Raw genomic sequence first — 230,686 nt, forward strand, 5'->3', positions numbered from 1 at the left:
AGGTGCGCCCGCGGCATCATGAAAGGCGAGCGCATAATCGGGCTTCGGGAAACGGGTATAGAGCCCGTCTTCGAGCATCGCCAGAGCGCCTTCGCCGGTTTCCTCAGCCGGCTGCAGGATCATGACCAGAGTTCCGGCCCATTCATTTTTGCGTGCAGCGAGTTGCCGGGCCGTGGCGACCCATCCCGTCATATGCGTATCATGGCCGCAGGCGTGCATGACGAACGTGTCGTTGCCCTGACGGGTTTTTGCCTGCATCCTCGACGCAAACGCCAGACCGGTTTTCTCCTCGAGCGGCAGTCCATCCATGTCCGCGCGCAACATTACCGTTGGCCCCTCGCCATTTTCCATGACAGCGACGACGCCGGTCCCGCCGACCTTTTCGGTGACCTTGAAGCCGAGGCGGCGTGCTTCTGCAGCCAGCTTGGCTGCAGTGCGAACCTCTTCGCCGCTCAGTTCCGGATTGCTGTGCAGGTCCCGGTAAAGATCCATCAGCGACGGCAAATCTGCGGCAATAGCATCCTTCAAGCCGTCTGCCTGTGCAGGAGAGGTCATCATGATAGAAGCCGCAGCCAGCAAGCCCAATTTCGTATATTTCCGCATCATCATCCCCATTGTTCTATTGATCCCTGACTAATCCGATTGGACACTCTTGTCAGGTTCAAAATTTCGTCCGGCTCGTGCGCGCCGTCACTGCGCCGTCCAGCCCCCGTCGATCGAGATATTCGCGCCGGTGATCGAGCGGGCTTCGTCCTTGCACAGGAAGATGGCGAGCGCTGCAATCTGGTCGATCTGGACAAATTCCTTGGTCGGTTGCGGTGCCAGCAGCACGTCGTTGATCACCTGCTCCCGCGTCAGACCGCGCACTTCCATCGTGTTCGGGATCTGCCCCTCGACCAGCGGCGTCCACGTATAGCCGGGCGAGATGGTGTTGACCGTGATCCCGTTTGTCGCGACTTCCAGCGCAACCGTCTTGCCGAAGCCGTCAATCGCGTGTTTCGCCGCATTATAGGCGGACTTGTAAGGGCTCGCGACCTTGCTGTGCATCGAACCGGTGTTGATGATCCGGCCCCAGCCCTTTTCCTTCATCCCGGGCAATACTGCCTTGGTGGTGTGGAAGGCGCTGTTCATGATGATGTCCATCACGGCATTCCATTTTTCTTCGGGAAATTCATCGACCGGCGAGACAAACTGGATGCCGGCATTGTTGATCAATATGTCGATCGTGCCCAACTGCTCTGCGCAATCGGCACACATCTGCCGGATCTCTTCCGGCTTGGTCATGTCGGCGTTGCTGTAAGCGGCCTTGGCGCCGCTCAGCGTTTCCAGCTCCTGACGTAAAGTTTCAATTTCGCCCGCGTCGCCAAAGCCGTTGATCATCACCGCCGCGCCTTCAGCCGCCAGCGCCTTCGCGTAGCCGCCGCCAATACCCGATGTGCTACCCGTAATCAGCGCGGTCTTACCCTTTAGAAACATGTAAATTCTCCTTTGCCGCGACCTTAAAACAGTCGCTCCGGACTGCAATGCTTTTGTAAAAGAAATCAGCGGCGCTTGCGCTTTTCGATGAATCAGGCGAATTGGAACGAGACGAGGAGACAAGTAATGCGTTTGGACGATCTGGACCCCAGCAAGAATGTTCGTGATCAGGGCCGCGGTGGTGGCCGGAGTTTTGGCGGCGGTGGCGGCGGAGGCCTGGGATTGCTCCTGAGCTTTCTGCCAATGTTGCTCGGCCGGAAAATGGGCTGCGGCACGATCCTGCTGATCGGCGGCGCAGCGCTAGCCTTCCTATATTTCAGCGGCGGCGGCATGCAGCTCGCAGGTGACACCGGCGCGGGCGGATTCCAGTCCGAAAGCTCCGGTGCCAATGTCGCCTGTGACACGCAGGAAGAACTTTTCGCCTGTCAGGTACTCGCTTCGACCGAGCAGACCTGGGACAAGCTGTTCCAGCAGCAGGGCGAACGCTATCGTCCGACCACCCTCACCTTTTATGACCAGTCCGGACAATCTGGCTGCGGTGCAGCGCAGGCGGCGATGGGGCCTTTTTACTGCCCGGCGGATCAGGGTGTCTATCTCGACACCAGCTTCTTCCGCGAAATGTCTACCCGCATGGGTGCAAAGGGTGATTTCGCCCAGGCCTATGTGATTGCGCATGAGGTCGGCCACCATATCCAGAATCTGACCGGTGTCGCCGATCAGGTCCGCAAGGCCCAGGGCCGTGCCAGCAAGGCCGAAGGCAATGCGCTGCAGGTCCGGATGGAATTGCAAGCGGATTGCTATGCCGGCGTATGGGCGGCGCAAAATGCCGACCGGATGGAAGCCGGCGATGTCGAGGAAGGCCTGAATGCGGCCCACGCCATTGGCGATGATACGCTGATGCGCGGTGCCGGCCAGCGTCCGGTGGAGAGCATGTTCACCCACGGGTCGTCCGAGCAACGCATGGCCTGGCTGCGCAAGGGATTGCAGACCGGTAATCCATCCACCTGCGACACTTTTGCACAAGGCGCCGTCTAGAAATTACGGGCTCCCGCATGGTGCCGGAGCCCGTCTATCATCTATCGCCTAACGCGGCTCAGACTGCCGGACCAGTCAAGCCGCCGGGTAACGAACATCAACCCGCCCAGTGCCGCGAATATCAGCAGCGATCCGATCAGCAGCGAGTAAGCCTGCAGGCTGAGCAATATATAGATCGCGCCATAGAGGCCTGCGAGCAATCCGCCGACCAGGCCTGCCCTTCGCCAGCTCGCCAGTACCGAGGCCGAATAAGCGGTGATCAGCCCGATCGTGGCTGCCGACGCCGCCACAAAGGCCAGCGCAAAGCCGATGATTTCGGCAAAGGCCAGCAGCAGCACGAAGAACAATACCAGCGCCGCCCCGATCAATATATATTGCACCGAGGATATGCTCACCCCGCCGATCAGGTCGAACAGCAGGAATGCGACAAAGGTAAAGCCGATGATCAGAAAACCATATTTGGCCGCCCGGTCCACCTGGCCGTAAAGATCAACCGGCTGGATCAGATGCACCGTGGCGCTGGCGGCAACAGCGCCCCCGTCAGGTTCGAAATGAACCATAGGCCCCGTCCTTCCGGGGTTCACTTGATGCCCCACTTGCATGGAAACCAGAGAGCTTCCCAGAGCAAGGTTGGTGATCAAATATTTCGCCTCGAAGCCCTTGGCCGTTACTTTGGTCTCCTCCGCTTCGGGCAGGAAGCTTCCGGTGAAGCTGGGGTGCGGCCATTTTGACTGGACCGTCCATTCTGTCAGTCCGGCATGCGGCGCGATCGTCAGGCTCTCGTTGCCCTTGAAGCGAACCGCAAAATCTGCCTCCAACCCGCCCTCGATCAAGCCGCTGGCATCGACCCAGGCATAGAAGCCGCTATTGCCGGTTTCGCCGAGGCCTCTGCCCGGTTTGAGTACCAGCTTCTCGCCGCCCACCGTGACGCTGTTGTCGCCCGCCAGCCCGCGCGCATCGGACAATCCGAACCGCAACTCCGCTCGTGTGAAATCAATATCCGTGATCGCGATTCCGTCTCGGCCAAAATCATCGGGCAGCCTGAAAACCGCCGATCCGATGACATTGGTATCATAGACAACGACTTCATATATCGCGCGTTTCTTGGTCCGGGTCTTGAGAGCGCTGTCCAGCTTCACCTTTTCCGGTGCCAGAAAAAACTCGCGTTGCACGATATTGGTGCGGGTCACGCTCTTGCCGTTCTGCTCGACCGTTTCCTGGAGCGCAACATTATAGGGCAGCACCAGCTTCGGCCCGGCAAACACCTGTTCGCCGCCCCAGCCCGACACGATCGACTGCTGGGCGGTTTCGCTCTGGCTTTGCCGGTCGTAAACCAGCAGCCAAGTGACGAACAACGGGATCGTCAGCAAAAATCCCATCACCAGCACCATCATGAATTTTCGACCCGGAGATCGTTCCTCTCGCTCCGAACCGTTTTCGACGTCCATACCATCCATCATATTTCTCCCGCTTCCATGGCAACAAAGGTTGCTTGCGAGACGCGTGCGTTCGTCTAAACTCGGTCGCTAGACCCTTATGAAAGCTGCGACAAGCAGAGGCGCACGTGCGTCCAATCGAAAGGCCGTTATGAATATCTCGGATTGCCACAATGTGAATGACTTCCGCGCGCTCGCCAGAAAACGCCTTCCCTTTCCGATATTTGACTATATCGACGGCGCGGCGGACGACGAAGTCACGCGGCGACGCAACACCGAAGCCTATGAACGCTGCGATCTGGTGCCCAATGTTCTCACCGGCGTCGAAAATATCGACATGAGCACAACCGTGATGGGACAGAAGCTGGCGATGCCGCTGTTTCTCTCACCCACTGCGCTCCAGCGACTGTTCCACTGGCAGGGCGAGCGCGCGGTAGCCCGGGCGGCGGAGAAATTCGGAACCTATTTCGGCATTTCCTCGCTGGGCACCGTGAGCATTGAGGAGATCGGAGAGAGCATCAGCACGCCGAAAATGTTCCAGCTCTATGTCCACAAGGACAAGGACCTGAACCGGTCGATGGTCGAGCGTTGCAAGGCGGCCAAATTCGATGCGCTTACCCTCACCGTGGATACGATAGTCGGCGGCAACCGCGAGCGCTGTCTCCGTTCAGGCTTCACCAGTCCGCCCCGGATCACCCCGACCAGCTTCTGGAGCTATGCCGCCAAACCGGCATGGGGACTGAATTACATGTTCCGCGACAAGTTCGAGCTGTCCAACCTGAAAGACCATGTCTCGGAAGGCACCAGCGTGCCCAATTCCGTCGCGGACTATTTCACCAACATGCTCGACCAGTCGCTCGACTGGGCCATGGCGGAGGAGATTGCCAAGGATTGGGACGGTGAATTTTGCCTGAAAGGCATCATGTCGGTCGCCGACGCACAGCGAGCAGTCGATATCGGGGCCACGGCGATCATGGTGTCCAATCATGGCGGACGGCAACTGGACGGCAGCCGCGCGCCGTTTGATCAACTGGCCGAGATTTGCGATGCGGTCGGCGACAAGCTCGACGTCATCTGCGACGGTGGCATCACCCGCGGCAGCCATGTCTTGAAGGCGCTCAGCGTCGGCGCCAAGGCTTGTTCGGGCGGGCGCCTCTATCTCTACGCCCTCGCCGCTGCCGGACAGTCGGGGGTTGAGCGAATCCTCGCTTTGCTGCAAGCGGAAATCGAACGCGACATGAAACTAATGGGCGTCACGGCGGTAGATCAATTGAACCGCGACAATCTGCGATTTCGGTAACCGGCGCGGTCAGGGGATTGAAATGAAAAATATCGATAAATTTGCCGGCCTGATACTGGCCCTCACTATTCCGGGAACAGCAGCGCTGGCCCAAAACGGCGCGCAGGAGGACTCTACCCTCGAAGCCGCTGGCAACAAGGTCACCGAGCCGTTTGACGGCAAGGAAGTTCCGCAAAAGCTGATAGACATTCAGGAGAATCCCTATTCCCTCGGCGGTATGCGTGGATGCGCTGCCATCATCGCCGAAGTGAGTGAACTCAACGCAGTGCTGGGTCCCGACGTCAATGAAAAGGTCGACAAGAGTCTGGCCAAGAAACGCGAACAGACCGCTGCCCGTGTCGCTGGTAGCGCGATTGGTTCGATCATCCCGTTCGGCGGTATTATCGGTGAAGTGACCGGTGCCAATGCCGAACGGCGGCGCTATAACGAGGCGGTCTATGCCGGTACCGTCCGCCGCGGTTTCCTGAAAGGTGTGGGGCTGCAAAAGGGTTGCAAGGCACCGGCGAGACCCTGACCTGACCGGCAGATATCAGCGGAACGTACCGACAAAAAACCACAAGGCGATTGCGGCCAGCATCATTGCAAACCCATGCCGCACCAGACGTGTATAAGGACCGGTGATAAGCCAGCCATGGGCGCGGCCAGCGAGCAGGACAATGATGACGTGGATCGTTGTGGCAATAGCCACATAGGCGATCGATAGTTGTGCCGTCTGCATGGCTACCGTCCCGTTCGGGACAATATGCACTGGCAGTACAGCGATAAAAAACAACGCCGCTTTCGGATTGAGCAAATTGATGATCAGCCCGCGACGGAAATGCTTCGCCGCTGTACCGTTCTTGTGAAAAGCGGTCGGAGAGACCTCTCGTTGCGCGCCCCATGCCTCCCACGCCAACCACAGCAGAAAAGCCGCTCCGGCATAGCGCAACAGGTTGAATATCAACGGCGAAGCATGCGCCAGTTGTGCCAGCCCCAGTGCCGATGCGGCAGCAATCGTGGCCAGCCCCAGACCGATACCGGCGGTAGCCGCAAAACCTGCACGCCTGCCCTCGCTGGCGCTAAGCAAAGCCAGCCAGCCCATGTTCGGACCGGGCGTCAGTTCGACCAGCAGTACGACGAGCAGGAATGAGGGGAGCATTGGCGCGAGCATCGGGCTGCTTCTATCGGGATTGGCCGGTGGCGGGAAGTGGTTGGAAGGTTTTGCGAAGAATATTTAACAGTTTCAGCCTGTCGTGCCGGTGTTGGCTGGTATCGGCTCTACCACTGCCCTAACATCACCCAAATGAAACGAGTTCCCGAAAAGCTGACTCGGAATGCCCGAAACCTGAGGAAGAATGCCACTCCGGCCGAGCGGAGATTGTGGGATATTTTGTGCCGATATCGTCCGCGATTTACACGGCAACTACCAATACCTCCATATATTGTGGACTTCGCACATCGAAAGGCCAAAATTGTCATAGAACTGGACGGAAGCCAGCATTTGGACAGCAAGAAAAAGGATCTCGTTCGCACCGAATATCTGGTCAAACGTGGCTGGAAGGAGCTCAGATTCTGGAATAACGAGGTGATGGAGAACACTGAAGGCGTCGCTGAGCTAATATTGAATACAGTCTCCGAACGGCTTGGCGGTAAAAGACCTGAGGCCCTCCCACCTCGGAAACGAAAGCCCAAACCGGAATAGTAGTTCGACCCACCCCCAACCCCTCCCTGGCCAGGGAGGGGAGCAAGAGTGATCTGTTTTGCGTTACATGTCCCCCTCCCTGAAAGGGAGGGGCTAGGGGTGGGTGACGAGCGTCAGCGAGTTCACGCTTTAGCTTTCCGCAATTTCACCTACCGCGACATAATTCGATAGGACCTATTGATCAGCTCAGCCCAATTCCAAATCTATCAATAAACCCGCTTCTTCGGCTCCACATAGGTCGCTTCGTCGGTCAGCGTATAATCATGCACCGGACGGTAGCTGATTTCGCTCTTGCCGCCCTTGCCGCCCCAGCCTTCGAAGGTGATGACGGTGTGCTTCATCCATTCCTTGTCGTTCCGGTCTTCATAATCCTCGTGCATATGCGCGCCGCGGCTTTCCTTGCGGTTGGCAGCAGCCTTGATCGTGACCATCGCCTGGCTCATCAGATTGTCGAGTTCGAGCGTCTCGATCAGATCGGTGTTCCAGATCAGCGAGCGGTCTGTCACGCCGACATCGGCGAGTTTCGCATTGACCTTGTCCATCGCGGCAACGCCCTCTTCGAGCAGCTTGTTGTCGCGAAACACGGCGGCGTGTGCCTGCATCGTCTTCTGCATTTCAAGACGCAGGTCGGCGGTCGGGATCGAGCCCTTGGCGTTGCGGAAATGGTCGAGACGCTGCAGCGCCAGATCGGCGCTATCCGCAGGCAATGGCCGGTGCGAGGCGTTCGGCACCAGCTTTTCCTTGAGCCGCAGACCGGTCGCGCGGCCGAAGACCACCAGATCGATCAGCGAGTTGGAACCCAGACGATTGGCGCCGTGCACCGAAACGCAGGCCGCTTCGCCAACGGAATAGAGGCCCGGGACGATCGCGTCCGGATCATCCGCCGTCGGATTGATCACTTCGCCATGATAGTTACAGGGTATGCCGCCCATATTATAATGGACCGTCGGCACAACCGGCAAAGCTTCGCGGGTCAGGTCGACGCCGGCAAAGATCTTGCCGGTTTCGGTAATTCCCGGCAGCCGTTCGGCCAGCACTTCGGGCGCAATATGGTCGAGATGGAGATAGATATGATCCTTCTCCGGCCCGACGCCGCGGCCTTCGCGGATTTCGGTCGCCATGCAGCGCGAGACAACATCGCGGCTGGCCAGATCCTTGGCGCTCGGCGCATAGCGTTCCATGAACCGCTCGCCTTCGCTGTTGGTCAGATAACCGCCCTCGCCGCGTGCGCCTTCGGTAATCAATACGCCCGCGCCGTAGATACCTGTCGGGTGAAACTGGACAAATTCCATGTCCTGCAAAGGCAGTCCGGCGCGCAGCACCATGCCGCCGCCGTCACCGGTGCAGGTATGGGCAGAGGTCGCGCTAAAATAGCAGCGGCCGGAACCGCCGGTCGCCAGAACGACGGCGTGGCTGCGGAACCGGTGGATCGAACCGTCTTCGAGGCACAGAGCGATCACGCCCCGGCACTCGCCGTCTTCCATGATCAGGTCGATGGCGAAATATTCGATGAAGAAATCCGCGTCATATTTCAGGCTCTGCTGATAGAGCGCGTGCAGCATGGCGTGGCCGGTACGGTCGGCCGCAGCGCAGGTGCGCTGGACCGGAGGCCCCTCGCCCATATTCTGCATATGGCCGCCGAACGGACGCTGGTAGATGGTACCGTCCTCGTTGCGCGAGAAAGGCACGCCGGCATGTTCCAGCTCGTAAACCGCCTGCGGCGCTTCGCGCACCAGATATTCGATCGCGTCCTGGTCGCCGAGCCAGTCGGAGCCCTTGACCGTGTCATACATATGCCACTGCCAGTGATCCGGCGTATTGTTGCCCAGCGATGCGGCAATACCGCCCTGCGCCGCAACCGTGTGCGAGCGAGTCGGGAAAACCTTGGTGATGCAGGCCGTTTTCAGGCCCGATTCCGCAGCGCCCATGGTGGCGCGCAGGCCGGAGCCGCCGGCACCGACAACCACGGTGTCATAGCTATGGTCGATAATCTTGTAAGCAGGCTGGGTGGATTGTTCAGTCATTATGCTACCACTCCGGTAAAGGCTATTTTCGCAACCGAGAAAATTCCCAGGGCCGCGCCGCCAATGGCGAAAAAGTTGAGCAGGACGATCAGGCCGAATTTGACGCCATGATCAGGAACATAATCCTCGATCAATACCTGCAGTCCGATGCGCAGATGCCAGAAGATGCTGACCAGCATCAGGATCATCGGCACCGCGACCAGTGGCGAGGACAGCCATTCGATCATCAAGCCATGTTCATATTGCGGCAGCCGGACGAGCGAGAAGACCAGCCACAGCACCAGCAGCAGATTGCTCACCGCTGTGACCCGCTGCACTATCCAGTGATGTGCGCCTTCTTGCGCCGATCCGAGGCCGCGTACCCGGCCGATATTGGTTCCTGAACCCATGTTCCGATTCCTAATCTAAAGAATATTCTTGGAAACGATGTAGAGCCACATCGCGCCGGTGGTGAGGATCGCGGCCAGAGGCACTGCGATGGACCACATTTTATTGGTCTGCAATTCATAGCCGGCGCCAGCGTCCAGAACGAAATGGCGCAGGCCGCTATACATATGCTCGAAAAAGGCAAAGCTCATGCCGACCAGAACGATATAGCCGACATAGCCCCAGTTGAACCAGCTGAGGAAATAGTCATAGCTCTCCGGACCGGCGGAAATGGCATAAAGCCACCAGACCAGCAATGGCACACCGACCAGCGCCATGCCGTCGCCGGTGACCCGATGAAGGATGGACACCAGCATATGCGGCCCCCATTTATACACCTGCAAATGCGGTGAAAGCGGTCTGTTCGATGCTGAACCTGATACGCCGGACATGGTCTTCCCCTGAACAATCCCTCCGGGTGAGACCGGAGTCTTTGAAATCGAACCATTCCCTTAGCGAAAAGCACGTATCATGCAAACCAGATGCACATGATTTAGACATTTTATTAGTGCAAATATATGCGATCGCCATGCAAAGCATGAAATCTGCATCATCCATGGACGCGCGAACCGAGTGGCTCTAATCAATCCGGCATGAGCAAGATAAAAACACATATATTGGTAACCGGAGCCAGCCGCGGCATCGGCAAGGCCATCGTCGAATCGCTGGATTCGGATAATGTCACGGCCGTTGGCCAGAGCACGACGGGCGAAAATGGCTTGATTGCCTCGGATTTTTCCAAAGACGGGGCGGCATCACAGCTTTGGGACCAGGCACTCGAAAGGCTCGACGGTCGCATCGACGTGCTGATCAACAACGCCGGCCTGTTTGAACCGAATCCGCTTGCCGCTGACGACTGGCTGGAAAGCTGGAACCGGACCATGACGATCAATCTGACCGCTTCGGCCGAATTGTGCCGCCTCGCCGTGCTGCATTTTCAGTCGCGCCATGAACCGGGCCGGATCATCAATATCGCCAGCCGCGCCGCCTATCGCGGCGACAGCCCCGACCACTGGCATTATGCAGCATCAAAAGCCGGCATGGTGGCGATGACCAAGACCATCGCCAGAGCCTATGCAAAGGACGAGATACTCGCCTTTGCCATCTGCCCCGGCTTCACCATGACCGGCATGGCCGAAGACTATCTGGCCAGCCGTGGCGGTGACAAGTTGCTCGCCGACATTCCGCTCGGCCGCGTCGCCCAGCCGGAGGAAATAGCCTCGATCGCCCGCTATTGCGCGCTCGATGCCCCGCCGAGCATGACCGGCGCCGTACTCGACGCCAATGGCGCGAGCTTCGTTCGATGATCGCCCGCGAACTTTTGGATACCGCCCCCATCCCCGGCGGCGACGAGCTCCGCCTGTTCCGCCGCGAACTCAAGGGTGCGGACGAATATTCGATCATGCTGGGACGGATCGAACTGATGAACAGCCGACTCAGCGGATCGGAACAGGCGCTGGCCACCCTTGCCTGCGAACGTCTGGCGGTGAAAAATCCGCGCCTGCTGATCGGCGGCTATGGCATGGGATTTACCCTGCGCGCCGCCCTGTCGGTCTTGCCGCCGCAGGCGCATGTCGAAGTGGCCGAACTGATCCCCGCCATCGTCCAATGGGCACGCGGGCCAATGGCGGACCTTTCGCAAAAATGTCTTGAAGACAGCCGCGTGACCATCACCATCGGCGACGTATGCGATGTCATCAACAAGGCAGACGGCGATTATGATGCGATTTTGCTCGATGTCGACAATGGTCCCGATGGCCTGACCCATGAAGCCAATGACCGGCTTTACAGTATGGCGGGTCTGGCCACAGCCAAGAAGGCGCTGCGCTCCAATGGCATATTGTCGGTCTGGTCGAGCGAAGGCGATACCAAATTCACCTCTCGCCTGCACAAGTCCGGCTTTGCCGTCGATGTCAAAACCGTCCCCGCGCGCAGCAATGGCAAAGGCGCAAAACACACGATCTGGCTCGCAACCAAAGGCTAGTGGCCAACATACCGATCAGAAACGGATATCGAGCTCCACGAAACTCCACAGCCCCGCGATCGCCAGCACAATGCTGCTTGCCAATAATGCCGCGACAGCAGACTTGCCATTTTCCCAGCCTGCGCTGACGCCGGCCACCCCTGCCTTGAACAGCATGTTGGCCAATACTGTCATCGCCAGCACAAAACCGGCAAGGTTGGACAATATCGTACCCGCCGGGAGACTCCCGAGAGTGATGATTGCGGCGTCGACGTCCAGCGATCCCACGATGAGAACCAGATAGGCTATCCCGCTGCTCCCGTACTTGGCCTCGGCCCAACGCGCCGCCAGCGACATCGCCGCGACGGTCAACGCAAAAAAGAAAGCCGGCAGCAAGCGTATCGGATTGCGCGTGACCACGGTCTTATCCGTCTTCGCAGCACCGCTCCGGCGCAGCAGCAGCAAACCGATGATCCCCGCCACCAGCGCCGCCGGTGTCAATATCATTGCCAGCGGAATGAATGCAAAGTCCGCCAATATGAAAGTCAGCAACAGCACCCGGATATACATTACCGACGAAGCCAGCGCGATACCGGCCGACAATGTGCGCCGGCTGCTGTCTTCGTTGCGCAGTCTCTGGGCAAGCGCTGCCGTCACTGCAGTCGAACTATAGGCACCGCCGATAACCGCGGTCACAACCGTACCGTGCGATTCACCAAATATCCGGTTGGCGACATAGCCGGCAAAGGACAGGCCCGTCACCAAGATGACGACAAACCATAATTGCTGCAGATTAAACGCATCATAAGGCCCGAAATCACGGTTCGGGAGAAAGGGCAGAACAGCCAGTGCGATCAGGGCAAAGCGGATCATCACATTGATATCGGTCGGACCCAGTTTGCGCATCAGCCCGTGCAGTTCCGACCGCATCGACAGCAAGCCGGTCACGATGGCCGCTCCGGCCATCGCCAGCGCCGGATAGCCGCTCCCCGCCAGAAGTCCGAGACAGAGCGTCAGCAGCGAGACCACGAAATTGGTAATACTGCGACCGTCTGGATCATGGATCGTCTTGAAATGACTGATCGACAACATGGTCACCACAGCCGCAAGCAAAATGGCGGCAATTATCAGGTTGAGACTTTGCGAGATCAGTGCGACCAGCCCGCCCAGTCCGGCGATCAGGCCAAATGTACGAATCCCGGCGACCCGCGCGCCCTTGTTTTCGTCGCGCATCGTCCATCCGCGCTCGACACCGATCAGCAAGCCTGCGGCCAGTGCGATCGCAAGGTCTCGGTAAATCAGCCACTCACCAGAGAATTCCGTCAGCATTGCCAGTATAACATCCCGTCATGCAACCCGGCTTACTGCCGAGCTTCAGCGCTCGCGTCGCGCAGTTCCTTGAATTCGGAACCGTCCTTCCATTCCGGCCATTGCCGGGAATAGGCGAGACTGTTGCCGATATCGAACATCACATTAATGTCCTGCAGCGCCCCGGTCAGGTCCCAATCGGCTGTCCAGGCATCGCAGGCAGCGTGATAGCAATTGCCGGTATAGTCATTGATCCACTTCTGACCCGCTGCCCTGCCGCCATCGACCAGATCAGACGCGCCAGCCAGACTCATCATTAGCAGCACCGGCACACCGCGCTTGGCGAGAGAGAAATGATCGGCGCGGAAAAACAGGCCGCGTTCGGGCAGGCTTTCTTCGGTCACCACCCGCCCCTGCAATTTGGCAAATTTGGCCAGATCATCTTCCAGCGTTCCCTGCCCCTTGCCGACCAAGATGACGTCCTTTGCCTTGCCGGCGGTTTGCAGGACATCGATCGCCAGATTGGCGACGGTTGTTTCCACCGGATAGATCGGATCCTGCGCATAGACTTCGGAACCCAGCAGTCCGCGTTCCTCTGCCGTCCATGCGGCGATAACGATCGTCCGGTCCGGCTGCGGCTTGGCTTTGAACTTCCGAGCTATCTCCATGATCCCGGCAATGCCGAGCGCGTCATCATTGGCCCCGGCTCGATAGATTTTGCCATCCTCGTCCGGCGGTCCCTCGCCATAGGCATCCCAATGGGCGCCATAGATGATCGTTTCTTCGGGCCGCGTTTTGCCGCTAATCTTGCCAAATATATTCTGGCTCTTCACCACTTCCTGGGTCACCGGATAAGCGGCAGCAAATTTTGCCCCGATAGCGACCGGTGTGAATTCCCGGGTCCGTGCGGCCATTCGCAATTTTGCGAGGTCCAGTCCCGCTTCATCGAACAATTTTTGCGCGGTGTCCCCACTGATCCATCCTTGCAATGCCAGGCTTGTCATGTCTCCCGCCGGCTTGGCGATGCCGTAATTCTCACCCTGCGGGCTTTCCACGACGCTCCAGCCATAGCCAGCGGCTTCGGTTTCATGAATGATCAGCGCCGCCACTGCGCCACGCCGCGAGGCTTCTTCGAACTTATAGGTCCAGCGTCCGTAATAGGTCATTGCCCGGCCACCAAATTTGCCAGCCACAGGCTCATCGGCTGTGGCAGCAAAATCAGGATCATTGACCAGAAAGACTGCAACTTTGCCCTTCAGGTCCACATTTTTGAAATCGTCCCATCCCCGTTCTGGCGCCGTTACGCCAAATCCGACAAACACCATTTCTGCGTTATCGACCACCGCCCTGTCCTTGGGCTGCAAGGTCGACACATAGATATCTTTGCCTGCATTTAGCGCTGTGCTTTTACCATTGCTGGAAAACGACAATGTTTCTGGCTTCCCAAGCGCTGTGTGCAACAGTGGCACCGGCTGCGTCCATGTACCGTCGACACCGCCGGGTTCGAGACCCAAAGCTTCGAACCGACTGATCAGATAACCGATGGTCCTGTCTTCGCCTGCGGTTCCCGGCGCACGGCCTTCAAACTGATCCAAAGTCAGGGTTCTGACCGTCCGGCTGATTTCATCGGCGCTTATATCTATTGCCTGATCAGCGGATTTCGCATGGGCTGGTGCGCCAACCATCAAGGCGGCGGCGGAAAGCAAGCTGGCGGTGCGACCTGAAAACAAAGCAAAACTCCTGCAAAATCGATATTCCGCTCGACATTAGCTTAACGACCTGCATTTGCACGAGAAGTTTTTTACGCTATCTTTTGCACAAATGCACGGGCTCCGCTAACGGCTCCCCATGCTTAATTTCAACAATATAACCGTGCGCCTCGGCGGCACCGTGATCCTCGATGGCGCAACCGCAGCCCTGCCCCCCGGCGCGCGCGTCGGCATGATCGGCCGTAATGGCGCTGGCAAGTCGACCCTGATGAAGGTCATCGCCGGAATGCTGGAGCCTGACGACGGCAGCGTCGACATGCCAAAGGACGCGCGGATGGGCTATATCGCCCAGGAAGCGCCAGCCGGACAGGATAGTCCGCTCGACACCGTGCTGGCCGCCGATACCGAACGCGCCGCCTTGCTGGAGGAAGCCGAAACGGCTTCCGACCCGCACCGGATTGGCGAGATCCACGAACGGCTGAACATGATCGAGGCGCATAGCGCTCCGGCGCGCGCTGCCAAGATCCTGATCGGACTTGGCTTTGACGAAGCGGCCCAACAGCAGCCAATGGACAGTTTTTCCGGCGGCTGGCGAATGCGTGTAGCATTGGCGGCGCTGCTCTTCTCGCAACCGGAAATGTTGCTGCTCGACGAGCCGTCAAACCATCTCGACCTAGAAGCGACCCTGTGGCTGGAAAATTTTCTGACCAGCTATCAGGCAACGATATTGGTGATCAGCCATGAGCGCGATCTGCTCAACAATGTGGTCGACCATATTCTGCATCTGCAGCACGGCACCACCACCCTCTATCCCGGCGGCTATGACGCGTTCGAGAAACAGCGGGCCGAGCGTCAGGCACAACTGGCATCATCCCGTGAAAAGCAGATCGCCCAGCGCGAGAAGCTGGAATCCTATGTGTCTCGCTGGGGTGCCAAGGCGCATAGTGCAAAACAGGCGCAGAGCCGGGTCAAGGCCCTCGCCCGCATGGAACCGATTGCCGCTGCCATAGATGATCCCTCGCTGACCTTCCATTTCCCGAGCCCGGCTGAACTGAAACCACCGCTGATCACGCTGGATGACGCGTCTGTCGGCTATGGCGACAATATCATTCTCTCCGGTCTCAACATGCGGCTTGATCCAGATGATCGGACCGCGCTGCTTGGCCGCAACGGCAACGGCAAGACCACGCTTGCACGATTGCTCGCCAGCCAGCTGGAACCGAAAAAAGGTTCGATCAACAAATCGGGCAAGCTGACCGTCGGCTATTTCACCCAATATCAGGTCGAGGAACTGGATACGTCCGACACGCCGCTGGAACATATGACCCGCCTGATGAAGGACGCCAAGCCGGGTGCCGTGCGCGCGCAGCTGGGTCGTTTCGGCTTTTCCGGCGACAAGGCGACGATATTGGTCGGCAAGCTTTCCGGTGGCGAACGCGCGCGTCTGGCGCTGGCGATGATCACTCGCGATGCGCCGCATCTGCTGATCCTCGATGAGCCAACGAACCATCTCGACGTCGACGCTCGTGAAGCCCTTGTGCACGCGCTCAACGAATATAGCGGCGCTGTCATCCTGGTCAGCCATGATCGCCATATGCTGGAACTGACCGCCGATCGTCTGGTGATGGTCGACAGCGGCAAGGCCGAGGAATTTTCGGGCACGCTCAAGGATTATACCGATTTCGTTCTCGGCAAGAACCAGCCGGGATCATCGGGCGGCAAAGCCAGCGGTGGCAATCGCAAGGAAGAACGCCGCGCTGCCGCCGAACGGCGCAAGCAGCAGACCGAATTGCGCAGGACCGTAACCGCCTCCGAAAAGGAAATGAAACTCCTCGGCGAGGAAGTCTCCGCCATTGACCGCGCAATGTTCGATCCGGCGAGCGCAGAACCGAAACACGCCGACCTGTCGATGACCGAGCTGATGAAGCTGCGCGCGGAAACCCAGGACAGGCTGGACAAGGCAGAAGCCCGCTGGATGGAAGCCAGCGACAAGCTCGAGCAGGAAAATGTAAATGCCTGATCGGTCGGTCCGTTGAACCAGACCTGGAAAGTCTCGATACCCTGCACCCGCGCAGAAGCGCGGATGCTTTCGGAAGACCAGATGTTCATCGCCTCCAGCGACTCGACGCCAACCATCGTCGCCAGCGAAACCGATCCCAAACATCCCGACGAATGGATGATCGACGTCTATTGCCAGAGCGAGCCGGATGCTGCGCTGATCGGAAATCTGCTGCAACTGTCGCCATCTGCGGCCGCCATTGCATTCCGGCCTGTCGTCGAACTGCTCGCCGATGAAGACTGGGTGACCCTCAGCCAGCAAGGCCTCGAACCTCTTCGCGCTGGTCGCTTCCACGTCCATACGTCGAGCGACGAGCCGACGGATGAACCCGGACTGACCAATATCTGCATTGATGCCGGACAGGCTTTTGGCACCGGCCATCATGAAACCACCAAGGGCTGCCTGCAAAGCCTCGACCGGCTCCGCCGCTCGGGCCACCGGTTTCGCAATATTGCCGATGTCGGCACCGGTACCGGCCTGCTGGCCTTTGCCGCCCATCATCTCTGGCCCCACGCCAAGATCATCGCCAGTGATATCGATCCCGTTGCGGTAACGGTTACGCATGATAACAGCGAGCTCAACGCGATTCCGCTGGGCAATGGCCGCAACCGGATCCGGCTGGTCCAGAGCAATGGCCTCGATCATCCTGCGCTCAATCAGCGCGCACCCTTTGACCTGATCATCGCCAATATATTGTCCGGCCCGCTCGTAGCGCTTGCCCCGCAAATCGCCGCCGCTTCAGGCGCCGGCACCGTGCTTCTACTCGCGGGATTGCTGAGCCGACAAAAAGCCGAAGTCATGCACGCCTATGTCCGGGAGGGGTTTCGCCTCAAGCACATGCAGCTGGACAATGAATGGCCGAGCCTCACTCTGGTCAAATCGAAAAAATATGGCTGGCCCCGCAAACCGCACCGCAGGAAATCACCGCTGGCCTCGGACTATTTCGGCGAATGCTAGGATAGTGCTCCACACATGATGCGGAGCTACGTCGACCCTTGATCGTCGCGCGGACCGGGCTCCCTATCCAGTATTGAGTACGACGCAATCAGACGACCGTAGCTTCCCCAGCCTGCGAGCGCGCATAATCCTGCGTCCCCTCGGTCAACAGCGCGTCCCCCTCCACAATCTCGGCAATCCTGATATCCGGCAGATCCGCAATCTTGTCATATAGCGGCTTGAAATCAGTCTCCACCGTCACCCGCAGCAGCTCGTCGAGACTCGGAATGACAAAATAATTCTGCTGATAATCGTCGATCCGATATTCCGTCCGCAACACCCGCTCGAGATCGAACATGATCCGGTTGGGACTGGGATTGTCGAGGGCGAAGACGCTCTCGCCATAGCTGGAGACAATACCCGCGCCATAGATGCGAAGGCCTTCCGCTTCCTGGATCAGACCAAATTCCACCGTATACCAGTAAAGCCGCGCCAGCTGTTTCAGCGTCCCGAATTTCAGCGCCCGCAGTCCGCCACGCCCGTAAGCCGCCATATAATCGCCGAATCTCTGGTCCGCGAGCATCGGCACATGGCCGAAGACATCGTGAAAAATATCCGGTTCCTGCAAATAGTCGAGCTGGTTCCGCCGCCGGATGAAATTGCCGGAGACGAAACGCCGGTTGGCGAGATGGTCAAAAAACACATCATCGGGCACCAGACCGGGCACCGCCACCACCTGCCAGCCCGTGGCATCCATCAAGATCCGGTTGAGCTCTTTGAAATCGGGAATACCCGGCTGCGACAGCTTCAATATATCGATACCGTCGAGAAACGCCTGCGCGGCCCTGCCCGGCAGCATTTGCTGCTGGCGTGCGAACAATATATCCCACGTCTCATGATCTTCGGCCGAATAGCTTTGCCAGTCCTGATCGATCGTCCAGTCGGCATTTGCGTGCGCTGGCGGCTTGTCATAGACATGGGTTTCGGTTTCGGGGGTGGTAAGCATGCCGCATCCTACAGCAGAAAAGGTTTCCATGGCAACAACGGCGCTCAAATGGTTGAAACGCAGTGTCATTGCGCTCGGCATGATCGTCGTCCTCTATCTGCTGGCGGCGCTCGCCGGTAGCCTGCTCCCCGTCAATCAGGACTGGCAAAACCCGGATGACGGCATCGAACTGTTCATCGAAACCAACGGCCTGCACAGCGGGATCATCATGCCGATCTGGAACGATGTCCATGACTGGACGCCGCTGGTCCGGCCCGAGCATCTCGCCGATCCTTCGTTTTACGGCAGCCATATCCTGGTCGGCTGGGGCCATGAAGGCGTCTATCGCAACACCCGGCAATGGACCGACCTGCGCGCGGACGACGCGATCAGCGCGATTGTCGGCAGCGACGATGTACTTGTCCACGTCTATCACCTGAAATATCCACAGGCTTATCCCTATTACCGCCGCCCCCTGAAAGTCAGCGAAGCACAATATCGGAAAATCGCGAAGGCCATCGAAGCGCGGTTCGCGCTCGACGATCAATATCGCTCCCAGCCATCACCCGGCTATGGCAAGGACGACCTGTTCTACCGGGCGAACGGCCATTATAATGCCTTCTACACCTGCAACAACTGGACCGGCGATGTCCTGCAACAGGCCGGCATTCGCACCGGGCGCTGGACTCCGTTTCAGGGTGGCGTGATGCGCTGGTTTCCGGAAAGCACGGAATGAAGCCTAGCCGGTGACAAATTCCTGCAGCGCCAGTCCATCCCGGATGGTGACAGATCCATATCCCGGTTCAATCAAGCCGGAGGACTGCAATTTGGTCATCGCCTTGCCCAGCGAGACCCGCGACACGCCGACCAGGTCCGCCAGATCCTGCTGAGTCGCCAAGACCTCCGCTCCGCCTTCCTGATCGCCGCACAGCTGGAGCAGCGCCTGCGCCAGCCTTTGCGGCACCGACAGGTTGCGGCTATATTCGATCAGATTGAAGGATTCCTGCACCGTCAGCGCCATGGTCTTGAGCAGCAATCGGGTCACCGCCGGATCGGATTCCATCAGGCTCTGCAGCTCGCTGTCGCCGATCCGGATCAATGTGCAGTCATTTCCGGCAATCGCATCCACGGTGCGCGGAAATTCGCCCATGAACGCCAGTTCGCCGAATGTGTCACCGGCGCTGAGCATCGCAAACAGGGTCAGGCGCCCGTCGATGCCATAGCGTCCGATTTGCACCGAGCCGCTGTTGATATACCAGAATTCCTTCGCGATATCGCCGCGCTGCTGGATGATCTGGCCCTTGCCGAAAACCCGCGCCTGTCCCCGCGCCAGCAAATCGCGGCGAACCGTCTCGGGCAGCGCCGTGACAAAGCCGGTCCCGGCCATGGGAGCAGATCCGTTCATGGAAAATCTCGAGAATGAAAACTTCTTTGCATTTACCCGTCATTAGATCCGCTAACAACGCTATGCAAGCAATCCTCTGGGAGAGACATCATGCGGCCCGAACTTTTGGCGATCACCGGAATTTTCCTCGTCTTCGGACTGCTGGAATTTTTTCGCACCCGGCTGTTCAGCAAAGCCGAACAGACCCGCGACGACGCGCTGGTCGAGATCATCGGCTCGTTCGTGCTGCTGGTGATCACCCAGCCCGGCATCATCCTCGCGGCCCAGTTCATCCTCGGCAGCCTGGCCCCGCAATGGCAGGGCGCGCTGGCCGGCATTCCCCTGATCGCCGCGATCGGGCTGTTTCTGGTCTTTGACGACATGATGCAATATTTCTGGCACCGGCTGTCGCACAGCGTGCCCTTTCTCTACAATCTGCACCGCTCTCACCATAATGCGCGCTATATGAGCGTCCGCTTGGTCTACCGGAACAATATCTTCTATTATCTCACCATGCCCAGCATCTGGTTTTCCGGCGCCCTGATCTATCTTGGCCTCGGCTGGGTCTATGTCTTCTATATCATCGTCAAGATGGCGGTGATCGTCGGCGCGCACAGCGATGTCGCGTGGGACGAGCCGCTCTACCGGATCAAATGGCTGTCGCCGGTGATGTGGCTGGTCGAGCGCACCATCTCGACGCCAGCCACCCACCATGCCCATCACGGCCGCCACAAGAGCGACGGCGTGACCCATTACAAGGGCAATTTCGGGAACCTGCTGTTCTTCTGGGATGTCCTGTTCGGCACCGCCCATATCACGCGCCGCTATCCGGACGGCTATGGCGTCGAAAATCTCGCACCAGCCACTTTGGGTCAGCAACTCGCCTGGCCGATCTTTCCGGAAAATAAGGAAGACGGTCATGGGGTGAAGGAACTGGCGGCGATCGAGGCGGCGGCCAGAACATAAAAGCTTGCAGAATGATGGTCGCCGCCGTCGCATAACGGCGATCAGTCTAATTTGACTCAACTGATGTATTACTGTATTTTTGAAATATGCGGTATTTAATTAAATCCCGATCTATAAGTCTGGCGATGCTTTTTACAGCGTCTGTTGTTGCAACCATAAATCCTGCAAAAGCCACGCAAGAAGTACAAAAATCAGTGTCTCAGGACAATGATATTATTGTCACCGGTCATAAAAAGAAAATGGCAGAATTTCAGAAATTGATCGCCGATCATTTCCGGGTTTCTGGTGGTGGCAGAAACAATGGGCAATATGCCCGTTTCGCTCAATCCGTTTGCCCTTCCGTTGCCGGCTTGGCTGAACGGCAAAGCAAGGCCATCGAAGAGCGAATTCGCCAAGTCGCCGAAATGGCTGAAATCAGGGTGGCAAAGGAAGATTGTCGTCCCAATTTGTTCGTAGCTATCGTGGAAGATGGCGGCTCCGAGATCCAGCTTTTGCGTAGCAAGAAAAGTCGCCTATTCGGATCACTCACCCACAGCGAAAGAGATAAGATCGAGCAAAATGGCGGACCGGTTTATAGCTGGAAAGCAACCGAAACGATGGGCAGCGACTCAAAGTACAATGCCGCCGGAGGCACTTTTACGTTTATGGGTGGCGATAATGGGCCAGGTGGAGGACCTGCTCTTGGTGGAGCACAGACCAATGGCCAAACGACGCACGTTAAGTCCAAAATTTCGAGATCGACGGTGGAAGGCATAGCTTATTCCTATTTATTGATTGATAGCAAGGCTTTGGAAGGTGTTTCCGCAGCGCAACTGGCTGACTATGCCGCCATGGTTTCTCTGATTGATATCGATGTAGGGGGCGAAACACAGGTGCCAGACGGGTCCATATTGTCGCTATTTGCGGAAATCGAGGACAAGTCATTGAGGCCCACGTCGCTGAGCGGCGGAGATTTGCTGCTTTTACGCGGATTATACAAGGTGCCAGCCAATGTGAAGGCATCGCTGCAACGCTCGGCGATGATCCACACGATGAGCGAAGGATTGAAAGACCCCGAGCGCATCAATCGGTGACTTGGCGTCGCTAACCGGCTTTACACCGCGTCCTTCACAATTTTGGTTCAGGCCACCTCGTCTATAACCTCTATACCTGGTTTCGGCGGCTGCATGACTTTCAACGATGTAAAAAAGTGATCGCCTCTACAGCAGGCCGAGATCTGCCCGACGGCACTGCAACGTTGCTCAGTCGATCGTTCTGTCACTGCAGCGCAGGGTCAGGCCATATTCCTCCAGCCAGTCCGCCTCGGTCGGCAGAAGATATTGCAATGCCTCGGGCAACAGGCCGTGCAGCGTATTCGCATGGACCAATTCTGTGCGCCGGTCGGCGAAACACAGGTTTGAACCGGCATGGCCGACAAAGCGAAGCACGCCCTGCTCGGTGTCCCCGCCTTCATCCGCCAGCGAGAGGAACAGCGGTGGTCGATCCCGATTTTCCATGCCAGCGAGACCGTATGACAGGCTCTGCTTGTTCCATTGCAGGCTTGGCGACAGGGCCGCATAGCCATCGAACAGGTCTGGTGCGACCGCCCAGGTTTCTGCAACAAAATGACCCGCCGCGCTCTCTCCTAAAAGAAAGGCCCGCCCGTCGTCGCGATACCGGTCTCTGACCAGCGGCAGGATAGACGCTGACAACCAGGCGCGAAAGGCCGCGCTCTCTCCCGCCGTGGGATAGCGCTCCTGCTCGTCGTTCGACGCCGTGGGCGGAAGCAATTCCCGCTGGCGATCAACGGTTTCAACGCCGACGAAGATGGCGGGCGAGCTGCGCCCCCACAGCTGGTTCCAGCGCTCCATACCCAGGCTGAGGAAAAAATCCTGCTTCAACCCGCCATCCAGCATGATGACGATAGGATAGGACCGGTCACCGCTATCATAGTCAGCGGGCAGCACAACATTGATCCGGCGTTCGGCCCCGTGGGTCGAGACGATATAGGAGGTTCCGATCGTCAGCGGCTCGGACGAGACCGTATCGCTGGGATGGGAAGGCGACAGGGCCAATAGCATTGACGCCAGAAATATTACCGGAAATTTCAATCGCTGTCCCTTTCATTCATGGCCGGGAATGATCTTTCGGACCATCTAGCCCGCCGCCGCGACAATTTCTGCCCAGGCAGCTTCATCGATAACCTCAATCCCCAATTCCGCCGCTTTCTTCGCCTTCGAACCAGCACCCGGTCCAGCCACAACCAGATCGGTTTTCGCGCTCACCGAACCGGAAGCCTTGGCGCCCAGCGCCTCGGCCTGCGCCTTGGCTTCGTCGCGGCTCATGGTTTCCAGTTTGCCGGTGAAGACCACCGTCTTGCCGGCCACCGCGCTGTCGCGGGTTTCGACGATATAGTCGGGCGGGGAAACCTCTTTCAGCAGGTCTTCCCAGACCGCGACATTATGCGGTTCGTGGAAGAAATCTGCCAGCGCCTGCGCCACCGTGGGGCCGACGCCGTCGATAGAGGTGATTTCCGCCCAGGCCGCATCACCGGCTTCCGTCCCGGCCATCGCGGGCCCAGCATCCCCGTTCGTGTCGAGCCCCGTCGAGACATCACCCTCCCCGTTCGTGTCGAGCGAAGTCGAGACACGTTCCGCGCCCTCCCCGTCTCTCGACTGCGCTCGAGACGAACGGTATTTCTCCGATTCTTGCGCGATCTCGGCAACCTCGCGCAACCGCTGCAAGGTCCGGAAATTCTTCAGCAAATCCTTCGCCGTCACCGTGCCAATATGTCTTATGCCCAGCCCGAACAGCAGCCTTGCCGCATCCGGCTGCCGCTTCTTTTCCACAGCCGCCAACAGATTATCCACAGACTTGTCCTGCCAGCCTTCACGGGCAAGTATTGCCTCGCGATGCTGGTGCAGGCGGAAAATATCGGCAGGGCTCTCGATAAAGCCGGCCTCGATAAATTCGGCAATGCTTTTCTCGCCCAACCCGTCGATATCTAGCGCCACGCGCGAGACAAAATGCACCAGGCGCTGGAACCGCTGGGCCGGGCAGATCAGGCCGCCGGTGCAACGGACATCGACCTCGCCTTCCTCGGCCACCGCTTCGCTGTCGCATATCGGGCAATGGTCGGGAAAATGATAAGCTTCGCGCTGTTCGTCGCGAGTCAGATTGTCGACCACCTGCGGGATCACATCCCCTGCCCGCTGGATCACCACCCGGTCACCCGGACGCACGCCGAGCCGTTCCACTTCATCGCGGTTATGCAAAGTCACATTGGAAACCACGACGCCGCCGACCGTCACCGGCTTCAGCCGCCCCACCGGGGTCAGCTTGCCGGTACGCCCGACCTGGATATCGATGCTCTCCAGCGTCGTCTGCGCCTGTTCCGCCGGGAATTTATGCGCAATCGCCCAGCGCGGCGCCTTGGCGACAAAGCCAAGCCGCTGCTGCCAGTCGAGCCGGTCAACCTTGTAGACCACGCCGTCAATATCATAAGGCATGTCCGCCCGCTCCGCCTCGATATGACGATAATGGGCAAGCATCGCATCCAGCGTTTCAAAGCGCTGCACCAGCGACGACACCGGCACGCCCCAGCTGGCGATGGCCGTCATGACGTCAAAAGCCGTCTCTCCCGGCAATTCGCTGTGCACGCCCCAACCGTGCGCCCAGAATTTCAGCTGTCGTCTGGCAGTAATATTCGCGTCCTTCTGCCGCAGCGAGCCGGCGGCAGCGTTGCGCGGATTGGCGAACTGGCGGATTTTCTCGGGATCGAACTCGACGCCCTTGGCCGCTGCATCGGCCCTGCCCTCGTCCATCAGCCGCTCGTTGAGACCGGCGAAGTCGGCTTTGGCCATATAGACTTCGCCGCGGATTTCGAACAGGTCGGGAATGGTATGGGAATTGCCGTTCGTGTCGAGCGAAGTCGAGACACCTGTTCCCGCCTCACCGTCTCTCGACTGCGCTCGAGACGAACGGAGTGATTGCGGTATATCCGAAATCATCCGCACATTGGCGGTAACATCCTCACCAACCTGCCCGTCCCCGCGCGTAGCCGCCAGAACCAGTTCGCCCTTTTCATAGCGCAGCGAACAGGACAGCCCGTCAATCTTGTCCTCGGCGGTCACCGCCACCGGCGCGCCCTCGTCGAGATTCAAGAACCGCCGCACCCGCGCCAGCCATTCGGCGATATCCTCGTCGGAAAAGCCGTTATCGAGGCTCATCATCCGTTGTTCGTGCTTGACCTTCGACAGAGGCGAAGCCGCCACCGCTGCGCCGACCAGCCTGTTGGGACTGTCATCGCGCACCAGATGCGGAAAAGCCTCTTCCAGTTCATTATTGCGCCGCACCAGCGCGTCATAATCCGCGTCGGAAATTTCCGGCGTGTCTTCGGCGTGGTAGAGCTTGTTATGATGCGCAATCTTGCGTGCCAGACGCATCAGTTCGTTGGCAGCATCGGCTTCGGAGAGGTTTTCTGGAGGAATAGCGCTCATAAAAAGCCCCTCCTCTTCAGAGGAGGGGTTGGGGTGGTGGCGATGTGTGAACATAGCTCGCGCAGCGACACGCGGCACCGAACCACCCCAACCCCTCCTTTAAAAAGGAGGGGCTGAAACAGGCTCGTTTGATCGCAACCAGCGTTATTAAGGCACTGGCTCACTTAAGCCCCTCCTCTTCAGAGGAGGGGTTTGGGGTGGTGGAGGCACCACGCCCACCCCACCGATCCGGAGTACCTTCCAATATGCGCAACAAATCCGTCAAAACCCCGTCCATATTCCCCATCACATCCAAATTTGTAAAACGCACCGTCCGATATCCCTTTTCGCGCAATTGCCCATCGCGCTTGCAGTCGGAATCGATATCATGCGTATCACCATCTAGCTCAACAATCAGCTTTTTAAGCGGGCAAAAGAAGTCGGCGACAAAATGGTCGATCACGGCCTGACGGCGGAATTTATGACCGCCCAGCTGCGAAGCGGAAAGTTGTCGCCAAAGCCGCTTTTCCGGTTCGGTCGGATTGCGCCGCATCTCCCTAGCACGGGCAAGAAGAATGGCACGGTTGGTCACTGTTCTAGCCCCTCCTCTTCAGAGGAGGGGTTGGGGTGGTGGCGATGTGCAAACATCGCTCCCGCAGCGACATGCGGCGAGAAACCACCCCAACCCCTCCTTTAAAAAGGAGGGGCTTGAGATGTGTCATCCCCGCAAACACTCAAACCCCCTCCAGCAACCGATCCGCCTGCGCTCTCGCCTCGTCCGTCACATCCGCCCCCGACAGCATCCGCGCAATCTCCTGCCGCCGGCCTTCATTGTCCAGCGCGCTGACATCGGTGCGCGATACGGTGCCGCTGAGCGACTTGTTGATCAGCATATGGGCAGCACCCTTCGAGGCGACCTGCGGGCTATGGGTCACGACGAGCAATTGTGCCCCGTTCGACAGCCGCGAAAGCCGGTCACCGATCGCCGATGCGACCGCTCCGCCGACGCCGCGGTCAACTTCGTCAAAAATGATTGTTTTCAGGCCATATTCTTCCGCCAGAGCGACCTTTAGAGCCAATATGAACCGCGAAAGCTCACCTCCTGACGCAATTTTGCCCAGGGGCGCCAACGGTGCACCGGGATTGGTCGAGATCAGAAACTCGATCCGGTCCATTCCGCTTTTATTCCAGAGCTCTTCGGGCAATTCTTCAAGCAAAGTCTCAAACTTTGCTGCATCCAGTTTGAGCGGCGCCAATTCTCCGGCCACCGCCTTGTCCAGCGCCTTGGCCGCCTTTGCCCGCTTCGCCCGCAGGGCTTCTGCCGCCGCAATGTAGGATTTCTCGGCACCAGCCAAAGATGCTTCCAGATCTTCCAATGTCCTGCCACCATCGCTGATTGCCGCGAGCCTGTTCTGCAGCTCATCCAGCAGTTCCGAAAGCTTGTCCGGCTCCACCCGATGCTTGCGCGCCAGGCCCCGCAGATCGAACAACCTGGTCTCCATATCGTCGAGTCGCTGCGGATCGAAACTCAGCGCATCAGCCGCTGCATTGAGCTTGTCCTCGGCTTCGCTGGCATCGATAATTGACCGATCAAGCGACTCCAGCGCGTCCTTGAGCAACGGATGATCTTCGGCGATCATATCAAGGCGGCGCGCCGCCGACCGGAGTGAAGCCAGCCCCCCGTTGGAGCCATCAAAGGCCGCACGAATCGCTTCCAGATCGCCGGTCAGCTTCTCGCCCTTCATCATCGTCGCCCGGTCCAGCGCCAATTCCTGTTCCTCACCCGGCTGCGGGGCAAATTTGGACAGTTCGGCAACGCTATGTTCGAGATATTCGCGGTCGTTTTCCGCCGCTTCCTGTTCCTGCTTTGCCTGCTCCAGCGCCGTTTTCGCGGCCTGCCATGCCTCGAATGCCGCACCAACAGCATTGCCTTCGACGCCGGCAAAAATGTCGAGCAAGGCCCGATGTCCCTTGGGATTGATCAGGCCGCGGTCGTCGTGCTGACCATGAATTTCAATCAGCTGCCCGCCTACCGTGCGGAGCAAGGTCGCAGAACAGGGCTGATCATTGATGAAGGCGCGACTGCCGCCATCCGCCTTCACCGATCGCTTGATGATCAGCGGTTCGCCCGTTTCTATCTCAATATCATTTTCGGCCAGCGTAGCGGCCAGCTTGCTGCCGGGTGCGGGGGGCTCGAAACTGGCAGTAACCTGCGCTTTTTCCGTGCCCTGGCGGACCAGTCCGCTGTCTGCACGGTTGCCCAGAGCCAGCCCGAGGCTGTCGAGCAATATCGACTTGCCGGCACCGGTTTCGCCGGTCAACACCGTGAGGCCCGACCCAAATTCCAGATCGAGCGCCTCAATCAGTACAATATCGCGGATGGAAAGGGACTGCAGCACAATACCCTCTTAAAACACGTTTACCTTTGCTGCAACGCATTGCAGCATATGTAGTCCTAAGTCGCCCCGTGCTTGTTGACGAGTTCATAAGCGCGCTCATACCATTTGGTACCGGGATAGTTAGCGCCCAGGACAGCCGCAGTTTTCTTCGCTTCTACCGGAACACCCAAAGCGAGATAGGATTCGGTCAGCCGCATCAGGGCTTCGGCCGTATGGGTGGTGGACTGATATTTCTCGATCACTGTCCGGAAGCGAATGGTGGCCGCTAGCCACTTGCCGCGACGCTGGTAAAAACGCCCGATTTCCATTTCCTTGCCAGCCAGATGGTCATTGACCAGATCTATTTTCAGTTGGGCATCGGCGGCATAGCGCGAATTGGGATAGCGGCGGGAAATTTCACCGAGCGAAGCCAAGGCTTGTTCGGTGATCTTCTGGTCGCGGGTTACATCGCTGATCTGCTCATAATAGCAGAGCGCGATCAGATAATAGGCATAAGGCGCGTCCTTGTTACCCGGATGGATCGACAGGAACCGCCGGGATGATTCTATCGCCTTGTTATAATCGCCAGCCAGATAATAGCTGAACGCGCTCATCTGCTGCGCGCGGCGAGCCCAGGGAGAATAAGGATGCTGGCGCTCGACTTCGTCGAACAGCGCCGCAGCAATCTTGTACTGGCCGCGATCAAGCCGTTCTTTCGCGGCATTGTACAGCGTGTCGACATCGCGCGCGACATATCTTGTATCGGAACCGCGCCCACTGCTACCGCCGCCAAGCAGTGCACAACCGGAAAGCAACGTAGCGGAGAGCCCTATAACGGCCCATTTCATAATGTGTTTTGTCATATGGCAAACCTCTTAACCGCTTGTTTTCATCCAGCCAAGAATAAAGCAAAAAAAGCCGCTGGAACAGATTAACACTCCCTGTTCGGTTGGAGCTTTACCAGACATTAATCCGGCGAATTTGCCGGAAATATTGCAGACAAAGAAAAGGGCCCGGATCGCTCCGGGCCCCTCGCTGTTTCATTTTGCGAAAATCTAGTCTTCGGTGATCGAAGCCGGCAATGGAATATCACCGCCGCCTTCATCCTTGGGACCATCATTGTTGCGGCCACGTCCGCCGCCGTCACGGCCACGTCCGCCACCGTCGCGTCCGCGACCACCGCCATCACGACGTGGTCCACGAGGCTTGTCACCGCGTGGTTCGCGAGCAGGACGGGTATCTTCCAGCTCTTCCCCGGTTTCCTGATCAACAACCCGCATCGAAAGGCGAACCTTGCCACGCTGATCGATTTCGAGAACCTTGACCTTGACTTCCTGGCCTTCGCTCAGTTCGTCAGAGACTTTCTCGACCCGCTCATTCTTGATTTCAGAAACGTGGACGAGACCGTCCTTGCCGCCCATGAAGTTCACGAATGCGCCAAAGTCGACGAGGTTCACGACCTTGCCGTCATAGACTTTGCCGACTTCGGCTTCTTCAACAATGCCCTTGATCCACGCAATTGCTGCATCAATCTGGGATTTGTCGGAAGAGGAAACCTTGATCAGGCCTTCGTCGTCGATATCGACCTTCGCGCCGGTTTCCGCAACGATTTCGCGGATCACCTTACCGCCAGTACCGATAACTTCGCGGATCTTCTCTTTGTTGATCTGCAAGGTTTCGATGCGCGGAGCATGTTCCGACATTTCGGTCCGGGTGCCGCTAAGGGCCTTGCTCATTTCACCGAGGATATGAGCGCGACCGCCACTGGCCTGTTCCAGAGCAGACTTCATGATTTCCTGCGTAATGCCAGCTACCTTGATGTCCATCTGCAAGGAAGTGATACCCTTTTCGGTACCCGCAACCTTGAAGTCCATGTCGCCAAGATGATCTTCGTCGCCGAGAATGTCGGAAAGAACCGCGAATTCCTCGCCTTCGAGGATCAGGCCCATCGCGATACCGGAAACCGGACGCGCCAGAGGCACACCAGCGTCCATCATTGCAAGCGAACCGCCACAAACGGTCGCCATCGAGGACGAACCGTTGGATTCGGTAATGTCCGAGAGAACACGGATCGTATATGGAAATTCTTCCACTGTCGGCAATACCGGGCGAAGCGCGCGGAAAGCGAGCTTGCCGTGGCCGGTTTCGCGGCGGCTGGTAAATCCGAAACGGCCAACTTCACCAACCGAATAGGGAGGGAAGTTATAGTGCAACATGAAGTTGGTGTAGCTCAGACCGTCGAGACCATCGATCATCTGCTCGGCATCTTTGGTGCCCAGAGTCGTGGTCACGATTGCCTGTGTTTCACCGCGGGTGAACAGAGCTGAACCGTGGGTCCGTGGCAGCAGGCCAACCATGGCTTCGATCGGGCGAACCTGATCGAGCTTGCGGCCATCGATACGGGTACCATCCTTGATGATCGCACCGCGAACGATTTCGGCTTCCAGCTTCTTGACCATCTTGCCGGCGGTCATCTGGGTCTGGCCGTCTGCATCGGCATATTTTTCTTTGGCTTTGTCGCGAACCGCATTCAGTGCGTTGCTACGCTCTGACTTGTCGGTCTTCTTGTAAGCCGCAGCAATATCTTTTCCGACCAGCTTGCGCAGTTCTTCCTTGATACCGCTATTGTCATCGCCAGCATCAAGCTTCCAGGGCTCTTTCGCAGCCTGTTCAGCCAGATCGATGATCAGACCGGCAACCTGCTTGGATGCGTCATGAGCGAATTGTACGGCGCCGAGCATGACTTCCTCGGAAAGCTCTTGTGCTTCCGATTCAACCATCATCACAGCGCCCATCGTTCCGGCCACAACCAGATCGAGTTCGCCTTCAGCAACTTCTTCCATGCTTGGGTTCAGCTGATATTCGCCTTCTTTGTAGCCAACGCGAGCCGCGCCGATCGGGCCCATGAAGGGAACGCCGGAGATGGTCAGCGCAGCAGAAGCTGCAACCATTGCCAAAATATCGGGTTCGTTGACGCCATCATAGCTCATCACCTGACAGATGACGTTGATTTCGTTGTAGAAACCTTCTGGGAACAGCGGACGGCAAGGACGGTCAATCAAACGCGACGTCAGCGTTTCTTTTTCCGTCGCGCGGCCTTCGCGCTTGAAGAAACCGCCCGGGATACGACCGGCGGCTGAGAATTTTTCCTGATAGTGAACGGTGAGCGGAAAGAAATCCTGCCCTTCGCGCACGGATTTAGCAGCGGTTACTGCGCACAGCACAACTGTTTCGCCGAGGGTCGCGAGTACCGCGCCATCAGCCTGACGGGCAATACGGCCCGTTTCGAGGGTGAGGGTCTGTCCGCCCCACTCCATTTCAACTTTCTTGATATCAAACATTCGTATTTTCCTTTGTCCCGCCTGCCCTATGCAGTGCGGGGGCTTTCTTGTGTCCAGCAATCCGGCTGAACAGCGGTTCGGGGCCATTTGTGCCCCTGTCGATAGGTATCGCTGCCTTATTGCAACGATACCCAATATGAAAACGGCCCCCGCATGGAGGCCGCTCTCGAAACTTTATTTCCGGAGACCAAGGTCCTTGATCAGCTTGGCGTAGCGCTCGACGTCTTTCTTGCGAAGATAGTCCAGCAGACTGCGCCGCTTGTTCACCATCATCAGCAACCCGCGACGGGAGTGATTATCCTTGTGGTGACCTTTGAAATGTTCGGTCAGGTTCACGATGCGCTCGGTGAGCACGGCAACCTGAACTTCCGGGGAACCGGTATCGCCCTTTGTCTGGCCGAATTTCTGGATCAGTTCCTGTTTTTTTTCTGCGGTAATCGTCATTTAAATTTTTCCTTCGAACATCATTCACATGTTGAACCCGCGAACCACCTTGACGGTGCCATCAACAAGCTCGGCCAGCGCAACCGGAGAACCTTGGTTCTCTGTCGCCAGAAAAAGCCCGTTGAGTGCGGGGTTCCCGATCATTTCCCGTTCGTCCAGCGTCATGCCTTGCCGAAGCAGTTTTGCCTGATCAGGAGTGAGGTCAAAAGCCGGGATGTCGTCCAGCCCTGCCTCAAGCGGCAAAAGATAGTCTGTAATGTCCGCGCCCTTACCAATTTCGTTGAGTTTGTCCAGCGAAATCGCCTGTTCCAGAGTGAAGGGACCAGCCTTGGTCCTCCTTAACATGGTGACGTGGCCGACCGTGTTCAAGGCGCGCGCAATATCACGGGCCAGCGAACGGATGTAGGTCCCCTTGGAGACTGTGGCTGTGAGGGTGATTTCTGCCAATGGCTCGTCATCCTGAACTTGTTTCAGGACCTCCGGAGATCCTGAAACAAGTTCAGGATGACGGATTCTCAGGGAATATATCGTCACCCCCCTAAGCTTCATATCCACATCAACCCCTGCCCGCGCCAGATCATAAGCCCGCTTGCCATCGATCTTCAGCGCCGAATATTTGGGTGGTATCTGTTCGATCGGCCCGGTGAACTGCGGCAAGACTGCTTCGGCTTCTGCCATTGTCGGTCGGTGATCAGACGTCTCCGTCACAGCCCCCTCAACATCGAGCGTTTCCGTCTCGGTGCCGAAGCCGATCGTAAATTCGTAAATTTTCGTAGCATCGAGCATTCTCCCGCACAGCTTGGTCGCCTCGCCGATGGCAATCGGCAACACTCCGGTGGCCAGCGGATCCAGCGTCCCGCCATGACCGACCTTCAGCTTGTTCTTGCCCTTACCGAGCAGCCCGGCCTCGCGCAGATTGCGCTTAACCGCGCCAACCGCCTGCGTCGAGCCCAGTTCCAGCGGTTTATCGAGAATGATCCAGCCATGGGGTCTCACTCCACCCACTCCTGTTTCAGCAACCCGAAAACCGCCGTATCCCGCACATAGCCGGTCCAGGTAATCCTGTTCTTGCGCAACGTTCCTTCATGCTGTGCACCCAATTTCAACACCGCCGCCATCGATCGCTTGTTCCGGGTATCGACGCGAAATTCGATGCGGGTGAAGCCGTGGGCAAAGGCGTGATTGATCATCAACTTTTTCATAATGCCGTTAAAGCCGCTGCCGCGCACAGATGGCGCGATATAGGTGCCACCGATTTCGACCACGCCGAACTTGTCCGGATTGATATAGTTCGTCATGCCGACAACCGTACCGGTCTTGCCATTGATCACCGCAAAGCGGACCCAGTTGGTGGTATCGTGAAACGCCTCGATCGCCCGGTCAAAATTCTCGTCGAGCATCGAAACCGGGTATATGTCCCAGATATCCTGATCCTCTGCACAGGCAGCGCGCAGCAGTTCGAGATGATGCTCGCCCAGCGGTTCGAGGCGCACCGCGGATTCTTCCAAAATGGCAGAAAGCTTATCCATTCAACCGCTCCCGGAAATGCTTCCGGCAGAGTGCGATATAGCTCTCATTGCCGCCGATTTCCGTCTGGGCGCCGGCGGCAATGGCCTTGCCTGTTTCGTCGATCCGCAGGTTCATTGTCGCCTTGCGCCCACATTCGCACACCGCTTTCAGTTCGACCAGGCTGTCAGCCAGCCCCAGAAGCTTTGCCGATCCTGGGAACAAATTGCCCTGGAAATCCGTTCGCAGACCATAGCAGAGCACGGGAATACCGGTTTCATCGGCCAGTCGCGCCAATTGCCAGACCTGTCCTTCGGTCAGAAACTGGGCTTCGTCGATCATCACGCAGGCCAGATTGTCTTCATCATGCTCTGTGCTGACTGCGGCAAACAGATCCGTATCCTCGCCAAAGCGATGCGCATCTGCGTGCAGGCCTATCCGGGAGGCAATGGCGCCAAAGCTCGCCCGATTGTCGATCGCTGCGGTCCACAACATGACCTTCATGCCGCGTTCGCCATAGTTGAACGCCGCCTGCAGCAGATTGCTCGACTTGCCGGCGTTCATCGAGGCATAATAGAAATAGAGTTTGGCCATAGGCTCCGCTTAATAACCGTTCGTGCTGAGCCTGTCGAAGCACTTTTACGTCCTGAAACCTTCCTTCGACAAGCTCAGGACGAACGGATCTAGTCTTCGTCAGCCTCTTTCGACAAATCCTGCGCAACCTTCGGATTGTTCAGCAGGCTTTCTATATGCTCGGCCGTATCAAAGCTCTCATCCGACAGGAATTTCAGCTTGGCCGCATATTTCATCTGCACCCGCTTCGCGACTTGCTTCTGGAAAAATGCCGTGTTGGTTTTCAGCGCCTTGAGTACGTCGGCCTCATTCGCACCAAGCAGCGGCTTCACGAACACTGTTGCGTGGCGCAAATCCGGCGACATGCGCACTTCGGTGACGCTGACACTGTGCGAAGTCAGCACCGCATCATGAACCTCGCCGCGCATCAGCAGTTCCGACAATATGTGACGGACCTGCTCACCCACGCGCAGCAGGCGAACCGAACGGCCTTCGGGAGATGTATCGTTATATTTTGCCATAGTTGCTATCTCCCCCCTCCCGCATGCGGGAGGGGTCGGGGGTGGGAAAGGTCGAGGGAGCCCGAAGGCCTACCCCAGGTCCCTCCCGTGAACGGAAAGGTTCCTAGATAATCCGCTCGCGCTCTTCGATTTCGAACACTTCAAGCATATCGCCCGGCTTGATGTCGTTCGTATCCTCAAGCACCGCGCCACATTCCATGCCTGCCCGGACTTCTTCGACATCGTCCTTGAACCGCCGCAGCGACGCGATGGTCGTTGCGCTGACGATAACATCGTCGCGGGTAAGACGGGCGAACAGGCCTTTGCGCAAGGAACCTTCGGTGACCAGCAAACCAGCCGCCTTGTCCTTCTTGCCGGACTTGAACACTTCCTTGACCTCGGCACGGCCCATGACATTCTCGATCTTCTCCGGACCCAATTCACCGGCCATCTCAGCCCGGATATCATCGGTCAGAGCATAAATGATGTCGAAATATTTGAAGCGAACACCGTCGCGCTTGGCGATTTCACGCGCCTTCGCGTTAGGCCGCACGTTGAAACCGATGATCGGCGCCTTGCTGGCACCGGCCAAAGTAACGTCCGATTCCGTGATTGCGCCGACACCGCTGTGCAAAATACGCACTTTGATATCGTCGTTCGAAATCTTGTTCAGCGCCTGCACGATGGCCTCGGTAGAGCCCTGGACATCGGCCTTCACCAACACCGGGAATTCCACTGCGCTATTCGCCGCTGCGGAGAACATGTTCTCGAGGCTCGTCGGTGCCTGCGTTGTGCGTTTCAGCTTCTGCTGTTCGGCACGATAGGCCGCAACTTCGCGGGCCCGCGCCTCATTCTCGACCACGGTCAACTTGTCGCCAGCGGATGGAACGCCGGAGATGCCCAGCACTTCGACCGGCATGGACGGACCAGCTTCCTTGACCTGCTTGCCCTTGTCATCGATCATCGCTCGGACCTTACCGGTCTGCGAACCGACAACGAAGACATCGCCGCGTTTCAATGTGCCGCGCTCGATCAACACGGTCGCAACCGGACCGCGTCCAATATCCAGCTTGGCTTCGACAACCGCGCCTTCGGCAGGACGATCGGGACGCGCTTTCAGTTCCAGCAGCTCAGCCTGAACGTGGATCTTGTCCATCAGCTCGTCGAGACCAATTTTCTTGAGCGCGGAAACCTCGGCGTCGAGAACGTCACCCGACATTTCTTCCACAATCACTTCATGCTCGAGCAGGCGGGTGCGGACCGTTGTCGGGTCGGCGCCTTCCTTGTCGATCTTGTTGATTGCGACAATCATCGGCACACCTGCCGCCTTGGTGTGATTGATCGCTTCGATCGTCTGCGGCATCAAACCGTCATCGGCAGCAACCACCAGGATCACGATATCCGTGACGTTTGCGCCACGCATCCGCATTTCGGTAAAGGCCTCATGACCCGGTGTATCGAGGAAGGTCACCTTGTCGCCGTTTTTCATCGTCACCTGATAGGCGCCGATATGCTGAGTGATTCCGCCCGCTTCGCCGGCAACCACATCGGTTCCGCGCAATGCGTCGAGCAAGGATGTCTTGCCGTGATCGACATGGCCCATGATCGTAACGACCGGTGGGCGCGGCTTCAGCGTTTCTTCCGGATCGACATCGGCCTGCGTATTGATTTCAACATCAGACTCTGAAACACGCTGGATGTTGTGACCGAATTCCTCGACCAGCAATTCCGCTGTGTCCTGGTCAATCGTCTGGTTGACGGTGACCATGGAGCCCATGTTGAACAGCGATTTGACCAGCTGGGCACCCTTTTCGCCCATACGCTTGGCCAGTTCCTGTACGGTAATGGCTTCCGGCACGATGACGTCGCGGATCTGCTTTTCGCGCGGCTCGCTTGGCCGCCCGGAACGCTGGGACCGTTTTTCTTTTTCGCGCGCGCGTTTCAACGCAGCCAGCGAACGCGCCCGAGCAGCGCCATCTTCGCCGCGCAATGCGCGGTTGACGGTGAGCTTGCCCGATTGACGGCGATCATTGCGGTCGTCGCGTCCGACTTTCTGCTTCTCTTTTTCCGGCTTGGCGCGTTTCGGCGCTTCCACAGGCGTAAATTTGCGAGCGGGTGGCCGAGCCGCACTCGTTGTAGCGGCGGGTGCCTCAGCGGGCGTGTCTGCAGGCGCAGTTTCGGCACCAGCAGGCGCATCGGCAGCAGCTTTTTCCGCAGCAGCAATTTCTTCTTGAGCCTTCTTGGCCTGCTCTGCTTCGGCCTTGCGATTTTCCTCTGCCCGCTTTTTCTCTTCCTCGGTCTGCTCTTTCTTTTCGCGCATGTCGCGCTTACGCGCTTCCTGCATTGCTTCCAGACGCGCTTCTTCAGCCTCGCGAAGCAGTTTTGCCTGCTTCTCCTGACGAGTCAGACCATCATCCGCTTTTGGCTGGACCGGCTGCTTCTTCGGCGCCGGCTTTGGAGCCGGTGCCGGAGCTGGAGCGGGCGCAGGCGTTTCCTTGACGACTTCCTTCACCGCTTCCACGGCGCCAGGCTTGCCAACCAGTTTCTTGCGTTTGACTTCGACCACAACCTTGTTGGTGCGTCCGTGGCTGAACGTCTGTTTGACTTCGCCCGGTTCAACCGAACGCTTCAACCCAAGGGGTTTGCGTGCAGGTTTCGGCGTATCTTTTGTATCTTCACTCATCGAACAGACTTAATCCTTAAAATATATATTACTGCAATATGTTATCCAGCTCTTGGAAACCGGATTACGCAACTTCCTTTTCGGCATCATCATCGACTTTATCAGAACCGATAAAGTGAAGCCATCTCTTCAGGCTGTGCGAAATACGCCCCGCTGCGCGCTTGTCGGTTATCCCGATATGCACCACATTCTGGCGGCCCAATGCCACAGAAAGCCCCTGCCGGTCCACCGGCAATATCAGACCGCGAATATTTTCGCCTTCCCGGTCACTTCCCACCCGCCATGCCTGATCCAGTTTGGCGCATCCATCGCGTCCGGCATCGGACGAGTGGAGCAGCATATTGAGATCACCCTGGCGTGCGGCCGTTTCGATCTTTTCGGAACCGGTGAGCAGAGTCCCGCCCCGCGCCTCCAGGCCCAACCGATCCAATGTGGAGCGTTCGAGCGCCGTTTCAAGCTGCTCGGGAAGATTGTCGGGAATATCGAGCTGACCGGTTTTGAAAGCTCTTGCCAGAGCGCCTTTCAGCTGTCCCTTTGCCTGCGCCGCCTCCAGTGCGGCGCGATCAACAGCAATCCATGCACCGCGACCCGGCGCTTTCGCGCGAACATCAGGTGCAATTTGCCCGTCGGGGCCCATCGCAAGACGCATCAGTTCCTCCTGAGGAAGGCTTTCCCCAGTCAAAATGCATTTACGATATGGCGCTTGATCTAGAGGTTTAGACCGCGTCTCATTGGGAGGATTCCGCATCTGCGTCCTCCCCGGTTTCGTCGGTCGCTGCTGCAGCAGGCTCGTCTTCGTCGTCGAACCAGTGCGCACGCGCGGCCATGATGATTTCGTTGCCCTGCTCTTCGGTCAGGCCATATTTGGCCAACACACCGTCCGGCTCGGGCTTTCTGTTATCATTGCGGCGACGCGGCTCCGATTTCCGCTTCAAGACCAGCTCGTCGGTCGCGAGATCAGCAACATCGTCCAGAGTCTTGAGACCTGCCTCACCCAGCGTCACCAGCATGGCTTCAGTCAGGTGCGGCAATTCGGCAATTGCATCCTCGACGCCCAGTTCGGTGCGTTTTTCACGCGCAGCCGCTTCGCGCCGTTCCAGTGCCTCAAGAGCACGGTTCTGGAGTTCCGCTGCCAGTTCTTCGTCAAAGCCTTCGATGTTGGAAATTTCTTCCGGTGCGACATAGGCGACTTCTTCCAGTTCACTGAAGCCTTCGGCCACCAGCAACTGGGACAATGTTTCGTCAACGTCGAGATCTTCCTGGAACATCTCGGTCCGCGCAGCAAATTCGGCTTGCCGTTTTTCGCTCGAATCAGCTTCGGTCATGATGTCGATGGCCAAGCCAGTCAACTGAGACGCCAACCGGACATTCTGGCCGCGACGGCCAATAGCGAGGCTGAGTTGATCATCGGGAACGACGACCTCGATACGACCTTCTTCCTCGTCGATCACCACCCGGCTAACCGTAGCTGGCTGCAACGCGTTGACAACGAATGTCGCAATATCTTCCGACCAGGGAATGATATCGATTTTCTCGCCCTGCATTTCCTGCACGACGGCCTGAACCCGGCTACCCTTCATACCGACGCAAGCGCCGACAGGATCGATCGAGCTATCGTGGCTGATCACACCGATTTTGGCGCGGGATCCCGGATCGCGGGCTGCGGCCTTGATTTCGATAATGCCGTCATAAATTTCCGGCACTTCCTGTGCGAACAGCAGCCGCATGAAATCAGGATGGGCGCGCGAAAGGAAAATCTGCGGCCCGCGGTTTTCGCGGCGCACATCAAGAATGAGCGCACGGACGCGATCACCAACCCGGGCAGCTTCGCGCGGGATTTGCTGGTCGCGGCGGATCACGCCTTCAGCGCGGCCCAGATCAACAACCACATGGCCAAATTCGACCGATTTCACCACGCCGGTGATAATCTCGCCGCCACGTTCCTTGAATTCCTCATATTGCCGCTCGCGTTCAGCATCGCGAACCTTCTGAAAGATCACCTGCTTGGCGGACTGCGCATCAATGCGGCCGAGATCGACTTCCGGCAGCGGATCGACGATGAAGTCGCCAACCTTGGAACCTGGCTCCAGCTTTTCAGCCTGCTTGATATCGACCTGCTTGAAATAATCTTCGACTTCGTCAACCACTTCAACGACCCGCCACAGACGCAAGTCACCGGTATTGACGTCAAACTTCGCGCGAATGTCATTTTCTGCACCGTAGCGAGCGCGCGCAGCCTTCTGAATTGCTTCCTCCAGCGCTTCGATCACAATCGCCTTGTCGATCATTTTTTCGGTCGCAACCGCAGTCGCGATAGCAAGCAACTCGGCTTTATTGGCTGAAATAGCACTGCCCATGATTAGTCTTCCTGTTCTTCTAAAGTCTGTTCTTCAATTTCATCCGCACCTGCCGTCGAAACCGGTACGGTTGCAGCGATCAGGGCGTCGGTCAGAATCAATTTCGCGCTATGGACATTTGCCAAGGGCGTCTCCTGACTTCCCGTCTCGCGATCGTCAATCTTTATTATATCGCCGTCGATACCTTCAAGCAGGCCGCGAAGCTGTTTCTTGCCAGCCACCGCCTCAATCAGACTGATCCGCGCTTCATAGCCGGCCCAATTTTCATAATCACCAGCTCGCGTGAGCGGCCGATCGATACCCGGAGAGCTGACTTCCAACCGATAGGCATAGTCAATCGGGTCGCGGCCTTCTTCTTCCATAATATCGAATTTTGCCGAAATCCGGCGCGACAAGGCGGCGCAATCATCAATACCCAGCTGCCCGGTTTCCGGACGCTCGGCCATGATCTGGAGAGTGGGTTCCTCCGCGCCGGACACGAACTGCACCCGCACCAGATCAAAGCCCAAAGCATCTGCTTCCGGCTTAATCAGATCTGTCAGTGTCGCTATATCAGTCAAATAAATTCCATTTCCGTATGCAAAAGCCTTGGTTGCCGGCCCCCGTCTGGCGCCAGCCCCTTCAAATCTCACAATGTTGGGATGACTGCTATTTAGGGACAGATTCTTGATATTGCAACGCCTGATTCAAACGGCCACGACATTATAAACGAGCAGCGCCAGATAAGTGACCAGCAATATACCGCCTTCGATGCGCGTTATCCTTCGTCCCGTTGCTGCAAAAATCAACAGCAAGACCGAAGCGACGATCAACACAGGTAGACCGAAATTGGTAATTTCATGCGGAATCGTGCCCGGAGCAATGACCGCAGTAACCCCGCCAATCAGCAGCAGATTGAAGATATTGGAACCCAGCACATTGCCCAGCGCGACCGCGCTTGCGCCTTTGTAGGCAGCAATCACAGAGGTCACGAGTTCCGGTAGCGACGTCCCGATAGCGATGACCGTCAAACCGATCACGGCCTCGCTCATGCCAACCAGGCGAGCGAGATCAACCGCACCCTCGACCAGCCAGCGGCCGCCCAGCACGATCAGGACGATTCCGAAAAGCAGCACCAAGATCGACCGCCAGAGCGGTTGTACGTCATGCAAATGCGTGTCCGAAATTTCCAGCGCCTCGGCCTTTTCATGCAAGGCGCTTGCGCCGGCAGGCTGCGTTTGCTCCGCCCGATATGCGTAGCCCAGATAGCCGACCAAAAGCATCAGAAACACGACGCCGATAGCAACGGTGATACCCGTGGTGATGGCGACCAGCCATAAAAATACCGTTGCCACCAATGCCAGCCCGCCATCGCGCCACAATGGCCCTCTCGGGACGACGACTGGCAAAATCAGGGAGGCTGTGCCGAGGATGAGCAGGCTGTTGGCGAGATTGGAACCGACAATATTTCCCCAGGCAATGCCTGGAGAGCCGGCGCGCGCCGCTTCGACGCTGGCTACTAGTTCCGGTGCCGATGTACCAAAACCGACGATCGTCAAGCCGATCAACAGCTCCGACATCCCCGCTCGTTCCGCCACACGAACAGCGCCGCGGACGAGCAACTCGCCGCCAACGATCAATATGACAAAACCTGCGAGGAGCAGAAGAAGCGGAATCAGCATGCGATATCCGCCACAGCAAGGACGCAGTCATCGAGACATATCATCTCAATGACTGCGCAACTCCGCGACAAGCGCGGAGTACGGCAGATTCTAGCCATTGCGCTTACCAAGCAGCTTCAGCCGAAGCGCGTTGAGCTTAATGAAGCCCTCTGCGTCTTTCTGGTCATAGGCTCCGGCATCATCCTCAAATGTAACAACTTTTTCGCTGTAAAGGCTGTCCGGCGACTTCCGTCCGACAACGCTTACCGATCCCTTGTAGAGCTTCAGCCGGACCGTGCCATTGACCCGCGCCTGACTGTGATCGATCGCCGCCTGCAGCATCTCGCGCTCCGGCGAGAACCAGAAACCGTTATAAACCAGTTCCGCATAGCGAGGTGCCAGCTCATCCTTCAGATGCGCCGCGCCGCGATCGAGCGTCAACTGCTCGATCCCGCGATGCGCTGCATGATAGATGGTCCCACCGGGCGTTTCGTACATGCCGCGCGATTTCATGCCGATATAGCGGTTCTCGACCAGATCCAGCCGGCCAATGCCGTGCTCGCGACCATAATCGTTGAGCTTCTCGAGCAAAGTCGCGGGGCTCATTGCTTCGCCGTTGATTGCGACGCCATCACCACGCTCGAAATCGACCGTGATATATTCGGGCGTATCGGGCGCGTCTTCGGGATTATTGGTCCGCGAATAAACATAGTCGGGCACTTCTTCCCACGGATCTTCGAGCACCTTGCCTTCAGACGAGGTGTGCAACATGTTGGCATCGCACGAGAATGGCGATTCTCCGCGCTTGTCCTTGGGGATCGGAATCTGGTGCTTTTCGGCAAATTCGATCAGCCGGGTGCGGCTGGTCAGGTCCCATTCCCGCCATGGGGCAATCACTTTCACGTCTGGATCAAGGCCATAATAACCAAGTTCAAAACGGATCTGGTCATTGCCCTTGCCGGTGGCACCATGGGCCACGGCATCGGCGCCGGTCAGCTTGGCAATCTCGATCTGCCGCTTCGAAATCAGCGGCCGCGCGATCGAGGTGCCGAGCAGATAGAGGCCCTCATAAAGCGCGTTGGCGCGCATCATCGGGAAAACGAAATCCTTGACGAATTCTTCGCGCAGATCGTCGATAAAAATATGTTCCGGTTTAACCCCGAGTGTTTCGGCTACGCGGCGTGCGGGACCCAATTCTTCGCCCTGCCCCAGATCAGCGGTAAAAGTCACCACTTCGCACTGATATTCCTGCTGCAACCATTTCAGAATAACGCTGGTGTCAAGGCCTCCGGAGAAGGCCAGAACTACGCGTTTTACGGAATCGCTCATTTTATCGTCTTTCAAAGAATGAAGCCCAGATTAGACTGGTCGCCTATCAGGCTCCAATTTACCGCGCAATATGATATGTCGGGACTGTTGGGAGAGTCTCATGACAACAAAGGAACTGAAAACCAAACCGACAGAAGCAGATGTGACTGCTTTCATCGAGAGTGCCGAGCCGGAGCGTCGAAAGGCCGAGGCCTATCAACTTATTGATCTGTTTCGCAAAATCACGAGCGAAGAACCCAGAATGTGGGGGCCAAGCATCATCGGCTTCGGCAGCTATTACTATAAATATGAAAGCGGACGCGAGGGCACCATGTGCCGGGCCGGTTTCTCACCGCGCAAGTCAAAGCTGTCCCTCTATCTGATGGGGGCATATTGCACACCGGAAGCGCAGGCAGAGCAGCAGCGGTTATTCGGGTTGCTCGGGAAGCACAGCGTCGGCAAGTCCTGCCTCTATATCAACCGCCTCGAACAGGTCGATCAGTCGGTGCTGGAGCAGCTTATCCGCAACAACTGGGACTTGATGAATCAACGCTATCCGGAATAGCCGCGATTCTCCAACCTCCCGTCCATGACTTGGCGTCAGTCCGTCAAATTCTTCTCCGTCTCGCCAATATAATTGCGCGTCAGCGGCAAAGTCCGTCTGCTGCGGCTGAACTGGATCTGATAATTGCACATCCCGCCATTTTCGAACGCTGCCGTCGCTCCAGCCAGATAGAATATCCACATCCGGTAGAAGCGTTCATCGTAAAGCGCGATGATCTTCTCGCGGTTGTGCACCGTGCGTTTGTACCAGACGCGCAGAGTGAAGGCATAATGTAGCCGGAGGGTTTCGACATCGGTCGCGATCAGACGGAATGGCTCGCTGGCCTCCAGTGTCTCGCTCAAAGCCGGTATATAACCGCCGGGAAAGATATATTTGCGGGTGAAGGCATCGGTGGTCCCGGGCCCGCCCATCCGTCCAATCGTGTGCAGCAGCATCACGCCGTCGTCGGTCATCAGATTCGCACAGCAGCGGAAGAACGTCCGGAACTGTGGCGTACCGACATGTTCGAACATACCGACAGAAACAATCCGGTCAAAAGCCCCCGCGTCCCGCTGGGCAAGATCGCGATAGTCGATCAGCTCGAACTTGACCTTGTCTGACACACCTTCCTTCTCGGCCCGCTCCCGCGCCTTTTTAAGCTGCTCTTCGCTCAGCGTGATCCCGAGCACCTCGACGCCAGTCTTGCGGTGCAGGTAAAGCGCCATGCCGCCCCAGCCGCAGCCAATGTCGAGCACCCGCTGTCCGGACTTCAGGTCCAGTTTGGCGGCAATATGCGCCTTTTTGTCGGCCTGCGCCTGTTCCAGCGTCATATCCGGACCATGTTTTTGGAAGTCCCAGTAGGCACAGCTATATTGCAGGTCCTCGTCCAGGAACAGATCGTATAGATCATTGCCGATATCATAATGATGCGCGACATTGCTTTTCGATCGGCCCGGCAAGTTGATCCGGTCAAGACTACCCGCCACATGGTCTCGGAGCTTCTTGAAGGCACCGGGCTCTTTGAGCCTGCCGCCTCGCTCAAACGGCCGGTTGGCGCGCAGAAGCTGCACCAGCTCCATGATGCCGCCCCGTTCCACGATCAGCCGACCATCCATGAACGTCTCGGCCGCACCGAGACGCGGATCCAGCAGAATCTGCCGTATCACTCCCTTGTCGGCAAGCCGGATAGCGACGTCGGGATAGCCTTCTGCTGCAGTCCCGAAGCTTTCGATCGATCCATCGGAATGAGTGACTCGTAGTGAACCTTTTTCAATCACATTTTGCAGAAATTTGCCCAATATTGACATATATTCACTCCTGATGAGGCGCCAAAGCCTTGATCAATCAGATACCCGCGTACCACTCATAATTGGCGACATCCTGCCAATAGCCACCTTTGCCTTCGCCGATTGCGGCCAATGAAGCGACCGCTTGAATCCCAGTCACATATTTTGCATGTTTATAGCCCAATTGACGCTCGACTCGGAGCCTCAGCGGCGCTCCATTTTCGATCGGCAAGGCCTCTCCGTTCAACCGATGAGCCAATATCGTCTGCGGATGGAAGCCGTCCAGCAAGTCTATGCTTTCATAATAAGGTCTGCCGCCCAACCTGTCGGCACAGTGAAAAACCAGAAACCGGGCACTGTCTTTCAGGCGCGCTATATCGAGCAGGAATTTTAGCGGCACTCCGGTCCATTGCCCGATAGCGCTCCAGCCCTCGACACAGTCGTGCCGGGTGATCTGGGTCCGCTGCGGCAGGGATCGCAGGGCGGCCAGACTGAATTGCTGCGGCTTCTCGAACAAACCGGTCAGCCGTAGCTGCCAGTCGGTAAAGCCCTGGGCCGCGCTGGCCGCATATTCTGGTGTTGCCGGATCACGGCTGCCATTGGCCCGGAAGCTCGGCGACAGATCGGCAATGTCATATTCACTGGCCAATTCCATTCGATCGCCCAAGGCGCGCTGCACGGCGAAATTGGCTGTTTCGGCGCTCGCCAGGACTTCCTGAAAAGCCGGATTCCGGTTCAGGGCATCGCAACCGGATAACAGCCCCCCTGCACCGATCGCGGCGCCGGTGATCAGCTTCCGCCGGGTGATGATGGTCATTGCCCTGCCCCCTTGTCCCGTCCGCCGGTCAGCATCGCTGTCGTTTGTCTTATCGGCCCCGAAAGCAGGACCATCACCATATGGATCAGAAAAAACAGCATCAGCAGAAAAGCGGTCAAAAAATGCACCGACCGGGCCGACTGGCGGCCTCCAAACAGATCGGTCAGAAACGGCCAATTGGCATCCATCGCCGGCGACATGGCGAGCCCGGTCACGATCATCAGCGGCAGCAGAATGAAAATCACCCCGATATAGCTCAATTTCTGGATGACATTATAATCCTGTGTCGACGATTGCCGGATCGTCGAAATCCGGGTGTGGTCACGCAAGGACCGCCAGATGTGAGATGGCCGCCACTCTGCTCGGCGCAAATGCAGGTCTTTCTGAATATGCCTGTTCCAAAGCGACCGTAGCATGAACAATGTCAAACCGAGGCTGAATATCCAGGCAAAGAAAAAATGCCAGCGCCGGCCGTCTGCCAGACTGTAGCTCGAGGGAATGGTTGCCCAGCCGGGAAAGGCCCATTTACGGGTTCTGCCTTCGCTGTCTTTCCAATTCCCCAGAAAACCGGTCGTCTCGATGCGCATTTCACCCAGACGCAGATAGCCGATGCGGTCTGACGAACCGACCGCCATCCAGGCATAGTCATCATTTGCACCATATTCGCCCCAGTAGAGCCGGGGATGAGCGTTGAAGATGGTCAGCCCACTCATCAACAGCACCAGCAGGCACAATGCATTGATCCAGTGCCAGAGACGGGTAGTCAGACGATGGCGGGGTTGATCGGGAATCAGGGCTTCCTTCGGCATATCGGTACTGTAACCGCTGGTTCGACATTGCCAAGCCTGCCGTTACACGAAAAACTGTTGCGCAGAGACAACACACCCCCGGTGATATCGACACTTGTCCATTCCTGACAGAGTCATGCAGTTGCCGTTCATCTTTGTAAAACTATATCAACTCACGACCGCTAAAGAAAACAACAAAGTGTAAATAACGTAGTGGTCAGTCTAGTTGTTAAACCAAGGATCAATAGAAATGAAAAATGTAACAATAGCGACTGCTATTGCAGTATCTGCGCTTGCGTCCCCCGTACTGGCTCAGAACAATACCGATTTTTCCGGAGTAAAGGCAACAGCAATCGCTGGCTATGACAATATCGATCTTGATATCGTCGGCGTCGATAATGTGGACGGATTCCTCTACGGCGGTTCGCTGGGCTATGATTTCCAGGCCGGCAATATTGTCTATGGCGTTGAACTGGAAGCCACCGAATCCACCGGTAAAATCTCCAACACAGCCGGGCGTATCGAAGTAGGTCGCGACCTTTATGCTGGTGGCCGGCTTGGCTATGTCGTCGGTGGGTCTACCTTGCTCTACACCAAGGCCGGTTACACCAACGCGCGCAGCTCATCCCCCGGACTGGGCGGCGCCAATGGTGACGGCGTCCGTGTCGGCGCCGGTGTCGAATTCAACCTCAGCGAAAAAGTCTTTGCCCGTGGCGAATATCGCTACAGCAACTATGAAGACGGTGTTTCGCGTAACCAGGGCCTCGTCGGTCTTGGCGTGAAATTCTAGTCCTCCAAGATTAGAACTAATGAAATTCTAGTCCTCCAAGATTAGAACTAAACAGAAGGGGCGGGTAGCGATACCCGCCCTTTTTTTGTCTTTCCAAACCTTCCAATTTTCTTCAAAATGTGAATTCATCATTGAAGGATGGGATATCATGAGCACCCACAAACAGGTTATCAAACTGCATCCTGATCCTCTGGCTGCCTACGCGATTTCGCCGGGATGGCAGGTAGGTGGCCTCCTGTTTCTTTCCGGCCAGGCTGCGATTGACGAGCAAGGTCAAGTGGTCGGCGCGGCTGATTTCGATGCTCAGCTACAGCAGGTTTTTATCAATATCGACCGCGTTTTGCACGCGGCGGGCAGCCGCCGCGACCAGATCGTCAAGGTGACCATCTATCTGACTGATATGGGAAATTTCCCGACGATCGTGCAAGCCCGAAAAATCTATTTTGAGTCCCCCTACCCGGCGGACACGATCGTGGAGGTCAAGGCATTGGCCTTGCCGGATCTGATGGTCGAGATCGACGTGATCGCCGTCGCCTAGCCCAGAGCGGCCTGTTTCTCTTCGGCCAGCCGGTCCAGTTCGGCACGACTTTTCTTTTCACTTGCCGATTTCAGCTGTCCGCAGGCCGCCATGATATCCCGGCCTCTCGGCGTCCGGATCGGCGCACTGATTCCCGCATCGAAAATAATCTTCGAGAAGGATTTTATCCGTTCGGGGGTCGAGCATTCATAGTCCGAACCGGGCCAGGGATTGAACGGGATCAGATTGACCTTGGCGGGCAAATCATAGTTGCGCAGCAGATTGACCAGCTCGCGGGCATCCTGATCGCTGTCATTCTTGTCCTTGAGCATCACATATTCAAAAGTGATCCGCCGGGCATTGTTGGCGCCCGGATAGTCCGCGCAGGCTTGCAGCAATTCCTCGATCGAATATTTGCGGTTGAGCGGGACGATCTCGTCTCTGGTTTCCTTGTTCACCGCATGCAGGGAAATCGCGAGATTGACATTGATCTCTGCCCCGGCCCGCGCGATCATCGGCACAACGCCGCTGGTCGATAACGTAATCCGGCGGCGCGATAGCGCAAGCCCGTCGCCGTCCATAACGATCTTCATCGCATCGCGCACATTATCAAAATTATACAAAGGCTCGCCCATGCCCATCAGCACGATATTGGTCAGCAGGCGTCCGTCGGACTTATAGGCCTGATTATATTCCTTGGTATTTTCCGCCTCGCCTTCGTCGGAAAAATCCATTACGCCCTTCGGCCATTCGCCCAGCGCATCACGCGCAAGCATCACTTGGCCGACAATCTCGCCGGGCGTCAGATTCCGCACCAGCCGCATCGTCCCGGTGTGGCAGAAGCGACAATTGAGTGTGCATCCCACTTGGCTGGATATACAGAGCGTACCGCGATCCTCATCAGGAATAAAGACCATCTCGTAATCTTGCGCATCCGCCGAGCGCAGCAACCATTTGCGAGTCCCGTCTTCCGACAGATGCGCTTCAACGATCTCCGGCCGACCAATCACAAAGCGCTCTGCCAGCCACGGCCGCAGACTCTTGCTCATGTCAGTCATCAGCGCGAAATCATTGATGCCGCGATGATATATCCAGTGGAACAGCTGCTTGGAGCGCAGTTTTCCCTGCTTCTCCTCTAGCCCGGCATCGATCAGCACGCTGCGGATTTCCGCAACGCTGAGACCTATGAGGTCAACGCGGCCATCGGCACGCGGAGTGACCTTGGCGGGTAAGGGAACGGGATCGATATGGCCGGGAATCTGCATGGGAGCGCATATAGTGCGTGTCCCCGGGAAAATCTACCGCAACCGCGAACATCCCAAAGATGCCGCATCAATCGCCGTCGCAGCGCCGCGCAGCCGATAGGCGTCGACGATCGGCTTGCCATCGCGTCCGACGCTTTCCACGGTCATGCTGGTGGCCGAACGAATGGCGGCGATGATGGCGGCATCCATGCGCTTGTCCTGCGACCAGCCATCAGCGCGATTGGCGGTGAGCTGAAAACGGCGGCCGGCGATACTGACCATCACCCGGCTGTTGGTGGACCGGTCACGACTCAAGCGGACGTGGAATTGCCGCCTGATTGCGCGACGAGGCCAGAAACCGACGGTAGCAAAGGATTTGCGCTCGGCCTTGCCGGTGATCTCCTCCGACTCTGCAATCGCATAGCAGCGCGGAATTTCCGGATCGCGGAACGCGCCCCAGCTGTTGAATATGCCGAGGGAATCCCTGGCCGCCAGCGGGGACGAGATCACGGAGATTGCGAGTCCGAGAAGAATATATAGCTTGTTCAAGCCTTCTCCCCTTCCCCTCCGCCGATGTGAATAACGTCCTCTACGCCGTCTCTGATCTGGACGATGGAGCCCTGCGGCAATCCTTCGGCAATCGGTGCGTCAAAGCGCGGATGCGGATCGGCACCGACAAGCAGACCGCGCAACACCCGGCTGGTCATGCCGTGGCTTATCAGCACCGCATCGCGGACAAATTCCTGCTCCGCCAACCAATGTTCGAGCCGTCTGGCGATAGCACGATAATCCTCACCACCGGGAGCGACCGTGACAAACAGCCGTTCGGTTTCGTCTATTTCCAGCTGGCCGGCCAGATCGCGGTACCAGGCACCGCCCCATTCGCCCATATCTATTTCGCGTAGCCGCTCATCGCTGCGCGCCTGATGCCAGTCCGCACCGACATGTTCGGCAACCACCGAAAGAGTCTGCAGCGCCCGGTCGGTGTTGGACGCGATCAGATCAAGCTCCGGTTGCTCCTCCGCCAAATGGCGCGCAAGCGCTTTGCCCATTTCGTCGGCCTGGGCAAATCCGGTTCGGGTTAGCGGCGTGTGGATATGATCGCCCTGCAGCCGGCCCGCCAGATTAAAGATCGTCTCGCCATGCCGCGCGATAAACAGTCGTTTTCCCTTGGTGTCGATGCCGCTCATATTAACCCTGTTCTGTCCCGAAATGGCCTAATCCATCCCCTGTCCCTGCGGCTTTAGCTGCCTTATTGGTTTTTTCCACAGTTTTTCACGGCATTATCGGACGTTGACGGCGATCAGGCTTGCCCTGCGGCACTTTATTGTTAATGAAGCGGGGAACTATCCGTGAGCCTGTGCGGAGTCTTTTGCGCAGCCATTTTCACGGTCGATCGGGAACAAGAAGGACGGTTTATGAAAGCGACCATTGAACGCGCGGCATTGCTAAAGAGCCTGGGCCATGTCCAGTCCGTGGTTGAGCGGCGCAACACTATCCCCATCCTCTCCAACGTGCTGATCGAAGCCAGCGCCGACGGCAGCATCAAGCTGATGGCGACCGATCTTGATCTTCAGGTTGTCGAAACCGTCGAAGCCCAGGTCGAAACCGCCGGGTCCACCACCGTTTCCGCGCATACCCTGTTCGACATTGCCCGCAAGCTGCCAGATGGCTCTCAAGTGCAGCTCGACGCCGCCGACGGCAAGATGAAGGTCAATGCCGGTCGCGCTCGGTTCAATCTGCAGACGCTGCCCCGTGACGATTTCCCGGTCATCGCCGAAGGCGAACTGCCGACCAGTTTCGAATTGCCGGCCAGCTCGCTGATCCAGATTATCGACAAGACCCGTTTCGCAATCTCGACCGAGGAAACCCGCTATTATCTCAACGGCATTTTCCTGCACGTGCAGGACGAGGAAACCCCGGTACTCAAAGCCGCAGCGACCGACGGTCACCGTCTCGCTCGTGTAACGCTGCCCCGCCCTGCTGGCGCAGAAGGCATGCCTGACGTGATCGTGCCGCGCAAATGCGTCAACGAGTTGCGCAAATTGCTCGACGAAAATAGCGAATCATCGGTTCAGGTCGACCTGTCGGCGAGCAAGATCCGCTTCACATTGGGCACCGCGATCCTGACCAGCAAATTGATCGACGGTACTTTCCCCGATTACACCCGCGTCATCCCGACCGGCAATGACAAGCTGCTCAAGATCGATGCGAAAAGCTTCGCCCAAGGCGTCGACCGCGTCTCGACCATCGCCACCGAAAAAACCCGCGCCGTCAAAATGGCGCTCGGCGATGACAAGATCACGCTCTCGGTAACCTCGCCGGAAAATGGCAAGGCCGAGGAAGAAGTGCCCGGCTCCTACAAGGACGATGTTTTCGAAATCGGTTTCAACTCGAAATATCTGATGGATATTCTCGGCGAGATCGAAGGCGACACCGTCGAACTGCATCTGGCCGACGCCAGCGCCCCGACGCTCATTCGCGAGAATGACAAGTCGACAGCGCTTTATGTGCTGATGCCAATGCGGGTTTGATCGACTCGATCAAATTAGTTCTTTGATCGAACTCCTGGAGAGGAACGAACATGCTGCATGACGAGGCAATGCAAATGTTCGAAAGCGTTGCAAATAAGCACAATCGTCAACTGATCATCGATGATGAATCAGACTATTGGATTGATTGCCATCTCGAGGCCAATGATGGTTTATTGTGTGAAATAAGCTTTGTTTGGATTGATGATCTAGTCAATCTCTCAACCGACTATTTTTCAATGGAATATTATGTCGACGCTGTCGAAAATGCCTCGGCTCTGTTTTTAGACGCAGCAAATGACATACTTGGTAATAAAGCTAGATCGCTCTGCCTATACCGGAGAAATTCTGCAGCCCCCTATAAAGTGAAGCTGCAACGCCATCAAAACGGTCGATGGAAAACCTTTTACACATATATGAACAGATGGCCGTGGGGATTGTGTCCAAGGCAGGAGGAAAGGTTTTTTTTCGTCGATCCACCTATTCTCTCGATCCCTTGAATCTTGCCCGACTTGAGCCAATCCCGATCGACAGCCAATCGGAGCCTTCTCCGTGTTCAGATGACTAGCATTTGCGCTCACCGCGCCATATAGCGCCCACATAGACAATGACTCGACCTCTCTCCCTCTCCCGGTTCCTGAAAACCAACCCGGCGATCCACGCATTCGCTTTGCTCGCGATATTGGTGAGTGCGCTGACGCCGCAAGGCTTCATGCCCACGCACACCGCGAGCGGCTTTGCGATCAAACTTTGCTCGGGCCACGCCGACAGCAAGCTGGTGATCACGCCGGACAACCCCGACTTTGACCTGCTTACGCTGGTCTATGGTCAGCAGAACGAGAGCGCGCCGGAACCCGAACAGGAACCATCAACGCCTGCCTGCGCCTTCGCCGGTGGCACGTCCTTTGGCCTTGTCGCTTCCGCACCAGAGCTCGCAATGTCGACATTGCCTCCGGCCATGCACGAACCATCCGAACCCCGCCGCTTCGCGCTGCGCAACCGGATTAATATCCCGCCCGCGACCGGGCCGCCGGTAATTTCCCGAACCATCTGAAATAGCGCGCGATCTTAGCCTTGATGGGTGAATGATCGCACCATTTGCATTTTTTCCGGCTCTCCCACGCGGTGGGACATGGCCGTTTGGGAATTATCATGAACAGAAGAATATTGACTGTCTTTACGGCGAACATCGCCCTTGCCTCGCCTGCTTTTGCCGAAGCCGACCCGCTCACCGATATCATTGTCACCGGTCAGCGCGACAAAGCCACCACCGACGAGATTGAAAGCAACAAGGAGATTGTTTCCACTCCCGACGCAGCGTCGCTGGTGGCCCGCGCTCCGGGTGCAGCCCTGATCGACAATGGCGGCCTGTCCGGCCAGGTCCAGTATCGCGGCCTGTTTGGTGACCGGATATTGGTCCGGGTCAATGGACAGCGCTTTTCGTCGGGCGGACCCAATCTGATGGACCCGCCGCTGCACTATGCGCCCATGGCTCTGGTCGACCGGATTGAACTTGATCGCGGCATCAGCCCGGTCCGCAAGGGGCCGGGCCTTGGCGGCGGCGTCAATGCCATTCTGAAGCAGGCTGAATTCTCCGACAGCGCTTCGATGCAACCACAAGCCGATCTGACCGCCGGCTATCGCAGCGGCGACAACAGCTATCTGACGGGAGGGCTTGTCAGCCTGTCCAGTGAACGGGTCAAACTGGGAGTGATAGCGTCCTACGAGAAAGGCGATGATCTGCAATATCCGGGCGGCATCATCGCTTCATCCAGTTTCGAGCGACTGAACTATGGCGCGCATGCGGGGCTGAAAGTCGGTGACGGCAGCCTGACCTTGTCTTATCGACGTCAGGAAACCGATCCGACCGGCAACCCGCCTTTCCCGATGGATATCCAGTATTTCAACACGGACTTCCTGAGCCTCGCCTTTGAAGGCAAGCTCAGCGACAATCTCTATCTTGAAGTGGAAGCCGGCCATGTCGCGGTTCGCCATCTGATGGACAATTTTTCGCTGCGGCAAGGACCAGCCAGCCCGATGAACCTGCGCGCCACTTTTGCCGATGCAGATAGCAGCACGGCCTCCACTTCGCTGCGCATTGGAACGCCGGATCGGCATGTCCGATTGGGCGCGGATGTTGAAGTGATGGACAAGGATGTGCGGATCACCAATCCGGTGAACACCAGCTTCTTCCTGACATCGCTCAACAATATTTCGGGTAGTAGGATCGGCGGTTTCGTCGAAAGTCGCCTCGGATTTGGGCCGATTGAAGCCGAAATCGGCGCACGCCTTGATCATCACCGGATGGAGGCAGGATCGCCGTTGCTGGGCAGCGCAGTTCCGATGGGCCCGCGCGTTCTTGCCAGTGCTTTTGCCGCTTCGGATCGCAGCTGGTCCGATGACACGATCGATATCGCGGCGCGCTTCTGGAGCGATATGGGGAGTTTCAAGCCCCGCCTGTCGCTGGCGCGTAAAACCCGTGTCGCCAATGCAATCGAGCGCTTCTCATGGCTGCCGACCGGCGCAAGTGGCGGGCTTGCCGACGGCAATATCTATGTCGGCGATCTGAATCTGAAGAATGAAAAGGCATGGATTGCCGAGATCGGCTTCGACTATCAGGACAGCCGCTTCTATGCGCGGCCCACGCTTTTTTATCGTCGCGTCGATGATTTCATCCAGGGCGTGCCATATGATCACACGCCGGAAATCATCGACAGTCCGGTGGAAATGGTCGCAAATATGAACGGCGATCCGACACCCTTGCGCTTTGGCAATGTCGATGCTGAGATTTACGGTGCCGACTTGGATTTCGGCTGGAATATCAGCGGGCCGCTGAATCTCGATGGCACCGCAAGCTATGTCCGGGCGAAACGTCGCGACATTGATGATAATATCTATCGTATCGCTCCGCCAAATGCGCGCGTCGCTTTGAGCTGGCAGGAGAACACCTGGTATTTGGGCGCGGAACTGCAGGCCTTTGCAGATCAGAACAATGTATCTGCCACCAATGACGAACAGCCGAGCAATGGTTATTTGCTGGCGGGCCTGTTCGGTCATGTCGAACTGACACCAGGTCTCACGCTCGACGCCAGTGTCGAAAATCTGCTTAATAAAAACTATACCGAACATCTGGCCGGCTATAATCGGGTCGACGGTTCGGACGTGGCATTGGGCGCACGTTTACCCGGAGTGGGCAGAAGCGCATTTATCCGGATACGCTGGACAGGATTCTAGTTCCGCAATTTGATTTGGGGGCGCAGCCGGAAAACCGGCTGCGCACTCACAACGTCGCTATACAGGCCGTTTACCGGTTCGGGAGGGAACCGGGCGGGTGAAGCAACCCCCATCGCTCGCGAGAGAGAAATCTAGCCGCCAAATTCCCGCATTTTCGCCACCGCCGGACCGGTATTCCGCGCTCCTAGCCTTCAAGCGCCTTCCAGGTTTTCGAGCCGACAATCCCGTCCGCATCAAGCTTCTTGTTCTTCTGAAACTGGCGAACAATGGTCTCGGTCGCCGGTCCAAAATCCCCGTCAATCGCTACCATATAGCCTTTCTCGCGCAGCATTTCCTGCAGCGCAGCCACTTGACTACCCTTCAGGCCGCGTCGCAGAACGGGACGAGAATTTGGTTTCGCATTCGCTTCATGCCCGAGCGCTTCTACCCGGGCCAGAGCGGTTTTCGCCTTGCCCAGATAGCGCCTGCGGTCATCCAGCCCGTTGAGACCGCCATTGACTGCCTTGGTCACCCGGATCAAATCATCCCGGTCACAATGCCGGTTGATGTTGCGAGATTTCCAATATTCGCAGGCGATGACCAGAGAGGTCACCGGTTCCGCTGCCAGTTCCGGATTGCCCTCCAGATCGAGACCGATCTTCTGGCCAAGCGCCCGGTAATTGGCGCGTCCGGTCAGCTGCAACAACCCGCGACCTTTGTAGCGACGCCCATCACCCGGCTGGCTATTGCCGAGATCGCTTCGACCTTCATAAGCCGCACCCGATGCAAATTCTTCCGTGGTTCGGAAGCCAGCGGATTCGTGCGCAATTTGCGCCAGAAAATGCGCCACACGCAACGGCGTATCGATTTCATATTTTGCCAGCGTTTCCTGCATCTTGCCGGAAATAGCCTCGACGATACGCGCCTGCTTGCTATGGTTTGCGCCAGAAAAGCGCGGCATGATGCTCTGTAAAACGTCTATATCTACCGCAATCATCACATTTCCTCCCTTGGAAAATGCGACCCCATTTGCTGGCGGATTTTGCGTAACCCGCTCCAAATTGCAGAATGACTACAACAAGAGCCTGAACTGGAATAGGACCCAATCGACTCCTGCTGCGTCGATATTTTACTCCGCCGCTTCGAGCATCTCCACCATCTGCGGACCACGGATCAGCCCGCCGGGACGCTTGTCGGTCACGACGCCGCCCTTGAAGGTCACCTGCCCCGACTTGATCGTATAATCATAGCCATCTGCCTTTTGCAGCAGCCGCTTGCCGCCCGCTGGCAAATCGAACGCAAGCCAGGGCTTGCCCAGCTTAATCCGCTCCATGTCGATCACATTGACGTCGGCGAGATAGCCGGGCTTCAGCACGCCGCGATCGTTCAGGCCATAGAGCCGAGACGTATCCAGACATTGCCGTTTGATCGCATTTTCAATGCTGATCGTGCCGCGCTTGCGGTTTTTCACCCAATGTTCGAGCATGAAGGTCGGGCTCGCCGCATCGCAGATAGTGCCGCAATGGGCACCGCCGTCGGACAGGCTGTTCACCGTGTCATCCGCCTGCTGCAATGTCTCGAGGAAATCGAGATTGCCATCCATATAGTTGAGCAAGGGCAGATAGATGAAGCCCTTGCCGTCATCCGCCATCATCAGGTCATAGGCATATTCCGCACCGGATTTGCCTGCGGCTTCCGCGCGCGCGGCGATACTTTCGTCGGCCTGCGGTTCATAGTTGAAATCCAGATCCATCTCGAACTGCATCGACCAGCCCTGGGTGATGATCATGAAGACCGGCACGATATCAACCTGTTCCGGCGGGGTGCTGGTTTCGCTCAGCAATTGCGCCTTGAATGCAGTATCCTTTAGCTTGGCATATTTCTCGTCCCAGCTCAGGTCTTCCATCGCCATCCAGCTCGGGTGACGGACAAAGGGATGCACCGTGCCCTGCCAGGCCATGACAATGCCATTTCCGCGCAGCGCGATCTGCGCCACGATATTGGCGCCATTGTCATTTTCCGCGCGCATATTGGCAATCTGCTCGTCGAGCGACTGGTCCTTGGCGATCGACTGCAGCGCCGCAAAGGTCACCGGCATGCCGGTTTCGCGGCTGAGGTCGCCCATCCAGCCAAATTCGTCCCATTCCTTGTTGAGATCGCTCGCCATTTCGAACACGCCATAGCCGACCCGGCCCATGGCACGGCCGATGCCGATCAATTCTTCCTTGGTCGCCGTGGTACCGGGCACAAGCTCGCCATCGATACTGCGATGCAGGATCGTCCGCGAAGTCGAGAATCCGAGAGCACCGGCTTTCAACCCGTCCTCGACAATTTTCGACATCTGATCGATTTCATCCTGCGTCGGCACCGCGCCAGGCTTTTCCCGGTCGCCCAGCACATAGGCACGGACCGCGCCATGCGGCACATGGGTAGCGACATCCACCGTGCGCGGCATTCTTTCCAGCTCGTCCAGATATTCCGGGAATGTTTCCCAGTTCCAGCTCATTCCTTCGGCCAGCGCAGTACCGGGAATATCCTCCACGCCTTCCATCAGATTGATCAGCCATTCGTGACGATCGGGCCGGGCGGGCGCGAAGCCGACGCCGCAATTGCCCATCACCACTGTGGTGATACCGTGCCAGCTGGAAGGCGCCATTTCATCATCCCAGGTCGCCTGTCCGTCATAATGGGTGTGAACATCGACAAAGCCGGGGGTGACGAATTTCCCCGAAGCATCAATCTCTTCACGGCCCTGTGCCGCGACCGTTCCGACCAGCGAAACGCGATCACCATCAATGGCGATATCAGCCACAAAAGGCGCGCCGCCCGTACCATCAACAACCGTACCGCCACGAATTACCAGATCATGCATCGAGTCTCTCCTTATAATTTTGGCCATGCTTAACAGATTTAACTGGATGGTTAAAGTCCGCTGATGCTAGGAAAGGTCATGCAAGATAATTTCACATGGAATCCGGAGCCGGCGAGCGGCATTGCGATGCAATGGGTCGAAGCCAACGGCCTGAATTTTGAAGTGGCTACAGCTGGCGAGGGCAAAAAGCTGGCGCTTTGCCTGCATGGCTTCCCCGAGCTGAATTATTCCTGGCGGCATCAGATTCCGCTGCTCGTCGAACTGGGCTATAAAGTCTGGGCGCCCAATCTGCGTGGCTATGGTGGCTCCAGCAAACCTGAGGGCGTAGAATCCTATCGCCTCAACAGGCTGGTCGAGGACGTCGCGGCGCTGATCGATGCCAGCGGGGCAGATGAGATAACCCTGATCGCCCATGACTGGGGCGCGATCATCGCCTGGCATTTCGCGATCCTGAAAATCCGCCCGCTGACCCGGCTGGTGATCATGAACGTCCCCCATCCGAAATGCGCCCAGCGGGAAATACAGCACTGGTATCAGCTCAGGAAAAGCTGGTATATTTTCTTCTTCCAATTGCCGTGGGTGCCAGAACGGATATTTGGCCGTAACGGAGCAGAAGCGATCAAGCAGGCTTTTACCAATATGGCCGTCGACAAGAGCCGTTTCCCCGAGTCTGATATGCAAGTCTATGCCGATGCCGCCAGCCGCCCCGGCGCACTGCGATCGATGATCAACTATTACCGCGCCCTGCTCCGCACCAGGGACGCGCGGGAGATAGGCGATGGCATGGTTGATGTACCCACGTTGATGATCTGGGGCGAGGAAGATGCCGCCATCGACATACGCTGCACCGACGGCACCGAAGAGTGGGTGCCCGATCTCGAACTGCATCGCCTACCCGGCGTGTCGCACTGGGTGCAACAGGAAGCGCCGGAGGAGGTGAATTCGATTTTGCGGGAGTGGTTGTCCGCTTAGTCCCGCGCTGCAATCATGTCGGCGATATCGGTAAATTTTTCGCGCGGCGAACCATCTCTTGCGCGGGCAATTTCGGCCTCTTCAATTTTCTTCCAGTCGCGAAATGTAACCGCCTTTACGTCTCGTGCATCGAACAGACGATCAAGACCCTTGCGGCCTTCCTTGTTGCTGCCCGAGCCAATATCCTCGGCGATGATATCCACGATCGCGAAACCGTCTGGCTTGTTGGTACCGATCGTGCCCGAAGGCCCGCGCCGCGCCCAGCCGACGCAATAGAGTCCCGGCAATATCCGCCCGTCCGTATTGGCAAACCGGCCGCGGCCATGTTCATAGGGCACTCCCTCGATCGGCGGGGTGCGATAGCCGATGCAGCTTATCACCATCTGGCAATCGAGTTCGTAGCGCTCACCGGTACCGATGGATCGCAGGTCCTTGTCCAGCTCGGTCCTTTCGACGATCAGTTTCTCGACCTTGCCATCGCCGCGGATCTCGACCGGCATCGCAAAAAAGTCGAAGACAATCTCGATCGGCTTGTGCTGCGCTCCGTCTTCGTCAATCTGGAAATTGCGCAAATGGGTGACCGATTTGCGCATGCCGGGTTCGAGCATCGCATCATCGCCAAGGTCCGGAAAATCCTCCGCATCAACTACCGGTATGGCCCGTTCCAGCTGCCCCAGTTCGCCCAGTTCCTTGGGCGTCATCGCGATCTGGTGCGGTCCGCGCCGTCCGAGAAAGGTGATTTTCTCGACCTTGCTCTGTTTCAGGCCATCGAGCGCATGGCCGACAATATCACTGCCGGCAAATTCATCTTCGGTCTTCGCTAATATTCGCGCGACATCGAGCGCGACATTGCCATTGCCGATGACCGCCACCGACCGGGCGTCGAGCGGCGGATCGAGATCCTTGAAATCCGGATGACCATTATACCAGCCGACAAAGGCGGCGCTGCCGATGACACCCTTGAGGTCACTGCCCGGTATATCCAGAACACGATCATTCGGCGCGCCGGTTGCCAGCACCACGGCATCATATAGTTCCTGCAATTCGCCAACACTGACATCCTCGCCAACCGTCACATTGCCGACGAAGCGCACATTGTCACCCAGATTGGTTTTCTCGTAACGCCGAGACACTGCCTTGATCGATTGATGGTCGGGCGCGACGCCGGTGCGGATCAGACCGAAGGGAACGGGCAAGCGGTCGATTATGTCAACAGCGACATCGTCGCCGAATTTCTTCTGCGCGGCTTCCGCCGAATAATAGCCTGCCGGTCCCGATCCAATGATCGCAATATGACGCATAGTCCTGCCTCCCCGATTAGCTGGCCCGATTAGCGAAACCTCATGCTAACGCCATAATTTCAAAAGAAAAGCAAAAGGGCGCTGTCATTTTCGGGAGGCCGGGATTCTGTGGGAACAAGTCTAGCCGCCAACATTGGCGACGTTGTAACGCAGCGCTTCCTCATTGGTCAGGCAGCGACGGGTGGACTTGTCGCCGTCCTCGGTTTTCACCGCATTGGTCTTGTACATGATTTCGGATAATAATTTCCGCGACACGCCCATCCGGATCAGGAAGTCATTATCTTCAGTGGCCAGAAGCGCGCTTTGCTGCTCAACTTCGCCGATCAGGCCGACCGTTGAATCGGTGCCCATTTCGATGCTGTAATTGATCGCATTACGATCGTTGGTCATGGTGAACATATGGACCATGAAATGAGCGCCGGGCTCGACGATCCGGGCCCTGCCTCCCATGAAGACAAAATTGCAGGCGCTGAAACAGGTCCAGCCCTGGGGGATTCGGGTGATGATCAGGGCATCGGATTCCCGGATCGCCCGGCCGGCTTCATTGCCGGCTCTCGCATTACCGCCGGAAGACCGCAGCCATATTTCGGATATGTCCGGATTATCCGCCAGCATCTTGCGCATCCGGTCGGGCAAGCCGGCATCGACTGCTCCTTCGGCCAGCAATATCTTGGTGCCGTCGATCATTTTTGGCGTCAGCTCCATCGTCTTGTTGGTCGACCAATTGGGAGCTTGCGGACAGGTTGGATTATCCGGGTCCATACCGGGCTTAACATCGGTAGCCCCCAGGGTAAAAAGCGAGGCGATGACGATGGCGGTTTTGATCTTGTTATTCATATTTCATGCCACGACTATATATCGTGTTTCTCCGGGAGCTTTGCACATCCGCTTGGACACACGGGTTTCTTCGCCGTCGACGATAGCAATATCTGTGATGGTCATGCAACTTGTACCGTCTGCCGCCTGTGATTTCGCTGTCGCTATAGAACTTCCCGAGACGCCGGGCCGGGTCGCGCTCGTCCATTGCGCACTGGCACCAAGCTGCTCGGAACGAGTCACGCTGCGCGTCGCTTCAGCAGCCTGTAACTGCTCATCAGGATCCAGTCGGCACGCGATCGAATTGGTCAGCGTATCGGCCACTTCCGCGCGCGGAATATAGGAGCCGACAACGCCCAAGCCCCTGGTTGCCCGCCGCGTAAAATCGCCGATCATATTGCCCAATATGGATTTGCCGATCGATTTTTTTGAATCGCCGGCGCAATCCTCGTTCTTGCTCTCCGAGGTGCTGTCGGCGGACGGCTTCTTTTTGAACAGCCCGCCAAATTGAGCTGACGCAGGCGAAGGAAGGACAAGGCCCGCGACCAATGTTGCGGCAACCAGTGTGGAAGTGAAGCGGTGATCTTTTACACGCATGACATATCCTCGATGGCTATCAGAATATTTATCCTATCATCTCTACCTTCTCCAGCAGTGGTTTTCATCACATCTGCGTCAAAAACAGGGATAGGAAAACGATAATTAGCTGTTATCCTGCGTTAAATGATAGGATAGGTTGGACAATGGCCAAGAAAATAGCACGTTTCTGTTCGGCGGCGATCCTGTTTGTCGCTGCTTCCGGATGCAGTGGCCAGCTTGCCGCTGAATCGGGGACAAAGGCCGGAACATTGCTCGTCGGCAATAAGGGCGAAGACAGCCTCAGCTTCATCGATCTGGAAAGAGGCACCGAAACCGCGCGGCGAGATACCGGACATCAGCCCCATGAAATCGCGATATCGCCCGATGGCAAGCTTGCTGCCGTCGTTTCATATGGTGGGGAAACCATAGATATTTTTGACATCACAGCGATGGAACGGATCGAAACAGTGTCCCTCGCCCCTGCCCGCCGACCGCATGGAATCCTGTGGCTGGACGACGGCCGGATCATCGCGACAACCGAAGGCAGCGACAATATCACCATTGTCTCGCCGCCGGCCGGCGAAACGCAGAAACGAGAAATTTCTACGATAGAAACGGGTCAGAAGGGCAGTCACATGCTGGTGGTCACACCCGACAAGTCCCGCGCCTTTGTTTCAAACATGCAATCGGGAACGGTCAGCGTGCTTGATCTGCTGGCAATGACCAGGATCGCCGACTTACCGGCGGGAACCGAACCCGAAGGACTGGCGATCACACCCGATGGCGCGACCGTCTGGGTCGCCGATCGTCGTGGCGACCAATTGCGCGTTTTTGATGCCCTGAACCTCGAACAACTGACGATTATCGAGACCGGCAAATTTCCAATCCGGATCGCCATCAGCCCCGATGGCGCTACCGCGATTACGTCCAATCTGGGTGACGGAGCGCTCGGCTTGTTCGATGTCGCAACACGCGAACCCAGCGGAGAGATTGAAATCAGCGGCACCGCCGAATCCCAGCAAGTCACCATCCTGTTCTCGCCCGATGGCAAAAAACTCTATGTTGCCGAAACTGGTCCTGATACTATTGCGGAAGTGGATCTGGCAGCGGGTAAAGTTCTGCGCCGTTTCAAGGCTGGCAGAGACGGAGACGGATTGGGTATCAGCTTGAACGCCCACGCCACCGAGGATTGAGTAAAATCGATAGACACCCGGGGTCGCACCTAGGGAGATGAAGTTTGAAAAAGCCGTTCAATCGACTGCAGGAGCTGATGATAAAGGCGATGGCGGAAGCTTTGTTTCACGATCGCACGATGGTCATTACTCCCGATCAGGTGGTCGATAATGTCCAGTATCAATTCTCCAATATCGAAGGCAACAAGCCAAGCGAGATAGGCATGGCCCTTTACGGCCTGCTGCTCCTTTTGGGTGGACCTGTTTTCCTGGCAGCGACTCCCGCATTCCGGAAGAGGTTGATCCGCCGCCGATTGCAGAATTCCCGGATCGACCTGTTTCAGGACATCGCGCGCACCAAGGGCGTCATACTGGCCGGCTATTACGGCCATTGGCTGCCGGGAGATGAAGAAGCGAATTTCGACAATCCCATTTATGCTGACCTGGAATATGAATTGCCGGCACAGCGCGACCGCTCCGCTCCCGGAGAACGGTCTGTTCGCCGCGAGCCCAGGCGCGACCTCAAGGCCGGGGTATTCGTCGGCCATGACTCGGTCCCCGAAGAAACCGACGTGATCGTGATCGGTTCGGGCGCTGGTGGTGCAGTCGCCGCTGCAGCAGTCGCCGATGAGGGGCATCAGGCTCTGATTATCGAGGCGGGTGGCCATTATCCTTCAGCCCGCATCACCCATCAGGAAGCCCGGATGACCGCACGACTGTTCAAGGATGGCGCCCTACAGTCGACTTCCGATCGCGACATCATCGTATTTCAGGGCCGGGTGGTCGGCGGATCGACCGTCATCAACAATGGCATCTGCCTGCGCATGAAGCATGCCGGCCTCGTCCATCCCGACGCCGAAGATGTATATGAAACATGGGCCAGGCTGGGCGCTCCGGTCAGCGAAACCGATCTGGCGCTCAGTTACGAAGCGGTCGAACAGGCGCTTGAAGTTTCCGAAATTGAGCCAATCGTTGGCCGCAACAATGGTCCCCACCTGATCGACGGCTGGAAGAAATATGCCGCACAGTCGAACGATCCGATGGACCATAGGGCCGTCACCGCATGGTTCAGAAAAAACTACGGCCCGAAAACTGCGGATAGCGAATGCGTATATTGTGGATACTGCAATACCGGCTGTCCCTACGGCAGAAAAAAAGCCATGCCGGAGAGCTTTCTCGCCCATGCAACCAGCAATGCGCGCAGCAAACCGGCGCGGATATTGGATCGGGCCGAGGCGACCGAAATATTGTGGGACGAAGGCGCCAATGGCAAAAGAATTGCGCATGCCGTGGAAATCCGACTGAGCAACGGCGGCAAACGCACCATCCGTGCCCGCAAAGGCGTGGTGGTTGCCGCAGGCGCACTGGCGTCCAGCAATCTCCTCTACAATAGCGGCATTTTGCAGTCAGGCAGCAATATCTCGCTCAACATAGCCTGCCCCGTGGTCGCGCTGATGCCCGAAGGCACAAAGGTCAATGTCTGGAACGAGGACCAGATGGCGACCTATGTCGACCGCGGCGATTTTCTGATCGAAAGCCATTTTCAGCCACCAATGAGCATGGCGACGTTAGTCCCCGGCTGGTTCGAGGATCATTTCGAGCGGATGAGAAATTACAATCGGCTGGTCTCCGCCGGCGTCCTGTTTCCGGCCGACCGGCTGGGCTATATGGACGATGGCAAGCTCAAGCTGAAAATTGGCGAGAAGGAACTGGCATTATTGCGTCGTGCATTGGCGACAATGACCAAAGTCCATTTTCTCAACGGCGCGATCGAAGTCTACCCTGCCCTTCTGCGTGGCCAGACGCTGACCTGCGACATGAGCCATGACGAGATTGATGCCTTCTACGAAACCGCGATCGTCGAGCCCGATGATGTTGTCCTGTCGAGCTCCCATCCGCACGGTGGCAATGGCATCAACGTGGATCCGCACAAGGGCGTCGTCGATCTCAACCAGCGCGTGCACAATACAACCAATTGCTATGTCGCTGATGCCAGCGTCATGCCCAGTTGCATTCGCGTCAATGCGCAACTGACCACCATGGCGATGGCGCACAGGGCGCTGGCCGGAAAAAGACGCTTCGGCTAGTTATTGAAACGGAAATCGGGCAGCGACTGAAACGCGTTTTTCAACGCATCCCCCCACCCTTCCGAAATCGACTGGAAATAGGGATCGTCTTTTTCAACCCGCTGCTTGTGCGTCACCGTGAAACTGTCAGCTTCATAGATCTGCATATCCAGCGGTAAATCCACCGCCAGATTGGCACGAATGGTGGAATCGAAAGAGACCAGCAGCAACTTGACCGCATTTTCGAAAGTCATGTCCGGGTCAAAGGCCCGGACAAGGATCGGACGGCCATATTTGGTTTCACCGCTCTGGAAAAAGGGGCTGTCATCGCTGGCTTCGATAAAATTTCCGGCCGGGTAGATCATGAACAGCCTGGGATCGCTGCCATGGATCTGTCCGCCGAGTATCAGCGTCGCACCAAAAGGAGACTTGGCTTCCTGACCTTCGCGAGAATAGGTTTTGACCACTTCGCGCAAAGTGTCGCCGACTATAGTCGCGACCTGGAACATCGATGGCGCCTGAAGGATTGATGGATTGCGATCGTCCGGGTGCTTGCCACGTTCATCCAGCAGGCTGACAACCGCCTGTGTGGTCGCCAGATTACCAGCAGAAAGCAGCGTGATCACCCGATCGCCCGGCACTTCCCAGCTGGTCAGTTTCCTGACCTGGGCAATATCGTCGACACCGGCATTGGTGCGGGTATCCGACATGAAGACAAGGCCGCGTTTCATCCGCAGGCCCACGCAATAAGTCATTTTAAAATTCCTGAATTAGCTTGTAAATTGGATTACTGCTGAACCTGCAGCGTGACAATCATATCTTCGCTTCCCGAACCAAATCGCAATCCGGAAATCGGTGATGCTTCCCGATAATCAAGACCGGTTGCAATCCGCACATAGCGTTCATCCGGAGAATAGCCATTGGAAACGTCAAATCCGACCCAGCCCAGCCCTTCGATATAGGCCTCGGCCCAGGCATGGGTGGCGTCCTGATCGACCCGGTCGCTCATCATCAGATAGCCTGAAACATAACGAGCGGGGAAGCCGAGCATCCGCGCAGCAGCACAGAAAATGTGGCTGTGATCCTGACAGACGCCCTCTCCGACCCTGAGCGCGGTTTCGGCATCCGTCTCGGCGTCAGTTTGGCCGGTGCGATATGCAACTTTCTCGACCACAGCCGCTGACAGGGCATGAAGCTTGGCAATATCATTTTCAAAATCGTCGCCGAGCGCCTTTACCAGCTTTCGGGTTTCCGCTCCTGGCTTCGTCAAATCCGTCGCCTGCTTGAAATACCAGAGCGGCGCGAACCCCGAGTGAGATCCCATGATTCCACTGCCGTCACTATTGTCGACTTCGCCGGTGCATTTGATCGCGATTTCCGTGCGCCCGCGGTCGATGCTGATCAGATCGACATGGTTGCAATGCTGGTCGACAAAGGACAGTTCAACTTTGCCGCCATCAATTTCGATATTCCAGCTTTTAACCTCTTGTCCGGGCCGTTCCTTCGGACGCAGGCGAACCTGCTGCAATCCATATTGCACCGGGGCATCATATATATAGCGGGTTTCGTGATTGATCTTCAGCAGCATGATTACCCGATCCGGTCCTGAAAATTGAAATCCGTTTCGATCTGCGCCGCCAGACCATTATTTGCGGCGATAAAATCGGCGATATATTGGTGCAGGCCATATTCGAAAATCGCCTCGATCGGCTTGCTCAAAATATTGTTGCAGATCTCGTGCGCGAGCTCGCCGGACCGGCTTTTGCGATCATAATTTTCGTCAAGATAGTTCAGATTATCGCTGATCTTGGCATAGCAGAAGGTCAATGACCGGGGCATCTGCTTATGCAGCATCAAATAGTCCGCCACTGCCTTGGCACTGATATCCGGTCCATTGAGCCAGCGAAACGATCGGTGCGCTGAAACAGATCGCAGGATCGTTTCCCATTGTACATTATCGACCGATGATCCGATCAGAGCGACTGACGGAAGCAGCAGATAATATTTCACGTCGAGAATACGCGCCGTGCTATCGGCACGCTCCAGAAAACTGCCCAGACGGAGAAAATTGAAACCGTCATTGCGCAACATGGTACCGAGGGTCGCACCTCTGACCAAAGCGCTTTGTTGCCTGATCAGTCCCAGAGTTTCAGGCAGGTCCTGCTCTCTTACCGGTTTGGCCATCGCTGAATTTAAAGTAATCCAGCTTTCGTTGGTCGCCTCCCATACTTCACGCGTCAACGCGGTTCTGGCTGTCCTTGCACTATCCCGGGCCTGTTTCATCAGCGCCATGACACTGCCTGCATTGTCGCGATCGCGAAGCAGAAAATCGATAACCTTGCCAGATTCAAAGTCATCATGCTTGGCGCGATAGGCCTCAAGCACGCCTGTTGACTTGAGGACGGAAGACCATTCTCCGCTTGCCGATGCCGACCGGGTCAGCGCGATACGAAATCCCGCTTCGATGAAACGCGCACTATTTTCCACACGCTCAAGATAACGTGACATCCAGAACAGGCTTGCAGCTGTTTTACCCAGCATCAGAGACGCCCCCTCATTCTTCGAGCACCCATGTATCCTTGGTGCCTCCGCCCTGACTGCTGTTCACTACCAGCGACCCTTTGGTCATTGCCACTCTGGTCAGACCTCCCGGTGTGATGCTGATGCCCTCGGGCGAAACCAGAACAAATGGCCTGAGATCAACATGCCGCGGCGACAATCCTTTTTTCGTGAAAATCGGAACGGTGGAAAGTGCCAGCGTCGGCTGCGCAATATAATTGCTGGCGTTGTCAATCAGCTTGGCGCGAAAAGCGGCGACCTCCTTCTTCGAGGCAGCGGGTCCGACCAGCATGCCATAACCGCCCGAGCCGTGGACCTCCTTGACCACCAGTTCTTCGAGATGCTCAAGCACATAGGCGAGCTGATCTTTTTCAGAACAGCGCCAGGTCGGTACATTTTCAAGCAGAGGTTTTTCGCCGGTATAGAATTCAACGATGTCGGGCATGTAGCTGTACAGCGCCTTGTCATCAGATATTCCGGTTCCCGGTGCGTTGGCTATGGTAATACCACCAGACCGATAGACATCGAATATGCCCGGCACACCGAGCATCGATTGCGGATTGAAATTGAGCGGATCCAGATAATCATCGTCAATCCGGCGATAAAGGACATCAATCGCGGTATAGCCTTCGGTCGTGCGCATGGCGACCCGGCCATCGACAATTTTCAGATCATGTCCTTCGACCAGCTCCACGCCCATCTGATCGGCGAGAAAGCTGTGCTCGAAATAGGCACTGTTGTGAATGCCCGGGGTCAACACCGCAACAACCGGCTTGCCCTCACATTTCGGCGGTGCGCAAGCCGCCAGCGAGCGACGCAGCTGACCCGGATAGTTGCTGACTTCCTGCACCTTGATCTTGGCAAAAAGCTCAGGAAACATCTGCAACATGGTTTCACGGTTTTCGAGCATGTAACTGACACCCGACGGAGTGCGGGCATTGTCTTCGAGCACGTAAAATTCTTCGTCACCGGTCCGGACAATATCCGTGCCGATAATATGCGTGTAAATGCCCCCTGGCGGATTGACGCCGATCATCTGGGGCAGAAACGCTGCATTATTGGCGATCAGGTCGATCGGCACCCGGCCCGCACGCAGTATCTCCTGCCGGTGATAAATATCATAGAGAAAGGCATTGATCGCGCGAACCCGCTGTTCGATGCCTTTTGACAGCTTGCGCCACTCGCGCGCCGACAGCACGCGCGGAACGACGTCAAAGGGGATCAGCCGCTCGTCGGCTTCATCCTGCCCATAGACATTGAACGTGATCCCGGTTTTCCGGAAAAAGGCCTCAGCGTCGGCCGATTTGCGATGCAGACGCTTGACATCTTCGCGATCGAGCCAGTCTTTATAGTCTTGATAAGGAGGCCGAACATGTTCCCCGCTACCCATCATTTCATCGAACAAGCAATATCCCCCTGGGCGAAACGTAAAAACCTGTCCTCCCGCGCTTTAGCTAGCGCAACAAGGCCCTGAAAGCAAAGGAATTAGGGAAATACCAAGGACCTGAGGGCTCAAACCGGATATTTTACGCCGGTCATTTCTTCCGAAATATCCCAAAGCCTTTTAGCCGGCTCGATCCGCTTGGCTTTCGGTCTTGGCTGCACTTCGCGCGCCGGGCCGGTCCATTCGCCATTGCGGCTTGGTCCGAAATATTCACCACCCCTGACATCTTCGCCGGCAGCAGCAGCCAGCGTCGGCCAGGCCCCTTGTGCGGCGCTGTTCATGAACAGGCTGGACACGGGCCGAAACAGGGAAACCAGGACAGCCGGAAAATTCTTGGTCAGTTCCGTATCTGCAACACCAGGATGACAGGCCACTGCGTTGATCGGGGAATCGGCTGCGCGCAATCGCCGGTCAAGTTCATACATGTGCAGCAAATTGCCCAGCTTGCTCATCGCATAACGGCCCCAGCGGCTGTAGCTGTCCTCCGCATTGATATCGTCGAAATCGATCCGGCCGCTACGATGCGCCATGCTGGCGGTGATCACGACCCGCGGCTCCCGCCCTTCTGCCAGCTTGCCGAGCAATAGTCCGGTCAGCGCAAAGGTTCCCAGATGATTGACGCCAAATTGGGATTCAAAACCGTCAGCGGTCTCTTCTCGAGGCGGCATCATGATCCCGGCATTGTTGATCAGGACATCAAGCCGAGGCTCCTCCACGACCAGATTTGCCGCACTGCGAATGGACTTTAGATCCCCCAGATCTAGCGGAATGAACCGCATATCTGCTTCCGAATAGACAGCACGAATATCGGCCATCGCCTCCTCCGCCTTTTCCGCAGAACGGCAGCCAAGCAGCACCCGAGCACCCCTGCCCGCGAGCAGCTTGGCGGCCTGATAGCCAAGGCCGCTATTTGCGCCGGTGACAAAAAAGACGCGCCCGCTCTGGTCGGGCACGTCCTTGTCCGTAAAATTCTCGATCGTCATACCGCCACCTTCCTGATCCCCTGCCCTATCTACCACATAAGTCTCGTGTCCGACAGAAAATCAGCAACCCAGTGATCACTCCGGAGCCACCACCAGCCGGTTGTTGAGCGCCCGCACCGGACGCGCGCTGTCACCCATCAGCGTCTGGAATACTGCAATCTGATCGGCGCTCGCCGTGATCGGGGCCTTCAGCACAAACCAGTTCACTCCTTCGCTGCATGGCGGCGTCGTCAGCGAACCCATATAGCGATAGACCGAGCGATCCGCGGGCAGCATGCCATTGGGATCGATCATCTGGCCGGAGATCGTCGCCGGCTCTGATTTCTCACTGGACGCCGCTGCGAGAATCTTGCCGAGTTCCGCATTGACCGCTCCCTCTTCGAACATCACCCCCAATACACCCAGCTTGCCGCCTTCAGTGGCGTGGACAAAATGGCCAGTAAGCGGGTAGCGTTTGCCGGAAATCGCATGTTCGGACGGCGTGTGAAAATGTATCTGGATCAGGTTATACGTCGCACCGCCGCTGGTCATCGAAGAACCGGCTGCAAAATCGGCCTGTATGGTCAATCCCTTGTTCGAAACCGTCAGCGGTCCGGCCTGGTATTTCACCGCCAGCGCCACATTTCCCCTTGCATTGGCATTGGCCAAATCGATCGGCGACTGCATGTCACCGCTTTCGCACAGCGCATATTTGTCGGACAATTGGCCCCATTTTTCCGGGCCGTTGTCGGCGCCATAGCCATAGGGTTTGTGATGGCCTGCTACGGCAGGAGTGGTGAAAAGCAGCGCTGCCAGAACAGTGCCGGAAATTCTGCGATAGACCATTGTTTTCCTTTCATACAGATGCGACGCAATGATTGCCACGCCCCGCTTTCACCCCCGCCTTTTAGCTATTATCCTCACGACGATCCAATTACTTAAAAATTGCCATATCAATAGAAATTATCAATGACAATGTGCTGCATTCACATCTTCTCAGCCTCGCCCACTCCCCACATCACTTTACTTCCCGTCGATATCGTCTAATCGCTGCTGCCATTAGCTTTGGAGAATATCATGCGTGCCGACGCGCAATCCTATGTCGACCGGATCGACGCCGCCCTTGACCTGATCAGGACCTCGCTCAACTGGGATGTCGCGCTGCGGCGTCTCGACGAGCTGAACGCTCGCGTTGAGGACCCGACCCTGTGGGACGACCAGACGGCCGCGCAGGCGGTGATGACCGAGCGCCGCCGGCTCGATGAATCGATCAGTGCCGCGCGAGAAATCGAACAGGAACGCAATGACGCGCTCGAATTTATCGAGATGGCCGAGGAAGAAGGCGACGCCGGACTCGCTGACGAAGGCGCCGCCAGCCTTGAGAAGCTGGCTGCTCGGGCCGATCGCGACAAGGTCAAGGCCTTGCTCTCCGGCGAAGCCGACAGCCTCGACACCTATATCGAAATTCACGCGGGTGCTGGCGGCACCGAGAGCCAGGACTGGGCCGAAATGCTGCTGCGCATGTATCAGCGCTGGGCCGAGGCTCGTGGCTATAAGGTCAGCATGGTCGATTATCAGGCTGGCGACCAGGCCGGCATCAAATCCGCCACGATCGAGGTGAAGGGCGAGAATGCCTATGGCTATGCCAAGACCGAAAGCGGCGTCCACCGGCTCGTCCGCATCTCCCCGTTCGATAGCGCCGCCAAACGCCACACCAGCTTCTCCAGCGTCTGGGTCTATCCGGTAATCGATGACAGTTTCGAGGTCGAGATCAACGAGAGCGACCTCAAGATCGACACCTATCGCGCTTCCGGCTCCGGCGGCCAGCATGTCAACACCACCGACAGCGCCGTGCGGATCACTCACCAGCCGACCGGCATCGTCGTCGCCAGCCAGAATGACCGCAGCCAGCACAAGAACCGCGCTACCGCCATGGGCATGCTGAAAGCGCGCCTGTTCGAAGCCGAACTGCAGCGCCGCGAAGCCGAAGCCTCGGGCGAATATGAAGCCAAGACCGAAATCGGCTGGGGGCACCAGATCCGTTCCTATGTCTTGCAACCCTATCAGATGGTCAAGGACCTGCGCACCGGCTACACCAGCAGCGCTCCCAGTGCCGTTCTTGATGGCGGCCTCGACGAATTTATCGCGGCAACTCTGGCGCAGAAGGTGACGGGCGAAAAGGTCGATGTCGAGGATGTGGATTAGGGAGACGTCACTCCTGCGCCGACAGGCGAAGAATGCGCTAATCCATTCCGTTCGTCCCAAACCAGTCGAAGGACAAAATGCGCCGTTAAGCGTGCTACGACAAGCTTTGTCGTAACAGCAGAAAACTTCTGTCCTACATCGTTCCGCAGTGCTTATGCTAGTCGCATGACCGACGATCTCAACCAAACAGCACAACTGTCGGATTGCAGTCACATGCAGCCGAAACATTTCCCAATGAACTTCAGCCTGGCAGCCGATATTTTGCTCACGAATGGCGAATTTTCAACAGGTTCAACCGACTCCGCCGCGCCGGATGTTTTTCTGCTTTACGGGGTGTGACCCGTGTGACCCTGCGACCAGTTCTTCAGGTTACCGCCGGCCTTTTGTCACGCGCCTTTATTTTTGCGCGGCACCAGCCCGGGCAGCCTCACGTCTGGCGCGAGGGGAAAACGGCATGCAGGGATTTGGCAGGCAAAGAGGGATTGAACCGGGCGGTGCGCTCGCCTAGTCTCCCGGCGATGAAAAATATTGCCGCCAGAAGCGCTCTGCCGCCTGCCCGCTCGTCTGTCCGCCTGATCGCAGGTCTCGCTGCCTTGCTGCTGCTCTCCGCGCCGCTCGGCGCCTGCAAGCGAGTGCCCGACGACAATGATCTGCGCGCCGAAACCGCGCGCGCCTATCCGCCGGCTTCGCGGCCGGTGTCGGAACTGGCCGGCAATCAATGGTCGACCGAAACCGCGCGCGACAAGCGCGGCGAGGCCGAGGAGATCATGAAGGCGGCGGGCCTGGAGCCGGGCATGACGGTAGCCGATATCGGTGCGGGGGAAGGCTATTATACCGTGCGCCTGGCCGAGAAGGTCGGCACCCGAGGCCGGGTGCTGGCGCAGGATATTGACGAGGCCGCGATCGACCGGCTGGCCGAGCGTGTCAATCGGGAAAGCCTCGACAATGTCTCGATCAAGCTGGGCGCACCGGATGATCCCCGGCTGCCAGAGAAAAGCTTCGACCGGATTTTTCTGGTCCACATGTATCATGAAGTCCGCGAGCCCTACGCCTTCCTGTCCCGCCTGCGCCCGGCGCTGCTCGACAAGAGCGGACCGAACGGGGCCGGGGAAGTGATCGTGGTGGACGTCAATCGCGATGTGTCGCAGCACGGCATTCCGCCAAAGCAGCTCTTCTGCGAGTTCGAAGCTGTGGGCTATGAACTGGTTGGCTTCATGGAACGGCCAGAGCTCGGCGGCTATTTTGCGCGGTTCCGGGCGAAGGGCCCAGCTATATCGCCCGCGAAAATCATATCCTGTCCCTATCAGCGGGAAAGCGAATGAAGATGTCAGCTGATTTTCAACTCATCCATCCACTGATTTCTATGCCGGCGTGCTTTGCGAGCCAAACGCCGCCAGTGACGCCTGTCACGCGATGACAGCGCTTCATCGCTTGCTCGTTCATTCAAGACGACCGGCGCATCCTCACCATATTTGGAATAAAAATAGCGTATTTCGCGCTCATCTTTGACGCGGCGATAGGGGGGATCGAATAGGCCGAACATCGAAGGCTCCTGGTAAGCAGTCTGCGCCCGTGATTTTTAACTACAAATATACCATACCCGAATTTCCATCGGGTTTCAATGGCTGTTGCCCCTCGATTTGTCACAAAAACGCCGGAAATCAGCGCTCGCCTCTTCCCTTCGTGCCTAGCCCTCGTCACCCATCTTCAGCGCCGCGATGAACGCTTCCTGCGGAATGCTGACATTGCCATATTCGCGCATCTTCGCCTTGCCCTTCTTCTGCTTGTCGAGCAGCTTCTTCTTGCGGCTGATATCGCCGCCATAGCATTTGGCGGTGACATCCTTGCGCATGGCAGAGATGGTCTCACGGGCGATCACCTTGCCGCCGATTGCGGCCTGGATCGGGATCTTGAACAGATGACGCGGGATCAGGTCCTTGAGCCGCTCGCACATGTGCCGGCCACGGAATTCGGCGGCGTCGCGGTGGACGATCATGCTCAGCGCGTCGACCGGGTCGCCGTTGACCATGATGTTCATCTTGACCAGCTGGCCGGTGCGCAGACCGATCTGGTGATAATCAAAGCTGGCATAGCCGCGCGAAATACTCTTCAGCCGGTCGTAAAAGTCGAACACCACCTCGTTGAGCGGCAATTCATAGACCACTTGCGCGCGGTCGCCGACATAAGTCAGGTTCTTCTGCACCCCGCGCCGGTCCTGACAGAGCTTCAATATGCCGCCGAGATATTCGTCGGGGCAATAGATGGTCGCCTCGATCCACGGCTCCTCGATCTCCCGGATCTTGACAATATCGGGCATGTCCGCCGGATTGTGCAGAAATTGCTCGCTACCGTCGTTCATCACGATCCGGTAGACCACCGACGGCGCGGTGGTGATCAGGTCGAGATCATATTCGCGGGTCAGCCGCTCCTGGACGATCTCCAGATGCAGCAGCCCCAGAAAACCGCAGCGGAAGCCCTGGCCAAGCGCCGCGCTGGTCTCCATCTCGAAGGTGAAGCTCGCATCGTTCAAACGCAGCTTGCCGATAGACTCGCGCAATTTCTCGAAGTCCGCCGCATCGACCGGGAACAATCCGCAGAAAACCACCGACTGTACTTCCTTGAAGCCCGGCAAGGCTTCGGCCGCCGGATTTTTGACCGTGGTAATCGTGTCGCCGACCGCGGTCTGGCTGACTTCCTTGATCTGCGCTGTAATAAAGCCGATCTCGCCGGCCGCCAGTTCCGGCAATTGCTCGATCTTCGGCCGCATGCAGCCGACCCGGTCGACCAGATGCTCGGTGCCCTGAGCCATGAACTTGATCTTCAGTCCCTTGGTGATCACCCCGTCGATCACCCGCACCAGAATGACCACGCCGAGATAGGGGTCATACCAGCTGTCGACCAGCATCGCCTTCAGCGGCTTGTCGCGATCCCCACCCGGTGGCGGGATCTTGGCGACGATCTGCTCCAATATATCCTCAATGCCGATCCCCGACTTGGCGCTGGCCAGCACCGCGTCGGACGCATCAATCCCGATGATTTCCTCGATCTCGTGCCGCACCCGCTCCGGCTCGGCCGCCGGCAGATCGATCTTGTTGAGCACCGGAATAATCTCGTGATCATGTTCGATCGACTGATAGACATTGGCCAGAGTCTGCGCCTCGACCCCCTGCGCCGCATCGACCACCAGCAAGGCGCCCTCGCAGGCCGCCAGGCTCCGCGATACTTCATAGGCAAAGTCGACATGGCCCGGCGTGTCCATCAGGCTGAGCTCATAGGTCTCGCCGTCCTTCGCGGTATAGTTCAGCCGCACCGTCTGCGCCTTGATCGTGATCCCGCGCTCGCGCTCGATATCCATATTGTCGAGCACCTGCTCGCTCATCTCGCGCTCGGTCAGCCCGCCGGTCTGCTGGATCAGCCGGTCGGCGAGAGTCGATTTGCCATGATCGATATGGGCGATGATGGAGAAATTGCGGATATGGGAACGTTCGGTCATGGCCAGCCGTTAGCAGGGGCGCAAGCCCTTGTCAGCAGGAAACGTCCGCCCCGCCCCGCAGATTTTCACCCCGGCATATCCCGCCCGCCGCGATCGAACTTTACAAACTTTACACTGTTATGAATTTGAAAACTTCCGGGGCTTTTCGGGCGGAATTCCGGCAGCATTTTTGGCCCGCAAAAGCCGCTTTTTCAGTTTCAAAGTAGTGAGGCTGAACGCTACGAGAATGGAACAACATCGGGCAGCGGCGAGCGCTCCCGTTCGACTTTTGCAGACAGGGGGCAGCAGGATTCGATTGTCAAAGAGCGGCCCAAGGATATGCCACAAGCCAGGACCTGTAGGAAAGACTGCTGGAACCCCTCCACCATCCTGCGGACGGTCCCCCTCCCCACCGCTGCGCGGCAGGGAGGAAAGTCAGTTGAGCGGCCGAAACCGCCCCCTTTCCTCCCTGTTGCGAAGCAATGGGGAGGTGGCAGCCGGAACGGCTGACGGACGGGCAGCCGCGGCAATAACAAATTACCGAAAATCACCCTCAACTCCAAGGCCACCACCAAGCCCAACCAACCCCTCCACCATCCTGCGGACGGTCCCCCTCCCCACCGCTGCGCGGCAGGGAGGAAAGTCAGTTGAGCGGCAGGAAGCGCCCCCTTTCCTCCCTGTTGCGAAGCAATGGGGAGGTGGCAGCCGGAACGGCTGACGGAGGGGCAGCCGCGGCAATAACAAATTACCGAGAATCACCCTGAACCCCAAGGCCACCACCAAGCCCAACCAACCCCTCCACCATCCTGCGGACGGTCCCCCTCCCCACCGCTGCGCGGCAGGGAGGAAAGTCAGTTGAGCGGCAGGAAGCGCCCCCTTTCCTCCCTGTTGCGAAGCAATGGGGAGGTGGCAGCCGGAACGGCTGACGGAGGGGCAGCCGCGGCAATAACAAATTACCGAGAATCACCCTGAACCCCAAGGCCACCGCCAAACCCAACCAACCCCACCACCATCCTGCGGATGGTTCCACTCCCCACCGCTGCGCGGCAGGGAGGAAAGGGTGGCTTGCCCGCCTCCCCGCAAGCCGCTAAATCCACCCCATGCGCACCCGCCTCGCCATTTGCCGCAAGAAAAAGCGCTTTGTCAGCGAGGCGGACGCTATCGCGGCGGCGCAGGGTGCGACCATCGATCTCCGCCCCTATCTTTGTGATCGCTGCCGGCAATATCATCTGACCAGCCGGACCAAGGGCAAGCGCCGCCTGCCTGCTGTTGGCTGAGGCGCGGCTTCACCAGCGCCCACACCATCACCCTCCCTCGGCATCACGCCCACGAGAGCCCTGTCACAAACGTGAAATAAATATGCCATGAAAGGGCAACGATATCGTCATAGATCGCTCATCAATTGAAAACCGATCCACAACAGACAGGCGATCTCATGAAATTCCATATGCTCAAGACCATTGGACTGCTGGCCGGAACCGCGGCCATTGGCCTTTATCCCGCTGCCGCTATGGCCGCTCCGATTTCCGACGAACAGGCCGCAGCCCTGCTGACCAAGCTGAACCAGCTCGAGCGTGAAGTCGCCGATCTGAAGGCGCAGCTCGGCAACGTGCAGCAAACGCAGCAAGCATCGACCAGCGCCATCGCCGCGACGGAAGCAAAAATTGCCGCGACCGAGGAAAAGCTGGAGCAGCAGAAGCCGGTCAAGATCGCCTTCAAGGGCGCGCCCGAAATCAAGGGCGAAGACGGCTGGAGCTTCAAGCCGCGCGGCCGCATGCTTTATGACTTTGGGACTGTCAACGCCCCCGACAGCATCGTCGATCCGGGCCTCGGCTTTGCCAATGAAGCCCGGCGGATCCGGCTCGGCGCATCGGGATCGATCCCGGGCGGCTTCGGCTACAAGCTGGAAGCGGATTTCGCCGGCAACGCAATCGATCTGACCGACGCCTTTTTCACTTATGAAGATGGCGGGCTGACGATGACAGCGGGCCAGCACAACACGTTCCAGGGGCTGGAAGAGCTGTCGAGCAGCAACGACACCAGCTTCATCGAGCGCGCCGCCTATACCGACGCTTTCGGTTTTGAACGGCGGGTCGGCCTGTCCGCCCAATATGGCGTCTCGGACCTGTTGTTTCAGGCCGGCGTATTTACCGCCAATATCGACGATCTCAACGATGACGAGGACAATAGCATCGGCTTTGATCTGCGCGCCGTGGCGATGCCGAAATTCGGCGATGTCCAGACCCATTTCGGGGCGTCCTACCATTATCGCGATCTCGGCGACACGATCAGTTCACGCCGCTATCGCCAGCGCCCGGCGGTCCATTTTACCGACACGCGCTTCATCGACACCGGCAATATCGCCGACGCTGAATCAGAGACCAGTTACGGGCTCGAGGCGGCGGTTATTTCCGGACGCTTCCATGCTGCGGCGGAAACCCACTGGCTCAAGCTGGGCCGCACCGGCGCGCTCGCCGATCCGACTTTCTTCGGTGGCTCGGTCGAGGCTGGCCTGTTCCTGACCGACGACACGCGCGGTTACAAGGAAGGCGTATTCAAGGGTCCCAAGGTATCCAATCCCGTTGGCCAGGGCGGCCTCGGCGCCTGGCAGGTCAATGTCCGCTATGACCGGCTCGACTTAGTCGATGCCGGCTTTGTCGGGGGTACGCAGGATGCCTATCAGGCGTCGCTGATCTGGACGCCGGTCGACTATGTCCGCTTCCTGCTATCCTATTCGAAACTGGATTATGGCAACGCGGCGATCCTCGCAGCGGGTGACGGCGACTATAATGTCGACGCTTTTGCCGGACGGTTCCAGATCAGCTTCTGATCCGGACAAAATATATCGAGCAGCGGCTGTCAGCCTAGGTTGATGGCTGCTGCTCTTCCCAGATCGTGCCGACATCATCGCCCTTGTGGCGTTCGGGCATCTGCCGACCGGTTTCGGCAAAATAGGTCAGTTCGGCGATATTGGTGGCATGATCGCCAATCCGCTCGAGATTTTTCGCGATGAACAGCAGATGCGCGGATTCGCTTATATAGGCGGGATTTTCGACCATATAGGTGATGATCGCGCGGAAGATGCTGGTGTAGAAATGATCCAGCGTCTGGTCTCTGGCCCAGACCGAGACCGCTAGATCAGCGTCGCCGTCTGCATAAGCCTTGAACGAATCCCGGACCAGTTCTGCAGCGATATTGGCCATCGAAGGCAATAGCGAAGCGGGTTCGATCTTGCGGCTGGATTCGGCAACCAGCGGCACGCGCTTGGCAATATTCTTCGCATAGTCACCAATCCGTTCGGCAATGCTGGAAATCTTGAACGTCGCAATCAGATGGCGAAGATCGTCGGCCATCGGCGCGCGCAAGGCGATCGTCTGGATCGAGAGGGAATCGATCCGGCGCTCCAGTTCGTCAATCTCGCGGTCTTCGGCCACGACGGCTTTTGCCAGTTCCAGATCGTTATTTTCGAGCGCTTTGATCGAGCGGGTGATCGCACATGTGCTTTTTTCCCCCATCTCCATCACCATCGCCCGAAGGTCGTGAATTTCCGCGTCAAAGGCGGAGACTGTATGTTGGGCGGTACTAAGATTCATCAGGGTTCCTTGTTGCGATTGCCCGCATTGTAACAAAAATGTCATATAAAAAGCAATGAATTTGCATATGCGCCATTGTGACATGCCAGGACCGTTGAGACTCGGTCTCTCCCGCGTGGCCGTCCATCCCGTGCTTGCGCGCACGAAAAAAGGGGCCGTTGTTGCCAACAGCCCCCCGAAGATCATTACCATATTTGTCTAGTTCAGGTGATGATCCATTTTCAGGTCAGACGATAGAGGATCGCCTATTTCAATACGTCCTTGGTCAAAAGAGGCAGGTTTTTCGCCGCTTCAACCATAGACGCCCGGGTCGCATCCGGCGAAGCGATCAGGCCTGCCTTGACCAGATAACCATCGCGGGTACCGGCTTTGACGAATTCGGTGACAAATTCCTGGATGCCGGGGATCACGCCGACATGCTGTTTCTTCACATAGATGTACAGCGGCCGCGCACCGGGATATTCGCCGGATGCGATCGCATCATAAGCAGGCTTGACCCCGGAAATGACAATCCCGCGTACGGTGTCGAGATTTTCCTCAAGGAAGCTGTAACCGAAGATACCGACCGCATTCGGATTGGATTTCAACTTCTGGACGATCAGATTGTCATTCTCGCCGGTGTCGAGATAAGCGCCGTCGGTGCGGATCTCGTGGCAGATTGATTCATATTCGTCCTTGTTGCTTTCCTTGAGCGCCTTGGTCGCGGCATCGGTTTTGCAACCGACTTCCATGATCAGTTCGGTCAGCGCATCGCGCGTGCCCGAAGTCGACGGTGGACCGTAAACGCTGATCGGCATGGAGGGCAGCGACGCATCAATATCCGACCAGTTCTTGGTGGTATTCTCCTTGCCGAACGGCTTGGCTGCGATTGCCTTGTAAATCTGCTCGGGGGTCAGCGCAAAGCTCGGGCCTTCATTGGACTGGGCCACAGCAATACCGTCGATGCCGATGTTGATTTCGACGATTTCGGTGACACCATTTTTCTGGCACAGTTCAAATTCGGACGCCTTCATCCGGCGCGAAGCATTTTCGATATCCGGCGTATCCGCGCCAATGCCGGAACAGAACAGGCTCATGCCTGCGCCGGTACCGGTCGATTCCAGAACCGGTGCCTTGTAGCTACCGGAGCTGACGAAATATTCTGAAACGGCTTTCGCGAACGGAAAGACGGTCGAGGATCCGACGATCCGGATCTGGTCCCGGCTTCCGCCGCCACCGCTGCCGCCAGCCTGATTTTCACAGCCAGCCAGAGCCAGCGTGGCCATTGCGAGTAATGCAAATTTGGTTTTCATCTAAAATTCCCTTGTCCAAGGTTTATTGCGCACTGAAAATGTCTGTGCAACCTATCGAATATGCCCTCTAATGCTACTCAATGACCTTTGAATTACAGATTTATTTCACTATTATTGCAAGTCAGCATGGCTGAGCCGGCCCGCTAGCGCGGCAGCCTCTGCATCGCTTCCAGCGGCGGGCTGTCCGGTGTCGCATGGAACAGCTCGAGCCGCTCAAAGCCGAGGCTGTTATAGAAACGCCGATTTGCCGGATTGCTATTCTCCAGATAGGCCATGGTGCCGCTGCGGTCGCAGGCTGCCAGAACCGGTTCGATCAACTTCCGACCAAGGCCCCTGCCCCGCCCGGCGCTGGCAACCCCGACGGTGAACAGATAGGCATGCGGTTCCTTGGGATGGTGTTTCGCCATGGCATCGCCCGCTGCCTTGCCGCGCATCAGGGCGCCCCAGCCACCGCTGACGAAGAGACCCGAATAGGTTTTCAACATACCCAATGGCGTAGCGTCAGGCTTATCGCCGGGCATCAGCCACATCGTCGCGGCACGGCCTTCACCGTCCTCATTCAATATCTGACAGAAACCATTGGGAGCATAAATATGCTGCGCCAGATTGGCGAAGGTTTGCTTCATCGGTTCAAAACCGCCGAACAGCCAATTGTTAAACGGATCATCGCGAAAGGCATCAGCGGTGATATTGGCGAGTGTCGCAACTTTCTCGCTGCCAACAGTGTCGATATCTTGCACTGGCGCAATATCCGATGCTCTCAGCATCGGGGCCGGGCGCAGTCGCGGCTAATAGATGCCACCTTCAGCCTGCAGGAATTCGTCATCATTCTGTGCCGGACCTTTGTTGCGATTGGCTTCCCGGGCCGCAGCTAGCGCTGCCGCACGTTCCGCGATCAGCTGCGCCTTGCGGGCTTCCAGCCGGGCCAGCAACTCGTCCTTGCGGATCGAACGGCGGGGTTCGGTCTCGGGCTTGAACACATCCCAGATCACGGCTGATTTCGGATCATCGGTCGGCCATCCGCCATAGACGCGCTTGCCAGACCTGCGGTCGACGCGGACCATCCGAACGCCCTTCGGCGCAACGAACGGCGTCTTCGGCATGCCAGCCATCGCTTTCTCGGCAAAGCGCCGAAAAATCGGAGCGGCCAATGTGCCGCCCTGAGCATAGCCGCCCATGTTGCGTGGCTGATCATAGCCGAGATACACACCCGCCACCATGTCGGGTGAGCCACCGACGAACCAGACGTTGGTCGGGCCGCTGGTGGTGCCGGTCTTGCCGAAAAGCGGCCGTTCGAGACTTCTGAGATTTTGAGCGGTGCCGCGCGTGATCACGCCCTGCAATATGTCGACCATCTGATAGGCGGTCATCGGATCCATCAGTTGCTTGCCGGCGGGCCGAGGTCGCGGCATCGGCTGTCCGTCCCAGTCGCGCAAATTGCAATTTTCACAGGTCCGCTTGTCGGCACGAAAGATCACCTTGCCTTGACGATTCTGGACAAAATCTATCACCGTCGGCTTCAGTTCGCGCCCGTGATTGGCGAGCATGGAATAGGCATTGGTCAGCTTCATCACCGTGGTATCGCCCGCCCCCAGTGCGAAGGCCAGATAGGGCTGATAATCACCAATACCCATGGTCTTGATCGTTTTGACAACATTTTCCATGCCGGCATCATTGGCCGCGCGAACCGTCATCAGATTGCGTGATTGTTCGACACCCCAGCGCAGCGTCTTCTCCCCGGCGCCGCGCGAATTGCCGAAATTCCGGAAGCATTTCCGCCCCAGCGAGGCCGACTGATAGACGCAGAATGGAGCATCGGCGATCAAAGTCGCAGGCGTCATGCCATGTTCCAGCGCGGTGGCATACACGAACGGCTTGATTGTCGAGCCTGGCTGGCGCTCTGCTTGCGTTGCCCGGTTGAATGAGCTCATCCGGTCGTCAAACCCGCCCTGCATCGCCCATATCCGGCCATTGCGGGGGTTTTGCACGACCATGCCACCGGAAACTTCGGGAACATTCTCGAGCCGGTAGCGGCTGCCGCCGAGCGGACTGACGGCGATGATATCGCCAGCCTTCAATGCGCCGGGAACGGAATTTATCTGACCGGTGGTACCATCGGTGAAGCCGATTTCCGCTCCGCCGCCGCTCGTCCGGATGGCGACGGCAATCTGCCAGTTCGAAAAATCCGTGCCGATGAAGGTCGACGAAAGGCGCTGGGCCCACTGGTCATCCATTTCGATCTTGTTGATCGGACCGCTCCAGCCCTTGCCGCTGCTATAGCGCAACAAACCGCCGCGCAGCGCGTCCTTGGTATATTCCTGCAATTCCGGGTTCAGTGACGTGCGCACCCATAGTCCGCCCGAATAAACGCTGTACGGGCCGGCCTTTTCATTCTCGCCAAATTGCTCGATCAACTGGCGACGGACTTCTTCGATAAAATAGCCGCCGACGCGCTCGAACCGGGGTCCGGAACGGGAAATGGTGCCAAGCGGCTGTGCAATCGCGGCTTGGTGTTGCGCCGGAGTGATCCAGCCATTTTCGCGCATTTCTCCCAACACCCAGTTTCGCCGACCGATCGCGCGCTGTTCGTGCACTTCCGGACGATAGTTGGACGGCCCCTTGGGCAGGATCGCCAGATAGGCGATTTCATGCAGGGCAAGCGCGTCGACATCCTTGCCAAAATAGGCCTGCGCAGCGGCCTGCACACCATAGGCATTGCGACCGAGAAATATCTGGTTGAGATAGAGTTCGAGTATTTCCTCTTTGGTCAGTACATCCTCGATCCGGTAGGCCAGAATCGCTTCACGCACTTTCCGGCGATAGGACACCTCACTGCTCAGCAGCAGGTTTTTGGCAACTTGCTGGGTAATAGTGGAAGCGCCCACGGGTCGGCCACTGTTGGAGATGTTGGTCAGAATCGCGGTTGCAATGCCCGGATAGTCCAGCCCGCCATGTTCAAAGAAGGTGCGATCTTCGGCGGCCAGATAGGCGCGGACCAGAAGCGCTGGATATTCCGAAAATTCAAGCTGCACGCGCCGTTCGCGAGCGTAGCTGTGCACCGGCTCGCCATCATAAGCGCGCACCATTGTCGGCAAGGGCGGCTCGTAAGTCTGCAGAGCGGTCGCATCGGGCAAATCCCGCGCAAAGATCAGCCAGACCAGAAACCAGCCCAGGACACAAAGTGCTAGAAAGGCGGCAAGCAGGCGAAACCATTTCTTCTGCCAGAATTTCTCGATCCGCTCGAAAAAACTGCCTGTGCTTCGTTCAAGCTTGTAGGCGAGACTTTCTCCAGCCGTATCTGACGCATCATTTACCATAGGCTGGGCTATCTAAACCGGCTCGCATCCATTTTCCAGCGATTATCGATGAAAAACGCGCACCAGTTCGACACAGAACGGACGAAGGTTTTTACCCGCCCTGATTATCCTAGCGCATCGCCAGTTTTCTAGCGAAATGCGACTCGATTGCGCTAGCCACACCGGAAGCAACCTTGGTCCGGCCACTGCGGGAATTGAGGAAGGCGACATCTTCCTTGTTGGTCAGATAGCCGGTCTCGAACAATACTGATGGCGTATCGGGCGCCTTGAGCACAACAAAGGACGCATAGCGATGCGGGATTTTCCGAAACGCCATTTGCCGGCTGCTTTCGCGGTGGAGCAATTTGGCAAAGTCGGCTGAGACATTCATGGTCTCGCGCTGGGTCAGGTCGATCAGAATCGACGAAACATCCCGCGTCGCGCCGCCAAGATTGATGCCATTGATGATATTTGCCTTGTTTTCACGCGACGCCAGTTTGGCGGCTTCGCGGTCGGAGGCAACTTCGGACAATGTATAGACGGTCGCTCCGGAAGCGGTCTCGTTGCCCGCTGCGTCGGCATGGATCGACATGAACAGGTCAGCGTCAAGCCGTCGGGCGATACCATAACGTTCTTCCAGCACCAGAAATTCGTCGCTGTCCCGGGTCAGTGCAACCCGAACCCGCCCGCCCGCAACCAGCCGGTCACGGATGGCTTGTGCGATAGCCAGGGTCACGTTTTTTTCGCGTGCGTCACCGTGCGGAGAAATCGCCCCCGGATCGTGCCCGCCATGGCCGGCATCAATGACCACGAGCGGTCTGCTGGGATCATCGGGCCCGTATATTTTCGGCAAGCGGACACTATCCCGCGGTTTGCCGAGGGGCATTTTGACGCTGTAGCTCTTCCTTGGCGGTTCGGCGCGGAATTTTACCGGTGGCAGAAACGACTGCCGACCGCTGGCGATCTCGTTTTGACCGACCGCTTGCAGCCGCAGTTTCAGGCTTCTTCCATCATCCGAGAAACTGCCGTTGGTAATCACTGCCGGGCGATCCAGGTCAAAAACAATGCGAGCGGTGTTGGGATTATATTGTCCCTGGCGCACGGCTTTGACGATACCGCTGGCATAGCCACCCTGCCCGGCCTTGCCGCCCTGCACATCTATGGCGATGCGGTTCGGACCGAGGAGAGAAAAGGTCGATGCCCCTTCCACCAGATCATCAAAAGAGATGGTAATTTGCGAACCATTTGCCTCGATCTGGTTGATCGAACCGGCCTGAGCGGGAGTGATCGTCAGAAGTGCTGATGCCAGAATTGATGCCAGAGCCATGGCCTGCTTATGCATCCTGCGACCCTTTTTGGTCCAGTCAAATTTCATAAATCGCGACTTCCTGCATAAACCACACCATAAAACGGAGTGAAGACGCGATTAAGGATGCTTTCATAAGGTGCCGTAAAATGACGCGGTTAACAGCGCGTTAGGCACGTTTTCATGCGGGACCCGATTGGCAGCTTTGATTGCGACGAGACACAGTTTCTGTTGCCGATCATGCCGAGCGGTGCTAGCAGCCTGTTTGAACCTTTCGGGAAGAATCCCGAGACGGTTCGACTAAATGCCGAAAATCATTCGGCATCTACCAGGTTGACGCAACATGAGGCATGAAATCTCCGGCTATGAAGCTCTCCGTTTCGGAGGCGCTTCCTTGGGCGGAAAGACTTTGGCTAACGGCCAGAGCCATGTGGTTGTTGCAGACGCATTTTTATCTGAAATATTTGAAATCAACCGGATGACGTCGCCCGCCCCTCATCAAAGGAACGCGCGCACAGAAACGTCATCCCTATTATATCGCATGGCCCCGCCGGGCTCTGATCCGGCGCTCCATGCCAGGAGACTATTGAATGACTACGCGCATGCTAATCGACGCGCGCCACCAGGAAGAAACCCGGGTGGCGGTCGTAAAGGGAAACAAGATTGAGGAATTCGATTTTGAATCTTCCGAGCATAAACAGCTCAAAGGCAATATCTATCTAGCAAAAGTCACCCGCGTCGAACCGTCGCTGCAGGCTGCTTTCGTTGACTATGGTGGCAACCGACATGGATTTCTGGCCTTTTCCGAAATCCATCCCGACTATTACCAGATTCCGAGAGAAGATCGCGAAGCGCTGCTGGCCGAAGAAGCCGAGCATGCAGCGGAAGAAGCCGCCTTGCGCGCTCAGGAAGAGGAAGAAGACGACGCGCCAGCCGACATGGTGCGCAGCGAAGCCACCGAGGAGCTTGATACCGCGCTGGTCGAAGTCGATCAGGACGAGAGCGTTGACACGATCGATGTTACCGAAGGCGAAATCCCGGTAGAAAATGGCGACGATGAAGATGATGACGAGGATGATGAGTCCGAGGACGATTCTTCCGAAGACAATGGCGATACCAAGGGCAAGAGCGGAGGCCGCCGCGGACGTGGTGGTCGCCAGAAGGGCCGCGGCAAGGGCAGCATGCCGAAAGCCAGCGACCAGGCGCGCCAGAAGCGCATGGCCTTACGCAAACGCTACAAGATCCAGGACGTAATCCAGCGGCGGCAGGTTGTGCTCGTCCAGGTCGTCAAGGAAGAACGCGGCAACAAGGGCGCGGCGCTCACCACCTATCTCAGTCTCGCCGGTCGCTATTGCGTACTGATGCCCAACACTTCCCATGGCGGCGGCATCAGCCGAAAAATCAACAATGCCGGCGATCGCAAGCGGCTCAAATCGATTATCTCTGACCTGAATCTGCCCACCAGCATGGGCTGCATCGTCCGCACCGCCGGACTTTCCCGGACCAAACCGGAAATCAAGCGCGACTTTGACTATCTCGCTCGCCTGTGGGACGAAATCCGCGAAAAAACGCTGAGCGCGACCGCGCCAAGCCTGATCCACAGCGACAGCGACCTGGTCAAACGCGCGATCCGCGACATATATAATCGCGAGATCGAGGAAGTGCTGGTCGAGGGCGCAAACGGCTATACAGCCGCGAAGGCCTTCATGAAGCTGCTGATGCCCAGCCACAGCAAGCGCGTGAAGAGCTATGCCGATCCGGTGTCGCTGTTCCAGCGCTATGGCGTCGAAGATCAATTGTCGGCCATGTATTCACCGGAAGTCCAGCTGAAATCCGGCGGCTATCTGGTGATCAACCCGACCGAGGCCCTGGTCTCGATCGACATCAACTCCGGACGTTCGACCCGCGAACACGGGATCGAGGCAACCGCGGTCAAGACCAATATGGAAGCCGCTGCCGAAATCGCGCGCCAGCTGCGCTTGCGCGACATGGCCGGACTTGTGGTCATCGATTTCATCGACATGGACCGCAACGGCAATGTCCGCAAAGTCGAACGGGCAATGCGCGATGCCTTGAAAAACGATCGCGCACGGATCCAGGTTGGACGTATCTCCAGCTTTGGCCTGATGGAAATGAGCCGCCAGCGCCTGCGCACCGGCGTGCTCGAAGCATCGACCAAGGTCTGCCCGCATTGCGAAGGCACCGGACTGGTGCGGACGGCATCGTCCTCTGCCCTGTCCGCGCTCCGTCTGCTCGAAGAAGAAGCCGCCAAGGGCAAGGCCAGCATGATCAGCCTGCGCACCAGCCAGGAAGCATGCATTTACGTGCTGAACAGCAAGCGTCACGAGATCGAGGATATCGAGCAACGCTACGGCGTCTCGATCGAAATCGTTCCCGACGGAGAAACCGAAGGCGCCCGGATGGAAATCCAGACCTCCGGCAGTCCACCGAAAAACATGCCCAAGTTCGAACCCATCATCGATGATGACGACGATGACGATCAGGTTGAAGAAGCGGAAACCGTGGAAGCGGAAGACCGTTCAGAACGCGGAGACCGTTCAGAACGTGGCGACCGGGAAGACGGTGGCGAACGTCCGAAGCGCAAACGGCGTCGGCGCGGCAGACGCAACCGCGGTGGTGATCGTTCCGAATCAGGTGGTTCCGAGAATAACGGCGAGAGCAACTCGGAAAATAACGCCGAGAGCAGCAGCGAAGCCGCTCCGCAGCCGAATGATACGGACGCTGGCGAACCGGCAGAGAAGCCAAAAGCTCGCTCACGCCGGAACAGCGCTCGCAAGGCGGACGCTGCACCTGCTGCCGCAGCCGAAAGCAACGGCGACGAGCAACCGAAGCCCGAGGCCAAACCGCGCGCGAGACGTCGTTCCGCCAAAAGCGAAGCCCCGGCTGAGCAGCCAGCGGTAAGCACAGAACCGGATGCTGAAGCGGCCGAGGAAAAGCCGAAACGGCGCCGCGCACCACGCAAGGCAAAGCCAGCGGCCGCTGCGCCAGCGGCTGAAGCGACTGGCGAAGCTGCTGATGCCACGGTTGATAAAAAACCGCCGGCAAAGCGAGCGCCAAGAGCACGAGCCAAAAAGGCTGACAGCGCGGAAGCGTCTGACAAGGCCACTCCGGAAGCTGATAAGGCCGCTCCGGAAGCGAGCAAGGAAGCCAAGGAAAAGGCACCGGCCAAGCCTCGGAAACCGAGAGCAACCGCCAAGCCGAAAGATGAGGCGGTAGCCAAAACGTCCGACAGCGACGCAACCGAGTCCAGCGACGGTTCACCCCGTCAGGGCTGGTGGCAACGCACGTTCGGATAACTGAATCAATATCCTTCCCGCCCCAAATCGGGGCGGGAAGGATAGCGGTTTCATCCGCGGTTCAGACAGGTGATGTCAGGGGGTAAGGCTCAAACCGGACTTTCATGCTGAGGAATTATATGCGCAATTTTCTTGCTGTCTCATTTTCCCGCATCGGACTGCCAGCCGCAGGCCAGCTAACCCGTTATATGGTTGCCTTTCTGGCGATGATTTCGATCGTCGTGCAACCGGTCGCCGCCCAGTCGATATTGCGCGACGCCGAAACCGAGGCCCTGTTCACCGACATGGTCGCGCCGCTGGTGGCGGTATCCGAACTGGATGCCAACGAGGTCGAGGTCGTGCTGATCAACGATCCGCAGATCAACGCCTTTGTCGCTGGCGGGCAGCGTATCTATTTCTATTCCGGACTTATCGAAACGGCAGACAGTGCCAATGAAGTGCAAGGCGTCATGGCCCATGAACTGGGCCATATTACCGGAGGTCATATCATACGGTTTGACGAAGGGGTAAAAACAGCGACGGGAATCACCATTCTCAGTCTGGTTCTGGGCGCAGCCGCCATTGCCGCCGGGGCCGGTGACGCCGGCATGGGAATTCTGGCGGCGGGCCAGCAAGCCGCGATGGGCAAATTCCTCGCCTTCAGCCGGGTGCAGGAACGCTCAGCTGACTCTGCTGGCGCCCGCTATCTCTCTGAAGCCGGCATATCGGGCAAAGGCTCGATCGACTTTTTCAAGAAGCTGCAAAATTATGAATTCCGTCTCGGCATTCCCCAGGAAGACAGCTACGGCCGCACCCACCCGCTCTCGGGGGAACGGGTAAGCCTGCTCAGGGACGTCTATCAAAAAGATCCCGCATGGGACAAACCCTCCAACCCGGATATTGAAAGCCGGTTTCAGCGGGTCAAGGCCAAGCTTCTCGGCTATACAGCCGACCCCAATGTGACATTGCGGGAATATCCCGAAAGCGACCAGTCGGTCCCTGCCCGCTATGCCCGCGCCTATGCCTGGCACAAGAGCGCCTACCCGGATCGCGCGCTGTATGAAGTCAACAATCTGCTCCAGTCCGCTCCCGATGACCCCTATTTTCTGGAGCTGCAGGGCCAGATTTTGCTGGAATCCGGCAAGCCCGATGAAGCCCTGAAATCGCTGCGCCGGGCCGTGCAGCTGACCAACAACCAGCCGCTGATCGCGAGCCTGTTCGGCCACGCCCTGATCGCCACCGAAGATCCGCAATATCTGGATGAGGCAACAACCGTCCTGAAAGCTGCGGTCCACAAGGACAATCGCAATCCCTTTGCCTGGTACCAGCTGGGAGTGGTCTATTCCCAGCAGGGCGATATCCCGCGCGCGCAGCTGGCGACAGCAGAAAGCTCTTTGCTTGAACAAAATTACGCCGGTGCCATTCGCAGTTCACAGGTGGCCATGTCCGGCATAGAGGAATATACGCCCGACTGGATCCGCGCGCAGGACATTTCCTTCATCGCCAAGGCCGAATTTGAAAAAAACAACCGCCGGCGTTAAGCCGTAATATGCTCGCCAGAGCCAATTGCGCTGGACAAGCCATGCGGCCATGGCCAATGCCATCCGACAAGGAAAGAACCCGATTGTGGATGAAGTTTCAAACAGAAAGTGGATGATTATGGCGGGTGGCGGTCTGGCCATAGCGGCGGCAGTGAGCGTTTGGTTCTGGCAGGCTGGCAGCACTTCGTCGAGCGAAGCAGCCAGCGAAGCGGCGCTGGCGGCGGGCATCAATGCACAGGAACAAAAAGCCATTGAGGCAATTATACGCGACTATATTCTGAAGAATCCCGAGATTATTCCGGAAGCGGTGGAGCTGTTGCAAAATCGTCAGCAGGCGGGCGCGATAGGCACTGTACGGACCCAGATCGAAAAGCCCTTTGCCGGGAATGCTTTCGCAGGAAACCCCGATGGTGATGTGATTGTCGTGGAATATTCGGATTTCAACTGCCCTTATTGCAAGCAGACCGAGCGGGATGTGGCCAAGCTGATCGCGGAAGACAAGAATGTGAAAGTCGTGTTCCGCGAACTACCGATCCTCAGCGAGGCCAGCAATGATGCGGCGCTGATGGCGCTGGCGGCGGCAAAACAGGGCAAATATTATGCCTTCCACAAAACGATGTTTGCCACCGGTCGCCCCACTCCCTCGACAATCGAGGCCGCTGCCAGGGAAGTCGGTTTGGACATGGCCGCAGCGCGTGCCTTCATCGCCTCGCCCGAAGCCAAAAACGAAATTCAGAATAATATCGCCATCGCCCAGCAGCTGCGCTTCACCGGTACGCCTGCCTGGGTGATTGGCAATCAATCCGAAGTCGGAGCAATCGGCTATGACGGCCTGAAGGAAATGGTAGCAAAAGCGCGGGCCGCCGATTAACCGTCTTCCGCCCTGCCCTTGAACCCCTGGGCTATCACATACCATTCGGACGAACCCTTGCGGCTCGCCGGCGGCTTGGCATGTTTCACCACGTCAAAATGCTTCTTCAGCAAGGTCAGCAGTTCGTTATCGGTTCCGCCTGCCAGCACCTTGGCGACGAAAGCGCCACCTTTCTGCAGATTATCCACTGCAAAATAGGCGCCTGCCTCGACCAGTCCCATCGTCCGCAGATGGTCGGTCTGCTGATGACCAACCGTATTGGCGGCCATATCGGACAATATCAGATCCGGAGCGCTGCCGAGCGCTTCGATCAACAGATCCGGCGCGGCATCATCCATGAAGTCCATCTTGAAAATGGTAACCCCGTCGATCGGATCAACATCGAGCAAATCGATGCCGACGATCGCCGCCTTGGGCGCATGTTTGCGCATCACCTGGGCCCAGCCACCCGGCGCAATACCGAGATCCACCACGGCCTTGGCGTTGCGCACCAGTTTGAACCGCTCGTCCAGCTCGAGCAGCTTGTAAGCTGCACGAGAACGATAGCCTTCGGCTCGCGCCTGTTTGACATAAGGATCGTTAAGCTGCCGTTCGAGCCACCGGGTGGAGCCAATCTTCCGACCCTTGGCCGTTTTGACCTTCTGCCTGGTTCCTGACCTGCCTCTGCTCATCGGACCGAACTCCGTTCGTTGGCCGACATCAGCGAGCGCAATATGCCCTCGCGTATGCCGCGATCCGCCACACCGACGCGGCTCGCCGGCCAGATGTCGAGGATTGATTCGAGGATCGCGCAACCGCCGACTACCAGATCGGCGCGTTCCCGACCGATGCACGGGATATCAGCGCGCTCTTGCGGCGAAGCTTGGGCCAGCATATTGCTGATTTCACGCATCGACTCCGTCGGCACGATCAGGCCGTCGATTACTTTGCGATCATATTGCGGCAATTTCAGGTGCAGGCTGGCCAATGTAGTTACCGTCCCGCTCGTGCCAAGCAAGCGATAGTCGCACTGGTCAAGCCGCGGCAAGCGCGCAGCAAAACTGGCAAAGCTATCGGTGACCCGCGCGCGCATTGCGGCAAAGGCCTCTTCGCGTGCAACCGGGTCCTCACCATCAAATTTCTCGCTTTCGGTCAGCGACACCACACCCCAGGGCGCGCTCTGCCAGTCAAGAATTTCCGGCGCCGAACCGCTTGTGTCGACCAGCACCAGTTCGGTCGAACCGCCGCCGATGTCGAAAATCAAAGCCGGTCCCTCGCCCGGTTCAAGCAATATATGACAGCCGAGCACCGCCAGCCGCGCTTCTTCTTCTGCGGTGATCACATCGAGCGCAATTCCGGTTTCCCGCCGCACCCGCTCGATAAATTTGTCGCCGTTGCTGGCGCGCCGGCAGGCCTCGGTCGCCACTGACCGGGCAAGCGTCACATTGCGACGCCGCAGCTTGTCGGCGCAGATCGACAGGGCGGCAACCGCTCTGTCCATGGCCCGGCTGCTGATCTTTCCGGATTCGACCAATCCTTCACCCAGTCGCACGACGCGCGAAAAGGCGTCGGTGACGATGAAGCCATCCGAAGACGGTTTTGCAACCAGCAACCGGCAGTTGTTGGTGCCAAGATCAATTGCCGCATAGGACCGCAATTTGGGCCAACGCCCGTTGCCTTGCTGGACAGAAGGCGCAATTCGACTCTGTCCGTTATGTGTCGCCGCAGGTTTCGGGCGGGATTTCCTTGCGGATGATCCGCCGTTTGCATCTTGCGGCGATGGGGATGCTTGATCCGCCATGACCGTACTCTTATGTTCTCCGGATCGGATAATACCGCCGGTACTTGCCTAGGAAGATAACGCCGCAGCAGCCTTGACGCAAGGGGCGGTAACCAAGTCGAACGGAAAATATCATGTGCGGCCGCAAATTTAGTCATGAAGAACTGACCTGGGCAGAATATCGCGACATATTGGCGATCGTTCAGCCGCCCCCCAACAGCAATTTCCAGCCCAATCATAACATCTGTCCCACCCAGATGGTGCCGGTCTGCGTCAACCGAGAGGGTAGCAGGTCGCTGGAACGGATGCACTGGGGGCTGGTGCCGCACTGGGCCAAAGACACCAAATTTGCCGCCAATATGATCAACGCCCGCGCCGAGACGCTGACCGAGAAGCCTTCGTTCAAGCCGCTTCTGAACGAACATCGCTGCATCATCATGGTATCCGGCTTTTACGAATGGCAACGGGAGGGGAAAAAGAAGACACCCTATAAGGTCGAGCGCAGCGATCACCAGCCAATGCTGCTCGCCGGTCTGTGGACGCATAATGACCGGCTCGCGATCGACAGCTATACGGTAATCACCACCGCAGCGCCGGACTATTTCACCCCGATCCACGACCGCGCGCCGGCCATTCTCGAACAAGCCGAAATCGGCACATGGATGGACGGCGGCTGGGAAGAGGCAGAAAATCTGGCAAAAACCTATCGGGGCGAGCTGACGGCGACCCGGATTTCCAGCCTGGTCAACAACAACCGCAACAATGGTCCCGAACTGCTCGAGCCAATCGCTGAATAAGACCACCAAAAGGCTTGACCCTGACCCGCTCCATGCCTATTGCCCCGCACCGGCACTCCCCTGTCGTATAATGGTAATACCACGGACTCTGACTCCGTTAATTGAGGTTCGAATCCTCACGGGGGATCCAGTTTTCCCAGTTTCTATCGACACCGATGCGGCTCAAAGCTGCAGGAATGCTTGGGTCTGATTCAGGCACAGCATATCGTTGCGCAGCACTTCTCACGCTTGATTAAAACCACCTGCCAGACTGTCAGGCTGAAGTGCATGATATGGGTATCTGCAGGCCTCACTTTAAATATAATCGCTGGCAGCAAAGAGCACGAGCCGCGAACACTGGACCTTCCACTCGTCTCTGGCACTCAGATCATTAATTGACTGCATGGTCAACTATAGTTATCTGACTATTTGGTCAACTGGGTTTCGCTGGGAGATTGAGCGGTGAGTATCATCAAGATAGAAGCTATTACCCATGTGAAATTTTCCGCGCCCGAAATTCCCAGGATCCGGAAAAGCGGAGCTCGCCTGCCAGAAGCAATGAAACGGGACCGGCTCTTGAAAGCTCAAGCGCGCCGTCCGCGATATCTCAGGATCGGCCAAACCGTCGAAGCGGAAATGAAAAGTAACGGCGGGGCCAATGCCCCAGGCATTCAACAGAAACTAGTGTCCGAGCAAGGAAGACAGGCATGACATATGCAACCCAAAGAGCAGATTATTCGATCGGTCAGAAAATCCTGCACTGGCTGATAGCGCTCGCGATCATGCTGGATCTGTTCATCGCGCAAAAATTTGCCGGGATCATGGCCGATAGTGATCGTTTCGAGTCCCGAAGTGATCACGCCTCGCTCGGTACCATCGTGGCAATTCTGTTCGTAATCCGGTTATATTTGCGTTGGCGAAACGGTGCGCCGGCCCTGCCCACGGACATGGCGCTATGGCAGAAAAAACTCTCTCATTACGCCCATTCGGCCCTCTATATCCTGATCGGAACATTGATTGTCACCGGAATAGGCTCCGCGATCAACGCGAATTCGGTTGTCTCCCCCTTCGGGCTTTTCGCACTGGGTGACGGCAGTGGCTCCGGCTTTATATTCTATTTTTTTCGTGGCTTGCATGAGCTTGCAACCAATCTGATCATTGCCCTGATCCTGCTCCATATTCTGGGCGCGCTCTATCATCTGATAATTGTGCGCGATGGCGTAACCGGCCGGATGCTGCAATTCTGGAAAAGCGACAAGGCGGGCTGATGGAGAAAAGCAAATGAACGGCGTTCCCATCTGGGCCAAATGGGCGTCCTTCGGAATCGTGTTCCTGACCACGATTGCGATACCCATGCTGTTGCTGGACGGTCCGGCGGAAACATGGGGAGCGCAGGCACTGGCATGGGCAGACCAACGCCCGGCTCACGTCTCCGCTCTCGTCATTGCCGCGCTCACCGCCGACATATTCTTGCCCGTGCCAAACGGGCTGACCAACACACTGGCCGGTTCGGTCCTAGGCTGGGCCCTGGCATCAGTGGTAGTATGGATCGGTCTCACTCTGGGTTGCATTTTTGGCTATTCGATCGGACGATGTGCCGGGCGCCCGCTTGCGAAAAAGCTGGTTGGCCCGGACGATCTCGATACGGCGACCGAATTTGCAGATGATCTCGGCGTTGCGACGCTCATCATGACCCGCCCCGTGCCCATGATCGCCGAACTCACGACTTTGGCGGCAGGCATCACTCGGATGCCATTGGCAAAATTCATGCTCGCAACGGGTATCGCCAATGCTGGTGTTGCGATAGTTTTCGCGGGCCTTGGTGCAGCGGCGCTGCAGTCCGGCTCGGCAACACTGGCCTTTATCGGCGCGGCCATTCTGCCGACAGGCTGCTGGCTGGCGTTCAAAAAATTCTCGAACAAAACCGTTCGATCCGACGTCGCCAGCCACGGCTCCCGATAATTTCAGACCATAAGGACCTGCTCTCATGAAAAAGGGAATTTTCGCCACCATATTGCTGATTTGCGGAATGGCCGGATTGGCCTCTGCGCAGGATAACGGTCGATCCGTCCATGATGATCGATCGGAAATCAGCCAGCTCATGCTGAAATGGGGATATTATCGCGATCACAATTTATGGGAAGAGTTGCGTGATACCTTTCATCCCGATGGAGATATTAAAGTCACCTGGTATGTCGGGGATTTCGCCGGCTTTGTAGATGCATCGATCAAAATGGCGGAAGGCGGTGCAGATTCAAATCACGTTATCAAGCCGTCGATCATCGAAGTTAAAGGCGATCGCGCCATCGCGATTACTCCGGTTTCGATCAATGCGCGGGCTGACAAGGGCGGCATGGAAATTGATGTGATATCCAGGGCCTATTTTTACGATTATCTCGAATATCGGGCGCAGAAGTGGCGGATCAGCAGACGCATCGCCGTCTATCAAAATGACCGAATGGATAGCGTCGGTCCGTCAATGAGTTTCGGATTACTCTATCGCGCGCTCAATATCGGGCAATATGAACCGGCGTACAAACATTTGGCTGCCGCACTGTCATTGCAGGGTTTTACCATTCAGCCGGGTCAGATTGTCGACAAGACGGAAGAATCCCGTGCCCTATATGAGAACGGACAGCGATGGCTGAACGACAGCAACATCCCGCTGGGAAATCTATAGCTGGTGGAACCCTGGCGATCCTCCGTGATCCGGAACCATCATCCCCACGGCGGATCCGGTTTCTCTTCTAAATCCTCCGCTCGGCGTCGATACAGCCGCTTCCTGGGACAAAACGAATCGAAGCGACAAACGAGTGAACGCTTGTCGTTTCGACCTTTAGCTATTGGTGCGCCCGCCATATCACCGGCGCTGGTAAATTTGCCGGGCGCGCCGCTATTATCCTGTCGTTATCCCGAGACCCGGTCCCAGTAGCGCAAATTCTTGCACTGGTTGAGAAAGTCCGCAGCATCTTTCTTCGCTCCGATTTCCACCACACCGTCGTCGATCTTGTCGGCGATACCCGCCGCTTTCAGCAGCGGCATCGCGCCTTCGGAATAGGCGATGAACTTGACGTGGGCGAAGGCGTCGCTGACGAAATCCTGGCTCGGCTTGTTGCCGGCCAGCTTTTCCGCAGCCTTTTCCGACATCACCAGGGCAACCGCATCGAAGACCACCGACGGGCCACCATCGATTTTCTCGTCAGCCGGCATGTTCTTGCCGTCGGACAATTTTGCGCCGGCAACATGCGGCGCGATGATCGCGGTGGTGCCGCCTGCATCCTCGGTGGCCTTCTTCAATGCCTTCACCAGATCGGCATCGCCGCCCTCGGCGATATAAATGCCCAGTTTGCGACCGGAAAAGCTTTCCGGCGGGTTTTTGAGCATGCTGAGCGCGTCCGATGCTGGCAAATCATCCACCGGCTTGCGCGCGGGTTTGATCTTCTCGGGCAGCTTTTCCATACCGATACCATCGGCAACATTTTTAGCAAGATCAGCGTCGATATTGCGCAAATGGCCGACCATCCGCTCGCGGATCGCTTCCTTGCCGACCTTGGAAAGCTCAAAGGTGATGGCAGCGGCAATATGATCCTGCTCGATCGGGGTCTGGCTGATATAGAATTGCCGGGCCTGGCTATAATGGTCGGCAAAAGTCTCCGAGCGGACGCGCTGCTTGGTGCCGTCCACTTCTTCCGGATAGCTTTTGAAGCCCCTGGCCGGATCTTCGCGCGGCCCCTCGCCTTCGTCCCAGCTGTTCGGCTCGTAATTGACCCGCCCCTTGGGGTTGGTCATCGCCATATGGCCGTCCTGCTGATAATGGCGCACCGGACATTTCGGCGCGTTCACCGGTATATGGGTAAAATTGGGGCTGCCAAGCCGCTTCAGCTGGGTATCGAGATAGGAGAAATTTCGTCCCTGCAGCAGCGGATCATTGGTGAAGTCGATGCCCGGCACGATATTCTGGGTGCAGAAAGCCACCTGCTCGGTTTCGGCGAAGAAATTGTCGACATTATTGTCGAGCACCATCTTGCCGATGATCCGGACAGGAACCTGCTCTTCCGGGATCAGCTTGGTCGGGTCGAGAACGTCAAATTCAAATTCATCGGCGAATTTATCGTCGAACACCTGCACGCCCAGTTCCCATTCCGGATAATCGCCGGAATCGACCGCATCCCACATGTCGCGGCGGTGAAAGTCGGGGTCCATGCCGTTGATTTTCAACGCTTCGTTCCAGACCACCGACTGCATGCCCTGCTTCGGCTTCCAGTGGAATTTGACGAAGTGCGATTTGCCGTCTGCATTGACCAGACGGAAGGTGTGCACACCGAACCCTTCCATGAAGCGCAAGGAGCGGGGAATGGCGCGGTCGGACATCACCCACATGATCATATGCATCGATTCGGGGCTCAGGGTGACAAAGTCCCAGAAATTATCATGGGCACTCTGCGCCTGCGGGAAGCCGCGATCGGGCGCGGGTTTGACCGAGTGGATCAGGTCCGGAAATTTGATCGCGTCCTGGATGAAGAACACCGGAATATTGTTGCCAACCAGATCCCAGTTTCCTTCCTTGGTATAGAACTTGACGGCAAAGCCGCGCACGTCGCGCGCGACATCGGGCGAACCCTTGCTGCCGGCAACGGTCGAGAAGCGGCAGAATAGCGGGGTCTTTTCTCCGACCCGCTGGAATATGTCGGCGCTGGACAGTTCCGGAATCGCCTCGGTCAGTTCGAAATGGCCATGAACGCCATAGCCGCGCGCATGGACGACGCGCTCGGGAATGCGCTCATGATCGAAGTGGAATATCTTTTCCCGCATGATCTGGTCTTCCAGCATCGTGCCGCCGCGGGCATGGCTCTTCAGGCTGTTCTGGTCGTCCGACACGGGCATGCCCTGCTGCGTGGTCATGATATCGTCGTTGCCGGTTGCGGTCTGGCGTGGTTCGCCGTTTTCGCCGAGTTTCAGGTCTGTCATGGCTTTTTCCTTCGTTGGGAACATGTCTCTTCACTCAAACCTACGCAGGTCGGGAAAGATGGTTCACCGGAATGACCGATAAAAATTTCGTCTCGTCGCTCCCGTTGGAGCGGCGTGTTCAGTTTGCCTTGGGCGTGAAACCGATATGCAGTTCCTTCAGCGATCGGAGCAGGAAATGCGGGTGGATGGCAAAATCATTCTTGCCCTCGATAAACCACATGTCCTCGAACCGGTCGACCACTGCGGTAAAGCCCCAGATCAATTCACGCCGGGCGAGCGGAGCGCCGAGACAATGGTGGACGCCGGAGCCAAAGCCCATATGAGCACCGGCTTTCTTGCGCTCCAGGTCGATTTTCTCCGGACATTCAAACACGCTCTCGTCGCGATTGGCGGCGGCATAGCGGACATTGATCAGCGCACCCTTCGGTATGGTGACGCCGTGCATCTCCACCTCTTCTCCGGCAAAGCGCATCAGGCTCTGCATCGGCGATTCCAGCCGCACCACTTCCTCGACAAAGGTCTTCATATATTTGTCGGGATCGCTGTTCAGCTGCTCCCAGACATGCTTGTTCTCGATCAGCAAGCGGATGCCCGATGCCAGCGCGTTGGTCGTCGTCTCGCTGCCGCCGACAAATGTGTCCGCCATCATCTCGGCGTGCAGCTCATTGTCGTTGAGCGGCCGGCCCCATTCCTCGATCACCCGGTTGACCAGCTCGCTGAGCAGGCTGTCGTCGGGATTCTTGCGCAGCCGCTCGAAAATGGGATGGAAATAATGCTGCCCCTCGATCTCGCGGTCGACCATTTCCAGTTCGGATTCCTCGTCGAGCATCATCGAAATCCGCTGGAAAAAGGCATCGGTCCAGCGCTTGATCTTCCACATATCCTGGCGCGGCGCGCCCATTTGCTCGCCAATGATATAGAGCGGCAAAGGTACGGCGAATTGGCTGACCCAGTTACACTGGCCGTCATCGATAAAGCCGTCGATCAGTTCATAGGCCAGGGTCTCGACCAGCGGATCCATGGTCTTGATCTTGCTCGGCTTGAACGCCTCGTTGAACATCGCCCGCATCTGTTTGTGATTGGGATCATCGCGGCTCGACAAGGTCGGCTCGGGCAGCCAGCCGTTTTCCTCAAAACGCTGTTGCACCAGCTGTTGCCGTTCGGTGGTGCCGGTCTTGTTGAAGGCGGCAAATTTCTTCGGGCTGCTCGGAAAGGTTTCAGGATCGAGCAGGACGCGGCGCACATCCTCGTAGCGGGTGATCACATAGATATCGGTGCCCGGCTGCTTGTAGACCGGCGCCTCCTCGCGCAGCACCTTATAGGCGTCATAAGGGCATTGCTGCGTTTCCACATCAAGCAGATTGATATCGGCCTTCGTTGCCATGCTATTTCTCCCTAGCGCACCTGAATTTTCTCTTCCCCCCATGGTGCAATGGTCTGGGCTTTCTGGAACGCCGCGGGCAGTTCTTCGACCATATGCCAGGTCGCTGCCAGCCGACCGAAGCCGACGAAAAAGGCACAGGTCATGCCCAGTTCAACAATCTGTGCTTCGCTGAAATATTCGCGCAGACCGACATGGACAGCATCATCAATCGCCAGATGATCGGTCGCCATCAGCTCGCCATAATGGATCGCCGCCTTCTCTGCGTCGCTGAGATTGTCGGCTTCCTGCGGCTTCTCCAGCGAACAGACCGCGCCTTCATCGACGCCGTCATTAACGGCATCGGTGTAGCGGATCGCCATGCAGCTGCGGCACTGGTTGAAGAAAGCAATCCGCAGCCGGACCAGTTCGACCAGTCGCTCCGGCAGGTTACGGCCTGCCTTGAGCGCACCGCCAAATTGCATGAGGCCGAGTGCCTGCTCGGGACAATGGGCAAAATGGCGGACAAGGCCCTGCTCGAGGTCGGTCGCGGCGTCCGGATTCACGGCAGCCCTGATCCGTGGATCCCAACCCTCCGGCGGCAGCTTCGATATCCGGCTCATCCGATCCTCCCCAATCCGACAATGATATTGGGAGGAGTCTAGATTTTCCCGGAACGAAAGAAACTGTCGAATTGAACAAGGGCTAGCCTGGGACGGCGCGAAAAATAGAAAAGCCCGCTATTATTCCGCTTCCGCATTCTGGTCATATTTTAGCTCGAGATAGCGGCCACGGATCGACAGATTGTCGATGTCGCCCTTGGCAATCTGCTGGGTCACCCCGGCGATTTCCTTTTCGATCAGGGTCAGCCCGCCGATCAGCTGCTCGTCCGGCGATTTTCCGCTATCGGTCGCTTTGCTGCGCATGGAGGCGGGAATCGCCCGATAGCCGTTGATTAACTCGGGCAGATGCTCGCCAACCAGCTTGCGCACTTCGTAGGCCGCAGCATCTCCCTCGTTGAGCTTGTTCAGTTGCGGCGAGAGCATGTCCAGCTGAACGCCGATGCCGTTGACGATCTGGACCGCCGGCGCAGGCAGCGCCGGGCGCTGGTTTTCCAGCCAGATTTCGGTCTTGCCGGCCAGCGACTTTAGATCGGACTTCATGATAGTCTCGGGCGTCGGCATTTTCATTTTCGGAAATTTCATCGAGGCCCAGATACCGCCAGCGATCAGCCCGGCAGATATCATCACACCCCAGAAACCGATGCCGCTCAAAATCCCGCCAACGATGCTCGCACCGACCAGCACGCCAACAGTCCACAAGGCCGCACGGCCCAGCTTCTTGAAGAAATGGCCCTGCTTCAGCTTGTGCGAGCGATTGCCGATCGAGCGGCGGAATTGGGAATCGCGAAGCGCCCGCGCCGCGCTGTCAAAGATTTGCTGATTGGATTCGGTCACCAGGCTCTATTCCTCCAGCGCCGACAGGGGGTTTTCGGAAGGCGCTTCCAGCTGCGCCTTTGCCTGCCCTTCGGATCGCGCAATATAGCCTTTGGATTTCTCGATCTCGCCGGAAAGAGAATTCACGGTCGCCTTCATATTCTCCAATGCTTTCAACTTGAACGTGTCGATATTGTCCATCGTGTCGTAGACATTCTGGAACGCGCGTTGCAGCGTTTCGAGCGGAATGGTCGACGAGGCAGCCTGCTCGTGGATCTGGCCGGTCTGGTTCTTCAGCATCTCACTGGTGCTGTCGATCACGCCTGCCGTCGTCGTGTTGAGCGCGGTAATCTGGTCGAGGACCAGCTTCTGGTTGGTCAGCGCCTGAGCGACGGTCACACCGGTGCGCAAAGCGCCCACCGTGGTTGTGCTGGCCCGGTCGACGCCCTTGACCAGTTCTACATTGTTGCGCTTCACCAGATCGAGCGCAAGATAGCCCTGTACGGTAACCGCCATCTGGGTGAGCAGATCCTGCGTGCGTTGCCGAACATAGAAAAGCGCGCTTTCGCGGATCGCCTTGGCCTTGCCCGGATCGGTGGCGTCCAGTTCGGCAGCCTTGTCTTCGAGCCGCTGGTCCATGACCTTGGAAACGTGGATCATCTGCTCCAGCCGACCCATGGCCGCCCAGAGATTCTTGCGTTCGACATCTATTGCCGCATTGTCCATCAGCAATTCGTCCTTGCCGGAACGAAGCCGGTCCAGGATCGAACCGATATGGCCCTGCGCGCTCTTGTAGCCGTCGAAATAATTGCGCATCTTGTTGCCGAACGGGATGATTCCGAAAATCTTCTTCTTGGCAGTCAGATTGCCGCGCTTGCCCGGATCAAGATCCTCGACCGTCCGGCGCAATTCGGCGAGATCGGAGCCAATGCCGCTTTCTTCGTCCATCGACCGGATCGGGCGATCGAGAAAACGGTTGGACTGGCCCGCCGCTTCGGCAATTTCCTTGCGGCCAATATTGGTAATCTGGTCCACTTTTTTACCAAATTCGGGACTATTTTGATCCTGAGCGATCAAATCGTCGATAAAATGGTCAACTTTTTCCTCGAGCTTGGACTTAACCTCGTCGCCGATCGAAACCAGGCCTCCGGCCTTTTCGGGAGCGACAGGAACCACCGGATCCGGCGGAGTCAATTTCAGTTCATCGGTCGCGGTGATTGTTTCGGTCGCCATGCTGTTCAGCCTCCCTGCCCCGGCACCAGTGCGGGGCTTTTCCTATAAATGGATGCAAATGCCCCGCTTTTCAAGCGTTTCAACTGCTGTATTAGATAAATAATACAGTTTTTATGAAACTGTGCAACATGCTTCCAATTCTTCCATCTTTGGCAAAGTTCAGCCTTTCAGCACTTCCACCACTTGCGGCGCGATTTTTCCCACGATGATATCAATGCCCTCGGCGGTCGGATGCAGGCCATCGGGCAGGAAAAGACTGGGATTTCCCACCACACCATCCATGAAGAACGGGTAGAGCGCGACATCATATTTTCTGGCAAGCGCAGGGTAGATGATATTGAATTCATCGCTGAATTTCGCCCCCAGATTGGGCGGAGCCAGCATGCCCGTCAGCATTACCGAGATGCCACGATCCTGAAGCTTTTTGACCATCGCATCCAGATTGGCGCGGGTATCAGCCGGTTTCAGACCGCGCAGCAGGTCATTGCCACCGAGCCCCAATATCACCAGGTCAGGCTTGCGCGACAGGCTATCCAGAACGAAATCCATCCGCCGCAGTCCCGCAGCCGTCGTATCGCCCGACACGCCAGCATTGTGCACCCGAACGTCCTTGCCGGCCGCCTTCAGCGCCGCCTGCAGTTCCGGTGCAAAGCCCTCTTTTTGGTCCAGACCATAGCCGGCATAAAGGCTGTCACCAAAAGCAACGATCAGGATTTCAGCCTCTTTCACTTCCGCCTTCTGATCGCCGCCCACTTCGGTCGATGCCGTCTCTACGTCCTCTGGAACAGCTTGCGCCGCTTCCGGCGCGGGGCCACAAGCGATCAAAAGTTGCAGAAATGCTAGTGTGAACCCATATAAGACCAAATTCTTCAACATCGGATATCCTTACCCCCATGATCCAGAAAACCGCCGCATCGAGCGACGCCGCCACAGTTGAACCCCATATCGCGATTGCAGCCCGGAATGTCACCCTGTCTTTGGGGGAAGGAACAGCGCGAGTCGATATTCTGCGCGGTATCGATCTGTCGATCGAGGAGGGCAAGACAGTGGCCTTGCTCGGGCCGTCCGGGTCTGGCAAATCTTCGCTGATGGCGATCCTGTCCGGTCTCGAACGGGCAACCGGTGGTACGGTAAACATTGCCGGCGCCGACTTCGGCACGATGAACGAGGATCAGCTGGCGGTTGCCCGGCGCGGCCGCGTAGGCATAGTATTGCAGGCCTTTCACCTGCTCCCCACGATGACAGCGCTGGAGAACGTTGCGGTTCCGCTCGAACTGGACGGCCAACCCGATCCCTTTGAAATCGCTGCAAAGGAATTGACGGCAGTCGGCCTCGGCGACCGTCTCGGCCATTATCCGACCCAGCTGTCCGGCGGTGAACAACAACGCGTGGCCATTGCCCGCGCGATGGCCTCGCGGCCAACGATCATCTTCGCAGACGAACCCACCGGCAATCTCGACGGCACCACCGGCGAGAAAATCATCACTTTGCTGTTCGATCGCCAGCAAGCCACCGCAGCAACCCTGCTGATCATTACCCATGATCCCGAACTGGCCAAGCGTTGCGATCGAATCATCGAATTGCGCGACGGTCTGATCGAACGGGACAGCGCCGCGTGAGCGCTGAACTCGGCAAAGCATGGACTATTGCCCGCCGTGATCTGCGGGGACGGTTCGTCGGCCTTCGGCTGCTGATTATCTGCCTGTTTCTCGGCGTTGCCACTTTGGCAGCCATTGGCAGTCTGACCAACGCGATCACCGAAGAACTGGCCAATCGCGGTCAGGCGATTTTGGGCGGCGATCTGGAGATTGCGGTTGCCCAGCGGGAAGCCACTGTCGAGGAACTGGCCGCCCTCAAGCAGGCAGGAACCCTCTCTGAAACGCTGCGGATGCAGGCGATGGCTCGGTTGCCGGACGGCAGCGACACGCAACTGGTCGAGCTGAAAGGCGTCGATGGTGGCTACCCGCTTTATGGCAATTTCACGCTCGAGAATAGCCAGAGGGTTTCTGCACCCGGACCACAGGAAATCTATGTCACCCCTGCCCTGAAGCAGCGGCTGGCACTGGAAAGCGGAGACCAAGTCGACTTTGGCGAGGCCAGTTTTACTGTCTCTGGCATCATCGCCGAAGAACCTGACAGGCTCAGCGAAGGCCTGTCGCTGGGGCCGGTGGCAATAACGTCGCTGGACGGTCTACGCGCCACACAATTGATCCAGCCCGGTAGCCTGTTCGAGAGCAAATATCGTCTCAAACTGCCTGCTACCGACATTCCCCGTGAGGTCGGCGACCGGCTTTCCGAGCGATTCCCTAACGCCTCGTGGGAAGTCAAGACACGCGACGATGGTGCGCCAAGCACGAGACGCTTCATTGAACGCATGGGACAATTTCTGACTCTGGTTGGCCTCGCCTCACTGGTGATCGCTGGCATCGGCGTCGGCAATGGCGTTGCCTCTTACCTGCGCGGCAAGCAGGGTGCGATCGCCACGCTCAAGATACTTGGCGCAGACAGCGCGATGATCTTTCGCATCTATCTGTTCCAGATCATGGCGGTGGCACTGGGCGCCATTGCTCTGGGTCTCGTCATTGGTGCCCTGGCTCCGCTGGCGATCATCCAGATCGCGGGCGATGTTCTACCCATCAAACCGGAATTTGCCGTCTATCCGCTGCCTTTGCTGGTCAGCGCACTCTATGGATTGCTGATCGCCGTCATCTTCGCCCTGCCCCCCTTGTCGCGGGCAAAGACAATCCCGGCAGCCGGTATCATCCGCGGCGAAGGCCGTTCTTGGCGCCAGATTGACCGGCAAAGCTGGGTTGGTGTGGGCCTGGCGATTGCCGCCATCATCGCGCTCGCTCTCGGCACAGCCAATGAACCTTTATTTTCCGCCTCGTTCATGGGCGCAGCAGCCGCGATCTTGCTCCTGCTGACTGGATTGGGCGCGCTGATCCGCTGGCTGGCCAGCAAGGCCCCGCGCCCGAAACATCCATTGTTGCGACTCGCGCTGACCAGCCTGCATCGTCCCGGTGCCCAGACTGGACAGCTGGTTGTCGCACTGGGACTCGGCTTGACCCTGTTCGCCACGCTGTCTGCAATCCAGACCAGCCTGACCAACGAAATCCGCTCGACCGTTCCCCGCGATGCCCCGAGCTTTTTCGTGCTCGACATCCCGGTCGAACGCGCCGACGAATTCCGCGCCAAGGTCGCGGAGACTTCCAAAGCTGCCGAAGTGAATATCGTACCGACGCTGCGCGGATCCATCACCGAATTCCGCGGCCAGCGGGTTTCCGAACTGGAAACCCTCCCCGAAGGCGCATGGGTGCTGCGTGGCGATCGCGGCCTCACCTATAGTGCGACTATTCCCGAAGGCAGCGAAATTGCCGAGGGCGAGTGGTGGCCTGTTGATTATGACGGACCGCCTCTGGTCTCGGTCGATGAAGAACAGGGCGCGGCAATGGGCCTCAAAATCGGAGACAGCCTGACCGTCAGCCTCCTCGGTGTCGAGATTCCGGCCAGGGTAGCCTCGTTCCGCAAGGTTAACTGGCGCAATTTCGGCTTCAACTATGTACTGGTCTTCCCGCCCAGCGTTCTGGCTGATGTCCCGCATAATGTCGCAGCGACCATCCAGCTGGAAGCGGCCAGGGAAGATCAACTGCTCGGCATATTACCGCAGGAATTCCCGTCCATCTCGATGGTCAAGGTCAAGGAAATCGCCTCCCAGATCGGCGACATATTGGACCAGATGGCCACCGCCATTGCTGCCGCCGCCTCGATCGCGATCTTCTCCGGCATCGCGGTGCTGATCGGCGCCATTGCCGCATCGCGCCAGGCGCGGGTCTATGACAGCGTGATCCTGAAGCTGCTCGGCGCAACGCGGGCACAGATATTATCGGTTCAGGCAATCGAATATGCGCTGCTGGCATTTCTGTTATCAGCGGTGGCTCTGGGGCTCGGCCTGTTTGCCGGCTGGTTCGTGATCACCCAGATTTTCGAGTTCACCTGGCAGCCGGATTGGGGAATCGTCCTGCTGACGCTGGGCATCGGCGCGATTGCAACCCTGGGGATCGGCTTGCTTGGCTCCATCCCGGTGCTGTCGGCCAAACCGGCAAGGGCTTTGCGAGAGCTATAGAAGGTCCTGTTCGCACTGAGCTTGTCGAAGTGCCTCTATCGCCACGCGCAATCCTTCGACAAGCTCAGGACGAACGGGCATTGATCAGTTAATCCTCGTCTCCGGCCAATCTTACCGCCACCGGAGCCGAAAGAAACAGTTGCGCAAGATGATAGAAAATCAGCGGCAATATCACCAAGCCGGCCCGTTCTGGAGCAAAGATTATCGCCGCCAGCGGCGCGCCAATGGCAACGCTCTTCTGCGCTCCGGAGAATAGCAGTGTTTTTCGATCATGGCGGGCGAATCCCATAAGGCCGCCCAGCAGCCATGTGCCGCCAAAGGCCAGTCCCAGCCAAAATAACAGAGCAGCAGCCAGCCAGGTAAATTCGGTACCGCTCACCCGGCTCCACATCCCGGCGATGATGGCCGCAGAAAAGGAAACATAGACCGCCAGGGCAATTGCCCCCCGGTCGATCCAGCCCGTCAGATCCTTATGCTGCATCACCCAGGGTCGCAGCCATTTTTGAAAAGTCTGCCCCAGAACGAACGGCAATAACAATATGGCGGCGAGCTTGATGATTGTCTCGGACGTGATTTCAACGCCAGCGGCGCGCGCGAGCAGCGCAAACAATAGCGGCGACAGAAAAACTCCGACGAGATTTATGAAGGCGCTAGCGACCACGGAAGCGGCCACATTCCCCCTGGCGATAGCGCAATAGCTGGTTGCCGACTGCACTGTTGAGGGCAACACACCCAAGAATAGGAAGCCCAGCGCGACGTCGGCAGGCAACACCTGTTCGACCGCCCTGGATAGCAGCAGACCGATTGCCAGCATCACCCCGAATACCCAAACGAATATCGTACCCTGCAGCCGGATATTGCTCAACCCTGCCCGCACTTCATGCCGTTCGAGTCGGATACCGTGGAGCAGAAATACTGCAAAAATGCCGGCGTTGAATAAAATCCCCGCCACCTCTTTTGCCACCCCCTGCACAGGCAACAGGGTTGCTAGAAGCACCGCTCCGCTGAGCAGCCAGATGAATTTATCAGTGAGGATCAGACGAACGGTTTGCATATAGGCTGGGGCAAATGAATTGCCGAAGATGATTTGGCAAGCTTTCTGATGTTGCGGTGCAGCACCAAACAGGCTAAGGGCGCGGCAATATCGGGGCTTTGCTTATGGCCGCCCTTTCCTCTTCTAACGGTAGAATTTAATATGTCCCTTCGCAATATCGCAATCATTGCGCACGTTGATCACGGCAAAACAACCCTGGTTGACCAGCTTTTCCGCCAATCCGGCACATTTCGCGACAATGAACGTGTCGAGGAACGGGCGATGGATTCGAACGATCTTGAAAAAGAACGCGGCATCACGATTCTCGCAAAATGCACCAGCGTCGAGTGGAAAGGCACGCGGATCAATATTGTTGATACCCCGGGCCATGCCGACTTTGGTGGCGAGGTTGAACGCATCCTGTCGATGGTCGACGGTGTGATTCTGCTCGTCGACAGCGCCGAAGGCGCTATGCCGCAGACCAAATTCGTGACCGGCAAGGCTCTGGCTCTCGGCCTGAAGCCGATTGTTGTCGTCAACAAGATCGACCGTCCCGATGGCCGCGCTGAAGAAGTGCTCGACGAAGTGTTCGACCTGTTCGTCAATCTTGACGCCAATGATGAGCAGCTTGATTTCCCTTCGCTCTTCGCCAGCGGCCGCAACGGCTATGCCGGTACGAGCCCGGATGTACGTGAAGGCGATCTGTCTCCCCTGTTCGACAAGATTATCGAACATGTGCCGGAGCCTGACGTTGATCCGGACGCTGAATTCAAGTTTCTCGTCACGTTGCTCGACCGCGACAATTTTGTGGGCCGCATTCTCACCGGCAAGGTTGAAAGCGGAAAAATCGACATTAACATGCCGATCCATGCGATCGATATGGACGGCAACATCGTCGAAACCGGCCGCGCCACCAAGATCATGGCCTTTAACGGCCTTGAACGGGTCCCTGTGGAAAGCGCCAAGGCGGGTGATATCATTTCCCTTGCCGGCCTGACAAAAGCGACCGTTTCCAACACAATCTGCGATGTTTCGGTAAAAACACCGATTGCTGCACAACCGATCGATCCACCAACACTGTCCATGCGCTTTGCGGTGAATGACAGTCCGGTTGCCGGCCGCGAAGGCGACAAGGTTACCAGTCGCGTGATCCGCGATCGCCTCGCACGCGAAGCCGAATCCAATGTCGCGATCAAAGTCACCGAAAGCGACGACAAGGACAGCTTTGAAGTTGCTGGCCGCGGCGAATTGCAACTCGGCGTGCTGATCGAGACGATGCGCCGCGAAGGCTTTGAGCTGGGCATTTCCCGTCCGCGGGTTCTCTACCGCGAAGAAAATGGCAAACGCCAGGAACCTTATGAAACCGTTGTCATCGACGTTGATGACGAATATTCCAGCACTGTGGTTTCCAAGATGCAGCGCCGCAAGGCGGAACTGACCGAGCAGCGTCCTTCCGGCGCTGGCAAGACCCGTCTGACCTTCTCCGCACCTTCGCGCGGCCTGATCGGCTATCATGGCGAATTTCTGTCCGACACCCGCGGCACCGGCCTGATGAACCGTCTGTTTGAAAAATATGACGATTATAAGGGCGTCATCGAAGGCCGTCCGGTTGGCGTGCTGGTGTCCAATGGTACTGGCAACACGGCAGCTTATGCGCTGAACATGCTCGAAGAGCGCGGCGTACTGTTTATCGGCGCACAGACCCCGGTTTACGAAGGCATGATCATTGGCGAAAATGCCAAGCCTGGCGATCTCGACGTCAACCCGATGAAATCAAAAGCGCTGACCAACTTCCGGGTCTCCGGCAAGGAAGACGCCATCCGTCTGACCACGCCGAAAGTCATGACGCTGGAACAGGCCATTGCCTATATCGACGATGACGAACTGGTCGAGGTAACGCCCAAGAATATCCGCCTGCGCAAACGCTATCTCGATCCAAACGATCGCAAGAAAGCGTCCCGTCAAGCAGCGGCTGCCTAAACCTGATTCTTTCCGCTGGCTCGACGAATATTATTATTTGATCTAAGTCGGCGGAAATTAAAATCCCGATGGTTCGACGACAAATATTTCGCCGTCTGAGTCGGCGAGAATTAGGTTATTTTCTCGATCGGTCCCGATCGCAACGATAGCATCCAGACTACCGGCATCTGATTCAAAATCGGTGTTGAGAAGTTCGTATCGTGACGGGGGCACTATTCCTTGCCCCATCAGGTCATTTATCCGGACGGCCCAAATTTTTCCGCTGTTCCTGTCTGCAAAGATATACTTTGACTGCAAGCTGACAATCGGTCCGGTATAGATCGCACCAGCAACTACCGAACTCCCCGCTCTATCACCACTGCCTCTTGCATATTCGGTCACCGATGCCGTCAAAGTCTCTGTCGTACTGCCTGTCGCCGCTGTGCTGCCTTCGAAAAAGGGCCACCCGAAATTTGAGCCGCCGACATTGTGAAACAGGAAATTTATTTCTTCTGAAAAAGAGCTACCGCGGTCAGCAAAATATATTCCATCGCCGAACAAACTCCCACTTTTTGGGTCCTGCAAACCGAGTGCATAAACAAAGCGATCCCCGCCGCCCGCAGCGTAAGGATTTCCTGGAGGAGCGAGAAAAAATATGGGGGCAGCTCCAGCATATGGATCCGGATTTGGTCGTAACCTTAGCACCTTGCCAAGTTTCGAATTAGGGTTTTGACCATTATCGACATCGCCCGCATCACCAACCATCACATAGAGATCGTTATCCGGACTAAATCCCAGCCAGCCGCCATAATTTATGTCGGAATCGTGCGGAATTTCAAACTGAGTGCCACTGCCCAGCAACGATTCAGGTGTGAGTCGATTGATTTTTCGGATCGAAATATCACTTCCTGAACTAGCGAAGGGACCGCTCCTTGCCGCAGTCACGAAAGCCCAATAAGTGTTATTGGCCGAAAAAGCAGGGTCAACCGTCAGCCCCAAAAGCCCGCCTTCGCCTGCCGTATTTACGTTGAGAAGAGTTCGGTCGAGACTGCGCGTCCCATCGACTGTATCCATTTCATAAATATTGCCGCCCCGCTCTGCCACAAACACTTTTGCTTGGCTCGGGATCGTCGCAATAACGGAGACGTCATTCAATCCAGTCGTCAGGCGACGAACGCGAATTCCTTCACGATCATTCTCCACCGTAACCGTCGCGTTGGTGCTAGCGGTCAGACTGCCATCGCTGACGATAACGGAGACATTGTACACATTGTTCATGTCGGTATCGGTCGGCAGTTCGAAATTCGGCGCGGTCCTGAATGACAATGCCCCGGAGGAACTGATGACAAAGTCATCGGCATCGGTACCAGCAACGGAAAAACTCAATTGATCGCCATCTGGATCATTCGCCTGCGCGGTCAGCACATTTATCTGATTTTCTTTGGTCATTTGAGGCGCGATAGCCAAAATTTGTGGTCGGGAATTCGCCGATGGTGGAAGTTGCACTGGCGAGGACGAACTGCTTCCACCGCCACATCCAGCAAGTAGAAATGAAGAGACTACAAATAACGAACTACGCATTTTTTACCAAACTCCCAACAAATTAGAAGGATTGATAACTTTCTAAATTTTGGCTGACAAGGTTAATCCAATGAATTTTGACGGCTGCCATAAATTTGGCTCGGTATAAAAATTCCACGAGTTCATAGGATAAAAAAATGAATGACTTTCGGTCGTTAAGAGCGGTGGTCTGCGCAAACGCTACCTGGATCCGAACAAATGCAAGAAAGTGTCAATCCAGATGGACACGGCTTAGAACGACGACAGCTATAAAAAAGGCGGCCCGCAAGACCGCCCTTTTCATATCCACTTGCAGTATCCGTTAGAAACGGAACGCCGCAGTCAATCTGATGCTATGCAGATCGAAGTCTGGATCGCTGCGTTTCATGTCTGTGCCACCGGATGCCAAAAGAAACGGGTTGGTAGCGCCTGCCGTGCCTGGACCTACATTTACGACATAATCATCATCATTATACCGGGTGAAGAGATATTCGAGACCCATGGTAATATTGTCGGTGACCTTGGCCTCTGCGCCGACACCACCGGTCCAACCGAAGCTTTCGGTTTTCCCATTGTCGGTGAAGCTATTCGCACCATTGGTGGTGGTGAAGCTATTGTCGATCTTGGCATAGGATATACCGCTGGTGGCATAGAAAAGAACACCGCCAGGAGTGTATCCAATCCGGCCACGGGCACCGATGGCATAGTCCAGTTGGCGAGTGAAGGTGTACGACGCCGGTGTGGTGCTGAACCCTGTCACGCTATCAGTCGATTCACTGCGACCGGCATCGACGACAAAACCGACAACAAGATTGCCATATTGCTTGTCCGCGCCTGCACGAACATAATAATCAATATCGTCCTTGTCATTCTGACAACCCGCTGTGCGAACACTGCCGTTTGCAGCGCCATTACAGAAGCCGGGCGAGAACGCATTCGCGCCGGTAATCGTGTTCACGTTATTGTCAAAACTGCCATCACGGTTGGTGTCGAATGTGATGCTTTCGTTCCGGTCATTGGTCTGGGCGCCCAGTCCAAAGGATCCGCCGATATAGAAACCGTCGAATTCCGTATTTTCAATTTCCTGCGCCTGGGCGGGAACAGCGGCGATTGCCGTAAGCATAGTGGCTGCGCCAAGCGCGCATTTGATGGGGGACATAATAAACTCCTCTTTATACTCAACTAATATCGAGACACATCAAGCGCATGGCAGCGGTTATGGTTGCATCGTAAACTGGATAAGCTGAGGGTGTGATATTTAAGCGACAAAATTTTGGCCACGCGGATTCAGACGGTTGAAACGCAGGATTCTATATGTTCCAAGATGAATATATCCCGGAGAAAAGGCGATCAGTCCAATCGACAGGCAATGGTCTGCAGAGATGCAATCAGCATAAAAGCCTGCGTTAGAAATTGCTTCGTCCCACGGAGGCGGCTTGATTATCTGTTTATTTCCCGTAATCTCGACGCGATTGGGCTCGATAGGAGAAGGATCATGCAATGGATGTTGATGCCACTGCGGCGTTATGCGGATTTTAGCGGACGTTCCAGACGCAAAGAATATTGGATGTTCTTCCTGCTAATTTTGCTCATCGGCGTGGTCCTGGGACTGATAACCGGCACATTTACCGCGACATCAGACCCTACAAATGATTTACAGATGGCAACGTGGAGTTCGAGCTCAATCTTGCTGGGGCTATTTTACCTGGCGATTTTCATTCCCGCTCTCGCAATACAGGTTCGCCGCTTTCACGATCAGGACAAGACAGGCTGGCTTGTCTTGCTGAATTTTATTCCATTCATTGGTGGATTGATCGTGCTTGTATTCATGTGCCTTGAAGGTACCCGTGGAGCAAATCGATATGGCCCCGATCCGAAATCGGAGGAAAAGGCCTAGGATGTTTTGGATTCATAAGATGTCCTGGGTCAGCGAACCGGGAAGGCTTGATTATCCGCCTGTTTGTGGCAAAGCGCCGCAAGCAAATTGGAGTATGAAAAGAACATGACCGACAACCAGCAACCCGACACCGCAAACAGCGCAGCATCCGGCCCGGACGTCCCGCCGGACCGTCTTGCCATCAATCCACGCAGTCCGCATTATGGCGGCGACTTGCTGTCTCGCGGAATCGGGATCAACTTTCGCGGTGACCGCAAACATAATATCGAAGAATATTCCGTTTCCGAAGGCTGGGTGAAGGTCCAGGCCGGGAAGACCATGGATCGCAAAGGCAATCCGTTGCTGATCAAGCTAAACGGGGAAGTGGAAGCTTGGTTTGAAGATCTGGGCGACGACGCACCGAAGCATAGCAAGGCGGGATAATGACTGACAGTTTCTCCGGCAAGGTTATCTGGATCACCGGAGCATCCTCCGGGATTGGTGAAGCATTGGCAAAGGCCTTTTCTGCACAAGGCGCCCACATCATCCTGTCTGGCCGCCGGACGGAGGCACTTGAACAAGTTGCCGCCGATATCCGAACCGATACGTTGATCCTGCCCTTTGAGACAACCGATTATGATGCCCTGCCTGCAAAGATTGAGGAAGCGCGAAACTGGAAGGGCAAGGTCGACATTCTAGTCAACAATGCCGGCATCAGCCAGCGCAGTCTGGCGCTCGACACCCATCCCGACGTGCATCACAAGATCATCAATATCGATTTGCTCGCCCCGATCTGGCTGACCCAGTTGCTGCTGCCGCATATGATCGCGGCTGGTGGCGGGCATATTGTCGGGATTAGCTCTGTAGCGGGACGTGTGGGCGTGCCTCTGCGCACTGCTTATTGCGCTGCCAAGCATGGACTGATCGGCTATATGGATGCCTTGCGCGCCGAAACCGAGAAAATGCATGATATCCATGTCACCAATATCCTGCCAGGGTCCATTCGCACCAATGTCTCGCGCAACGCGCTGACCAATGAAGGCGAGCGCCGCGGGAAATCCGATGTCGCGATCGACAATGGCATGGAACCGGATGAATGTGCGCGGCAGATTCTGGAGGCTGTAGCCAATAATGTTCCTGAGCTTCTCATCGCTGAAGGAATGGAGCAACAAATCGCATTGTTGCGACAGAGTGATCCAGAGCAATGTTTTGCAATCACCGGTGCGATGGGCGCACAAATCGCCCAAAAATATGAAACGGGAGACAGTGACTGATGGCCTTGATATTGCTGGACAAGTCAGGCGGAGTTGCCACGATCACGCTGAATCGTCCGGAAGCCATGAACGCTTTGTCCCATGCATTGCGGAGCGAACTATTCGACGCTTGCCAGGATATTTCCCAAGATGATAATATTCGTGCTGTCATCGTCACCGGGGCGGGTGAACGGGCCTTTACCGCCGGCCTCGATCTCAAGGAACTGGGAAAACAGGGCCTCGGTGCGGCCACCGATCAGAATCCCGCGCGCAATCCCTGTCGGGCACTGGAATCGCTGAACGTGCCCGTAATTGGTGCTATCAACGGTGTCGCAATCACCGGTGGCTTTGAACTGGCGCTGGCCTGCGATATCCGCATCGCCTCGACCAATGCCCGATTTGCCGACACCCACGCCCGGGTCGGGATCATTCCCGGCTGGGGTCTGTCTCAGAAACTTTCGCGATTCATCGGCCTGTCGAGAGCCTGCGAACTCAGCTTCACTGGCCAGTTTCTTGACGCCCAAACCGCTTGCGACTGGGGTCTGGTCAACCATGTCTATGCAGCCGACGAACTGATGCCGAAGGCCCGCGCTCTGGCTGCGGACATGGCCAGCATCGATCCCGAATTTCTCAAAACCTATAAAAAGCTGATCTTCGAAGGCTATGACCGCAATTTTAGCGACGCGATGGCGCTGGAAAAACAGACAACCGACGCCTGGAATGACAATGTAACGGCGGAAGACGTCGAACAGCGACGACTGGCGGTAATCGAGCGGGGCCGGGCTCTGAAAGACTGACTTCAGCTTTTCGAACCGAGCAGAAATCCAGTAATTTCATCCAGCGCCCTTTTCGCCTCGGGAATGGGAAACAGCATCCAGACATGCTGCATCCGTTCATAGACCTTCAGCTCAATCTGCGCGCCGCATTCATCGCCCTTCTTTTTCAGCCGCAACGAGTCCGCCAGCAACACTTCATCGGATCCCGCAAATACCAGCATCGGCGGCAATCGATCAACCGGCTCGAACAAGGGGCTGTCCGGGAACATCGCCGGGTCCTCGCCTTCCCGCATCCACCAGGAACCGAGGCGGTGAATACCCTCCACCGAAATAAGCACATCGGTCTTTTCCAGTTCCGCCTGCATCTCGTCAGCAGCTGTTTGGTCAAGATAGGGACTGAGCAGTACCAATTTGCCCGGCAAAGCCCTGTTCTGGTTGCGCAGCATCTGGGACAGGCCAAGCGAGAAGCCACCACCCGCGCTATCGCCCATTACCACAATATTCGCCGCGCCATATCGCGAAACGGCCTGTTCAAACGCCTCCATCACCATGGCATAGCTGCTGTCCCATTTATGCTCCGGTGATAGCGGATAGATCGGCACCGTGACGCTTGCGCCGGTCTTGCGGATCAGTTTTTTGATGAAGTGCCAGTGCAGCGAAACGATGTTAAACGCATAGCCGCCGCCATGCAGGTAGAAAATATGCAGAGAAGTACCGTTATTCCGTGGATCAAACCGGTATAGGGGATGACCATCAATCGCGATTTTCTCGATATCGCAATTCTTGCGCAGCCAGCGAACGGGAGACGCATGACCCCGTGCATGATCACGCGCGATATATTTCTCGGCATTGCCGGGCTTGAGCAGATGGTTTTTCAGCCCGGAAATACGGACGATAAAAAACAGCAAGCGCGCCCGTAAACTGATCATGTTTTTCTCCGAAATCGAAACCTCAAATGGTCAGCGAAAAAAGCAGCTTGTACCCGAATAGAGGCTATCGACCGTCGCATCGTCGCTTTCATCCGAGAGGAATCCGGCGATAAATCCGGCTTCTCCGGAACCGGAGAAAAACTCGATGCCGAGTGTGCTGTCCGTTTGCATTGCGATCGGCATCGCTTGTTCCAGAGCGCTACGGGTCGATCCGACCGTGATATCCTGAGCGGTGCGTGCCAATTTTCCGTCACCATCATAAAACCAGCCAACCAGCTCGTCGTCCTGAAAATTCGCCGTCAGGCCAGCAGCCGGCGAGGAAGCGGTTTCCATCGGTCCGGCGCCGCATTCTTCATTACTGTTCTGATGTACCGGACCAAAATGTTCGAGCATGGCGATGACTTCGGCTTTTTCGGCACCATAGGGAAAACGCATGCCTTCTCCCTGCGAGATACCATCGGGCTGAAGGATGATCGAGGCAAGCTCAGATCCGACATCAGCTTCATCCGCTTGCCCTTTTTCTAAGGGATCGACACAGCCAGCGAGCAGCGCAAAGGTCATGACCGCCGCCGTTATTTTCCTGGTTTTGATCATCCCGGATTTCCTTCCATTTGCGGGACATTCGGATCAATCTCGACCCAGGACTGTTTGCTGCTGGTCCAGAAGTGAATTTGCGGATGCAGCACGCTGGTATCGTCTAACGTTCCCGCCTTGATGTAGGTCATGCCCGGCTGGGTCGGCAGCGAGGTTTTCACTGGCGAACCGCAGGTGCCACAGAAATGGCGTTGGACGACATTGCCGCTGTCGGCATGATCGTCATATGTCGTGAGGTCGCCGCTGATCTCAATCTGGTTATCGGCCACCGCGAAAAGTACGGAATAGGAGCTACCCGCCTGTCGCTGGCAATTTTTGCAATGACAGACGCCGCACATCTGCAGGTCTCCCTCGATTGTATAGCTTACCGCACCGCATAGACACTGGCCTGTCATTGTCATCTCAAATCTCCCTCTTCACGCAACCTTGCGCACAAAAACTGTCCCCGCCGAATAGCCCGCTCCAAAGGAACAGATCAGACCGATATCCCCGTCTGCCAGATCGTCGCCATATTTGTGGAAGGCGATGATCGAGCCGGCGGATGATGTGTTTGCATATGTATCGAGAACGGTTGGGCTTTCATCGTCACTCGCCTCATGGCCAAGCACGCGTTGGGCGATCAGGCGGTTCATCCCGGCATTGGCCTGATGCAGCCAGAGGCGGCGAAGCGAACCCGCCTCGATTCCGAGGCGTTCCATCTGCTCGTTGATCATGTTGGCAACCATAGGCACGACTTCCTTGAACACCTTGCGTCCTTCCTGGACGAACAGCTTGTCCTTGTCGTCGCGGCTTTCCGGATGGGTGCGGTTGAGGAAACCGAAATTGTTGCGGATATTGTTGGAGAACTGCGTCTTCAATTTCGTGCCAACGATTTCCCAATGCTGCGCCGGTGCGATATCTTTGGCTTCAACGAGGATCGCTGTCGCCACATCGCCGAAAATGAAATGGCTGTCCCGGTCGCGCCAGTTGAGATGGCCGGAACAGATTTCCGGATTGATCACCAGCACCGATCTGGCGCTGCCGGAGCGGATATAGTCAGCCGCTGTCTGGATGCCGAAGGTCGCCGAGGAACAGGCGACGTTCATATCGAAACCGAAGCCCTCTTCGATTCCCAGTGCAGCCTGTATTTCGACTGCGATCGCCGGATAGGCACGCTGCAGGTTCGAGCAGGCGCATAGCACCGCATCGACATCTTCCGGCTTGCGCCCTGCCCTTTCAAGGGCCTGGAGTGCCGCTTTGACACCGATTTCGGCCAGAACCGAGATTTCCTCGTTCGGACGTTCGGGCAAACGCGGGCACATCACCTCCGGATCGAGAATCGGATCTTTGGAAAGCACGAAACGTGACTTGATGCCCGAAGCCTTCTCGATAAACTCCACCGAACTGTGCGGCAATGCTTCGATTTCACCCGCTGCGATCGCCTCTGCATTCTCACGGTTGGTGAGATCGGCATAAGCGTTGAAACTGGCGACCAGTTCTTCATTACTGATACTGTCTTCCGGCGTGAACAGGCCGGTTGCGGAAATAACGGGAATATTACTGTTGGTCATGGGAAGATGCTTTTCCTTCTGCGCTTGCGCTTTCTGATGGCGCTTGCATGCGACGGTAATCTCCCCAGACCAAACTGGCAAGCGGGGTTGATCCTGCCTTGCCTATCAACAACGGCTTGCTATCAGCAGGATATGAATGATCGCGTGAAACTTGATGATAGCTGGAAGAAACCCCTCGCTGGCGAATTCGCGAGTGATTATATGGCCGAATTGCAGGAATTTCTGCTGCACGAGAAAGCTGCTGGCAAGGCAATTTACCCCAGTGACGAGGAATATTTTCGCGCGCTGGACCTTACTTCCCTCGACAGAGTGCGGGTCGTGATCCTGGGGCAGGATCCCTATCATGGACCGGGCCAGGCCCACGGCCTGTGCTTCAGTGTGCAGCCCGGCGTCCGGCCTCCGCCATCGCTGGTCAATATCTACAAGGAGCTGGAAAGCGATCTCGGACTGGCGCGCCCTGCCCACGGATTTCTCGAACATTGGGCTAAGCAGGGCGTGTTGCTGCTCAACAGCGTCCTGACCGTCGAGATGGCCAATGCCGCTTCACATCGCGGCAAGGGATGGGAACAGTTTACCGATGCGATCGTGCGTCTGATTGCAGGGAAACCGGAGCCCGTCGTGTTCATGCTCTGGGGAAGCTATGCCCAGAAAAAGGCGTCGTTCGTGAAAAGTGTGGAACAGGGTGGCAAGCATCTCGTGCTAAAAGCCCCTCACCCCTCGCCGCTGTCGGCTTATAACGGATTTTTCGGATGTCGGCATTTCAGCAAGGCCAATGCCTTTCTAAAGCAGAATGGACTGGCCCCGATCGACTGGAGCCTGCCGGACATCAACTCCTGAGGCGACAATGCGGCAAACCGGTCGCGGCAATCAACGTCCACAGGGACTCTATTTCGGTGCAGTGGCCTCTGCATCAACATTCTCAATCCAAGAGTCGATATCCCGCGCGACCTGTTCCGGGGTTTCCTCCATCGGAATATGGCCGGCATCCGCATAGATGATCAGCTTGCTTCCCTGAATCGCAGCCTCAAATGCCCGCCCGTGGGATAGCGGGATGACCGTGTCTTGCTCTCCCCACAGCAGCAGCACCGGCATATTCAGATTTTTGACTTCCGCCCATTTTTCCAGTTCGCGGTCCGTCTTTGCTCGATCCACGGAGGCTCTGCGATTGCCGGGAAAACGCAGCAATTCCCAATAGCGGTCGACCTGTTCCTCGGTCAGCCGCTCCGGCTGTCCGAAGCTTTCCTCCAGCGATGACTTGACCAGAAAGCGGGGGGTGATTTCGGGCAGCAGCATTTGTCCGATCCATGATTGCGCCAGCCTGGCGCCAAGATAGGGGCGGGTTTTTTGCGCGACCTGCGCGCCGGAAGCATCGATCAAGACCAGACCCGACATACGCTCGGACTCCGACAAGCCGGCGCGCCACGTCAGCCAGCCGCCCATGCTGTTGCCGACCCAATAGGCCTTGTCGACGCCAGCCGCATCCAGCACCTTGACAGCCGCTGCGATATTGGTTGCGGCATCATAGGCACCGGTTGGATTGGGGCCGGTCAGACCATTTCCATAGAGATCCAAGGAAATCAGGCGATATTTTTCGCCGAGCAGTGCCACCAGCGGTTCCCAGGTCTGGAGCATACTGTTCGATCCGTGTATGAGGAGCAGCACCGGCCCATCCTTGTTGCCCTCGTCGCGATAATGGATTTTGGTACCATGACCGTCGTCGAGAAATCGCGAGGATTCATTGCCATATTTGGCGATCATCTCGGTGCGGTCGGTGTCGGGCGTCCGGAAAATGAAAAAGGCTGCCGCCAGCAGGACCAGTAGCAGCAGAATGATACGGATCGTCTTTTTCAAAGTTTTTTCCCTCTGCCGATAGGCTTTTGTATCGAAAAAGCGGCCAGGCGCAAATGGCCTATTCGTCGGCGCGCCATTCGCCCGGCTGCAATCCCTCAAGCGACCAGTCGCCGATGCTCCAGCGCACCAGCCGCAGGGTAGGATGGCCGACAGCGGCAGTCATCCGGCGAACCTGCCGATTTCTGCCCTCGCTTATCGTCAGCTTGAGCCAGCAATCTGGCACGCTCTTGCGCACCCGGATCGGCGGATCGCGGAGCCAAAGGTCCGGATCGGCGATCCGCTCGACTTCCGCGGGTCTGGTCAACCCGTCTTTCAATTCGACACCCTGCCGCAACATGCCGAGGCTTTCTTCTGCAACATCGCCTTCGACCTGAACAAGATAGGTTTTCGGCGTTTTATATTTCGGATCCGCAATCCGCGCCTGCATTTTGCCATCGTCGGTGAGCATCATCAGCCCTTCGCTGTCCCGGTCTAATCTGCCAGCAGGATAGACGCCGGGAACGTCGATAAAGTTCGAAAGCGTCGGACGCTTTGTCTCGCTTCCCCGATCGGTGAATTGCGGCAGCACGCCAAAGGGCTTGTTGAAGAGGATGAGTTTTGTCATGTCCCCCTTTGGCAGCAGGGAGCAGATTGAGCAACGCAGCAAAGCCGTGCCGGCAAAGATACGCGCCTGCCGCATAATCCTTGCCGCTATCACTACCGTTCCCGCACGAAATTGTGTAGCGCATGCCGATGCAATTGAACAATTTCGATACCGCCGCTTTTCTGCGCGATTACTGGCAGAAACGCCCGCTGCTGATCAGAAATCCCTGGCAGTCGTGGCAAAACCCGCTGTCACCTGATGAACTGGCTGGCCTTGCCTGCGAAGACCATGTGGAATCCCGGCTGATCACGCAATCGAGCGAAGACTGGAACGCCGAACACGGTCCGCTGCCCGAAACGCGCTTCGGTGAGTTGGGCAAGTCCCCATGGACCTTGCTCGTGCAGGCAGTTGATCAGCATATTCCGGATGTGGCTGCGCTGATCGAACCGTTCCGTTTCATCCCCAACTGGCGGATAGATGACGTAATGGTCAGTTTTGCCAGCGATGGCGGCGGAGTGGGCCCGCATTTCGACCATTATGATGTATTCCTGGTCCAGGGCCTAGGCCAGCGCCGGTGGCAGATCGGCGGCAAGTGCGACGATCAGACGGCCCTGCGCTCGCACGAGGACTTGCTGCTGCTCTCCGAATTTGACGTCGCGGAAGAATGGATATTGAACCCCGGGGACATGCTCTATATTCCGCCGGGCATCGCCCATAATGGTGTTGCAGTCGGCACGGATTGCATGACCTATAGTATCGGTTTTCGTTCGCCCTCGCGCAAGGAACTGATCGGCAACTGGTGCGACGACCTGCTGCCCGAGATGACCGATGACGACCGTTACTGCGATCCCGATCTGTCGGTTCAGCAAAATCCCGGAGAGATACCCGGGGCCGCCATCGACCGGCTTCACGCCATGATTACCGAGAAACTGGCCGACCGCGCGGCTTTCGCACGATGGTTTGGCAAATATAGCAGCACGCCGAGATATCCCGACACCGATTGGCGTCCTGAGGACCCGATCGAGACAGAGCACCTGCGCGCGCTGATGGCCGAGAATCATCCTCTGCTCCGCAACCCTGCCAGCCGCTTTTCCTTTGTCCGGGAGGATGGAGACAAGCTGCTGCTGTTCGTCGACGGCGAATGCTTTCCTTGCGTGGAGGAAACGGCCGCGCTGGCCGCAATGCTGTGCGCCCAGGAGCAATTTGTCATCAACCCGGAATGGCAAATGTCGGACGCCGTGGTGGAGTTGCTCGCCGGACTATATAATCGCGGCAGCCTGTCCTTCGACTGGGGCTAGGCTGAAGCCAGATTCAGGACAAAAAAAGGGCAGGAGTGCCAAGCACTCCCGCCCTTTCCCGTATTCGGCTTTAGGCTTAAGCCTGCTGCAGGTTTACTGCGGCTTTCTTGCCGTTATTTCCGGTTTCAACATCATATGTGAGACGCTGTTCTTTTTCGAGCGACTGCATTCCGGCAGCCTGAACTGCTGTAATGTGCACGAAGCTGTCATCGCCACCATCTTCAGGAGCGATGAAACCATAGCCCTTGTCGGTGTTGAAAAATTTTACGGTGCCTGTAGGCATAGTCTTATTCCTATTCATAACTTAATTATGCCCGATCATGCAAAATGCAGAACCGGACGGGATTGGCCAACTTCGAGAAATGGGAAAAAGAGTATGCGACCTTAGGGGTTGCGAAACCTAGATTTCTTCGTAACGCGATTTATTAGCTGACAGGCCTATAGCAGCCTATTCGTCAATAAGCAAACAGATGAATTTCGACGGTTTCATGGCGCGCGGAAATTGTGTAGCAATAGCACCGATGAAACAACCTATATTGACCTGCGCGGCCACGCTTTTTCTCTGTTTCCCGCTCGCGGCATGCGATTCACCTGCCGGTCCGACGCCGGAACCATCCCAGCAGGATTTGTTTTTTGAACGGCTGAGCCTGCTCTGCGGCAAGGCTTATGCGGGCATATTGGTATCCGAACAGGAAGCCGACGCAGATATGGCGGGCAAGCCGATGATCATGCACGCGGCATCCTGCGATCTTCACGAGATCCAGATCCCCTTCCATATTGCCGAGGGTAGCGACAAATGGGACCGTTCGCGCACATGGATCGTCACCCGCACGGACAATGGGCTGCGCCTGAAGCACCGGCATCGTCACGAGGATGGCAGCCTGGACAGCGTCACTAATTATGGCGGCGATACCGAAAGCGACGGCACGGCAGACCGGCAGGAATTCCCGGCAGATGCAGAATCTATTGCTTCCTTCAAGGCCAATGGCCTCGATCAGTCGGTGACCAATGTCTGGGCCGTCGAAATCAGTCCGCCGGGTCAATCCGACGCCCAATTCAGCTATGAATTGCGGCGTCCGGAAACATCGGACGGGCGCCACTTCCGGGTCGAATTTGATCTGTCCAGGCCGGTGACACCGCCACCTGCGCCCTGGGGCGACTAGGAAACAATGCTCACCGAACTGCTCATCGGCGCCGGGATGATCCTGCTCACAGTGCTCACTCACGGGGTCGGCATATTTTTGCTCGGCCGATGGCTACGGATCGAAGCACGTGAAGAAGCAGCAGAAGATATCCACCCAATGTCCGTTCGCGGCATTGCCGTCACGCTCGGCCTGGTGATGGGCCTGTTCCTGCTGCACGGCATCGAGATATTCTCCTATGCGGTGATTTATCGCGTGCTGGATGCGTTACCGACATTTGACCAGGCGATCTATTTCTCAACCATTACATATTCCACCACCGGTTATAATAGCGAAGGGCTGGCAACCCACTGGGAAATGATCGCGGCGATTGAGGGTCTCAATGGTTTTATTCTGCTCGGCTGGTCGACCGCATTCTTCGTTACCGTCATCGCTCGCATGAGAAGCGGTAGATGAATATACCGGAAAGCTTTACGCGCCGCGTTTTCCGCTGGCTCCTGGCCATTTTCTATCTGATCGCCGGGATTGCCCATATCCGCTCACCCTCGGGGTTTCTAGCGATCACGCCCGACTGGGTGCCGTTCGCAGAGTTTGTCATCCTGTTCACTGGCGTAGCCGAATTTGCCGGAGCCATCGGCTTGATGGTCCCACCTAAAATCGCACCCGGAGTACGCCATGCTGCGGGGATCGGCCTCGCGCTCTATGCACTCTGTGTCTATCCGGCCAATATCAACCACGCGATCAACAATATCGCAATCGGCGGAGAGACTGCAAGCTGGCTCTATCACGGCCCTCGCCTTGCCTTTCAGCCGGTCTTTATCTGGTGGGCGTTGATAGCCGGCGGTGTCATCAACTGGCCGTTCCAGCCCAAAAATTCGTAAACCTGCCCTTAAGCGGGTATTTATGTTATGATTGTTGTCGCTATTTTGACAACGGCAAAGGAGCACGACATGGAAAAGCACGGCGATCGAATAGAAGTAACCGAGCGCGAGGCTAGCAACAAGCCGCGCGGACCGCATAATGTCCGCATTGTGCTGGCGGCGTCGCTGTTGCTCGCTGTTGTGGTGATGTCGATGGTATGGATCATTCCAGCGCTGAGCTAGCTGCAACAGGCAAATGGGATGTTTAACTCTTCAGACAACCCCGGCGATATAAGCAACAAGCAGCGCAGACGGCAGCAACAGTGCCTGAGCCACCAATGTACCGCCGACTCGACTCAGCGACAACCAGGTGATGGTCCGCCGGAACATCGGCTGACTGACTCGGCCGCTGACCACATCATCGGTCATCACTGACAATTGTGGATCGATGACAACAAACAACAGGATCGTCGCAAATCCGTTGATCACGGCAGAAAGCTGTGATGCCGTAACCCGATATTCGGGATTGAGGTAACCAGCATATAGTGATCCAACGACACCAACCGTCAGCAACGCTTGGGCAACTATGTTCAGGAAGATGATCGTCATCGATACGCCGCGCGGCTTGCGCAGGTCGGTGATATGCACGACCTTGGGCGCGGTGACGGTTCTTCCGACGTAGCCGATCCCGCCCTTTGTCAAGGCGTGCCAGATCAGCCGCGGCATTGAGCGATGCTCGTGAAACTGCAAAATCGCGCTGCTGAACCAGCGTTGCACGGTCGGAATCAGCAAGGCTCCGACGATGGTCGCAGCGGTTGCCGCCAGCAGAACCAGACGGAAATCAGTGAGCAGCCCCTCACCTGTGCCATTGGCCAGGCCATTTTCGATCCGCTTTGCGAGAAATGGCCCGAGGAAGCTGTTGGACAGTCGCGACACCAGAACCAGAATATTGAACAGCGCGAAGGATACCGCAATCCGCCCGGTTCGCACTCCCGCAATGCGGGCCGAATAGGCCAGTGCACCGATCAGATGGATAGAAAAGGTCAAACCGCAAATTATTACTAGCTGCTGATCCATTATTTGTTCCGATGTTAACCGACAGAATCATGTGCAAAACAGGCACGAAACGAAAACGCCCATGAACCAAAACTTGCGATAGCCAAACAATAATTTGTGCGGCTCAGCGCTTTCTGTCTAGCGTCGGTTCGCACTCCGATTTATTGGAAATTTCACTATCCAGCGCGCCCCATTGATCGGACCTGTTCATGCTTCCTGTTCTTGCGCCTTATGCTCCCGCTCTTGTCGGTTTCATACTCCTGTTGCTGTTGATCGCTTTTGCGACCGAAATTCGGCCACCGGAGGTTACCGCCATAGGCGCGGCAGGCCTGTTGCTGGTTCTCGGCCTCATCTCAACCGACGATATACTGGCGGCAATGAGCAACCCTGCGCCGCTGACCATTGCCGCGATGTTCATCATTTCCGGCGCTTTGGTCAGGACCGGCACACTGGAAGCCTTTGCGCTCAAGGTCACCGGACTGGCCAAGTCATCACCGGTTCTGGCCACCGGCTTGCTGCTGGTTGCAATCGCGGCCTTGTCGGGCTTTACCAATAATACGCCGCTGGTGATGATGATGATCCCGATCGGTATCACGCTGGCCAAAGAACTCGGTGAGCGCCCCTCCAAGATCCTGATGCCGATATCCTTTGCCGCAATATTGGGCGGCACCTGCACCCTGATTGGCACTTCCACCAACATATTGGTCGACGGTGTTGCACAGAAGAGCGGCCTGACCGGCTTTTCGATATTCGAGATCGCTCCCGCCGGTATCGTGGTCGCGCTGGTCGGTGTCACCTATCTTGCACTGACCCGTCGCTATCTGCCGGATCGCGACACAATGTCCTCTCTACTCGAAGACGGCCAGGCGAAGCGCTACACGATGTCAGTCTTCATCGTCGGCACCTCGCCTTATGTCGGTCAGATAGCCGGCCAAGTTGATCTTTTCCGGAGTGGCGAACGGCGGCTGGTGGATGTCATCCGGGATGATGTCTCGATCCGGCAATCGATGGCGGAATGCGTGATCCGGGAAGGCGATGTTCTGGTTCTGCACACCAATGAAGCAGATGTAATGACCATTCGCGAGCGTGGTAAACTACCGCTGACAAAAAGCGACGACAAGCAACAGTTTGTTCCGATGTCATCACACAGGTCGATGCTGGCCGAGATATTGCTGCTGCCGGATGCCCATCTGATCGGTCAAAGCCTGAAAGATGCCGCTTTGCCGCAGCGCTATGGAGTCCACCCGATTGCGATGCACCGAAAGGGCAGCAATCTGACCGAGCAATATGAGAGTGCCACCCTGCAGGTCGGCGACACTTTGCTGCTCGAGGGCGCACAAAAAAATATCCGTCGTCTGGTCGCGGGCGAAAATCTGATGAACGTCAGCGAGCCCAAGACCCGCGGTTTCCGTAAACATAAAGCGCCTATCGCTATCGCAGTAATCCTCGCTGTCGTCCTTGCGGCTTCTTTCGACGTCATGCCGATTGCCGGACTTGCAGTGCTTGGAATGGCCGCGGTTTTGGTGACCCGCTGCATCGAACCGGACGAAGCCTTCGCCTCGGTTGACTGGCGGATCATCGGTTTGATTGTGGCGATGCTTGCTATCGGCACTGCGCTGGAAAATGCCGGTCTCGTCGAGATGTTGGTCGCGGCGGCGACTCCCTGGCTGTCTGGTATCCCTCCGGTTTTTGCTCTCGCGGCCATCTATCTGTTGAGCCTTATGCTGACTGAACTGGTTACCAACAATGCCGTCGCCATCGTGGTCACCCCGATTGCTATCCAACTCGCGATTTCGCTTGGCGTTGATCCGCGGCCGTTTGTGATTGCGGTGATGTTTGCCGCCAGCGCCAGTTTCCTGACGCCAATCGGCTATCAGACCAATACTCTGGTCTATGGTGCGGGCGGGTATCGCTTCCTCGATTTCGCCCGCTATGGCCTGCCGCTGACTGTCCTTATTGCCATCACCTCGATCCTCATCATTCCGCTGATCTGGCCGCTGTGATTGGACCTGTACTCATGAACGATCTCAGCCATGCCAAAGCCTTTGATGAATAATCCTCACTCACAGGCATCGGGGTCGTGGCCGTACCGATCCCATCGCAGGACATCCAGATCGGAGGGAGTCGAAGTCCCGTTGGTCAAAAATAGCGGATTCTTTTTGGAATTTTTCGGTCATGGCAGGTAGGCCAACTGACTTGGCTGGCTACTTGAGACCGGTGCGCGAACCATGCAATTCTGCTGGGCTAATGTTATCGTAGAACGGAAGCTCTGCAGACGGGTGCGTCGAGCATAGCTGAATACGCCTGAGATCGACTTGGCTTTGGTAGATAAATTTTAGCGGCGACTGCGCATTCCGGGACGACGGAAGTCGGAATGCGGCTTAAATCTGTCAAAAACCTGATACCCATCTTTGCACTTATATATTCCTTCAGCTTCGTGTGATTTGTTAAACTGAAGCAGTTTAATATCGAATGGCGTTTCAAACTCCAGGCCCGCACTGCCCAATTTGTACCAGCGGACAACTGTGTTAATCGGTTCGAAACCACCGATGGTGATTATAAGGCTCTCCCCGGTTATCAACTGAGTTTCAGTCTTGATTCCGGCGCCCTTTTCGGTGATATTTCTGATGGTTGCCGTACAATTCCCAATGCGGTCGTTAAACAATTGCAGTTTAACAAGTCGCGCGTGTCTTTGCGGTCGCGATCGCTGGTTGTCGATATGTTCATCCAACATAGTTGCCATACCCGTACTCGGTAGATGTTAATATTTACGTAACGTTCTGCTTTCAGTTAAGAGCCTGTCCCACGTCTCTCGGACAAATTTTCCTGCCTAGCATCCGATGATGTGTTCGGCTTTGCAAACAAAACGATAGAGGCACTTTTCCCGATTTGTGAACGCCTGCGAAGTCTGTCACGATTTCCGTTGTTTTTCTGGAAGTTTCTCTCGTCGGCTGTTGGCCCATAGCTTACATAAGCATCAAATCTGCTCTATCAGGAAAGCGGGCAGAGGCCATTTTGCGCACGACGAATATTTTGCAACCACGCTTCCCCCGTTCAAACAGTTCGTATCTGTGCTATTGTTGGAATATGAAGCTGTCTCCCCTCCGTATCGCCTTCATCCTCATGATCCTGTTTTGCGGGATCAGTGTTCTGGGAGGCTCGGCTATGTGGTCTGCGCTTGGTCTCACTGATGATCTGACGATTGAAGGCAATGCCCTGATCGTCCGCAAGGATGTCGGCAATGTTGGAGCAAGTTGGACAGAATATGGCGGCGACAAAGGGGGTAATCGCTATGTGGCAGCTAGCCAAATCAACACCGCTAACGTCGATCGGTTGACTATAGCATGGACCCATAAAAGCGGTGCATTTGATGGCAAGAGCGATGAAGCTCGGCAAAGCAGCGCTCTGCAGACCACTCCGATATTGGTGGAGGAATCGCTGGTATTTTGCACCCAGTTCAACGAGGTGATCGCCGTTGATCCGGGGACGGGCGAGGAAAAGTGGCGTTATGATCCCGACGTACCCACCGACAGCGATCCGGCCAACCAATATACTTGTCGCGGCGTCTCATACTGGAAAGACGAAAGAGCTAACAAAGGCTCCCAGTGTTCTGCGCGCCTGTTTACCGGAACGGTTGATGCGCGGCTCATCGCACTGGATGCCAAAACCGGAAAGCCATGCGAAGATTTCGGCACTGGCGGCACCCGGCGAATTCAACCTTCGATATCGCTCCGCTGGCCAGGCGAATTCCAGATCACATCCGCGCCGGCAATCATTGGCGACACGGTTGTAACCGGCACTTCGATTGGCGACAATCTGCGAACCGATGCGCCCAAAGGCACTGTTTTCGCTTTTGACGTGCGTACCGGGGAAACAAAATGGACCTTTGATCCGCTGTCCGGTTCGCCAGATATACGCGGTGGCCACAGCAATGTGTGGTCGACCATTTCGATCGATGAGGCACGCAAGCTTGTCATCATCCCAACATCCAGCCCCAGTCCGGACTATTATGGCGGCAACCGGCCGGGGGATAATCTCTATGCCAATAGTGTTGTCGCGCTGAATGCGGAAACCGGTACCGTCGCCTGGCATTTCCAGACGGTTCATCACGATATCTGGGACTACGACCTCCCCGCCCAACCGGGTCTTTATCAGGTCTGGCGCAATGGCAAGGCCCATGACGTGGTGGCGCAGGTAACCAAGACGGGCCTGGTATTCGTGCTCGACCGGGATACGGGAGAGCCCTTTTTGCCGGTCGAGGAGCGGGCTGTTCCGCAACAGGCTGAAAAAGGAGAAACCATCTCACCAACCCAACCCTTTCCTGTCGGAACGCCCAATATCGTTCCCGACAGGGTGGACCCAAGCGATGCCTTCGGGCTCACGCTTTGGGACAGGTTGGCTTGCAAGGCACAATTGGAGAATCTTCGCGCAGAAGGGCTTTTCACGCCGCCAACCATCCAGGGTACATTATCGCTGCCTTTCACCGGCGGCGGGGCCAATTGGGGCAGCGCCGCCTTTGACCCCCGGCGCAATTTGCTGGTGATCAACATGAACAATATCGGCCAATATACGCGGCTACAGCCCAATGTGAAGGATGGCGGCAAAGCGAACAAGATCAACGATGATGACGAATTCGCACCGATGGAGGGTGCACCTTACGGCATGACCCGCGCGGTGATTGTCTCTCCGCTCGGCCTGCCCTGCACGCCGCCGCCATGGGGGGTGCTGGCCGGGATTGATCTGGATAGCGGGAAGATCGTCTGGCGACAGATATTGGGGACAACCGAAGATCTTGCCCCCGGAGGCTTCGCGTCAAAACTGGGCACACCCGCGCTTGGCGGCCCGATAGTGACTGCAGGAGGGCTGGTGTTTATCGGCGCCACATCGGATCATTATCTGCGCGCCTTCGAAGCGGCGACCGGCAAGGAATTGTGGAAAGGCCGCCTACCCGCTGGCGGCCAAGCAACGCCGATGAGCTATGTCTGGAAAGGGCGACAATATGTCGTCATTGCCGCCGGCGGAGCCTCGAATTTGGACACGAAGCTCGGAGACAATTTGGTGGCATTCGCACTGCCACGGTAAATAGCGAGGAGCGAGCGGCATTTGTTTCCGGGCATCCGCAGGCGGAGTTTCAGTCGCCGCGCTGTCGTAATCCCCGACCTCAACACAATACTGGCAACAGCAGAGCAAAAGCAGGGACAAAATCAGGTTGAGCGGACGATAATGGTTTCCGGTGCAATCGAACTGTCCAGCGCCTTTGTCGGCGTCATTTGTCCGGCAAAGGCTTGCCCCGAGCCTTGCTATCGCAGCATCCGGTTCGTGACCGATGAGGAGGAACTCCTGACTGTCGCCAATATAGAAGTGGAAGCACAGCATTTTGCGGACATGTTTGGACTAAGACGGTCGAAATCCGAAGGATGACCTTATTTCTGCGTTGGTGCACGCGCATGGCGATGATATGGAGCCATTGACCATGCACGAGCGGCAGAACCTGATGCATCAGTTCATCACCGGCGGCTTTGAGACCACGCAAAGTGCCGTTGCCCATGCGATCTGGCTGCTGGTAAGAAGGCCGGAACTTCATCAGATTCTGTTCGAGAAGCCCGGCAAGATCAAAAAATTTGTCGAGAAAACCTCGCGCTGGGAAAGTCCGGTTCAGGGCCTGTTTCGGGTAACCCGGCGGGATGTGGAACTGGACGGCACGATGATCCCCGAGGGATCCTATGTGATCATACGCTATGGCGCGGCCAACCGGGGATACCGAGAATTTATATGCCCGCACAGATTTGACATGGAGCGGAGCAATGCCGGGGCACATTTGGCATTCGATTCCGGCGCGCATTTCTGCGTTGGCGCGAAACTGGATCGCCGGCAGATGACGACGGCCATTGGCGACATCACCCGGCGCCTCAAGAACATCAGGCTGGCCAAGGACCTGCCCGATCCGGTTCACGAGTGCAGCCTCGCCTTTCTGCCGATCGCGGAAATGCATCTCGGCTTTGAAAAACGATGAAGGCCAGCGCTAAAACTCTGCGACAGCGTGGCAGGCCGGAAGGCATATCCGGCGATCAGAGCCGCGCCAAGCTGATCGTCAATGCCTCACATCTCTTCGCTCGCCACGGCTATAAATATGTGAAGCTGTCCGATGTTGCGGAAGCATCTGGCATGACCGCTGCGGCCGTCTATAATCATTTCGAGTCCAAGGACGCCTTGTTCATTGCCGCGGTAGTCGATGTTTATGAACAGATCGCAGTCGCTTTTAACAAGGCCGCAGATTTTGAAGGTGATTGGCGCAGCAGGCTGAATGCAATTCTGAAATCAGCTTCTGAAATTTACCGGACGCATGGATTTTTCCAGGGCATCGGCAATGCAGCGCAAACGCAACTGCTGCGAAATCCCGATATATTCCACCGAATATTGGAAGCCAGGCTGGGTCTAACAAAGATATTCCAGGCGATTCTTGGCGACGCCGTTGTTGCTGGCGAGTTGCCCGATGTTACGAATGTCAACATCTCGGTCGAATTGCTTATGGCGTTTGTGATAAACGGCATCGGCTCGGTCACAGAGCTTCGTAACGAGCAAAGCGATTTTGACGCAACGGTTGCTGCATTCCGGCTGCTGATCGATCTGCCGGGCCAGCGTCCTGACGGCAGCTGACCTTCTCGATGGCACGAGAACGGTTAACCGCTGCCATTGCCTTCAAGCCAGTCGCTGCGCCAAAAGCACTTGGCGACGACTGGGCGATATCTTTCCAACCATGAGACCAGCGCAAACAACCTGCTGTAAATTTATTTACACTTTAACAAGATATATTCCCAGTTCTCAGACATTACGACTCATTAATTGACAAAAAACACTGGCGTGAACCCTTAAACCCGACCAAACATCCTTTCAGACGCTGCAAATAATTTTACAGCATATCGGATAACCGCCTCCCCAGTTTAAGGAAGAATATCATGTCTTATCAAGATTTCAAAAGCTCAGCCGACAGTCTGATTAACAGCCAGAACGGCACATGGACCGGCATTGACGCTGAGTCCGTTGCCCGCATGCAATTGCAGAACCGCTTCAAGACCGGCCTCGATATTGCCAAATATACCGCCGCGATCATGCGCGAGGATATGGCTGCATATGATGCCGACAGCTCCAAATATACCCAGTCGCTGGGTTGCTGGCACGGTTTCATCGCGCAGCAGAAGATGATTTCGATCAAGAAACATTTCGGCGACACCAAACGACGTTACCTGTATCTGTCCGGCTGGATGGTGGCTGCGCTGCGCAGCGAGTTCGGTCCCCTGCCCGACCAGTCGATGCACGAAAAAACTTCGGTACCGGCGCTGATCGAAGAGCTCTACACTTTCCTCCGCCAGGCTGACGCCCGTGAGCTGAACCTGTTGTTCCGCGACATTGATGCGGCGCGCGAAGCCGGCGACAGTGCCGCAGAGAAAGCGGCGATGGACAAGGTCGAGAATTTCCAGACTCATGTTGTTCCGATCATTGCCGATATCGACGCCGGTTTCGGTAATGCCGAAGCCACCTACCTGCTCGCCAAGAAAATGATCGAAGCCGGCGCCTGCGCCCTGCAGATCGAAAACCAGGTTTCCGACGAAAAGCAATGCGGTCACCAGGACGGCAAGGTTACCGTGCCGCATGAAGATTTTCTCGCGAAGATCCGTGCCTGCCGCTATGCCTTCCTCGAACTGGGCGTAACCGACGGTATCATCGTCACCCGCACCGATTCGCTCGGCGCTGGCCTGACCAAGCAGATCGCGGTTTCCAATGAACCGGGCGATCTCGGCGACCAGTATAACAGCTTCCTCGATTGCGAAGAAATCGATCCGGCGACCGCGAAAAATGGCGACGTCATCATCAACCGCGACGGCAAGCTGCTGCGTCCGAAGCGCCTGCCTTCCAACCTGTTCCAGTTCCGTCCTAGTACCGGCGAGGACCGTTGCGTTCTCGACAGCATCACCTCGCTCCAGAACGGAGCCGACCTGCTGTGGATCGAAACCGAGAAACCGCACGTTGAGCAGATTGCCGGCATGATGGACCGGGTGCGTGAAGTCGTTCCGAATGCGAAGCTGGTTTACAACAACTCTCCTTCGTTCAACTGGACGCTGAACTTCCGTCAGCAGGTCTATGATGCGATGGCTGCGGAAGGGCTCGACGTTTCCGAATATGATCGTGACGGCCTGATGGACGCGAAATATGATGACACCGAACTGGGTGAAGCGGCTGACAAGCGCATCCGCACCTTCCAGGCCGATGGATCTAAGCGCGCCGGTATCTTCCATCACCTGATCACCCTGCCGACTTATCATACTGCAGCATTGTCGACCGACAATCTGGCCAAGGAATATTTCGGCGACGCTGGTATGCTGGGCTATGTCCTCGGCGTGCAGCGCAAAGAAATCCGCGAAGGTATTGCTTGCGTGAAGCACCAGAACATGTCGGGCAGCGACATTGGCGATGATCACAAGGAATATTTCGCCGGTGAAGCAGCGCTGAAAGCTGGTGGTGCGCACAATACGATGAACCAGTTCGGCTAAACAGCCAGAGTTCGGGTGCCCCCAGCCCCCTTTGCGGGGCACCTGATTTAACAGTTTTCCTGGGGAGGAAAAACTATCCGTCGGCAGCGATGCCGGCGGATTTTTTCTGGGTGGACAATTGACCCGAACGCTATCAGGGTTTTGAGATTGGGTTTCAAATATTGGATTTGTAACCGGTCCAATCTTGTATAGGGGACAGGATGACATTGCGGAAATCCGCTTCGATATTGGCACTGGCAGCGATGCTCTCGTCCTGTGGCGGTGGCGGCGGCAGTAGCAGCCCTGTGAGCCTGCCAACCGGTGGCGGGGCAGCCCCGACGCCAACGCCCACGCCGGTCAGCACCACCTGTTCATTGCAAGGCCGTCAAAACTGGGCATTTGACCAGATCAACCAATGGTATCTGTTCGCGGAGACACTGCCAGCCAGCCTGAGCCCGGCGCCTTATGGATCGGTGCAGGATTATATCGATGCTCTTACCGCCACTGCACGCAGTCAGGGACGGGACCGCTATTTTACCTATATCACCTCGATCGCCGAGGAGAATGCCTTCCTCAACTCGGGCGCTACAGCGGGCTTTGGCATAAGGCTGAGCTATGACAGCAGCGCCTCGCGGGTGTTCGTTCTCGACGCATTCGAAGGCGCGCCAGCGCTGGCCGCCGGTATCGATCGTGGTGCGGAATTGCTTGCGATCGGAACTAGCAGCAGCAATCTCCAGACCGTCACGTCGCTCTTCGCGCAGGGTGGTGCCAGCGCGGTCAGCAGCGCGCTCGGCCCGTCGATCGCCGGGACCAGCCGCGTGCTGCGCTTTCGCGACGCAGCGGGCGTTGAGACGACGACCACCGTGAGCAAGGCCGCTTATGCGCTCCAGCCAGTCTCGCCACGCTATGGCGTGCAGATCATCGACAATGCGGGGACCCGGACCGGCTATGTCAATCTGCGGAGCTTCATCGACAGCGCCGAGCCGCAATTGCGCGATGCGTTTCTGCAGTTCCGCAACGCCGGTGTGACCGAGCTGGTCATCGACCTGCGCTATAATGGCGGCGGCCTGGTGCGGACCGCCGAGCTGTTCGCCGATCTGCTCGGCCGCGACCGTTTTGCCAGCGATGTCCAGTCGGTCACCCGCTTCCGCGCCAGCAAGTCGGCCAATAACGATACCCGCAACTTCCGGTTCGAGGAGCAAGCGGTCGCACCGACGCGGATCGCCTTCATCACCACCGGTGCCTCGGCCTCGGCCAGCGAGCTGGTGATCAACGCGATGATCCCCTATCTAGACGCCAATATGGCGCTGGTCGGCAGCAACACCTATGGCAAGCCGGTCGGACAGATCGGGCTGGACCTCAGCGCCTGCGACGACCGGCTGCGGATCGTCGCCTTTGCCACCGAGAATGCCGACGGCAATGCCGATTATTTTGGCGGCCTGGCCGGTTCGCTGGCGAACAGCTGCCAGGCGGCGGACGATATCAGCCTGCCGCTCGGCGATCCTGGCGAAGCCTCGACAGCGCGCGCTCTCGGCTTTCTGTCCGGCGCCGCCTGCACCCCGATCAGCGGCGCGCTCGAGGGCGCGACAAGCAGTGCCACGACACGCTCCTCCGCTCAACGCGCTCCGCTTTCCCAAGCTCGCGAGCTGCTGATGCCGGACCGGCCAACCCCGGCTCAACGCGAAGTGCCGGGGTCTTTCTGACATGGCCGCGCATCAGACCGATCACGCCGTGATGGAAGACAGTCTCGTAACGCTCGGCGATCGCTATGACGGCATGGCTGCCGAATTGTTCAACCGGTTTATCGCCGGTCACCCGCATTATGCCCCGGTCTTTCTCAACCCCGAAGCGGCGCGCGAGCGGATGACGCGGGAGACGCTGGAGGCGATGCTCGGGCTGGCGGCTAGCGAATGGTGGGTCGATCATGCGGTGACCAATTTCATCGACCTGCATCACAATTATGCCGACTTCACCCCGCATGACTATGCGGCCTGGTTTGCGCTGGTGATCGAGACCATGGCGACCCGCGCCGGTGCCGACTGGCCCGACGGCGCGAGCGCCGCTTGGCAGCGGCAGGCGGACGGGCTGGTCGCCAAGGTCGCGACCGTGGACCGCAACAGCGAAGTGCCGGTGCGGACGTGAGCGAAGCGCGGGCGATCATCGAACGGCTCGGCCTGCTGCCCCATCCAGAGGGCGGCTGGTATCGCGAGACCTGGCGCGCGCCGGCGGCGGAGACCGAGCGGGCGAGCGCAACCGCCATCTATTTCCTGCTCGAGGCGGCACAGAAATCCCACTGGCACCGGGTGGACGCGACCGAGCTGTGGCTCTGGCACGCCGGCAGCCCGCTCACCCTGCGCAGCGCGGCGGATGACAGCGGGCCGGTGGCGGACGTCAGCCTGGGTCCCGATATCATCGCGGGACAGGCGCCGCAGCATCTGATCCCGACCGGCCACTGGCAAGCGGCCCATGCGGACCGGGGCTGGACTCTGGTCAGCTGCATCGTCTCGCCAGCCTTCGAATTTTCCGGCTTCGAACTGGCGGCGGCAGATTGGTCGCCCGGCGGCTGAGCATCGCGGAAAATGGTGCCCCGCCATCTCAGGATGGACCGTAGAACAGCGGATGAAAGGCGACCACCGCCTGCGGTACCGCTACCCGCAAGGGCAATATCTGGTAATAAGCGGCAGGCTCGCCATCCGGGCAGAGGTCGGGAAACGGGCGGAAACCGAAGCGGCTGTAATAGGCGGGATCACCGGTCAGCACGCAGCCCGCGGCATTGCGCTGGCGCAGCATCTCTATCCCGGCCTCGATCAGCTTGCTGCCGATATGCTGCCCCTGCAATTCCGGCTCCACCGCGACCGGCCCCAGCGTATACCAGCCGGGCGAACCGTCGGCGGCAAATGCCTCCGTAAAAGTCACCTGCCCGACGACCGCATCGTCAAGCTCGGCGACCAGCGAGATGGCCAGCGCGCCGGCGTCCCGAAACCGGTCGATCAGATCCTGCTCATTGCCACCGGCATAGTCCATCGGCGCAAAGGCGCGCCGGGTGATATCGTGGATCGCTTGCCGATCGGCGGGCCGTTCCGGGCGGATGACAAGGCTCATCGCGCGGCAATCGCCCCGATCAGCAGGGCCAGCGACACGGTGCAGCTGACCGTCCGCACATGGTTCCACGGCAGCCAGCGCTGCATATAGCGGCGCCACATCGCTTCGGCGTCCGGACCTGCCGCGTCGGTCGCCTCGAGCGCATTGTTGAGCGGGACATTGGCCGCTGCGGTCACCGCCAGCATGCCGGCCAGATAGACAAAGCCACCGGTCACCATCTGCCAGGCACCCGCGTTGCCCCACTGCATCACGCCAAAGACCGCGAGCAGCAGACAGGCGAGACTGCTGGCGAAGAATAAAGGCAGGAACAGCGATTTCAGGATGATCCGGTTGATCGACTGCATCGCCGCCATGCCGGCCGGCCGCCCCGCCGCGTCCAGCGATTGCATGACAAAGGCGGAGAAGGTGAAATAGACGCCCGCCATGATGCCGACCGATAGCGCGGCGAACCAGAGGGTTGCGGTAATCACGTCCTGCAAGGGGCTTTCTCCTGCTGTTTTCCTGTGAGCTACATCGCCTGCATGTCAGGGTCAGCCCTTGGCAGCAGCAGCCCGAGCACCACCGCAACCAGCAACAATGCCGGAACGTCGCCGAGCATATGGCCCATATGTTCGGGGTTTTGGATTGCCTGCACCGCCATGATCAGGGCGTGGACCAGGCTCGACCAGATGGTGAACCAGATCAGCGATCGATTGGCCGCAGGATTGGACGCGGCGCGGATCAGGAATATGCCCAATGTCGCGTAGACCCCGACGATCATCATATAATAATGCGAGGCGACCGGCGGTCCTTCGTGCCACATCCAGCCCGACGGCCAGACCAGAGCCAGCGGATAGACGAGGCAGAATATCGCCCCGAACAAAACCAGCGCGACCTGCAAAAAGCTATAGCGTCCAATCATGATTTCTCTCCCGTAGCGACCCGCGAGTGCGGCGATGAATACGCCTCTTGCGCCGCGTTGGCAAATCGCGGCCAAACTTTACACAGAGGCGGGCTTTTATTTTCTGTAATCTTTGCTCCTCTCGCCCGGGTCCTCCTCCGGCGGCAGCAGCCGGTCGAGCCGCCCGAGCAGCGCCAAAAGCGCAGGATTGTCGGGTTTCCGGATCGTCCCGACATAGCGGCCGCCGCGCAAGATCGGGCGGTAGCTGCCCTGCCTGATCCGCTGGAACAGCGTTTCTAGTGTGACCTTTGCGCGTGGCGTACCCGGGATACCAACTATCGCGTCCCAGGCCGCGGCAAATTCCTCAGCGCCGGGCTTGCGGCGCAGCCGATAAGCGCTCTCCCGGCTCATCCCGACCAGCATCGCCGCCTTCTTGACGCAGCGGGTCTGCGCCAGCAGGCCGATAAATTCTGCCTGCCGCACGGGTGACCAGCCTTGGGCGCGCGGGCGTAGCGGGACGGGGGTGAAAGCGGGGATGCGGGAGATGCGGCGGCTTTGAACGTCGGCGCTGCGCGGGTCGGGGCGGGAGGTTGATTGATCGCGGGGCATGGCGGGGATTAAGCCATATCGGGAGCGGTGTAGGAAAGCGGTTTTTTGGGTGGGTTAAGCCCCTCCTTTTCAAAAGTTTCAGGTCGATCAGTCCCCCGGACTGATCTGAAGCGACCGGGGGTCTTTTCACCTGAAACTGGGTTGGGGTGGTTTCTCGCGGCAAAGCGCAATTCCCAACAATCAGAGATATCAACCGCCGCACTCCCATGTTCGCTGACGCGAGCGATGCTTGCGCATCGCCACCACCCCTGAATCCCCTCCTCTGAAGAGGAGGGGCTGGAATTGGTGCTCGAAGTCCCGGCAAAAGTTGGCCACATTGGTCCTTGGCTCAGGATGACGAATGTGCGTCCCCCTTCGTCATTGCGATGGGCAAAGCCCCGAAGCAATCCAGAGCGGCGCGCGCGGCTCTGGATTGCCGCGGACCTGCGGTCCTCGCAATGACGGTTTATAGCACATCACCCCCTCCATCGTCATCCTGAACTTGGTTCAGGACCCCGCAAGGCAGGCGCGCAATCGATGGAGGTCCTGAGCCGAAGGCCACCGAAGGTAAACAAGTTCAGGATGACGAGTGCTCCGCCCCCACCCCTACAAACCCGATTGCATTCCCCACCCCGCTGCGCGACACTCCCGCCAACAAAAAAGGGAGAGCGAAAATATGACCGACCTCGAACAATCACGCCTCAAGATCGTGCGCGATCATATGGCGCTGGAGATCACCCATGAATGGGATGCGGTGATCGATACGTTTGAGCATCCGCGCTATGAATTATACGGCAATGGCACCGTGTTCGACGGCGAAGAAGCGGTGCGCGCCTATTTCGCGATGTCGCGCACGCCCTTTCCCGACCAGGCCAATGAAGTGATCGCGATCGGCGCGGCGGGCGCGCATGTCGTGCTGGTCGAATTCTGGCTGACCGGCACCCATCTCGGCCCGCTGACCATCGGCGAGCGGGTGATCGAGCCGACCGGCAAAGCCTTTCGGGTGCGGATGGCCGCGAGTTTCGAGTTTGCGCCGGGGACGGACCGGATTGTTTGCGAGCGGGCTTATTTTAGTGATGCGATGATTGCGCGGGAGTTGGGGTTGTGAGGGGGTGGGACATATCTTGGACCATGCGATGCGATTTATCCTACGGGGCGCTAGGCCTGTCGACTGCCAGCCTCACCTTTGATAAATCAACCAACCGCCTCGCCCTGAAACAAACGATCACAGTTGTTGTTAATCGGAAAATTTCCAAATTTGTTGAAGCTCTCTTATGATGGCCGCTCGGGGATTTTGCTTCATCCGCGCAACATAGATAAAATCTCGTTTAAATTGCTTAGACATTTCTTCGAATAGTTCGTCAATTTTCTTAGACATTATCCAGTACCTTTGGATCAGAAATTTTAGTGATTTTGATGATTTGAGCAGCCATAATAGCTTCTTTAGGTAGATGAGCATTAGACAACCCCGCGCAACGAGGAAGAACGCTATGCTCAGACCAATCCAAAACGTATCCTTCTTTGTTTTTTCTTTTCGGTGCAGAAAAGACATTTTCAAAGAATCTTGGCGCAACGCCTGTGAAAGGTTCAAACTTGACAGCTTGATCCAACACATCCGACTCTCCTGATTCATCATCTATAATCACTTCGTGATCATAAAGTTCACGGGTCATGCTTTTGGGATATGGTTCAATATACACCACACGACTAATATTTGCTGCGATAATATGGCGCCCGCACATGTGACAAGGGAAAGTGGTCGTGAATACCGTGCCGCCATCAATAGAAACACCTCTCCTCGCAGCTTCGACAATTGCATGCATCTCCGCATGGACTACACGACCAAATTCAATAAGATTGGAAATTCTTAAATCCTTGAACTTTCCTTCAAATTTTCCGAAAACCAAATCATTTACCAGCGCGTCTATATTGCCTTCGAACTCAGATGAAAAACCCACGTTGGTGTCAAGAAATTCCAGGAACCCCTTAATTACATCAAGTTTTTTTACAGCGTTAAAATCGCGCCCTTTCTGAAAATCTCTATTGTCACAGTTATCGTCATCACCCTCCCAGAACACACCTCCCTTAGGACTAGGAACATCGTTGCACCCTCTTGCAACAACATAATCATCTCGGTCGACAATTACTGCTCCGATTTGACGAGACAAATCAGAAGAACGAAATGCGACAGCCTGAGCCTCGAACATGTGCATTTCATCTCTTGTCGGGGTTATATAGGGGTGTCCAAAAAGCAACTGGAGAAACTTTTTCAGTTTAGGCTCATATTTTCCCTCGGTCGAAACAAAATAGTCAGCTAAATGGAAAGTACTGGAAAGGTTTTGCCCAATCTTCGAACCTGGTTTTTTCTGATCCAATGATATCAGTTTTTTTGCTTCTAAATGAAAAGCCTTCTTATCGGTCGTTTGGTGGGATTTTTGAATTTGTTGAATCAAATTTTTGATCCGACTTTGATAGCCAGAAAATGCGGAAACCATTATAAATTTCGACCCATAAATCTTGCGAAGTAATTTAACTTCATCTGGATGTTTTAGGCTATTTATGATGTAGCAGCGATTGTACAATTCAATATCTTCAAAGTCGATTGAACAACCCTCTTTTAAGAGAAATTCTTGGCGGAGATGTCGTATCCGTGACAGTATAAGCGGGACTGTCGCGGCGCCGCTATTCACATCCCGCCGTATATGATCTGCCGCATTCATCAGATACCGGACTTTGTCTCCGAACTTCGCATCATCGATTTTTAATCGAACTTCATCATCGCACACAGCGGTAATTAGCTGACTAACCCTGATCTGAAAACAATTGTAGCCGTATGGTTTCATTAGGCCTTCAAGGCAATTTGACAGTTCAGCCAGATCTGTTCCTGCAGGCCCAGCAATGCCAATCACCAATTCGGGTTTAGGGCATTCTTCATCGTAATGTTTCAAAACGGATTCCAATTTTTCTAAACATTGGGCAATATAGCTTCGTCATACCTTAATGCTACCAATTATAGAGACAGTTAAGCATTCTATGGAAAGCTACATAAAGAACAAAGAGTGTAACCTATCGAATATTGATTACAATATTTGCATTCGGAATGGTTTGTTAACTGTCGACAGGAACAACCGAATTACGCTAGCTTTCGGCTATTCATACCAATCGGAGGCCCCACAATGACCACCCCCCAACCAACCCACCGCCAGGGCCACTGCCTTTGCGGCGCGATCACCATCACCGCCACACAAGCCGCCAGCCATGTCGATGCCTGTCATTGCCGGATGTGCCGGCGCTGGGGTGGCGGGCCGCTTGTCGAGGTTGATGGCTGGGCTGGTTAACGCCCTTCGCCGCCGGTTTGGCGACCCGACAGCCCGGCCGCCTATTTCTTCCAGCCGTGCGACAGCAGCTTTACCGTTACCCGTCCGGTGGCGACATGGGTGCCGTCGGCGTCGTGCATCGGGAATTCGGCGATATAGCCGGCGCTGCCCTTGCGCTCGAGATCGGCGAGCAGGCGGGCGATCTCCTCCTCCGGCAACCGAAATTCGGCGGTGACATCGCTCGCGGCGGGCTTGTGGAAGTCGACATATATATCCTTGAGGATCGGGAAATGGCGCTCGACATCGAGCAGCGAGATGCCGGGCAGCGCCGCCACCGCTTCGGCCAGCACAGTGAAAGCGCCCATATAGAGCACGCCGACATGATTCTCGTTGCCCGCCAGCGGCATCAGCAGATGGGCATGGCCGCGACCTTGCTCTAGGGTCTTGAGGCCGGTGCGCTCGACAAATTCGACGCGATATTTGGGTTTGCGTTCTTTCTCTGTGGTCATTTCCATCTCTCCCTGTTTCGGCCTGCCTTGCCGGTAGCTTTTATCACCCCGCCCGGCTTGCTCCAGACTTGCTTTTGCCAGGATATGGGTAGCCGGCAAGCGCCCCATTTCCATTTTTTCCCGATCCGGCCGCGCTTAGCGCCAGTCCGTTTTTATTCAGCGCCGGAATGCTGTGGCGACGGGAACGATCGGGCGGTTCGTGCATAGATAGACTGTGCAGGCAACAACGCATGCATCCCCCAAGGGCCGGACAACCGGCCAAACAGAAGGACCGTGAAAATGGGCGAACTCGTAGACAAAGTAAAAGGCAATGTGAACGAAGCCGTTGGCAAGGCCAAGCAGAAAAGCAATGATCCCGACACCCGTGCCGAAGGCGCGGCGCAGGAAGTCAAGGGCAAGACCCAGCAAGTCAAGGGCTCCGTCAAGGGCGCTTTGGGCGACAAGGTCTAGCCTCTACCCCTCCCCGAACCTGGCGCTGCTCGCTCTCCCTCTCCCTCCTCTGCCAGCAGCGCCACCCAGGAAAGCCGTCCCTCGCGGGGCGGCTTTTTTCTATCTTGATTGCAGGAGATTCGGTCTGAAGCCGGGTCGCAGCTGATGCAATTGACGACGGATTCTGCTAGGAGCGGATTCGATCACCGGGTCACTCAAGGGAGGAAAGACCATGACCGAAAAACCGTCATCAGAGGATCAGGGAGCCGCCCCCCTCACCGGCCATTGTCTGTGCGGCGCAGTGACGATCAAGGCCAGACCGGTGCGCCCCCATGTCGAGGCCTGCCATTGCGCGATGTGCCGGCGCTGGGGCGGCAGCGCCTTCCTCGGCGTGCAATGCGGCCCGGACGTGGAGATCGAGGGCGAGGACCATGTCACCCGCTATGCCTCGTCCGACTGGGCGGAACGCGGTTTCTGCAGCCAATGCGGGAGCAACCTCTTCTACCGCTTCACCCCCGCCGACAATTACAGCTTCCCCGCCGGTCTGTTCGACGATCTTGGCGGCGCGACGATGAGCGAACAGATATTTGTCGACGAGAAGCCGGATTATTATGATTTCGCCCAGAAGACGGTAATGAAGACCGGCGCGGAAATCATCGCCGAAGCGGAGGCTGCGGGCTTTTCGTTTGACTGAGACCGGCATGGCCGGGGCGCGCAGCAATATGCATGGTCGCTGCCATTCCGGCTGACCGGTCCAGCATCGTGGGAGCGTCGCTAGGAACAGGCCTCGACATAGCCGAGCACCGGCATCGTGCCGACGTGGATCTGGCTGACTGTGCCATCGCTGGCAATTTCAAACCGCAGCGCGGAATCGCCGCTGGCGGCATTGGGCGCGGTCAGATATTTGGCCGGCGCATCAACATATTTATGCGGCGTGGCGGGAAAGGGAAAAAGCTTTTTGACTGCGGCTTCGCTCGCCCCGGGGCCAATGCCCTCGGCCAGCTTGACCTGCGAGCCCTTGCTGATCGAAATGCGGCGCAGCTTGCCGGCTTCGACAATCGCATAGGCGTCGGGATAGTCGGGCGAGGTCAGGACCAGGCAGCTGTCCGACACCACCGGCCCGTGCACGCCCCAGCTGCTGCCGGCGGGGATCTTCTCGCCAATGCGGAGGTCGCCGAGACCGGTGAGCGTCAGGGTGTTAGCCGATGGCGCCGGATCGGGTGCGGGGGCTGTTGGCTTCGGAGCCACCGCCGTTGCGGGTGTCACGGAAACAGTCTCGTCCGCCGCCGGTTCGGAGGAGGACTGCGATGAACAGGCCGCCAGGAGGGCTAGCGGGATCAGGGTGAGGGTTTGCTTCATGTAGGGGTTACGCCGGAGGCGGGGGAAAGGTTGCGTGTTGGGGCTTATTGGCTGTGTGGAGCGAAGGTCTGGATTCTGCTAAAAGTGCACCTTCACTTTAATTTCAAGATGGGTTGGGATTATGTGCACTGCCACCGTTATCGGATCGCTGGCCGAAGGATCAAGTGCACCGTCACCGTAATCTTAAATTACGCAGTTATATCCACGCTACTAAAACTTAATAAGTTCTCTTGGTCGGCGTTAAGTCTGATTATCTGTGCAACTTCTTCACCGAACCTATTTCTCGATGTTATGCTAACAGTCATTTGCTCAGGTCGATCATCAATCTGGTAATCTAACGAAAAATTTTGACGACTCCCTTCTTCTAAGACTGAAAAAAATCGTTCAAAATGAACTAAATCGTCAGTCTTTATAGTAACCTGAACGTCTGAAGCCATTGCTCCTACATTGTGCAACGCAATACTCTGCTTCAATATCTGACCAGAACGACTTCCGCCATTTGCATGGATTGTGAATCGCGGTGAGGTCGCTGCGCGGCGCGCTTGACGCTCTTCATGAAGAGCTGCCAATTCAGCTTGAGCTTGTTCTCTTGTAACTTCGACTAACGCAGCCTGCTGTGTGACAGAATTTCTTAATTCTTCACTCTGCAACTCTAATGCCCTGACGCTCTGGCGCAGCTCTTCTCCTTGTTGGAAAAAACCAAGCACCAACCAAAGCAAAGCCAGCGGCCCCAATATTCCAGCCAGAAGGTCTCCAAACTCATTGGGCGTCATCGCCTTGATATGTTCCCATTCCGATATGAAATATCCCGAAAAGAAAAGCGCGATTATCAGAGAAACTGATACGCCAATTTTTCCATATGTGGACAAGCGAGATTCATATTCGTTTTGGCCTGCCATAAAACCTCCAAGGCCTCCCGTTGTAGAGATACGGATCAACGAGTTCTGCCAATTTAGATGGGATAAACTGTCACTCCGCCGGTTCGCTCACCTCATCCTCGGGCAAATACAACCGGTCCCCCTTGTCCTTATAGACCTTCGCCATCTCGCGCATGCCTTCTTCCGCTGCCGCCTTGCTGGCAGCCGCCGTATCGGCACCCAGTTTCTCCGAGGCGATAAAGCCTTCGGCGCTCTGGTTCTGTTTGCTGGCGAAGTCGCGCACCTCTTGCGAGATTTTCATGCTGCAGAATTTCGGCCCGCACATCGAGCAGAAATGCGCAGTCTTGGCGCCTTCGGCGGGCAGCGTCTGGTCGTGATATTGCATCGCGGTTTCGGGGTCGAGGCTGAGGTTGAACTGGTCGCGCCAGCGGAACTCGAAGCGGGCTTTTGAAAGCGCGTCGTCGCGGACCTGGGCGGCCGGGTGGCCCTTGGCGAGGTCGGCGGCGTGGGCGGCGAGCTTGTAGGTGATCACGCCGACCTTGACGTCGTCGCGGTCGGGCAAGCCGAGATGTTCCTTGGGCGTGACATAGCAGAGCATGGCGGTGCCATACCAGCCGATCTGGGCGGCGCCGATGCCGCTGGTGATATGGTCATAGCCCGGCGCGATGTCGGTGGTAAGGGGGCCGAGCGTATAGAAAGGCGCCTCGCCGCAGACTTCGAGCTGCTTTTCCATATTCTCCTTGATCTTGTGCATCGGCACATGGCCGGGGCCCTCGATCATCACCTGGACGTCGGACTTCCACGCGCGGTGGGTCAGCTCGCCGAGCGTGTAGAGTTCGGAGAATTGCGCCTCGTCATTGGCGTCGGCGATCGAGCCGGGGCGCAGGCCGTCGCCGAGGCTGTAGGCGATGTCATAGGCCTTCATGATCTCGGTGATGTCGTCGAAATGTTCGTAGAGGAAGCTTTCTTTGTGATGCGCGAGGCACCATTTCGCCATGATCGATCCGCCGCGCGAAACGATGCCGGTGACGCGCTTGGCCGCCATCGGCACATAAGGCAGACGGACGCCGGCGTGGATGGTGAAATAGTCGACGCCCTGCTCGGCTTGCTCGATCAACGTATCGCGGAAGATTTCCCAGGTCAGGTCCTCGGCGACGCCGCCGACTTTTTCCAGCGCCTGATAGATCGGCACGGTGCCAATCGGCACGGGGCTGTTGCGGATGATCCACTCGCGGGTGTCGTGGATGTTGCGGCCGGTGGAGAGATCCATGACCGTGTCGGCGCCCCAGCGGATCGACCAGACCATCTTGTCGACTTCATTTGCGACATCGGATGCAACCGCGCTGTTGCCGATATTGGCGTTGATCTTGACGAGGAAATTGCGCCCGATCGCCATCGGTTCGCTTTCCGGGTGGTTGATATTATTGGGGATGATCGCCCTGCCCCGTGCGATTTCGTCGCGGACGAATTCCGGCGTGACATAGTCGGGGATCGAGGCGCCAAAGCTTTCGCCATCGCGCTTATATTCCTTGAGCCGCTCGCGCCCGAGATTTTCGCGCTCGGCGACATATTCCATTTCCGGGGTGATGATGCCCTGACGCGCATAATGCATCTGGGAAACGTTCGCGCCTGGCTTGGCGCGCAGCACCTTGCGGCGGACATTGGGGAAAGGCGCGACTCCGCCGGAGCGGTCGGGGCCGAGCTGGCCATTATCTTCCGGCTTGACCTCGCGCTGGGTGACTTGCTCGACATCGCCGCGCGCCTTGATCCACGGGCTACGCAATTCGTTGAGGCCGGTCTTGATGTCGATCAGGGCCTGCGGATCGGTGTAAGGCCCGCTGGTGTCATAGACACGGATCGGCGGTTCGCCGCCCTCGAGATGGATTTCGCGCATCGCGACGCGGATGCCGGAGCCGCTGTGCGCCGCGACATGGACTTTCTTCGAGCCACTGATCGGGCCGGTGGTCACGCCAATTTCGGTTTTTGCGGGAAGGTCAGCCATGTTCATTCGTTCCTTTGTCATTTCGGAACGAGGGCGGGATTTGTGAAAACCGCTCCCTCCCTCCGCCCGTAAGCCCTCATGCATGAGGGGCGGGATCAGGTTCAGCGGGTCGCAGGGCGTTACACCTGCCTCTCAGACGCATTTACGAGTCCCATCAAAATTTGATGGGATGGCGACTCCCCGGGGATGGGTGAATGTTAGAGGCTCGGCGAACGGATGTCATGCCAATTCTCGCCTTGCCGTATGCGCGGCGATGATTTAATCAAGCGATTAAACATAGTGGAGTCGCCGGCAGCAATCTGCTAACCTGCGGCCAAAGCCCAAAGAGGCATGAAATGGAGCGGAATATGGTTGAAGCAGCAGGCAGGAAATTCGATATTGTCGTTGTTGGCGCGGGCTTTGCCGGCCTCTATCTATTGCACAAATTCCGGCAGATGGGGCTTTCCGCCCATGCCTTCGAAGCGGGCGATGATGTCGGCGGCACCTGGTACTGGAACCGCTATCCGGGCGCCCGCTGCGATATCGAGAGCATCGACTATTCGTTCAGCTTCGATCCCGAACTGGAGCAGGAATGGGAGTGGAGCGAGAAATATGCGACGCAGCCGGAAATCCTCCGCTACGCCCAGCATGTCGCCGAACGCTTTGACCTTCGCCGCGACATCACATTCGAGGCTCGGGTCGAAACAGCGGTCTGGGATGAGGATGCCTCAAGCTGGACAGTGACCACCGAGACCGGCGAGACCGTCAGCAGCCGCTTTTTCATCATGGCCACAGGCTGCCTTTCCCAGCCGAAGGATATCGATATCGAAGGGATCGAAAATTTCGCCGGCGAGATTTACCGCACCCACAGCTGGCCGCATGAAGGCGTCGACTTTTCCGGCAAGCGGGTCGGTGTCATCGGCACCGGATCATCGGGCATCCAGTCGATCCCGCTGATTGCCGAACAGGCCGACAGCACCACCGTCTTCCAGCGCACCGCCAATTATTCGCTGCCGGCTGGCAACGGACCGATTGCGCCGGAGAAGCTGGCGGTGAAGAAACGCTATCAGGATTACCGGGAAGAGGCCCGCTGGACCAAGGTTGGCGTGCCGGGCAAGGAGGCGATGGACTTCGCGCTGACAGTGTCGGACGAAGAACGGCAGCAGCGCTATGAAAAGCTTTGGAACACCGGGGCGATACCGCATCTCGGTTCCGAATTTGCCGATATATTACTCGACGAGCAGGCCAATGACACGCTGGCGGAATTTGTCCGCAGCAATATCCGCTCGGTCATCGAAGACAGCAATGTCGCGGACATATTGACGCCGACGGAATTTCCGATCTGCACCAAGCGCGCCTGTCTCGACACCAATTATTACCAGACATTCAACAAGCCCAATGTGCATATTGTCGATATCAAGAAAGATCCGATCCTGTCGATCAGCGAAACCGGGGTCACCACACGGGATCAGAATTTCGACTTTGACGCAATCGTCTTCGCCACCGGATTTGATGCGATGACCGGCGCGCTGCTGGCGATCGATATCCGCGGTCGCGATGGTCAGACCCTGAAAGAAAAATGGGCCGACGGTCCGGTCAATTATCTCGGACTGACGGTTTCGGGCTTTCCCAATTTCTTCATGATTACCGGTCCCGGCAGCCCGTCGGTCCTGTCGAACATGGTGCTGTCGATCGAGCAGCATGTCGAATGGATCGCCGATTGCCTCGCTTATATGGAGAAAGAGGATCTCACTGTCATTGATGCCACCCCGATGGCGGAAACCGGCTGGGTTGAATATGGCACGGCGACCAGCGACATGACGCTCTTTCCGCAGGCCAAGTCTTGGTATATGGGCGCCAATGTGCCCGGAAAACCGCGCGTTTGCCTGCCCTATGTCGGCGGTGTCGCCGCCTATCGCCGGGTCTGCAATGATGTTGCGGCCCAGGATTATCTGGGTTTCCGCTTCGATGGTCCGGGCGGTTCGCGCTGCAAGGATGGTCTCGTGCGGCGCCAGCAGCCCGACGTGGTTGCTCTGCTCGAGATGCTGGACGAGATGGAATTGCCGCCGTTTGAAAGCATGTCACCGGAAATGGCGCGCGCAACTTCACTGGCGATGAATGCCGGAAACCCTCCGGGTCCGGCAGTCGGCGAAGTGGTCGACGGCCAGTTTCCCGGCGCCGATGGCCTGCTCGACTATCGCCTGTACCGACCGGACAGCCCCGGCCCGCATCCGGTCACCGTCTATTTTCACGGCGGCGGCTGGGTCCTGGGCGATCACACATCCGATGACGCTTTCTGCCGCGACCTGTGCGTAAACGCCAATAGCATCGTCATTTCCGCCAATTACCGCCACGCCCCGGAAGCGCCCTTCCCCGCTGCGGCCGATGACGGTTTTGCCGCGGTCCGATGGGCCGCCGAAAATATCGAGACGCTCGGCGGTATCGCGGGTGAACTGGCGGTTTGCGGCTGGAGCGCGGGCGGCAATATTGCTGCCGTGGTCTGCCAGCTGGCGCGCGATGCAGGCGGTCCGGATATCAAGGGCCAGGTCCTGATCACCCCGGTGGTCGATGCCGGCGATGACAGTCCGTCGATGACCGACAATGGCGAAGGCTTTGTGCTGACCAAAGCGCTGATGGACTGGTTCTGGGATCATTATGCCGATCCTTCCGAGCGCGCCGATCCGAAAGCCTCGCCGTTGCTCGCCGCAGATCTTTCCCATCTGCCGCCCGCCTTGATCATCACCGGAGAATTTGACCCGCTACGCGATCAGGGCAAGGCCTATGCCGATGCGCTGGCTGCAGCCGGGACACAGGCACGCAACATCACCTATCCCGGCCAGATCCATACGTCCTTCACTGCGGTAGGAGCGATCCCGACGGCCAATGGCGCTCGGCAGGAAGTTGCTGCCGCGCTGCGACATTATTTCAAGGTGATGGAACCGGCCTGAGCCGGCTGCGAAAGCCCAGATCAGTCAGGGCATTTGCAGCCGCACGAGAGCGGCAAAAATTGCGAGGAGCCCGACGGCAATCGAGACGCCAGCCCAGAGACGGTTGGCCGCGCTCATCATTTTGCTGGCGACATTCAAGAACCAGTCGCCGACCGCCAGGATCAGCGCGCCTTCAATGAATATCCATGCGCCAAGCACGCTTATCAATATCGAAAGCAGGTCGCCGGGATTCCAGGGATTGACGAGATAGATAGTCGCTCCGACAGCCAGAGTGACGATGCCGGTCAGAAATTGCAGGGCCATGCTGTCGCGGAATTCCTGCAGCATTTTCGCCCAGAAACCAGGCCGCCGAAATTCGCCTACGCCAGCCGCAACGGCATAGAGACCGATGAAGAAGGTGATCCAGCCGGTGATATTGCCTTCATTGCCCATAATATCTCTCCTTCTGTCGTGACGGAACTAGAGCATGTCCGGACATCCAGACCAGCAGTCTCTTGCAAACGCCCCGAAAAACCGAAGTCTATGGCGAATGCCTCGGCAGGTCCAGTGAAGTCTGCCGGACGTGATTAGCCCTGACATCGCGCACCACGGCCTTTCGGAAGTGCTTAAAAAGTATAACCCACGCCAATTGCACCGAATAACTGGTTGGCGCTGCCGCGGATCGATGTGACCGGGGATTTTTTAGGATCACCGAGCATCCGGGAATAGCTGCCGAGCAAAATCATGCTGAAACCGCCATTGGTGACGTCGCCGTCAAGATCAATTGCCGTGAGCATGGTCGCCCCAACATTTTTCCAGCCGCTGTCTGCAGTGAAAGCCGGCAGTCCGCTGGCGGCCGATCCGGCGGGAGTGATGCTGAAATAATAATCGGCATAATTGTCGTCAACATATTCGGCGTTGATCGAGAGGCTGGTGACGACGCTGGGGCTGAGCGGGGTGAAATAGGTCAGGCTGGGGAAGACTACCATGCCGTCATGCGCGCCCGCGATATCCCAGCGCACGTCGACCTGAGCCGTCAGCGAGTCATAGGGGTTGAGTACCCGATTGACCTGCACGCCTGCGAACGGGCCCACTTCGACAGCGAAATCGAGTTTGCCGAGCGCACTCACCACAGGGTCCTTGATCGAATTCTGCCGATCAAAGCGCGCCCGGACGACCGGACCGAGAATGAAGTCAACTTTCGCTCCTTCGCGATCAGGAATGAAATCGAGCGCAATGCCCGGACCACGCGGCTGGAAGTCGATACCGCCGATGCTGCCCAGAACAACCGGTAACGGGGAGATGGTGTAATCGTCTGATCCCTCATAGCTGGAACCAACCGCCACCCCGATGCCTGCGGTCAGATAGTCGCCATCAAAGACAGACTTTTCGGCTGGCATAAGGGCCGGGTCTTCCTGCGCCAGAAGCGGAGAAGACAGACCAAGACCGATCGAAAACAAGGCGGCACTGCGAAATATGTTCGAATTTTTCAAGATTGGTTCCCCACTGGTTGCGTAACGGTTGTACGCGCGGACGGCTCAACAGTTCCATCCCTAGTATAGGGCTCCATTCTATTTATGGTAAAGCGCAGTTATTCCGGCAAGCCCTGTTCAAGCACCGCCTGCAGGGCTGCAAAACAGCGCTGGTCGACCGCCGAGCCCACTTCGCCTTGCAAAATTTCCATCGCTTTTTCGGACGACATCGCCGACCGATAGGGCCGGTCCGCAGTAAGTGCGTCATAAATATCGGCCACGGTGATGATGCGAGATTCCAACCCAATGCTGCGTTCGTCCAGACCGAGCGGATATCCCTTGCCATCCAGTCGCTCGTGATGCGAACCGGCGATCATCGCCATGTCGCTCATCACGCCAATCTGGCCCAGGATATTGGTGGTGTGCTGTGCATGGCCCTGCATGGCTTGCCACTCCTCAGCATCCAGCTTGCCCGGTTTTTCCAGGATAGCGCTGCTGACGCCCAATTTCCCGACATCATGCAGGGTTGCGGCGCGGCGCAGCGCCCGGCGGCGTCGATCATCCATACCCAGTTTTTCGGCAATCTTGTCAGCGATCACCCCGACGCGTTCGCTGTGGCCGGCGGTAAACGGGCTTTTGGCATCGATGACCCGGCCAAAGGCCAGGCTGATGTCGTCGAGATAATTCTCGTCTACGGTGATATATTGCGCTGCCGGTTCAAGCGCCCATAATTGTTCGGGCAGATCGTCGAGCGCCAGTTCTTCCCAGAAACCACTGGCATCTGACAATTTCTCGAATAGCGCGCATAGCTGCGGATCGAGCCAGCTTCCCGACCGATTACGAATTTCTGCAAGCGCAGCGTCCTTGCCTCTTGCGCTGTAAAATACATCGGCGACCTGCGCCAAAAGCGCTATCCGGCCGCCGAGATGAATATCGGTCCCGGCCACGCCCAGCGGCAAGCCGCTGCCGTCCCAATGTTCATCGAGATGCAAAATGGCCTGAGCAACATCTTCGGAAAAGCGCAATTGCCGGGCGATATCGGCACCGCGCTCACAACGGGTCGCCATCATCTCGGTCAATATGGCGCCGCCATTTTCGGCAATATTGCCAAGCGCCTGTTCGCGTACATCGGCCTCAGCGTCTGCGCCGACGGCGGTGGCAATATATTCGCCAAGATCTTCAGGCCGCGGGCCAAGCAGCTTGAAGTCACGCTTGAGCTTGCGATCGTCGCCGACAAACAACTCGCTGACCCGGGCGGCATTGCTGCTACAGCCGAGATCCTTGAGCAGCACCGCATAATAGACATCGCGCAAGGCCTCGCCTTTCATCCCCAGCGCCATCGCTATCTGGGTACCAATCCAGCAAGCCCGAATACTATGACCAGCGGTCTGCCCTTCGGTCAGGTCCAGCGCATAGGAAAATGCTCCCAGAATTTCTGACAATCGCGATTTGTCGAAACTGTCATTCTGGTCAAAAACCGAAAACCTGGACTGATACACTTGCCATTACTCCTAGCCTGTCGCGACAGAATGCCGTCAGAATACTAGTGAACGGTTAATTTCTGCCGGATTACAGGATATATTTCATGCGCACCGCATAATGCGCGTCATCGGCTCCCACGGTAAACTGCGCCGATTTGAATTTGGGCGGGCCCATGCCGATTTTGGGGTTGCGGGAAAAGCCAAACCCTTCGCGCGGCAGGAACAGCCTGAGGTCCATTTTTCCGTTGGAATTTTCGTCATGAACCAGCGCCACGGCGTAAGTGCCTGGTTTCACCCCGGGAATCTGAATATTGCCGGCGTCGGTTGCCGAAACCTTCAGCTTGCGGGCTTTTTTATCCTTGCTGCAGTCCGGGAAATAGTCCGGATTTGCGCTCAAGCAGACCAGCACATTGCCCTTTTCCGAACGCAAACCGGTTATGTCGAGACCAATCGAGGCTGAAACCGCCGGCGCAATCGCTATCGGCGCTTCACTCGCGGATGCGCTTGCTGCCAGCAGCAGCGCCGAAACTGCGCCCAAGATCGGCAAGCCCGATGTCGGTGCCGCAGATCTTGTCCCAAAAGCGAAAATATAAGCCATAATTACCTCTATAAGCGTCATGGTGTTTTTCATGATGGGTCGCGGTTATGAGCCAAGCTCCTAACCTGCCCTGAACAAGCCAGCGCGGGAACATCTCCCATCCCATGTGATTGGAGACGCCCATAACGGTCATGGTCAACAATACCAGTCCTAAAACGCCGACATGAATCGGTATCGCGATTACCAGAGCCGGAATAACGACAGCGCCGCTAATCGCCTCGACCGGATGGAAACTCATCGCCGCCCATGCGGTTGGAGGACGACTTTCGTGGTGCACCGCATGGGCAAGCTTGAACCATTGTGGCCGATGAAACAGCCGGTGCGTCCAGTAGAACCATGTGTCGTGCAGGAATAGATAGAGGAAGAAAGACAGGGGCAGATACCAATAGGAATATGTGCCTGGATCGGTATAAATCTTGGTCCAGCCTGCATTCTGCCAGCCCCATGCGACAATCCCGGCGGGAATGCCGTAAATCGCGGCGGATAGCAGAGACCAGCGGATTTCGCGCCCCATCTGGAGCTTCAGCTTGTCATATTGACCGGGGTGGACGCGCTGGGTCAGCCAGGCAAAAAAGCCGCTGCTGAGCAGATAGCGTCCGCCAACGATCAGCGTCATGGCGATCGCGGAAATCAGAACAGGAAGAGCATATTCCATCGGCAGGGAATATGACGCCAATCATCGGGGAGCAAGGTCTAAAGCTTCAATCAGCTACCTGCTTTCAGACAGGCTTTCCCCTGCCTTCGCCATCGGCTAAGACAAGGTGATGTCGATGAACGCCACCCGATCAAAGCCGTATGATTTGGCAATCGCCGGTGGTGGTCTGGCCGGCGGGCTGGTGGCGCTGGCTCTCGCAAAATTGCGGCCCGATCTCGATATTGTCCTGATCGAAGCCGAGAATAATTTCGGCGGCAACCATATCTGGTCTTTTTTTGAAAGCGACGTCGAACCGGAGCATCGCTGGCTCGTCGATCCGCTGATCTCCCGCCAGTGGGACAGCTATGACGTGCATTTCCCGAAATATAGCCGTCGTCTCGGCAACGGCTATTATTCGATCGAGTCCAAAAATCTCGACCGCGAGTTACGCAAGCGGGTGCCTTCGAAGTCGCTGGTTAACGGACAAAAAGCCGAGACAGTTGAAAATGGCCGGGTTCAGCTGGCGAATGGCACGATATTGAAGGCGCAAGCGGTGCTGGATGTCCGCGGCGGCGGAGATATTTCGGCACTGGAAACCGGCTGGCAGAAATTTTGCGGTCAGATGCTGAAGCTGGCAAAACCGCATGGGCTTGATCGCCCTATCATCATGGATGCCACCGTCGAGCAAATTGACGGCTATCGCTTCATCTACTGTCTGCCATTCAGCGACACCGAGGTTTTTGTCGAAGACACTTATTATTCTGATACTCCGGACCTCGACAGCACAACCTCTCATGCCCGGATCGCCGACTATGCAGGCGCGCAAGGATGGGACATCGATGCGGTCCTTAGCGCAGAAAAAGGCCAACTTCCGGTCATTTACGGTGGCGACTTTGAGGCGTTCTGGCAGGCCAATGCAGGCGTCGATGCCCGAGCGGGAGCAAGAGCGGCGCTGATCCAGCCGATCACCAGCTATTCGCTGCCGATGGCGGTCAGGACCGCGGTGCTGATTGCCGATATGTCTGAAATCAACCAGCAGAAATTAGACAGAATACTGCACGATCTGGCGCGGCAACACTGGAAAAAGGGCAAATTTTACCGTCTGCTCTGCGCCTTCCTGTTTCTGGGTGCTGACCCCGAGAAACGTTACAAGACACTGGAACATACATATGCCAAGGACGAACAATTGCTTGCCCGTTTCTATGCCGGCAAATCGACCATCATGGATCAGGCCAGCCTGCTGAGCGGCAGGCCTCCCATTCCGATTTTCCGCGCAATCCCGCTCTTGTTAAAATATAGATGAGTCTGATTATTCGATGAATGAAGTTGCAAAATCCCAGAGTGAATTGTTCAAGAAAGCGGCCGTGGTCGGTTCCGGCTTTGGCGGCCTGGCGCTCGCGATCCGGCTGCAATCCGCCGGCATTCAGACGACTATATTGGAAGGCCGCGACAAGCCGGGCGGGCGGGCTTATTATTGGGAGAAAGAAGGCTTTATCTTCGACGGCGGCCCGACCGTTATCACCGACCCGGATTGCCTGTCGCAGCTGTGGGAATTGACCGGAAATGACATGGCCAAGGATATCGAACTGATGCCGGTATCGCCATTCTACCGGCTGAACTGGCCGGACGGTACGAATTTCGATTATGTCAACGATCCGCAGGAGCTTTACGCCAATATCGCGGCGATCGAGCCTGATGATGTCGAGGGTTACAAGAAATTCCTCGAATATAGCGGCGGGCTTTACGAGGAGGGCTATGTCAAGCTCGGCACCAAGGCGTTTCTCGATTTCAAATCGATGATCAAGGCGGCCCCTGCCCTGATGAAATATGAAGCCTATCGTTCGGTCTATTCCAAAGTGTCCGGCTTTGTGAAAAACGAAAAATTGCGCGAGTTTCTGTCCTTTCAATCGCTGCTGGTCGGCGGCAATCCGATGAAGACCAGCGCGATTTACGGCCTGATCCACAAGCTGGAGCGGCTTGGCGGTGTCTGGTTTGCCAAGGGCGGAACCAATATGCTGGTCTCGGCGATGGTCAAGCATTTCGAACGGATTGGCGGGGTGATCCGGCTCAACGATCCGGTGACCAGGATCGATACGATCGGCGATCGGGCATCGGGCGTCACCTGCAAATCAGGCTGGAGCGAACGCTTTGACGCGGTCGCCACCAACGCCGATGTCATGCACAGCTATCGCGACCTGCTTGGTCACAAACATCGCAGCGCGACCGTTACCGAGAAGCTGAAGAAGAAGAAATATTCGCCATCGCTCTTCGTCGTCCATTTTGGCGTGAAGGGAAGCTGGCCGGGCATCCCGCATCATATGATCCTGTTCGGACCGCGCTACAAAGGCCTGCTCGCGGATATCTATGACAATGGCGTGCTGCCCAGCGACTTCTCGCTCTATCTCCATCACCCGACGGTCACCGATCCGGCAATGGCCCCCGAAGGTCATAGCACCTTCTACGTGCTCGCGCCGGTGCCGCATCAGGGCAAGCTGCCGATCGACTGGGAAGTCATGGGCCCGATTTACAAGAAGCGCATATTGGATGAGATCGGCCATCGGCTGATCCCCGACATTCATGACCGTATCGTCACCAGTTTTCACTATACGCCACAGGATTTCGGCAGTGATCTCAATGCCCATCTCGGCAGCGCATTCAGCCTCGAGCCGCTGCTCACACAAAGCGCGTGGTTCCGGGTGCATAATCGCGACGATGTGATCGACAATCTCTATTTTGTCGGTGCCGGCACTCATCCCGGGGCCGGAATCCCGGGCGTAGTCGGCAGCGCCAAGGCAACCGCCGAACTGATGCTGGAGGATCTGGCGTGAGGGATAAGCCCGTCAAACCGAACCATCTGGCCGAGAAGCGCATTTCGACAAGCTCAGCACGAACGGTATAATCCCATGAATCGTACCAATCTCGTCATTCACGCCAGGACCAGCATAGAACGCGGGTCAAAATCCTTCGCCCGGGCGTCAAAGCTCTTTGCGAAGCAGACCCGCGAGCGAGCCTGGCTGCTTTATTACTGGTGCCGCGCTTGCGATGATCTTGCTGACGGTCAGGATCATGGTCATGGTATGTCGACGGTACACAATCCGGAGAAAACCATTGCAGCGATGCGGATGATGACTGCGCGCGCGCATGGCGGCGAGCAGACCGGCAATCCCCCGTTTGATGCTTTCGGAGTCGTCGCGCAAGAATGCCATATTCCAAAATATTTCGCCGATGACATGATCGACGGATTTGCGCTGGATGCCCATGGCTGGCGACCGGAAAGTGAAGCGGATCTGTTTCAATATTGCTATCATGTCGCGGGCGCGGTCGGCTGCATGATGGCCGTGGTTATGGGCGTTTCGGCAAGAGATCAGGAGATACTCGATCGCGCCTGTGATCTGGGGCTGGCCTTCCAGCTGGCGAATATTGCACGCGATGTCGCCGAGGATGCCCAGGCGGGCAGATGCTATTTACCGAAAACCTGGCTGGCCGAAGCGCGCATTGACCCCGATCATATCATGGATCCCGCCCGCCGGGACGCATTGATCCTGCTGATCAACCGGCTTTGTGATCTCGCCGGAGAATATGAAATTTCTGCGCGTGTGGGCGCATCAAGCCTGCCTTTCCGGTCGCGCTGGGCGGTGCTGGCAGCAGCCGGCATTTATGGCGATATTGCGCGGGAAATCAAAAAGAGCGACGGCGCTTCGCTTGATCGGCGAATTTACACAGGCAAGGGCAAAAAACTGGGCTGGATAGTGAAAGCCTTTGGTCAGGCACTGATCAAATCGGGCCGGACCGACCGTCAGGGGCTCTGGACAAGACCGCGGGCGATCCGTCCCGCTTAGTGGCTGGCGCCGTTTTCGGTGACATATTTGCCGATCCGCTGCACGGCCTCTTGATATAGATTTTGCGAGCAGCACAATACGCCGAGCGCCTTGCCGTGGGTGCCGTTATAGACCAGCGTTTCACCGAGCGCATTGGTGACGCTGGCGCCGGCTTCGGCGGCAATGACATGGGCCGCCGCGATATCCCATTCATGGCCCCAGCGAGTGGAAGCGACAACATCGGCCCGATCATCCGCAACCATCGCCATTCTTAGCGCGATACTGTTCGGCTTTGGCACGGCTGTCAGATGGATGTCCGGGGGCAGGATTTCAGCCGGGATCCGGCATCCCTCATATTGCTGGCGGCGGCTGGCGGTGAGCGCCCTGCCGTTGACTTCACTGTGACTACCCGCTTTGCCAACCCAGGTTTCCTCCATGGCCGGAGCGACGAGCACGCCGAAAACCGGGTCATCGCCATGCACCAGCGCCACCGAGATGCACCATCCGGTCTTGCCGGCGACAAAATCCTTGGTACCGTCAATCGGGTCGACCACCCAGGTCAGCTCATCACCGGCACCGCTATGATCGATATGGGTTTCTTCGGAGAGCCAGCCGGCGGTTGGCACCAGCTTTTCCAGTTCGCTGCGCAAAAAGCGATCGACCGCCAAATCGGCGTCGCTGACAATCTGTCCCGGTGATTTGATCCAGGTCTTGTCGGCTTTCCGGCCCAGTTTCCAGTCGCGCATGGCCAGCTCCCCGGCCTCCTGAGCGATTGCGATGACTCGTTCAAAATCCATGTCAGCCACGAGTTTCTCCGTTAGCCCTGAGCTTGTCGAAGGGCCATTCCAGTCCGATAGGCGTGGTTCGACAGGCTCGCAACCTACGGTTTTGTTCAGCCGCCCGCCACCGTCATACTGTCTGTGCGCAAAGTCGGGACATTGACGCTGTAGATATATTCCAGATCATCAGCCGCGATCAGGCTCTTGAACATATCTTTCAAATTGCCGGCAATGGTGATTTCCGAGACCGGCGGTCCGATCTCGCCATCGGTAATGAGGAAACCGCCCGCACCGCGGCTGTAATCGCCGGTGACCGGGTTGACACCCATGCCGATCAATTCGGTGATATAGACGCCGTGCTTGATATCCCTGATCAGTTCCGCCTTGCTGACCGAACCGTTGCTCATATGCAGATTGGTGACGCTGACACCCGGTGCTCCGCCAACGCCGCGCGAAGCATGTCCGGTGGGTTGCAGGCCCAGCTGGCGCGCCGATGCGCTCTCCATGATCCATTGGGTCAGGCGACCATTGTCGATCAACTTGGTTTTCGCCGTGGGCAGCCCTTCGCCGTCAAATGCTTTCGACCGGAGACCGCGCTTGCGGTGCGGACAGTCGATGACGGTCAGGGCACTGTCGAATATCTGTGTATCAAGCGCATCGAGCAGAAAGCTGGTCTTGCGCGCGATGCTGGCCCCCGCAATTGCACTGACAAAATGGCCGAGCAGGCTATTGCCGACGCGAGGATCGTAGACGACCGGCATGGCGCCCGAGTCAAATCGCACCGGGTTGAGCCGCGAGACCGCCCGTTCTCCGGCTTCCCGGCCAATTTTTTCCGGATCGTCGAGATCTTCCAGAAAACGGACGCTGTCATAGGCATAGTCGCGTTCCATTCCGTCGCCTTCTCCGGCAATGACGCTCGCTGACAGGCTGTAACCGCTGGTGGAATAGGCTCCGGAAAACCCGTGGCTCGTCGCCAGCGCAACGATGCTGCGACCGGCACTGGCTCCGCCGCCTTCGCTGTTGGTAACGCCCGTCACTGCCCGGGCAGCGTCTTCCGCTTTCAACGCAAGTTCGCGCAACAATTCTGGGTCCGGGTCCTGTCCGTCATCACCCTCGATTGCGTGGGGTTCCGTTTTCAGCAGCAATTCTTCGGGCGCGAGACCGGCATATTGGTCTTCCGGCGCCTCTTTGGCCATATCCAGTGCGCGTCCGACCAAAGACGACAGGATTTGCGGATCCATGTCGGAGGAAGACACGGTTGCCGAGCGCCTGCCGACAAAAACCCTGAGGCCAATTTCTTCGCCTTCCGAACGCTCGACATCTTCGAGATTGCCAAGGCGCATCTGCACCTGTGTTGCGGCGTCGCACACATAGATGGCGTCGGCAGCATCGGCGCCGGCTTTTTTGGCTTGAGAAATGAGAGAGTCGGCGCGGTCCTGCGCTTCGGAAGGTTTCAGCATGGGCCGGACATAGGTGCGGTGCCCGGCAAGGTCAACGATCTGCTGCTAAATGATGGCGAAACAATAGTCCGTTTGGGAAACGATTTTCAGAGTATCGACGCAATGGCTTTGATCACGGCAACGAAGAGGACAGGCAGTCCCAGAGCCAGTAACCACAGAATGACCTGATCGGCGCGGAATTTTGCCGCTAGACTTTGTTCGGAAAGGCCGCTGTTGCTCATATTGGCCCAGCGTTTCTCAAAATTGCGACAAAAGGGAATGATCACGGCAACCAGCAGGATCAGCCCGAAATAGGGGGCGATCGACATGCCCTTGGTTTCGATGAAGCGCAGCACGATGAAAATTTGCGCCAATGTGTATACAAGCAACGCAGCCGCGCAATTGTTGCTCATTTTCTTGTCCCAGCGGACACCAATAGTTTGCACGTCCTGACGCGCTTGATGCTTGCTAACCGATTTTCGAGACGCTGCTGCGACCATTTCTATTCCCCTCAGAATATCATCTCCAATGATCACCGGAAGTTTGCCCCCGTGCGATCTGTAATGAACACTATAGCCTATTTATCGGAAAAGCCAAATAGACAGATTATCCGGCATTTTATGACACAATTGGCCAGTTCTGCTTGCCAAAAATTGCTCCATGCGACAGAATCAGTTTTCCATTGAAATTTACATTCCAAGGCTATTTCCATGACCGTCTCCCTTCCCAACCCACTGACGCTTCCTTGCGGAGCCACATTGCCCAACCGTCTCGCAAAGGCCGCAATGACAGAAGGCATGGCAACGCCGGATGGCGTACCGACAGCGGAACTGGAACGGCTTTACGGGCTCTGGTCGGACGGCGGTGCGGGAATGTTGCTCAGCGGCAATATCCTGATCGATCGCAACCATCTGGAGCGCCCCGGCAATGTCATCATCGATCGCGTTGCGGACGACGCCATGATGACAGCACTGAAAAGCTGGGCGCAGGCGGCAACGCGGAACGGCAATCATTTCTGGGCCCAGATCAGCCATGCCGGTCGACAGACGCAAAGCAATGTCAACAAACATCCCAAGGCGCCGTCGGCCGTCAAACTCGGCCTGCCCGGCGGACAATTTGGCGAACCGGTTGCTCTGACAACGGGAGAGATTGAAGAACTGGTCGACCGCTTCGCACTGGCAGCCAAAACCTGTCAGGAAGCCGGTTTCACCGGCGCCCAGGTTCATGCCGCTCACGGTTATCTGCTGAGCAGTTTTCTCAGCCCGCGGTCCAATCAGCGCACCGACGAATATGGCGGCAGTCTGGAGAACCGGGCCCGCTTCCTGCTTGCGGTGGTGGCAAAGACGCGCGCAGCAGTCGGTCCCGATTTCCCGATTTCGGTCAAGCTGAACAGCGCCGATTTCCAGAAAGGCGGGTTTAATTTCGAGGACAGTCTGCAGGTGCTAAAATGGCTGGAAGACGCCAGTGTCGATCTGGTGGAAATCTCCGGCGGCACCTATGAACAGCCCGCGCTGATGGGCGCGGACGGGATAGAAGAAAAAGAGGAGCAGAATGTCGCGCCGTCGACTAAGGCACGAGAGGCCTATTTCGTCGATTTCGCAAAAGCGATGCAGGATGCGGTCAAGGTGCCACTGATGGTGACCGGCGGCTTTCGGACCCGGGCGGCGATGGAAACCGCGCTCGCCAGTGGTGCCGCCGATCTGATCGGTCTGGGGCGTCCGATGTGCGTAATGACTGATGCGCCGAAGCGTTTATTGGAAGGGTTGGAAGCATTACCGCGGTTCGAGGACAGGCTTCACCTTCTCCCTGGTTGGCTGGGCTTTCTGATGCGGTTTCAGATCGTCAAGGCAATGGCCAGCTTCGCCGTTATCTACTGGTTTTACGAACAGTTGGAAAATCTGGGCAAAAACGGCAAAACTGATCCGAATCTCGGCGTTTTCAAGGCATTTCAGGCCGTGGAGAAGCGGAATAAGCGCATTTTGGCAGCACGCAGCCCGGACTGATCCGGGACTGCGCAGGTCTGTTGGAAACTGCCGCCGCTAGATATTGGTGCTGGTCGGGATCTGGCTCGGCTGCAGATAGACATAGGGATGCATCCGGCGTTGATTGCGCGCGATGATCCTCGATTCGACCGCTCTCAATCCAGCCTTAAAGCGCGCCAACGGTCCTTCATCGCCGATGATAGCGGGGTCCTGAAACCAGTTTTTATATGGAAAGCGGTTAGTACGATAATCGCCGAGCGGGCGATAATAGACCGAACCGAGCAGTTCCAGTGACGATAATTGCAGCAATCCCAAAGACATAGGCGGCATATATTCCAGCCATTCCGCCTTGCTGTGATCCTTCTGTTCGGTGGGCGCAGCTGTCCAGCCCGCTCCGGTAACAGCCGGGGCAAAAGTCATCATCGTGCGTTGCGGGAAATTGACCGCAGCATGCTGGGCGCTGGCGGTAAAGATGATCATCGTGCAGACGTCGACCAGCTGGGCACGTGTGGTTATCGGCCTGAACCCGACAATATGGCCTTCCGATGCAATGGATGCGCGCCATAAAGCCAGTTCGGTATCTCCGGTCACGGCATCGTCATCGGCATAATAGATATCGATATATTGTGCGGCCCAGTCGTGGATTGCAGACCAGACGAGCAGAGCGTCTTCGCGATAGGGATAGTCCGGCAAGCTGGCAGTATCGGCGACGTTTCGCTCGGCAAAATCAACCGGCGTCATTTTCTTGTAAAAATCGAAAGACAGGCGCGCCTGGACCGCAGCGGCCTGACTGGACTCGATCGTGCCGCCAAAGAAAGCGTCGATCGGACCACCCTTGTTGATCAATGTTTCCACCGCCAGATTGTTGATGAACAATGTTCCTTCAAAATGCGGCACCAGCAATGACCAGAGCGGATGGACATCGGCGAGATTGCGGCGGGTCGCAACGGCAATGGCTTCGCTGACCAGATGGGTGCCGGCAAGATGGACGAACAGTTCGTGATAATTGCAGTCGGCGACCTGGACGACAAATTTCGCCATTTCCCAGCCCCATTTGTCCGACGCGGCGTCCGAGGGGGTCATCACCGGATATTGACCATTCTCCTGCCCGCACTGGATCGCAACCGGCCGGAGCGAAGATCCACCCGGCGGGACGGCGAACAAAGCCATCGGACGGTAGACAAATTTGGCATGTCCTTGCCAGACGCCCGCAACAAGCACCTCCAGGTCCGTGTAATCGCACAGAAATACCCGGCCTTCGGCAAGCGCCCTGGCGAGACTGTCCCCGCCCATGACGGATGCATATTGCGCCGCCGTCACCGGAAACTTGTCGGGAATCTGGTCAATGCCTTGCAGCAACATCGGATTGGGTCCCGCCACCCGTAGCCGGGCAAATTCGTCATCATCCTGGAATGTATAGGCGATTCCGGGGACCGGGAGGGTCTGATACAGATCGCGATAGGCCTCGATCGAACGCGTATTCGCCACTTCTTCGGCCTTAAGGACGTCGATTATCACGGTTATTATGTCGCGAAGGACGCTGTCATAGGCTATCAGGGCTTCGATATCGGCGCCGTGTACCGCCTGCTCGATAGCGCTCTCGAGACCGGGGCCGGCAATTTCCACGCGATGTTTTTCGCGCAACGCTTCCACTTTCGACGCAAGCTCCTCGGCCTCCGCCAGTGCATCGGTGATAATTTTCTGTCCTGCCTGGCTGAGCGCCTTGAATATCGGCTGCAGCAGGACAGCCTTGACGTTGTTCAATATCGCGATGCCCACCTGGAGTACTTCGAACCACCATTGGATCGAGGGCTGATCATCGGAGGGCACTTGCGTAGCCAGCGGTACGCCGGGCAAGGTCGCAACGTCTGTGGTCCATTGATATATTGTAGAGGTTTGGTTGATCTGAGCCCGGCGCTGCGCGCGCTGCGCCTGGCTGTCATTTTGCGGCAGACTCGGATGAACCGCGCCTCGCTTCACAGCCTCTGCCGCGCTGTTTTGCGACGGGACAATCGGACTGGCGTTTTCAAATGACATGATGGCTCCTGAGCTGGGTTTCAGAGTAGATCATGCTAAACATTGTCGGTTAATTCGAAGTAAACCAATGTATCACGAGCCCGCTGCAGGCCCCTTGCGAACTGCATGATACGAACGGATACTAGGCTTAACGAGACCTTTACAAATAGTCGCTAGCAACGCGCCATGCAGTCAGCCATCCGACAATATCTACAGCGGCTTATCCCAGCGGTTCCGGAGGTGGTCCGGGACGAATTTGCCATTTTGAGCGCGACGCGCCTGCAAAGCCAGTCGCGCGCTTTGTTTCTGGCGATGTTTCTGACCATCCCCTTCGTTCTCTATGCCTCCAGCGCTGGTGCCGATCCTTGGTTACGCTATGGCATGCCGCTGGCGATGGGCAGCTTTTGCCTGGTCGGCTTTGTTTCGCTGATCAAGGACCGCAACGCTTCGGGCAGTCCGGACCGGGCGCGCAAATTCATCGCCGAAGCGACATTTTTCTCGGCAACCATCTGCGTCCTCGTCAGCGCCTGGTGCGTGCTCAGTTGGGTCAATGCACCTGACGATATGCGGCTGTTCTATCCCTTCACCCTCGCCATGGGATCGCTCACGACCATCTATACCCTGGCCACGATCCGGCTGGCGGCGATACTCAATATCATCATCGGCATAGTCCCGATCACAATCATCCTGCTATTGTCCGGTGACCCGGTTGCCTGGTCAGCTGCAGCCAGCCTGGTCATGGTTTCGACATTTCTGTTCCGCCTGATCACGCAGCAGAACGACCAGTTCATCCATTTGCTGGTCCTGCAACATGATATGAGTGAACTGGCCCATACCGATCCGCTCACCGGCCTGTTCAACCGCCGGGTATTGGCCGAACATCTCGAGCGTCAGATCGCAGAGGAAGATCACGAGCGCGAATTTACCGTAGCCCTGTTGGATCTTGATGGATTCAAGCCGATCAATGACCAATTCGGTCATGCTGTCGGTGATCAATTACTGATAGATGTAGCCAACCGGCTCCAGCGGGCGTGCGGGAAAAATGGTATCGTCGCGCGCATGGGTGGCGATGAATTCGCCATTTTATTTTCCCCGGATTCAACCATATCCAGTTCCGCCTGTGCCGACCATATTCTGACGGCGCTGGTCCCGCCCTGTATTGTTCAGGACCATGTCATTCGGGTCCAGGCGAGCATCGGGACTGCCTCTTGGCCGCAGGACGGCAAGACAGCCAACAGCTTGCTTGAGGCCGCAGATCAACAGCTTTATGCGGTGAAAGATTATGCTTCCAAAGCACAAGTCTTCCACTCCAAACGGGGCGAGAAATTGCGCTCTACCAATAGATAAAAGCCGCTTGCCCTGTCGGTGCTAACCCAGTTCGTCCTCCCGTAATGCCTTGCGATCCAGCTTGCCGATCATTGTTTTGGGCAGACTGTCACGGATCACGACATCCACGACCCGCTCATGCTTGCCGAGCTGCGGGTTAAGCCAATTTTTCAGTTCTTCACCGGAAATGGCCATTCCCGGTTCCAGCGAGACATAGGCCTTGGGGCTCTCTCCCCGATAGGCGTCGGGAACACCGATCACCAGCGCTTCCTTGACCGCTTCATGCTTGTAGAGCACTTCCTCGACCTGGCTCGGGAAGACCTTGAAACCGCCAACCGCTATCATGTCCTTCAGCCGGTCGACAATCTTGATATAACCATCCTCGTCGATCGTCGCGACATCCCCGGTACGCAGGAAACCATCGACAAACACCTGTTCGTCTTCCTGCGGCAGATTCCAGTAACCTTGCATCACCTGTGGACCGGAGAATATCAATTCTCCCGGTTCGCCTTCGGGAACGGGCTTTGTCGGATCGGCCTTGTCAACCAGCTTGACCCAGGTCCCCGGCATCGGCTGACCGATGGTCCCGGGCTTGTTGAGGCCTTCATAGGGATTGGCGCTGACCACGCCGCAGCTTTCGGTCAGGCCATAGCCCTCGACCAGCTTGGCACCGGTCTTCGCCTCGAATTTCTTCTTGAGCTCCATCGGCAAGGGCGCACCACCCGAGACACAGACCTTGAGGGATGAGAAATCGGTCTTGTCGATATCGGGATGGTCGAGCAATGCCTGATACATGGTTGGCACTCCGGGCATGGCGGTAATCTTGGTCCGGCTGATGGCTTTCAATGTCTGCTTCGCATCAAAGCGCGGCAGCATCACAATCTCCCCGCCCCGCTCGACCGTGCGATTGAGCACGGCGCTATTGGCAAAGACGTGGAAGAAAGGCAGCACACCCATCAGCCGGTCGACATCATCGATAAACGGGTCGATGCCATTGATCTGCCGCGCATTGGCGGTCAAATTCTGGTGGCTGCACATTGCGCCTTTTGGCGTGCCGGTGGTGCCGCCGGTATATTGCAGCAATGCAATATCCTTGTCCGGCCGGATATTGGGGGCCTTGTAATTGCCATCATTGTTGATCAGCTCCGAAAAAGGAGTGATCCGGTCATCGTCCGGTTGCGGGCTATTCTCCTTGCGGCGGAACAGCGAATAGAACAGGGCTTTCCCAGCGGGCAGCGCTCCGGCAACGCTTCCGACAATCAGCCGTTCGAGACTAGATTCTTCGAGCACCTGATAGGCGGTCGGAAACAGCGCGGTGGCGGACAATGTGAACAGGATTCTGGTGCCGCTATCTTCCACCTGATGATTCAGCTCATCGACCGTGTAGAGCGGTGAGAAATTGACGACCGTCGCACCGATCGCCATCGCGCCATAATAAGCGCTGACATAATGCGGCACATTGGGCAGATAGAGGCCGATCCGGTCCCCTTTCCCGATGCCCATATCCTGAAGCCCCTTGGCCACACGAACCACGCCGGCGGCCACTTCGGCATAGCTATATTTGCGGCCCATGAAATCGAGCAGATTCGCGTCCCCGCGCCGTCCGGCCGAGCGGAAGAACATTCCGGGCATCGACAGGGGCGGGTAGAACTGGTCCCACTGGGTGGGATGGTTGTAATGCGATTTCCAGATCGGTGGCTGGTCAGTTGGTGTGTCAGTCATTGACATTCGTGTAAGTGAAGCAGCGTTAACTGACAATGAAAATTGCGCGATATTTGGTTCCCTTTCCTTTTGCCGAGCGTGTAGGGCAACGCCCCATGGCCGAATCCGTTTCCACCCCCGCAGCCAAGTCATCGCTGGTCTTCGTATTTCTTGTCGTTCTGATCGACATGCTCGGCTTTGGTATCATCATGCCGGTCTTGCCGAAACTGATCACAAGCATCACCGGCGACACAATTTCAGGGGCGGCGGTCTATGCCGGCTGGCTAGCCTTTGCCTATGCCGCGATGCAATTTATCTTTGGCCCGATCATCGGCAATCTGTCCGATCGATTTGGCCGGCGACCGGTACTGCTGGGGGCGCTGGGAGGCTATGCGATCGCCTATATGCTGATGGGCTTTGCCTCATCCCTGTTATGGCTGTTTGCCGCACGGATCATCGCCGGGATCATGGGAGCAAGTTTCAGCACGGCCTATGCCTATATTGCCGATATTTCTTCCCCGGAAAAACGGGCGCAGAATTTCGGCCTGATCGGCGCAGCCTTTGGGCTGGGCTTCATCATTGGTCCGGCGGTCGGCGGCATATTGGGTGAATATGGCACCCGCCTGCCCTTTTTCGGGGCCAGTGCGCTCGCTGCGCTCAATCTGGTCTTCGGCTTCTTCATGCTCAGGGAAAGCCTGCCAGCGGAAAAACGGCGGCCGTTCAAGCTGGCTCGCGCCAATGCAATCGTGGCCCTGAAAGCGCTCAATGGCCAGAACAAGATTGTGTTCTGGTATGCCGCGGCGCTGACCGTGTGGATGACGGCGCATGTCGTTTTCCCGATCATCTTTGCATTTTATCTTATCGAAGCCTTTGGCTGGAGCGAATTACGGGTGGGACTGTCCTTTGCGGCCGTCGGGCTCGGCGCCGCGATTGTTCAGGGGCTGCTCATTCGCGTGCTGGTGCCGCGCGTTGGCGAACGCAACTCGGCTCTACTCGGAGCGATCTCCATGGCAGTCAGCTGCCTCTTCTACGTCCTTGCCGGTTCGGGGCACGCTTGGCTGATCTTCATCGCCATTCCTGTCGGCGCGCTACAGGGACTGTTCCAACCGTCGATCAATGGCCTGATGAGCAATGCCGTATCGGATGAAACGCAAGGTGAACTGCAGGGTGCGGTGGCAAGCCTGCAGAGCATTGCCTCGGTCATCGGTCCGCCATTATTCGCCGCCGTTTTCGCGGCCTTTACCGTCGCGGGAACTGTCCATTATCTGCCCGGAGCCCCCTTCGGCCTGGCGGGAATCATTTCGCTGGTCGCGCTCGCCATATTCCTGCGCGGCTATGCCCTGCACTGCAGCAGCGGCGAGGTGAACCCGCCAGCGGATGCAAAAACCATCATGCGCTGACGCACGTTGGCCGGTTCAATATCGTAGTTCGCGCTTATCAGGCGGCGCTGTACCAGGCCGTACCATCCTTGATCTCAAGCTGCGCGCGCCCGGTATATTGCAGATGGCGGAGCGTTGCCATCGCCTCGCCGCTGGCCATGCCGATGACGTCCGGTGTGATCGGGCGGCGGAACAAATAGGGGAAGCTGTCGACGACCCGCTTGGGGCTTTCGCGCAGGCCCTGCTCGAGATCGTCGAGTGCCTCGTTATGCCGTTCGGCCAGCGCATCGAGCCGCTGATGCGCGCCGAGGAAGGGACGGCCATGGGCGGGGAGAACGAGCAGATCATTATCCAGTTCGGCGCGGAACCGGTCGATGCTCGCCAGCCATTCGCCCAGCGGATCGGCGGTCGGCTCGCTTAACATGGTGGAGATATTGGACGTGATCCGCGGCAGGATCTGGTCGCCGGAGATCATCACCTTGGCCGTGTCGTCGATCAGGCAGGCATGTTCGGGTGTGTGGCCATTGCCGATCATCACCCGCCATTCATGGTCACCGGTCCGCAGCCGGCTTCCCTCTTCCATCCGGACATGGCCTATCGGCAGGTCGGAAACCGCGCGGGCGAAACGGCCCCAGCCCTTTTCGGCAAATTCGTCGATCAGATGCTGGTCCCAGCCGCAGAAACGCCATTCATCGAGCGCCTCTTCCGGCACACCGTCGCGCTTGTCGGCGAGCAGCATGCGGGTCAGCAGCCATTCCGTCCGGTTCATGTGCAAAGGCACCTTGAACCGCTTGGCCAGCCAACCGGCACAGCCGACATGATCGGGGTGATAATGGGTGACTATGATCTTCGTCGCCCGCTGCCCCTGCAGAGCGCCCGTATCAAACAGATGCTTCCAGGCATCGATGACCTCGGGCATGAACAATCCGGTATCGGCGATTGCGAATCCGGTGCTGCCATCAGCGTGATGATCGGTCAGCACCCAATTGTTGATATGGCCCAGCGGACCGGGCACCGGTGTCCGGGTCCATCCGATACCGGGCATCAGTTCGAAATATTCGCCGAATTTCGGTTCATAATCGCCGAGCGGATAGGTCAGGCCGTCCGATTCAATCGGATCGAAACCGTGATCGGCAAGCATGGCATCATAAGCGGGTGGTTTTGTGGGAGCATCCATGGACCGGTCATAGACCCATGGCCAGCAGAAGCGCAAGCCAGTTTAATCGGATAGTTAAATCCGGTTTTTGATAGGGCTGGAGACATCGAGTCTCGCTGCATAAACGGAAAAAGCCAGCGCTCTCGCGCTGGCAATCACCTTGTTCCGCTATAGTGACAGTTCAGACAGAAAGCCTGTCGCCTAGCGATCCTTGAAGAGCGTTTCTGCGGTATGCTCGACCGGTGCGGCTTCTTCGTCGCTTTCACCGGACAATGCCGCTTCTGCATCGCGGGCTGCCTGGGCGCGTTCTTCATGCAGTTCGGCAATCAGCGCTTCCTTGTCGCCACCGAGCTTGGTGTCATCTGCCATTTCCGGTTCGATACCCGCTTTTTTCGCGGCCTTGGCAACAACTGCGTCAAGTTCGCGCTGCGAACAAAGGCCAAGGGTCACGGGATCTTTGGGCGCGATATTGGCGATATTCCAGTGCTCGCGATCGCGAATGGCACTGATGGTGGTCCGGGTGGTGCCGATCAGCTTGCCAACCTGGGCATCGGAAATTTCCGGGTGATTGCGCAATAGCCATGCAATGCCGTCGGGCTTGTCCTGGCGTTTGGAAACCGGCGTATAGCGAGGTCCCTTGGTCCGGCGTATCTGGTCCGGGCCTTTCTGGATGACCATCCGGTAATCCGGATCTTTCTCGGCTTTCTCGATTTCCTCATGCGTCAGTTCGTGCGCCTGAACGGGATCGCGACCAGTATATTTGGAACTCGCAAGATCATCCGCCATCGCGTTGACTTCGAGAATATGAATCCCGCAAAATTCTGCAATCTGTTCAAAACTGAGCGCCGTATTGTCCACCAGCCAGCTGGCAGTTGCATGCTGCATTAGAGGGGTTGCTTGTTCGGCCATGATGGCATCCTTCTGATAGCTGGCGGTTTTGGGCCAGCGACACTGTAAAAATAAAGGGCCGCCCCCTTGCGGAGACGGCCTGTTGGAAGCTTATGTAGGATATCTGGAGAGAGTCGGCAAGATATTTGGCTAAACCCGCGCAAATATAGCCTTTGCGAGGATCCGGCGCGACATATGGCAGTTCGGATGCAGATCCTGTGACACCAGTCCGTTCAGGAACTGGGTGGCGCTTGCGTCCCAACTATATTTTTCTCCCTGCGCGATGCAATCGGCGGAATCGAGCTTTAGCGCGCGCTGGATCGCAATGTTCAGATCAGCGTCCATCGCACCGCTGGTCCCGGTGAGAATGTCGACCGGACCGGTCACCGGATAGGCCGCCACCGGCGTACCGCAGGCGAGCGCTTCAATGATCACCAGGCCGAAAGTGTCGGTCTTGCTGGGAAATATGAATATGTCCGCGCCGGCATAATAGCCCGCCAGTTCCTGGCCTGATTTTCTGCCTGCAAAATGGACATCGGGATGATGCGCCTGCAAGCGCGCCAGCGCGGGCCCATCGCCGACGACGACTTTCGAACCAGGCTGATCGCTGTTCAGAAAGGCCTCGATATTCTTTTCGACTGCCACGCGCCCGACATAGAGCTGAATCGGTCGCTGGAGTTGCCCGTAGATGGCGGGAGACGGAGCATCGGCGCGAAAATTGTCGAGATCAACCCCCCGGCTCCAATGGTGAACATGGGTCAGTCTTTCGCTGCGCAACTGGTGGCGGATGCTTTCCGTCGACGCCATGATCGCTTCCGATCTCTGATGAAACCAGCGGATATAGGGCCAGAAAACCCGCGGTGACAATTTGGTCCGTTTAGCAAGATATTCTGGAAACTGTGTATGATAAGCGGTTGTAAAAGGGCGTCGATTTCGCCGACACCACCGGCGCGCCTGGACACAGAGCGGGCCTTCTGTCGCCAGATGCACCGCGTCGGCCCCAAATTGCTCGATTTGCCTGCCAACCGTGCGCGCCCGGGTGAAGGCCAAGCGAATTTCAGGATAGCTCGGCGCTGGAACGGAACGATATTGATCCGGTGAGATAACCAGTATTTGGTGTCCCCTTTCGCGTAACAGTCGGACAACCGTGTCCAACGTTCGCACCACGCCATTGACTTGCGGATGCCAGGCATCCGTCACCAGCGCGATCCTCATGCCGCTTGATCCATGCCGCCGTCGACCGATATCAACTTGGCTGGCTGTTCCTCCCGCAGCTGGCGCGCCTTGATCTCGTCAGCCCAGTGGAGAATCTGCATATTGCCGTCGTCGCATTCGACCAAGGCGGTGCAGCCTTCGACCCAGTCGCCGTCATTATAATATTCGATACCCTTGATCACCCGATGTTCGGCAGTGTGTATATGGCCGCAAACCACGCCATCAACGCCGCGACTTTCCGCTGCCTTGGCCACGGTTTCTTCATAGCGACCGATAAACTCAACCGCGTTCTTGACCTTGTGCTTGGCCATTTTGGACAATGACCAATAAGGCAGATCCAGCCAGTTACGGATCTTGTTGACCAGCCAGTTGACCCGCATCAAGGTCACATAGGCAGCGTCACCGATGACCGCCAGCCAGCGATGGGCGAGCATCACCGTGTCGAATTCATCACCGTGCAGCACCAGCAGACGGCGACCATCGGCGGTCTCGTGGATCGCCGAACGCCGGATTTCCACGCCACCGAAATTCAACCCGGTGAACTGGCGGAACATCTCGTCGTGATTGCCCGGAATATAGACGATCCGCGTGCCGCGCCGTGCCCGTTTCAATATCCGCCAGATGATATCATTATGACCGTCCGGCCAGAAAAACTTCTTCTTCAACCGCCAGCCATCGATGATATCGCCCACCAGATAGAGCGTATCGCTATCGACATGGTCGAGAAAGTCGATCAGCAGGTCGGCGTTGCAGCCGCGTGTGCCAAGATGGATGTCTGAGATCCAGATCGTCCGGTATCGGGTGCGGTCCCGCGCATGTACCCGTGGCTTCCGCTTGAGCCGCGCTTCATAGCGATCGACGTCGAGCAACGGAATATCGGCTTTGGAAAAGGGGGGAAAATGCTTGGCCATAAAAACTCCCATGGAAACTATCCATCGGAATGGTCTTACGCGCTGATTGTTACAGCGGGATTCCCATTTTATGAAGCTTTAATGACGGAAATCCTAGGTTTTCAGATATTCCTGCAGCCGCAATTGCAAGTGCGGAACGGCATCATTGCTGGCCAGAAATTCAGCAACCGGCATGGTTTGCCAGTCCTGCCCCTCGTCGCCGAAGACGATCTGGTCCAGAATATCGGATGATGATCGGCAGATAAAGAACAGGGCTACTGCGCCTGACCCACGCCAATTCGGGTAGGTCTGCACATGTTCAAATTCCTCTGTCGCGATGCGTATTCCGAATTCTTCCCATGTTTCGCGGGCAACGCATTCTGCTCCGCTTTCGCCATTTTCGCGACCTCCGCCCGGCAGATCGAGCAGGTCGGGAAAGGGAATGCCCGGCTTGTTGTCGCGGCGATAGACCAGAATATGGTCATCGATAAAAAAGGCTACTTTTGCGCCGTGAAAATCTATTTCACCGCTCATCAGCGCTATTCGACCGTCAGCACGATCTTGCCGATATGATCCCCGGCTTCCATATGGGCATGGGCCTTGGCGGCATCGGCGAGCGGAAAGCTTTCGTCCATCACCGGCTTCAATTTGCCTGCTTCAACCTCCGGCCAGACCAGACGGTGCAACTCATCGGCTATCAGCGCCTTGCGCTCGGCCGACTGGGGGCGAAGCGTCGAGCCGGTCAGGATCAGTCGTTTCATCATGACATGGGCCATGTTGATCGTCGCCTGCATCCCGCCCTGCACTGCAATTGTCACATGGCGACCGTCTTCTTTCAGGCATTGCAGGTTGCGTGCGACATAATCGCCGGCAACCATATCGAGCACGATATTCACGCCCTTGCCGTCGGTGATCTTCTTGATCTGCTCGACGAAATCCTCGGTCTTGTAGTTGATCGCATGATCGGCACCAACCTGCTTGGCGGCGGTACATTTCTGATCACTGCCGCAGGTCACAATGACCTTCAGGCCGAACAGCTTGCCAAGCATGATCGCCATGGTACCGATGCCGCTGGTGCCGCCGTGGACCAGCACCGCTTCGCCTTCACGGGCAAAGGCCCGGTTGAACAAATTGCCCCATACGGTGAACAAAGTTTCCGGCAGCGCCGCCGCTTCAGCCATGGTCAGACTGTCCGGCACATCGAGACATTGTCCGACCGGCGCAACGCAAAATTCGGCATAGCCGCCGCCATTGGTCAGCGCGCAAATCTTGCGGCCGATCCATTCCGGCCCGACGCCTTCGCCCAGCGCGACAACGGTTCCCGACACTTCCAGACCGGGCAGCGGCGAAGCCCCCGGCGGCACCGGATAAAGGCCCATGCGCTGGACAACATCCGGCCGGTTCACGCCAGCAGCGGCCACCCGGATCAGCACCTCGCCCGAGCCCGGCTGCGGAACCGCGACGGTTACCGATTTCAATACTTCCGGTCCGCCCGGCTCGCTGATCGCGATAGCAGTCATTTCTTTTTGCAACAGTTCAGATACGGCCATTGAATGCTCCCCAGGAAATTTGCGACCTCCCTTATTTCCGGCCCTTATTGACAGCAAAGCACGGGCGGTCAACATTAGGCTGAAGGAGGCATGTCGATTCATGGATGATGACGAAAATCTACCGCGCAATAGCAAGGATCCCGTGGCTTTATTGATCAAACAAGATCTGGATCCATTGTCGGTTGATGAGCTGGACAAGCGGATTTCCTTGCTGAAATCGGAAATAAGCCGCTGTGAAGCTAAGAAAAACTTCGCGGTCAGCCATCGGGCAAGCGCGGAAAATCTGTTCAAAAGCTGATAAATGCTGGCTTTCGTTAAAGCATTTGTTAACCTCGTTTCATAATAGTTGGCTTCAACCGTTCCATTTTGGACCGTATAGGAGATGAGAGACGAAAAATTGGCAGCTTTGGCTCGATGCTTGTAGTTCTGAAGGAGCAGTGCCCTTGACGTTTAAGGCCCGGCTTACGATCTAGAGATCAAGCAATTGGTTAAAGCCCGAAACCGGATGGAGTGCATCCGCTTCGGCAACCGGGACGGCAACACCGTCCGAAACTTGGAGTAAAATAAATGCCATCATTCGCGGAATCGCTCGAGAAAACCCTGCATCAGGCGCTGAAAAACGCTTCTGACCGCAGCCATGAATATGCGACGCTCGAGCATCTTCTTCTCGCCTTGATCGACGATGGCGACGCTTCACAAGTGATGAACGCCTGCGGTGTCGATCTGAGTGAACTGGAAGACGCCGTTGTTCTCTATCTCGACAGCGAACTGGATTCGCTGAAGGTCGAGAAAGCGATCGACCCCTCCCCCACTTCCGGATTCCAGCGCGTTGTCCAGCGCGCGATCCTCCACGTCCAATCATCCGGCAAGGATGAAGTTACCGGTGCCAATGTATTGGTCGCCCTGTTTTCCGAGCGCGAAAGCTATGCTGTCTATTTCCTGCAGCAGCAGGACATGAGCCGTCTCGACGCTGTCAGCTTCATCAGCCACGGTGTTGGCAAGGGCGGCCAGACAGCCGAACCTGCGGAACTGTCCGGCATCGAAGGCGACCAGGACAAGAAAGAAAAGAACAAGAAAGAAACGGCGCTCGACCAGTTTACGGTCAATCTGAACGTGAAAGCCGCAGAAGGCCGGATCGATCCATTGATCGGACGGCAGGCTGAAGTCGACCGGACGGTCCAGATTTTATGCCGGCGGTCGAAGAATAATCCGCTTTATGTGGGCGAGCCCGGCGTCGGTAAAACGGCGATAGCCGAAGGTCTGGCGCTGCGGATCGTACAAGGCAATGTGCCGGAAGTGCTGCTTCCAGCCGTGATCTATTCGCTCGACATGGGCTCGCTGCTCGCCGGGACCCGCTATCGCGGTGATTTTGAAGAGCGGCTGAAGCAGGTTGTTTCCGAGCTTGAGAAAATGCCCGACGCGATCCTGTTCATCGACGAAATTCACACCGTTATCGGTGCCGGCGCAACCAGCGGCGGCGCGATGGATGCTTCGAACCTTCTTAAGCCGGCCCTTTCCGGTGGCGTCATTCGTTGCATCGGATCAACCACTTATAAGGAATTCCGCAACCATTTCGAGAAGGACCGTGCGTTGCTGCGGCGCTTCCAGAAAATCGACATCAACGAGCCGTCGGTCGAGGATACAATCAAGATCCTTGCCGGTCTGCGCGGTGCATTCGAGGACCATCACAAGGTCCGCTATTCGCCAGACGCGCTGAAATCGGCGGTCGAATTGTCGACCCGCTATATCAACGACCGCAAGCTGCCGGACAAGGCAATCGACGTGATTGACGAAGTCGGTGCGATGCAGATGCTGTTGCCGCCTTCGCGCCGCAAGAAGATGATCACGACCAAGGATATCGAAGCCGTGATCGCGACGATGGCGCGCATCCCGCCCAAATCCGTGTCCAAGGACGACAAGAAAACGCTCGAGAATCTGGAGAAGGACCTCAAGCGCGTGGTCTTTGGCCAGGACGAGGCGATCCAGAAACTGTCCAGCGCGATCAAGCTGTCGCGTGCCGGCCTGCGCGAACCGGAAAAGCCGATTGGCAACTATCTGTTCAGCGGCCCGACCGGCGTTGGCAAGACCGAGGTTGCCAAGCAACTGGCATCGATCATGGGCATTCCGCTCAAGCGCTTTGACATGTCCGAATATATGGAGCGCCACAGCGTTTCCCGCCTGATCGGCGCGCCTCCGGGCTATGTCGGCTATGATCAGGGTGGTCTGCTGACCGATGCCATCGACCAGAACCCGCATTGCGTGTTGCTGCTCGACGAGATCGAAAAGGCCCATCCCGACCTGTTCAACATATTGTTGCAAGTGATGGATAACGGCAAGCTGACCGATCACCATGGCAAGACCGTCGATTTCCGCAATGTCGTGCTGATCATGACGACCAATGCCGGCGCGTCCGATATGGCGAGAGAAGGCATTGGCTTTGGCAATATGTCCAAGGAAGATGCGGGCGAGGAAGCGGTGAAGAAAATGTTCACCCCGGAATTCCGCAACCGTCTGGATGCGATCGTTCCCTTTGCTTATCTGCCCACGGAAGTGGTGGCGCGCGTGGTCGAAAAATTCATTCTCGAACTCGAGCTGCAGCTGGCCGACCAGAATGTCCATATCACGCTCGACGAGGATGCGCAGGCATGGCTCACCGAGCGCGGCTATGACAAGCTTTACGGTGCCCGTCCGATGGGTCGTCTGATCCAGGAGAAGATCAAGCAGCCGCTCGCCGAGGAACTGTTGTTCGGCAAGCTGAAAAATGGCGGCGAAGTCAAGGTCCATCTGAAGGACAATGCCCTGACCTTCGAAGTCACCGCAGCGGCGCCCAAGGCGAAGAAAAAGAAGTCGACGGCAAAGAAAACGGCCGACAGCAAGGCGAAGTAATTCGCTTCGGCAATCGGCGGAGAGCCAAGAAGATAGCAAAAACGGCGTGGTTGATCCCACGCCGTTTTTTTGCTGTTTCCGCTCGACCAAGCGGATCCACCAAAACGACCTAGCCGCTGCTATCCATCCGTAAGGACCGGGTGGCATCGCTGATCAGGAAATGGGCTTCGTCGGCGCGGATTTCAGCAAGCACGGCGGGATCAGAAACGGTCGCCAGAAACGCATCATAGTCGGCCTGTGTGGCGAAATGGATTTCGGTGATCACATCAAAACCGGGATCGGCCTGGACGGCATCAATCCGGCTTTCCGACCGGTCAACATAGTGGCGCTGATAATGCGCAAACATCGGCAGCAGCCGCTTGATCAGCGGCACATGATGCGCCTCGTAATAGGCGCGAAATTCTTGTGCGGATATTCCCGGTTTTTTCGAGATCAGAAAAAAATGCTTGATCACCAAGACCCTCCGTTTGACGTGAACGCCTGTGCCGGGTCTAATCAAACCGGGGCAGAGAGACAAGCAGGCCGTAATTATGCACCTGCCGAAACACTCCTGACATGATGCTGTCAGCAGGGTTATGATATCGGGTAATTGTCCGACCCAAGAGAAGGAGCAAGCGAATGACCGAATTGATCCGTGATCGAGTGCTTTGGGTGGAAATTGCCGCGTTCGGCCTGAAACGCGTGAAGAAATTTCATGAAGCTGTTGTCGCGACCAGTCTCCCCAAGGACAATGAAGGCAACAGTCCCGGCATTGTCTGGCACAGCAACTGATGCGCAGAGCCGACCGCCTGTTCCAGATTGTCCAATATCTGCGCGGTGGCAGGCTGGTTACGGCGGCAATATTGGCAGAGCGACTGGAGGTCTCGGAACGCACAATCTATCGCGATATAGCCGACCTGCAGTCCACCGGTGTCCCTATCGAGGGGGAAGCCGGCATCGGCTATATCATGCGCAGCGGCTTCGACTTGCCGCCCTTGATGTTTACCCGCGATGAAATCGTCGCTCTGGTCACCGGCGCGCGCATGGTCCGGGCCTGGGGTGGTACGGCGATGATTGCCGCAGCGGAAGAGGCGCTGGTCAAAATCGAGACGGTTTTGCCGGAAGCCGAGCGCAGCCGGGTCGGCGACACGAAAATATTCTCACCGCGTATCGGACTGGCGGGACAATCGGCAGAGCTGATCGACGACTGCGAACAAGCTATCGATGCCCGGGAGATAGTGACGCTGGATTATAGCGACGAAGATGGCCGCACGACACAGCGAGCCGTCCAGCCGCTGGGCCTGTGGTTCTGGGGCAAGGTCTGGACATTGGTGGGGTGGTGCGAATTGCGGGATGACTTCCGGGCGTTCCGGCTCGATCGCATTTCCCAACTGGTGCCAACCGGCAAAATCTACCAATCGGATCCCAAAAGATCGCTCGAGGAATTCTCGCGTCAGCAGCGAGAAAAATACAGAGCGCAGATCGCCAGTTCAAAAGAAGAAGGAGAATGAGATGACGCTGAAATTCTACACCAACCCGATGTCGCGCGGCCAGATCGCACGCTGGGCGCTGCACGAAGCGGGTACAGACTATGAGCAGATATTGCTCGAATATGGCACGTCGATGAAGGCTGACGCCTATCTGAAGGTCAATCCGATGGGCAAGGTGCCGGCGATTGATCATGACGGCCGGATCGTGACCGAAGGCGCGGCGATCTGCGCCTATCTGGCGGAAGCCTTTCCGGATGCGGGGCTCGCGCCAACAGCGACGGAACGGGCGGATTATTATCGTTGGCTATTCTTTGCAGCGGGTCCGGTCGAGGCGGCGATAACCAACCGGTCGCTCGGTTTTGAAGTCGCTCAGGACAAGGAAATGATGGCCGGTTATGGCAATTATGACCGGGTTGTCGATGTGCTGGATGGCAAGCTCCAGACGGATGACTATGTCTGCGGTTCGCGCTTTACCATGGCCGATGTCTATTTCGGCGCGCAGCTGGTGTGGGGCACGCAATTTGGCACCCTGCCCAAGCGGGATAGCTTTGTCGCTTACGCCAAGCGGCTGATCGAGCGCGACGCCTATAAAGCTGCAAAAGCAATTGATGACGCGCTGATCGCCGAGAACGGCTAGGCCTCGGATCCGGAAATGTAAAAAGGCCAGAGGGTCATCCCCTCCGGCCTTTTCTCAACCGCGATAAGGCAATTTATTCGCCGGGTGCTGGCTGTTCAGAGTCGAGGACCGGCTGCCCAAGTTCGGTGGCTGGCCGGGTGACGTCGGCGGCTGGCTGGCCATATTGAACCTGCCACGCCTGAAGGTCGCGCTCATATTCCTCGTAAGCGAGGTAGAAATCGGTAAACGGCTTTTCCATTTCCGACAAAGCCTGCTCTGCAAATGCATTGAGATCTGCTGACTTGGTCACGATTGCGCGCTGGCTTACCTGAACCGCCTGATCACAAAAAGGCCGGCGCAGCGGCGAGAAGGACCAGTAATTATACAGTTGCGTCTGATGACGGTCATGCTCGGTCTTGTAGCCGGCACCGGTTTCGCGCTGAAACTTCCGGATAATCGCATTGTTCGCGTTGCGCAGCGATGCACTATTGTTGCTGATAAACGCGTTATAATCGTCAACCAGGCGCTCGTAGAGCGGTCCGGTGCAGCTGAGCGCGGCCACGTTCAACGCGGCCCGTACGTGCCATAATGTCTCGAGCGGCCCGAGATCCCGGTTGATGGTATCCCGCATGCCGTCAATTCGCAACGAGGGCACGATCGTCAGATTGCTGGCGCCAAAGGGCGGTGTCGGCGCGCGCGGTGTATATTGCGGCTGCACGACCGGAGCAGGCGGCGGTGGCGGCGGCGCCGTTTGACAGGCGGCTAGCATGGCCAAGCCACCAGCGACCAAAAGAAGACGCAAATCATTCAAACGCGGCATCATAACACTCTCCCAGAACAACAGTCGTTTCCTTATGATTCACGCTGACGCTTGTCCAGCATTTGCGATCAAATCTCGACGAACTGCCAAAAGAAAAAGCCCGACAGTTTCCTGCCGGGCTTTTTCGATAATCTGCGTTGAGACTGGCCTAGTCCTGATTGCCCATGAAATAGAGCAGGAACTGGAACATGTTGATAAAGTCCAGATACAGGCTGAGCGCGCTCAGGACCACGGTTTTGCCGACCATGTCGGTTCCCGCAACATAAGCATACATGCTCTTGATCCGCTGCGTGTCGTAAGCCGTGAGGCCAGCGAAGATCAGTACGCCAATCGCGCTGATAACGAGCTGCATCATCGTCGACTGCAGAAAAATGTTGATCACCATCGCGACTAGCAAGCCAATCACACCCATGATCAGGAAGCTGCCCCAGGCGGACAGGTCTTTCTTGGTCGTATAACCATAGAGGCTAAGGCCGAGAAAGGCAGCTGCGGTGGCGAAGAAGGTCTGCGCGATCGAAGCGCCCGTATAGACCAGGAAGATGGTCGACATGGACATGCCCATCAAAGCGGCGAAGCCCCAGAACATAGCCTGAATCGTGAAGGTGGAAAATCTATTCTGCCCGTAGCTCATTGCAAATACGATCGCGAGTGGCGAAAGGATGATTAGCCATTTCAGCGGTCCGCCGCCGAACATGATATCCTGTGCCAGGCCGGAACTGGCAAATAGCATCGCGACAACGCCGGTGAGCAGAACACCGCTCGCCATGTAATTATAGACTTTGAGCATATAGGCGCGCAGACCAGCGTCAAACGCGACCTGCGTCTGTGATGCGGTGCCCACTGGGGGCTGCCCGAAGGTTGTTCTTGGATCTTGCCAAGCCATATTATGCTACTCCTCAAATTAGCGAGCCGACAAACAGGCTCTATAGGTTTCAATATCGGGTAATAGCGCATGTTTTTCAAGGGAAACCGGTTGGGCTTGCCAAAATAATGGCACTGGATTTCATAGATAAAATCTATCGGACCGCCAAGTTATGGAAAGAATATTTTCATCACCAACTATCTTTTGCATCTGTCGATGGCGGCACTTCTGGCCGGAAACGCGCGGCTGGCAGCGTTTGAGCCATAAATAGGCGGCATTGGTTGTGCCTCAACCAGCCTCGAGCCATTTCCGGATCGTTCGCGCCGCCTCGGTGACCTCCGCCCAGGTCTGATCGAAACCTTCTTCGCCGCCATAATAGGGATCGGCGACATCTTCTCCTGCCCTGCCCTCGACATGGTCAAATAACAGCGACAATTTCGATCGCGGCCTTGTCGGGCGCAGAGCCAGCAAATCGCGCAAATTCTGATTATCCAGCGCAATAATATGATCGAAATCGTGAAAGTCCGACGCGGTTACCTGCCGCGCGCGCAAATGTGCGATATCCACGCCATTGCGCGCAGCAACCGCTAGTGCTCGCTCGTCCGGGGGTTGCTGGACATGCCAATCGCCGGTGCCGGCAGAATCGATAACCACATTCAGACCGACCTCAGCACATTCCTGTCGCAAGGCAGCTTCGGCCAGCGGGGAACGGCAGATATTGCCGAGACAGACAAACAGGACGGACTGGCTCATAAAATTACTCTAATAATTACAACACAACTTGATCAGGTCAGCGACCGCCAACAAACACGCCGCAAGCCAGACGGCCGCCGCTTTCTCCCGACGGATCGGTCTTCAGATCATCCGGACCTTCATGCACCACAAATGCCGCGCCATCGGCATCAAGCAGCGCATTATCCCCGCCGCTGAGCGTCGCTCCGGGAACCGTAGCCTCCAGCGCGCCGGTACCATCAGCGCCAATGTCGAGATTGAAGAAATCGCCGGCATGCGCGCCTTGCGGATTGTCGAAGCCATGTTGCTTGGCAGCGGGGTTCCAGTGGCCACCTGCGGATTTGAAATCCGGCCCCTCGCATTTTCCGATCTCGTGAATATGCACGCCATGCGGGCCCGGAGACATGCCCTGGGCCTTGATATTGACCAGCAGGCCTTTTTCGCCCTGCGCGACAATCACTTCGCCATATTCCGCCTGATCCGCTCCGATCAATGCTGCGCGAGCAACATTGCCGCTTACTTCGCCCGGGGAAACGTCTTTCTGACTGCACCCGGCAGCCATGAGGGACAAAAGGACCATGCCCGATAGAGTGAGATGATGCTGACGCACGAAGCTTCTCCTTGATTTCCTTGCCGTGGATTGCATGGTAGCAGCCGATTGATCCGCTTGGAACCATTTGTTCCATCCCCGCCTCTCCGCATCGCACAGGAGCCAGATTGCCGCATATGTTCTACCTGATCGCCCTGGGTTCGAACCAGCGCCACCAGCATTTCGGAACGCCGCGCAATATCCTTGCCGCGGCGCTGCAGCGGATGGACCGGGCGGGCCTGATGATCGCCGATTCATCCGGTCCTATCACTTCGCGGCCGGTCGGGCCGTCCCAGCGCAGATATGCCAATGGCGTGGCGATCATCCAAACCGCATTGCCACCGCCTGCCCTGCTGGCCACGCTCAAGCGCATCGAATCAGAATTCGGTCGTCGCCGGGGTCAGGCCTGGTCGCGCCGGGTGCTCGATCTGGACATCATATTGTGGAGCGGTGGTGCCTTTGCCAGCGCCGAACCGGCCCTCACCATTCCCCATCCGATGATGCGCGAACGCAGCTTTGTCCTCGCTCCGGCAGCCGAAATTGCCGGCGACTGGCGCGATCCGCTGACCGGCCGGACCATCGCCCAGCTGGACGCCCGCAACCGGCGACCCAAGAAACGTCCGGAAAAAGCGCCAAAGCCGCTTGACCATGAAAGAAAGCGTCCCTAGGGAAGCGCTTCCCGAAGGCTTTGTGCGCTGCACCTGCCTGTTGAGGGGGCCCTTAGCTCAGTCGGTAGAGCAACTGACTTTTAATCAGTAGGTCGCTGGTTCGAACCCAGCAGGGCTCACCACCACTCTTTTCCATCTATAAATCAAAGAGCTGGTGAAGCTGCCAGACAGGAATATATGTCACTTTCTATGGCAGTAACGAGTCCGCCTTGGCTTGGATTGCTCCAAGCGGCACCACTTTTCTAAAATATCGAAACAATCAGATAAATTATGAGGCCGTCAGCACCGTCGAGGGTATCGGAACCGATATTGGAACCGGCCCCAGGCTTCAGCCCACCGTTGATGATAAATCCCAGTGACCCATGGATGAAAAAACTGTCGCTAGACTTGATCTGCAGTTCAGCCTCAAATCCTTGTAGATCGGAGCGCATTGTCCCATTGCCTTGTCAAAACGATTGCCCACGCCAAAGCGGGGAGAATATTATTCCTGCACAGCCCATTTGCTGTTAGGCAAATGCAAGCCGATCAACCAAGCTTGATCATTGATGCGGGCACAGGTCTATTGGTTTTCTCTACATTACAGTGCTTTCATCGCAATCGAGCCAGCGTCTCAGGCATAATTTGACATGGTCATTGAGCTGAACTGGAAAACCGGTTTCGAAATTGAACTGACCGCTCCCGTCGGGAAATCCCGAGAAGATCTTGCCCGCGCTCTAGCGCAAAAACACAGCGGAAGCGTACAACGGTTTTTTCATCCGCAATCGGAACCAAGCAAGGTTCCCGGACAACCCACTTTCGAAAATCTGACATTGGGTTTTCATTGGCTCGATACCGATGGTCAAAAAATTGCCAGTTTTGTCGACGACCTGACGCTTCAGGCAGACTTTAACAAACGCCAGGCGCCAAAGCCGTGCTGGTATCGTATCATTGCTGACGATGCGCGCCTCTTGCGATTGGTTGTCCGGCATTGCGAGGCAGCCTCTTCGAGCGATAAAGTGCTTGAGCCGCTGGCTGACCTTTTCGGCACCGAGCTGTTACCTCATGAATCCGGGATGTCCCGGGTGATGGATGATCGCGGCGCGTCCGTGGCCATTTGCGCGCCCTTGCCTGGCGAACGCGAAAGGCCTTGCGAAATTGTCACCGCGCCCATCATGGCGGGCCACCAGGAAAAGCTCTCACAATTGCTTGATGAAGCCGTTGCCCAAAAGTTCGCTGTTCCCGTGGAAGGTGCCACTCATGTGCATTTCGATGCCACTCCCCTTTTGTCCGCGCCCGTTATTGCAAAGCTGGTCTCCCTGTTCGCGAAATTTGGTGCGGAACTGAAGCAACTGGTCGGCGTGAATACAGACTGCGTCCGGTTGGGGGCCTGGCCGAATTCGCTCGTGAAACTGACAGCCAGCGAAAAATTTCAAACGCTGGGCTGGCCGGAAGCACGAGAGGCAATGGCGGGCCTCGCTCTGTCTAAATATTGTGATTATAATCTGCTCAATATCGCAAATGAGAACAAGCTGAAACACACGTTCGAAGTCAGAGTGTTGCCGTCCACATTGGACGCCACGCAAATCCTTCAGGCTACCAGCCTGTTTGAAGCATTGCTGGCGTGGTGCTGTGTCACAGCATCGCAATCGGAATCATTACCCGACACATTGGCTATGTTGATCAACCAGGCGCCTGGCTCGAAATCAACATCGAGCCATTGGCAGCGGCAAATCGCAGCCCGAAATAAATTGGTAATCACATCCTTCTCATGATAGACAGTATTCATCTAATATGGGGGATTTAAATTGCTGAAATCTAAAAAGAATATGCGCTCGAAACGATTTGCAGCCGGATTGTTTATTACAACAGCCCTATCCACCATCGCGCTTGAAACGCCCGCCTTTGCGGAATATTCTTTTGATCAGACATTTGATGCCTACGCCTGGTCGGGATATAATTATTGCGATGCAAAAATGGTTGGCATGCTCTGGAATCAGGATGTCACGCAAGGCAAAGCAATCATCGGGAACAAGATTTTAAACGGCATTGGCGAAGATATCCCGCTTATTCTGGCGGAAAGTCGCGCGGCGTATAACCGCTGTAACTGGGAAGACACCGCCTATGATTACGATGATGCCTTAGCCGTGGCTCGAGCATGGAATCTGGGCAGCGTCGCCGACGCCAAGGGGACCATTGCCTTCAAGGTGACCAACGGAGATTCCTATATGATCGAGCAGGCTCTGGGTCGGTAATCAACCCGATTACCGGCACGCCGACATAGCCGGCAGATTGAGAATATCGGCGCAGACCAAAAGTGAACATGCGCGGCCATTATCGGGATGGATGGTTGCCGCTTTGGCTCCGGAATCAATATCCGACATCTGATAATGTTTCGGCATGGTTACGGTTCTATGATCTGTCCAGCACCCGTCATTCGCTGACGCGCGATCTGCAACAGACTTTGCGACACGGCAAAGACAACCGGGCCGAGGACGATCCCGGATGGCCCGAACAGGGCCAGCCCGCCCAATATTGCAACAAATGATACAGCGGAATGCAGACGAAGTCGGCCACCAACCAATATCGGGTAGATGATATTGTCGATCAGCCCGACGACAATCGTGCCCCATGCCGCCAATATCAACGCTGAGACCGGATCGCCGCCAACCGCCAGAATGATCGCGGCCGGGACCCAGATCACAAACGCGCCCAGAAAGGGAACGATGGCCAGCAGGCCCATGATGAAGCCCCAGAAGAATGGCGAAGGCAGGTCGAGCCACCAGAACATCAGGCCACCGAGTGCACCCTGAATGGTAGCGACCACCAACGTGCCATAGACCGACGCAAAAACAGTATCGGATATCCGGCCCGTCAATATCGCGAATTCGGAAGCTGAGAAAGGAAGCATTTCCATCAGCCGCGCCATCACCTTTTCCCGGTCGCGCAGAAAATAGAAGAAGAAGAAAAATGTGACGAGCATCGTGATCAAGCCCTTGATCGAACCCTGGACAAAATTGCCGCTCCATATGGAAAGTGATCCGGCCACGCTGTCCAGCAGACGGGAGAGGTCGAGCCAGCCGCCAAGCTGATCCATCAGCGGCGCTAGCAGCTTGTCATCTGCGGCCATGCGCGCCCAGGTTTCAGGATGGGCAATATTTGCCATGTGGGCCGCACCGCGCATCGCTTCGTTCAGCAACAACCCGGATATGGTCACCGCCGGAACGACTACCACCAGCGCCGCGAAGGCAACGACCAGACAGGCCGCGAGACTGGGCGACCGGACCATTGTCTCGAGACGGACCTGAAGTGGCATGAAAAGCAATGTGAGCGTGACCGACCAGACGATGGCGGGCACGAAGGGCGCGGCGATAAAATAACAAACTACCAACGCGACGATAACTCCGGCAATCAATATGATCGTGGAAGTTGTCGGCCGGAATTCCGGCCTTTCAGAAACATTATGTTCCGGGCCGGCCATCAGAAGCGTCTAGGCGGCACAGTCAGTACGGGGCTCATCCTGCTGCGCCAGTTCCAGATGATCCCGTTTATAGACGTCGGGGTAATAGCGGATCGTACCGTCATCCGCCCCCTCTGCCGTAAAATAGGCAACATAGATCGGGATCGGCTTGCTGAGCGACAATTTCGTGGTTTTCCGGCTGGCCAATATTTCGTCAATCTGCTCTGCGGTCACCGATCCCTCGAGCAATGTCTTGTCCAGATCGATCGCGCCGCCGACCCGGATACAACCGTGGCTGAAGGTGCGTACCGTTTCGGCAAACAGATTCTTGTTCGGCGTGTCATGCAGGTAGACACTATAGGGGTTCGGCATCACCAGCTTCATCTGCCCGAGCGCATTGCCGGGACCGGGACGCTGGCGATAGCGGCCATTTTGGACGACATAGCCCTTCCGCCGCGCCGCCGCCGGGTTATTGCGCACCATGGAACCAATGCCTTCCGCGACGATTGAAGTCGGGATTTCCCACCAGGGGTTGAGGACCACGCCACTGACCGTGGCTTCAAAAATCGGCGTGGGAGACTTGGTCTTGCCTACGATAACCGGCCAGCTTTTGATTTTCGTGTCATCTTCCCACAGAGTCACCTCGAAGCTGGCGGCATTCACCAGCAAATATTTTACCCCCATGGCCAGTCGCATCCAGCGCCAACGTTCCATATTTACCGCTAATGTTGCCCGTTTTTCCGCATCAGTTTCTGTGCGATAAGCAGCACGTAGCGCCTGATAGTGTGGGTTGCGTGGTCGGAGCGCATCGAAATAGCCAGTGAGGTCATTGCGAACCAGAGCCTTGAGCAGCAATTGCTGCGTATCGATGTAGCGATCATCGCTGCTGATATGCCATTTCGCCCGCGCTGACGCTGGCGAGCATCCCTCGAGATAGGCCCGCATCAATTCATCCGCAGCGACCGAGGCGAGCCGTGATCGCCGATAGGGATCGCTGGCGGAATTGGGCTGGCTGAAGTCGCTGATGCTACAGTTTTCCAGCCCCTCGGAGGCGCGCGCATCCACTAGTTGTTGCAATTGTTGGATTTGCGCTTCGGTCCAGATCAAATGGCTCTCTGTGCGAAAGTCTGCCTGGCCTTCCGGTTGCGCTGCGGCAGAGGTGGAGAGCAGAAATCCGCCCAAAATTGCTATCAATATTCTCATTCTGTCTCTCTTCCGGCTATCGGGAGGTCGGGCAATAAGTATTGCTACTTAATCCTGTGTACAGGAAAAACATGCTATGGACGAACGATGAAAAGAAGAAATTTTATCACCGCAGGTCTGTTGGGTATTACCGGCGTCGCTTATGGTCTTGGCTCCCGGTCACAGGCTGCCAGCAAGATCGCTGCGCCTTTACCGGCACGACCAAAGATCACGCCACCGGCAGGTCCTCTCACTTTGATTGACCGAGCCAAGGCAGCCATGGCGACCCATGAATCATCCTTGCTGCACAAAGACAGAATCGGAATTGCAGACTATTCGCTGCATTCCGCCAAGGAGCGTTTCCATATAGTCGACCTGACGAACGGAACGACCCAATCGTTTCTGGTTGCCCATGGCAAGGGTTCCGATCTCCGGCATACCGGCTGGCTGCAGGAATTTTCCAATGTGCCGGGATCCGAAGCCTCTTCCGGCGGCAGCTATATGACCACCGAGACTTATGTCGGCAAGCATGGCACTTCCCGGCGTCTGAAGGGCCTCGACCCCAGCAACAACATGGCCGAGCCGCGCGCGATCGTGATCCACGGCGCCTGGTATGCAGAGCCGGAAATGGTGACATCTCACGGGAAATTGGGCCGCAGCCAGGGCTGTTTTGCCTTTTCCGAAAGCGATCTGCCGGTCATATTGGAACGTCTGGGCCCCGGCCGCCTGCTCTATGCCGACAAGCTATAGTCGACCACAACAATCACTCTGCGGCGGTGAATATCGGAATCATAGCGGATTCAAATAGCTCAGGCTGACCAACTTACACGAGACACCGCAGAAAATTCATGGGCTCAAGCTCATGCATATGGCTGTCCTGACTCGTTGCAATCGCAGAGTCCGTAACAATACCTATCGTCCATAAAATCTTCTCATCCTAGTAAGTCAGCAGACAAACAACCTGATGGGAGAATGAAATGCTGGTGCGCAAGGATAGCAAGATAATCGCGGTTGACGGTTCCCGCATGGCGATGTTCAAAAATGTCGGAGAAGCCTTTGCACCGGTACTGGAACTGGTCGAAGAGCATAAAAACCCGTCGCTGCGTACATCGGAGATCGGGACCGACAAACCGGGACGGAGCTTTCAAAGCAAGTCTCCACGCCGCGGAGCGCATGAACTGACCGATTTCCAGCAGCAGGAAGAGGACCGTTTCGTGACTGACGTCGCCCAGAGAATCGAGAAAATCGTGGCGGAGACGAAAGCGGGCGTCGTGCTGGTCGCCGCGCCCCGTGCACTGGGCGTTATCCGGAAGCATCTGAACGCGCAAACGAGCGCGCAATTGCTTGCCGAAATTCCGAAAGACTTTGGATCGGACGAAGCCGAACCGCTCGCAAAAATGCTTGCCAAACATGAAGCCTGATGGACCCCTCGCCCACCGTCCAGCAATCTGATCATGACAGCGACGCCCTCTATTCTATTCGGGGGCTGACAAAAGTTTACGGTGAAGGCCCGTCGGCGGTCCATGCGCTGCGCGGCGTCGATCTGGAACTGCCGAAATCAGCAATGGTTGTGCTGCTCGGCGCCAGCGGATCCGGAAAATCCACCTTTCTCAACATCATCGGCGGACTCGATGATGCTACTGCCGGTCAGGTGTTTTTTGAAGGCACGGAACTCACGGCATTGGGACCATCCCAGCTGACCGAATATCGGCGCAATTCGGTCAGCTTCGTGTTCCAGTTCTACAATCTCGTAGCATCCCTGACAGCGCGGGAAAATGTCGCGCTGATCACTGAAATCGCTGAGAATCCGATGACACCGCAGGAAGCGCTGGAAATGGTCGGTCTGGGCAATCGTCTCGACCATTTCCCGTCCCAATTGTCGGGCGGCGAGCAGCAGCGGGTGGCTATTGCCCGCGCCATCGCCAAGCGGCCCAAGGTGATGCTGTGCGACGAACCCACCGGCGCGCTCGACAGCCAGACGGGCGTAAAAGTGCTGGAGGCGCTGGATCTGGTCAATCGGGAACTGGGCACGACGACGCTGCTGATCACCCATAATGTCGTTATTGCCGATATGGCTGACCGGTTGCTGCGCTTTGCCGACGGTACGCTGGTCGAGGATCGCGCAAATCCGGACCGTGTCGCACCGGCAGAACTCAAATGGTAGCGTTACCGGCATGGCTGGGCGCACTCGACCGCAAATTGTTGCGCGACATCTGGCGACTGCGCACGCAGGCAATGGCGATTGCACTGGTGATCGCGGCGGGCATCGGCATGGTCGTCATGTCCGTGGGCATGATCCGGTCGCTCGAGGCGAGCCGCGACACTTATTATGACCGCTATCGCTTTGCCGATATTGTCGGATCGGCGAAACGCTTTCCGGTCAGCCTGGTGGATGACATCCGAGCAATCGAGGGCGTCAGCATAGTCGAGGGACGGTTGACAACGGGTGCAACGCTGGATGCCCCCGGGATTTCCGAACCGATTACTGCAAAGGTCCACTCTCTGCCGCCGTCCGGAATGCCACGAGTCAATGCTCTGGTCTTGCGGAGTGGCCGGATGCCCGATCCGGCCCGCCCGGAAGAAGTGCTCGCCAGCGAAAAATTTTCCGAGGCGGCGCGTGTCGCTCCGGGAGACTATATCGAAGCGGTACTCTACGGCAAGAAACAGCGGCTGCGGGTGGTCGGCACGGCATTGTCTCCGGAATATGTCTATGCGCTCGGCCCGGGACAGATTTTTCCGGACAATCGCCGTTTCGGCATATTGTGGATGGGCGAGGAACATCTTGCCGCCGCTCTCAATTCCACCAACGCCTATAATGAAACCCTCATCCGGCTGGAGCGCGGCGCCAATCCACGCAACGTGATTGACCGGCTCGACATTCTGCTGGAGCCTTATGGCGGAACCGGTGCGATCCCCCGATCGGAACAGCTGTCGGACCGTTTCCTGTCGAACGAGCTCCAGCAATTGCAGTCGATGACCGCCATATTGCCACCTATTTTTCTCGCGGTGGCGGCTTTCCTGATCAATATCGTGTTGACCAGACTGGTGGAATCCGAACGGGAGATTATCGGGCTGCTCACCGCCTTTGGCTATCGCAACCGGAAGATCGTCTGGCATTACACCAAGCTGGCGTTGGTCTTGTCCTTCCCCGGGCTGGTGCTGGGATTGATTTTCGGCAGCTGGATGGGCCGCGGTGTGGCCGGTCTCTACCAGGAATTTTTCGTTTTTCCCGCCCTGACCTATCGTGCCGGGACCGACATCATCCTGGCGTCGTGCCTCATCGCCATAGCGGTGGTGATGCTTGGCGCAGCCAATACCGTCCGGCGGATCAGCAAACTGACCGCTGCCGAAGCCATGCGCCCCCCGGTCCCGCCCAATTATTCAGGCGGTGTCGCAAGGCTTATCGCCAAGCTGAAAAAACTCGACGAACCCTCGAGGATCATCCTGCGGGGCATCGTTCGCCGCCCCCTGCGCGCGATGCTCGGATCGCTCGGGGTCGGGGCCGCGCTGGGGCTCTATATCACCTCCGCCGGGTCGACGGACAATGTCGGCCTGATGATCGATCAGTTGTTCAATCAGGCCAACCGGTCGGACATGAATATCCTGTTCGCCGAGCCGCGCGACCAGCGCGCCATATTCGAACTGCAGCGGATACCCGGTGTCCTGCGGGTCGAGCCGGTTCGCTATGTCCCCGTCAAATTGACCTCCGGCACCCGATCAAAATCGGAAAGCCTGACCGGCATGAATTCCGGGGGCGACCTGAACCGGCTGGTCGATATGGATGATGGCATTGTAGATCCGCCCGTGCGCGGCGTAATGATTTCTTACGGACTGTCGAACGAACTGGATCTACAGCCTGGCGATCCGCTGCATATCCAGGTGACCAATGGCAGGCGCCCTGCCTTTACCTTGCCGGTCGCGCGGATATTGCGCAGCCCCGTGGCCAACCCGGCCTATGTCGATTTTGACCTGGTCGGACCCTTGCTGGGCGAAGCGCCCTTGTCATCCGGTGCCTTTATCAGTGTCGATCCGGCTCAGATTGATGCGGTATATCAGCGGTTGAAGGAAATGCCGGTCGTCGCCGGATTTTCTGGTCGCAGCGCGGCTTTGCGCGGGATTGAGGAATCGATCGGAGAAACCATGGGCATTGTTCAGCTCTTCAACACGGCATTTTCGGCGCTGATCGTTTTCGGGGTCGTTTATAATAATGCCCGGATCAATCTCGCCGAACGGGCGCGTGATCTCGTGTCACTCCGAGTGCTGGGCTATCGCCGCTCGGAAGTATCCTATATATTGCTCGGGGAATTGGCGCTGCTGGTAATCGCCGGCCTGCCGCTCGGGATTCTGTTCGGCTATCTGCTGTCCAAAAATCTTACCGAGTCCATCGGCGGTGACCTGTTCATCATCCCCTTCGGCCTGTCCGCCGCAACCGTCGCCTTCGCGATATTGGTCGTGCTTCTCACCGCTGCGGTCTCGGCCTTTTTTGTCCGTTCCCGGCTGGACCGGCTCAATCTCGTCAATGTATTGAAAACCAGGGAGTAAGGCGATGGCGACCAAACATCTGAACCGACTAGGCCCGCGAATATTGATCGGGCTGATCATCGTCGTTCTGGCGGTGGCGGTTTTTTTCGCCATGCGCTCGCCGCCGGTTGACGTGGATGTCGCGGCGGTCACCAAGGGGCCCATGCTGGTGACCATCAATGACGAAGGGGAAACCCGGGTCCGCGACATGTTTGTCATATCGGCACCGATCAATGGCCGGTTGATGCGAGTCAATCTGGATGCCGGAGATCCGGTCATCGCAGGAAAAACGGTGGTCGCGCGGATCATGCCGGCCCAGCCGGATTTCCTCAACGCGCGGAGCGAGGCGGAAGTGCGGGCGCAGATAAAGTCGCTCGAAGCCGCTGTACAATCCTCGGCCGCCCGAATTGCCCAGACGGAAGCGGACCGCAAGCTGGCAGCGGCCAATTTCGAGCGCATCGATGCGCTTTTCGCTCGCGGCTTTGCGACCAAGACAGCGCAGGATGCAGCCCGCGCCGCTCGCGACAGCAGCGCCGCCCGATTGACCGAAGCGCGGGGGGCAGCGGAATCAGCGCGGTTCGAATTGCGGGCGGCGAAGGCAAGATTAATGGCTCCGTCCGCCAGCAGCGGTGGCAATGAAATCCTGTCGGTCTATTCCCCGGAAAGCGGATCGGTGCTGCGGCTGACCCATGAAAGCGAAACACCGATCAGCGCCGGTACGCCGGTTGTCGAAATTGGCAATCCAGGCGACATCGAAATTGTCAGCGACCTGCTCTCCAGCGATGCGGTAAAAATCAAACCGGGCAGCCGGGTGCTGATCGAAAATTGGGGTGGCGACAAACCGCTCACCGGCAAGGTGCAACGGATCGAACCGTTCGGCTTCACCAAGATTTCGGCGCTGGGCGTGGAAGAACAGCGGGTGAATGTCATCATAGATTTCACCGACCCGATCGCCGCTCGTCAGCGCCTGGGCCATGGCTATCGGGTCATCGTCAAGGTGGTGGAATGGGAAGGCAAAGATGTGCTGCAGGCCCCGATCAGCGCCCTGTTCAGGGACAAGGGCCAGTGGTCGGTCTTCGTCAAAAGCGATGGCAAGGCCGCTCTGGTTCCGGTAAAAATTGGCCGGATGAATGATGAACACGCGCAGATTTTGAGCGGCCTGAAGGCGGGTGAAGAGGTCATTCTCCACCCGAGCGAAAAGATTGAGGACAGAACCCGGGTCAGGCTGCGGGAGGATCAGCCATAAGATCGAATTCGAGCAGCATGAGCGTGGAATCTCCCGGATAGCTTCGAGCGGAAAAGCCCATTTCCTTTTCCAGTTCGATCGCCGCATGATTCTGGCGGGCCTCGATCGACTGCAGCTTCCGGATGCCACTCTTGCGTGCCTGTTCGATCACATATTTCAGGAAAGTCCAGCTCATCCCGCGATGCTTGTAATCGCTGCGCACCACGAGAGCGACTTCTGCTTCGGTCTTGTCGGCACTGGCCCCCAGCATCGCGCTGGCAATGATGGTCCTGTCATCAATGTCGAAGGCCAGATAGTCTTCCTTGTGATCATGATCGACGTTCACGAGATCGTCGAGCAAGGCCCCCTGCACTTCCGGGACCGCGGACAGGAAGCGAAATCGCAAATCATCTTTCGAAACATGAGTGAAAAATTCTGCCAAGGCCTGCTTGTCCGATGGTTCGACTGGTCGGACGTGAAATTCGAAACCGCTGCGCGTAGTCAGCGGAATGCTGTTGCTCACTACAACCGCATGGTCCGGGCGGATTGGTTCAGCCGGTGCAGGCTGCAGGGAGGATGATTTTGTTTCGGACATCGGACTTCCTTTCGGGGAGTTTGGGAAAACTGGATTTGCTTTCGCAAGAATAGTCGGCCCGGGGCACCATTTGCCATCCGTAAACCACCGTATTCAGACCGCAGTTGAGCGGACGTTGGCCATTTGCCCAACCGATGATCGCCCCCCTATTCGGCGGCTTCACGACGAGATACGTAATGCTGCTTATTGACTCCGGCGCGCTTTGTCCGGTCTGTGTCCGGCTCAACCATTGAACCTTTTCCAGTCACCAAGGCGTTGGCAATGACCCATATCGACGATTATCGCTCCCGGATCATGACCGCCGACCAGGCCGTGCAAGGATTGAAGTCAGGCGCGCATATCGCGATGGGCATGGCGACCGCGGAGCCACCAGCATTGCTCGGCGCGCTGGCGAACATGGCAGAACAGGGTAATGTCGACGATCTGAAGCTGTGGTATTTCCATTCGATGGATCATGCCGGTGAAACGGTGTTGCGGCCCGACCTGCTCGGCCGCATTCGTCCGCGCTGCATGTTTCTCAGCTCGATCGAACGCAAATTGCTGAGCGCGCAGCAGCCTGAGGAGAAAAGCCTGATCGAATTTGTTCCCGTCGCCTTCAGCGATTCCCCCAGGCTGTTTGAAAAAGAGGTTTCGCTCGACCTTTTCGTAACCACTGTATCGCCGATGGACAAACATGGCTGGTTCACCTTTGGCACCAGCAATGATTATTCCACCGCCGCGGCCCGCAACGCGAAAATGCTGGTGGTCGAGGTAAATCCGAATATGCCGCGAGTGTTCGGTGCTTCGCTTCTGCATATTTCGGAAGTCGATGCGATCGTGGAAAACAGCGTGCCGCTGGCCGAAGTTCTTGCGCCCACCATATCGTCCGTGGATTCGATGGTTGCAGCCACGATCGCAGACATGATCGATGACCGGGCCTGCCTGCAAATGGGTATTGGCGCGCTTCCCGGCGCGGTCTGCGCCCTGCTGCACGACCGGCGGGATCTGGGCATTCATACCGAATTGATGACCCCTGCCCTCGCCGGCCTCATCCAGTGCGGTGCGGTTACCAACCAGGCCAAGACCACCTATCGCGGCCGCAGCGTGTTTACCTTCGCCATGGGTGATCGGCCATTTTACGATTTTCTCGACGACAATCCGGCCATGCACAGCGCCCCGGTGGATATTGTCAACGATCCCCGGCACATCGCGAAGAACAGAAATGTCGTGTCGGTCAATGCGACGCTGCAGATCGATCTCGGCGGCGCATGCAATTCGGAACATCTGATGGGGCGACAATATAGCGGCTCGGGCGGTCAACTCGACTTTGTCCGCGGTGCCAATGCTTCCAAGGGGGGCAAGTCGATCATCGCCTGCCAGTCTACGGCCCGCAACGGCACGGTTTCGCGCATTGTCCCCAGGTTGGACGGACCGGTCACAACCCCGCGCAACGATACGCATATCGTGGTGACGGAATATGGCTGGGCAGATCTGAAAGGCAAATCGCTCAACCAGCGAGCGGAAGCATTAATTGGGCTCGCGCATCCGAAATTCAGGGACGAACTCGCCAACGGTCTATAGTATTTTTGCCTCATATTCGGCATCGCCAGTCGATGGTGATCGTTGCACACCGGCTCGATCGACATATACGTAAACACCCTAATATTGTCGCGCACCCCGCCCCATTATCATAATCTTTTTTCAAGCGGGGCAATGGGAACCATTGAAGCATATCATTCTACCAACCTGGCCACATCTCGCAGAAGCAGCACCGCTGGAAAGCACTGGACTCTCGGTTGTCTCGATCAACAAGAAATTTGGCAAAAAAACGGTCTTGAGCGACGTTTCAATCGATGTCAGGCCTTCCGAGGTTGTCGGCTTGCTCGGCCGTGACGGAGCAGGCAAAACCGTGACTTTCTATTCGATACTCGGATTGCTGCGGGTAAATTCTGGTCATATTTTTCTCGATGGTGACGACATAACCGGATTGTCGCTCGACCGGCGCTCGCTTCGCGGCCTCGGATATCTGCCCCAGGAATCTTCCATTTTTCGCGGGCTGACCGTTGAACAGAATATCATGACCGTACTGGAACTGTTCGAACCGGATCCGGTTGAGCGAGAGCGGAAGCTTGATGCCCTGCTTGCGGAATTTCATATCGAATATGTTCGCAAAGTCTCGGCGCGTGCCTTGTCGGGCGGCGAAAGACGCCGTTGCGAAATAGCCCGGGCGATGGCTGCCAATCCCAGCATCATGTTGTTCGACGAACCATTTGCCGGAATTGATCCGATGTCGGTCAGGGATATCAAGGCGATGATAGCCAATCTGGAAAGTCATGATGTCGGCATATTGATCACCGATCAGAATGTGCGCGAGATGGTCGACATTCTCGACCGGGTCTATGTTCTTCACGAAGGACGGATCGTGTTTGATGGCACGCCGGAGGCCATGCTGGAGAACAAGCTGGTACGCCATTTATACCTCGGCAAGGAATTTCATACCGCTGCTAGGTAACACTACGGATGGCTTGCCGGTCCCGTTTCCTGCATTTCTGACAGTATTGATGCAGCGAAGAGTTTCAGGCGGACAAGTGGATTTCCGGATGGCCTTTGCGGAAAAGAATATCAGAATGGGAGAAACAATATGAAATCCGTGCTACTTTATGTGAACGATGATTCCGGCCTCGACGCCCGCTATCAGGCAGCACTGGATCTCACGCGGGCGCTGGAGGGGCATCTCCATTGTCTGCGTCCCAATCCCTACAAGCCGCAAATGGCGTTTGACGGCGTCACTGGCATGTCGGTCATGTATGACATCAGCAAATATGCACGTGAAGCCGATTTGGCATTGAAGGCGGAAATCGAGAAACGGCTGGCGGCTGAAGACGTGCCGTGGGATTATCGGGAGGTAAATGCGGAGCCCGCCAGAGGGCTGTCGCGCAGTTCGGCATTGACCGATGTGATGGTGCTAAGTTCCTGCAGCGGTGTGAAAGACAATAGCCAGCCTCTCGGCATTTTGGGGGACGTGATTTTCAACACCAATGTTCCCATCGTCGTCCAGCCGGACAGCGTCAAGAAATTCGAGGCCGCTGGACCAGCAGTGGTCGCCTGGAACGGCAGTTTTGAAGCGGGAAATGCCCTCCGTGCGGCAGTGCCGCTCCTGAAGCTGGCCAGCGACATCCGTATCGTCGTCGTCGAGGAAGAAAAGGATCACGACCTTCCTCCTCTGGAAGCGTCAGAATATCTATCGAGACATGGGATCAAGTCGGAGATTCACGATCTTGCGGCGGATAAATCATCGGTACAGGCAGTCCTGCTTTCTACCGTCGATGCCCTGAACGCCAGCTACATGGTGATGGGCGCTTATGGCCACAGCCGGGCCCGCGAGTTTTTGTTCGGCGGCGTAACGCGCAACCTGTTCCAGGATTGCCCGGTACCACTGGTTGTCGCGCACTAATCTTGGAAACATATTTTCCGAGAGGAAGTTTGGATGAGTGGAGTAACAATAAAATTTCACGGTGCGGCAGGGACTGTCACGGGTTCCTGCTTTGAAGTCAAAGGTGCCGGCCAGACAATATTGGTCGACTGCGGCATGTTTCAGGGTACGCGTTCGCTCGAAGCGCTGAACCATGAACAGCTTCCTTTCGATCCGAGAAAAATCGACGCGGTACTGCTGACCCACGCCCATCTCGATCATAGCGGCAGGCTGGCCTATCTTTATGCCAGCGGCTGCAAGGCAAAAACCTATTGCACCGCGCCCAGTGCCGACATCATCAAACCGCTTTTGCAGGATGCGGCCAAATTACAGGCTGCGGATGTCGAGCGCAGAAACCGGCGGGCAGACCGGGCCGGATTGCCACCTTTCACTCCCCTTTATGACAGCAAGGATATTGCGAAACTGCACAAGAACGTCCGCACCGTCACCTATTGCGAAGAAAATTATCTCGACAATGGCGTGTCCTTTCGCTTCTGGGATGCGCGACATATTGTCGGATCAGCATCAATAGAAATCAATATTGCCGGTCAGCGCCTGCTGTTTTCGGGCGATATTGGCGCTGGCCGCGCGATCAATTGCACCGCTTCGGAACTCGGCGGCTATGACCATGTGATTTGCGAGTCCACCTATGGCGACCGGGATCGCGAACTCGTGCTGGTCAGCGAACGGCGCGAGACACTGGCGCGTCATGTCGAGGAAGTGATGGCAGCTGGGGGCAATGTGCTGATCCCGGCTTTCGCGCTGGAACGCACGCAGGCGATACTCGAGGATTTCGACGCGCTGTTTGAATCCAAGCGCCTCCCCCCGATCAATGTATTTCTGGATTCACCATTGGCACAGAAAGTTACCATGGCAGTGATGCGCTATCGCGATAGCGGAACGGACATGCTGAAGCGGACCAATATTCGGTTCATCCAGAATACGGCCGAATCCAAGAAGCTCAACCGGATGAGCGGGGTTGTCATCATTGCGGGATCAGGCATGTGCACGGGTGGTCGGATCAGGCATCATTTGATCCGCAATCTGCCGCGAAGGCAGTCGCGGCTGCTGCTGTCCGGCTTTCAGGTCGCCGGAACCCTGGGGGCGGTGCTCCGGGATGGAGCAAAACGCGTCCGCATTTCCGGGAATGATGTGATCGTGAAAGCGCAGGTCGCCACACTTGATGGTTATTCGAACCATGCTGATCGTAGCGGTCTGGTGGAATGGATAAAGGATCGCACACCAATCAGCGGATCGATCTTCCTCGTTCATGGAGAGCAGAGCGCCCTCAGGGGGTTCGCAGAGACTCTGGATGCCGCTCCGGATTTGCCGACGACGATCATCCCGGCGCTTGGCGAAACTTGGGAATTGCAGCCAGCCAAACCTGCGACCCGGCTGTCTGCTGGCCGCCCTGACGCAGACGACCTGACCGCTTCGCGTGACTGGATATCCAAACTTGCGGCATTACGCGAAGAGGTTGAAGAAAAATTGTCCGAACAAACAACCAATCGGGATCGTGAAAAAATGCTGGAGGCGCTCAAACGGGCGCTGGAAAGCATTTGATGATCCGGCCCAAATCGCGCTGCCTTCGCATCAGAAAATTCTCACTAATGCTCGGCGATACGCAAAACTCTTCATCCGGCCCGCTAGAAAAGCTTCGCCTTTCTAAAATCTGACTCGAGTTCGCGAACAAGGTTCGGGTTGGCAATCCATCTGCCTAACACGTCGGCCGGATCTGCTGTTTCCGGAAAACCGGAACGTTTCGCCAAAAGCCGCCAGGCTTTGCGTGCTTCCTCTTTCTGGCCCAGCATCGCCGAGGACAGGATATAGCTGATTTCGAGCCCAGGCGCAGCGCCTGGCACGGAATCCATATATTTTGAAGAAAGTTCCTGCGCACCCTTTGCGTCTCCGCGGCGCAGTTTTTGCAGGGCCACTGTCGCTGCAACCACCTGATCCGCATTGGCATCCATTTTCAGAGCCCTTGTGGAATAGGCTTCACCTTCCGGCATGTTGCAGGCCAGCATGTACATTCCCAGATAGCCCATTATCCTGGAATTCAGCGGATTGAGACTGACAGCGCGTTCACCCCAGGCAACGCCCTTGCGACAATCACCTTCCAGAAAGGCGCTCTGCGCCACCGCAAATGTTGCGGATGCGCTATCATTATCGAGTTTCGCCGCTCGCAGCGCAAAATCCTTGCCGTACCCCTCGATTTCATCCGGCAATCCGAACCGCTCGGAAAGATTTTTGGCGACGGCCACCATGCTCATCAAATATGAGTCGTTGGGATATTGTTGTGCAGAGGCGTCCATACATTGCAAGACGGGTTCCAGAAGCGCCGAGTCCTGGTAACGCATATATTGGTGAAACTGGAGCAGACACGGATAGCCGGGCGTAAAATCAACACGATATTTGGACAGTTCATGCTGGGCAATTTTGCCGTAGGGACCCGCAATGGCAATCACCGCTCGATCGAGATCAGCGTCCCGTTTTTGGCTGTCCATCGTTTCAATTCTGCTCGACCAGATCACCTCTCTGGTAGCGCTGTTGACGAGGCGAAGCTGGATGCGATTGGCCGCATCGTTCAAGTTCGAGGTTTCTAGCAAATATTGCGAAGATCGCGAAGATTGCGTCGGGTCAGCGTCTTCATCAAAAATCCGCACTTGATCGAACTTCTCCAGCGCTCCGACCAAATGGCTATGGATCATCTCGAGCTTGGCCCGGGAAGATGAATCGATAATGCCTTCCGTCGTTTTCACGACCACGGCTGGATAAGCGATTTTGGTTGCCGTCACGCTATCGGTCTTTTGCAGGAAATAAGTCACGGCTATGGCGAGAAACGCTATTGCTGCAAGAATCATCAGAACATGACTGCGGCTGACCGTCGGCATGCGACTGGTGCCGGCATGTCCCCTGTTCGGCGGTTCGGTTTTGATTGATGAAACGACAGGCTCACCGCCTAACTGCTCGGAATCAATCGCAACATTCTCGCCTTCGCGGTCGCTCTCGTTGGGCCCCAGAATGATTTCATAATGATGATACGGGATGAAGAGCCGGCTCTCGCTTTTCTCGCGCAAGTAGAAATGGTCGAGCATGCGACGCAAACGGCCGATTTGAACCCGAGGATAACTGTCAATCTGGGTATCAAAACTATCATCGCGACCAAGCGCATCGACTGCAACGCTATAAGCCGTCAGCGGGGTATTTTCTTCCTGCAATTTATGGTCGACCAAATACCGTAAAAGCTTGCTCATCGTCGGGGAGCGTGCAAATTCAGAACTGCACAGCAGTCGGTCGCGCTCCAAACAAAGCTGAAGCTTTTCCGCTTCGGTCAATATCGGCAAGGTCCCTCCATCTGATACGGTGGCCTGCCCTATCCAGACAATCAAAAGAAAGAGCGTAGTTCCGCTCCTATCAACCCCTTACCTACAATATGGTTGCGGGAAAGTCGCGATTAATTGTCCGGCATCATGCGGATTTTCTTTCCTCGGGTGTGCTCAAATCTACAAAGCAGCCAAAAATACCCAGGACTTTTCCATCTCCACCGATTTGGCAAGTGCCACGGGCGAGGACGGGAAGTTCATTGCCGTTTTCGGTGAGGATCCGAGCGCGAAATTCAAAATCTGCGCCTTCATCCAAAGCACGGGCAACCGCAGCTTGAACCATGGGGCGATCGTCTGGATGGTAATAATGGATCGCATTTTCCAGGGGAGGATGACCAAGTGAATGGCGGCGTTCGTGCATGTCAAAGACATAGTCTGACCATTTTACGATATTTGTTCTCGCATCCATATGCCAAGATCCGAAACGTCCGACATCTTCTGAAATCTCAAGCGTCAGCTGACAGCGTTCAAGTTCCAGTTCGGCGGCCTGCAAATTCGTTTGTAGTTGTCGCATACGAATAATCAAATATGCAATCGCCAAGATAAAGATAAAGACAACTAGTAGAAAATAAAAAAAATAAGCTGATAACATACTTGCTATCCCACCCCTGCTGTTCGCCAAGATATGGTATCCTGCGGCAATATTAACCGTTTTTGTGCCACAGCAAGTTTAATAAATCGATAGCCTGTTTCCGATATATTTTTGAGCGCGATAAAATTGCAACGGTGGTTGTGAGAGCGAAAAATTTAGATGGTATATTGAATCGATGCCGGATCTGGTTGAGATCGCCCAGCGGCGATCGGCACCGAGCCTCGTCACCCGTCAGCTAAGCCAACGTCCGGGTTGCGGAAACGCGGAAGCCAGGAACTAGTTTCCAAACAATCCGGAGCGATCAAAAACCGTCATGATGTCATCGATCAGGGATGGACTGTCTATCCATTGCCCAAGCACTTCCCGCGGCGGACTTTTTTCAGAGAGGCCATAGCGCAGGGCCAAGGATTTCCACGCTCGTCGCGCCTCTTGCCGGTCATTTAACATGGCTGATGACAGAATATAGGTCAGTTCAAGCGCCGGTTCGTCTCTCAGCGACGAAGCCATATATTCCGATGACAATTCCCGGGCCGCTTGCGCTTCACCTCGCTTCAGCATTTGAAAGGCTACGGCCGCCGCGATCGCCAAATCCGCATTGGGATCGAGTTCCAATGCCTGGGCCGCATATTTCTCGCCGTCAGGAATATCGCAGGCGATCATGTAGAGGCCGAGATATCCGGATATCCGGGAATTCAAAGGGTTCAACTCCACTGCCTTTTTTCCCCACGCCAGACCAGTTTCGCAATCTCCGGCAAAAAAGGCGGACTGAGACACGGCAAAATTGGCAGCAGCACTATTGTGATCTAGTGCTTCCGCCTGCCGAGCGAGCATCATTCCCAACCCTTTGACAGCGGACCTGTCGCCAGAGTTTTCCGACATATTTCGTGCTAAGGCCACTACACTCATAAGATGCGCGTCATTGGGAAAAAGCCTCATCGACTTTCTCAAACATGATCGCAGCGGCTCCAGTTTCCCGGCTTCTCTGTAGCGGACGTACAAATCGAATTGCAGCAGACAGGCATATCCAGCCGAATAATTATTCTCGGCCTTGGATATTTCTGCCTGGGCGATTTCTCCATATTGCCCCGCCAGAGCAACGATCGCCTTATCTAGAGCCAACCCGAACGCCTCTTCATTGGCCGTATTCAGTTCCTTGGACCACAATATCTCGCCGTTGGCCCCATCCAGCAGGCGCAACTCGATATCGTCTGCGGATGCTTCCAAATAGCGCAGTCGGATCACATAGCCGGATTTTTGCTCCTTGCCGGCTTTTGCATCAAATATCCTTATCCCGCCAAATCCGTTCAATCCACGGACCAACTGATTTTCTATGGATTCAGATAGCTCGGATGGGCGTGTTCCCGAAACGCGCTCCGGCATATCAAGGGCAACTCTCGGATAGGCAATCTCGTCGACTTCCTGAGCCGGCCAGAGCAGATATGCCAATATGCCGATCAACACGAGCAGGATACAGACGCCTAGAATACTGACAAAACGCCGGTGCGAGCGATTGTGATCTGCCGAGTGCTTTTCATGCAATGGGCGTGATTCCAACTCGGGAGCTTTTGAAACCATCTCCTCCGACGCATCCGAAACCGTAGACCGTCCGATCAGATTTTCCCCATCCTCGGAGGAAACCGCAATGGGCTGCAGGATGATTTCATATTTGTTCGGCGCTATCAACAGCCGGTTCTCGCCACCCTTCCGCAGATAGAAATTGTCGAGCATACGGCGCAGGCGTCCCATTTGGACACGCGGATAGCTGTCGGTCTGGCTATCGAAATTCGCATCGCGGCCGAGCGCATCTGTAGCGATCGTATAACTTTTTAGCGGGACGCTATTCCCAGACAGCTTATAATCTACCAAAAAACGCAATAGCTTGCACATGCTCGGCGAACGAGCAAATTCAGGATCGCTCAATAACCGATCGCGTTCCAGACATAGTTGCAGTGCGGCGGCATCATCCATAGGTTGATTATTGTCCTTCCCTGCATCATTCTACGATTCACGGTATTTCACGGTATTTCACGGGTTCATCACGGCTCCCGCAAAACCTGTGTAACTTATTGTAACATAGCCGGGGGTGGCGAAACATTCAAACGATCAAATCTGGATAGAATCTGGATTCGATCAGGGGGAATAGAGTCAAAAGTAGTGACATGAAATATCGCTTTTTAAATTTCGAATTGGATCCCGAGAGATTTGAGCTGTTCCAAAATGGTGAGAAAGTGGTCATTCAACCACAGGCGCTCGCCATATTGTTGATGCTCGTGCAGAATCAGGGGAATTTGCTGCCGAAGCAGGATATGTTGCGACAATTGTGGGCCGCCAGAACCATTTCGGACAGCGCCCTATCCAGTCAGATCAAAGCCCTTCGCCGCATTTTAGGAGATGACGGTCAGCACCAGCGGGTTATCGAAACAGTTTATGGCCGGGGATTTCGTTTTGCAGCTCGTGTCGAAACAGTCGTGTCACCGGCACTATCAGATCGTTCAGCCCCCCTTCCAACAGCGGAGGACGAGCAGGCCAAGCGCGCTGGCAAACCACCAGTCATTGCAGTGCTGCCCCTCTGCAAAATAGGTGAAATGGCCAAGCACTCCGCCTTGCCCGAGGCGCTACCAGCCGACATCACAACGGCGTTGTCCCAATTGAGATGGCTGTTCGTGATCGCTCGCGCTTCTAGCTTCCGCTTTGATGCCAATCTCCCCGACCTGGCCAAAATGAGAGAAGAGCTTGGTGTGGATTATGTTCTGACCGGCTGGGTTGAGCTCGTTGCCGGTCAGATGCTGGTCGGGGTGGAGTTGACCGAAACCAGACACCATCGCGTCGTATGGGCGGAGCGCTATGATGCCCCGCTGTCAAGAATCCATGACGTGCGAGCGCAAATGGTGCGCGACATTATCAGTGCGATAGACATATCGATCAGTGACACGGAAGCAGCGCTTGCGAAACTGACAGCACCCGATCAGCTGACTGCTTGGGAATCCTACCACCTAGGGATCTCGGCCGTGGCCGGCGTCCGGATGGACCTCAAGCATGCACTCAGTCATTTTGAAGTTGCACGGACGAAAGCCCCGGCATTCTCCCGCGCCCATGCCGGCGCCGCCTACATCCATGGTTTGGGCCTATACCATCTTGCACGCGGCGGGAACGAGAGCACCGCTATTTATAACATGCAAATATTGGGCGAGCAGGCGTTGATATGCGATCCGCTTGATCCCTTCGCCCATCTTGTGAAAGGCCGCGCAGAAAGATTCAGCGGAAACATGGACAGCGCGCTGGATCATTATGCCAAGGCGATCGCATTGTGCCCCAACTACGCAGAGGCCTATCATTCACAAGCTGTGATTCTCATGTTGAATGGAGATTTTTCCGCATCCTATGAGGCGGCCCGGCTTGCTGTAAAACTTAATCCAAATTGCCCGATGCGGTTCGAGGCGGAGTCCACCCAAGCCTACACCGCCTTTCAGTTAGGCAAGAATGAAGAAGCCCTTGCACTGGCGCGCAAGCTCGCAAAATTTTCGCAAAGCAGTCCACTGGCCTTGCTCACTGCGATGATCGTGTTCCATCATTTGGGTCTCGAGAAAGAAGCAAGTCTTGTTCACTCGCGCGTGGCATCAACGGGCATGCAGTTGAGGACCGACATGCTCCGCACATTTCCGGAAAGTGCTGCAAAAATCTCTGCGCAGGTTACACGAACGGTCGCGCATTATTTAAACCGGTCTGCAGCATAGCCTTGAAAATATCAGGCTTTACCGTTTTTTGACCCGCAACGCCCTCAGCTTGACTGCGCCTTGGCCGCCGCACGCTCTTCATCAAAAGCCTGCAGAACTATAGTGCCGATCGATAGCTCGACATTGTCTGCATTTCTAATGCTCACCCGGTAGAAAAACTTAGATGTGGCTTTAAACTGGGTCAGTGCCTCGGTCGCAGAATACATTGTATCGATCAATATCTCTTTGCCAAGATCGTCATGTCCGATAACCTGAAACGGAAGGCAATCAGCAGTCGCTTCGACCGCGCCGCCCGTGTCGGAACCCTTGTGGAGAACCTCGAGCACGCCGGTGTCGATACGGGCTGCCCGATAGAAAGTGGACAGCCAGACCATCAGATCATCCAGTGGAAGTCGCTTGGAGAACACAATCCCGACCCTTTGGCCAGATTGCCACCGCACGGTACCGGTAATATCCAGCAGTTCGGGCACGGAAAGCCGCAAGTTCTTGCCGATCTCAAACGTAAAATCGGTGCTCACGCAGATACCGGCGGGCGAGATGTCACAGATATCCCCATGAATTAACCGCGATCCCTGGTAAAGATTGATCGGATGCTTCATCTCGATCCGTGGCAGACGAGAAATCCGACCGTGTTTTGCCTCATTGGGCTTGGCAAGCACCTCAGCGATATCAATCGGAGTGGTAAACTCGATACCGGCCAGCGCCTTTTTCCGCCACCGCACGGTGCCGGCCAGTTCCTGGTCCTCTGTTAACAGGGCAGAGATGCCGTCACTCAGTTCAAAATCAGGATGTACCTCGACCATCATGCCGGTGGCCGAGAGATTTTTGATGAATCCCCAGCCTTCTCCGGATTCTGTCTTGATCTTGGCAAGCCGAAGCATGGCGATATGCCGGTCCTGTTTTCTGCGGTCTTCATCAGCCAGAATATTATCCGACGCTGCATCCGAGCTAATACCAGATTCGATCATATTTGTCATTTACTTGACCTTCATTCGGTAACGGAGGGTAAACCGTTCGGACTTGCCGATCGTGGGCAGCAGATCGCCACGTGGGCGGAGCTTGATATGGGTGACATTTTCGTCAAAACCTTCGATATCAGCCACGGGAACATAGGCGAATGTTTTGCCGCCATCGCTGGAAAACTCTATAGAATCCTGAGCATTAGAAAGACCGTCAAAACTGAATTCCAGGCCACTGTCGTTATCCTTGAACGCGGCCGGGCCGGTGCCGGCTTGGCCCAGGTCACCCACGTAGAGGGAAAGATGCTCGGGCACTCTATCAGTGATCGCAAAGGAAGCGGCAGGAGCGCCCCCTTCCATCGGGCCGGTCACGGTAACCAGAAAATCGATCATGGCTCCAGGCACCGCTGAAGGCGCAACACCCTGCCCCAAAGGGCTTCCAACAATGTTACTCGATAACGCAATGGCAATATTCTCATTGGTATCGGCTTCCGCAAAAGCTGGCAGCGGAACCGCAATAAGCATGGATGCAATAATCCACGACAGGGCACCCGACCGTGAGGTTGCACGGCGGACTTGGCGGTCATCATGAACCATCAGAGCCTCGTCTTTCACATTGGGTGTCTGCATGATCTTTTCCTGTTGTAACCTGTTTACTGTAATTCTGATTCAAAATTAAGGACCATAAATTTTGCCTTCATTCGCTGCATGTCCGTTCCTCTTATTCGTCCGCTCATTGCACTTCGATCAGGCGGAGTTCGCAAGTGGCTCCAGCGGCTGAATTGGCGTCGGAACCCAGAAGCGTTTCGCAACTGCGAAACGACGTGCGGCGCAAAACCGTGGTGGCGAAATTATCGGCCTTGGGTCCGGCCGATATAGTGGAATTTGTTGTGAATGGTCTGAGTATCTGCGCACTTGCAACCGCAGTAGCCCTAGCGTTTGTCATCGGCGTGGCAGGATCGCTTGCAAATGCCTCAGAGCCCAGCGCCGGCGATATGATGATGATCATGGCAGAAAGAATGGCGAGAGGCACGAAGCTGGAACAGAAATAGGGCCGAAGATGCTCGGGCCGCACTTTCCACAATATTGTACCAACTAATTGCATGACGCATCCCACCACTAATTTGCAAGAGGGAGGCTCTCAGGCATCTGTCCGTAGAGGGAGCAGGTAGAATGTCTACCCGCTCCCTCAGGAACAGATCGGCACGATATCGACCAGAATATCGCACCAATGCCGGGACAACTGTGGCGCTTAATTGGGTTACCACAGGCAAAAGCCCTATTGCCCCACTTGCCCATCATTTGTGGCGCAACATGACGACAAAAGGCAGTTAGACACGGCTAATGTTACAGTATGTTACGGTTCCATAATTTTAAGTTGCTGTATTTAAAGGGCTTTTATCAAACGCTTCAGGGAGTGGATCGGGAGGATTAACTGTTTCTACATAGTAGTTAATAAAATCCTTGCCATTTATCATGCTGTCGAAACACGATTAAGCTGCTCCGCAGGCCGAATTTGCAGTTTAATGCCCTCGTGACTCACGGTAGAGCCAGATATACTATATTCACAGCATTTCGCAAAGCCCATTAGCGGCATATCGACGGCAACAGCCCGAGTTATATCAACTACATTCCTGCCAAGCGCAGAAAATAGCGTCAGGTTGGGTGAAAGATCCCAAGCTTGATTTTGGCGCTGATCAAAGCAGATCTATTTGATTGAAAGCCTGACTATCCTTGTGGCCGTGATTTGGATTGATCTCCTGCGATCCCTGCCAGAATATTTTGGGCGAAGATGTGCAGCGTATCATCGCGCGCACCCATTATGACGATTCGGTCACCCGGCTCTGCCAATTCCACCATCCTGTCGCCACATTCCCGCCGGTCCGCAATATGTTCCGCGTTACCACCGGCAGCGCTGATCGCATCGACAATGGAATCGCTGCCAAGCGACCGATCAACCGTACCGCCAAAATAAACCGGATCACACAGGATGACTCGGTCGTCGTCGGAGAGGTTCTCCAGAAAAACGGCGGCAAGTTCTGCACCCATTTTCTGAATGGGCCCGAAACCGTGGGGTTGAAAAAAGGCTATTACCCGGCCGGGGAAAGCCTTGAGCGTCTTGAGTGTGGCGGCTATCTTATCGGGATTGTGACCGAAATCATCGATCACTGTAATATCATTGACCGTACCCACTATATCAAAGCGACGGGCCAGCCCCTGAAACGATCCCATTGCGGATATCGCGGTCTCGACGCTCACACCTATTGCACAGGAGGCTGCAATAGCTGCCAATGCATTGGCAATATTATGCCTGCCTGGCACTTGCAGGGAAACCCGATAATCCGACCCGGCTGAGCGGATCAGAAAATTGCTACCGAGAGATTCTTCCTCGACGGCCAGAGCCCGGTAATCCGCACCTTCAGAAAATCCAAAGCTGCAGGTTTTTGACAGTCTGCGCGCAGCAACAAGCCCCCGCGACTCTTCGTCATCATGGTTCCAGATCACATGCTGCGCCTTGCCGACGAAATCTCCGAACAATATTCTCAGCTCTTCCAGGCTCTTGTGATCCAGACTGACATTGTTGAGCACTGCTATTTCCGGATCGAACAAAGCGATTGAACCATCGCTTTCGTCCACTTCACTCACCATCAATCCCCCAGTGCCGACACGCGAACTGGCAAAGGGCGCATCATCAGCAACGAAATTTTTCATCACGGCGCCGTTCATGATCGTGGGATCACGGTTAGCTTGGGTCAGTATCCACCCGATCATCCCGGTGACGGTCGATTTGCCGCTGGTTCCTCCCACAGCAATACTGCGCGGTGCGGCGTTGAAATGGTCTGCCAAGAGTTCCGCGCGAGTCATTCGCTTGCATCCCAGCGCAACGGCACGCGCGACATCGGGAACGGTCTCTTCAATCGCGGCGGAAGCAATCAATATCTGGCTACCATCGGTCAAGCCGCTGCCATCCTGCTGAAACAGTTTGATGCCATGGTTCTGCAACCACTGAAACTTATCGGCCAATCGTCCCTGGTCCAATGCCCGGTCCGACCCAGCCACTTGGGCACCAGCCGCTTTGACGATCATAGCCAGCGGCAACATACCGGAACCCCCGATACCGCAAAAATAATAGGATTTGTCTTCTGTCATTTTTTCGCGCTATTGCTTCTCCAACTATTTGGCAATGGCGCAAGGAACAATTTCCATCTCTTCACCAGTCCGCATTGGTATTTGTGCGCCGTCGACCCCTTTCACACGGGAAGCTGCAGATCGCGTCGACGCGCTAGCAGCCGAGGCATATCCCCAGGCCGAACTGATCTTTGACGAGCAATGCTTTTTCCAGGACGGCCATTTCGCGGGCACCGACAGACAACGTATCGACAGTTTTGTCGCTTTGGCCAACGATCCGACCATTGACGCCATCTGGTTCGCGCGCGGGGGCTATGGCGCTGCACGCATGGCGGAAGCGGCAATCGGACAATTGGAAAGCGTCGCCAAAAGCAAAATCTATTTGGGATATAGTGATGCCGGAAATTTGCTCGGCGCACTCTACCGAGCAGGCATCGGAAAAATCGCACATGGTCCGATGCCGTCGGATATTGGCAGGCCAGAGGGCGAACATGCAGTTCGCAGAGCTCTGGACTGGATTGTGCACAGGCAGAGAACAGTGCTGGAACCAAGCCTTGCCGACGGCAAGAAACATGCGGCTTTCAATTTAATGACCCTCGCCATGATGACGGGGACAAAGCTGATACCAGATCTGCGGGATCATATTCTCATTGTCGAAGAGATATCCGAATATCTCTACGCCTTTGATCGGGCCATGTTTCACCTGTGCAGCAATCTTGCTTCGCACGGACTTTCAGGAATCAAATTGGGCAATGTCGGTGATATTCCTGACAATGACCGACCATTTGGCGAAACCCCAGAGGCGATCACCAAGCGATGGGCAGAAAGCAATCACATCGCCTATTTAGGCCGGGCGCAAATCGGACATGATATCGAAAATCGAATTGTGCCATTTGGGCTCTTGGATCTCTGACACGAGATTTTGCCGATCACTAAAAACCCTGCATTCAGGACGCTTTCTCCATCGGTTCATTATCTCTGCCATGCTCAAATTCCGGTACCAGAGATTTGAGCATCGAGACGGCCGCATCCGGGTCACGACAGTTCATAAGGCTGGCGATCAACTCATTTAGTGCCTCTGAACCAATATAAGATTCATGGGCCTTCATGATCCGTTCGTGTAATGTCGATTGTGGATCATTACCGATAATCAATTCTTCATAGAGTTTTTCGCCCGCACGCAGTCCGACTTCCAGGATTTCGATATCGCCGTCAGGATTGGCGTCATCCCTGACAGTCAGGCCTGACAGTCGAACCATCGTCTCTGCGAGGTCCAGAATTTTCACCGATTTGCCCATATCAAGAACGAATACTTCACCGCCTTTTGCCATGCCTGCAGCCTGAATGACCAGTTGCGCCGCTTCGGGTATGGTCATGAAATAACGGGTGACCTTGCGGTCTGTCAGGGTGATTGGACCGCCCTGCTCGATTTGCTTGCGGAACAGGGGTACCACGGACCCGCTCGAACCAAGGACGTTGCCAAATCGAACCATCGAAAACCTGGTCGCGCTGGCAGTGTCTGCGAAATTCTGGATCACCTGTTCGGCAGCCCGTTTGGTAGCACCCATTACATTGGTCGGTCGAACCGCTTTGTCGGTACTGATCAGGATGAAGTCTTTAACCTGCGCCGCCTCAGCTGCTGCTGCCAGTGTTTGCGTTCCCAATATATTGTTTCTGATACCCTCGATCGGGTTGGCTTCTACCAGAGGCACATGCTTATAGGCTGCCGCATGAAAAACAGTATCCGGTTTCCATCGGGAGAATATTTCGTCCAGCCTGCCTGCATCGACGACCGAGCCCAAAATCGGAATCAATTCCAGCCTCAGCCCCTCTCGATTAGCAACGAAATTTTGAAGCTCTTTTTCAATTACATAAAGAGAAAATTCTGACAGATCCAATAAGATCAGACGACGGGCTCCCGACTTTGCAATCTGCCGGCAGAGTTCACCGCCGATAGATCCGCCAGCACCCGTAACCAACACCGTCTTGCCGACAATCGTCCTGCCAAACAGCAGTTCGTTCGGCAAAACCGGCTCTCGTCCAAGCAAATCTTCAATTTCCAGCTCACGAATATCGCTGAATGCAATCTTGCCTGCGATAATTTCCTGGATATTCGGCAATGTCTGAACGTGCACCTTGAACTCACGGATCCGGTCAACAATCTTGCGGCGTTTTTTCCGGTTGATCCTCGGCAAGGCCAGAAGAATATCCGTTATATTCCGTTTTTCGATCAGATCAGGAAGGTGCCCGCTCCAGAAAACTTTGTTGCCGTCCAATCGTTGGCCGTCCAGCCTTCGGTCATCATCAACATAACCGCATAATCGCATGGCCGGTTCAGACCGCATCGACGAGGCCAATTGCTGTCCGGCACTGCCCGCGCCATAGATCAAGACATTTTTGACGTCGCCAGCAAACCTGTTCCTGCCGAGAATATCGATCATCAAATATCGTGCGGTTACCCTGGCAAAACCAACCAGAATGAAGAATACTACCGGTTGAATGAGCCCGATTGTTCGCGGGACTCCATCCACCCCTATTACGGCAAAGACAGATCCGATGATTACGGAATATATTGCGAAAGCACGGACCAATGTTTTCATCATTCCGGTGCCGGCATAGCGAAAAATTGCGTTATACACGCCACTCAGAATGAAAACCGGGACCATTAACAAGAGGCACACCAGCACGATTTTCTGAACGGCAATATCCCACAAAACCCAGACGCCGATGCGAAGCGAGTAGGCTATCCAGATTGACTGGATGCACAAGATTATGTCGAGCAACAACACGATCGTCTTTTTTTGCCAGCGCGCTAGCTGTGCAATTTTTTCTAGCAAAGACGTGATAACGGTTGTGATATTTTCAATCATTTGGCTCTCAAAGCTGGCTTTCGGAACTATAAGCTGCGACGCCGAATGGGATATTTACCGATCAGAATCAATTTAGCCAAGCACTTTAAAATTAGTTATTTTACAAGCCTTACTCATGATCTGGTAATGTGAAAATCAAATGACCACATCATAGACTCACTGCCTGGCTATGCGGGGGCACAAGACATATGAATCAGGTCGAAGTGATGCAAACTTGACCTGTGAGGGCCAACGGGCCAAAAGCCCCGAGATTCTGCGTATTGAAACATCTAATATTCGAGGGATTTGAATGAAGCTTGCAATGATAGGTTCGGGCTATGTTGGCCTGGTTTCGGGCGCCTGCTTCGCTGATTTCGGCCATGATGTGGTTTGCGTCGACAAGGACGAGAAGAAAATATCGGATCTTAATGAGAATATCATGCCGATATATGAACCCGGGCTCGCTGATTTGGTAAAACGCAATGTTGATGCAGAACGCTTGTCTTTTTCTACCGATTTGGCCGCGTCCGTAAAGGACTGTGATGCAATTTTTATTGCGGTCGGAACACCCTCTCGGAGAGGCGACGGCCATGCGGATCTGAGCTATGTTTATGCAGCTAGCGAAGAAATTGCTGATTCCATCACCAAAGCAACCGTGATCGTAACAAAATCGACGGTTCCGGTGGGAACCGGCGACGAAGTCGAGCATATAATCGAGAAGAAGCAGCCACGAGACCGGTTCTCCATCGTTTCCAATCCTGAATTCCTGCGTGAAGGCGCAGCAATTCGCGACTTCAAACGTCCCGACCGTATCGTCATAGGAACTGAGGATGATTGGGCAAAAGATGTAATGAGCGAGATTTATCGTCCGCTTTTTCTCAATGAATCACCGATATTGTTTACCGGGCGACGTACTGCAGAATTGACCAAATATGCCGCAAATGCATTTCTTGCGACCAAGATCACGTTCATCAACGAAATCGCAGATCTTTGCGAAAAAGTCGGAGCAGATGTGCAGGAAGTCGCCCGCGGAATCGGCCTGGACAATCGGATTGGATCAAAATTTCTTCATGCCGGCCCTGGATATGGCGGTAGCTGTTTTCCCAAAGACACGCTGGCATTGATGAAAACGGCACAGGACAATGACAGTCCGGTTCGCATCGTGGAAGCCGTGGTACAAGTGAATGATCAGCGCAAGCGGGCCATGGGTCGCAAGGTCATTCACGCTCTCGACGGAGATGTTCGCGGGAAAAAAGTAGCTATGCTTGGCCTTACCTTCAAACCCAATACCGACGACATGCGAGATGCGCCCTCCATTGCGATAGCACAGACGTTGATCGACGGCGGAGCGGAAGTGACGGCTTATGATCCAGAGGGTATGGAGCTTGCAAAGGCGATAATGCCGGACGTGAAGATGGCAGATAGCAGCTACAACGCGGCAAAGGATGCAGATGCAGTCGTGATTGTCACCGAATGGGATGCCTTCCGGGCTCTCGACTTGAAAAAGCTGTGCCAAGTCATGAAGGGTAGCGTGCTGGTCGATTTGCGGAACATTTACAACCCGTCGGAAGTGGCGCAAACAGGCTTGATATACACTAGCATCGGGCGAAACCAGTGAACCTTGATTCCTGATCATGAAGCTTAAGAAGAAATTCGTCGAAAAGCCGTGGGGCCAGGAATCCTTGCCCGAAATTTACAGTGCGGCAAACGGAAGGAAAATCGGCGAAATCTGGTTCGAAGCGCCGAAAGGCATTTCACCTCAGCTCATGGTCAAATATCTTTTCACCAGTGAAAAACTGTCGATCCAAGTGCATCCCAATGATCGACAGGCGCGCAGAATTGGGTTCCCTCATGGCAAGGAAGAATCCTGGCTTGTCCTCGATGCAAAGCCTGATGCCGTTTTGGGTCTCGGTCTGAAAAAAACCGTCAGTGCGACGAAGCTGAAAACAGCTGCGATATTGGGAGAAATTGAGCAACTTATTGATTGGAAGCCCGTCAAGAAGGGTGATTTCTTTCATGTACCTGCTGGCACAATCCACGCCATTGGCCCCGGCATCTCGCTTATCGAAGTCCAGCGAAATGTCGATATCACTTATCGGATTTACGACTATGGCCGTCCGCGCGAGCTGCATCTCGAAGAAGCGATCGCGGTGGCCAAGCTAAAGCCTTATGATATGAAATACCGGGATGAGATTCCAGCAGACAAGTCGGCAAATCTCTCTGTCGGCGCACCATTTGGCATGGTTCAGATAGTCGGCACAGATGATGAGATACTGTCAAAGACCGCGAGCCAGGAATGGCAAATCATCCCGTTGGAAGGGTCAGTTACCGTTCGAGGAAAGTTGATCAAGGCAGGAGAATGTGGAATTTGCGCGCGACTTGCCGATATTGATCTTTCCAGAAATGAAAGGGCCCTCATCGCTTTCACGATGACGTGAGAAATTGACCATGGCGCAAACAACGAAGATCACTCCCGTCATCCTGTCCGGTGGTTCCGGAAAAAGGCTTTGGCCGCTTTCGACACCTGAAAAGCCGAAACAATTTCTCGACCTCTTTGGTCCTCTAAGCATGTTTCAACTGACGCTTCAGCGGTGCGGCGACGAGAGGGTTTATCGAAAGCCGATCATTGTCGGCTCTGCGAGCCATAGCGAAATCATGCGGGAACAGATGCAAGAAGTTGGATCGACGGCCAGCACGATCATTTTGGAACCATGTCCCCGCAATACGGCCCCGGCTATTGCACTTGCTGCACTGGCTGCGGACAACCCTACAGATTTGTTGCTGGTGATGCCAAGCGATCACATTATCAAAAATGTCAGAGCATTCCAAAAAGCTGTGCAGGAATCATTGTCAGTTGCCCAATCCCGCTGGTTGGTGACATTCGGGATCGAACCCACAGAAGCTGCAACAGGATATGGATATATTCAACAGGGCGACGCTATCGTGGGAAGCGCGAGAAGTCTGTCGGCAAATAAATTCATTGAGAAACCAACTCGGCAAAACGCCGAAAAAATGCTCGCTGATGGCGGCTATCACTGGAATGCTGGAATATTCCTGTTCCGGGCCGATGCCTATCTGGAAGCTATGGACAGATATTCACCGGATATGCTTGTCGCCTGCAGAGCCGCCATGGACAGCGAGCAGACACGAGACGGGCTTTGTTATCCCGATCCGGACGCATTTGCATCGGCGCCCTCTGACTCGATTGACTATGCGATAATGGAAAAAGCAGAAAAAATAGCGGTTACACCAGTCAACCCTGGCTGGTCAGACCTGGGTAGCTGGGACTCTCTGTTCGAAATCTGTGACAAGGATCAGGATTCAAATGTCATATTCGGCAAGGCCGAAGCAATAGGTTCAAATAATAACCTGATCCATAGCCGCGAGCTTGAGATAGCAGTGCTCGGCGTAGACAATTTGATCATCGTCACTCATGAGAATAAAGTTCTGGTACTCCCCCGCGGGCTTTCGCAAAATGTCAAATCGATGATGCAGGAACTGGAAACAGAAGACTAGATTTCAGTTTTTTGAATTGTTCGCCTTGATGTCCTTCTCACTCTTGCCAGTGAGCCAGAGCGGCCAAAATCGCGCAATGATCAAGAATAAGGAAGGTAGCAGCAGAGTGTTCCAGACATCTCTGATCCCTTCATCATAATAGCCCGTAGTCCCGGACACATTCTCTGGAACAAAGGAATAGTCATAATATTCGTTGACCAACGCTACCACCGCAACGAACAACCAAGGGATCGGGCTGGCAAGCGAACGGCGGCAAAGCAATGCTATCGTCAGTTGAACTCCAACACCCGCATAGATATGCAGGGAATCGCGGTCCAGTCCCGTTGACAGTTCCAGCCAGTTTTTGATTTCGAACCAATCCATAGGCGTCCGATTGGGCTAGCAAATTGTCAGGGTCAACGCTTTTTCCACAGATATTATTATGAAAATTTTAGCCAAAAAAGTTTAAGCCACCGGAATGACCACGCAGACATCAAATAAGCCCAGAGTGTTGACCATTTTTGGCACGAGACCGGAAGCCATCAAGCTTTTTCCGGTCGTTCAGGCCCTGTCAGAGCGGAACACTCTCGAGACACTGACCTGCGTAACCGCCCAGCACAGGGAAATGCTCGATCAGGTTCTGGATATTGCCGATATCCGGCCGGATTTCGATCTTGACCTGATGAAGGCCAACCAGAGCCTTGACGATCTTACCGGCAGGCTGCTTTCCGGCATCGGCACGATACTGGACGAAACGAGGCCGCAACGGGTCGTGGTACAAGGAGATACGGCCACCGCCATGTGCGGCGCGCTGGCAGCCTATTATCGCCAGATTCCGGTCAGCCATGTCGAAGCCGGGCTGCGCAGCAACAATATCTATCACCCCTGGCCGGAAGAGGTGAATCGCAAGATCATCGGCACCATTGCCGATCAGCATTTTGCCCCGACGCAGACTTCTGCCGACGCGCTCAAAAAGGAGAATATTCCGGCGGAGCAAATTTATATTACCGGCAATACAGTGATCGACGCTCTTCTTACAACTGTTGATAAATTTAATGATCCAAACAGTTTGGACAGGAAACTTGCCGGATTATATGAGAAATTTGGCGACCGCAGGATCATCGGAGTCACCAGCCACAGGAGGGAAAATCTGGGTGACGGACTGACCAATATTGCCAGCGCGCTCCGGACCATCGCCGAGCGCGATGATGTTGCGCTGATTTTCCCTGTTCATCTCAACCCCAAAGTAAGAGCGATCATGCAAAATGCCTTGGGCGATCTCGACAATGTCGCGATGATTGAACCGCTAGACTATCCCAATTTCGTCAGCCTGCTCAACCATTGCCATTTCATGATGACCGATAGCGGCGGCGTGCAGGAGGAGGCACCGGCGCTTGGCAAGCCGGTGCTGGTGATGCGGGACACGACGGAACGACCCGAAGGGGTTAAAGCCGGCACCGCAAAACTGGTCGGAACGGACAAAGACGTGATCTTGACGGAAGCCGGAAGGCTTCTGGATGATGATGCACATTATCTTGCCATGGCACGCGCGCATAATCCCTTTGGCGACGGCACGGCCAGCACGCAAATTGCCGACATCATCGAAAACAGCCTCACCGCCTGAATATTTCCGGGCAAGTCGGCATATTACCTAAATATTTACAATGATTGGTTAGTTAACCGGCAGGAAAACCGCGCCGGATTGGCGCACTGCGGAGTGGCTTCTCACATGTTATCGGAAGAAAAACCAAGCGTCTGCGTCATGGGTCTGGGCTATATCGGCCTGCCGACCGCTGCCGTTATCGCTCGTTCGGGTTGCCCGGTACTTGGTATCGACGTCAATGAACAGGTCGTGGAAACCATCAATTCGGGCCATATCCATATCGAGGAAGTGGATCTTGACGGACTGGTGCAAGGGGTTGTCTCGCGCGGAACACTCCGCGCTTCGCTGTTGGTCGAACCGTCGGATGTCTTCGTCATCGCGGTGCCGACGCCGTTTGGTGACAATCATATTCCCGACACCAGCTATGTGATGGAAGCAGCAACCAATATCGCCGCGGTGCTAAGGGCGGGTGATAGCGTCATCCTGGAATCGACCTGCCCTGTCGGCACCACCGAAAAAATGCGGGACTTGATCGCCAAATTGCGCCCGGACCTGAAAATTCCGGGACTGACCAGTGATATTCCCGATATTGCCATCGCTTATTGCCCGGAACGGGTGCTGCCGGGGAAAATTCTTGAGGAGCTGATCCAGAATGACCGCAGCATCGGCGGTATCACGCCGCGATGCGCGCGCAAGGCGCTCGGCTTTTACCGCCGTTTTGTGCGCGGCGAACTGGTGACAACCTCTGCGCGCGCCGCCGAAATGACCAAATTGGTCGAGAACAGCTATCGCGACGTCAACATCGCCTTTGCCAATGAGCTTTCGATCATCGCCGATCATATGGATCTTGACGTCTGGGAGGTCATCCGCCTTGCCAACCGTCATCCGCGCGTCAATATACTGCAGCCCGGCCCCGGTGTCGGCGGCCATTGTATCGCGGTCGACCCATGGTTCATCATCCACAGTGCGCCCGAACAGTCACCGCTGATCCGCATCGCCCGGGAAGTGAATGACGGCAAGACCGGTCATGTACTGGAACAGGCTTCGCTGCTGATCGACGAACTGCCGGGCGTTTCGATCGCCTGCTTCGGTCTGGCGTTCAAAGCCAATATCGATGATTTCCGCGAAAGCCCTGCCCTGAAAATCGCCGCCCAACTGGCGCGGCGCTATGGCGGCCGGGTGAAGATTGTCGAACCCTATGCCAGCGAGTTACCGGCAGCCTTTGATGGCACCGGTGCCGAGCTGATCGACATCGACCAGGCCCTGGAAAACTGCCCGATCATGATCACCCTGACCGATCACGACATGTTCAAATCGATTCCGCTCGACGAACGCACGGGCAAGATTGTCTATGATACACGTGGGATCTGGCCGGACCAGCCGGATAATGGGGAAGCGCTTAATGGATTGAAACTAACGAGCTAGGGCTAGTCCTTTTCCGCTTTGCCCTACCCGTTGCTGTTATCCTCTGTAATTGGCCACAAAAGAAACACTAGGGTGATCGCGATGGTAACCGGGTAGAAGAAGACCCCGTCGACAAACGAAAAGCCAATCAAAGTGGAAACCATCAGGGCGGAAACGAGCTTCGTTGCAGGATTACATTCGCTTCTGACAAACGCCTTGCATAGCAACATGCCAAACAAGCATAGAAATATACCGCCGCCCACCAATCCCCAGTCGAAGAGAAATTGCAAAATGCTTTGATGGGGATGTTTAAACATACCGATCGCATGGTCGCTGACGAATTGATATTGATGCGCGCCAAAGCCGAATAGCGGTTTGTCAGAAAGGAGCTGAATGCTCTCCCACCACAAATCGGTCCGGCCGGAGGTGACTTGACCGCCAGTACCAGATGCCCAAAAGCGTTGTATCGCGCCAAAGGCTGAATTGTCTGGAATAGGTAGAATGACCGACACCAATGCGCCCGATCCGATCATCATTGCTGATCTGGTCAAGAACAACGCTTTGCGCATTGGCGGAAAAAATGGAAAGCAGACGGCAAAGCCGAACATGATTCCGAGAACCGGCCCTCGAGAGCCCAACCAGAGCATGACAGCAGTGTTGATAAAAAGCAGCAACATATGCACTCTCGGCGCTTTGTTCGGCCATGCGGCCAGATGCCCGAGACCGAGCGCTATTGCAGGGCCAAAAATATAGCCCGTGTGACGCAGGTTGACGAAGCCCGGCAGGCCATCGTTCCAGTTAAAGTCGCTATCCACCCCTGTAAGAAATAAAAATCCCAATATTGCCAAACCTGCCACGCTGGCTGCGAGCGGCAAAATAGTGATCAAGGATGATATGCGGTCGGAACGGGGCCGCGTCACAGACATCAGGTGGGCAACCGCTGCAAAAAACAGTACATGGACGACCCAGAACAGCGCCCCTCTTGTTGCAAGCTCGAAAACGGCGTCCGGATAGAATAGCGGCGCGACCAAAACGCCGAGCCAGGCGAACAGGAGAATTTGCACCGGCAGCTTCAGGGACGCTAGAGATGCCGACAGGTTCAAACCCGTCGCCACCGCCAGAATAAAAATGCCGATTTCCAAAAACAGGGTTGGCAGGAAAAACAGCCTTGCGGCCAATTGCCAATCGGAAAATTCGCCGTCAAAAGACGTCAGAAACAGGATATGGATAATCGGAACAGAGAACAGCAGTACAAGCCAGTTCGACACCAGCCATTCGTGCACTCCCGCATAGCGCGTGCGGCCCGGTTTTCTAGCCTTCCGCCAGTCCATTGCTATGTCGTCCCCCAGCGTTTTTCCGGCCTAATAGTCCAGACCCACCTGATCCTTGCACAGATCATGGTTAACAAAACGTAAAAACGGCGGGAACAGCTTGCCTCCGAAGCTCTTCCCCGGGCAGCCCCTCGCCTCACCATATTCAAGAGTATTTTAACGGGTTCCCTTGCGGGTAATATTTGATATGCAACTGCCATGAACGCTCCGACATTCCGACCCCGCCGATCCTGTCTCTACATGCCTGCATCCAACCCGCGCGCGCTGGCAAAGGCAAAGACCCTCGCTGCCGACACGATAATCTTCGATCTGGAAGATGCCGTGGCGCCGGATGCCAAGGAGGAAGCGCGCGAGCAGGCTTGCGCCGCTCTGCAGTCTGGTGAATATGGCAACCGCGAGCTGATCGTGCGGATCAACGCCACGGATACGCCCTGGTTTGCGCAAGACCTGCAACAAGCCTGCCGCAGTAAGGCCGACGCTGTGCTGGTACCCAAAATATTGTCCGCAGACGATATCGTGCAGATCAGCGATCTCATGGACGCCTATGACCCGCACCTGAACACGCGGCTATGGGCCATGATCGAAATGCCGCTGGCCATTCTCAATCTGAAGGAAATCGCGGCGCTTGGCGCAGAACACAGGCTGACCACTTTTGTCATGGGGTTCAATGATCTGGCAAAAGAGATGCACGCCGAACAGGATCGCTCCGTATTCGGCCCCGTCATGACCCAGGCGGTTATTGCCGCCCGCGCATATGGCCTCAATATTATCGACAGCGTGTATAATGATTTCAGTGACCCCATTGGCCTGGAAGCAGAATGTCTGGAAGCAAAGAAGCTGGGCTTTGACGGCAAGTCCTTGATCCATCCGGCACAGATTGAAACCGCCAACTGGGTTTTTGCTCCCCATGCGGACGCAATCGCGGAAGCCGAGGCGATAATCGCGGCATTCAACGACCCGGTTAACGCCGGCAAGGGCGTAATCGTCGTCGATGGCAAAATGACCGAGCTGCTACATCTCAAACAGGCCAAACAGCTGGTTGCGATCGCCGAAGCAATTGCGGCCTTTGGGAAATAGCCTCTTCTCCCTCGACAAGACATCAAAAAACCGTTTAAGTGATCAATTGAAATTGGTTTTGACAGGGCGGCAATGCCCTGCCCTTTGGAGAGCAGATATGGAAGCATTGGAAGCAGCAGCAGGCGAAGTCAGCAAAGACGAGATCATGAAGCTTTTTCAGGCCCAGCGCGATGCGTTTCATGCCGAATTGCCAGTGAGCTATCAGACCCGCATCGACCGGATCAGCCGGACAGCGCAAATGATTATCGATCACCAGGATGCTCTGTGCGAAGCGGTTTCCAACGACTTTGGTCATCGCAGCTCGGTGCAAACCGCGATGACCGATCTGATGTCGATCGTCGGCCATGCCAAGGATCACAAGAAAAATCTGAAAAAATGGATGCGCCCCGAAAAGCGCAAGACCGATTTTCCTCTCGGCCTGCTCGGCGCCAGCGGCCAGGTGGAATATCAACCGAAAGGCGTGGTCGGGGTCATTGCACCCTGGAATTTCCCGATCAACCTCGCCTTTGATCCGGCAATCGGTGCCTTGGGTGCCGGCAATCGCGTGATCATAAAATTTTCCGAATTCACGCCGGAGACCGGAGAATTGTGCAAGAAACTGGTCGCCGACTATTTCGCGCCGGAAGAGATGCTGGTGATTACCGGCGGGCCGGAAACCGGCAAGGCCTTTTCGGAAATTCCGTGGGATCATCTGATCTTTACCGGTGGTGGCAGCATCGCGAAACATGTCATGGCCGCAGCGGCACAGAATCTGACACCGGTCACGCTGGAGCTGGGTGGTAAATCGCCAACGATCATCGGTCCTGATGCCGACATCCAACGGACAACGCAGCGGATTGCCCTGGGCAAGATGATGAATGCCGGCCAGATCTGCCTCGCGCCCGATTACCTGCTGGTCCCGCAGGACAAGGAAGAGGCGATCGTCGAAGGCATTAAATCCAATGTTGCCGAGCAATATCCGACGTTAATCGCCAATGACGACTATACTTCGGTGATCAATGCCCGGCACAAGGAGCGTTTGCAGAGCCTGATCGACGATGCGGTACAAAAAGGCGCAAAACAGACGATCGTCAATCCAGGCAATGAGGATTTCTCCAACACCAACAGCAACAAGATGCCGCTGACTGTGCTGCAGAATGTCAGCGACGACATGCGGGTGATGCAGGAAGAGATTTTCGGCCCCGTATTGCCGGTTAAATCCTATCGCCATCTCGACGAAGTGATTGACTATGTGAATGATCATGACCGGCCGCTGGGACTATATTATTTCGGCGAGGCGGAAAGCGACAAGCGCAAGATACTCGACAAGACGATATCCGGTGGCGTGACAGTGAATGACGTGATCTTCCATATCGCTCAGCATGATCTGCCGTTCGGTGGAATCGGTCCTTCCGGCATGGGCGCCTATACCGGTCACGATGGCTTCAAGGAGTTCAGCCATGCCAAGGCAGTGTTCCGTCAGCCGAAGATCAATATTGCCAAAATCGCGGGCTTCCTGCCGCCTTATGGCGACGCGACGCAAAAAACGCTGAAACAGCAGATGAAATTCTGACGTCAGGCAATAATGGCAGATTTTCCTCTAGCAGGACTGAAAGTCCTCGATTTTTCACGCGTCGTCGCCGGGCCTTATGCCACGCGCATGCTCTCCGACCTTGGTGCCGATGTGCTCAAGGTCGAACCGCCGGAAGGGGATGTCACCCGCAAGCTCGGCAATCCGGGCGAAGGGGTCAGCGGCTATTATCTCCAGCAAAATATCGGCAAGCGCAACATCTGCGTCGATCTGAAAGCCCCTGGTGCACGCGATCTGATCCTGAAACTGGCCGCCGAAGCCGATATCGTCACCGAGAATTTCCGCCCCGGTGTCATGGACAAGTTCGGCATCGGCTGGGAAGATTTGTCCAGGGTCAATCCGCGGCTGATCATGCTGTCGATCTCCGGCTATGGCCAGACCGGACCTGATCGCAAAAAGGCCGCTTATGCCCCGGTGCTGCATGCCCAGTCCGGGCTGATCGCGCGACAGGCAGAAATCGGCGAGGCAAAGCCCGTGGATATCCAGCTGGCCGTGGCCGACAGCTATAGTTCGCTGCACGGGGTCATCGCCATATTGTCGGCGCTGCGCGTCAGGGACCAGAGCGGCGAAGGTCAGCATATTGATCTGGCGATGATCAGCGTGCTCCATTCGGTCGACGACTATGCCTATTGGGCGCTCGACGATGATTGGCCGAAACCGGAAGAGAATAGCGTCTGGGACGCGCCTGAAGGGCGGCGGATCCTGATCACCGGCGACATGAAATGGATATGGGTGATGTTCTCGACGCGCGACGGACTGGTCGACCCGACGCCAGCGGGCGCGGATATAGAGACCAAGGTGCGGATGCGACGGGAAGCCATGGAGCAGCATATGCTGGATCATGAGAGTTTCGACGCACTGACCGGGACGCTCGACCGGCTCAACCTCGCCTGGGGCGAAGTTCATCCCTTTGGACCGGCGGTCTATGAACAGCCCAGCGTTAAGGCGCTTGACGTGGTAGTCGACATCACCGACGATGCCGGCAATGCGCGGCGCACCATCCAGTCGCCCTATCGTTTCTCGAAATCGAAAAGCGGCATCGACAGCAATGCCAGAACCGCAAAACGCGGCGAACATAATGTCGCCGCGCTTCGGGATTGGTTGGATATGGGTGATGAGGAAATCAGCGCCCTTGCCGAAAGCAAGGCGCTGATTTCAGATTAGCCTAGGCGTCGGCGTTGCGCGCCTGACGACGTTTGAATGACTTCGCACCATTATTCCAGTGCTTCGGTCCGTCGCTCTTGGCTCCGGCACCTGCGCTAGAACCCGGCCCACCGCGTCCGGAACCGCCGCCGCCAGGGCGACCCTTGCGAGCGCTATGCTTGTTCTTGGGCGGTCCGCTGCGGGTTGGCGTCGCGCCATATTTCTTGGGCTTCTGGCCATAGATGCGCGAAGCAACTTCCTCGCGCGGCGGCTCGTCATAACCTTCTGGCAATGCGATAACGTCCGGTTTCACGCCGGTCAGTTTCACGACATCGCGGAGGAACTGACGCTCATCCGGTGCCACCAGCGAGTAGGAGATACCGCTCGCCCCTGCCCGTGCTGTCCGGCCGATCCGGTGGACATATTGTTCCGACACATTCGGCATGTCGAAGTTGATGACATGGGTAATGCCGTCGACATCGATACCGCGCGCCGCAATATCGGTGGCAACAAGAATGTTGATCTTGCCCTTCTTGAAGTCACCCAGAGCGCGTTCGCGCTGTGGCTGGCTCTTGTTGCCGTGGATGGCAGCGGAGTGGATGCCCACCGCCATCAGATTTTTCACAACCTTGTCGGCACCATGTTTGGTCTGGGTAAATACCAGCATGTGATCAGGATTTTCCTTGTTGATGAAATCCTTCAGCAGACGCTGCTTGTCGTCCTGGTTGATATAGGTGACCTTCTGGTCAACCCGCTCGGCCGTCGTCGACTGCGGCGCAACCGAAACCTGGACCGGATTGGTCAGGAACTGGTCGGCCAGCTGCGAGATGGTCTTGGGCATGGTCGCCGAGAAGAACAGGCTCTGACGCTGTTTAGGCAGCATCGGAACGATTTTCTTGAGCGGAACAATGAACCCGAGATCGAGCATCTGGTCGGCTTCATCGAGCACCAGGATTTCGACCTTGGACAGAGTCAGGTAGCGCTGGTCGATCAGATCGAGCAGACGACCCGGGGTTGCCACCAGTACGTCGACACCGCGCTCGAGAATGCGCTTCTGCCGGTTGATCGGCACGCCGCCGAAGGCAGAGGTGATGAACAGGCCGAGACCTTTGGAATAGCCGGTCATGCTGTCGGCAATCTGACGCGCCAGTTCACGGGTCGGAGCCAGTACCAGCATCCGGCACTCATAACGTCCGGCACGGCGTTTGTCGTTCAGCAGATGATGAAGCGAAGGCAGCGAGAAGGCTGCCGTCTTGCCGGTACCGGTTTGCGCGATGCCAAGAATGTCCTTGCCTTCAAGCGCAGGGGGGATGGCTTGCTGCTGGATCGGGGATGGAGTGGTGTAGCCGCCTTCGGCCACGCGTTTTTGAATAGGTTCCGCCAATGCGAAATCAGAAAATTTAGTCAATTTTTTATACCTTGTAATAGCAGCAAGTGTCCAGCGCACAGCATGGAAGCTATACGCGTGTTCGCCGTCTGTTAAGACGACCCGCGTGATCAGGCTGCCGGAAAGAAAGAAGCAATGAAGGCGATAGGTTCGAGATGATCTTGTCACCTCTCACGCAGAACTTCCGCCAGACGGTCAATCGATATTGCCGCCCTTGCTGCGATGCAACATAGGTGTTTTTGAGATTAAGTCAAGCGGTGTGGTTTCGCCCTGCGAATTTCCGGTTGGCATGTTCTTCTCGCTGGGTCGCTTCGGGATGGATATGCGCTTCCTGTCGAAAGCGGGTCCTGACTTTTGCTCATTTTGTGCGAAGACAACCAGGTCGCAGGCAGTCGTTTACTGAAACAACCTGTGATCATTTCAATGCCGGGCCGAAAGCGGAAGCTGCGGTTTCAGTGGTGCAGCGCACGAACATCCAACTTCTATCGAATAGGTCAGGTAGATCTGAACGATGGCGCAATGGTTTAGCAGAATTTAATCTTTCTTCACTAGCAAAACACTTTTCCAGTGGTGCATAATGAACATCGAACGTGCGACGATAAAACCGAAAATTGCGGTAGTCATCCCCTGCTTCCGCGTGCGCGAACATATATTGTCCGTTTTGGCGGCTATCGGACCCGAAATTGCCGCGATCTACGTCATCGATGATAAATGCCCTGACCAGAGCGGTGATCTTGTACTGACAGAAAATCGTGATCCGAGGGTCAAAGTATCAATCCACGAAGAGAATAAAGGCGTGGGTGGCGCGGTGATGACAGGATATCAGGCGGCGCTCGGCGATGGCGCTGATATCGTGGTCAAAGTTGACGGTGATGGTCAGATGGACCCGTCCCTTATTTCCGAGCTGATCCATCCGATTGTAACAGGGCGAGCGGATTACACCAAAGGTAACCGGTTTTATTCCATCTACTATGTGCGGCAAATGCCGCGCATGCGGTTGTTCGGCAATGCTGCCTTGTCGTTCATGACGAAAATTTCGAGCGGATATTGGAGCATTTTCGATCCGACCAACGGTTTTACTGCCATTCATCGGACGGCCTTGTCGCGCCTCGAGCTTCGCAATATTTCCGAGCGATATTTTTTCGAATCCGACATGCTCATCAATCTTGGCAATATCCGGGCTGTTGTAAGCGACGTCCCGATGGAGGCCAAATATGAGGAGGAAGAGAGCAACCTCAAAATACGCGACGTTGTCGGACAGTTTTTCACCTCCAACATCCGCGAGACGACAAAGCGGGTGCTTTACAGCTATTTCATGCGCGATTTCAGTCTCGCCTCCGCGCAGCTTGCAATCGGCATGTTGTTTCTGCTCTTCGGCGTCCTGTTTGGCACCTATAACTGGTATCTCTCGATGAGCATGGGCGATACCGCGTCGACCGGTACGGTCATGATCGCGACCCTGCCGATCATCCTGGGTTTTCAGCTGGTACTGGCCTTTCTGGGCTTTGACATGGGCAATGAACCCAAAACTGTTTTGCATGAACCGCGCAGGCGGAGAAGCGATCATCTGGACCCGGCCCTACCGGGTGACGCCACCAACGAAGGCGCAAATCGCGTCAGTCATCAATGATGCGAGGACGCATTTCCCATATCTTGGGCGCAGAGCAAAGCTTGTCCGCGCAAGCCATGCGATATCTGATCGTGGGCGGACTTGTTTTTGCGTTTGATTTCGGCGTGTTTACCGGCCTGTTGCTCTTGAACCCCCACTGGCTGTTCGCCGCTAATATCGCCGGAAAAATCGGCGGCGCGCTTTTGGGCTTTTTCCTGCACCGTCACTTCACTTTTTCGTGGCAAAAGCGCCAGCGAGCATCGACGCAGTTCATATCCTATGGCGCGGTTCTTTTGCTCAATCTGATCATTTCATCCGGGCTGGTTTATCTATTCGTTATATCGATGAATATCGAGGCGCTCATTGGCAGGCTCTTCTCCGACATTGTCACCATTGTCCTGGCCTTTTTATTGAGCCGCAATCTGGTTTTCAGACGGGGCACGCAAGATGATCAATAATCTGCAACATCTACTGGATCGGCGGCCCGGCGCCATTGCTCTATTCATCCTGTTTTTGGCTCTTACGGCTTGGGCTTGGGTCGGGTTTTTGGGTTCGGATGATGTTACCTACGCGATCGGAGCTTATGGCTGGATCGAACAATTTCCGTTTGTTGGCGGCCATGGAACCATCCGCTACCCGATTACCATTCCCATGGCCCTTTCGTTTCTGACTTTCGGCCATAATGAATATGCCATGGTCCTGCCCAGCTATCTGGCGATGGTGGCACTGCTGCTCTGCATTTGGCGATCCATCGTCCATATTTCCGGAGTTTTTGCAGCAAACCTGAGCCTGCTGTTGCTGGTCACCTTGCCGCTTGTCGTAGTCCAGACCACCATCGCGAGCGTTGATATTGTCGAGGCCTTTTTTCTGTTCGCTTCGGTGCTATTCTATGCGCGCTACGCCCGTGGTGAAGGACGGATGCGGGACTTGCTGTTTTCCGGCATGCTGGCCGGCCTGGCCTTCCTCACCCGCGAAACCGCAATTTTCATCGCGGTCTTTTATGCCATTCTCTTTCTGCGCGGCTACAAGTTCAGCCGTGTGCGTTATCTGACGATTGCCGCTGGCTTCTTGATGATATGGGCGCTTGAAATTGCCTATCTGTGGATCATGACGGGCGACCCGTTGTTTCGGTTCAACATTTCGATGAACCATGATGCCACGATCGACCGGAGCATTGATCTTGCCGGCAATCTTATCATTCATCCCGCCATTGATCCGCTGCTGGTGCTGCTGTTCAATCAGGAATTCATGCTGCTGTTCTGGATTGGTGTGCCCCTGTCAATTTGGTTTTGCTTTTCCGGCCCTGATACGGTTTTGCGCCAGTTTGCACGGATCATAACATTATTCGGAACAAGCTGGTTCATCTGCGTCGGCGCGGCGGTAACCTTGCTGCCGCTAAACCCACGCTATTTCCTGATCACTGCCCTGGCGATAGCGATTGTCGCGGGTATAGCCTTGTATCAGCTTTGGATCACCAAAGGACGAGCGCGAACTGCGATTGCAATATTATTCATCATAGTGGCGACAAATTTACTCGGCATTTTTGTCGAGAACAGACAACCGTTGTTCGGAGAACGGCAGCTGGCGCAGATAGCGGCTCAGAATAGCGAGATCATTTATACCGATCCCATGACGCGCTACCGTGCCGATATGCTGTTGAAATGGGAGAATGAGCAAGCTGCGGTCATCGGCGATATACCGCCTGACGGCGCGCTATTTCTGTACAATCCGGCGAAGTTCGAGAGCAGCAATCGTTTCATGGATGCGGACATGCAGACACTGCTAACGCCAAAGCCAGAATGGGAGATGGTAGAAACTTCCGAACCAACGCCCGAACTGATAGTGACCTTGACGGAAAAAACGGGAGCAGACCGCTTCATCCCGGGAAGCATATGGCAAAAATTGCGCTACCGGCACCAGCCAGTGACACTATATCGCGTTCCCGGCCGGACTTCCCCAAGAAGCCCAACGCCTTCAAACAGACAGAATAATTCGGACGCCCGCGTTCAGACAATGACCGCAACCAACTGAACGACAAGCACCGAATACCGGCTCCTCTCTACCGGCGAGCATCCATTTCCCAGCCTAGCGGCCGCCAAAAAACTATCAATTCCGGCAGATATATTTATGGCCTAGCCGATGACCGACACAAAGCCCCATAATCGCGACAAGAATTATCTCGTCAAAAGCGACAGCCCTTTTCTGAAGGCGCTCGGCGTTTCCAACGACGCCGGAGAGATCAAACCCAATAAATATGCGAAATATCGGCAAATCTGCCGTTTTGTCGAAATTTTCATCGAGCGGATCGAGCGGACTCAGGCGGTAAAACAGAAACGGGTCAAGGTTCTGGATATCGGATCGGGCAAGGGCTATCTGACCTTTGCGATGTATGATCAACTGGCCAAGGCGGGACTCAACCCGAAGATTGACGGTGTTGATACACGCACGGAAATGGTCGACCTGTGCAATGAAGCAGCGCAAACGTCCGGCTTTGAAAATCTGGCGTTTCACAACATGAAGGCCGAGGATTTCGTTCAGGGCTATTATGATGCGATCATCGCCCTGCACGCCTGCGACACGGCGACGGATGATGCCTTATTCTATGGCATAAGGTCGAAATCCAAACTGATCGTCTGCGCGCCCTGTTGCCAGCACGAGGTTCTGGTCGACCTGCAGAAGAGCGAGACCGCAAACCGGAAATTCATCTCGCACGGCCTGTTCCTGCAAAAACAGGCCGACCTGATCACCGACAACAGCCGCGTGATGCTGCTCCGGTCGCAGGGCTACCAGGTCGATGTCATCGATTTCGTCTCTACCGAGCACACGCAAAAGAACACGCTGATCACAGCCATCAAGAAGAACAAGCCGTCGCCTAAATATCTCGAGCAATATGAAGCCTATAAAAAGGCCTATGGTTTTGGCGGGATCAAGCTGGAGGCGCTGATGCGCGAAGCTGGATTGATCCGCCCGGAATAAAATCCAGGCGTTGTTTTCGCGCCGCTGTCGCTAACCACCGCTCCAATACATCTCGCCGGTCCAGGTCACCTTGAAAGAGAGCATCGGTATTGACGGGCCTTGACGGCCGCAACTTGCCCGGAATCAGATAGGCTTCTTTCAGGCCCAAGCGCTATCTTCCCTAAGTTGAAAGCGTGGGAGTCATGTTACCTTTCGAACGATGGCAAGAATGGATTTTGTCAGAGCCGCACAAGTCCAAGATGAAGCCCTTTTAGAATTGCAGCAATCCTGTGGTTCACGCTTAACTTCTCGAAAATACGACGCACATATGTATCAACAGAGCTGCCCGAAATATCCAGAATTGTCGCTATATCAGAATTGGATTTGCCGCGAGCAATCCACAAAAGGACCTCATTTTCTCGATTTGAAAGGCTGGGAATGCTGCTTTCGCCGCGCTCAGCCAGCCGGACCATCTTATTGTGAAAAATCTCCGTTTTATCGGTTAGTTGCCGAAGCGAATCGGCATCGCTGGCGATTATTTCGCGACCAAATGAATAGGTAACATAGGCTTCGCGGCCCTGCGGGCCATAAAACGGCGCCGCCCAGCCGTGAATCAGGCCATGTTCCTCCATTAATTGGACAAACGCAGACTGCTCCGGAGTAAGATCTTGCTCTTCAATCGCCTGTTTCCACGTCATCGACTTACCCGTGCGTGTGACATAGTCGGCAATCGGGTCGTGCTTTCGGACGTCGTAATCGTCATCATATAACGACGCCCATGTGTCGGAGAATCCAAAATGGAAGAGCTGGGCAGCTTCGTCTAGTTGAGAACGGTAAGCAGGGACCAAACGGTAACTCGCACTCGTGACGCCGATCGAACGGGCGAATTTTCTCGCCTCAACTAAGAGTGAGATAAGAGCCCTAATATCTCCATATAAATTTGGCGATAAAGCCACAGCTAAACTCCTATGCCGGTCATCGACCAAATTTTTCAGAACTGGAACTCAATATATAAAAACAACTCATATGTATTGTCAATCAAGGGATAAGTGGTGATTTCTATGGGGAAAATTAAAAACCCGAACGTCCATAAATATATGATGGAAAACGATATTAATAGTTATTTTCATTTGCCCATTTCTAATCGAAATGACACGCTAATGAATGATATTCTGTAATAAAAATACCCATTACCAAAGCAATACATAAAATCTATTGCTCAAATATGGGCAGAAACCAAAGCGAAGGAGGGAAGAATAAGTTCTTACTCATTTTATCCCTGCTGTGAAGAATTACTCAACCTTGCTAGTATATTCGCAAATTCACATCCATCCGAGGCAATCTTGAAATCAATGACAAATTTTTAGCTCTAACAAGCATCCAATATTGAGGCGTTAGCTGACTGACTGCTTATACATTTGAATGGCCTCGGCTGGGCGGCCACTCAAATATAGACACTGGCCATCGTTCCTACTTGATGCGGCAAGCAGACTGGTTAGAGTGGCTCATTGGCCTCGCATCGCGCGAGGCACATGCCCCTTCAAGACGGATGATATTATGCGCAACCTGCTTCTTTCCACTATTGCTCTCGCCGCTTTCACAATCAGCCCTGCTGCCGCGCAGGAAACAGCGGCTCCGGAAAAGCCGGCACTTGATATCGGTGGTGGCGGACGGCCGGTTGGCGAAGCCTGGTCGCGCAGTCCGGTTCATGCACAGCATGGCATGGCGGCGACAGCCCATCCGCTGGCCAGCCAGATCGCCATCGACATATTGAAAAAAGGCGGCACCGCCGTGGATGCCGCGATAGCGGCGAACGCGGCCCTGGGCCTGATGGAGCCGACCGGCAACGGCATTGGCGGCGATCTGTTCGCGATTATCTGGGATCCGAAGACGCAGAAATTATACGGCCTGAACGGATCGGGCAAAAGCCCGATGGGGACCAGCTACCAGCAGTTCATCAAGCAGCTCAAGGGCAGCAAGACGATTCCGCCCTTTGGCCCGATGCCGATCACCGTACCCGGGACAGTCGACGCATGGTTCGAAATGCACGGAAAGTTCGGCAAGCTGAGCATGGCCGACATTCTTGCGCCCACAATATCCTACGCCAACGAAGGCCATCCGGTAGCTCCGGTAATCGGCTATTATCTCGACAGCAATCTCAAGCGGTTCGAGCAAAGCCTCGATATGATCGGTGATTTCGACAATGCGCGGAATACCTATTTCAAGAATGGCGCGCCCAGGGCGGGAGAGATTTTCAAGAACCCCGATCTCGCCAATACACTCGGCAAGATTGCTACCGGTGGCCGCGATGCCTTTTACAAGGGCGACATTGCGAAAACCATCGACGCCTATTTCAAGCGGATTGGCGGCAATCTGCGCTACGAGGATTTTGCCGCGCACAGCAGCTTATGGGTAGAACCGGGCTGCGTTGACTATCGCAAGGGCTATGAACTATGCGAACTGCCGCCAAACTCACAAGGTTTTGCGGCGCTGCAAATGGCGAATATCCTGAAAAATGTTGATCTGGCCCGATGGCCGCGGGGCAGCGCTGAAGTGCTGCACTATATCACCGAGGCCAAACGACTGGCCTTTGAAGATGTCGCGCGCTTTTACGCTGATCCGGAGGCATCCCCTGCCCCGCTGGAATGGCTGTTGTCGGATGATTATGGCAAAGAGCGTTTCGACCTGATCGACCCGGCAAAAGCCACGTCCGGCTTCGGCCCCGGCGAGCCCAAGCTGGAAGGCGAAGGCGACACGACCTATCTCACCGTCGCCGACAAGGATGGCATGATGGTCTCGCTGATCCAGTCCAATTATCGCGGCATGGGTAGCGGGCTGGTTGCAGACGGGCTCGGCTTCATGTTTCAGGATCGCGGCGAATTATACTCGCTCGATGCCAAGCATCCCAATGCCTATGCGCCCGGCAAGCGCCCGTTCCAGACGATCATTCCGGCCTTCATGAAGAAGGACGGCAAGCCGTTCATGTCCTTTGGCCTGATGGGCGGCGGTATGCAGCCGCAGGGCCATGTCCAGGTGATGATCAACATGGTGGACTATGGCATGAACCTGCAGGAAGCCGGCGACGCGGCACGCCTGAACCATGATGGTGGCCGCCAGCCGACCGATGATCTGGCGGGAACCGGCGCTGATCTTCTGGGTATACTCCATGTCGAACCGGGTATATCGGCGGAAACGATCGAACGGCTCAAGGCGATGGGCCACGAGGTTAAAGTCGTGAGCAATGGTGCAATGTTTGGCGGCTATCAGGCGATCACGCGCGATGCGAAGACTGGCGTGTACACCGGCGCGACCGAAATGCGTAAGGACGGTCAGGCGATTGGCTACTAAAATGGCGACAAGATTGCCTCAAACAGCAAACGAACAGGATCAAAAATGA

Annotated in this window: 218 protein-coding genes and 2 tRNA genes (2 of these 220 cut by a window edge); 102 read left to right on the forward strand and 118 right to left on the reverse strand. The window is 56.4% G+C overall.

All coding sequences use genetic code 11. The features are described from left to right. Positions 1-609: the 5' end (the start) of an amidohydrolase gene (locus AZE99_RS08875; RefSeq protein WP_443027758.1), read on the reverse strand. Its footprint begins 720 nt before the window's first position; the window shows 609 of its 1,329 coding nt (coding positions 1-609); the start codon lies at positions 607-609; the stop codon falls past the left edge of the window. Between the two features lie 81 nt (positions 610-690). After that, positions 691-1,476 (reverse strand): 3-hydroxybutyrate dehydrogenase, encoded by a 786-nt coding sequence (locus AZE99_RS08880; protein ID WP_067199991.1) that lies wholly within the window; start codon positions 1,474-1,476, stop codon positions 691-693. A 126-nt stretch (positions 1,477-1,602) separates the two neighbouring features. Between AZE99_RS08880 and ypfJ the strand changes: the two genes are divergently transcribed. After that, positions 1,603-2,511 (forward strand): KPN_02809 family neutral zinc metallopeptidase, encoded by a 909-nt coding sequence (gene ypfJ, locus AZE99_RS08885; protein WP_067199993.1) that lies wholly within the window; start codon positions 1,603-1,605, stop codon positions 2,509-2,511. A 41-nt stretch (positions 2,512-2,552) separates the two neighbouring features. On the opposite strand, the gene creD is transcribed toward ypfJ, so the two are convergent. Next, positions 2,553-3,971 (reverse strand): cell envelope integrity protein CreD, encoded by a 1,419-nt coding sequence (gene creD / locus AZE99_RS08890; protein WP_231862575.1) that lies wholly within the window; start codon positions 3,969-3,971, stop codon positions 2,553-2,555. Between the two features lie 127 nt (positions 3,972-4,098). Between creD and AZE99_RS08895 the strand changes: the two genes are divergently transcribed. Both AZE99_RS08895 and AZE99_RS08900 read left to right on the forward strand, forming a co-directional pair. Next, positions 4,099-5,247, forward strand: a complete 1,149-nt coding sequence (locus tag AZE99_RS08895) for an alpha-hydroxy acid oxidase (protein ID WP_067199996.1) — start codon at positions 4,099-4,101, stop codon at positions 5,245-5,247. Positions 5,248-5,269: 22 nt separating this feature from the next. Then, entirely contained in the window at positions 5,270-5,761 is a 492-nt protein-coding gene (locus AZE99_RS08900) for a hypothetical protein (protein WP_067199999.1), read from the forward strand. A gap of 15 nt (positions 5,762-5,776) precedes the next feature. Here the strand turns inward: AZE99_RS08900 and AZE99_RS08905 are convergent, their stop codons facing one another. Next, the gene (locus AZE99_RS08905) at positions 5,777-6,397 is read right to left on the reverse strand and encodes a LysE family translocator (protein ID WP_067200002.1); all 621 of its coding nucleotides are present in this window, start codon (positions 6,395-6,397) and stop codon (positions 5,777-5,779) included. A gap of 132 nt (positions 6,398-6,529) precedes the next feature. Here AZE99_RS08905 and AZE99_RS08910 point away from each other — a divergent pair, with 132 nt between their 5' ends. Next, on the forward strand, positions 6,530-6,928 hold the full coding sequence (locus AZE99_RS08910; RefSeq protein WP_067200005.1) for an endonuclease domain-containing protein: 399 nt from the start codon (positions 6,530-6,532) through the stop codon (positions 6,926-6,928). A gap of 206 nt (positions 6,929-7,134) precedes the next feature. Here AZE99_RS08910 and sdhA read toward each other — a convergent pair whose 3' ends face one another. Genes sdhA through sdhC form a run of 3 tightly spaced genes read right to left on the reverse strand, consistent with a single transcriptional unit; the run spans position 7,135 to position 9,770 of the window. Then, entirely contained in the window at positions 7,135-8,952 is a 1,818-nt protein-coding gene (sdhA, locus tag AZE99_RS08915; protein WP_067200007.1) for a succinate dehydrogenase flavoprotein subunit, read from the reverse strand. Further along, positions 8,952-9,341, reverse strand: a complete 390-nt coding sequence (sdhD, locus tag AZE99_RS08920) for a succinate dehydrogenase, hydrophobic membrane anchor protein (protein WP_067200009.1) — start codon at positions 9,339-9,341, stop codon at positions 8,952-8,954. Before sdhD ends, sdhA begins: the two co-directional genes overlap by 1 nt. A gap of 15 nt (positions 9,342-9,356) precedes the next feature. Then, positions 9,357-9,770, reverse strand: coding sequence for a succinate dehydrogenase, cytochrome b556 subunit (gene sdhC, locus AZE99_RS08925; protein ID WP_067200012.1), 414 nt, complete (start codon positions 9,768-9,770; stop codon positions 9,357-9,359). Positions 9,771-9,971: 201 nt separating this feature from the next. On the opposite strand from sdhC, the gene AZE99_RS08930 reads away from it, so the two are divergent. Next, the gene (locus AZE99_RS08930; RefSeq protein WP_067200014.1) at positions 9,972-10,685 is read left to right on the forward strand and encodes an SDR family NAD(P)-dependent oxidoreductase; all 714 of its coding nucleotides are present in this window, start codon (positions 9,972-9,974) and stop codon (positions 10,683-10,685) included. Continuing rightward, positions 10,682-11,362: a spermidine synthase gene (locus AZE99_RS08935; RefSeq protein ID WP_067200016.1), complete on the forward strand. Its 681-nt coding sequence runs from the start codon at positions 10,682-10,684 to the stop codon at positions 11,360-11,362. The genes AZE99_RS08930 and AZE99_RS08935 overlap by 4 nt, the downstream gene beginning before the upstream one ends. A 15-nt stretch (positions 11,363-11,377) precedes the next feature. On the opposite strand, the gene AZE99_RS08940 is transcribed toward AZE99_RS08935, so the two are convergent. Both AZE99_RS08940 and AZE99_RS08945 read right to left on the reverse strand, forming a co-directional pair. Next, positions 11,378-12,670 (reverse strand): MgtC/SapB family protein, encoded by a 1,293-nt coding sequence (locus tag AZE99_RS08940; RefSeq protein ID WP_067200018.1) that lies wholly within the window; start codon positions 12,668-12,670, stop codon positions 11,378-11,380. Between the two features lie 32 nt (positions 12,671-12,702). Beyond that, entirely contained in the window at positions 12,703-14,334 is a 1,632-nt protein-coding gene (locus tag AZE99_RS08945; protein ID WP_067203480.1) for a M28 family metallopeptidase, read from the reverse strand. A gap of 163 nt (positions 14,335-14,497) precedes the next feature. Between AZE99_RS08945 and AZE99_RS08950 the strand changes: the two genes are divergently transcribed. Next, the gene (locus AZE99_RS08950) at positions 14,498-16,378 is read left to right on the forward strand and encodes an ABC-F family ATP-binding cassette domain-containing protein (protein WP_067200020.1); all 1,881 of its coding nucleotides are present in this window, start codon (positions 14,498-14,500) and stop codon (positions 16,376-16,378) included. Positions 16,379-16,390: 12 nt separating this feature from the next. Further along, positions 16,391-17,374 carry a 50S ribosomal protein L11 methyltransferase gene (locus AZE99_RS08955; protein WP_067200022.1) on the forward strand — a complete coding sequence of 328 codons (984 nt, stop codon included), beginning with the start codon at positions 16,391-16,393 and terminating at the stop codon, positions 17,372-17,374. Positions 17,375-17,462: 88 nt separating this feature from the next. On the opposite strand, the gene phhA is transcribed toward AZE99_RS08955, so the two are convergent. Beyond that, complete coding sequence (gene phhA / locus AZE99_RS08960; RefSeq protein ID WP_067203483.1) at positions 17,463-18,359, reverse strand: phenylalanine 4-monooxygenase; 897 nt, start codon at positions 18,357-18,359, stop codon at positions 17,463-17,465. On the opposite strand from phhA, the gene AZE99_RS08965 reads away from it, so the two are divergent. Next, positions 18,358-19,074, forward strand: coding sequence for a TIGR02117 family protein (locus AZE99_RS08965; RefSeq protein ID WP_082788305.1), 717 nt, complete (start codon positions 18,358-18,360; stop codon positions 19,072-19,074). The genes phhA and AZE99_RS08965 overlap by 2 nt on opposite strands. A gap of 3 nt (positions 19,075-19,077) precedes the next feature. Here AZE99_RS08965 and AZE99_RS08970 read toward each other — a convergent pair whose 3' ends face one another. Then, the gene (locus AZE99_RS08970) at positions 19,078-19,743 is read right to left on the reverse strand and encodes a Crp/Fnr family transcriptional regulator (protein WP_082788306.1); all 666 of its coding nucleotides are present in this window, start codon (positions 19,741-19,743) and stop codon (positions 19,078-19,080) included. Positions 19,744-19,833: 90 nt separating this feature from the next. On the opposite strand from AZE99_RS08970, the gene AZE99_RS08975 reads away from it, so the two are divergent. Further along, a complete protein-coding gene (locus AZE99_RS08975; protein WP_067200029.1) occupies positions 19,834-20,688 on the forward strand; it encodes a sterol desaturase family protein in 855 nt (284 codons plus the stop codon). 125 nt (positions 20,689-20,813) lie between these two features. Further along, entirely contained in the window at positions 20,814-21,761 is a 948-nt protein-coding gene (locus AZE99_RS08980; protein ID WP_156472177.1) for a hypothetical protein, read from the forward strand. Between the two features lie 168 nt (positions 21,762-21,929). Here AZE99_RS08980 and AZE99_RS08985 read toward each other — a convergent pair whose 3' ends face one another. The 17 genes from AZE99_RS08985 to AZE99_RS09065 form a co-directional block, all read right to left on the reverse strand. Then, positions 21,930-22,778, reverse strand: coding sequence for an alpha/beta hydrolase (locus tag AZE99_RS08985; protein ID WP_231862576.1), 849 nt, complete (start codon positions 22,776-22,778; stop codon positions 21,930-21,932). A gap of 45 nt (positions 22,779-22,823) precedes the next feature. Further along, positions 22,824-25,166: an NAD-dependent DNA ligase LigA gene (ligA, locus tag AZE99_RS08990; protein WP_067200034.1), complete on the reverse strand. Its 2,343-nt coding sequence runs from the start codon at positions 25,164-25,166 to the stop codon at positions 22,824-22,826. Positions 25,167-25,326: 160 nt separating this feature from the next. Continuing rightward, complete coding sequence (locus AZE99_RS08995) at positions 25,327-25,737, reverse strand: endonuclease domain-containing protein (protein ID WP_231862577.1); 411 nt, start codon at positions 25,735-25,737, stop codon at positions 25,327-25,329. Positions 25,738-25,879: 142 nt separating this feature from the next. Next, entirely contained in the window at positions 25,880-27,544 is a 1,665-nt protein-coding gene (recN, locus tag AZE99_RS09000) for a DNA repair protein RecN (protein ID WP_067200040.1), read from the reverse strand. Positions 27,545-27,600: 56 nt separating this feature from the next. After that, positions 27,601-28,386, reverse strand: a complete 786-nt coding sequence (locus tag AZE99_RS09005) for an outer membrane protein assembly factor BamD (protein WP_067200043.1) — start codon at positions 28,384-28,386, stop codon at positions 27,601-27,603. Positions 28,387-28,578: 192 nt separating this feature from the next. Beyond that, a complete protein-coding gene (gene pnp / locus AZE99_RS09010; RefSeq protein ID WP_067200046.1) occupies positions 28,579-30,864 on the reverse strand; it encodes a polyribonucleotide nucleotidyltransferase in 2,286 nt (761 codons plus the stop codon). Between the two features lie 174 nt (positions 30,865-31,038). Next, on the reverse strand, positions 31,039-31,308 hold the full coding sequence (gene rpsO / locus AZE99_RS09015; protein WP_067200048.1) for a 30S ribosomal protein S15: 270 nt from the start codon (positions 31,306-31,308) through the stop codon (positions 31,039-31,041). 24 nt (positions 31,309-31,332) lie between these two features. Next, a complete protein-coding gene (gene truB / locus AZE99_RS09020; protein ID WP_443027759.1) occupies positions 31,333-32,304 on the reverse strand; it encodes a tRNA pseudouridine(55) synthase TruB in 972 nt (323 codons plus the stop codon). Next, complete coding sequence (locus AZE99_RS09025; protein WP_067200054.1) at positions 32,301-32,837, reverse strand: GNAT family N-acetyltransferase; 537 nt, start codon at positions 32,835-32,837, stop codon at positions 32,301-32,303. The genes truB and AZE99_RS09025 overlap by 4 nt, the downstream gene beginning before the upstream one ends. After that, on the reverse strand, positions 32,830-33,408 hold the full coding sequence (locus AZE99_RS09030; protein ID WP_067200056.1) for a thymidine kinase: 579 nt from the start codon (positions 33,406-33,408) through the stop codon (positions 32,830-32,832). The genes AZE99_RS09025 and AZE99_RS09030 overlap by 8 nt, the downstream gene beginning before the upstream one ends. A gap of 89 nt (positions 33,409-33,497) precedes the next feature. After that, positions 33,498-33,908 (reverse strand): 30S ribosome-binding factor RbfA, encoded by a 411-nt coding sequence (rbfA, locus tag AZE99_RS09035; RefSeq protein ID WP_067200059.1) that lies wholly within the window; start codon positions 33,906-33,908, stop codon positions 33,498-33,500. Between the two features lie 103 nt (positions 33,909-34,011). Beyond that, positions 34,012-36,570 (reverse strand): translation initiation factor IF-2, encoded by a 2,559-nt coding sequence (infB, locus tag AZE99_RS09040; protein WP_067200061.1) that lies wholly within the window; start codon positions 36,568-36,570, stop codon positions 34,012-34,014. A gap of 64 nt (positions 36,571-36,634) precedes the next feature. Then, positions 36,635-37,318: a DUF448 domain-containing protein gene (locus AZE99_RS09045; protein ID WP_067200063.1), complete on the reverse strand. Its 684-nt coding sequence runs from the start codon at positions 37,316-37,318 to the stop codon at positions 36,635-36,637. Then, on the reverse strand, positions 37,299-38,927 hold the full coding sequence (nusA, locus tag AZE99_RS09050) for a transcription termination factor NusA (protein ID WP_067200066.1): 1,629 nt from the start codon (positions 38,925-38,927) through the stop codon (positions 37,299-37,301). The genes AZE99_RS09045 and nusA overlap by 20 nt, the downstream gene beginning before the upstream one ends. A 2-nt stretch (positions 38,928-38,929) precedes the next feature. Next, positions 38,930-39,487, reverse strand: a complete 558-nt coding sequence (rimP, locus tag AZE99_RS09055; protein ID WP_067200068.1) for a ribosome maturation protein RimP — start codon at positions 39,485-39,487, stop codon at positions 38,930-38,932. 126 nt (positions 39,488-39,613) lie between these two features. Then, on the reverse strand, positions 39,614-40,588 hold the full coding sequence (locus AZE99_RS09060) for a calcium/sodium antiporter (RefSeq protein ID WP_067200070.1): 975 nt from the start codon (positions 40,586-40,588) through the stop codon (positions 39,614-39,616). 90 nt (positions 40,589-40,678) lie between these two features. Next, positions 40,679-41,896 carry an argininosuccinate synthase gene (locus AZE99_RS09065; RefSeq protein ID WP_067200072.1) on the reverse strand — a complete coding sequence of 406 codons (1,218 nt, stop codon included), beginning with the start codon at positions 41,894-41,896 and terminating at the stop codon, positions 40,679-40,681. A 100-nt stretch (positions 41,897-41,996) separates the two neighbouring features. On the opposite strand from AZE99_RS09065, the gene AZE99_RS09070 reads away from it, so the two are divergent. After that, a complete protein-coding gene (locus AZE99_RS09070; RefSeq protein ID WP_067200074.1) occupies positions 41,997-42,440 on the forward strand; it encodes a DUF1801 domain-containing protein in 444 nt (147 codons plus the stop codon). Between the two features lie 35 nt (positions 42,441-42,475). Here the strand turns inward: AZE99_RS09070 and AZE99_RS09075 are convergent, their stop codons facing one another. From AZE99_RS09075 to AZE99_RS09085, 3 genes are read right to left on the reverse strand one after another with little or no spacing between them, the layout of a single operon-like run. After that, positions 42,476-43,726 carry an SAM-dependent methyltransferase gene (locus AZE99_RS09075; RefSeq protein WP_067200076.1) on the reverse strand — a complete coding sequence of 417 codons (1,251 nt, stop codon included), beginning with the start codon at positions 43,724-43,726 and terminating at the stop codon, positions 42,476-42,478. 37 nt (positions 43,727-43,763) lie between these two features. Next, on the reverse strand, positions 43,764-44,522 hold the full coding sequence (locus tag AZE99_RS09080) for a molybdopterin-dependent oxidoreductase (protein ID WP_067200079.1): 759 nt from the start codon (positions 44,520-44,522) through the stop codon (positions 43,764-43,766). Continuing rightward, a complete protein-coding gene (locus tag AZE99_RS09085; RefSeq protein WP_067200081.1) occupies positions 44,519-45,331 on the reverse strand; it encodes a cytochrome b/b6 domain-containing protein in 813 nt (270 codons plus the stop codon). The genes AZE99_RS09080 and AZE99_RS09085 overlap by 4 nt, the downstream gene beginning before the upstream one ends. A 229-nt stretch (positions 45,332-45,560) precedes the next feature. On the opposite strand from AZE99_RS09085, the gene AZE99_RS09090 reads away from it, so the two are divergent. Continuing rightward, on the forward strand, positions 45,561-46,100 hold the full coding sequence (locus AZE99_RS09090; protein ID WP_067200083.1) for an outer membrane protein: 540 nt from the start codon (positions 45,561-45,563) through the stop codon (positions 46,098-46,100). Positions 46,101-46,248: 148 nt separating this feature from the next. Next, the gene (locus AZE99_RS09095) at positions 46,249-46,638 is read left to right on the forward strand and encodes a RidA family protein (protein ID WP_067200086.1); all 390 of its coding nucleotides are present in this window, start codon (positions 46,249-46,251) and stop codon (positions 46,636-46,638) included. Here the strand turns inward: AZE99_RS09095 and rlmN are convergent. From rlmN to AZE99_RS09110, 3 genes are read right to left on the reverse strand one after another with little or no spacing between them, the layout of a single operon-like run. Beyond that, on the reverse strand, positions 46,635-47,882 hold the full coding sequence (gene rlmN / locus AZE99_RS09100; RefSeq protein WP_067200089.1) for a 23S rRNA (adenine(2503)-C(2))-methyltransferase RlmN: 1,248 nt from the start codon (positions 47,880-47,882) through the stop codon (positions 46,635-46,637). The genes AZE99_RS09095 and rlmN overlap by 4 nt on opposite strands. A gap of 33 nt (positions 47,883-47,915) precedes the next feature. Continuing rightward, the gene (locus tag AZE99_RS09105; protein WP_067200092.1) at positions 47,916-48,410 is read right to left on the reverse strand and encodes a hypothetical protein; all 495 of its coding nucleotides are present in this window, start codon (positions 48,408-48,410) and stop codon (positions 47,916-47,918) included. After that, entirely contained in the window at positions 48,407-49,051 is a 645-nt protein-coding gene (locus AZE99_RS09110) for a histidine phosphatase family protein (protein ID WP_067200095.1), read from the reverse strand. The genes AZE99_RS09105 and AZE99_RS09110 overlap by 4 nt, the downstream gene beginning before the upstream one ends. A 228-nt stretch (positions 49,052-49,279) precedes the next feature. On the opposite strand from AZE99_RS09110, the gene dnaN reads away from it, so the two are divergent. From dnaN to AZE99_RS09130, 4 genes are all read left to right on the forward strand, one after another. Beyond that, the gene (gene dnaN / locus AZE99_RS09115) at positions 49,280-50,395 is read left to right on the forward strand and encodes a DNA polymerase III subunit beta (RefSeq protein ID WP_067200097.1); all 1,116 of its coding nucleotides are present in this window, start codon (positions 49,280-49,282) and stop codon (positions 50,393-50,395) included. 50 nt (positions 50,396-50,445) lie between these two features. Next, positions 50,446-50,892: a hypothetical protein gene (locus tag AZE99_RS09120; protein WP_067200101.1), complete on the forward strand. Its 447-nt coding sequence runs from the start codon at positions 50,446-50,448 to the stop codon at positions 50,890-50,892. Between the two features lie 107 nt (positions 50,893-50,999). Beyond that, on the forward strand, positions 51,000-51,446 hold the full coding sequence (locus AZE99_RS09125; RefSeq protein WP_156472179.1) for a hypothetical protein: 447 nt from the start codon (positions 51,000-51,002) through the stop codon (positions 51,444-51,446). Between the two features lie 98 nt (positions 51,447-51,544). Continuing rightward, on the forward strand, positions 51,545-53,626 hold the full coding sequence (locus AZE99_RS09130; protein ID WP_067200105.1) for a TonB-dependent receptor: 2,082 nt from the start codon (positions 51,545-51,547) through the stop codon (positions 53,624-53,626). A gap of 184 nt (positions 53,627-53,810) precedes the next feature. Here the strand turns inward: AZE99_RS09130 and AZE99_RS09135 are convergent, their stop codons facing one another. Together AZE99_RS09135 and AZE99_RS09140 are read right to left on the reverse strand one after the other, a co-directional pair. Then, positions 53,811-54,602, reverse strand: a complete 792-nt coding sequence (locus tag AZE99_RS09135) for a peptidoglycan-binding protein (RefSeq protein ID WP_067200108.1) — start codon at positions 54,600-54,602, stop codon at positions 53,811-53,813. A 132-nt stretch (positions 54,603-54,734) separates the two neighbouring features. Next, a complete protein-coding gene (locus tag AZE99_RS09140) occupies positions 54,735-56,477 on the reverse strand; it encodes an N-acyl-D-amino-acid deacylase family protein (RefSeq protein WP_067200109.1) in 1,743 nt (580 codons plus the stop codon). 78 nt (positions 56,478-56,555) lie between these two features. On the opposite strand from AZE99_RS09140, the gene AZE99_RS09145 reads away from it, so the two are divergent. Continuing rightward, positions 56,556-57,449: an alpha/beta fold hydrolase gene (locus AZE99_RS09145; RefSeq protein ID WP_067200112.1), complete on the forward strand. Its 894-nt coding sequence runs from the start codon at positions 56,556-56,558 to the stop codon at positions 57,447-57,449. Here the strand turns inward: AZE99_RS09145 and AZE99_RS09150 are convergent. The 3 genes from AZE99_RS09150 to AZE99_RS09160 all read right to left on the reverse strand — a co-directional run bounded on the left by AZE99_RS09150 (position 57,446) and on the right by AZE99_RS09160 (position 60,163). Then, positions 57,446-58,750 (reverse strand): FAD-dependent oxidoreductase, encoded by a 1,305-nt coding sequence (locus AZE99_RS09150; protein ID WP_067200115.1) that lies wholly within the window; start codon positions 58,748-58,750, stop codon positions 57,446-57,448. The two genes, AZE99_RS09145 and AZE99_RS09150, sit on opposite strands and share 4 nt — an antisense overlap. A 120-nt stretch (positions 58,751-58,870) precedes the next feature. Next, a complete protein-coding gene (locus AZE99_RS09155; protein ID WP_067200117.1) occupies positions 58,871-59,587 on the reverse strand; it encodes a hypothetical protein in 717 nt (238 codons plus the stop codon). Between the two features lie 3 nt (positions 59,588-59,590). After that, positions 59,591-60,163 (reverse strand): hypothetical protein, encoded by a 573-nt coding sequence (locus AZE99_RS09160; RefSeq protein WP_067200120.1) that lies wholly within the window; start codon positions 60,161-60,163, stop codon positions 59,591-59,593. Between the two features lie 146 nt (positions 60,164-60,309). Between AZE99_RS09160 and AZE99_RS09165 the strand changes: the two genes are divergently transcribed. Together AZE99_RS09165 and AZE99_RS09170 are read left to right on the forward strand one after the other, a co-directional pair. Then, positions 60,310-61,338 (forward strand): YncE family protein, encoded by a 1,029-nt coding sequence (locus AZE99_RS09165; RefSeq protein ID WP_067200123.1) that lies wholly within the window; start codon positions 60,310-60,312, stop codon positions 61,336-61,338. 44 nt (positions 61,339-61,382) lie between these two features. Continuing rightward, entirely contained in the window at positions 61,383-63,404 is a 2,022-nt protein-coding gene (locus tag AZE99_RS09170) for a GMC family oxidoreductase N-terminal domain-containing protein (protein ID WP_231862578.1), read from the forward strand. On the opposite strand, the gene AZE99_RS09175 is transcribed toward AZE99_RS09170, so the two are convergent. From AZE99_RS09175 to AZE99_RS09200, 6 genes are all read right to left on the reverse strand, one after another. Further along, positions 63,401-64,138, reverse strand: coding sequence for a peptidase (locus AZE99_RS09175; RefSeq protein WP_067200125.1), 738 nt, complete (start codon positions 64,136-64,138; stop codon positions 63,401-63,403). The genes AZE99_RS09170 and AZE99_RS09175 overlap by 4 nt on opposite strands. 32 nt (positions 64,139-64,170) lie before the next feature. Continuing rightward, positions 64,171-64,971: a transglutaminase family protein gene (locus AZE99_RS09180; protein WP_067200128.1), complete on the reverse strand. Its 801-nt coding sequence runs from the start codon at positions 64,969-64,971 to the stop codon at positions 64,171-64,173. Between the two features lie 2 nt (positions 64,972-64,973). Then, entirely contained in the window at positions 64,974-65,924 is a 951-nt protein-coding gene (locus AZE99_RS09185) for an alpha-E domain-containing protein (RefSeq protein WP_067200131.1), read from the reverse strand. 13 nt (positions 65,925-65,937) lie between these two features. Then, positions 65,938-67,335, reverse strand: a complete 1,398-nt coding sequence (locus tag AZE99_RS09190) for a circularly permuted type 2 ATP-grasp protein (protein ID WP_067203488.1) — start codon at positions 67,333-67,335, stop codon at positions 65,938-65,940. A 119-nt stretch (positions 67,336-67,454) separates the two neighbouring features. Beyond that, entirely contained in the window at positions 67,455-68,405 is a 951-nt protein-coding gene (locus AZE99_RS09195) for an oxidoreductase (protein ID WP_231862579.1), read from the reverse strand. A 39-nt stretch (positions 68,406-68,444) separates the two neighbouring features. Further along, on the reverse strand, positions 68,445-69,194 hold the full coding sequence (locus AZE99_RS09200; RefSeq protein WP_082788307.1) for a carbonic anhydrase: 750 nt from the start codon (positions 69,192-69,194) through the stop codon (positions 68,445-68,447). Between the two features lie 231 nt (positions 69,195-69,425). On the opposite strand from AZE99_RS09200, the gene prfB reads away from it, so the two are divergent. From prfB to AZE99_RS09210, 3 genes are all read left to right on the forward strand, one after another. After that, positions 69,426-70,553: a peptide chain release factor 2 gene (prfB, locus tag AZE99_RS09205; protein ID WP_067200137.1), complete on the forward strand. Its 1,128-nt coding sequence runs from the start codon at positions 69,426-69,428 to the stop codon at positions 70,551-70,553. A 165-nt stretch (positions 70,554-70,718) separates the two neighbouring features. Next, positions 70,719-70,892, forward strand: coding sequence for a hypothetical protein (locus AZE99_RS16115; RefSeq protein WP_156472181.1), 174 nt, complete (start codon positions 70,719-70,721; stop codon positions 70,890-70,892). 179 nt (positions 70,893-71,071) lie between these two features. Further along, the gene (locus tag AZE99_RS09210) at positions 71,072-71,875 is read left to right on the forward strand and encodes a class I SAM-dependent methyltransferase (protein WP_082788489.1); all 804 of its coding nucleotides are present in this window, start codon (positions 71,072-71,074) and stop codon (positions 71,873-71,875) included. Between the two features lie 5 nt (positions 71,876-71,880). On the opposite strand, the gene AZE99_RS09215 is transcribed toward AZE99_RS09210, so the two are convergent. Both AZE99_RS09215 and lepA read right to left on the reverse strand, forming a co-directional pair. Beyond that, on the reverse strand, positions 71,881-72,096 hold the full coding sequence (locus tag AZE99_RS09215) for a hypothetical protein (protein ID WP_067200140.1): 216 nt from the start codon (positions 72,094-72,096) through the stop codon (positions 71,881-71,883). 144 nt (positions 72,097-72,240) lie between these two features. Continuing rightward, the gene (lepA, locus tag AZE99_RS09220) at positions 72,241-74,046 is read right to left on the reverse strand and encodes a translation elongation factor 4 (RefSeq protein ID WP_067200143.1); all 1,806 of its coding nucleotides are present in this window, start codon (positions 74,044-74,046) and stop codon (positions 72,241-72,243) included. Between the two features lie 1,079 nt (positions 74,047-75,125). Here lepA and AZE99_RS16275 point away from each other — a divergent pair. Both AZE99_RS16275 and AZE99_RS09225 read left to right on the forward strand, forming a co-directional pair. Next, on the forward strand, positions 75,126-75,302 hold the full coding sequence (locus AZE99_RS16275) for a hypothetical protein (RefSeq protein ID WP_197460156.1): 177 nt from the start codon (positions 75,126-75,128) through the stop codon (positions 75,300-75,302). A 158-nt stretch (positions 75,303-75,460) separates the two neighbouring features. Beyond that, positions 75,461-76,855, forward strand: coding sequence for an OprO/OprP family phosphate-selective porin (locus AZE99_RS09225; RefSeq protein ID WP_231862580.1), 1,395 nt, complete (start codon positions 75,461-75,463; stop codon positions 76,853-76,855). Positions 76,856-76,889: 34 nt separating this feature from the next. Here the strand turns inward: AZE99_RS09225 and phoU are convergent, their stop codons facing one another. The 5 genes from phoU to AZE99_RS09250 all read right to left on the reverse strand — a co-directional run bounded on the left by phoU (position 76,890) and on the right by AZE99_RS09250 (position 83,581). Further along, positions 76,890-77,618 carry a phosphate signaling complex protein PhoU gene (phoU, locus tag AZE99_RS09230; RefSeq protein WP_067203493.1) on the reverse strand — a complete coding sequence of 243 codons (729 nt, stop codon included), beginning with the start codon at positions 77,616-77,618 and terminating at the stop codon, positions 76,890-76,892. Between the two features lie 245 nt (positions 77,619-77,863). Continuing rightward, a complete protein-coding gene (locus AZE99_RS09235) occupies positions 77,864-78,910 on the reverse strand; it encodes a substrate-binding domain-containing protein (protein ID WP_067200146.1) in 1,047 nt (348 codons plus the stop codon). A 143-nt stretch (positions 78,911-79,053) separates the two neighbouring features. Continuing rightward, positions 79,054-79,650: a GNAT family N-acetyltransferase gene (locus tag AZE99_RS09240; protein ID WP_067200148.1), complete on the reverse strand. Its 597-nt coding sequence runs from the start codon at positions 79,648-79,650 to the stop codon at positions 79,054-79,056. 48 nt (positions 79,651-79,698) lie between these two features. After that, the gene (locus tag AZE99_RS09245) at positions 79,699-82,227 is read right to left on the reverse strand and encodes a penicillin-binding protein 1A (RefSeq protein WP_067200150.1); all 2,529 of its coding nucleotides are present in this window, start codon (positions 82,225-82,227) and stop codon (positions 79,699-79,701) included. A 109-nt stretch (positions 82,228-82,336) separates the two neighbouring features. Beyond that, positions 82,337-83,581: an N-acetylmuramoyl-L-alanine amidase gene (locus AZE99_RS09250; protein ID WP_067200154.1), complete on the reverse strand. Its 1,245-nt coding sequence runs from the start codon at positions 83,579-83,581 to the stop codon at positions 82,337-82,339. 521 nt (positions 83,582-84,102) lie between these two features. Between AZE99_RS09250 and AZE99_RS09255 the strand changes: the two genes are divergently transcribed. The 3 genes from AZE99_RS09255 (at position 84,103) to AZE99_RS09265 (ending at position 89,220) form a co-directional block, all read left to right on the forward strand. After that, the gene (locus AZE99_RS09255; RefSeq protein ID WP_067200157.1) at positions 84,103-86,829 is read left to right on the forward strand and encodes an Rne/Rng family ribonuclease; all 2,727 of its coding nucleotides are present in this window, start codon (positions 84,103-84,105) and stop codon (positions 86,827-86,829) included. A 119-nt stretch (positions 86,830-86,948) separates the two neighbouring features. Then, a complete protein-coding gene (locus AZE99_RS09260) occupies positions 86,949-88,349 on the forward strand; it encodes a M48 family metalloprotease (RefSeq protein WP_197460157.1) in 1,401 nt (466 codons plus the stop codon). A gap of 85 nt (positions 88,350-88,434) precedes the next feature. Further along, entirely contained in the window at positions 88,435-89,220 is a 786-nt protein-coding gene (locus AZE99_RS09265; RefSeq protein ID WP_231862581.1) for a DsbA family protein, read from the forward strand. On the opposite strand, the gene AZE99_RS09270 is transcribed toward AZE99_RS09265, so the two are convergent. Next, on the reverse strand, positions 89,217-89,891 hold the full coding sequence (locus AZE99_RS09270; protein WP_067200159.1) for an RlmE family RNA methyltransferase: 675 nt from the start codon (positions 89,889-89,891) through the stop codon (positions 89,217-89,219). The genes AZE99_RS09265 and AZE99_RS09270 overlap by 4 nt on opposite strands. Then, complete coding sequence (locus tag AZE99_RS09275; protein WP_067200162.1) at positions 89,888-91,000, reverse strand: Ppx/GppA phosphatase family protein; 1,113 nt, start codon at positions 90,998-91,000, stop codon at positions 89,888-89,890. The genes AZE99_RS09270 and AZE99_RS09275 overlap by 4 nt, the downstream gene beginning before the upstream one ends. A 113-nt stretch (positions 91,001-91,113) precedes the next feature. On the opposite strand from AZE99_RS09275, the gene AZE99_RS09280 reads away from it, so the two are divergent. From AZE99_RS09280 to AZE99_RS09305, 6 genes are all read left to right on the forward strand, one after another. Continuing rightward, positions 91,114-91,776, forward strand: a complete 663-nt coding sequence (locus AZE99_RS09280; RefSeq protein WP_067200165.1) for an SOS response-associated peptidase — start codon at positions 91,114-91,116, stop codon at positions 91,774-91,776. 56 nt (positions 91,777-91,832) lie between these two features. Beyond that, positions 91,833-91,906 (forward strand) — tRNA-Gln (locus AZE99_RS09285). A 311-nt stretch (positions 91,907-92,217) separates the two neighbouring features. After that, positions 92,218-92,466, forward strand: coding sequence for a hypothetical protein (locus tag AZE99_RS09290; RefSeq protein WP_067200167.1), 249 nt, complete (start codon positions 92,218-92,220; stop codon positions 92,464-92,466). Further along, positions 92,463-93,023 carry a cytochrome b gene (locus tag AZE99_RS09295; RefSeq protein ID WP_067200170.1) on the forward strand — a complete coding sequence of 187 codons (561 nt, stop codon included), beginning with the start codon at positions 92,463-92,465 and terminating at the stop codon, positions 93,021-93,023. The genes AZE99_RS09290 and AZE99_RS09295 overlap by 4 nt, the downstream gene beginning before the upstream one ends. A 13-nt stretch (positions 93,024-93,036) precedes the next feature. Continuing rightward, a complete protein-coding gene (locus AZE99_RS09300) occupies positions 93,037-93,717 on the forward strand; it encodes a TVP38/TMEM64 family protein (protein ID WP_067200173.1) in 681 nt (226 codons plus the stop codon). A 25-nt stretch (positions 93,718-93,742) separates the two neighbouring features. Next, the gene (locus AZE99_RS09305) at positions 93,743-94,435 is read left to right on the forward strand and encodes a nuclear transport factor 2 family protein (RefSeq protein WP_067200175.1); all 693 of its coding nucleotides are present in this window, start codon (positions 93,743-93,745) and stop codon (positions 94,433-94,435) included. Positions 94,436-94,662: 227 nt separating this feature from the next. Here AZE99_RS09305 and AZE99_RS09310 read toward each other — a convergent pair whose 3' ends face one another. The 6 genes from AZE99_RS09310 to AZE99_RS09335 all read right to left on the reverse strand — a co-directional run bounded on the left by AZE99_RS09310 (position 94,663) and on the right by AZE99_RS09335 (position 101,628). Further along, the gene (locus tag AZE99_RS09310; RefSeq protein WP_156472182.1) at positions 94,663-96,723 is read right to left on the reverse strand and encodes a catalase; all 2,061 of its coding nucleotides are present in this window, start codon (positions 96,721-96,723) and stop codon (positions 94,663-94,665) included. A 118-nt stretch (positions 96,724-96,841) separates the two neighbouring features. Next, positions 96,842-98,107 (reverse strand): cytochrome P450, encoded by a 1,266-nt coding sequence (locus AZE99_RS09315; protein ID WP_197460158.1) that lies wholly within the window; start codon positions 98,105-98,107, stop codon positions 96,842-96,844. An 11-nt stretch (positions 98,108-98,118) separates the two neighbouring features. After that, positions 98,119-98,706, reverse strand: coding sequence for a carboxymuconolactone decarboxylase family protein (locus AZE99_RS09320; protein ID WP_067200181.1), 588 nt, complete (start codon positions 98,704-98,706; stop codon positions 98,119-98,121). A 120-nt stretch (positions 98,707-98,826) separates the two neighbouring features. Further along, positions 98,827-99,540, reverse strand: a complete 714-nt coding sequence (locus AZE99_RS09325; RefSeq protein ID WP_067200185.1) for a hypothetical protein — start codon at positions 99,538-99,540, stop codon at positions 98,827-98,829. A gap of 6 nt (positions 99,541-99,546) precedes the next feature. Then, positions 99,547-100,752 (reverse strand): toxic anion resistance protein, encoded by a 1,206-nt coding sequence (locus AZE99_RS09330; protein WP_067200188.1) that lies wholly within the window; start codon positions 100,750-100,752, stop codon positions 99,547-99,549. 159 nt (positions 100,753-100,911) lie between these two features. Next, positions 100,912-101,628 carry an arylesterase gene (locus AZE99_RS09335; protein ID WP_067200192.1) on the reverse strand — a complete coding sequence of 239 codons (717 nt, stop codon included), beginning with the start codon at positions 101,626-101,628 and terminating at the stop codon, positions 100,912-100,914. Between the two features lie 17 nt (positions 101,629-101,645). Here AZE99_RS09335 and AZE99_RS09340 point away from each other — a divergent pair, with 17 nt between their 5' ends. Both AZE99_RS09340 and AZE99_RS09345 read left to right on the forward strand, forming a co-directional pair. After that, positions 101,646-102,371, forward strand: coding sequence for an ABC transporter ATP-binding protein (locus AZE99_RS09340; protein WP_067200195.1), 726 nt, complete (start codon positions 101,646-101,648; stop codon positions 102,369-102,371). Continuing rightward, positions 102,368-104,875, forward strand: a complete 2,508-nt coding sequence (locus AZE99_RS09345; protein ID WP_067200197.1) for an ABC transporter permease — start codon at positions 102,368-102,370, stop codon at positions 104,873-104,875. Before AZE99_RS09340 ends, AZE99_RS09345 begins: the two co-directional genes overlap by 4 nt. Before the next feature lie 88 nt (positions 104,876-104,963). On the opposite strand, the gene AZE99_RS09350 is transcribed toward AZE99_RS09345, so the two are convergent. Beyond that, on the reverse strand, positions 104,964-105,929 hold the full coding sequence (locus AZE99_RS09350) for a bile acid:sodium symporter family protein (protein ID WP_067200199.1): 966 nt from the start codon (positions 105,927-105,929) through the stop codon (positions 104,964-104,966). A 141-nt stretch (positions 105,930-106,070) separates the two neighbouring features. On the opposite strand from AZE99_RS09350, the gene typA reads away from it, so the two are divergent. Next, positions 106,071-107,888, forward strand: coding sequence for a translational GTPase TypA (gene typA / locus AZE99_RS09355; RefSeq protein WP_067200202.1), 1,818 nt, complete (start codon positions 106,071-106,073; stop codon positions 107,886-107,888). A 57-nt stretch (positions 107,889-107,945) separates the two neighbouring features. On the opposite strand, the gene AZE99_RS09360 is transcribed toward typA, so the two are convergent. Continuing rightward, entirely contained in the window at positions 107,946-109,316 is a 1,371-nt protein-coding gene (locus AZE99_RS09360; protein ID WP_067200203.1) for a PQQ-dependent sugar dehydrogenase, read from the reverse strand. 433 nt (positions 109,317-109,749) lie between these two features. Further along, complete coding sequence (locus AZE99_RS09365) at positions 109,750-110,586, reverse strand: outer membrane protein (protein WP_067200206.1); 837 nt, start codon at positions 110,584-110,586, stop codon at positions 109,750-109,752. A gap of 336 nt (positions 110,587-110,922) precedes the next feature. Between AZE99_RS09365 and AZE99_RS09370 the strand changes: the two genes are divergently transcribed. From AZE99_RS09370 to AZE99_RS09385, 4 genes are all read left to right on the forward strand, one after another. Beyond that, positions 110,923-111,324 carry a DUF805 domain-containing protein gene (locus AZE99_RS09370; RefSeq protein ID WP_067200209.1) on the forward strand — a complete coding sequence of 134 codons (402 nt, stop codon included), beginning with the start codon at positions 110,923-110,925 and terminating at the stop codon, positions 111,322-111,324. A gap of 105 nt (positions 111,325-111,429) precedes the next feature. Continuing rightward, positions 111,430-111,747: a DUF3297 family protein gene (locus AZE99_RS09375; protein ID WP_067200210.1), complete on the forward strand. Its 318-nt coding sequence runs from the start codon at positions 111,430-111,432 to the stop codon at positions 111,745-111,747. After that, complete coding sequence (locus AZE99_RS09380; protein WP_067200213.1) at positions 111,747-112,577, forward strand: SDR family NAD(P)-dependent oxidoreductase; 831 nt, start codon at positions 111,747-111,749, stop codon at positions 112,575-112,577. Before AZE99_RS09375 ends, AZE99_RS09380 begins: the two co-directional genes overlap by 1 nt. After that, positions 112,577-113,353: an enoyl-CoA hydratase gene (locus AZE99_RS09385; RefSeq protein WP_156472184.1), complete on the forward strand. Its 777-nt coding sequence runs from the start codon at positions 112,577-112,579 to the stop codon at positions 113,351-113,353. Before AZE99_RS09380 ends, AZE99_RS09385 begins: the two co-directional genes overlap by 1 nt. Before the next feature lie 2 nt (positions 113,354-113,355). On the opposite strand, the gene AZE99_RS09390 is transcribed toward AZE99_RS09385, so the two are convergent. From AZE99_RS09390 to AZE99_RS09405, 4 genes are read right to left on the reverse strand one after another with little or no spacing between them, the layout of a single operon-like run. After that, the gene (locus AZE99_RS09390) at positions 113,356-114,261 is read right to left on the reverse strand and encodes an alpha/beta hydrolase (protein ID WP_067200215.1); all 906 of its coding nucleotides are present in this window, start codon (positions 114,259-114,261) and stop codon (positions 113,356-113,358) included. Positions 114,262-114,291: 30 nt separating this feature from the next. Continuing rightward, positions 114,292-114,855 (reverse strand): hypothetical protein, encoded by a 564-nt coding sequence (locus tag AZE99_RS09395; protein WP_067200217.1) that lies wholly within the window; start codon positions 114,853-114,855, stop codon positions 114,292-114,294. After that, on the reverse strand, positions 114,852-115,256 hold the full coding sequence (locus AZE99_RS09400) for a GFA family protein (protein ID WP_067200220.1): 405 nt from the start codon (positions 115,254-115,256) through the stop codon (positions 114,852-114,854). The genes AZE99_RS09395 and AZE99_RS09400 overlap by 4 nt, the downstream gene beginning before the upstream one ends. Before the next feature lie 15 nt (positions 115,257-115,271). Then, a complete protein-coding gene (locus AZE99_RS09405) occupies positions 115,272-116,405 on the reverse strand; it encodes a beta-ketoacyl-ACP synthase III (protein WP_067200222.1) in 1,134 nt (377 codons plus the stop codon). 132 nt (positions 116,406-116,537) lie between these two features. Between AZE99_RS09405 and ung the strand changes: the two genes are divergently transcribed. Continuing rightward, positions 116,538-117,242 carry a uracil-DNA glycosylase gene (gene ung / locus AZE99_RS09410; protein ID WP_067203503.1) on the forward strand — a complete coding sequence of 235 codons (705 nt, stop codon included), beginning with the start codon at positions 116,538-116,540 and terminating at the stop codon, positions 117,240-117,242. Between the two features lie 48 nt (positions 117,243-117,290). Here ung and AZE99_RS09415 read toward each other — a convergent pair whose 3' ends face one another. Beyond that, a complete protein-coding gene (locus AZE99_RS09415; RefSeq protein WP_067200224.1) occupies positions 117,291-118,256 on the reverse strand; it encodes an alpha/beta fold hydrolase in 966 nt (321 codons plus the stop codon). Positions 118,257-118,314: 58 nt separating this feature from the next. Then, positions 118,315-118,860: a pseudouridine synthase gene (locus AZE99_RS09420; RefSeq protein ID WP_067203505.1), complete on the reverse strand. Its 546-nt coding sequence runs from the start codon at positions 118,858-118,860 to the stop codon at positions 118,315-118,317. A 128-nt stretch (positions 118,861-118,988) separates the two neighbouring features. On the opposite strand from AZE99_RS09420, the gene AZE99_RS09425 reads away from it, so the two are divergent. Further along, entirely contained in the window at positions 118,989-120,137 is a 1,149-nt protein-coding gene (locus tag AZE99_RS09425; RefSeq protein ID WP_067203507.1) for a ribosomal protein uL16 3-hydroxylase, read from the forward strand. A 76-nt stretch (positions 120,138-120,213) separates the two neighbouring features. Here the strand turns inward: AZE99_RS09425 and AZE99_RS09430 are convergent, their stop codons facing one another. After that, complete coding sequence (locus AZE99_RS09430) at positions 120,214-120,420, reverse strand: cold-shock protein (RefSeq protein WP_067200226.1); 207 nt, start codon at positions 120,418-120,420, stop codon at positions 120,214-120,216. Between the two features lie 238 nt (positions 120,421-120,658). On the opposite strand from AZE99_RS09430, the gene AZE99_RS09435 reads away from it, so the two are divergent. The 4 genes from AZE99_RS09435 to AZE99_RS16120 all read left to right on the forward strand — a co-directional run bounded on the left by AZE99_RS09435 (position 120,659) and on the right by AZE99_RS16120 (position 122,382). Beyond that, positions 120,659-121,300, forward strand: coding sequence for a hypothetical protein (locus AZE99_RS09435; RefSeq protein WP_067200228.1), 642 nt, complete (start codon positions 120,659-120,661; stop codon positions 121,298-121,300). A 6-nt stretch (positions 121,301-121,306) separates the two neighbouring features. Continuing rightward, entirely contained in the window at positions 121,307-121,735 is a 429-nt protein-coding gene (locus AZE99_RS09440; RefSeq protein ID WP_067200231.1) for an ion channel, read from the forward strand. Beyond that, entirely contained in the window at positions 121,732-122,160 is a 429-nt protein-coding gene (locus AZE99_RS09445) for a DoxX family protein (protein ID WP_067200234.1), read from the forward strand. Before AZE99_RS09440 ends, AZE99_RS09445 begins: the two co-directional genes overlap by 4 nt. A gap of 69 nt (positions 122,161-122,229) precedes the next feature. Then, a complete protein-coding gene (locus tag AZE99_RS16120) occupies positions 122,230-122,382 on the forward strand; it encodes a hypothetical protein (RefSeq protein WP_156472186.1) in 153 nt (50 codons plus the stop codon). A gap of 30 nt (positions 122,383-122,412) precedes the next feature. Here the strand turns inward: AZE99_RS16120 and AZE99_RS09450 are convergent, their stop codons facing one another. Next, a complete protein-coding gene (locus AZE99_RS09450; protein ID WP_067200236.1) occupies positions 122,413-123,216 on the reverse strand; it encodes a lipid II flippase Amj family protein in 804 nt (267 codons plus the stop codon). 188 nt (positions 123,217-123,404) lie between these two features. Here AZE99_RS09450 and AZE99_RS09455 point away from each other — a divergent pair, with 188 nt between their 5' ends. Continuing rightward, positions 123,405-125,198: an SLC13 family permease gene (locus AZE99_RS09455; protein WP_067200239.1), complete on the forward strand. Its 1,794-nt coding sequence runs from the start codon at positions 123,405-123,407 to the stop codon at positions 125,196-125,198. Between the two features lie 332 nt (positions 125,199-125,530). Here AZE99_RS09455 and AZE99_RS09460 read toward each other — a convergent pair whose 3' ends face one another. Then, positions 125,531-125,929 carry a hypothetical protein gene (locus AZE99_RS09460; protein ID WP_156472187.1) on the reverse strand — a complete coding sequence of 133 codons (399 nt, stop codon included), beginning with the start codon at positions 125,927-125,929 and terminating at the stop codon, positions 125,531-125,533. Between the two features lie 431 nt (positions 125,930-126,360). Here AZE99_RS09460 and AZE99_RS09465 point away from each other — a divergent pair, with 431 nt between their 5' ends. The 8 genes from AZE99_RS09465 to AZE99_RS09500 all read left to right on the forward strand — a co-directional run bounded on the left by AZE99_RS09465 (position 126,361) and on the right by AZE99_RS09500 (position 134,290). Further along, a complete protein-coding gene (locus tag AZE99_RS09465) occupies positions 126,361-128,277 on the forward strand; it encodes a pyrroloquinoline quinone-dependent dehydrogenase (RefSeq protein ID WP_082788491.1) in 1,917 nt (638 codons plus the stop codon). 141 nt (positions 128,278-128,418) lie between these two features. Beyond that, on the forward strand, positions 128,419-128,616 hold the full coding sequence (locus AZE99_RS09470) for a hypothetical protein (RefSeq protein WP_067200244.1): 198 nt from the start codon (positions 128,419-128,421) through the stop codon (positions 128,614-128,616). Between the two features lie 37 nt (positions 128,617-128,653). Beyond that, positions 128,654-129,208: a cytochrome P450 gene (locus AZE99_RS09475; protein WP_067200247.1), complete on the forward strand. Its 555-nt coding sequence runs from the start codon at positions 128,654-128,656 to the stop codon at positions 129,206-129,208. Further along, positions 129,205-129,852: a TetR/AcrR family transcriptional regulator gene (locus AZE99_RS09480; protein ID WP_067200249.1), complete on the forward strand. Its 648-nt coding sequence runs from the start codon at positions 129,205-129,207 to the stop codon at positions 129,850-129,852. Before AZE99_RS09475 ends, AZE99_RS09480 begins: the two co-directional genes overlap by 4 nt. 299 nt (positions 129,853-130,151) lie before the next feature. Further along, positions 130,152-131,744, forward strand: coding sequence for an isocitrate lyase (locus AZE99_RS09485; RefSeq protein ID WP_067200252.1), 1,593 nt, complete (start codon positions 130,152-130,154; stop codon positions 131,742-131,744). Between the two features lie 200 nt (positions 131,745-131,944). Beyond that, on the forward strand, positions 131,945-133,426 hold the full coding sequence (locus AZE99_RS09490; RefSeq protein ID WP_067200255.1) for a S41 family peptidase: 1,482 nt from the start codon (positions 131,945-131,947) through the stop codon (positions 133,424-133,426). A 1-nt stretch (position 133,427) separates the two neighbouring features. After that, on the forward strand, positions 133,428-133,865 hold the full coding sequence (locus AZE99_RS09495) for a globin (protein ID WP_067200257.1): 438 nt from the start codon (positions 133,428-133,430) through the stop codon (positions 133,863-133,865). Beyond that, complete coding sequence (locus AZE99_RS09500; protein ID WP_067200259.1) at positions 133,862-134,290, forward strand: cupin domain-containing protein; 429 nt, start codon at positions 133,862-133,864, stop codon at positions 134,288-134,290. Before AZE99_RS09495 ends, AZE99_RS09500 begins: the two co-directional genes overlap by 4 nt. 28 nt (positions 134,291-134,318) lie before the next feature. Here the strand turns inward: AZE99_RS09500 and AZE99_RS09505 are convergent, their stop codons facing one another. From AZE99_RS09505 to AZE99_RS09520, 4 genes are all read right to left on the reverse strand, one after another. Next, positions 134,319-134,825, reverse strand: a complete 507-nt coding sequence (locus AZE99_RS09505; RefSeq protein WP_067200262.1) for a GNAT family N-acetyltransferase — start codon at positions 134,823-134,825, stop codon at positions 134,319-134,321. Next, positions 134,822-135,295 (reverse strand): anthrone oxygenase family protein, encoded by a 474-nt coding sequence (locus tag AZE99_RS09510; protein WP_231862734.1) that lies wholly within the window; start codon positions 135,293-135,295, stop codon positions 134,822-134,824. Before AZE99_RS09510 ends, AZE99_RS09505 begins: the two co-directional genes overlap by 4 nt. 38 nt (positions 135,296-135,333) lie before the next feature. Further along, positions 135,334-135,726, reverse strand: a complete 393-nt coding sequence (locus AZE99_RS09515) for a DUF6632 domain-containing protein (protein ID WP_067200265.1) — start codon at positions 135,724-135,726, stop codon at positions 135,334-135,336. 96 nt (positions 135,727-135,822) lie between these two features. Next, entirely contained in the window at positions 135,823-136,314 is a 492-nt protein-coding gene (locus AZE99_RS09520) for a hypothetical protein (RefSeq protein WP_067200268.1), read from the reverse strand. A 655-nt stretch (positions 136,315-136,969) separates the two neighbouring features. Between AZE99_RS09520 and AZE99_RS09525 the strand changes: the two genes are divergently transcribed. Next, positions 136,970-137,401, forward strand: coding sequence for an ester cyclase (locus AZE99_RS09525; protein ID WP_067200271.1), 432 nt, complete (start codon positions 136,970-136,972; stop codon positions 137,399-137,401). Positions 137,402-137,663: 262 nt separating this feature from the next. Here the strand turns inward: AZE99_RS09525 and AZE99_RS09530 are convergent, their stop codons facing one another. Then, positions 137,664-139,241, reverse strand: a complete 1,578-nt coding sequence (locus AZE99_RS09530) for an anti-phage dCTP deaminase (RefSeq protein ID WP_156472189.1) — start codon at positions 139,239-139,241, stop codon at positions 137,664-137,666. A 228-nt stretch (positions 139,242-139,469) separates the two neighbouring features. Between AZE99_RS09530 and AZE99_RS16125 the strand changes: the two genes are divergently transcribed. Further along, positions 139,470-139,631 carry a GFA family protein gene (locus AZE99_RS16125; RefSeq protein ID WP_156472190.1) on the forward strand — a complete coding sequence of 54 codons (162 nt, stop codon included), beginning with the start codon at positions 139,470-139,472 and terminating at the stop codon, positions 139,629-139,631. Positions 139,632-139,672: 41 nt separating this feature from the next. Here AZE99_RS16125 and AZE99_RS09535 read toward each other — a convergent pair whose 3' ends face one another. Then, positions 139,673-140,227 carry a PaaI family thioesterase gene (locus tag AZE99_RS09535; RefSeq protein WP_197460161.1) on the reverse strand — a complete coding sequence of 185 codons (555 nt, stop codon included), beginning with the start codon at positions 140,225-140,227 and terminating at the stop codon, positions 139,673-139,675. A gap of 171 nt (positions 140,228-140,398) precedes the next feature. On the opposite strand from AZE99_RS09535, the gene AZE99_RS09540 reads away from it, so the two are divergent. Then, complete coding sequence (locus AZE99_RS09540; RefSeq protein WP_067200278.1) at positions 140,399-140,569, forward strand: CsbD family protein; 171 nt, start codon at positions 140,399-140,401, stop codon at positions 140,567-140,569. Between the two features lie 211 nt (positions 140,570-140,780). After that, a complete protein-coding gene (locus tag AZE99_RS09545; RefSeq protein WP_067200280.1) occupies positions 140,781-141,242 on the forward strand; it encodes a GFA family protein in 462 nt (153 codons plus the stop codon). 80 nt (positions 141,243-141,322) lie between these two features. On the opposite strand, the gene AZE99_RS09550 is transcribed toward AZE99_RS09545, so the two are convergent. From AZE99_RS09550 to thiC, 3 genes are all read right to left on the reverse strand, one after another. After that, positions 141,323-141,907: a hypothetical protein gene (locus AZE99_RS09550; protein ID WP_067200282.1), complete on the reverse strand. Its 585-nt coding sequence runs from the start codon at positions 141,905-141,907 to the stop codon at positions 141,323-141,325. 188 nt (positions 141,908-142,095) lie between these two features. Further along, on the reverse strand, positions 142,096-142,806 hold the full coding sequence (locus AZE99_RS09555; RefSeq protein ID WP_067200285.1) for a hypothetical protein: 711 nt from the start codon (positions 142,804-142,806) through the stop codon (positions 142,096-142,098). A 70-nt stretch (positions 142,807-142,876) separates the two neighbouring features. Then, a complete protein-coding gene (gene thiC, locus AZE99_RS09560; RefSeq protein ID WP_067203513.1) occupies positions 142,877-144,787 on the reverse strand; it encodes a phosphomethylpyrimidine synthase ThiC in 1,911 nt (636 codons plus the stop codon). Positions 144,788-145,134: 347 nt separating this feature from the next. Here thiC and AZE99_RS09565 point away from each other — a divergent pair, with 347 nt between their 5' ends. Beyond that, positions 145,135-147,714: a flavin-containing monooxygenase gene (locus AZE99_RS09565; RefSeq protein ID WP_197460162.1), complete on the forward strand. Its 2,580-nt coding sequence runs from the start codon at positions 145,135-145,137 to the stop codon at positions 147,712-147,714. A 24-nt stretch (positions 147,715-147,738) separates the two neighbouring features. Here the strand turns inward: AZE99_RS09565 and AZE99_RS09570 are convergent, their stop codons facing one another. The 5 genes from AZE99_RS09570 to AZE99_RS09590 all read right to left on the reverse strand — a co-directional run bounded on the left by AZE99_RS09570 (position 147,739) and on the right by AZE99_RS09590 (position 151,899). Further along, positions 147,739-148,146: a hypothetical protein gene (locus tag AZE99_RS09570; protein WP_067200290.1), complete on the reverse strand. Its 408-nt coding sequence runs from the start codon at positions 148,144-148,146 to the stop codon at positions 147,739-147,741. Between the two features lie 173 nt (positions 148,147-148,319). Then, positions 148,320-149,186 carry a MipA/OmpV family protein gene (locus tag AZE99_RS09575; protein ID WP_067200291.1) on the reverse strand — a complete coding sequence of 289 codons (867 nt, stop codon included), beginning with the start codon at positions 149,184-149,186 and terminating at the stop codon, positions 148,320-148,322. 98 nt (positions 149,187-149,284) lie between these two features. Next, positions 149,285-150,664, reverse strand: coding sequence for an HD-GYP domain-containing protein (locus tag AZE99_RS09580; protein ID WP_067200294.1), 1,380 nt, complete (start codon positions 150,662-150,664; stop codon positions 149,285-149,287). 70 nt (positions 150,665-150,734) lie between these two features. After that, a complete protein-coding gene (locus tag AZE99_RS09585; protein ID WP_231862582.1) occupies positions 150,735-151,184 on the reverse strand; it encodes a DUF2141 domain-containing protein in 450 nt (149 codons plus the stop codon). Then, on the reverse strand, positions 151,135-151,899 hold the full coding sequence (locus tag AZE99_RS09590; protein WP_067200297.1) for a sterol desaturase family protein: 765 nt from the start codon (positions 151,897-151,899) through the stop codon (positions 151,135-151,137). Before AZE99_RS09590 ends, AZE99_RS09585 begins: the two co-directional genes overlap by 50 nt. 115 nt (positions 151,900-152,014) lie before the next feature. Here AZE99_RS09590 and crtY point away from each other — a divergent pair, with 115 nt between their 5' ends. The 3 genes from crtY to AZE99_RS09605 all read left to right on the forward strand — a co-directional run bounded on the left by crtY (position 152,015) and on the right by AZE99_RS09605 (position 155,717). After that, positions 152,015-153,181, forward strand: a complete 1,167-nt coding sequence (gene crtY / locus AZE99_RS09595; RefSeq protein ID WP_067203517.1) for a lycopene beta-cyclase CrtY — start codon at positions 152,015-152,017, stop codon at positions 153,179-153,181. Positions 153,182-153,194: 13 nt separating this feature from the next. Further along, positions 153,195-154,706 (forward strand): phytoene desaturase, encoded by a 1,512-nt coding sequence (locus AZE99_RS09600; RefSeq protein WP_082788311.1) that lies wholly within the window; start codon positions 153,195-153,197, stop codon positions 154,704-154,706. 75 nt (positions 154,707-154,781) lie between these two features. Beyond that, on the forward strand, positions 154,782-155,717 hold the full coding sequence (locus AZE99_RS09605; protein ID WP_067200298.1) for a phytoene/squalene synthase family protein: 936 nt from the start codon (positions 154,782-154,784) through the stop codon (positions 155,715-155,717). On the opposite strand, the gene AZE99_RS09610 is transcribed toward AZE99_RS09605, so the two are convergent. The 3 genes from AZE99_RS09610 to AZE99_RS09620 all read right to left on the reverse strand — a co-directional run bounded on the left by AZE99_RS09610 (position 155,714) and on the right by AZE99_RS09620 (position 158,327). Further along, the gene (locus tag AZE99_RS09610; protein WP_067200301.1) at positions 155,714-156,493 is read right to left on the reverse strand and encodes an inositol monophosphatase family protein; all 780 of its coding nucleotides are present in this window, start codon (positions 156,491-156,493) and stop codon (positions 155,714-155,716) included. The genes AZE99_RS09605 and AZE99_RS09610 overlap by 4 nt on opposite strands. Positions 156,494-156,588: 95 nt before the next feature. Beyond that, a complete protein-coding gene (locus tag AZE99_RS09615; RefSeq protein ID WP_067200304.1) occupies positions 156,589-157,935 on the reverse strand; it encodes a TldD/PmbA family protein in 1,347 nt (448 codons plus the stop codon). 86 nt (positions 157,936-158,021) lie between these two features. After that, complete coding sequence (locus AZE99_RS09620; protein WP_156472192.1) at positions 158,022-158,327, reverse strand: hypothetical protein; 306 nt, start codon at positions 158,325-158,327, stop codon at positions 158,022-158,024. 297 nt (positions 158,328-158,624) lie between these two features. On the opposite strand from AZE99_RS09620, the gene AZE99_RS09625 reads away from it, so the two are divergent. Then, entirely contained in the window at positions 158,625-159,917 is a 1,293-nt protein-coding gene (locus AZE99_RS09625) for an NADH:flavin oxidoreductase/NADH oxidase family protein (protein WP_067200309.1), read from the forward strand. 36 nt (positions 159,918-159,953) lie between these two features. Here the strand turns inward: AZE99_RS09625 and AZE99_RS09630 are convergent, their stop codons facing one another. Then, complete coding sequence (locus tag AZE99_RS09630) at positions 159,954-161,933, reverse strand: lipoxygenase family protein (protein WP_082788312.1); 1,980 nt, start codon at positions 161,931-161,933, stop codon at positions 159,954-159,956. 165 nt (positions 161,934-162,098) lie between these two features. Between AZE99_RS09630 and AZE99_RS09635 the strand changes: the two genes are divergently transcribed. Continuing rightward, positions 162,099-163,259 carry a GGDEF domain-containing protein gene (locus AZE99_RS09635; protein ID WP_067200312.1) on the forward strand — a complete coding sequence of 387 codons (1,161 nt, stop codon included), beginning with the start codon at positions 162,099-162,101 and terminating at the stop codon, positions 163,257-163,259. Between the two features lie 21 nt (positions 163,260-163,280). On the opposite strand, the gene AZE99_RS09640 is transcribed toward AZE99_RS09635, so the two are convergent. After that, entirely contained in the window at positions 163,281-164,960 is a 1,680-nt protein-coding gene (locus AZE99_RS09640) for a long-chain-fatty-acid--CoA ligase (protein ID WP_067203523.1), read from the reverse strand. 95 nt (positions 164,961-165,055) lie between these two features. Between AZE99_RS09640 and AZE99_RS09645 the strand changes: the two genes are divergently transcribed. Next, positions 165,056-166,339 (forward strand): TCR/Tet family MFS transporter, encoded by a 1,284-nt coding sequence (locus AZE99_RS09645; protein WP_082788313.1) that lies wholly within the window; start codon positions 165,056-165,058, stop codon positions 166,337-166,339. Between the two features lie 37 nt (positions 166,340-166,376). On the opposite strand, the gene AZE99_RS09650 is transcribed toward AZE99_RS09645, so the two are convergent. From AZE99_RS09650 to AZE99_RS09675, 6 genes are all read right to left on the reverse strand, one after another. Then, entirely contained in the window at positions 166,377-167,495 is a 1,119-nt protein-coding gene (locus tag AZE99_RS09650) for an MBL fold metallo-hydrolase (RefSeq protein ID WP_067200315.1), read from the reverse strand. Between the two features lie 180 nt (positions 167,496-167,675). Next, a complete protein-coding gene (locus AZE99_RS09655) occupies positions 167,676-168,359 on the reverse strand; it encodes a DUF1013 domain-containing protein (protein WP_067200318.1) in 684 nt (227 codons plus the stop codon). Positions 168,360-168,512: 153 nt separating this feature from the next. Next, entirely contained in the window at positions 168,513-169,577 is a 1,065-nt protein-coding gene (locus AZE99_RS09660) for a glycosyltransferase family 4 protein (RefSeq protein WP_067200321.1), read from the reverse strand. Then, on the reverse strand, positions 169,574-170,488 hold the full coding sequence (locus tag AZE99_RS09665) for a UDP-2,3-diacylglucosamine diphosphatase (RefSeq protein WP_082788314.1): 915 nt from the start codon (positions 170,486-170,488) through the stop codon (positions 169,574-169,576). Before AZE99_RS09665 ends, AZE99_RS09660 begins: the two co-directional genes overlap by 4 nt. 93 nt (positions 170,489-170,581) lie before the next feature. Next, a complete protein-coding gene (locus AZE99_RS09670; RefSeq protein WP_067200324.1) occupies positions 170,582-171,001 on the reverse strand; it encodes an NUDIX hydrolase in 420 nt (139 codons plus the stop codon). A 5-nt stretch (positions 171,002-171,006) separates the two neighbouring features. Then, the gene (locus AZE99_RS09675) at positions 171,007-172,017 is read right to left on the reverse strand and encodes an NAD(P)H-quinone oxidoreductase (RefSeq protein ID WP_067200327.1); all 1,011 of its coding nucleotides are present in this window, start codon (positions 172,015-172,017) and stop codon (positions 171,007-171,009) included. A 100-nt stretch (positions 172,018-172,117) separates the two neighbouring features. On the opposite strand from AZE99_RS09675, the gene AZE99_RS09680 reads away from it, so the two are divergent. Together AZE99_RS09680 and clpA are read left to right on the forward strand one after the other, a co-directional pair. Then, positions 172,118-172,315 carry a DUF1192 domain-containing protein gene (locus AZE99_RS09680; protein ID WP_067200330.1) on the forward strand — a complete coding sequence of 66 codons (198 nt, stop codon included), beginning with the start codon at positions 172,118-172,120 and terminating at the stop codon, positions 172,313-172,315. 269 nt (positions 172,316-172,584) lie between these two features. After that, a complete protein-coding gene (gene clpA / locus AZE99_RS09685) occupies positions 172,585-174,903 on the forward strand; it encodes an ATP-dependent Clp protease ATP-binding subunit ClpA (protein WP_067200333.1) in 2,319 nt (772 codons plus the stop codon). A 109-nt stretch (positions 174,904-175,012) separates the two neighbouring features. Here clpA and AZE99_RS16280 read toward each other — a convergent pair whose 3' ends face one another. Continuing rightward, positions 175,013-175,357, reverse strand: a complete 345-nt coding sequence (locus tag AZE99_RS16280) for an EthD domain-containing protein (RefSeq protein WP_197460163.1) — start codon at positions 175,355-175,357, stop codon at positions 175,013-175,015. 164 nt (positions 175,358-175,521) lie between these two features. Here AZE99_RS16280 and AZE99_RS16285 point away from each other — a divergent pair, with 164 nt between their 5' ends. Genes AZE99_RS16285 through AZE99_RS09700 form a run of 3 tightly spaced genes read left to right on the forward strand, consistent with a single transcriptional unit; the run spans position 175,522 to position 177,009 of the window. Continuing rightward, positions 175,522-175,674 (forward strand): hypothetical protein, encoded by a 153-nt coding sequence (locus AZE99_RS16285; RefSeq protein ID WP_197460164.1) that lies wholly within the window; start codon positions 175,522-175,524, stop codon positions 175,672-175,674. Next, positions 175,674-176,393, forward strand: coding sequence for a helix-turn-helix transcriptional regulator (locus tag AZE99_RS09695; protein WP_067200338.1), 720 nt, complete (start codon positions 175,674-175,676; stop codon positions 176,391-176,393). Before AZE99_RS16285 ends, AZE99_RS09695 begins: the two co-directional genes overlap by 1 nt. A 1-nt stretch (position 176,394) precedes the next feature. Continuing rightward, complete coding sequence (locus tag AZE99_RS09700; RefSeq protein WP_067200342.1) at positions 176,395-177,009, forward strand: glutathione S-transferase family protein; 615 nt, start codon at positions 176,395-176,397, stop codon at positions 177,007-177,009. A 73-nt stretch (positions 177,010-177,082) separates the two neighbouring features. Here the strand turns inward: AZE99_RS09700 and AZE99_RS09705 are convergent, their stop codons facing one another. The 4 genes from AZE99_RS09705 to AZE99_RS09720 form a co-directional block, all read right to left on the reverse strand. Then, positions 177,083-177,811 (reverse strand): hypothetical protein, encoded by a 729-nt coding sequence (locus AZE99_RS09705; protein ID WP_067200344.1) that lies wholly within the window; start codon positions 177,809-177,811, stop codon positions 177,083-177,085. 145 nt (positions 177,812-177,956) lie between these two features. Next, a complete protein-coding gene (locus tag AZE99_RS09710; protein ID WP_067200347.1) occupies positions 177,957-178,691 on the reverse strand; it encodes a Bax inhibitor-1/YccA family protein in 735 nt (244 codons plus the stop codon). Between the two features lie 267 nt (positions 178,692-178,958). Then, positions 178,959-179,423 (reverse strand): low molecular weight protein-tyrosine-phosphatase, encoded by a 465-nt coding sequence (locus AZE99_RS09715; RefSeq protein WP_067200350.1) that lies wholly within the window; start codon positions 179,421-179,423, stop codon positions 178,959-178,961. A 37-nt stretch (positions 179,424-179,460) separates the two neighbouring features. Then, on the reverse strand, positions 179,461-180,012 hold the full coding sequence (locus tag AZE99_RS09720) for a superoxide dismutase family protein (RefSeq protein WP_231862583.1): 552 nt from the start codon (positions 180,010-180,012) through the stop codon (positions 179,461-179,463). Positions 180,013-180,128: 116 nt separating this feature from the next. On the opposite strand from AZE99_RS09720, the gene folK reads away from it, so the two are divergent. Next, positions 180,129-180,659, forward strand: coding sequence for a 2-amino-4-hydroxy-6-hydroxymethyldihydropteridine diphosphokinase (folK, locus tag AZE99_RS09725; RefSeq protein WP_067200353.1), 531 nt, complete (start codon positions 180,129-180,131; stop codon positions 180,657-180,659). Between the two features lie 46 nt (positions 180,660-180,705). Beyond that, positions 180,706-180,781: transfer RNA gene (locus AZE99_RS09730), tRNA-Lys, on the forward strand. A 120-nt stretch (positions 180,782-180,901) separates the two neighbouring features. Here AZE99_RS09730 and AZE99_RS09735 read toward each other — a convergent pair. Then, positions 180,902-181,090 carry a hypothetical protein gene (locus AZE99_RS09735; RefSeq protein ID WP_067200356.1) on the reverse strand — a complete coding sequence of 63 codons (189 nt, stop codon included), beginning with the start codon at positions 181,088-181,090 and terminating at the stop codon, positions 180,902-180,904. Positions 181,091-181,285: 195 nt separating this feature from the next. On the opposite strand from AZE99_RS09735, the gene AZE99_RS09740 reads away from it, so the two are divergent. Further along, positions 181,286-182,410 carry an amidoligase family protein gene (locus tag AZE99_RS09740; RefSeq protein ID WP_067200358.1) on the forward strand — a complete coding sequence of 375 codons (1,125 nt, stop codon included), beginning with the start codon at positions 181,286-181,288 and terminating at the stop codon, positions 182,408-182,410. Positions 182,411-182,443: 33 nt separating this feature from the next. Next, positions 182,444-182,890, forward strand: a complete 447-nt coding sequence (locus AZE99_RS09745; protein WP_156472194.1) for a hypothetical protein — start codon at positions 182,444-182,446, stop codon at positions 182,888-182,890. 149 nt (positions 182,891-183,039) lie between these two features. On the opposite strand, the gene AZE99_RS09750 is transcribed toward AZE99_RS09745, so the two are convergent. Continuing rightward, a complete protein-coding gene (locus AZE99_RS09750; RefSeq protein WP_067200366.1) occupies positions 183,040-184,116 on the reverse strand; it encodes an AI-2E family transporter in 1,077 nt (358 codons plus the stop codon). A gap of 9 nt (positions 184,117-184,125) precedes the next feature. Further along, positions 184,126-185,298, reverse strand: a complete 1,173-nt coding sequence (locus AZE99_RS09755; protein ID WP_067200369.1) for a L,D-transpeptidase family protein — start codon at positions 185,296-185,298, stop codon at positions 184,126-184,128. Between the two features lie 87 nt (positions 185,299-185,385). Between AZE99_RS09755 and AZE99_RS09760 the strand changes: the two genes are divergently transcribed. The 5 genes from AZE99_RS09760 (at position 185,386) to AZE99_RS09780 (ending at position 191,044) form a co-directional block, all read left to right on the forward strand. Then, a complete protein-coding gene (locus tag AZE99_RS09760) occupies positions 185,386-186,027 on the forward strand; it encodes a murein L,D-transpeptidase catalytic domain family protein (RefSeq protein WP_067200372.1) in 642 nt (213 codons plus the stop codon). Positions 186,028-186,254: 227 nt separating this feature from the next. Continuing rightward, the gene (locus AZE99_RS09765) at positions 186,255-186,698 is read left to right on the forward strand and encodes a host attachment protein (RefSeq protein ID WP_067200374.1); all 444 of its coding nucleotides are present in this window, start codon (positions 186,255-186,257) and stop codon (positions 186,696-186,698) included. Then, on the forward strand, positions 186,698-187,441 hold the full coding sequence (locus AZE99_RS09770) for an ABC transporter ATP-binding protein (protein WP_067200377.1): 744 nt from the start codon (positions 186,698-186,700) through the stop codon (positions 187,439-187,441). Before AZE99_RS09765 ends, AZE99_RS09770 begins: the two co-directional genes overlap by 1 nt. After that, positions 187,435-189,819: an ABC transporter permease gene (locus AZE99_RS09775; RefSeq protein WP_067200380.1), complete on the forward strand. Its 2,385-nt coding sequence runs from the start codon at positions 187,435-187,437 to the stop codon at positions 189,817-189,819. The genes AZE99_RS09770 and AZE99_RS09775 overlap by 7 nt, the downstream gene beginning before the upstream one ends. 4 nt (positions 189,820-189,823) lie before the next feature. After that, complete coding sequence (locus AZE99_RS09780) at positions 189,824-191,044, forward strand: efflux RND transporter periplasmic adaptor subunit (protein WP_067200382.1); 1,221 nt, start codon at positions 189,824-189,826, stop codon at positions 191,042-191,044. Here AZE99_RS09780 and AZE99_RS09785 read toward each other — a convergent pair. After that, entirely contained in the window at positions 191,019-191,618 is a 600-nt protein-coding gene (locus tag AZE99_RS09785) for a GNAT family N-acetyltransferase (RefSeq protein ID WP_067200384.1), read from the reverse strand. The genes AZE99_RS09780 and AZE99_RS09785 overlap by 26 nt on opposite strands. A 261-nt stretch (positions 191,619-191,879) precedes the next feature. Here AZE99_RS09785 and AZE99_RS09790 point away from each other — a divergent pair, with 261 nt between their 5' ends. The 4 genes from AZE99_RS09790 to AZE99_RS09805 all read left to right on the forward strand — a co-directional run bounded on the left by AZE99_RS09790 (position 191,880) and on the right by AZE99_RS09805 (position 196,632). Continuing rightward, a complete protein-coding gene (locus AZE99_RS09790; RefSeq protein ID WP_067200386.1) occupies positions 191,880-193,178 on the forward strand; it encodes an acetyl-CoA hydrolase/transferase family protein in 1,299 nt (432 codons plus the stop codon). Positions 193,179-193,329: 151 nt separating this feature from the next. Beyond that, a complete protein-coding gene (lptB, locus tag AZE99_RS09795) occupies positions 193,330-194,109 on the forward strand; it encodes an LPS export ABC transporter ATP-binding protein (protein ID WP_197460299.1) in 780 nt (259 codons plus the stop codon). A gap of 129 nt (positions 194,110-194,238) precedes the next feature. Beyond that, a complete protein-coding gene (locus tag AZE99_RS09800) occupies positions 194,239-195,051 on the forward strand; it encodes a universal stress protein (protein ID WP_067200389.1) in 813 nt (270 codons plus the stop codon). Between the two features lie 33 nt (positions 195,052-195,084). Further along, positions 195,085-196,632 carry an MBL fold metallo-hydrolase gene (locus AZE99_RS09805; protein ID WP_067200391.1) on the forward strand — a complete coding sequence of 516 codons (1,548 nt, stop codon included), beginning with the start codon at positions 195,085-195,087 and terminating at the stop codon, positions 196,630-196,632. Between the two features lie 83 nt (positions 196,633-196,715). On the opposite strand, the gene AZE99_RS09810 is transcribed toward AZE99_RS09805, so the two are convergent. The 3 genes from AZE99_RS09810 to AZE99_RS09820 form a co-directional block, all read right to left on the reverse strand. Then, positions 196,716-198,413, reverse strand: coding sequence for a tetratricopeptide repeat protein (locus AZE99_RS09810; RefSeq protein ID WP_067200393.1), 1,698 nt, complete (start codon positions 198,411-198,413; stop codon positions 196,716-196,718). A gap of 124 nt (positions 198,414-198,537) precedes the next feature. After that, a complete protein-coding gene (locus AZE99_RS09815) occupies positions 198,538-199,044 on the reverse strand; it encodes a PAS domain-containing protein (RefSeq protein ID WP_067200396.1) in 507 nt (168 codons plus the stop codon). 276 nt (positions 199,045-199,320) lie between these two features. After that, on the reverse strand, positions 199,321-201,012 hold the full coding sequence (locus AZE99_RS09820) for a hypothetical protein (protein ID WP_067200398.1): 1,692 nt from the start codon (positions 201,010-201,012) through the stop codon (positions 199,321-199,323). A gap of 191 nt (positions 201,013-201,203) precedes the next feature. Here AZE99_RS09820 and AZE99_RS09825 point away from each other — a divergent pair, with 191 nt between their 5' ends. After that, positions 201,204-202,778, forward strand: a complete 1,575-nt coding sequence (locus AZE99_RS09825) for a winged helix-turn-helix domain-containing protein (protein WP_067200401.1) — start codon at positions 201,204-201,206, stop codon at positions 202,776-202,778. Positions 202,779-202,822: 44 nt separating this feature from the next. Here the strand turns inward: AZE99_RS09825 and AZE99_RS09830 are convergent, their stop codons facing one another. From AZE99_RS09830 to AZE99_RS09845, 4 genes are all read right to left on the reverse strand, one after another. After that, a complete protein-coding gene (locus tag AZE99_RS09830; RefSeq protein WP_067200402.1) occupies positions 202,823-203,755 on the reverse strand; it encodes a PilZ domain-containing protein in 933 nt (310 codons plus the stop codon). Then, a complete protein-coding gene (locus AZE99_RS09835; protein WP_067200405.1) occupies positions 203,756-204,367 on the reverse strand; it encodes a hypothetical protein in 612 nt (203 codons plus the stop codon). It lies immediately after the preceding gene. A 103-nt stretch (positions 204,368-204,470) separates the two neighbouring features. Then, complete coding sequence (locus tag AZE99_RS16130) at positions 204,471-204,842, reverse strand: hypothetical protein (protein WP_156472197.1); 372 nt, start codon at positions 204,840-204,842, stop codon at positions 204,471-204,473. A gap of 623 nt (positions 204,843-205,465) precedes the next feature. Then, positions 205,466-206,887: a glutamate ligase domain-containing protein gene (locus AZE99_RS09845; RefSeq protein ID WP_067200410.1), complete on the reverse strand. Its 1,422-nt coding sequence runs from the start codon at positions 206,885-206,887 to the stop codon at positions 205,466-205,468. Between the two features lie 34 nt (positions 206,888-206,921). Between AZE99_RS09845 and AZE99_RS09850 the strand changes: the two genes are divergently transcribed. Continuing rightward, the gene (locus AZE99_RS09850; RefSeq protein ID WP_067203530.1) at positions 206,922-207,779 is read left to right on the forward strand and encodes an LD-carboxypeptidase; all 858 of its coding nucleotides are present in this window, start codon (positions 206,922-206,924) and stop codon (positions 207,777-207,779) included. Between the two features lie 34 nt (positions 207,780-207,813). Here the strand turns inward: AZE99_RS09850 and AZE99_RS09855 are convergent, their stop codons facing one another. Beyond that, the gene (locus tag AZE99_RS09855) at positions 207,814-209,736 is read right to left on the reverse strand and encodes a polysaccharide biosynthesis protein (RefSeq protein ID WP_067200412.1); all 1,923 of its coding nucleotides are present in this window, start codon (positions 209,734-209,736) and stop codon (positions 207,814-207,816) included. Between the two features lie 289 nt (positions 209,737-210,025). On the opposite strand from AZE99_RS09855, the gene AZE99_RS09860 reads away from it, so the two are divergent. From AZE99_RS09860 to AZE99_RS09870, 3 genes are all read left to right on the forward strand, one after another. Continuing rightward, on the forward strand, positions 210,026-211,333 hold the full coding sequence (locus AZE99_RS09860) for a UDP-glucose dehydrogenase family protein (RefSeq protein WP_067200415.1): 1,308 nt from the start codon (positions 210,026-210,028) through the stop codon (positions 211,331-211,333). A 64-nt stretch (positions 211,334-211,397) separates the two neighbouring features. Next, positions 211,398-212,153: a class I mannose-6-phosphate isomerase gene (locus AZE99_RS09865; protein ID WP_231862584.1), complete on the forward strand. Its 756-nt coding sequence runs from the start codon at positions 211,398-211,400 to the stop codon at positions 212,151-212,153. Positions 212,154-212,163: 10 nt separating this feature from the next. Then, the gene (locus AZE99_RS09870; protein WP_067200420.1) at positions 212,164-213,231 is read left to right on the forward strand and encodes a mannose-1-phosphate guanylyltransferase/mannose-6-phosphate isomerase; all 1,068 of its coding nucleotides are present in this window, start codon (positions 212,164-212,166) and stop codon (positions 213,229-213,231) included. A 3-nt stretch (positions 213,232-213,234) separates the two neighbouring features. On the opposite strand, the gene AZE99_RS09875 is transcribed toward AZE99_RS09870, so the two are convergent. Continuing rightward, on the reverse strand, positions 213,235-213,594 hold the full coding sequence (locus AZE99_RS09875; RefSeq protein WP_067200422.1) for a hypothetical protein: 360 nt from the start codon (positions 213,592-213,594) through the stop codon (positions 213,235-213,237). A gap of 94 nt (positions 213,595-213,688) precedes the next feature. Between AZE99_RS09875 and wecB the strand changes: the two genes are divergently transcribed. Then, positions 213,689-214,834 carry a non-hydrolyzing UDP-N-acetylglucosamine 2-epimerase gene (gene wecB / locus AZE99_RS09880; protein WP_067200424.1) on the forward strand — a complete coding sequence of 382 codons (1,146 nt, stop codon included), beginning with the start codon at positions 213,689-213,691 and terminating at the stop codon, positions 214,832-214,834. A gap of 105 nt (positions 214,835-214,939) precedes the next feature. Next, positions 214,940-216,238: a UDP-N-acetyl-D-mannosamine dehydrogenase gene (gene wecC / locus AZE99_RS09885; protein ID WP_067200427.1), complete on the forward strand. Its 1,299-nt coding sequence runs from the start codon at positions 214,940-214,942 to the stop codon at positions 216,236-216,238. Between the two features lie 23 nt (positions 216,239-216,261). Here wecC and AZE99_RS09890 read toward each other — a convergent pair whose 3' ends face one another. Next, positions 216,262-217,548: an O-antigen ligase family protein gene (locus AZE99_RS09890; RefSeq protein WP_067200429.1), complete on the reverse strand. Its 1,287-nt coding sequence runs from the start codon at positions 217,546-217,548 to the stop codon at positions 216,262-216,264. Positions 217,549-217,746: 198 nt separating this feature from the next. Between AZE99_RS09890 and AZE99_RS09895 the strand changes: the two genes are divergently transcribed. The 3 genes from AZE99_RS09895 to AZE99_RS09905 all read left to right on the forward strand — a co-directional run bounded on the left by AZE99_RS09895 (position 217,747) and on the right by AZE99_RS09905 (position 221,359). Continuing rightward, the gene (locus AZE99_RS09895) at positions 217,747-218,625 is read left to right on the forward strand and encodes an HpcH/HpaI aldolase/citrate lyase family protein (protein ID WP_067200432.1); all 879 of its coding nucleotides are present in this window, start codon (positions 217,747-217,749) and stop codon (positions 218,623-218,625) included. 97 nt (positions 218,626-218,722) lie between these two features. Beyond that, positions 218,723-220,177 carry a coniferyl aldehyde dehydrogenase gene (locus AZE99_RS09900; RefSeq protein WP_082788316.1) on the forward strand — a complete coding sequence of 485 codons (1,455 nt, stop codon included), beginning with the start codon at positions 218,723-218,725 and terminating at the stop codon, positions 220,175-220,177. Between the two features lie 12 nt (positions 220,178-220,189). Further along, positions 220,190-221,359, forward strand: coding sequence for a CaiB/BaiF CoA transferase family protein (locus AZE99_RS09905; RefSeq protein WP_067200434.1), 1,170 nt, complete (start codon positions 220,190-220,192; stop codon positions 221,357-221,359). Position 221,360: 1 nt separating this feature from the next. Here AZE99_RS09905 and AZE99_RS09910 read toward each other — a convergent pair whose 3' ends face one another. After that, positions 221,361-222,746, reverse strand: coding sequence for a DEAD/DEAH box helicase (locus tag AZE99_RS09910; RefSeq protein ID WP_082788317.1), 1,386 nt, complete (start codon positions 222,744-222,746; stop codon positions 221,361-221,363). A 556-nt stretch (positions 222,747-223,302) separates the two neighbouring features. Between AZE99_RS09910 and AZE99_RS09915 the strand changes: the two genes are divergently transcribed. From AZE99_RS09915 to AZE99_RS09930, 4 genes are all read left to right on the forward strand, one after another. Continuing rightward, complete coding sequence (locus AZE99_RS09915; protein WP_067200437.1) at positions 223,303-224,355, forward strand: glycosyltransferase family 2 protein; 1,053 nt, start codon at positions 223,303-223,305, stop codon at positions 224,353-224,355. A 41-nt stretch (positions 224,356-224,396) separates the two neighbouring features. Continuing rightward, positions 224,397-224,792 (forward strand): GtrA family protein, encoded by a 396-nt coding sequence (locus tag AZE99_RS09920; RefSeq protein ID WP_197460166.1) that lies wholly within the window; start codon positions 224,397-224,399, stop codon positions 224,790-224,792. After that, positions 224,782-226,365 carry an ArnT family glycosyltransferase gene (locus tag AZE99_RS09925; RefSeq protein ID WP_067200441.1) on the forward strand — a complete coding sequence of 528 codons (1,584 nt, stop codon included), beginning with the start codon at positions 224,782-224,784 and terminating at the stop codon, positions 226,363-226,365. The genes AZE99_RS09920 and AZE99_RS09925 overlap by 11 nt, the downstream gene beginning before the upstream one ends. A 108-nt stretch (positions 226,366-226,473) precedes the next feature. Continuing rightward, on the forward strand, positions 226,474-227,310 hold the full coding sequence (locus AZE99_RS09930; protein ID WP_067200444.1) for a class I SAM-dependent methyltransferase: 837 nt from the start codon (positions 226,474-226,476) through the stop codon (positions 227,308-227,310). A gap of 218 nt (positions 227,311-227,528) precedes the next feature. On the opposite strand, the gene AZE99_RS15930 is transcribed toward AZE99_RS09930, so the two are convergent. Further along, positions 227,529-228,245: a helix-turn-helix transcriptional regulator gene (locus tag AZE99_RS15930; protein WP_156472200.1), complete on the reverse strand. Its 717-nt coding sequence runs from the start codon at positions 228,243-228,245 to the stop codon at positions 227,529-227,531. 601 nt (positions 228,246-228,846) lie between these two features. On the opposite strand from AZE99_RS15930, the gene ggt reads away from it, so the two are divergent. Both ggt and AZE99_RS09945 read left to right on the forward strand, forming a co-directional pair. Beyond that, entirely contained in the window at positions 228,847-230,637 is a 1,791-nt protein-coding gene (ggt, locus tag AZE99_RS09940) for a gamma-glutamyltransferase (RefSeq protein ID WP_067200449.1), read from the forward strand. Positions 230,638-230,682: 45 nt separating this feature from the next. Continuing rightward, a protein-coding gene (locus tag AZE99_RS09945) for a DsrE family protein (RefSeq protein ID WP_067200451.1) crosses the window boundary here: on the forward strand, positions 230,683-230,686 show its 5' portion. 542 nt of this gene lie beyond the right edge of the window; 4 of the gene's 546 nt are visible here — the first part of the coding sequence; its start codon is at positions 230,683-230,685; its stop codon lies beyond the right edge, outside the window.

The organism is Sphingorhabdus sp. M41 (assembly GCF_001586275.1).
Classification (GTDB): domain Bacteria; phylum Pseudomonadota; class Alphaproteobacteria; order Sphingomonadales; family Sphingomonadaceae; genus Parasphingorhabdus.

Excerpts from the sequence above, each read along its gene's own strand:
- AZE99_RS09605 (WP_067200298.1), top strand. The coding sequence starts at position 154,782 with ATGAATCGTACCAATCTCGTCATTCACGCCAGGACCAGCATAGAACGC.
- AZE99_RS09715 (WP_067200350.1), bottom strand. The coding sequence starts at position 179,423 with ATGAGCCAGTCCGTCCTGTTTGTCTGTCTCGGCAATATCTGCCGTTCC.
- wecB (WP_067200424.1), top strand. The coding sequence starts at position 213,689 with ATGACCACGCAGACATCAAATAAGCCCAGAGTGTTGACCATTTTTGGC.
- AZE99_RS09385 (WP_156472184.1), top strand. The coding sequence starts at position 112,577 with ATGGCCTTGATATTGCTGGACAAGTCAGGCGGAGTTGCCACGATCACG.
- AZE99_RS09125 (WP_156472179.1), top strand. The coding sequence starts at position 51,000 with ATGACTCGACCTCTCTCCCTCTCCCGGTTCCTGAAAACCAACCCGGCG.
- prfB (WP_067200137.1), top strand. The coding sequence starts at position 69,426 with ATGCGTGCCGACGCGCAATCCTATGTCGACCGGATCGACGCCGCCCTT.
- AZE99_RS09490 (WP_067200255.1), top strand. The coding sequence starts at position 131,945 with ATGACATTGCGGAAATCCGCTTCGATATTGGCACTGGCAGCGATGCTC.
- sdhD (WP_067200009.1), bottom strand. The coding sequence starts at position 9,341 with ATGGGTTCAGGAACCAATATCGGCCGGGTACGCGGCCTCGGATCGGCG.
- AZE99_RS08970 (WP_082788306.1), bottom strand. The coding sequence starts at position 19,743 with ATGAACGGATCTGCTCCCATGGCCGGGACCGGCTTTGTCACGGCGCTG.
- AZE99_RS16120 (WP_156472186.1), top strand. The coding sequence starts at position 122,230 with ATGGAAAAGCACGGCGATCGAATAGAAGTAACCGAGCGCGAGGCTAGC.
- AZE99_RS09305 (WP_067200175.1), top strand. The coding sequence starts at position 93,743 with ATGAAAAAGGGAATTTTCGCCACCATATTGCTGATTTGCGGAATGGCC.
- AZE99_RS09630 (WP_082788312.1), bottom strand. The coding sequence starts at position 161,933 with ATGTCATTTGAAAACGCCAGTCCGATTGTCCCGTCGCAAAACAGCGCG.
- AZE99_RS09315 (WP_197460158.1), bottom strand. The coding sequence starts at position 98,107 with ATGGCAACGAAGGCCGATATCAATCTGCTTGATGTGGAAACGCAGCAA.
- AZE99_RS16115 (WP_156472181.1), top strand. The coding sequence starts at position 70,719 with ATGACCGACGATCTCAACCAAACAGCACAACTGTCGGATTGCAGTCAC.
- AZE99_RS09295 (WP_067200170.1), top strand. The coding sequence starts at position 92,463 with ATGACATATGCAACCCAAAGAGCAGATTATTCGATCGGTCAGAAAATC.
- AZE99_RS09425 (WP_067203507.1), top strand. The coding sequence starts at position 118,989 with ATGCAATTGAACAATTTCGATACCGCCGCTTTTCTGCGCGATTACTGG.
- AZE99_RS09485 (WP_067200252.1), top strand. The coding sequence starts at position 130,152 with ATGTCTTATCAAGATTTCAAAAGCTCAGCCGACAGTCTGATTAACAGC.
- AZE99_RS09165 (WP_067200123.1), top strand. The coding sequence starts at position 60,310 with ATGGCCAAGAAAATAGCACGTTTCTGTTCGGCGGCGATCCTGTTTGTC.
- rbfA (WP_067200059.1), bottom strand. The coding sequence starts at position 33,908 with ATGGCAAAATATAACGATACATCTCCCGAAGGCCGTTCGGTTCGCCTG.
- AZE99_RS09520 (WP_067200268.1), bottom strand. The coding sequence starts at position 136,314 with ATGCCCCGCGATCAATCAACCTCCCGCCCCGACCCGCGCAGCGCCGAC.
- AZE99_RS09145 (WP_067200112.1), top strand. The coding sequence starts at position 56,556 with ATGCAAGATAATTTCACATGGAATCCGGAGCCGGCGAGCGGCATTGCG.
- AZE99_RS09800 (WP_067200389.1), top strand. The coding sequence starts at position 194,239 with ATGAAATCCGTGCTACTTTATGTGAACGATGATTCCGGCCTCGACGCC.
- ung (WP_067203503.1), top strand. The coding sequence starts at position 116,538 with ATGAATGATCGCGTGAAACTTGATGATAGCTGGAAGAAACCCCTCGCT.
- AZE99_RS16130 (WP_156472197.1), bottom strand. The coding sequence starts at position 204,842 with ATGCAATTAGTTGGTACAATATTGTGGAAAGTGCGGCCCGAGCATCTT.
- AZE99_RS09460 (WP_156472187.1), bottom strand. The coding sequence starts at position 125,929 with ATGTTGGATGAACATATCGACAACCAGCGATCGCGACCGCAAAGACAC.
- AZE99_RS08900 (WP_067199999.1), top strand. The coding sequence starts at position 5,270 with ATGAAAAATATCGATAAATTTGCCGGCCTGATACTGGCCCTCACTATT.
- clpA (WP_067200333.1), top strand. The coding sequence starts at position 172,585 with ATGCCATCATTCGCGGAATCGCTCGAGAAAACCCTGCATCAGGCGCTG.
- rlmN (WP_067200089.1), bottom strand. The coding sequence starts at position 47,882 with ATGCAGATTCCCGGCCATATCGATCCCGTTCCCTTACCCGCCAAGGTC.
- AZE99_RS09805 (WP_067200391.1), top strand. The coding sequence starts at position 195,085 with ATGAGTGGAGTAACAATAAAATTTCACGGTGCGGCAGGGACTGTCACG.
- AZE99_RS09480 (WP_067200249.1), top strand. The coding sequence starts at position 129,205 with ATGAAGGCCAGCGCTAAAACTCTGCGACAGCGTGGCAGGCCGGAAGGC.
- AZE99_RS09140 (WP_067200109.1), bottom strand. The coding sequence starts at position 56,477 with ATGCATGATCTGGTAATTCGTGGCGGTACGGTTGTTGATGGTACGGGC.
- AZE99_RS09540 (WP_067200278.1), top strand. The coding sequence starts at position 140,399 with ATGGGCGAACTCGTAGACAAAGTAAAAGGCAATGTGAACGAAGCCGTT.
- AZE99_RS09835 (WP_067200405.1), bottom strand. The coding sequence starts at position 204,367 with ATGCAGACACCCAATGTGAAAGACGAGGCTCTGATGGTTCATGATGAC.
- AZE99_RS08945 (WP_067203480.1), bottom strand. The coding sequence starts at position 14,334 with ATGGTTGGCGCACCAGCCCATGCGAAATCCGCTGATCAGGCAATAGAT.
- AZE99_RS09915 (WP_067200437.1), top strand. The coding sequence starts at position 223,303 with ATGAACATCGAACGTGCGACGATAAAACCGAAAATTGCGGTAGTCATC.
- AZE99_RS09760 (WP_067200372.1), top strand. The coding sequence starts at position 185,386 with ATGAAAAGAAGAAATTTTATCACCGCAGGTCTGTTGGGTATTACCGGC.
- AZE99_RS09665 (WP_082788314.1), bottom strand. The coding sequence starts at position 170,488 with ATGGCCAAGCATTTTCCCCCCTTTTCCAAAGCCGATATTCCGTTGCTC.
- ypfJ (WP_067199993.1), top strand. The coding sequence starts at position 1,603 with ATGCGTTTGGACGATCTGGACCCCAGCAAGAATGTTCGTGATCAGGGC.
- AZE99_RS09160 (WP_067200120.1), bottom strand. The coding sequence starts at position 60,163 with ATGCGTGTAAAAGATCACCGCTTCACTTCCACACTGGTTGCCGCAACA.
- AZE99_RS09390 (WP_067200215.1), bottom strand. The coding sequence starts at position 114,261 with ATGATCAGTTTACGGGCGCGCTTGCTGTTTTTTATCGTCCGTATTTCC.
- AZE99_RS09680 (WP_067200330.1), top strand. The coding sequence starts at position 172,118 with ATGGATGATGACGAAAATCTACCGCGCAATAGCAAGGATCCCGTGGCT.
- AZE99_RS09660 (WP_067200321.1), bottom strand. The coding sequence starts at position 169,577 with ATGAGGATCGCGCTGGTGACGGATGCCTGGCATCCGCAAGTCAATGGC.
- AZE99_RS09700 (WP_067200342.1), top strand. The coding sequence starts at position 176,395 with ATGACGCTGAAATTCTACACCAACCCGATGTCGCGCGGCCAGATCGCA.
- AZE99_RS09025 (WP_067200054.1), bottom strand. The coding sequence starts at position 32,837 with ATGGATAAGCTTTCTGCCATTTTGGAAGAATCCGCGGTGCGCCTCGAA.
- AZE99_RS09085 (WP_067200081.1), bottom strand. The coding sequence starts at position 45,331 with ATGCCGAAGGAAGCCCTGATTCCCGATCAACCCCGCCATCGTCTGACT.
- AZE99_RS09890 (WP_067200429.1), bottom strand. The coding sequence starts at position 217,548 with ATGGACTGGCGGAAGGCTAGAAAACCGGGCCGCACGCGCTATGCGGGA.
- AZE99_RS09825 (WP_067200401.1), top strand. The coding sequence starts at position 201,204 with ATGAAATATCGCTTTTTAAATTTCGAATTGGATCCCGAGAGATTTGAG.
- AZE99_RS09360 (WP_067200203.1), bottom strand. The coding sequence starts at position 109,316 with ATGACCAAAGAAAATCAGATAAATGTGCTGACCGCGCAGGCGAATGAT.
- AZE99_RS09365 (WP_067200206.1), bottom strand. The coding sequence starts at position 110,586 with ATGTCCCCCATCAAATGCGCGCTTGGCGCAGCCACTATGCTTACGGCA.
- AZE99_RS09610 (WP_067200301.1), bottom strand. The coding sequence starts at position 156,493 with ATGGATTTTGAACGAGTCATCGCAATCGCTCAGGAGGCCGGGGAGCTG.
- AZE99_RS09190 (WP_067203488.1), bottom strand. The coding sequence starts at position 67,335 with ATGATGGGTAGCGGGGAACATGTTCGGCCTCCTTATCAAGACTATAAA.
- AZE99_RS09470 (WP_067200244.1), top strand. The coding sequence starts at position 128,419 with ATGGTTTCCGGTGCAATCGAACTGTCCAGCGCCTTTGTCGGCGTCATT.
- AZE99_RS09200 (WP_082788307.1), bottom strand. The coding sequence starts at position 69,194 with ATGGTCTATCGCAGAATTTCCGGCACTGTTCTGGCAGCGCTGCTTTTC.
- AZE99_RS09045 (WP_067200063.1), bottom strand. The coding sequence starts at position 37,318 with ATGCGGAATCCTCCCAATGAGACGCGGTCTAAACCTCTAGATCAAGCG.
- AZE99_RS09870 (WP_067200420.1), top strand. The coding sequence starts at position 212,164 with ATGGCGCAAACAACGAAGATCACTCCCGTCATCCTGTCCGGTGGTTCC.
- AZE99_RS09215 (WP_067200140.1), bottom strand. The coding sequence starts at position 72,096 with ATGTTCGGCCTATTCGATCCCCCCTATCGCCGCGTCAAAGATGAGCGC.
- AZE99_RS09330 (WP_067200188.1), bottom strand. The coding sequence starts at position 100,752 with ATGGCGACCGAAACAATCACCGCGACCGATGAACTGAAATTGACTCCG.
- AZE99_RS09430 (WP_067200226.1), bottom strand. The coding sequence starts at position 120,420 with ATGCCTACAGGCACCGTAAAATTTTTCAACACCGACAAGGGCTATGGT.
- AZE99_RS09455 (WP_067200239.1), top strand. The coding sequence starts at position 123,405 with ATGCTTCCTGTTCTTGCGCCTTATGCTCCCGCTCTTGTCGGTTTCATA.
- AZE99_RS09255 (WP_067200157.1), top strand. The coding sequence starts at position 84,103 with ATGACTACGCGCATGCTAATCGACGCGCGCCACCAGGAAGAAACCCGG.
- AZE99_RS09080 (WP_067200079.1), bottom strand. The coding sequence starts at position 44,522 with ATGACCATCATCACCCGGCGGAAGCTGATCACCGGCGCCGCGATCGGT.
- AZE99_RS09370 (WP_067200209.1), top strand. The coding sequence starts at position 110,923 with ATGCAATGGATGTTGATGCCACTGCGGCGTTATGCGGATTTTAGCGGA.
- AZE99_RS09570 (WP_067200290.1), bottom strand. The coding sequence starts at position 148,146 with ATGGGCAATGAAGGCAATATCACCGGCTGGATCACCTTCTTCATCGGT.
- AZE99_RS09650 (WP_067200315.1), bottom strand. The coding sequence starts at position 167,495 with ATGGATGCTCCCACAAAACCACCCGCTTATGATGCCATGCTTGCCGAT.
- AZE99_RS09765 (WP_067200374.1), top strand. The coding sequence starts at position 186,255 with ATGCTGGTGCGCAAGGATAGCAAGATAATCGCGGTTGACGGTTCCCGC.
- AZE99_RS09150 (WP_067200115.1), bottom strand. The coding sequence starts at position 58,750 with ATGCGTCATATTGCGATCATTGGATCGGGACCGGCAGGCTATTATTCG.
- AZE99_RS09770 (WP_067200377.1), top strand. The coding sequence starts at position 186,698 with ATGGACCCCTCGCCCACCGTCCAGCAATCTGATCATGACAGCGACGCC.
- AZE99_RS16285 (WP_197460164.1), top strand. The coding sequence starts at position 175,522 with ATGACCGAATTGATCCGTGATCGAGTGCTTTGGGTGGAAATTGCCGCG.
- AZE99_RS09875 (WP_067200422.1), bottom strand. The coding sequence starts at position 213,594 with ATGGATTGGTTCGAAATCAAAAACTGGCTGGAACTGTCAACGGGACTG.
- AZE99_RS09550 (WP_067200282.1), bottom strand. The coding sequence starts at position 141,907 with ATGAAGCAAACCCTCACCCTGATCCCGCTAGCCCTCCTGGCGGCCTGT.
- AZE99_RS09555 (WP_067200285.1), bottom strand. The coding sequence starts at position 142,806 with ATGGCAGGCCAAAACGAATATGAATCTCGCTTGTCCACATATGGAAAA.
- AZE99_RS09400 (WP_067200220.1), bottom strand. The coding sequence starts at position 115,256 with ATGACAATGACAGGCCAGTGTCTATGCGGTGCGGTAAGCTATACAATC.
- infB (WP_067200061.1), bottom strand. The coding sequence starts at position 36,570 with ATGAGTGAAGATACAAAAGATACGCCGAAACCTGCACGCAAACCCCTT.
- AZE99_RS09245 (WP_067200150.1), bottom strand. The coding sequence starts at position 82,227 with ATGGTAAATGATGCGTCAGATACGGCTGGAGAAAGTCTCGCCTACAAG.
- AZE99_RS09335 (WP_067200192.1), bottom strand. The coding sequence starts at position 101,628 with ATGTTGAAGAATTTGGTCTTATATGGGTTCACACTAGCATTTCTGCAA.
- AZE99_RS08965 (WP_082788305.1), top strand. The coding sequence starts at position 18,358 with ATGCCGCATCCTACAGCAGAAAAGGTTTCCATGGCAACAACGGCGCTC.
- AZE99_RS09380 (WP_067200213.1), top strand. The coding sequence starts at position 111,747 with ATGACTGACAGTTTCTCCGGCAAGGTTATCTGGATCACCGGAGCATCC.
- AZE99_RS09675 (WP_067200327.1), bottom strand. The coding sequence starts at position 172,017 with ATGGCCGTATCTGAACTGTTGCAAAAAGAAATGACTGCTATCGCGATC.
- AZE99_RS09515 (WP_067200265.1), bottom strand. The coding sequence starts at position 135,726 with ATGATTGGACGCTATAGCTTTTTGCAGGTCGCGCTGGTTTTGTTCGGG.
- nusA (WP_067200066.1), bottom strand. The coding sequence starts at position 38,927 with ATGGGCAGTGCTATTTCAGCCAATAAAGCCGAGTTGCTTGCTATCGCG.
- AZE99_RS09065 (WP_067200072.1), bottom strand. The coding sequence starts at position 41,896 with ATGAGCGATTCCGTAAAACGCGTAGTTCTGGCCTTCTCCGGAGGCCTT.
- AZE99_RS09705 (WP_067200344.1), bottom strand. The coding sequence starts at position 177,811 with ATGATGCCGCGTTTGAATGATTTGCGTCTTCTTTTGGTCGCTGGTGGC.
- AZE99_RS09395 (WP_067200217.1), bottom strand. The coding sequence starts at position 114,855 with ATGATCAAAACCAGGAAAATAACGGCGGCGGTCATGACCTTTGCGCTG.
- AZE99_RS09075 (WP_067200076.1), bottom strand. The coding sequence starts at position 43,726 with ATGTCAATATTGGGCAAATTTCTGCAAAATGTGATTGAAAAAGGTTCA.
- AZE99_RS09450 (WP_067200236.1), bottom strand. The coding sequence starts at position 123,216 with ATGGATCAGCAGCTAGTAATAATTTGCGGTTTGACCTTTTCTATCCAT.
- AZE99_RS09645 (WP_082788313.1), top strand. The coding sequence starts at position 165,056 with ATGGCCGAATCCGTTTCCACCCCCGCAGCCAAGTCATCGCTGGTCTTC.
- AZE99_RS09135 (WP_067200108.1), bottom strand. The coding sequence starts at position 54,602 with ATGATTGCGGTAGATATAGACGTTTTACAGAGCATCATGCCGCGCTTT.
- AZE99_RS09440 (WP_067200231.1), top strand. The coding sequence starts at position 121,307 with ATGCTCACCGAACTGCTCATCGGCGCCGGGATGATCCTGCTCACAGTG.
- AZE99_RS09420 (WP_067203505.1), bottom strand. The coding sequence starts at position 118,860 with ATGACAAAACTCATCCTCTTCAACAAGCCCTTTGGCGTGCTGCCGCAA.
- AZE99_RS08930 (WP_067200014.1), top strand. The coding sequence starts at position 9,972 with ATGAGCAAGATAAAAACACATATATTGGTAACCGGAGCCAGCCGCGGC.
- AZE99_RS08935 (WP_067200016.1), top strand. The coding sequence starts at position 10,682 with ATGATCGCCCGCGAACTTTTGGATACCGCCCCCATCCCCGGCGGCGAC.
- AZE99_RS09900 (WP_082788316.1), top strand. The coding sequence starts at position 218,723 with ATGGAAGCATTGGAAGCAGCAGCAGGCGAAGTCAGCAAAGACGAGATC.
- AZE99_RS09350 (WP_067200199.1), bottom strand. The coding sequence starts at position 105,929 with ATGCAAACCGTTCGTCTGATCCTCACTGATAAATTCATCTGGCTGCTC.
- AZE99_RS09545 (WP_067200280.1), top strand. The coding sequence starts at position 140,781 with ATGACCGAAAAACCGTCATCAGAGGATCAGGGAGCCGCCCCCCTCACC.
- AZE99_RS09755 (WP_067200369.1), bottom strand. The coding sequence starts at position 185,298 with ATGAGAATATTGATAGCAATTTTGGGCGGATTTCTGCTCTCCACCTCT.
- ggt (WP_067200449.1), top strand. The coding sequence starts at position 228,847 with ATGCGCAACCTGCTTCTTTCCACTATTGCTCTCGCCGCTTTCACAATC.
- phhA (WP_067203483.1), bottom strand. The coding sequence starts at position 18,359 with ATGCTTACCACCCCCGAAACCGAAACCCATGTCTATGACAAGCCGCCA.
- AZE99_RS08895 (WP_067199996.1), top strand. The coding sequence starts at position 4,099 with ATGAATATCTCGGATTGCCACAATGTGAATGACTTCCGCGCGCTCGCC.
- lepA (WP_067200143.1), bottom strand. The coding sequence starts at position 74,046 with ATGACCGAACGTTCCCATATCCGCAATTTCTCCATCATCGCCCATATC.
- AZE99_RS09895 (WP_067200432.1), top strand. The coding sequence starts at position 217,747 with ATGAACGCTCCGACATTCCGACCCCGCCGATCCTGTCTCTACATGCCT.
- wecC (WP_067200427.1), top strand. The coding sequence starts at position 214,940 with ATGTTATCGGAAGAAAAACCAAGCGTCTGCGTCATGGGTCTGGGCTAT.
- AZE99_RS08975 (WP_067200029.1), top strand. The coding sequence starts at position 19,834 with ATGCGGCCCGAACTTTTGGCGATCACCGGAATTTTCCTCGTCTTCGGA.
- AZE99_RS09070 (WP_067200074.1), top strand. The coding sequence starts at position 41,997 with ATGACAACAAAGGAACTGAAAACCAAACCGACAGAAGCAGATGTGACT.
- AZE99_RS09855 (WP_067200412.1), bottom strand. The coding sequence starts at position 209,736 with ATGATTGAAAATATCACAACCGTTATCACGTCTTTGCTAGAAAAAATT.
- AZE99_RS09175 (WP_067200125.1), bottom strand. The coding sequence starts at position 64,138 with ATGACTTATTGCGTGGGCCTGCGGATGAAACGCGGCCTTGTCTTCATG.
- AZE99_RS09320 (WP_067200181.1), bottom strand. The coding sequence starts at position 98,706 with ATGAGCCGGATATCGAAGCTGCCGCCGGAGGGTTGGGATCCACGGATC.
- AZE99_RS09235 (WP_067200146.1), bottom strand. The coding sequence starts at position 78,910 with ATGAAAACCAAATTTGCATTACTCGCAATGGCCACGCTGGCTCTGGCT.
- AZE99_RS09280 (WP_067200165.1), top strand. The coding sequence starts at position 91,114 with ATGTGCGGCCGCAAATTTAGTCATGAAGAACTGACCTGGGCAGAATAT.
- AZE99_RS09850 (WP_067203530.1), top strand. The coding sequence starts at position 206,922 with ATGGCGCAAGGAACAATTTCCATCTCTTCACCAGTCCGCATTGGTATT.
- AZE99_RS09250 (WP_067200154.1), bottom strand. The coding sequence starts at position 83,581 with ATGAAATTTGACTGGACCAAAAAGGGTCGCAGGATGCATAAGCAGGCC.
- typA (WP_067200202.1), top strand. The coding sequence starts at position 106,071 with ATGTCCCTTCGCAATATCGCAATCATTGCGCACGTTGATCACGGCAAA.
- sdhA (WP_067200007.1), bottom strand. The coding sequence starts at position 8,952 with ATGACTGAACAATCCACCCAGCCTGCTTACAAGATTATCGACCATAGC.
- AZE99_RS09155 (WP_067200117.1), bottom strand. The coding sequence starts at position 59,587 with ATGAATAACAAGATCAAAACCGCCATCGTCATCGCCTCGCTTTTTACC.
- AZE99_RS09275 (WP_067200162.1), bottom strand. The coding sequence starts at position 91,000 with ATGGCGGATCAAGCATCCCCATCGCCGCAAGATGCAAACGGCGGATCA.
- AZE99_RS09090 (WP_067200083.1), top strand. The coding sequence starts at position 45,561 with ATGAAAAATGTAACAATAGCGACTGCTATTGCAGTATCTGCGCTTGCG.
- folK (WP_067200353.1), top strand. The coding sequence starts at position 180,129 with ATGTTCTACCTGATCGCCCTGGGTTCGAACCAGCGCCACCAGCATTTC.
- crtY (WP_067203517.1), top strand. The coding sequence starts at position 152,015 with ATGAACGCCACCCGATCAAAGCCGTATGATTTGGCAATCGCCGGTGGT.
- AZE99_RS09790 (WP_067200386.1), top strand. The coding sequence starts at position 191,880 with ATGACCCATATCGACGATTATCGCTCCCGGATCATGACCGCCGACCAG.
- AZE99_RS09820 (WP_067200398.1), bottom strand. The coding sequence starts at position 201,012 with ATGGATGATGCCGCCGCACTGCAACTATGTCTGGAACGCGATCGGTTA.
- AZE99_RS09405 (WP_067200222.1), bottom strand. The coding sequence starts at position 116,405 with ATGACCAACAGTAATATTCCCGTTATTTCCGCAACCGGCCTGTTCACG.
- AZE99_RS08950 (WP_067200020.1), top strand. The coding sequence starts at position 14,498 with ATGCTTAATTTCAACAATATAACCGTGCGCCTCGGCGGCACCGTGATC.
- AZE99_RS09815 (WP_067200396.1), bottom strand. The coding sequence starts at position 199,044 with ATGTTATCAGCTTATTTTTTTTATTTTCTACTAGTTGTCTTTATCTTT.
- AZE99_RS09565 (WP_197460162.1), top strand. The coding sequence starts at position 145,135 with ATGGTTGAAGCAGCAGGCAGGAAATTCGATATTGTCGTTGTTGGCGCG.
- AZE99_RS09600 (WP_082788311.1), top strand. The coding sequence starts at position 153,195 with ATGAATGAAGTTGCAAAATCCCAGAGTGAATTGTTCAAGAAAGCGGCC.
- AZE99_RS09845 (WP_067200410.1), bottom strand. The coding sequence starts at position 206,887 with ATGACAGAAGACAAATCCTATTATTTTTGCGGTATCGGGGGTTCCGGT.
- AZE99_RS08910 (WP_067200005.1), top strand. The coding sequence starts at position 6,530 with ATGAAACGAGTTCCCGAAAAGCTGACTCGGAATGCCCGAAACCTGAGG.
- AZE99_RS09830 (WP_067200402.1), bottom strand. The coding sequence starts at position 203,755 with ATGACAAATATGATCGAATCTGGTATTAGCTCGGATGCAGCGTCGGAT.
- pnp (WP_067200046.1), bottom strand. The coding sequence starts at position 30,864 with ATGTTTGATATCAAGAAAGTTGAAATGGAGTGGGGCGGACAGACCCTC.
- AZE99_RS16275 (WP_197460156.1), top strand. The coding sequence starts at position 75,126 with ATGCGCACCCGCCTCGCCATTTGCCGCAAGAAAAAGCGCTTTGTCAGC.
- AZE99_RS09130 (WP_067200105.1), top strand. The coding sequence starts at position 51,545 with ATGAACAGAAGAATATTGACTGTCTTTACGGCGAACATCGCCCTTGCC.
- AZE99_RS09465 (WP_082788491.1), top strand. The coding sequence starts at position 126,361 with ATGTGGTCTGCGCTTGGTCTCACTGATGATCTGACGATTGAAGGCAAT.
- AZE99_RS09905 (WP_067200434.1), top strand. The coding sequence starts at position 220,190 with ATGGCAGATTTTCCTCTAGCAGGACTGAAAGTCCTCGATTTTTCACGC.
- AZE99_RS09445 (WP_067200234.1), top strand. The coding sequence starts at position 121,732 with ATGAATATACCGGAAAGCTTTACGCGCCGCGTTTTCCGCTGGCTCCTG.
- sdhC (WP_067200012.1), bottom strand. The coding sequence starts at position 9,770 with ATGTCCGGCGTATCAGGTTCAGCATCGAACAGACCGCTTTCACCGCAT.
- AZE99_RS09270 (WP_067200159.1), bottom strand. The coding sequence starts at position 89,891 with ATGAGCAGAGGCAGGTCAGGAACCAGGCAGAAGGTCAAAACGGCCAAG.
- AZE99_RS09860 (WP_067200415.1), top strand. The coding sequence starts at position 210,026 with ATGAAGCTTGCAATGATAGGTTCGGGCTATGTTGGCCTGGTTTCGGGC.
- AZE99_RS09110 (WP_067200095.1), bottom strand. The coding sequence starts at position 49,051 with ATGAGCGGCATCGACACCAAGGGAAAACGACTGTTTATCGCGCGGCAT.
- AZE99_RS09615 (WP_067200304.1), bottom strand. The coding sequence starts at position 157,935 with ATGCTGAAACCTTCCGAAGCGCAGGACCGCGCCGACTCTCTCATTTCT.
- AZE99_RS09590 (WP_067200297.1), bottom strand. The coding sequence starts at position 151,899 with ATGGAATATGCTCTTCCTGTTCTGATTTCCGCGATCGCCATGACGCTG.
- AZE99_RS09525 (WP_067200271.1), top strand. The coding sequence starts at position 136,970 with ATGACCGACCTCGAACAATCACGCCTCAAGATCGTGCGCGATCATATG.
- thiC (WP_067203513.1), bottom strand. The coding sequence starts at position 144,787 with ATGGCTGACCTTCCCGCAAAAACCGAAATTGGCGTGACCACCGGCCCG.
- AZE99_RS09635 (WP_067200312.1), top strand. The coding sequence starts at position 162,099 with ATGCAGTCAGCCATCCGACAATATCTACAGCGGCTTATCCCAGCGGTT.
- AZE99_RS09750 (WP_067200366.1), bottom strand. The coding sequence starts at position 184,116 with ATGGCCGGCCCGGAACATAATGTTTCTGAAAGGCCGGAATTCCGGCCG.
- AZE99_RS09925 (WP_067200441.1), top strand. The coding sequence starts at position 224,782 with ATGATCAATAATCTGCAACATCTACTGGATCGGCGGCCCGGCGCCATT.
- AZE99_RS09640 (WP_067203523.1), bottom strand. The coding sequence starts at position 164,960 with ATGACTGACACACCAACTGACCAGCCACCGATCTGGAAATCGCATTAC.
- AZE99_RS08940 (WP_067200018.1), bottom strand. The coding sequence starts at position 12,670 with ATGCTGACGGAATTCTCTGGTGAGTGGCTGATTTACCGAGACCTTGCG.
- AZE99_RS09710 (WP_067200347.1), bottom strand. The coding sequence starts at position 178,691 with ATGGCTTGGCAAGATCCAAGAACAACCTTCGGGCAGCCCCCAGTGGGC.
- AZE99_RS09005 (WP_067200043.1), bottom strand. The coding sequence starts at position 28,386 with ATGACAAAACACATTATGAAATGGGCCGTTATAGGGCTCTCCGCTACG.
- AZE99_RS09625 (WP_067200309.1), top strand. The coding sequence starts at position 158,625 with ATGACCGTCTCCCTTCCCAACCCACTGACGCTTCCTTGCGGAGCCACA.
- AZE99_RS09375 (WP_067200210.1), top strand. The coding sequence starts at position 111,430 with ATGACCGACAACCAGCAACCCGACACCGCAAACAGCGCAGCATCCGGC.
- dnaN (WP_067200097.1), top strand. The coding sequence starts at position 49,280 with ATGAAAGCGACCATTGAACGCGCGGCATTGCTAAAGAGCCTGGGCCAT.
- AZE99_RS09180 (WP_067200128.1), bottom strand. The coding sequence starts at position 64,971 with ATGCTGCTGAAGATCAATCACGAAACCCGCTATATATATGATGCCCCG.
- AZE99_RS09120 (WP_067200101.1), top strand. The coding sequence starts at position 50,446 with ATGCTGCATGACGAGGCAATGCAAATGTTCGAAAGCGTTGCAAATAAG.
- creD (WP_231862575.1), bottom strand. The coding sequence starts at position 3,971 with ATGATGGATGGTATGGACGTCGAAAACGGTTCGGAGCGAGAGGAACGA.
- AZE99_RS09030 (WP_067200056.1), bottom strand. The coding sequence starts at position 33,408 with ATGGCCAAACTCTATTTCTATTATGCCTCGATGAACGCCGGCAAGTCG.
- rpsO (WP_067200048.1), bottom strand. The coding sequence starts at position 31,308 with ATGACGATTACCGCAGAAAAAAAACAGGAACTGATCCAGAAATTCGGC.
- AZE99_RS09775 (WP_067200380.1), top strand. The coding sequence starts at position 187,435 with ATGGTAGCGTTACCGGCATGGCTGGGCGCACTCGACCGCAAATTGTTG.
- AZE99_RS09695 (WP_067200338.1), top strand. The coding sequence starts at position 175,674 with ATGCGCAGAGCCGACCGCCTGTTCCAGATTGTCCAATATCTGCGCGGT.
- AZE99_RS09435 (WP_067200228.1), top strand. The coding sequence starts at position 120,659 with ATGAAACAACCTATATTGACCTGCGCGGCCACGCTTTTTCTCTGTTTC.
- AZE99_RS09300 (WP_067200173.1), top strand. The coding sequence starts at position 93,037 with ATGAACGGCGTTCCCATCTGGGCCAAATGGGCGTCCTTCGGAATCGTG.
- AZE99_RS09095 (WP_067200086.1), top strand. The coding sequence starts at position 46,249 with ATGAGCACCCACAAACAGGTTATCAAACTGCATCCTGATCCTCTGGCT.
- AZE99_RS08905 (WP_067200002.1), bottom strand. The coding sequence starts at position 6,397 with ATGCTCGCGCCAATGCTCCCCTCATTCCTGCTCGTCGTACTGCTGGTC.
- AZE99_RS09225 (WP_231862580.1), top strand. The coding sequence starts at position 75,461 with ATGAAATTCCATATGCTCAAGACCATTGGACTGCTGGCCGGAACCGCG.
- AZE99_RS09930 (WP_067200444.1), top strand. The coding sequence starts at position 226,474 with ATGACCGACACAAAGCCCCATAATCGCGACAAGAATTATCTCGTCAAA.
- AZE99_RS09210 (WP_082788489.1), top strand. The coding sequence starts at position 71,072 with ATGAAAAATATTGCCGCCAGAAGCGCTCTGCCGCCTGCCCGCTCGTCT.
- AZE99_RS09670 (WP_067200324.1), bottom strand. The coding sequence starts at position 171,001 with ATGAGCGGTGAAATAGATTTTCACGGCGCAAAAGTAGCCTTTTTTATC.
- AZE99_RS09535 (WP_197460161.1), bottom strand. The coding sequence starts at position 140,227 with ATGGGGCGCTTGCCGGCTACCCATATCCTGGCAAAAGCAAGTCTGGAG.
- AZE99_RS09620 (WP_156472192.1), bottom strand. The coding sequence starts at position 158,327 with ATGAGCAACAATTGCGCGGCTGCGTTGCTTGTATACACATTGGCGCAA.
- AZE99_RS08880 (WP_067199991.1), bottom strand. The coding sequence starts at position 1,476 with ATGTTTCTAAAGGGTAAGACCGCGCTGATTACGGGTAGCACATCGGGT.
- AZE99_RS09475 (WP_067200247.1), top strand. The coding sequence starts at position 128,654 with ATGGAGCCATTGACCATGCACGAGCGGCAGAACCTGATGCATCAGTTC.
- AZE99_RS09310 (WP_156472182.1), bottom strand. The coding sequence starts at position 96,723 with ATGACAGACCTGAAACTCGGCGAAAACGGCGAACCACGCCAGACCGCA.
- phoU (WP_067203493.1), bottom strand. The coding sequence starts at position 77,618 with ATGAATCTTAGTACCGCCCAACATACAGTCTCCGCCTTTGACGCGGAA.
- AZE99_RS08980 (WP_156472177.1), top strand. The coding sequence starts at position 20,814 with ATGCTTTTTACAGCGTCTGTTGTTGCAACCATAAATCCTGCAAAAGCC.
- AZE99_RS09260 (WP_197460157.1), top strand. The coding sequence starts at position 86,949 with ATGCGCAATTTTCTTGCTGTCTCATTTTCCCGCATCGGACTGCCAGCC.
- AZE99_RS09780 (WP_067200382.1), top strand. The coding sequence starts at position 189,824 with ATGGCGACCAAACATCTGAACCGACTAGGCCCGCGAATATTGATCGGG.
- AZE99_RS09785 (WP_067200384.1), bottom strand. The coding sequence starts at position 191,618 with ATGTCCGAAACAAAATCATCCTCCCTGCAGCCTGCACCGGCTGAACCA.
- AZE99_RS09060 (WP_067200070.1), bottom strand. The coding sequence starts at position 40,588 with ATGCTGATTCCGCTTCTTCTGCTCCTCGCAGGTTTTGTCATATTGATC.
- AZE99_RS09735 (WP_067200356.1), bottom strand. The coding sequence starts at position 181,090 with ATGCGCTCCGATCTACAAGGATTTGAGGCTGAACTGCAGATCAAGTCT.
- AZE99_RS09740 (WP_067200358.1), top strand. The coding sequence starts at position 181,286 with ATGGTCATTGAGCTGAACTGGAAAACCGGTTTCGAAATTGAACTGACC.
- AZE99_RS09185 (WP_067200131.1), bottom strand. The coding sequence starts at position 65,924 with ATGCTGGGTAAAACAGCTGCAAGCCTGTTCTGGATGTCACGTTATCTT.
- AZE99_RS16125 (WP_156472190.1), top strand. The coding sequence starts at position 139,470 with ATGACCACCCCCCAACCAACCCACCGCCAGGGCCACTGCCTTTGCGGC.
- AZE99_RS09340 (WP_067200195.1), top strand. The coding sequence starts at position 101,646 with ATGATCCAGAAAACCGCCGCATCGAGCGACGCCGCCACAGTTGAACCC.
- ligA (WP_067200034.1), bottom strand. The coding sequence starts at position 25,166 with ATGAGCGCTATTCCTCCAGAAAACCTCTCCGAAGCCGATGCTGCCAAC.
- AZE99_RS09495 (WP_067200257.1), top strand. The coding sequence starts at position 133,428 with ATGGCCGCGCATCAGACCGATCACGCCGTGATGGAAGACAGTCTCGTA.
- AZE99_RS09505 (WP_067200262.1), bottom strand. The coding sequence starts at position 134,825 with ATGAGCCTTGTCATCCGCCCGGAACGGCCCGCCGATCGGCAAGCGATC.
- AZE99_RS09655 (WP_067200318.1), bottom strand. The coding sequence starts at position 168,359 with ATGCAGCATGCAACTGCCAGCTGGCTGGTGGACAATACGGCGCTCAGT.